Raw genomic sequence first — 226,679 nt, 5'->3', positions numbered from 1 at the left:
GACGAAAACCCGCCACACCGGCTCCGCAGGCCTCACCCCGCACGGCTCCCCTCGTCACTCCCCGCGCGCCGTGACGCGGACGATCGCCCTGTCGCCGGGCGCCGAGGTCGACGCTCACTGGCACGACGAGCACCAGATCGTCTACGCCGGGCGCGGAGTCGTCTCCGTCACCACCCAGGCGGGGAGCTGGGTCGCACCCGCCACGCGTGCCCTGTGGATCCCGGCCGGTACGCCGCACCAGCACCGTGCCTACGGCACGACCGATCTCCACTTGGTGGGGCTGCCGGTCCAGGACAACCCGCTCCGGCTCGACCGTCCGGCCGTACTCGACGTCAGCCCGCTGCTGCGGGAACTCCTCCTCGCCTACACGGGGAACTCTCCCGACGCGGGGAGTTCCACCGACCGGCGGAACTCCCGGGGCACCGCCGCGGAGCGCCGACGGCTGCGCGCCGTACTGCTCGACCAGCTACGGCGCTGCGCGGGCCAGCAGCCCGTCCACGTGCCGACCGCCACGGACCCACGACTGGCCGCGGTCTGCGGACTGCTGCACGAGGATCCCGCCGACCCCCGCACCCTGGCCGAACTCGGTGCCGCCGTCGGTGCCGCCGAGCGCACCCTGAGCAGGCTCTGCCGCGCCGAGTTCGGTATGAGCTTCCCGCAATGGCGCACCCAGCTCCGTCTCCACCATGCCCTGCGGCTCCTCGCCGAGGGCAACTCGGTGACCACCGTGGCCCACCGCTGCGGATGGGCATCGAGCAGCGCCTTCATCGACGTCTTCCGCCGCGCGTTCGGCCATACGCCGGGGCGGCAACCCATGGACCGCACCTCCGCTTGACGGCCAACTCCCCACACACACCACACTGATGGGCCAGTCTTGCTCTTGTTTCCCAGCGCCCAGCTGGAGAAGGGACGGCAGGCATGGGTGAGAGTGCCCTGCTCGTGATGGACGTCCAGCGGGACATCGTGGACATCGCCGACGTCGGCCCCGGGTACCTGCCGCGGCTGCGCAGGGCCGTCGACGGCGCCCGCGCGGCGGGGATCCCCGTGATCTACGTGGTCATCGCTTTGCGGCCGGGCCGGCCGGAGGTGAGCCCGCGCAACAAGGTGCTCACCAACGCCGTACAGGCCGGCCTCTTCAGCGAGGACGAGCCGGGCACCGGAATCCACGACGGCATCGCGCCCCAGCAGGGCGAGCCCGTGGTCACCAAGAGGCGGGCCAGCGCCTTCTCGGGCAGCGACCTGGACTTGGTGCTCAGGACTCGCGGTATCAACAGCCTCGTTCTCACGGGAATCGCCACCAGCGGCGTAGTGCTCTCCACCCTGTGCCAGGCCAACGACCTGGACTTCGGTCTCACCGTCCTGTCGGACGCCTGCCTCGACACCGACCCCGAGGTGCACCAGGTGCTCATCGACAAGCTGTTCCCGCGGTGGGCCGAGGTCGTCACCGTCGAGGACTGGCTCGAAGACATCACACCGCGATAGGGGGTGTTCGCCACCACTGCCGACCGACCCAGCACCAGCTCCACCAGCGTCAGCACAGCGGCCAACCGCTGCGAACGCAGCTTGGCCGTGCCCCGACCCGACCCGGACTCGATTGCTCACTGCCTCGAGTCGAGCAGCGCGGTACCGAGCGGGGTCGGGCTGTGGAGTGCCGTGTTGCGGTGCCGGGAGGTCCGGATGAGTCCGGCCGCACGCAGCACGCTTGCATGTTCGCTGGCGCTGGGAGGCGCGATCCCGCTGAGGGCGGCCAGTTCCTTGGTCGAGCAACCCGGGTGCTCGGCGATGGTGAGCAGAACAGCGGCCCGGGTCCGGCCGAGGAGCGAGGCCAGTGGTGAGCGGCATCCGGAGCGGGCGTGCTGTGCCGGTGGGACGAACAGCGGGGCGGAGTCGGAAGTCCGGGTGTGGCTGACGGGATACCTCATCACGGGCTGCGGCTCGGCATCGATGTCCACAGCGGGCCCGTCCGCGCCGAAGAGCGAGGGAACGAAGAGCATTCCACGGCCCCCGAGATGCAGGTCGCCGTCGAAGCCGGAGAGCATCGCGAACTCCAGGACGGGCGGATTCCAGCGGACACGCTGGGGGTGCACCGAGGCGAGGAGCGCTTCCACCCCTCCATCGAGGACCTGCCGCATCCGCACGTCCCGGTCGGCTGCCGCCTCCCTCGCGAGCTGCTGCCAATGCGGGGACAGCAGCACGGCACAGACGTGGTCCAAGCTGTCGTAGAGCTGCCGCTGCAGTTCCGGGTCGTCGGCCAGGTGGTGCGCCCAGGACGGGAGCGGCTGCCACTCCGCGACATGGGCGAGATCCTTGCGAATCAGGGAGCGAGGGGTGGAGCGCGCCCGCTCCAGCAGCTCCTGCGGGCTGCCCTGCCCTGCAGAGGTCAGGAACGTAGGAGCCCAGCCGCCGGGCGGGATCAGGTCGAGGACCATACGCGCCTTGGGTTTGAGACCGGCGAAGACGCTGCGCCGCCACGCCCCGAACCGTACCGGGTGGCTGCGACCTTGGAGTGTGCGTACGGCGGCACTCAGCTCCATCAGCGGCGGAGGCTGTGCCACACGGGTCCGTGCCAGATCCTCAACCGTGAAATGAATGCGGTAAACCACGCTCGGCCCCCAGCTCGGTACGCCAGTCCGGGCAATCCTCCGGGTTTGCCGTTGTTCGGTCCAGACCGAATCACGTCGTCAGAACCCCTCGGTGGGCGGAGAGTTGACGTCGACCGAGGGGAGGCCCTGGGGGCCGCGGGGCGAAGGTGGAGGCGAGGGGCGGAGGAAGCGGAGGACGATGTACGGCCGAAGCGCCTGCATCCTCGCCCTCGCCTTCCCGACCACGACCTTGACAAGGCCCTGGCTCAGCATCACGTCGACAAAGGAGGGAAACCGTGAGACGTATCCTGCTGGCTCTCATTGCAGCGATAGGCCTCATCATCGCCATACCGAGTTCGGCGAACGCGGCCGACGAGTGGTACACCTCGAGCAACTATCCCAGCGACAAGGGCTACGGGTATGTAGGCTCCTCCAGCAGTACGGTAAGCGGGGTGTACCAGCACCTGACGATGTACCGGGAGAACAACTACGTCGCCCTGTGGGCCAGCGTGGGGGACGAAGCGACTGACGGCTACTGCGCAGGGCAGGAGATCGCCTACCAGGTCTATGTGAATGGGTCCTGGTCGTCGGATTACCACAAACGGATGGTTCCGGTCCATGACTGCTCGACCAATGGCGTGGACAATTTCGGCGGCTATTTCTACAGCAAGTACAAGACGCGCAATGTCCACTCGCGCGCCTGCCACGTCGATTCGAGCGGCCGTAAGATCCACTGCGAGGGCACGTGGCACGGGCCGATCTGACGGTGACTTGTCGCAATACGAAGGCCCCGCTCTCCCGTGAGCGGGGCCTTCGTGCTTGTGGTCGTCATCGGGCCGAATCGGCCCGAGCTGTCGAGCAGGGCCGGGCCGCCGCCGGGTGCTGGGATCTCGCGGTGTCGGCAACGACCTCCGCGAGTCGCGATGAGTTCTGCGGTGTTCAGCGGTCTTACTGTCGGAACCGTCACCGAGGAGGGCTTCTGATGCGCAGCGTGACCTATTCGATGAGCGTCTCACTTGATGGCTATATCGTCGGTCCGGACGGCGATTTCGACTGGTCGGTGCCGGACGACGACGTCTTTCGCTTCTGGATCGACGAGATCCGGGATGTCGACGTCCATCTGCTGGGAAGACGGCTGTACGAGACGATGCTGTACTGGGAGACCGCCGATCAGGATCCGTCGCTCGATGAATCGATGCTCGAATGGGCCGCGCTCTGGAAGCCCCTCCCGAAGGTGGTGTTCTCCACCACCCTGTCGGCGGTGCAGGGCAATGCCCGCCTGGCTTCCGGCGGCCTCGCGGAGGAGATCGAGCGGTTGCGGGCCGAGCCGGGGGAGGGCGACATCGCGATCGGCGGCGCGACTCTCGCCGCCGAGGCGGCCGCGTCGGATCTGATCGACGAGTACCGGGCCATGGTCTACCCGGTGCTGGTCGGCGGTGGCATTCCGTTCTTCCCCCGGCGCGAGCGCCGGGTGGATCTCGAACTGGTCGAGACCCGCACCTTCAGCTCAAGAGTCGTCTACCTCCGCCACCGCGTGGCGCGGCGCTAGCCGGCTCGTCCCCGGAGACCCACAGCGCGGTGCCCTCCGGCACGTGAATCCCACTGTGCTTTCAGGCGCAGCAGTCGCAGCCCGGGCGGCAGTCGCACGAGTCCTCGGCCGCACCGTCCGAGGGCTTCAGCAGTGCGGTGGCGGGAGGGGCGGCGCAGCAGCCGTCGCCCCGCCATGCTTCGCGGCCTTCCTTTACGGCGACGGCGGCGATGAGCAGGGCTGCGATCGGGTCGGCCCAGGACCAGCCGAGGGCGGCGTTGAGGAGCAGACCGACCAGCAGCACGGCCGAAAGGTAGGTGCACAGCAAGGTCTGCTTGGAGTCGGCCACCGCACTGGCGGAGCCGAGTTCGCGCCCGGCCCGGCGCTGGGCGGCCGACAGGAACGGCATCACGGCCAGCGAGAGCGCGGCGATGACGATGCCGGGCAGGGAGGAGTCGGCCTCACCGCTGCCCACAAGTGCGCGGACGGCGTCCGCCGTGACGTAGGCGGCGAGCGCGAAGAAGGAGACGGCGATGATGCGCAGCGTCGTCTTTTCCCGTGCTTCGCGTACCGAGTGCTCGCGGGCGGAGAACTGCCAGGCGACCGCGGCGGCGGAGGAGACCTCGATGAGCGAGTCCAGGCCGAAGCCGATCAAGGCGGTGGAGGAGGCGAGCGTTCCGGCGGTGAGGGCGACGGCCGCCTCGATCGCGTTGTAGGTGATGGTGGCGGCGACCAGCAGCCGTATTCGCCGGGCCAGGACCTCGCGCCGCTGCGGTGAGGGGGCGAGGGAGATGGCCATCAGCAGCATCCCTCGTCGGTGGCGTCGGCGCAGTGCCGGTCGGCGTCGACCGCGACGACGGCTGTCCGCAGGTCGTCCAGCGCGTGGCCGAGTCGTGCGTCGGCCAGCTCGTAGCGCGTGCGGCGGCCGAGGGGCACCGCGACGACCAGGCCGCAGTCCCGCAGGCACGCCAGATGGTTGGACAGCCGGGTACGGGAGATCCCCAGCTGTTCGGCCAGGTCGGACGGGTGCGCCGGAGCCTCGCGCAGCGCGAGCAGCAGTTGGCAGCGGATGGGATCGGCCAGCGCGCGGCCGAACCGCGCCAGTACGTCGATGTCAGCAGCAACAGTCAGCACAGTCGATGACTGTACACGATGTCGTGAATTCACGAGAACGTGGATTGAGCGAAGGAGTGCAGGACTCGTCCGGCGTGAGCTTGTCGGACATCTCCTGAGGAGCGCCGGAACACAGAGTCTCCGCCGCGGGGAGAAAGAGGGAGAGCTGGGTGGAAAGAGACGGCTGGGATGGGACGAGGAAGGGGTCGGCGGCTGTGGATCTCGTGTTGCGCCCGGGTACCGGGGACGATGCCGAGGAGTGCGGCAGGATCTGTTTCGAGGCCTTTGCCGGGATCGCTCACGCGCACGCTTTTCCACCCGACGTACCCAGCCCCGAGGTGGGCACCGAACTGATCCGGGCGGAGCTGGCCCACCCGCAGGTCTACAGCGTCGTCGCCGAACTCGACGGCCGGGTCGTCGGAAGCAACTTTCTCGACGAGCGTTCGTCCGTCGTCGGGGTGGGACCGCTGACCATCGATCCCGCCGTTCAGAACCGAGGTGTGGGCCGTCGGCTGATGCAGGACGTGCTGGAGAGGGCCACCGAGCGCGCCGCGCCGGGCATCCGGCTTATGCAGAGCGGATACCACACCAGGTCGTTCTCGCTGTACGCGAGCATGGGCTTCGAGTTCCGGGAGACGGTCGCGTGCATGCAAGGACCCGCGATGTCACGCGAGGTCCCCGGGTACACCGTCAGGGAGGCCACGGAAGCGGACCTGGGCCGCTGCGACGAACTGTGCCGACAGGTCCACGGCTTCGACCGGGGTGGCGAGGTCGCCGATTCGCTGGGGCAAGGCACGGCCCGTGTCGTCGAGCACCAGGGACGTATCACCGGTTACGCCACGGACCTGGCGTTCTTCGCACACGCGGTGGCCGAGACGAACCCGAGCCTGCAAGCACTGATCGCCTCGGCGCCGAGCTTCGGCGGCCCCGGCATTCTCGTTCCCGCGAGCAACAGCGCGCTGCTGCAATGGGGACTCGCGAACGGCCTGAAGGTGGTGCAGTTGCTGAGCCTGATGACCACCGGCCTCTACAACGAGCCCGCCGGGGCGTACCTGCCCTCGATCCTCTTCTGAACGGGCTCGCCGCCGGACCCGGCTCCGACCCGGCGCGCGACTTCGACGGCGGACTCCGCGACTTCGACTGCGGTCTCCGCGACGGCGACGACCCCTCTTCAGGGGCGAGCGGGGGTCGTCCCGTCGTGGCGCTCGCGGGATCGCTCGAGGAACTCGGCGATGTGGCGGGCCAGCTCCGGGCCGGCGTCCTCTTGCAGGAAGTGCCCGGCGTCGCGGATGACCGGGTGGTCGTGCCCCTGCGCGCCGCGCATCTCGTTCCGGAAAAGCGGCGCCATGCCCGCGGTGACGGGGTCGCTGTCACTGAACGCCACCAGCATCGGCGTCGGGCTGTCGCACAACGTGGCCCAGGCGGACCGGTTGGCCGCGGTCTCGGGATCGTCGGGCGAGGTGGGTACCAGTCCGGGCATCGCCCGGGGGCCGGCGCAGTAGGAATCGTCGGGGAACGGCGCGTCGTAGCAGGCGCGTTCCGCGTCGCTCAGAGGACGCCGACACCCGGACTGGACAAACCGGCCGACGTCGATGGTGGGCTGTCTCTGGATGGCTCGGCGGAACTTCCACCACACGTCGGGCATCGGGACGTCACCGCTGGGCAGGCCGGTGTTGGCCACCACCAGTCCCGCGAAGCGCTCCGGGTGCTCGGCGGCCAGACGAAGCCCGATCAGGCCACCCCAGTCCTGGCCGACCAGTGTCACACCGGTGAGACCGAGCTGGTCGAACACCAGGGCGCGTACCCACTCGATGTGGCGGGCATAGGTGTGGTCGTCCACACTGGCGGGCTTGTCGGAGCGGCCGAACCCCACCAGGTCGGGGCAGATGACGCGGTGGTCGGCCGCGGCCAGTACCGGGATCATCCGCCGGTACAGAAACGACCAGGACGGCTCGCCGTGCAGCATCAGTATGGGAGCCGCGTCAGCCGGGCCCTCTTCCACCCATGCCATCCGCAGCGTGCCGCCCTCGTCGTCGGACATCTCGGCGTACCGGGGTTCGTACGAGAAATCGGGGAGATCGGCGAATCGGTCATCGGGGGTGCGGAGAATCTGCATGGACGTCGACTGTAGTGATCGCGCAACCGCGTGGCTGCCCCGCGAGTCGAATCCGGGACCGGCTGCAGGGAGCGCCCGTGAGGGCGTCGACCGAAGCCGGCGCCCTCTCCTCCCATATGGCAGTTGGTCAGCGGTGCGAGTTGGCCAGCAGGCCGGTGGCGACGTTCACGCGGTTCCACGCGTTCACCGACGCGATGGCCATCACCAGTGCGGCGAGTTCCTCCTTGGCGAAGTGGCGGGCGGCTCTGTCCCAGGTCTCGTCGGACACTGCTTCGGGGGTGTCCGCTGTCCGCGTCATCGATTCGGCGAGTGCCAGCGCGGCACGTTCCCGGTCGGTGAAGAACGGAGTGTCCCGCCACGCGGCGACCGCCCACAGCCGTTCGTTGGTCTCGCCTGCGGCGTTGGCCCGGTGCGAGTGCAGGTCGACGCAGAGGGAGCAACCGTTGATCTGGCTGACCCGCAGTCGGACGAGTTCCAGTACGTCGTCAGGCGCGGGACTGTTGTGCAGGAACTCCTCCATCGCGGACAGGGCCTGATAGCCACCTCGAGCGATCTTGTACACATCGGCCATACGCGGCTGCTGCATGCTTGATTCTTCCTTTCCTGTATATTGAATGTTCAGGTTCGGGCCCAGCTGAAGCCGCCGCCCAGGTGGGCGGCGGCTTCAGCGGCCGGATTGCGTCAGGCGGTTCCGTGCGACCCGCGGTGCGTCGGGATGTTTGCTCTCGACCGCGTTTTTGATGTCGGCGAGCGTCTGCCCGGCGAGCTCACGCCGCCACGCCAGTTCTGCCCGGCTCATCGCCTGGGAGACCAGGCAGCGGCTGCGGTAGTCGACGTCCGACCGCCCACCGGGTCCGTCGCGCATGATCTGCTGGCAGCGGAACGCGGGCTGCTCACCCTCGATCGCGACCACCACATCGAGGAGAGTGACCTTGGCCGGGTCGCGCGCGAGCCGGAATCCGCCGCGTGGCCCGGAGGTCGAAGCGACGATGCCCGCGCGGGCCAACGCCTGGAGCTGCCGGTTCAGATATGCCGGTGGCAGATCGTAGAACGCCGCCAGCTTCCCCGCCGGCACGGCTCGGCCCTCCGCCCAGGCGAGGTTGAGGCAGCTGTGCAGGACCCACTCCACACCCTCGCTCATCTGCATTCCTGGATATTAAACATTCAGGATCAGTTCCTTCAACCCCTGCCCGCTCGGCCGTCCGCCTTCAGGTCGTGGCCGCGTGGGCGAGACGGGCGAGTGCGGCCTTGAGCCGGTCGGTGGACAGCCCCTGGCCGCGCTGGTGGAGGAAGACTTCGGGTGCGAGCGGTGCCAGCAGTGCGTCCGCGAGCGCCTCGGGGTCGGGGGTGTTCGCCTCCCGCAGGAGTGCCAGGACGTGGGCGCGCCAGAAGCCGTAGGCGCCGACGGCGAAGCGCTTCGCCCCCGGTTCGGCGCCCAGGGCGAGATGACTGTGCTGTTCCAGCAGGTCGATCATGGCTCCCAGGAACGCCGTCAGCCGGTCAGCCGGTGGCGCGCCCGGGCCGAGCGGTGGGTCGCCGTGCAGCAACTCGCCTTGCAGGAGCCGCTCGTGCTCGTCGAGGAGGGCCGCCGCTACGGAGGCGACGTCCGGGTAGCGCCGGTAGAGCGTGCCCCGGCCGACTCCGGCGGCACGGGCGATGTCCTCCATCGTGACCGTGCGGGGGTCATCGTCGGAGAACAGCCGTGCCGCCGCCGAGAGCACCTTGGCCCGGTTCCGCGCCGCATCGGCCCGTTCCCTTGTCGCTTCCGCCGCGTTCGTCTCCCTCGTCGCCACGTCGGTCAGCCTACGCCAGTCCGAGAAATAACCGGACACCGTGTCCAGTTGGTAGTAAGGTCGCCGCATCGCAACCGGACATGCCGTCCGGTTCGCCGTCCGGTGAACCATCCCTGAGACAGGAGTCGCCCCCATGCCGAACACCGCCGTCCCTACGCTGCTGCACCTCGACGCCAGCGCTCGCCGCCGCTCGTTCAGCCGGGAGGCCGGTGACGCCGTCGCCGACGGCTGGCGGGCGTCGCACCCGGAAGGGACGTACGTCCACCGCGACCTGGCGCTCACTCCGGTTCCTCAGATCGACGAGGCGTGGACCGAACTGTGCGACTACGTACTGGAGCACCAAATAACCGACATCGCGCGGTACCGGGAAGCAGTGCGTACCCCGGCCCAGGCCGCCGCCTGGGCGGTCATCGAGCCACTGCTCGAGGAACTCGTCGCCGCCGACGTGGTGTTGATCGCCTCCCCGATGTACAACTTCTCCATCCCCGCTTCGCTCAAAGCGTGGATCGACCAGGTGACCTTTCCGAGGATGTCCCTGGCCGGACGGCGATTCGTCGTGGCCTACGCCCGAGGCGGCGCCTACGGGCCCGGCACCCCTCGCCACCCGTACGACCACCAGGAGCGCTACCTGCGTGACTTCTTCGCCGGTCACTTCGCAGTCCCGGACGAGGACATGACCTTCCTGGGCACCGAGCTGGTCAACTCCCGTACCGACCCCGCGCTGGCGGCTCACCGCGAGGCACACGACGCCTCCCGGGCGGCCGCGCTGGCGGCCGCCCGGAAGATCGGAGCCTCGCTGTGAGCTGGCTGCTTCTCATCGCCGCGGGCCTGGTCGAGGTCGCCTGGTCGCAGAGCATCAAACCCACGGCCGGCTTCACCCGTCCCCTGCCCACGGTCCTGTGCTTCGCCCTCGCCGCGGTCGCTGTCTATCTGCTGTCCCTGGCGATGAAGGAGCTGCCGGTCGGCACCGCCTATGCGACGTTCACCGGAATCGGCGCGATCGGCGCCATCGCCCTGGGCGCCGTCGTCCACAAGGACCCCGTGACCGTCGGCCGTATCGTCGCCCTCGGCCTGATCGTCGCAGGCGTGGCTCTGGCCCGCGTGACCACGTCCGAAAGCTGAGCGCAACGGGGCCCTCCCGCCGTGCCCGTCCGTGGACGGAGCGGTGCCCCCCATCGCGGCCATGTCGGCGTCCATGCCGACGCTCCGCTGCGACGACGAGGCCGCCCGGAGCCCCTTGAAGCTCCTCCAGGCTGCCCCGGTGGACCGGCTCCAGCGACTGATCACCGAGTAGTGCGCCGACCGACGGCCGACTGCCGGTCAGCACCGCCGCCCGACGAGCCGCGGGTTACCGCACTCGCAGTACCTCCGCGCCGCCTGCGCCGTCCGCGGTAGCCGGATACGCGGCGGCGGCAGCGCGAAGTGTCCGCGTCCGGCGGACGACCGGGACCGGGCCCGGCGGAGATGCTCAGGCGAAACCCAGCCGCAGGGACAGGAAAAAGGGAGTGCCTCATGTCTGTTCGTCGCTTGCTCGCCGTCGTTGCGACCGCCTTTTCCGTGTGCCTTGGGCTCGCCGCACCGGCGGCCGCCCACGCCTCGGTCCAGCCGGTCGCCGCGAGCGTCTACTCCATCAGCCTCGGACGACTCGTAGCCGCCACGGGAGCGGGGCTGGGGCTGGCCGGCGTGGTCATCGCCTGGCGGGCGCTGGCCCGGCCCGCCGGTCGTCTCGGGGCTTCCAACGGGCCGTTCGGGGCAGCGGCGGCTGTTGTGGCGGGGGTCGTCGGCATGACCTTCGGCGGGCTGGTCGCGGCCACCGCCGACGGTGGGCTCGGCACCGGCAACGGGCTGGGCGGTGCCTACGTGGCCCTGCTGGTGGGACTGCTCGGCACCGCACTCGGCGGGGTGGCCCTGATCCGCTCCCGCCGCACGGCCTGACCGCGGCGGCCCGCCGACTCGGCTGCGTGCGGAGACCGACGCTCGCTTCCTGAACCGGCCGTCAGGAGCACGGCAACGCCTTGCGGCAGGTCCCTCGGGGCGAGAGGCCTGCCGCAAGAACACCGCTCGGATCAGTGCGGATGAGCTCACCGAACCTGTCCGGGGCTTCTACCAGCTGGAGCCGCAGTCCCGCATCTGAGACGACCCCTTGTAGAGGCAGACCATCACCGACGGATGCTTGGCGTTGTACACCGAAGCGGTCGTCAGCGCGGTGCTCTTTCCCTCCCCTGCCACACTTCCCAGCTTGAAGTACCTTCGCTCGCCGGTGGCGCAGTCGGTGTAGGCGAGCCAAGCGATGGCCCCGCTGCCGTCAGCGTCCTCGTCCCAGAGCTTTCCGCTGGAGACCCAGAGCCTGGAGCACTTCGAGAAGTCGTCGGAACTCGTGTTGAGGGTTCCCTGACCCCACGCTCCGTAGTACCAGCCGCCATCCGTCGAGTTCAGCGCGAAATCACGGGAGTAGGCCTGCGCACTCGTGGCCGTGAGCACCAGCGTGGCGACAACGACCCCGAGTGTCGCCATCACCCGGGCAATGCGCTTCATCATCGTCGGTCCCCCCTCACGTCTCACAGCCGATCCACTTGCCGCCGTCCTGGGAAGATCTGCACAGCATGAACCGGGGGAGCTTGGCGTTGTAGACGGGGCTGGTGCTGAGCCCCACCGTGCCGCCGTAGTGGGCCTCACCGATGATCTTGTGCTTGATCTTTCCGGTCGCGCAGTCGGTGTACATGAGGTACCCGACGACCCCGTGCCCGTCGCCCGCGTCGTTGTCATGCAGCCTTGAGGCGTACGTGCTGTTCACCTTCGCGTACGAACAGCCCGTGTTGGAGGACGAGCCGTGCGAGATGTAACCCTCCATCTGCCCCCAGCCGGCATTGATCTTGTTGCTCCATGTACCGGCACTCGCCGAAGACGCCTGCATCACCACTGCCGTCACAGCGACCGCACACGGCAGGAGCGTTCTCCTCAGCCAGACTGACCGTGCCATTCGCAACACCCCCTTGCTTTCTGTCGGCGGCGTCCTGAGGAGGAGGCCGCGCTGCGGAGTTGGCGGTCCGAGCCTCCTGGCGGACGCCGCACCTCACAATGGGGAACCGCTGTCCCGGACACCTCCCGTGGTGTCCACGCTGGTCACAGCCTTGCCTGCGAGGCTGTCCCGGACGGCGTCCGTGTCGCCGGACCGGAGCAGATACTCGATATCCGCCGAGCCCCGACCTCGGGTACACGGTGAGCGCCGAGCTCGAAACCGCGCTCGGCATCGCGGCGATCCTCGAAGAAATACGACCGCTTCACCGGCCGCCATACGGTCACCAACGTGTGCGGCAGCAACGTCGACGTATGATCACCACGTCGGCCGGCGCGGCGGTGTCCGAGAGGTCGGCGGTGCCGGGTCAGGCGAGGGACCCGCAGGTACTACGGCGGGGGGGGAGTGCACGAGCTGAAATCCGCGGTTGTGGTGATCACGGGCGTCATGGCGTCCGGCAAGTCCACCGTCGCCCAGCTGTTGGCCGAACGCCTCGACCGCTCTGTGCACCTGCGCGGGGACAGCTTCCGGCGGATGATCGTGTGCGGTCGCGAGGAAATCACGCCCGAGCCGACCGAAGAAGCGACGGCGCAGCTACGGCTGCGCTACCAGGCCTCCGCCGCGGTGGCGGACGTGTACGCGCGGGCGGGATGGACCGTGGTCGTCCAGGACGTCATCCTGGGTGACCATCTGAACGCCTACCTTGGGTCCGTCACGGCCAGACCGTTGTACTTGGTGGTCCTCGCCCCTGCCCCGGCCGCGGTGGCCCGGCGCGAGGCGGGCCGGGGCAAGAGCGGTTACGGCGCTCCCTGGACGGTCGACAGCCTCGACGCGGTCCTGCGTGACGAGACGCCGCGCCGCGGGCTGTGGCTGGACACCTCGCAGCACACCCCCGACCAGACCGTGGACCAGATCCTCACCGGCCTCCCAGCCGCCTTGATCCACGGCTAGGAGCATGTTTCATCACCCCCGCCTTCGGAGGGGGCACGCCGACTCCTGCCCGGCGCCGCGCACGGACAACCGACGGCGCTGAACCGGTGGCGCTGGACCGGCGGCGCTCTGATCAGCGACACGCGTCCGGTCCAGACCTATTGACGAAAGGTCTGGACCGCAGAACCCTCTCAGCGACCCCACACACAGGCGGAGGGAACACGGCATGCACGGAACGCCCGCTCGAAGACGACGCTCGTGGTATCTGCTCGGCATCGGCGTGGTACTGGCCTGCGTCGTCCAGCTCCTCACCGCAGCGGCCCCCCGCGCCGCGGAACTCCGGCACCCCGCGGCCCCGCCGTCCCGGGCCACCGAGTCCTGCCCGGTGAAGGGCAAGCCGTCCGGCAAGGTGCTCCAGGGCTACTGGGAGAACTGGGACGGCGCCGCCAACGGCGTCCACCCGCCCTTCGGCTGGACCCCCATCACCGACTCCCGCATCCGCGCGCACGGTTACAACGTCCTCAACGCCGCCTTCCCCGTGATCCGTTCGGACGGCACGGTGCTGTGGGAGGACGGTATGGACTCCACCGTCAAGGTCGCGACACCGGCCGAGATGTGCGAGGCCAAGGCCCAGGGCCAGACCCTGCTGATGTCCATCGGCGGTGCGACGGCCGGCATCGACCTCAGCTCGCGCGCCGTCGCCGACCGGTTCATCGAGACCATCGTGCCGATCCTGAAGAAGTACAACTTCGACGGTATCGACATCGACATCGAGACCGGCCTCGTCGGCAGCGGCAACATCAACCAGCTCTCGACCTCGCAGGCCAACCTCGTCCACATCATCGACGGCGTCCTCGCCCAGATGCCGTCAGGGTTCGGCCTGACGATGGCACCCGAGACGGCCTATGTGACGGGCGGCAGCGTCGTCTACGGCTCGATCTGGGGCGCGTACCTCCCCATCATCAAGAAGTACGCCGACAACGGCCGCCTGTGGTGGCTGAACATGCAGTACTACAACGGCAGCATGTACGGCTGCAGCGGCGACTCCTACTCCGCGGGCACCGTCCAGGGCTTCACCGCCCAGACCGACTGCCTCGACAAGGGCCTGGTCGTCCAGGGCACCACGATCCGCGTGCCGTACGACAAGCAGGTTCCCGGCCTCCCGGCCCAGCCCGGCGCGGGCGGCGGCTACCTGGCACCGTCGCAGGTCGCCCAGGCGTGGAACCACTACGGCGGCCGGCTCAAGGGCCTGATGACCTGGTCCCTCAACTGGGACGGCTCGAAGAACTGGACGTTCGGCGACAACGTCAAGGCGCTGCAGGGCCGCTAGAGAGCCCCTGGCTGCTCGGCCGCCGTGGCGAGCATGCGCAGGGACCGTGCCGAGGGCGACCCGGGGTCGGCCGTGATCAGGACGACTTCCTGGTCGTCCTCGGGCACGAGAAGGACATCGCAGTTGAGCCGCAGGCTGCCTGCCGTCGGGTGGTCGAGGGTCTTGGTGCGATGGCCCGGGGCGTGGACCGGCCGAGTCTCCCAGAGCTGACGGAACTCCTCGCTGCCGGCGTGCAGTTCGGCCAGCAGCGCTGCGAGCTGCCGATCGTGCGGGTAGCGGTCGGCGGCCCGCCGCAGCCGTGCCACCACGATGTGCCCGAACTCCTCGGTGTCCGAGCTCTCGGACCACCGCCCCTCGCCCAGGAACCGGCGGCGGGCCGGGTTCGCCGCCCTCCGCTCGAGGTCACCGCCCAGCAGGGCCCGGGCCAGCGGGTTCCAGGCGACGACTCCGTAGGCCGCGTCGGTGACGATCGCGCCGGTCTCCGGCAGGCGCCGCAGCATCTGGGCCACGTGCGGGCGCACGCGCCGTACGGCACCCCCGGCGGGCGGGGGAGCGCTCGTTCCGGCCAGACGGAACAGATGGCTGCGCTCGGCCGCGGTCAGCCGCAGGGCTCCGGCCAGCGCGTCGAGGATGCGGGGCGAAGGGCGAGGTCCGCGGGCCTGTTCGAGCCGCACGTAGTAGTCGACGGACATATGGGCCAGCTCCGCCACCTCCTCACGGCGCAGGCCCGACGTCCGGCGCGGGGCGCCGGTGGGAAGGCCGAGCTCGCGCGGACGAAGAGCCGCGCGGCGCTCCCGCAGGAAACGGGCGAGCTCCTGCCGCGCCATGATCCTCCTCCCGGTGCCTGGTACAGGTTGTCCCTGGCAGGGCGGGCACCGCCAGGGGACGGTGGCTGCCATGAACGATCGCACAGCACTGGTCACAGGTGCCAACAAGGGCATCGGAAAGCAGATCGCCCGCCTGCTCGCGGCCGAGGGCTTCGGCGTGTACGTGGGCTCCCGGGATGCCGAGCGGGGGCGGCGGGCCGTCCAAGAGATCGGCGGCGCCGCGCGTGCACTTGTCCTCGATGTGACGGACCAGGACAGCATCGCCGCAGCCGCGCAACACCTCGAACACCTGGACGTACTGATCAACAATGCGGGTGTCTTGCCCTCGCTCGCCCCGCCGACCGAATCCACCACGGACGACTTCCGCCGCACCTATGAGACCAACGTGTTCGGGGTCGCCGCGGTCACCAACGCCTTCCTGCCGGCCCTGTGCCGCTCCCCGCACCCCCGGATCGTCAATGTGTCCAGCGGGACCGGATCACTGACCTGGAGCACGAATCCGAACCCCCAGTTCACCCCCGGCAGCGGCGGTGCGGCCGTGTACCGGTCGTCGAAGGCCGCTCTCAACGCCCTCACCGTCCTGTACGCCCAAACGCTGGCCGAGGACGGTTTCAAGGTCAACGCGCTCGCCCCCGGCCTGCGGGCCACTGCCCTCAACCCCCGGTCGGCCGCAGCGGGCGGAGACCCGGCGGAGGCCGCCCAGGGCGCTGTACGCCTGGCGCTGCTCCCGGACGACGGGCCGACCGGCGGGTTCTTCTCCTGGGACGGAACGCCGGTGCCGTGGTGACGAACGGGCGGCGGGGTGGCGGGGTGGCGGATCCGCGGGACCTGGCATGATCGAGGGATGCCAGAAACCATGGTTGCGGCCTGCGACGGAGCCGCCAAGTCGAACCCGGGACCGGCGGGCTGGGCCTGGGTGCTCGCCGACTCGGCGGGCACCCCGCAGCGCTGGGAGTCGGGCCCGCTCGGCCGTACGACGAACAACGTGGCCGAGCTGACCGCGCTCGCCGAGCTGCTGGAGGCCACCGACCCGGCCGTGCCGCTGGAGATCCGGATGGACTCGCAGTACGCGATGAACGCGGTCACCAAGTGGATCGCGGGCTGGAAGCGCAACGGCTGGCAGACGGCGTCCAAGAAGCCGGTGGCCAACAAGGACCTCGTGGTCCGTATCGACACCCTGCTCGAAGGCCGCGAGGTGGTCTTCCGGCACGTCCTGGCCCACCAGGTGGACGGTGACCCGCTCAACGCCATCGCCGACGCGGCCGCCAGCACGGCAGCCACCGAGCAGGCTCCCGCCGGCACCGCTCACGGCGCCACCGACATTCCGCGTCCGAGCCCCGCGACCGAGGACAAGCCGCACCCGGCCCGCTCCCGCAAGGCCCGCACGAGCCGCCCGTCGAAGGGAGGAGGGGGCCCGGTGATCAAGGCGAAGTTTCCCGGGCGCTGCGGCCACTGCGACTCCCGCTACGAGACGGGCACCGAGATCACAAAGATCGCCTCGGGTTGGGGCCACCGAGCCTGCCGCGAGAACGCCACTTCCTCGTAGCGCGGTGAGGGGTGCTAGCTTCCTCCCCGTGGTGGCGTACCAGGAGGAGACCAGGGCGGCCTACGACGGGATCGTCGAGCTGTACGCGTCGATGTTCGCCGACCGGCTGGAGACGCAGCCGTTCTCGCGGAACATGATCGGCACCTTCGCCGAGCTGGTGCGCGGGACGGGCAACCCGCGCGCAGCCGACGTCGGCTGCGGGCCCGGACATCTGACCGCCATGCTCCACGACCTGGGGCTGGACGCCTTCGGACTCGACCTCTCCCCAGCCATGGTCGCCCACGCACGGCGGGCCCATCCGTCGCTGCGGTTCAGCGAGGCGCGGATGGAGGCCCTGCCGGTCGAGGACCGTACGCTCGGCGGCCTGCTGGCCCACTACTCGATGATCCATACCCCGCCTGAGGAGTTGCCCGCGCTGCTCACCGAACAGGCGCGTGTTCTGGCGCCCGGGGGCCTGCTCCTGGTCTCGTTCTTCGCGACCGAAGGACCTGAGCCCGTCCGCTTCGACCACAAGGTGACACCCGCGTACAGCTGGCCCGTGGACCGGTTCGCCGAGCTGCTGGCCGCAGCCGGGCTCGTCCCGTTCGCCCGACTGCTCCACGATCCGGCCTCCGAACGGGGCTTCCTGGACGCGCACTTGCTGGCGCGCCGCGACCGGCAGTGACCGCGCCGATTGCGGCACCGCCTCGGTAGGGGACACGGACGGCTCTCCGCCACGCCGCGCTCCGCGACGGTACGGCTGGTCGAGCGGTTGGGCGGTTGGGCGGTTGAGCAGACATTCGTCGTTGGGGCCGTCGTCATCCGGCCTGCCCGTGGTTGGTGAAGAAGTCGACGAGGCTGTGCGGGGCGTTGTCGTCGAGGCACAGCTTGTGTGCGCGGGAAGCCTGGTCGGCAGCGGCGGCACTGCGCGGGAAGAGGGCCTCCTCGTACGCGGCGAGTGCTGCCTCGGTGTCGTCCGGGTGCGCGGCGAGGGCGTTGCCGAGTTCGGCGCCGTCGTACATGGCGAGATTGGCCCCCTCGCCGGAGGGGCACATCAGGTGCGCGGCGTCGCCGAGCAGCGTCACCCCTGGCACGCGGTCCCAGCGGTGTCCGATCGGCAGGGCGTTGACGGCGCGCGGGACGGGGGCGGTCTCGCCGTCCGTGAGCAGGGCGGTGAGTTCCGGGGCCCAGTCGTGGAACTCCGCGGCGACACGGGCCGTCGCCGCGTCGGCGTCGGTGAAGTCGATGGCGTCCAACCACTCCTGTGGTTTGCTGAGTGTCGCGTAGGTGTGCAGGACGCCGTCCGGCTCGCGGTGGGCGCAGATCCCCTTTCCGGGAGCGAGCGCGAAGAGCGAGCCGTCGCCGACGGCCCGGGCGCCGGCCGGGTGGCGGGTGTCGGCGTCGAACAGGTAGGTCTCGATCAAGGCCGTGCCGACGTACTCGGGTTCGGCGTCGGACAGCAGCGGACGGATCCGCGACCATGCCCCGTCCGCGCCGACCAGCAGGCTGGTCATCGTGGTCGTCCCGTCAGCGAACGTCACCTCGTGCCGGCCGCCGCCAAGGGTCCGGGCCGCGGTGACCTTGCGCCCCCACTGGACCGTGTCGGCGGGCAGTGAGTCGAGCAGAATCCGCCGGAGGGCGCCGCGGGGCACCTCGGGCCGCCCGCCGGTACCGTCGTCGGGCTCGTCCAGCAGGACCTTTCCGTTCTTGTCCAGCACCCGCGACGCCTCGGCGCCCTTGTGGATGATGCCGAGGAACTCCTCGAACAGCCCGGCTGCCTTGAGCGCGAGCTGCCCGTTGTACTCGTGGATGTCGAGCAAGCCGCCCTGGGTACGAGCCGCCGGTGACGTCTCCGCTTCGTGGACCGTCGCCGGGATGCCGTGTACGTGGAGGACGCGGGCGAGCGTCAGTCCTCCCAGTCCGGCGCCGATGATCGTGACCGGTGGGGTCATGGTGCTTCCTTCCTGATCGCGGACCGCTGGGCGGACACCCGGCAGGTCATTCCTGGAACACCGTTCCAGGGCTCTCAGGGTGGAACGGTGTTCCAGTGCTTGTCAAGCTGGAACGGTGTTCCAAGGCGGCTAGGATGAGGGCATGGCAAGCAGGGCGCATCGTCCGGAACGACGGCAGGAACCGCTCTCCCGGGAGCGCATCGTCAGTGCCGCCGTGGAACTGCTCGACACGGTGGGCGAGGGCGGCCTCACCTTCCGCGCACTGGCCGAGCGCCTCGCGACCGGCCCCGGGGCGATCTACTGGCACCTCTCGGGCAAGGCCGAACTCCTCGGCGCCGCCACCGACGCTGTCGTCACCACCACCCTCACCGACGACGACACCGACGCGACGCCGCAGGAAGCAATCCGCGCACTCGCGCTGGGCGTGTTCGACGCGCTCGACGCCCATCCATGGATCGGCGCGTACCTGGCCCGCTCGCCCGGGCGGTCGACGATGCTGCGGGTCTTCGAACGCATCGGACGCCAGGTCCAGGCGCTCGATGTTCCCGCAGCCGCCCAGTTCACCGCGGCGTCCGCGCTGCTGAACTACATCCTCGGAGTGGCCGGTCAGAACGCCGCCAACGCCGTCAACGCCCGGACAGTGCAGCCGAACACGGACCGGACCGAGTTCCTCGACGCCGTGGCGACCGCATGGGCAGAGCTCGACCCCGACGAGTACGCGTTCACCCGCAGCGTCACCGACCAACTGCGCGAACATGATGACCGCGCGGAGTTCCTCGCCGGGATCGACCTCATCCTCGCCGGTCTCACCGCTCGTCGGTAGTCGTTCCCGACGGGAGCACGGCACCCGCTTGGCGCGGACGCTCCCTCGAAATGGGCAAGGCGGCGGAGCCTGCCGAATGGACAAGGCGGCGGAGCTCCTACCGGCGTCGGCATGCGCGGGCGAGCAAAGCCGCATGGGCAGCGCGAGCACACCGTCCTCGTCGGCAGCGGCGGTCGGCCCGGCCGTTGTCGTCCGCATCCGAGGACTCGGAGGCTGAGGATCGACGGACCGGTGGCGTCACGGTCTGGAGTCAAGCTCGGCCAGGTGGTGCAGCGAGTTGGTGAGATGCTCGGGGCCGAACGGCGGGAACTGGATGTACTCCCGGATGAACTGCGGCACCGCCGACCAGTCGTAGGTGAGCGTCACCTCGGTCTCGGACGGAGCGAGCGACGCGAGGTCGTAACGCCACGTCCAGCCGCCGAACTCCAGGTGACCGTCCTCCTTCTCCTGCCCAGGCAGCCAGCCGATGGCGTACGGCGGGTCGAGCACCTGGACCTTGTTGGCCACCTGGTAGGCACCGTCCGGATGGTTGGCGTGGTACATGCCGACCCGGAAGACCTGCCCCACCTCGGTCAGCGGTGCACGGTCGACAGCTTCCTGGACCCAGCCGGTGCCATCGATCGCGGCATGGGTCGTCGGGTCCGCCAGCACCGCGAACAGCCTCGCGGCGGGCGCAGCTGCGGTCAGGGTGACGGTCACTTTCTCCTGGTCCACTGCGTGCACGCTCCTTGTCATCTCCTCTTAGTCTTCCGTCCCCTCCCGCGCGGGCGCGAAAGAGGGGGCGTTCTCAAGGTGTAGACGGCGCGGCGCGGCAGAACTCATCGGTCGTTGCAGAGGGCCGGGGGACGGGCTGCTGCTCCTGCCGGGTGAATCGATTTCAAGCCCGCTGAAGATATGAAGTGCACGGTCACTCTCGCTCTCGGCCGCGCGGGCTCCTCCGGAAACGCGGCCCGGCCCGGGAGCGAGGCCAAGGACGTCACGCCTCTCACTCAACGCAGTTCCGGACCACTCGGGGCCCCTCTGGCTCCCATGGCTCCATCGTCCGCCGAGGATGGAGCCATGGGAGCCATGGAGCCTGCAACCGGTGCAACGGAGCCGTCAGGCAAGCGCCGCTTGGCCCGTCTGGAGCTTCCAGAGGTTGGCGTAGGTACCGCCGCGTGCCACGAGCTCCCGATGCGCGCCTTGTTCGATCACCCGGCCGCCCGAGCCCATGACGTAGATCCGGTCGGCGCTTTGGACGGTGGACAGCCGGTGGGCGATGACGACCATCGTACGGCCCGTCCCGAACACATGCAGTGCCTGCTGAATGACGGCCTCGGTCTCGTTGTCGACCGCGGACGTCGCCTCGTCGAGGATGACGACCGGTGGATCGCGCAGGATGGTGCGGGCCAGCGCGATGCGCTGCTTCTGGCCGCCCGACAGCGCGGCACCCCGTTCCCCGATCATGGTGCCGTAGCCGTCCGGCAGGGACTGGATGAATGCGTCGGCTCCGGCGGTGCGCGCGGCGCTGAGGAGCTGGTCGTCAGTGGTGTGGAAGGCGCCGTAGCGGATGTTGTCCGCGACCGATGCGTCGAACAGGAACGGCTCCTGAGCGACGTATCCGATGGCGCGGCGCAGGTCGGGCAGGGCGAGGGTGCGCACATCGGCGCCGTCGAGCAGCACCTGCCCCCGGTCGGGGTGGCGGAAGCGCAGCAGCAGCTTGGCGACGGTGGTCTTGCCCGCGCCGGTGGTGCCCACGATGGCGGTGGTCCGACCGGGGGAAATGAGCAGTGACGTGTCGTGGAGGGCCGGGGCCCGTCCGGGGTAGGAGAAGGTCACCTTCCGCAATTCGACTTCTCCCTTCACCTGCTGGAGGGGGAGGTCGCGCCCTTCGGAGACGGGCTCGACAGGGAGGCCGTGCAGATGCTCCACCCGGTCCAGTGCGGTGAGAGTGCGCTGGTACTGGTCGGAGGCACTGCCCATCCTGGAGATCCGCGACAGGGCGATACCCGGCATCTCGACCATCGGGCCGAACGCCGCGAGCGACAGCTTGCCCCGCAGTACGGCCCTGCCGCCCAGCAACACCGTGCCGACCAGGGCCGAGCCACCGACCAGACGCAGGAGGTTGCGCAGCAGTGCGGCGCTGCGTGCCGTGGCGCGGTCAGCCACGCTGCACTCCTGGTTCAGCTCGCCGATGCGGGACAGCTCGTGCTTCTCGGTGACCGCGGACTTGATGGTCGTATGGGCGTGCAGGTTCTCGGTCATCCGGCTGCTCAACTGCGCACGCTGAGCCTCGGAGTGGGCGTGACTGGTGACCGCGCGCTCGTGAAGGCGGAAAGTCAGCCAGGCGATGAACGGCACAGGCAGGAAGGCGAACCAGGCGAGCTGTGGCGCGACGAACACGAACATGGGGACGAGCAGTCCCAGGCTTGCCACCATCTGGACGACGTCGTGCATATGCGAGCCGATGAAGACGCCGAACTGGCTGATGTCCTCCGACAGGACAGTGTTGACCCGGCTGACGCGCTCGCTCTCCAGGTCGGCCGGCGCAGCCTGCTGGACGTGCGCGTAGGCGCGGGTTCGCCAGTCGGCTTCGACGTCATGTCCCAGTCGGCGCCAGGCGACGCCGGCACCGTAGCCCGCGGCCGACATGGCAAGGCAGGCCAGCCCGGCGGCTCCCGCGAGCATCGACAACTGACCGGCGAGGCTGGGCACGCCCAGTCCGGCCAGGGTGGCACTGCCGCCCTTGGCGAGCACCAGCACGGCGGACGGGGTCAGCGCGAACAACGCCATCTCCGCCAGCTGTGAGAGCCCCGACAGCAGTGCTGCCACGCCGAACTGGCGCTTGTGCGGGCCCATGAGGCGCCACAGGGCATGACGACGCGGAACGGCTCCGTCCGACTGCTGCGGAGCGGCACCGTCCGACTGCCGCTGTATCAGCGCTGCGGATCTGCGGCTCGTCCGCCGGACGACGACTGTCGTGGCCGCGGCCGCTACTCCGAGAGCGACGAGGGGGCTGCTGAAGATCCCGAGAAGGAATGAACCTCCGCCGACGGCCGCCGCAGTCGCACCACCGAGTCCGAGGACCACCGGAAGCCAACTCCTGGTGGTCGCGCCCTCCTTCTGGCTGTGAAGCCCCGCTGCGCGACCGCCATGGAGACCGCTGTGAAAACCGGTGTCCTGTGGTGGTTCCGCCCGTTCGCGACCACTCCCGGCGGGCTGCGCGGTCGAGTCGCGGCCGCGCGCAGTCGGCACGGACTTGAGCAAGGCGGTCCGTGCCCGGTCGACTGCCCTGCCCAGCAACCGGGCGGCCTCCCGCGGGCTGAGCGTACGGTCGTGCCGCAGGAGCACCCGCCCGGTGACCGGACTGGCGCGTACCTCCTCGATGCCGGGGGCCTGGATGAGCGACGCCTCGATCAGCCGCGCAAGGTTGGGCCGGCCGCGGACAGGATCCACTTCCCAGCGTTGGCGGCCCGGGACGACCGAGCGGGGCCGCAGCAGAGTTCTCGAGCGAGCGCTGTGCGACATCGGGGCATGGACGGGTGGGCTCACGGTCAAGGCCATCGCAACAATCGCTGGGTTCCGGACACGGGATGCCACGGTGACGCGCCGGCACAAGCCACAGCACCACCGACAGCAATTGCTTCAACGAACCCGTCTGGCGCGTGTCACGGCACGGAAAGGCCTGCCTCCGGAACTGCCCCGGAGAAGTCCCTGAGTGTTGGTCCGAACGGGTGAACAGCCGACCCGTCGACCAGAGGTACGCAACGCGGCGGCCCGGGTCGGCAGCCGACGCGGTGCCGGGGCACGACCCCGCGCCCACGGGGGGTGCGCCCGGCCTGAGGCGAAGACCCGTTCGTGCTGCGAGTCGAAGCCCCGGCTTGAGCAGGTCGATCCGCTGCAGCGCTGTCAAGGGGATGCCGTCAGCCGCAGTTGCTCTTGGTCTGGTGGCTCGCCAGTGGACAGCGCTCCCGCTGGCCCCACTTCTCTCAGCCGCCCTGCCACAGTGACCAGGCAGCTCCTCGGCGATGCCCTGGTAGGAAGCAACTGTCTTGCTATGTGGGCACTGCCCTACTTGCACGGCCAGGTAGCTGACCGAAAGTGGTGCACTCGCCCACAAGGTCCATGGCTCGCCGCAGACCGCACCGAGCATCGTCTACTGACCGCAACGGCTCCAGAGGAGCTGAGCATGACAGATGGCGCTGCCCCCCTCTCCCCTGAGGGGGCGTCTTCTCTGGGCCGTCACTCCTCGAAGGGGGCGGCGAGCAGCAGGTCTTCCACGGTGGGCACCGAGAAGTCGGGGATGTGACGGCGGCCGACCTCGGCGAAGGGGTGCATCTGCACCGAGATGGGCTTGTCGCGGCACAGCGACAGCATCTTGGCGAGCGCGTCTTGCTTGAACCCTTCCCGGGGGAAGGCGGTGAGTATTTCCCCGAGAGTGTCGGAGAGGATCCTCCGCAACTCGTTCCCCGTGAAGTCGAGTCCGGAGCCGACGGAGACCATGGCGACCTCCGGCCTCTTCCGGTTGGCGATCCCGGCATTGGTGTGCAGGGCGATCGCGTCCCAGACGACCGCCACCCGGTCATCCGACATTCGCTGCTTCCGCAGGAAGCGCTGGGCGGCGTCGGCGCCGTCCACTTCGAAGCGCTCAATCGGACTCCGATACGCCTCGACCAACCCGAGGTCGTGCAAGGCTGCCGCGACGAATACCAACTCGCGGTCATAGCGAACGTCCCGCTGGTCGAACAGCACACAGCCGAAGAGATATGTCCGCATCACATGGGGTGTTCGCTGATGCTGGGAGCCTATGGACGGCCCTGTGGCGCCAACACCTGCGAAAGTGCCGAGGAACCCCTGAGTCTCGCCAGCGCGGTTGCACATGCGCTCGACAAGCGTGCTTAGAGTCTTCCCATGACCGATACGACAACCTTTGACGAGACCCCCGCGGCCAGGGCCGCCCGCTTCCGTACTGAGGCCGCCGCGCGGGGGATTCCGGCGGCCGAGGTGGAGGCGTATATCCGCATCGCCCGCCCGGCGGTCTACCTTGCCGAGGACGGCCCCGGCCCGGTAGCGGCAGTGACCGGTGGGAACCCGCCCCTGCCGGAGGGCGCCCCCACGCCGACAACCGCCTTCGTCGCGGCCGTCGACTGTGCGTCCCTTCCCCCTGGGGCGACGGACCTGCCGCTGCCGGCCGAGGGCCGGCTGCTGTTCTTCGCCGACCCCGATCCGGGCAGCGGGCATGTGACCGCCGACGCGGTGCGGTACATACCGGCCGGGACACCGTCGTCCGAGCGGCCGGTCGATCCGGACACGGGCCCGGTGACGTACCACCGGGCGCGGCTGGACCTCTGCTTCCACCAGTGGTCATGGCCCACCCCGGAGGAGGACGACGACGAGGAGTCGCAGCGGGAGGCCGAGCTGGAGTCCGCCTGGTCGCACGTGGTCGGCTGGCGCCCGCACTGGCGCTTTCAGCTCGGCGGACACCCGAATGCCTTCAACTGGGACCCGGTCGAGGTGGCCCGGGAAGAGGAGCCGCTGTCCGTCGCGGAAGGAGCGGATGGAGAGGAAGGAGACGACTGGACACTGCTGGCCACCTGGCGCGGCGGGGACGACTGCGAGGAACTGGAGTCGGCCCTCTTCCACTGGGTGATACCCCGGGCCGACCTTGCCGCCCTCCGTTTCGACCGGGTGTACGTATACGTCGACGCGTTCTGATCACCCCTCCCGCCTGGGCGCCGTAGTCGCGGTCGCCTACGGGGGAGCGGGTTGGACGAGCGCGCATGGCTGTGAGCTTCTGAGCGATGGCCGAGGTCAGGCAGGCGCGGCTGTACTGGTGGTCACACACCAGCCGACCCCAATCCCCTGCACAGTCCGCTCCCACAACCGACCACAGGGACATGCCATGAACGGTGACCTCCGCGGCCTCGTACTGCTCGCGACCACGCTCACGACCGGCCTGATGGCGGGTCTCTACTTCGCCTTCTCGGTCGCCGTGATGCCCGGTCTCGGCCGCTCGGACAACCGCACCTTCGTGGAGGCGATGCAGCGCATCAACGTAGCGATCCTGAATGGCTGGTTCGGGCTCGCGTTCGGCGGAGCTCTGGTTCTCGGCGGGATCGCGGCGGCCCTGCACTGGCGTGGTGAGGGCCGGCCGGCGCTGCCGTGGATCATCGCGGGCGTGGTGCTCTACGCGGTCTCGCTGGCCATCACCATGGGCCTCAACGTGCCGCTCAACGACAAGTTGGCCGCCGCGGGGAAGCCCGGCGCGATCCGTGACCTCGCCGCTGTCCGCGACGATTTCGAGGCGGCCTGGGTCCGGTGGAACGTGATACGTACGCTGGTCACTACGGCCGCGCTGGGCTGCCTCGCCTGGGCCATGCGCGTCGGCCACGCAACAGGCCGGGCCTGAGCTGTCTGTCCTTCGAGGTCCGGCCGGCCTAGGATGCCGGCCGGGCTGACGAAAACATCGAAGAGCTGTGGGCGTGGCCGATGAGTTCTCGGCGTCGGACCGGTCTGCACGATTATGACGGTTATGGCTACGCAAACGCTCAAGACCCCCGCTGCCGACCTCGTCCATGACGTCCGCGGCCCGCTGCCGACCACCGACGGACGCCCGCCACTGCTCATGATCGGCCAGCCCATGGACGCCAGCGGCTTCAGAGCGCTGGCGACGCACTTCACCGACCGCACCGTGGTCACCTACGACCCGCGCGGCCTGGGCCGCAGCACCCGCAAGGACGGCCGGACCGACCACGACCCCGAGGTGCAGGCTGCCGACGTGCACGCCGTCATCGAGGCGCTCGGCACCGGCCCTGTCGAGTTGTTCGCCAGCAGCGGCGGTGCGGTGACCGCGCTCGCCCTCGTGGCGGCGTACCCCGATGACGTGACCACCCTGGTGGCGCACGAGCCGCCGCTCTTCTCGGTGCTCCCCGACGCCCAGGCCGCGGAGCGCGCCCGTGCCGACATCCGCGACGCGTACGAGGCGAAGGGCTTCGGCGCCGGAATGGCAGCTTTCCTCGCGATGACGTCGTGGCAGGGCGAGTTCACCGCCGACTACTTCGACCAGCCCGCACCGGATCCCGCCGCGTTCGGGATGCCGACCGAGGACGACGGCTCCCGTGACGATCCGCTGCTCTCCGAGCGGTCCTGGGCGGTCAGCAGCTACCGGCCCGAGGTGGACGCGCTGGCCGCAGCGCCGACGCGGATCGTGATCGCGGTGGGCGAGGAATCGATGAAGACGGTGACCGGACGCACCGCGACGGCCACCGCCGAACTGCTCGGTCAGCCACCGACGGTGTTCCCCAGCCACCATGGCGGCTTCCTCGACGGCGAGTTCGGCTATCCCGGACAGCCGGAAGCCTTCGCGCGCAAGCTGCGCGAGGTTCTCGACGCAGCCGGCTGACGGCCGTTCTTCCGCGGGCCCCCGGCTCGGACACATGGCGAGGCGACGGTCACCCCCGCGTGCCGCGCCTCCCGCTTGTCAGGGCCGGAGGGCCGACGTCTCACCCACGGCGGCGAGCAGTTGGAAGGGCCATTCCGGGTCGGCCTGCCCGATCGTCAAGGCGAGCCAACGACCGGAGTCGGGCAACCGCCACAGGTGCATGTCGCCTGCGACGCCGGACAGGAAGAGGAACGGCTCGGGGGCCACGGAGCCGGGGCCGGGGTCGTCGGTGTCGTAGGTGTCGTCGGTGTCGAACCCGAGATACGGCCACAGAGCGACCGTCTGGGGGCTGCCCCAGCGGTCGGTCAATGTGGCGGCCAGTACGGCGAGATCCGCTTCCAGCTCACGTTCGGCTGCCTCGACGACCTCTTCGCTGCGGTCATCCCAGAAGTCCTGGCTCTCCCGGAGTACGACCAGGTGGTATCCGGGCCCGCTCCACCTGCCGTCCCTTCCAGGCTTTCCCTCCTGCTCGGGGAACGGCAGGGCGCACAGGCTGTCGATGACCGACAACTGGTCATCGGTGGGACGCGCCGACCCGTGCTGGCTGAGCATGTCCGAAGCCTAGCCTTCGGACCCTTGGCCTGGGCTGGACGTACGGTTACGGGGTGCGGAAGCCGCGGAACGTCACGCGCTTGCGGGTCACGAAGCCGAGCCGTTCGTAGAGCGCGATGGCGGCGCTGTTCGTCTCGGCCACGTGCATGAAGGGGCGTTCGTTCCGCGCCAGTATGCGTGTGACGAAGGCGCCGACCAGGCGGGCGGCGTGGCCCTGCCCGCGTGCCTGGGGAGCTGTGCAGACGGCGCTGATCTCGGTCCATCCCGGGGGCCGTAGCCGCTCGCCCGCCATGGCCACCAGCCTGCCGCCGACGCGGATACCGAGGTAGGTGCCGAGTTCATGGGTGCGCGCCCAGAAGGGCCCCGGTCGGGTCTCCGCGACCAGGTCGAGCATCTGCCGCACATCGTCGGCCCCCAGCTCGACCACGTCGGCACCGGTCCCGGCTCGGGCCTGGTCGGGGCGGCTGCCGCCCGACCAGATCAGCTGTCGGCCGTCGAGGACGAAAACCGGCTCCCAGTTGGGAGGGGGTGGCGCCGGGCAGCTGAACATGTCGGCGAACGCGTCGCGGCCGAGGAGCCGCGCGAGGTCGGCCCAGTCCGCGGCTTCCGCGTCGGCGGGTACCGACGAGAAGGTCGCGACTTCCGACAGATAGGTGGCGGCTCGGCCGAGTCGGCGCCCGAGGCCGGCGTGGTGGCCGCGCAGCGACTCGCTCACCGGATCGTCGAGAGCCGCAGTGTGCCCGCTCGTCATCGTGTTGTGCCTCCGCCTGTACGCCGTCGTTCGAGCGCATTCTCCACCCCCGGCTGCGGAGCCCCGACTCCGGCCGACCCGGAAGATCCGTCGCGGCACGGCGGGTCCCCAGGAACCTCAAGGTCGGGTCCGCGTACGGGAGGGTGCGCCTGGACCTGTCCTGGGCGATCATCGAGCATCAAGTTGTCGACATCGGGCTGGGGATGGGAACCGGGGGGCCAGAATCACGGTGCCTCGGGACGCGGTCGTCCACGTCGGGGGTCTGCGCACCGGGTGGAGGGACCTGCGCTACGAGGCCCGGCGGCCATCCCGGTCCGGCGGGCCGAGGTCCGGATCTCCGGGACCATGGCATTCGGACGTCTGAAGACCGTCCACGCCCGCCGCTGAGGCTGCGCCCGGCACCGGCCACCGCCCGGACCGGGGCCCGGGCGGTGGCCCGGGCCCGCTGGGCTCGTCTACTGCCCTGCTGTGGGGAGGGCGGCGACACCGTCGATCTCGACGCGCACGCCTTCCCGTACGAGTTGTGTGATGACCGTTGTCCGGGCCGGCAGCAGCGGACAGTCGGCGAAGAAGTCGCGGTAGACCTCGTTGAAGGTTGTGAAGTTCTGCCTGTCGTCGAGGTAACAGGTGCACTTGACGACCAGGTCTTTCCGACTGCCCGCGGCGGTGAAGACGGCGACGAGGTTGTGCAGTACCTGCCGCACCTGGGCGGCGAAGTCGTCCGGTATCGCGTGCGTGGCGGGGTCGAGGGGCCCCTGGCCGGAGGTGAAGACCAGGTCGCCGACTCTGATGGCCTGGGACAGCGGTGGCTCGGTGCCGTCGGGGAAGCGCACGAACGGGGCGTTCTCCGTGTGGATGCCTTCGATCATGCAGGGCATTGTGCTGCATCATCCCCCGATGACCGCACCGGGACCGGGCACGGGTCTTGAGGCTTTGTCCTGGTCGGGTCGGACTCAGTCGGGTTTGCGGGCCAGGGCACCGTACATGGCGATGTCCTCGTCCCGTACCGGCTCGTCGTCCGGGTCGGGGCGCCACTTGTGGACCTGCACCACGCCTGGGTCCACCAGCTCCAGGCCGGTGAAGAACGCGGACGCCTCCTGGTGGGTCCGCAGCACCATCGGCATCCCTTCCGCCGCGTACTGCTCGGCGACGCGGCCCACCTCCTGCGGCGCGAAGTCCGCGGTGCCGATGGTCGCGGCAAGGTAGCTGCCGGCCGGCAGCGGATCCAGCAGCCTGCGCAGCAGCCCGTGGTCGTCGTCGGCAGGGTGGATGAAGTGCAGCATCCCGATGACCAGGAGTGCGATCGGCTCGTCCAGCTCCAAGGTGGCGCGGAACTCGGGAGAGCCGAGGATCGCGTCCGGGTCCCGCATGTCCGCGTGGACATAGGTGGTACGGCCCTGCGGGCTGCTGGTGAGCAGCGCCTGCGCGTAGTTCAGCACGATCGGGTCGTTGTCGACGTAGACGACGCGGGCGGTCGGCTCGGCCTCCTGGACCACCTCGTGCAGATTGGGGGAGGTGGGCAGGCCGGTGCCGATGTCGAGGAACTGCCGGATGCCGCAGTCGCGCGCGAGGTGGCGGCTCGCTCGCAGCATGAACGCCCGGTTGGCTCTCATGTGCACGGGCAGGGCCGGCCAGACCTCGACCATCGCTTCACCGGCCGCGACATCGGCCTCGTAGTGGTTCTTGCCGCCCAGGATGTAGTCGTAGACGCGCGCCGAGTGCGCCGTACCCGTGCTGAGTGGCCGCTGCCCGTCCCCGATTTCCGCCATCAGTGCCCCACACAATCCGCCCCGGTGGTCCGCCGGGGCCAACGATCTCGTTGATCGACACCCTACGGCGGTGCCTCGGCGCGCACGGCGGCGAGGTCGGCGCCTCTGTCCCCTGCCCCACTCCCAACACTGCTGCGTCGCAAATGCGTTGGGGAGCCGGAGGCCCGGGGAGAGAGCGGCGCGCATTGCATCGAACGGCGGAGCCTGGACGACGTTCCGTCACTCGGGGGAAGGAGGGCAGCCACCGCCGCCGCCCGCTCCCACATGGCGACCGACCTCGCCCGGCTCGGCGAGCGCCTACTGGTCACCCGTTGCGGGGTTTGCTGAACTCCTCGATCAGCACGGGGTACTGCTCACCACCATGTCCGGCGGCGATGGAGCGGTCAGCCATCGCCTTGAGCAGTCTCGGCAGTTCGGCGTTGACGCCCACCGCTTCGCTCTCCTCGATCAAGTGCGCCATGGCGCGTGCGTCGGTCTCCAGGGCCGACACCTCGGCAGGGAAGGAGCCGCTGTCGATCTGCTCGGCGTACCCAGGCAGCCATGTGGCCACGTCGGCAGCGATCTGCTGGGCGAACGGCGCCTATGTCACCGAGACGGCGCTCTTCCGCTGGGGAGTCAGCTTTCGCTGGCTAGGGAGTCATCACAATCCTGCCGAAGACCTCGCCCGCGTCCATCTTCCGGTGGGCCGGCACCGCCTGGTCCAGCGGCAGCACCTCGTGCACTACTGTGCGCAGCTTCCCCCGCGCGGCATCGCTGAACTGGGACGACCGGACGGCCTGCCTGTCGGGACCGGGCACGGCGTCGGAGCTGAAAGTGGCCAACGACAGGGAGCGGCGGAAGTTCTCCATCAGCCGCATACCGAAGTCCGCTGGTGGCTGCCCGCCGACGATGCCGACGGCCACATACCGTCCGTTGGGGTTCAACCTGTCCAGGAAAAGGGGGAGCTGGGGACCTCCCACGATATCGATCACTGCGTCGAAGCCCGACGGTGCGTCGGGGCCGCCGCCCTGGCCGGAGCGGTCGAGGACGTGGGTCGCGCCCAGGTCCCTCAGCCGGGCGCCGCGCTCGGCCGAGGAGGTGGTGACCGCCACCGCGTCAGCGCCGCTTCTGGCTGCCAGTTGGACCGCCGTGATTCCGATGCTGCCCGCCGCTCCGCGTACCAGCAGCGTTGTACCAGGTGTGAGACCGGCGCGGTCCAGGGCGAAGTGGGCGGCTACGCCGGAGCCGCCGAGAGTCACGGCGTCGGCGCAGGTCAGGTCGTCGGGCAGCGGAAGGATGTCCTCGACAGCGGCGACAGCCTGCTCGGCATACCCACCTGAGAGGCCGGTGAACGCCCACACCCGCCGTCCCGTCCACGAGGCATCCACGCCCTCTCCCACCGCGGTGACGCTTCCGGCGACCTCGCTGCCGAGGAGATGGCCCTCCTGGAAGCCGTGGGCGAGCGTTCGCCGGCGGATCACGGCGTCCACGCCGCCTACGCCAATGGCCTCCGTTGCGATCAGGACCTGTCCCGGGGCGGGTACGGGCGCGGGCAAGTCGATCACCTCCAGTCCTTCGGGGCTTCCGAACTTCCTGATCACGACGGCTTTCATCTCGGCTCCTCGGGTTCGGTCGGCGGGTGGACGGGGCACTGCCGCAACGGCCGTGTGCGGCGCAGCGGCACTGGGCGAGCCGGGCTCAGACGGCTGTGACCTCACCAGCTGTGGGGTGGGCCATGGCGGCGGCTCCGTCATCGGACCGTAGCGGACGCCCCCGTCCGGTTGGCTAAAGTGAGAGGTGATGACCGGCCGTTTGCCTCACCTCGTGCGCTCCGACGCCCGCGACAACCGGGCCCGCATCCTCGACGCGGCCCGTGCGGTGTTCGCCGAGGAGGGACTGGTTGCGCCCATGCGAGAGGTCGCCCGGCACGCCGGGGTCGGCCCCGCCACGCTCTACCGGCACTTCCCGACCAAGCGGGCCCTCATCACGGAGACCTTCGCCGAGCAGCGGCGGACCTGCCACACCATCGTCCGCGACGCCCTCGCGGACTCCGACCCGTGGAGGGGATTCCGCCACCTGGTCGAGCAGATCTGCGAACTCCACGCGCACAGCCGGGGGTTCGCCGACGCCTTCATGACGGCCTTTCCCGAGGCCATGGACTTCTACGCCGACCGGGAGCGGGCTGTGCGCGCGGTCGCCGAGCTGGCCCACCGCGCCCAGAAGGCCGGCCGGTTGCGCCCTGGCTTCGTCGTGGACGACCTGCTCCTGATGCTCATGGCCCATCGGGGCGTCCAGGACGTGCCGCGTGCTGCCCGGCTCGCGGCCTCCCGCCGCTTCGCCGCCTACCTGATCGAGGCGTTCCGCGCCGTCCCGGAGAACGCCGTTCCGGAGAGCGCCGTTCCGGGGGACGCCGCACGGGAGGGCGCCGCGCCGGAGACCGGAGCGTCCCCGCCGCTGCCGCCGGCTCCCCGCCTGCGGTTCGCGTACCCCCGGAGCACAGCGGACTCCCTTCCCGGTGAGCCCAACCGGGGGCCTTCTGGGGAGACGTGTCCGTGAGTCGAGTCGCCGTTCCTAGCTCGGGCCGATCGCGGTCTCGATGTGAGCGAGGTGGGCGGCGAGGAGTTCTTCGAAGGCGGCGCGGCGGTCCGCGCCGAGGGGGCGGACGTCACGGGCGAAGTGGGCCAGGGCCGGGAAGCGTTCGGGGTCCGCGCCCAGTACCGCGACGCGGAACAGCTCCATGCCCTGTTCGTGTTCCTCGGGGGTGAGGGTGCTGACCCCCGCTTCGGAGGCGATCAATGCGGCGAGGAGCACCGCGAGCCGGTGGTAGCGCACCGGGATCTCCTCGTCGGGCAGTCCTGAGGCTCGAAGGGCCTGCAGCACCTCCTCCATGACCAGCCGGGAACCGGTGCCGCTCGACACGTAGCGCCCCCAGACCGCCGCGAGTTGGGGCTGCTGCCCGAACGCCTCTCTCACGCGCAGCGCCAGGGCGGTGATGCGCTGCTTCCAGTCGCCCTCGGGGCTGTAGCCGTCCATGGCGGACACGAGGATCCGGTCGGCGACGGCCCGGAGAAGCTCTGTCTTGCTGCGGAAGTGCCGGTAGAGGCTCGAGGAGTCGGTCCCGAGGGTCGCGGCGAGCTTGCGCACGCTGAACGACTCGGCGTCGCTCGAGCGCAGCAGCTGTGCCGCCGCGTCCAGGATCTCGTCGGTCGACCATCGCCTTCGGCCTGCCGTCTCGCCTGCCATTCCGCTCCTCTCGACTGCTCTCAGCCTAGCCCATGCACTCGGCTGAGCACTTGGTGTTGCACGCACCGCGTGCATAATGAGGACATGAGCGCGCCCAGAGCCGGGACCAGGCGGTCGGCGTGTCGTTCGTGCCCTGCACCCGGGCCGGGCGACACGCCCCCGCACCCGGCCGGGCGTCCCACGCGGGGCTCACTCCCGGGAAGACGAAAGGACGCATGCTGTGACCAACCCACTGGACTGCGCCGAGTTGAACGCCGCTCTTGAGAACGTCCACCGGGCCGGAGTGCCGGGCGTGTTCGCCGAGGTGCGCGACGGCGACCAGGTCTGGCGCGGCGCGGCCGGGGTCGCCGACGTCGACACCGGTCGCCCCGTCACCGCCGATATGCGGCACCGCGTCGGCAGCATCACCAAGACCTTCACAGCCGCCGCGGTTCTGCAGCAGGTCGACAGCGGCCAGATCGGCCTCGACACACCGATCAGCCGGTATCTTCCCGGACTGGTCCCCGGTGAACGCGGCGACGCGATCACCGTCCGCATGCTGATCAACCACACCAGCGGCCTCGCCGAGTACCTCCCCTTCGCCTACCACTCGCTCAAGGCGTTTCCCGACCTCGCGGAAACCGGGCCCCAGAGCCTGGACGACCACCGGTTCACGCGGTTCCACCCCACCGAACTGATCGAGATGGGCGTCACCGCACCTCCCGTCGGCGCCCCGGGCGGCACTCCGGGCGTCTACTCCAACACCAACTACCTGCTCCTCGGTGAACTCCTGGCACAGGTGACCGGAACCACCGCCGAGGACTGCATCACCCGGAACGTCATCGAGCGTGCCGGGCTTCAGGACACCGAACTCCCCACCGGACCACACATCCACGGGCCGCACTCGCGGCTCTACGAGGCATGGTTCGGCATGATCGACCCGCCGCGCGACTACAGCGTCTACGACATGTCATGGGTGGGACCGGCCGCCGCGCTGATATCGACCGTCGCGGACCTCAACCGCTTCTTCGGCCTGCTGCTGGCCGGCGAGATCGTCAGCTCCTCCTCGCTGGCGCAGATGCAGCGCACCGTGCCGGTCGTCTCCCAGGAAGGGAAGACGATCGACTACGGGCTCGGGCTGCACCCGACGGAGGCTCCCGGCCAGCGGACCTTCTGGGGGCACGGCGGCACGGTCTGGGGCGGTGGAGCGCTGGCCATTACCCGCGACGACGGCAAGCGGCGGATGGCCGTCGCGGTGAACACGCAGAGGTGGAACAGGCTCGACCCCTCCGGCAGGCCGCAGCCGCATCCCATCGACGAGGCGCTCGCGGCCCTCCACCGAGTGGCCATGTACGGCTGATCCGGACCCGGACGACCACAAGACGGCGGACCCGCGCTGTGGGCACGACCGACGCGATGGCCGGTTCCGTCCCGGTAGTCCGTGGCTACCGGACGAGGTGCTGATCGAGAGCGGCCAGGATGTCGTTGACGGGGCCGAAGGTGAGTATGCCTGTCGTGCCGCCCGCGATCTCGCCGCGCAGCGGGGAGAGGGCGTCGCGCGCTCGTGCGGCGAGTGAGGCGTCCTCCAGCAGGTTCGCCGTATGCGCGTTGACGGCCCAGAGCGCGTCGTACAGATGGTCGGCGGGGGGTTCGGGCAGGCCGGCTGCGGACTCGCGGGCCGCTTCGGGGTTGCCGCGGGCGAGGTGGAGCAGGGGCCGGACCCAGGGGCGGTTGGGTCCCCAGTCGAGGGCGGGGTCCGTGGGCGCGGCGCGGCCGTGGCGCATCCGGAGGGAGAGGAGCGCGAGCGGGAAGATACCGGCCTCCACCCCGGGCATGCCCGCGCCTGCGAGGTCGCCGGCCACGGAGCGGTAGGCATGGGCGACCTCGGCCGGATCGCTCGACCGTTGTGCCAGCCGCATCGCACGGAAAGCGGCCGTGAGGACGTGAACGAGCGGGGACTCGTGGACGGTGGCGAGCCGCTCGGCCGCCACGGCGTGGCATTCCGCGGTCCCGGTGTCGCCGCGGGCAGCACAGACCTGGATCTTGATCAGCCGGCCGAGGATCTCGAACATCGGGAGATCGTGGCGCGCGGAGAGCTCGATGACCTCACCGGCGATCAGGTCCCGCTCGCCGGTGCGCCCCGGGTGCTGGAAGGACTGGACGAATCGGGCGTTGAGCGCGAGCACCAGCGCATTGGGGTCGTGCAGGTCCCGGGCCAGTTGCTCGGCTTCGTCCGCCGCCTCGGCGGCCCAGCGGTCCCGGGTTCCGCGGTGTTCCAGCGCGATGGTCGCGAGGAGACGTGCCCGAAGCGCGGGGGGAGCCCCGGGCCCCAGCCGGTTCAGGGTGCGCCGAGCAGACGCGACCAGGGCCTCGGACCGCTCGGGGTCGTCGGCGCGCGTCCAGATGGTGGGGACGTCGTACGCCGTGATCACACGGGCGGTGAGAGCGGCGTCCTCGGTCCTTTCCGCCTCCGCGACTGCCGCGGCGCGTTGCTCCTGGGCGAGAACCAGGTTGGTGCCGCCGGTGACCGCTGCGGCCCCGGCGACGGTGCTCATCGAGCGCAGCCGGGTGTATGTGCCCGTCGCTTCCGTACGCGTGAGCAGGCGCTGCCGGTCCTCGTCCCGGGGTGCGGGCGTGAGGTGCGGAGCGTGCCGGAGGATGTCACGTTCCAGGTGGTCGAGGCTGTCCGCCGATTCCAGTCCGAACCGGTCCAGCAGGCAGGCCCGCGCGTTGCGCAGCGAGGCCAGCGCGTCGACCTGGCGGCCGGATTGGTAGAGCGCATGGGCGAGCAGCACCCAGGCGCGCTCCCGCCACGGGTGCGCGGTGGCGAACGCTTCCAGCTCCGGAACGAGCGGCGCGCCACGCCCGAGGTCGAGCATCGCCCGGGCGCGCAGCTCGACGGCCTGACGGTGGAGCTCGGTCAGCCGGGCGCGCTCCGGCGTCAGCCAGGGCGAGGCGTCGAGGTCCGCGTACGGCTCGCCCCGCCACCACGACAGCGCCTCGCTCAGCGCACCGGCAGCCTGGCCGCTGGGCGCCTCGCGCACCGTCCGAAGGGTGTCCTCGAACCGGTGCACGTCGACGTTCGCGCGCGGAATCCGCAAGGCGTACCCCGTTCCGACCGTCTCGATGGTGAGCGACGGGGCCCGCGGCGGGCGATCGGGTTCGAGGGCGCGGCGCAGCTCGCCGACGAAGGTACGCACCGTCCCTGCCGCTGCCTGCGGGGGATCCTCCCAGAGATCACCGACGAGCACCGGAAGCGGGACGGCCCGGCCGTCGGCCGAGACCAGCCGTCCCAGCAGCTCGCGGCGGCGTCTGCTGCCCACCGGTACAGGGCGGCCCTCGGCGTCCGTGACCTCGATCGGCCCGAGCACCTTGACGAGGATCTCCATGTCCTCATTCTCCTCGGTCCCGGGCCACCGCTGATCCACTGCTGATCCGCCTCCCGGATGATCCCTGTCGTTCACGCATCCGGGTGTGAGCGGCAGCGACCCACGAGCGTGGGAGAGGGAGACGGCAACGATGAGCACCAGCATTCCGGGGTTCGAGACCAGGTCGATCGAGGTGGCGGACGGCGTGGAGCTGCACGCGGCGGTCGGGGGAGAAGGACCGGCCGTCGTGCTGCTCCACGGATTTCCCCAGACCCACCTGATGTGGCGGCACGTCGCTCCCCTCCTGGCAAGGCACCACACCGTGGTCTGCCCCGACCTCCGCGGCTACGGCGCCAGCAGCAAGCCGGAGGCGGTCACCGAGGACACCTACTCGAAGCGGACGATGGCCGAGGACATCGTCCGCCTGGCCGACGCGCTCGGATTCGACCGGTTCGCGCTGGTCGGGCACGACCGGGGGGCGCACGTCGCCTTCCGTGCCGGGCTCGACCACCCGGACCGGATCAGCCGGCTGGGCATCCTGGACATCGTTCCCACCCTGGACACCTGGAACGTCCTGCACGGAGTCAGCGCCGCTGTGGCCTTCCACCTGTACCTGATGGCCCAGCCGCCCGGGCTGCCCGAGCAGATGATCGCGGGCAGTGCCGACGCGTTCTTCGGCCACTTCCTCGACGCCTGGTCCACGGGCTCCGACGCGATCCCGGCAGACGTACGCGCCGAGTACCTTCGCGCCTCCCGTAACGCCGTTCCGTCGATCACCGCCGACTACCGTGCCACCGCGACCGTCGACATCGAACACGACCAGGCCGACCTCGACGCCGGCAACCGGCTCTCCATGCCGGTGACGGTCGTCCAGCAGGACTGGGGCCGGCAGCTGGGGTTCGACGCCGAGGCGATCTGGCGGCCGTGGATCACCGACCTTCAGCACTTCACCACCCGGGCGGGCCACTTCATGGCCGAGGAGGCCCCGGAGGACATCGCCACGCTGATCCTGGACCTGATGAAGCGGTGACCGCCCGGATGATCCCGTAGCGGCCACACTCACCGGGGGCTTTTTGGGGGACGGCTCATATGGGGCCGTTGGGCTCTCCCCCCGTGGGAGAGCCCACTTTGCCGGTGTGCGGCCGACCCTGGCCGTCTCACCGGCCGGTCACTTCACAGAGCCGGCCATCACCCCCTGCACGAAGTGCCGCTGGAAGGCGAAGAAGACCGTGACCGGCACGATCAGGGACAAGAACGCGCCGGGAGCCAGTACCCCGATGTTGCTGCCGAACTGCCGCATCTCCGACTGCAAGGCCACCGTCAGCGGCTGCGACTGGCTGTCGGCGAAGATCAGGGCCACCAGCATGTCGTTCCACACCCACAGGAACTGGAAGATCGCCAGGGAGGCGATCGCCGGCCGGCCCAGGGGCAGTACCAGCGAAGTGAAGATGCGCAACTCGCTGCAGCCCTCGGTCCGGGCGGCCTCCAGCATCTCCTTGGGGATCTCCGCGAAGTAGTTCCGCAGCAGGAAGACGGCGAACGGCAATCCGTACGCGACGTGGAAGAGGATCACTCCGGGAATCGTGCCGAAGAGACCGACCGCGCCGAACATCTTGGCCACCGGCAGCAGCCCCACCTGGATCGGCACCACGAGCATGCCCACCACGGCCAGGAAGATCCAGTCGCGGCCCGGGAACTCCAGCCAGGCGAAGGCGTATCCCGCCAGGGACGCCACCACGACGACGGTCACGGTCGCGGGGACCGAGATCAGCACCGTGTTCCAGAAGGAGTCGATGATGCCGGAGTTGTCCAGCAGCGCCGAGTAGTTGTCGAAGGTGAGGTCGCCGGGGTGGGTGAGCGCGGTCCACCAGCCGGAGGAGGCGTTTTCCTGGTCCGGCCGCAGCGAGGAGACGAACAGTCCGAACGCCGGGGCCAGCCACAGGAGTCCGACGACCGCGAGGATCAACTGCACCACGCCGCGGCTGAGCTGCCGCATCAGCCAGGCGACGGGTCCCGGTCGCCCGGCCCGGGAAGGGGCCTTGGACGAAGCCTTCGAGGAAGGCTCGCCAGATGGCTTGGAGGGAGCCGTTGGGGAAAGCGCGGTCATGACTGGCTCCTGCGGAAGCGTCGGATGTTGAAGATCATGGCCGGCACCACCAGGAGCAGCAGCAGGACACCCAGCGCGCTGCCCAGGCCCTGGTTGTTGCCGCCGCCGAAGGACACCAGCCACATCTGCAGCGCCAGGACATTGGCGTCCTCCTGCACCGGCCCCGGCGCGATGACGTAGACGAGGTCGAAGACCTTCATCACATTGATCACCATGGTCACGAAGACCACGCCGAGCACGGGGGCCAGCAGTGGCGCGGTGATCTTGCGGAAGATCTGCCACTCACTCGCCCCGTCGATCCGCGCCGCCTCCAGCACGTCCCGTGGCATGGCCGCGAGCCCGGCGGCGATCAGGACCATCGCGAACCCGGTCCAGATCCACATGTACGCGCCGATGATCGCCGGGGTGATGAGTGTGGGGCCGAGCCACTCCACGCCCGTGTACGGCTCGGCGAAGGTCCGGGCGGGCAGGCGTATGGAGTAGTCGCCGGGTGACAGCTTGCTGAAGTGGTACGAGCCGTCGGCCGCGGTGGTCGTCTTGGCCACGGCCTTGCCCTTGGCGTCGACCGCCTCGATGGCGACCTGTGGCAGACCCTTCTCCTTCGGGTCCACCTGCCCCGGCTTTCCGCCGCCGCCCAGGGTGAAGTCCACCCAGACGACGCCGCGCAGCTCGTCACCGTGTGCGGTGGCGTTCGCCGCCTTGCGCGCGGGTCCCGCGTCCTTCGGCAGGTCCTTGGGCGGGACGCCGACCAGGCCGAGATTGACCGTGTTGCCGGGTGACGCCTTCTCCTTCGTCGTGTACGAACCGTCCTTGCCCTTGGCCAGCACGGTGCTGTCCTTGGGGCGCGCTGTCGGATAGTGGGCGCCTTCGTCGAAGGCGTCGTGTACACCGACGGCGACCGCGTTGAGCACACCGCGGTCGGGGTCCTGCTCGTAGACGACGCGGAAGATGATGCCCGTGGCGAGGAAGGAGATCGCCATCGGCACGAACAGCACCAGCTTGAAAGCGGTGGCCCAGCGGATCTTCTCGGTCAGCACGGCCAGGACCAGCCCGAGGCCGGTCAGCAGCGCCGGCGCGACCAGGACCCAGATGGCGGTGTTGCGGATCGCCTTCAGCGTCGCCGGGTCGTCGAACATCTCCGTGTAGTTCTCGGCGCCGACGAAGCGCGTGCCCGAGGCGTCGAAGAGACTGCGCCCGACCGTGAAGAGGATCGGGTACGCGACGAGCGCGCCGAGCAGCAGCAGCGCGGGCAGCAGGAAGAGCAGAGCGACCAGGCGCCGTCGGCGGTCGGCCCGGCGGCGTGGACTGTCCTTGGGCTCAGTGGTGCCCGGCCCCGCCCGGCCCGGCAGCGGTGCCGGGCCGGCGGGAGCCTTCACAGGGGTGGCTGGCATCCGTACGTTCCTCAGCCCTTGTACGCCTTGGCCGCGGCGGCCTCGAGCTTGCGGGCCGTGGCCTTGGGGTCGGACGGGTCGCGCAGGAAGTCCTGCAGCAGCTTCCACTCACCCGTGCCCTTGGTGCCGCCGAAGGCGGCCGGGGCCTGGTCGGACATGTCGAACCGGACCGTGTTCCCGGCCTCGACCAGCGACTTGGCGGTCTGCCGGGTGACGTCGTCCGGGTAGGCCGAGAGCTTCACGTTCTTGTTGGGGGAGAGGAAGCCTCCCGTCCCGGCCCAGACCTCGGCCGCCTCGGGCGTCGCCAGGAACTCGAGCAGCTTCATCCCGGCCTTGCGGTGCTTTCCTGCCTTGATGACCGCGGCCGCGTCACCGCCGCCGACCACCGGCGGCTTGCCGCCCTTGACCGCGGGGAACGGGAAGAACTTGGCGTCCGTGCCGACCTTCTTCTTCAGGTCGCCGGAGATGCTGGCGCCCACGAAGTCGCCCTCGTAGACCATTCCGGCCTTGGGGTTGTCGCCGAAGACCTGCTCGACGGACTCCGGGAAGGTGGTGCGCAGCGCGCCCTTGCTGCCGCCGGCGACCAGGTTCTTGTCCTTGAACAGCTCGGCGAGCGTGGTCAGGGCCTTCACGACGGTCGGGTCGGTCCAGGAGATCTTGTGCTCGGCGAGCTGCTTGTACTTCTCGGGGCCGGCCTGGGAGAGGTAGACGTTCTCGAACCAGTCGGTGAGGGTCCAGCCGTCCTCACCCGCGACCGAGAAGGCGGGCAGCCCGGACTCGGATATCGTCTTGCCGGCCTTCAGCATCTCCTTCCAGCTCTTGGGGGGCTGCACCCCGGCCTGGGAGAGAGCGTCCGGGCTGTACCAGACGGTCGACTTGTTGGACGCCTTGAAGTAGAGGCCGTAGTACTTGCCGTCCACGGTGCCGTAGTCCCGCCACACCGGGGCGAGGTTGCTCTTGGTCTCGTCGCGGACCTTGGTGGACAGCGGCTGCAGCCAGCCCTTGTTCGCGAACTGCTTGAGCACCCCGGGCTGCGGCACCATGACGACGTCGGGCGCGTTGCCGCCCTCGATCTTGCTGCCGACGACGGTGGAGACGTTGTCGCCGGTGGAGATGAACTTGGTCTTGGCGCCGGTCTTCTCGGAGAAGGCGTCCAGCACCTTCTGGAAGTTCTTCTGCTCGGTGCCGGTCCACACTCCGGCGACCGTGACCGTCTGGCCCTTGAGCTCCTGCGAGCCGGACCCGGCGTCGTCGTCGCCCGAGCCGCAGGCGGTGGCGGTCAGGGCGAGGCCGAGCGTGAGCGCCGTGGCCGTCGCTACCCGTCGTCTGGTGCTGGTGTTGGTCATGGTGTGTTCCCCTCCTGGGAGTTGGAGTCGGTGGAGCGGGTGGACAGGTCGCTGATCCACCAGGCGGCGGTGGACCCGGGAAGGACGCCCGGCGGGCAGTCCCGGCTGGCGAGCAGCGGAGTGCCGGCGACGGGCGCCGGTACGGGATCGAGGCCGAAGTTGACGGCGCAGACCAGGCTTTCGCCGCGTACGAAGGCCAGGACCTCAGGCTCGGTCTCCAGCCAGCGCAGGCTGCCCTCGCCCAGCTGTGGCAGGCTGCGGCGCAGCTGGAGCCCGTCGCGGTAGAGGTGCCAGAAGGAGCGGGTGTCGGCCAGCGCCCGCTCGGTGGCGTGCTCGGCGAACCACTCGGGCTGCGGCAGCCACGGCTGGGCCGTGCTGTCGGCGGCGGTGAAGCCGAACGGGGAGGCGTGGCCGGACCACGGCAGTGGCACCCGGCAGCCGTCACGGACGCGCCGGCGCGAGCCGGTCCTGCGGAAGATGGGGTCGGTGAGCACCTCGTCGGGCAGGTCGACCACCTCGGGCAGACCCAGCTCCTCGCCCTGGTAGATGTAGGCGGCACCGGGCAGTGCGAGCATCAGCAGGGCCGCGGCCCGGGCGCGGGCGGGGCCGACTGTGGTGCTCTCCCCGGCGTACCGGGTGACGGTCCTGACCTGGTCGTGGTTGTTGAGCACCCAGGTGACGGTGGAGCCGGTGCCCGCGATGTCGGTGAGCGCCTCGGAGATGGCCTTCCGGAAGGCATCCACGTCCCATTCGGCACTCAACAGGTCGAAGAAGAACGCCTGGTGCAGCTCGTCGGGGCGTACGTACATGGCGTGCTCGCGGGCGGTCGGCACGGACACCTCGCCGACCAGCAGCCGGTCGAGGCCGTCGCGGGCGGTGTACTCGTCGCACACCGCGCGCCAGTCACGCCACACCTGGTGCACCTCGGGCTGGTTCCAGGCCAGCGGGTTGACCGAGTCGCGGGCGCGCTCGTCGGCCTCCGGGTCGGGGGAGTCGGGGAGTTCGGGGTGCTTGAACAGGCCCGCGGCGACATCGATGCGGAAGCCGTCGACGCCGCGGTCGAGCCAGAAGCGCAGCACGTCGCCGAACTCGCGGCCGACCGCCGGGTCACGCCAGTTGAGGTCGGGCTGGTCCGGGGTGAACAGGTGGAGGTACCACTGGCCCGGCTCGCCGTCCGGCTCGGTGATCCGGGACCAGGCGGGGCCGCCGAACATGGCCCGCCAGTTGTTGGGCGGCAGTTCGCCGTCCGCTCCGCGTCCGTCGGCGAAGTGGAAGCGGGAGCGAGCGGGGCCGCCGGGACGGTCCGCCAGTGCGGCGCGGAACCACGGGTGCTCGCTGGAGCAGTGGTTCGGAACGATGTCGATGACGACCTTCACGCCGAGCCGGTGGGCGTCCGTGACCAGACGGTCGAACTCGTCCAGGTCCCCGAAGAGCGGGTCGACGCCCCGGTAGTCGGCGACGTCGTAGCCATGGTCGTGGTGCGGCGAGGGGTAGAAGGGGCTGAGCCAGATCCCGTCGACGCCCAGCTTCTTGAGGTACGGGAGTCCGGCGCGGACTCCGGCCAGGTCGCCGACGCCGTCCCCGGTGCTGTCGAGGAAGCTGCGGACGTAGACCTGGTAGATCACCGCATCCCGCCACCAGTGCTGGGTGGTGACGGCCATGGCTGTGTGCATGCGTGGTGCCTGTCTCATCGAGTGTTCCGACGTTGTGCATGCTTGTTATGTAGGAATTTCACGCAGGTGTCAATGAGTTTGCTCGTAACCACCCGGAAACCTGTGCGACTTGCCCGTATTTGCACCGGATTTTCGAGGCAGGAGAACGCGACGGCTCTACTTAACAAGTAAGTACGCGATTCGGAGTGGGACCGGATCCGGCGGGAGAGCCGGCAGGGATCCGTTCAGCCGCGGCGGACGATCTCCTGGAGCTCCCGTTCGAGCCGCGCCACCGCCTGCCCGGGCGTCACCCGCTGCGCCATCGCGTCGTACACGACCGCCTGCACGGCCAGGCTCACCTGCTCGTACCTGCGGCTCTTGGGCCTCGGCTTGGCCGCGAGTACGCTCTTGCGCAGCGTCGGCAGATACGGATACCGGCGCACCAGCGCGGGATCCTTGTAAACGCCGGCCCATACCGGCGGCAGGGCGCCCTCGGTGAGGACGCGCCGCTGGATGTGCTCACTCGTCAGGTAGTCGAGCAGATCGGCGGCCGACTCCTTGTGCTCGGACCGTGCGTTGACGGCGAGATTCGAGCCGCCCAGCACCCCGGCCGCCGCCCCGTGGGAGCCGGGCAGCGGCACGACCCCGAACTTCCCCGCGACCTTCGAGTCGCTCGCGGCCGCTGTCCCCTGGACGTACGGCCAGTTGCGCAGGAAGAGCAGTTTCCCGTCCTCGAAGGCCTGCCGGGACTCCTCCTCCTTGTAGGTGAGGGCCTCCTTCGGGATCCAGCCCTCCCGTACGCCCCGGGCCAGAAAGCCGATGCCCTTCCGCGCTGCCGGGGAGTCGACGGTGACCCGCTTCCCCTCGTCCGCGAGGAGGGTGCCGCCCGCCGACCTCATGACCTCCGACGCGTTGACCGTGAGCCCTTCGTACGGCAGGAACTGCCCCGCGTAACCCTCCAGGCCGTACTTCGGCGCCACCGTCTTCGCGAGCCGCTCCAGCTCGGCCCAGGTGCGCGGCGGGGCCTTGCCCTCCTTGTCCAGGATGTCCTTGCGGTAATAGAGCAGGCCCGCGTTCGTGACGTACGGCAGCGCGTACAGTCGGCCGCGGAAGGTGGCGGTGTCCACCACGGGAGGCAGGAAGTGCTCGAGGGGGAAGCGGTCGGCGTTCAGCGGAGCGATCCAGCCGGCGGCGGCGAACTCGGAGGTCCAGGCCACGTCGATGTTGAGCACGTCGTAGCGGTCGCTGCCCGACCGGAGGCTCGAAGCCAGCTGCGCGCGGACCTCGTCCGCGGCGTCCGGCAGCTCGACCAGGGTGACCTTCTCGGCCGGCCGCTGACGGTTCCAGTCGTCCAGGACTCCGCGCAGATAGCCGGTCAGGTCTCCGCCCGTGACCACCGTCAGCGGTCCGCGCCCCGTACCGGAGCCGCCGACCGTCGCGTCGCGGGCTCCGGCGCCGGTCCCCGTGTAGCCAACCAGGATCAGCACGGCAGCCAGGAGTCCCCTACCCGCGGCCCGTTTCCACCGCATAGGTTCCTCCTTCGCACACCGGCGTCGACCCGCCCGCGTCGGCGTCCGCGCCCCCTGCATAGCTGTTAGGTATGCGGGATACTAAACATCCTGGACAATACAGGGGCGATCCGGCTCACAGGCAGGGGCTGGGCAGCTAACGAGAAGGTAACGGTGGCCGGAGAGGAGGGCGAGCATGCGGCTGTCCCTCCTGGCGCTGCTCGCCAGAGGCCCGGCCCACGGATACGAACTCAAGCAGGCCCTTGAGAAGCTCCTGGGCGCCGCGTACCCTCAGCCCAACATCGGGCAGGTCTACGTCACCCTCGGCAGGCTCGAGAAGGCCGGACTCATCGAAGGCGAGGACATCGCACAGTCGAGCCGGCCGAACAAGCGCACTTACCAGCTCACGGACGCGGGACGGGAAGCGGTGGCCGCGTGGTTCGACGAGCCGACCGAGGAGCCGCGGGTGCGGGACGAGTTCTTCATGAAGCTCGCCGTCGCCCCCGGCACCGGGATGGCCGACCAGGTCGACCTCATCAACAAGCAGCGTCGTCACTACCTCAACGCCATGCGTGATCTCTCCAAGCTCTCCGCGGCCGAGGACCGGGACAACCGGGTCGCGCAGCTGCTCGTCGAGGGGGCGATGCTGCACCTCCAGGCGGACCTCGACTGGCTCGAGCGCTGCCAGGAGGAGCTGGAACAGCTGGAGGAGCTGGAATGAGCCGCGAGGCCCGTGAGGCCCCTGCCGCCGACGACGCGGGGGGCATATCGGCCGCCGCCGACCTCGTCGTCTCGGCCGAGGGGCTGGTCAAGACCCACCGCACCGAGTCCGGCACCCCCGTCAAGGCCGTACAAGGTGTGGATCTGCAGATCGAGCGCGGCGAATTCGTCGCCATCACCGGCCCGTCCGGGGCCGGCAAGTCCACCCTGCTCCACCTGCTGGGCGGACTGCACAAACCGGACAGCGGGCGCATCTGGCTGGAGGGTGAGCGGGTCGACACCTACAGCGAGGCACGCTGGGCCGTGCTGCGCCGCCGCCACGTCGGTATCGTCTTCCAGTTCTTCAACCTCATCTCCCACCTGACGGTGGCCGACAACGTCGAGCTGCCCGCGCTGCTGGCCGGAAGCAGCCCGCGCCAGGCCCGCGCCAGACGCGCCGAGCTGCTCGCCGACCTCGGTCTGGAGGGCAAGGAGAACAGCACCCCCGGCGAGCTGTCCGGGGGCGAGCAGCAGCGTGTCGCGCTCGCTCGCGCGCTGGTCAACCACTCCAGCCTGCTGCTGGCCGACGAGCCCGCCGGCAGCCTCGACAGCAAGGGCACCCGCGAGGTGCTGAGGCTGCTGTCCCGCTACCACCAGCGCGGCCAGACCATCGTGCTTGTCACCCACGACGCCCGGGTGGCCAGCGCCGCCGACCGGGTGATCAGCCTCTTCGACGGCCGCATAGTCGACGACGCGGCGCTCGGCGGCGGAGCCCGGCCGGGCCGAGCCAAGGGCGGCGTGTCCGGCACGCTCGAACTGAAGGGCTGAGGCGGTGCGGGCCACGGCGCGCTGGGTCCGCGCCGATCTGCGGGCGCACCGGGGCGAGGCGCTGTTCCTGGTCCTCGCCACGGCCGGGGTCATCGTCTCGCTGCTGCTGTCGGGCGCCTTCCTCGCCTACGGGGCGAGTCCCTGGCAGCGGGTGTTCACCGAGTCCACCGGCGCCCATGTGTGGATCCAGACCACGGCGGGGGCCGACGCCAAGGCGCTGGCCGGGCTGGACGGGGTCGAGTCCGCCTCCGGACCGTTCCGCACCGCCGTCACCACCGTGGAACTCGACGGCGCCAAGGCGAGGGTCCAGCTCCGCGCGGCGGGAGCCGAACCCCCGAAGGTGGCCCGTCCCCTGATGACCGAGGGCCGCTGGCCCGAGCAGAAAGCACCGGCCGCCGCCGGGGCTGCGTCCGCGCACGCCCGTGCCGGGGCTGCGGCCGCGCACGCTCCTGCTGAGGCTGCGTCCGCACGCGCCCCCGCCGAGGGGCCGGCCGGTGCCGACTCCGCAGACCGCGACGCGGCGGGAGCTGTCGACGGCATCGTGCTGGAGAGCTCGCTCGCCCGCGCCCTGTGGGCCGAACCCGGCGACGTGCTGCACGTTCGAGGCTCCGACGGCGCCGCCCACGCCCTGCGCGTGTCCGGCGTCGCGGAGACCGCCGAGGACCGGTACAGCCCGGGCCGCACCCCCGGCATCGGCTGGGTGCTGCCGGGCGCCATGCACCGCCTCGGGACGGAGGCCGACCAGCGCGGGCAGACGATCGGGCTGCGGCTGGACGACCCCGAGGACACCGACTTCGCGATCCAGCGGGCAGTCACCGAACTGGGCGACAACCAGATCGTCTCCGTCTCCACCTGGCAGCAGGCGCGGGACGACGCCGAGGGCGGCGGTCGGCTCCTCGGGCTGCTCCTCGGACTGTTCGGCCTCAGCGCGCTGCTCGCCGCCGCGCTCGCCGTGGCCGGAGCCATCAGCACCCGCATCCGGGGCCACCTGCGGGACATCGCGATCCTCAAGGCGATCGGCTTCACGCCCGGCCAGCTCATCCGCACCTTCCTCGTCGAGCACGCGGCGCTCGCCCTGCTCGGCGTGGCCTGCGGTGCCGTGCTCACCGAGGTCCTCGGCCCACGGATGCCGGGACGGCTCGGCGAGGCGATGCGGCTGTGGCAGGCGCTTCCGGCCCACACCTGGGTACCGCTCGCGATCCCGCTCGGCGCGCTGCTCCTCATCGTCGGTACGACCGCGCTGGCCGCCTGGCGGGCCGGCCGCGTATCGCCCGTACCGGTCGCCCGCGCTGCGATGCCCGCCGTCCGGCGGATGCCCGGCACGGTACGGCGCGCCCTCGGGCTCCGGCTGCCGCCTGCCCTCGTCCTCGGCTGGCGAGGTGCCTTCCATTCCCGGGCCCGGTCCTGCGCCGCTGTCGGGCGGCTGGCCGTGCCCCTGCTGCTGATCACGATCGTCCTCGGGGCATGGACCACCCTCGACCGTCTGGAGCACCATCCGGAGAGGGCGGGCATCCCCGCCGCGCTCACCGTGCGCGGCGACGGGCTCGACGCCGCCGCCGTACGGGGGATGCTCGCCGACCAGCCGAAGGTGACCGCGGCCTACCCGGGGGACGAGGTCAAGGCGCTGGTGCCCGGCCAGACCGGCACGATCACGCTCCGCGGCCTCGGCACGGACCGTGACCCCTACCCCTTCACCATCGCCGAGGGGCGCGCCGCGGACAGATCCCACGAGGCGGTCGCCGGGCAAGGGCTGTTGGACCTGCTGGACGTGCGGGTCGGGGACTGGGTGCGGGTGACGGTCGGCGGCGACCCGCAGGTGCTGCACATCGTCGGGCGCAGCATCGAGCCGGAGGAGGACGGCCGGGTGCTCTCGACCCCGCTCGACACGCTGCGCGAGGGCGACAGCACGCTGAGCCCCGGCTTCTACAACCTCGTCCTGGACGAGGACGCCGATCCCGCTGCCGTGGCCGCCGAACTGTCGTCGGGGGCGGACGGCCGGCTGGACGTGCGCGAGATCCCCAATCCGGTGCAGGAACTCCATTCCGTACGCGGGGTGCTGGGCGGTCTTGTCACGGTGCTGGCGCTGATCGGTCTGGCCGAGCTGTCGACGACGATCGCCGCGGGCGTACGGGAACGCCGCCGGGATCTGCTCGCCCTCAAGGCCATCGGGCTGACGCCGCGGCAGATCATCGCGGTGATCGTGGCCGGGACCGGCTTCACCGCCCTAGCCGCCGCCCTGGTCGGAACGGCGGCCGGGGTCATCGCGTCGGGATGGCTGATCGACCTGCAGGGCCGCTCCAGCGGTATCGGCGCCGGGATCGCCCAACAGCCCCCGCTCGCTGCCCTGTTGCTGCTGGTGGCCGCAGCGGTGGCGGGCGCCGTCGCCGTTTCCCTGCTCCCGGCGTCACGCGCCGTACGGCAGCGACTGGCCGACACCCTCGGCGACTCCCTCTGAGCGGCTCCGCGCCCCGAGCGGCCACTGGCGTGGGTGGCCGTGGCCCTCATTCAGGGCGGCCGAACCGGTATGCCGCCCAGCAGAGTGCGCCGGTGCCCAGTGCTGCCAGGAGGCCCCATTCCAGCGGTACGGGGAGCTGCCGGCCCGCCCAGGCCGGGCCCTTGGGGGCGGTGAGCCCCGGGACCTGTCCGGCGATGCAGCGCCGCATCGCGTCGACGGCGTAGGACAGCGGATTCAGTGCGGCGGGCACGGCCAGCCACCGCGGAAGCGCCGTGAGCGGGAAGAAGACGCCGGAGAGGAAGAGCAGGGGCATGGTCACCAGCCCCAGCAGAGTGTTGAACGTCTCGACGCGGCGGATGTGCACCGCCAGAGCCAGGGTGAACGTGGTGTAGGCGAATGCGGTCACCACCATGCCCAGCATCAACAGGAGGAACAGCACGGGCCGGTAGGGGATCCCGACGGCACCGGAGACCAGCAGCAGCATGGCCCCCTGGGCTGTGGCCATCAGGGTGCCGCCCAGGCAGTGTCCGCACAGCAGTGTCGAGCGGCGCACCGGAGCCATCAGCGTCTCGCGCAGGTAGCCGTTCTCCCTGTCCATGATGAGGCGGATGCCGACGGACATGGCGGGAGCCTGCACAGCGATGGCGAGGATGCCCGGGAACAGGAACGTCTTGTAGTCGCCGCCCACGGTCTCGGACGGGATCAGACCGGACAGCCCGCCCCCGAGCGCCACCAGATAGACAGCGGGCTCCAGCACAATGATCACCGTGTGCAGGCGCAGGGACAGCAGCCGCAGGCACTCCCGGTACACCAGGGCGTGTGCCGCACGCAGTTCGCGGCGCAGCGCTGAACCGGGAACAGGGTCCGGGCCGGTGAGCGCGTCGGCCGGTTCGAACCCCCCGCCGGTCGGGCCTCCGGCTCCCTTGGCGGCTGTCGCGGTGGGTGCGGGGGTGGGTGGAGTGCGGGACGCCGGCTCGGCGCTCATGAGGGCTGCTCCCGTCCGCCAGGGGGCGGCGCTTCGACCGGTCCGCCAAGGGCAGGCGCTGCCGTCGGGTCCACGCTGATGTTTCGGCCGGTGTGGTGGAAGAACACATCGTCCAGCGTCGGCGGCGTCGCCGTTGCCGCGTACACGGTGACGCCCCGCTGAGCGAGGGCAGCGCACAGCCGGGGGAGCCAGGCACTCGCTTCACGGACGCGCAGGGCGACCCCCTCGCCGCCGGGCGGGGCCACCGACTTGGCCGGATCGGACGGACCGGGAGGCCCCTGAGACGCGAGTGCCTCGCGCAGCTCCGGGATGTTCCGCGCCACCTCACACACCGCGGCGTTGTCGTCGGTCCGCAGGTGCAGCTGGTCCCGCCCGATGGCGGCTTTCAGACGCTCCGGAGTGCCGGAGACGACGATGCGGCCCTGGTCGATGATGGCGATGCGGTCGCAGTTCTCGGCCTCATCGAGGTAGTGCGTGGTGACGAACAGCGTGGTGCGCCGACCGCCCGGGGGCGTGCGTCCGGGCAGCGAGTTGAGGTGCTCCCAGATCTGGGCTCTGGCGTGCGGGTCGAGCCCCACGGTGGGCTCGTCCAGGAACAGCACCCTGGGCTGGTGCAGCAGCCCTCTCGCGATCTCGAGCCTGCGCCGCATGCCCCCGGAGTACGTGCGCACCGGCTGCCGGGCCCGCTCCGCCACTCCGGCAAGCTCCAGGAGCCGGGCGACGCGCCGGCGTGCGTACCGCCGGGAGAGCCCGTACAGACGCGCGTGCACATACAGGTTCTGCCGCGCCGTCATACCGTCGTCCAGCGAGCTGGTCTGGAACAGATAGCCCACGCGCTGCCGTACGAGCCCGGCCTCGGCCGCCACATCTGCGCCGTGCACCCACGCGCGTCCGGCCGTGGGGACGGCGAGCGCGCACAGCATGGCGATGGTGGTCGTCTTTCCCGCACCGTTCGGCCCCAGGAACCCGAAGGTCTCGCCGTCGGCCACCTCCAGGTCCACTCCGCGCACCGCCTCGACCGGTGTGCCGCCGCTGCCTCCGTGCGGGTACGTCTTGACCAGCCCGCGTGCCTGAACGGCGTACGTGCTGTCGGCCACCGGCTCCCGCCCTCCTCTTGCCGGGGGATGCAGTCCTCAGGAGGGCTTCCCAGCGCGGCCGGCGGCATCCCTGCCGCGGCGCAGATGCACTCGTGGCGGTCATACGCAATTGGTGCGTCGATGCATACGGCGCTCTTGTGACGGTCCTACTTCGCATCCGGCCCACCCCGTACGCCCGTGTCGCGCAGTCTCGTCCCCGGCGCACCAGGGCAGGCCTCCTGATACGGCACTGCCGACGGTTCCGCCGAATCCGAGCCGCTGCGGCAGCGGCGCGACCGCACCCACTGAACGAGAGAGGAGGTGAGCGAGATGCGCCGCGCGTACGAGCGCCCGACTCTGATGCTCGTCGGTTCCTTCCGCCGGGTCACCGGCGTCAAGGGCCACGCGTCGCCCGACTTCCTCGGTCAGCACAGCATTCTTCGCTGACCAGGGCCGGCACGGCCGGGAAGCACCGGGAGTTTCACGGAAACCGGACGAGCAAGGGGTGGTGGGCGGCGCGAACCGCCCGCCACCGCCGAGCACGGGCCGGGTGGGCGGAAGTTGACGAAGGCGGAAGTGGACCAGCGGAAGTGGGAAGAGGGGGCTGGGGCGCACATGCTTCGAGAGCCGGCCGCATTCGCCGCGGCCCCTGTGTGGTTCGCCGTGTTCCCCGACTGTCCGTCCGCCGCGACGGCTGCCGCGCGGCTGCGCCCCCTCGCCGACCGCTGCCTGCCGCATCCTTCGGGGCGCCCCCTGCTGCTGGGCCGCTGGCCGGGTGCACAAGAAGCCGCTGAGACCGTCTGCACGGCGGGCGCAGGCGGGACGGTGCTCGCGCTGATCGGGCAACAAGGCGCCGGGACCGCCGCGTTGGAGCGGGCCGCCGCCCGCGTCCGCACCACCGAGGCGGCAGCGGAGTCCGCTTCCGGCGTCCCGGGCAGCTTCCACCTGGTGGCCTCGGTGGACGGGCGGGTGCGGGTACAGGGCACACTGAGCGGGCTGCGCCGGGTGTACGCGACCGAGGTCGCGGGAGCCACCGTCGCCGCCGACCGGGCCGACATCCTGGCGTACCTCACCGGCTCCGGTTTCGACGACCGTCGCCTCGCCCTGCGCCTGCTCTCCCCGACGCTGCTGCACCCCCTGACCGACGAGCCGGTGTGGCGCGGGGTGCGGTGTGTCCCGCCCGGCCATTTCCTGCTGTACGAGCAACAGGGCCGCGCCCGGGAAGTGCGCCACTGGTCGCCTCCCGACCCCCGCGTCCCGCTCGCCGAGGGCGCCCCGGCACTGCACGCCGCACTGCGCGACGCGATCGCGGCCCGGACCACGGGACGGGCCGTGATCAGCTCTGACCTCAGCGGCCTCGACTCGACGTCCCTGTGCTGTCTGGCAGCCCGGGAGGAGAAGACGCGTGTGGTCGCTTTCACCGCCGCGTCCCCCGACCCGCTCGACGACGACGTGATGTGGGCGCTCCGCACCGCGAAAGCCGTGCCTGGCATCGAGCATCACCTCGTGCCGTACGAGGAGATGCCGACCATCTACGAGGGACTGCCGCAGCTGCGGGAGCCGTTCGACGAGCCGTGTGCCGTCATCGCGGACCACGCCCGCTGGCTGGCGCTCACCCACCGTGCGGCAGCAGCCGGTTCGGCTGTGCACCTGGCCGGCTTCGGAGGGGACGAACTGCTGATCGCCAGCGCGGCTCATCTGCGCACCCTGCTGCGCCGCAGCCCCCTGGCCGCGACGCGGACGCTGCGCGCCTACGCGGCCGCCAACCGGTGGAGGCCGGGGCACGTACTGCGGCAGCTGCGTACCCGGGAGTCCTACCGCGATTGGTTGGAGTCGGTGGCCGGATCGCTCACCGATCCGCCGCCTCCACCGGACCGCCCCGCGCTCAGCTGGGGCGAGCCACCACGTCTGGCCCCCTGGGCGACGGCGGACGCGGCCGACGCGGTACGCGAACTGATCCGCGAAGCCGCACCCGACGCCGAACCGGTCTCGGCCTCGCCCGGAGGCCACGACGATCTGACCGGGCTGCGCTACGCGGCAGGCCCGCTCCGCCAGATCGGCCAACTGGCCCTGCGCGGCGGTACGGCACTGGCAGCGCCCTACTGCGACGACGCCGTGCTCGACGCCGCACTGGCGGTACGTCCGGACCACAGGCGGGCCCCTGGGAGCTACAAGCCGCTCCTGGTGGAGGCCGTACGCGGCACGGTCCCCGAGGAGATTCTCACCGGGCGCACCAAATCGATCACCAACAGCAACCCCGACGCGGCTCTTCGAGCGCACCGCGCCCAACTGGCCACCCTGTGGGAGGACTCCCGGCTGGCCGACAGCGGACTGATCGACACGGCCGCCCTGCGCGACCTGTGCGCAGGCCCCCTCCAGCACCACCCGCACGACCTGCACAGCGGGCTCTACCAGACGCTGGCCTGCGAACTGTGGCTGCGCTCCCTGGAACAGCGGCCCGCAGCCCTCGACCAGCCGGCCGGCACGCCCATCACCGACGAGGAAACGAGGCCCTGATGCTCACCCTGCGCTCGGGCGTGTCCTGCGCCGACACCGAGGAGGGCATCGCCCTCCTCGACGAGGAGAACGGGCAGTACTGGAGCCTCAACCCCACAGCGGCGCTTGTCCTGCGCACCCTGCTCGACGGCGGCAGCCCGCACCTCGCGGCACAGCGGCTGAGCGAGACGTACGAAGTGGACGACGACAGCGCCCGACAGGACGTGCAGGAGCTGATCCACGCCCTCACCACCACCGGACTGGTGGAGCGGTGACACGGCGCCCCGCGCAGCCCACAAGCACCGACCCGCTCCCCGTTCCCTTTCGCCGCCGCCTTCTAGCCCGGCCCGCGGTCCGCTGCTCTCTGCTGCTGGCGCGCCTGCCCCCGCGCCGCATCCGCACCCTCCTGACCCACGTACGGCGCGGCGCCCGGCCCGCCCAGTACGCCGAGACCCTCGCCGCGCGGAACGCGGTGACCGCCGTCAGTCCCGTCTGCGCCGGCCCGGAAGGCTGTCTGCCCCGCTCGTTGGCCACCGCACTGCTGTGCCGCCTCCACGGCTGCTGGCCGGTCTGGTGCGTGGGAGCCCGCCGGCTGCCGCCCTTCGCCGCGCACGCCTGGGTGGAGGCCGACCACACCCCGGTCGGCGAGGACCACCCACCCGACTACTTCCGCACCTTCTTCACCGTCGGACTGGACGGATCGGATACGGCCTGAGCGCGGTCACCAGGCGTGCCCGGCTGGGCGGGGATGCGGCGTACGCACTCGATGAGGTAGTCACCGGTGTCCGGGTCGAGGGTGACACCGTGGGTCTCGCTGTGGAAGCCGGGAAACCGCCGATCGAAGCTCTCCAGTGCCCTCAGATAGCGCAGCAGCGGACCGTCGGGTGCACCGGTGTTCTCACCCGGCATCAGGACCGGGATACCGGGCGGTGTGACGGTGACCATGGCGGCTGCGGTCCGGTCGGCCGCGTCGGCGAGCCGCACCCGTTCGGTGCCGCTGCGGATGAGGCGCTCGTAGCAGTGCTGAGGTGGTGCGACGGGCTCGGGCAGCTCCTGGAAGGCGGTGTCGAGCAGCTCGACCAGCCGGGCTTCCCGGAGGTGGTCGTGCATCTCCTGGCACAGCGCGCGCAAGGTCTGCCCGGCGTAGCGTCGGGGGTGCGCGTCGACCAGTTCGGGCAGCAGGCGCTCCAACGGCGCGTCCTCGTCGTAGAGCGCCTTGAAGTCCATCAGAGCGTCCATGAGCGTCCCCCACTTGCCCTTGGTGATCCCCATGGAGAACAGGACGAGAGTGGTGTACGTGTCGGTCTTCTCCACCACGATGTTGCGCGTGGCCAGGTAGGCCGTCAGGACGCGCGCCGGGACGCCCCAGTCGGCCATGCGCCCCCCGCCGTCGATGCCGGGGCAGGTGAGGGTGACCTTGACGGGGTCGAGCAGGCAGTAGCCGTCGGACAGCCCGGCGAAACCGTGCCAGTCGGCGCCCGGCTCCAGCTGCCAGCAGGACGGTTCGCTGCTCAGCAGCTCCACCGGAGCGTCGGCGAAGGGCAGCCGCTCGCCGGAGGCGGGATCGACCACGGTATCGGGCTGCCAGACGCCGAAGAACCAGCCGGGCCGGTCACCGGCGGCCGCGACGCGCCGGCCGAGGCGTACGACTGTCTGGCGGAAGCGGATGGCCTCGGTCACCGACTCGTCCACCAGCCAGCGGCCCTGCGGCCCGTCCATCATCGCGGCGGCCACGTCCAGCGAGGCGATCATCGGGTACAGCGGCGAGGTGGTGCCGTGCATCATGAACGCTTCGTTGAAACGGTCGTGCTCAACCGGTGCGCGGGGCGCGGGCTTGACGTGCACCATCGCGCTCTGCGACATGGCCGCCAGCAGTTTGTGCGTCGACTGGGTGGAGAAGACGGTCGGGCGTTCGGGGCCGGGGAAGGTGTCGGGGCCCACCGACATGCCGAAGCGGCCGGCGTAGAGGGGATGGAAGCGGGCGTAGGCGAACCAGGCCTCGTCGAAGTGCAGCCGCGGAGTGCTGGGCGCGAGGGCTCTGGCGACCTGGAGCGCGTCATAGCACAGCCCGTCATAGGTGGAGTTGGTCAGCACCGCGTACTGGACCTGGGAGGTGACCGCGTTCTGGGCGAGTGGATTGCGGGCGATCCTGGCTGCGATCGCCTCCGCCCGGATCTCCGTGGGCGGCAGGGGACCCGCCAAGCCGTAGCCGTTGCGGGTGGGGACCAGATAGACCGGCCGGGCGCCGGACAGGACCAGACCGTGCAGCACCGACTTGTGGCAGTTGCGGTCCACCAGCGCGATCTCGTCGCGGGTGACGCTGAAGTGGCCGACCATGCGGTTGCACGTCGAGTCGCCGTGCAGGACGAAGTAGGTGCGGTCGGCACCGAAGATCCGGGCCGCATTGCGCTCCGCCGCACCGACCGGCCCGGTGTGCTCGAACAGCGAGCCGAGCTCCTCGACCGAGATGGACAGGTCGCTGCGCAGCAGCCGTTCCCCGAAGTAGTCGTGGAATGTCCGGCCGACCGGTGACTTGAGGAAGGCGACACCGCCGGAGTGTGCAGGGGTGTGCCAGGAGTACTCGTGCGCGTCGTCGAAGCGGCGCAGCGCGTGGAAGAACGGCGGCAGGAGCTCTTCCTGATAGCCGCCGGCCGCGCGGGCGACCCGCCCCGCGATGAAGCGCGCGGTGTCCTCCAGCGGCCAGATGTAGCCGACCACGGTCTCCGCCACCCACAGCGGCAGGTGTTCCAGGTCCTCACCGGTCATGACCAGGAAGACCGGCAGGTTCTGGAAGCGACGCCCGACCTGGCGCAGCACCTCGGCACCCCCCGGCCCGCCGGAGACCGTGCCCTTGTCCGGGAGCCCCCAGTCCACCACGGCGGCGGCCAGCCCCGCCTCGGTACGCAACACCGCCTGCGCGTCCCCGCTCGTCGACGCCCAGCGCACCTCGAAGCCGTGCGCCACCAACTCCTCGCCGACCCTGTGCAGCTGTTCGGCACCCGTGCCCTCGCCCTCGGGCGATCCGGGTACCGCGAACAGAACTGTCCCCTCCGCCATGCCACCCCTCCGCGGTCGCTGGAGACCCGGACATACAGGTCTGGAGAGAGTGAACGGGGCCCTCACTTGAATAAGCGCCCGGCCTGTGCTGAAACCACCCGGATGTGGGAATCGCCGGCCGATGGGGAGAGGCTCACGGTGCTCCGGTGAACATCTGACGGCCGAGCGCTGGTTGTGTCAGTGGCAGCCTTCGACGGACCCGGTGCCGCGGGACTCCTCCCCGACCGCCGACAGTCGGCAGAAGCACGAGGCGTGGATCGGGACGTCAGCCCTCGCCCGGGCGAGGCGCAGCTGCTGCTCGACGATGGCGGCCTCTCCCTTGTGGCCCTGCCGGACCAGACACTCGTGGAAGCCGTGCAGGCTCCAGACGTTGCCCGGGTGCTGTTGCGACCGCGGGATGGTGCCGTCCAGGCCCAGGTCGGCCCGGTACACCGCTGCGGCCTCCGCCACATGGCCCTGCTCCAACAGCAGCGCCCCGAAGGCGTGCCGGGTCGGCTGCATCCACCCCCAGGGTTCGTCGTAGGGGAGGTCGTCATCCAGGTCGATCGACCGCCGCAGCGCCGCGTAGGCGGCGTCGACGTTCCCCTTGCGGTACTCCACCTCGCCCTCCAGCATCGCGGCCGCCACCGCGAGGATGTCCTGACAGGTGTTGTTGAACAGCATGCGCGACTCCGGGACCCTCTCCGCCGCCTCCTCGAACAGCGCCCGTTGCGCCTGGGCCGTCTCCACCCGGCCGGAGGAGGCGTGGGCGATCGCCTTCGCGTAGTGCATCAGCGCCGTCGTCACGCAGTAGAGTTCGGGGTCCGTGGGCAGTGGTGCGTCAATGATCTCCTGCCACATGCCGAAGCGGATCAGCACGTGCATCCGCATGGGGAGAAGCCCCTCGAGCCAGTCCGCCATCGGTGGCTCTTGCACGCGGAGGAGCTCTTCGGGAACCGCCGCCTCGAGTTCGTCGCAGGTGCGCAGCGCGGCGGCGCGCTGCCCGAGGAACATCGAGCCGTAGATCTTGAAGTGATAGTTGTGGCAGCGGTAGAGCGTGTAGAAGTTCATCGGGCCGGAACGTCTCACGAATTTCTCGTCCGCCTCGATCGCACGAGTGTTGGAGGACACCACGCGGGAGTAGTCGCCGCACAGGACATCCAGGTGTGTGGGCATGTGCTGCAGGTGACCGGCATCGGGAACGAGGTCGCGCAGCCGGTCGGCCATCGGCAGGGCCTGCTCCGGCGTGGACGACATCTCCATCAGATGGATGTACATGTGCAGCACACCCGGGTGGTCCGGCCCGCCCGGCAGTGCCAGTGCGTGATCGAGTGCGGCGCGCGCCTCGACAGCGAACGATCCCGGGGCCGGCTCACCGGTCCTCTGGTCCCACAGCTGCCACGGGGTGAGGTTCATCAGCGCGTCGGCGAACAGCGTGATCACGTCGAGATCATCGGGGTGCTCCACGTACACCAGGCGCATCGCCTCGGCATAGCGGTGATTCCACGCCGAGAGGTCCGGCACCGCGGCCGCCTCCGGCTGGGGGTAACGGTGCCGGAGCGCGCCGATGAGCGCCCGCTCGGCGGGCGTGGCCTTGTGCGCGAGACGTTCGGCCTGCGCGGACGCCTCGAACGCGCGGGAGACGCTCGTCTCGAGCTCGGCCGGGTCGAAGCGGTCCCAGGGCTTGTTGTAGTTGGGGCCCAGGGCGTAGGCGATACCCCAGGAAGCCATGGCACATTCCGGGTCGAGCTCGCGGGTCCGCTCGAAGCAGTCGATGGCTTCCTCGTGGTTGAAGGCATAGCTCCACACCAGGCCGCGGTCGAACCAGGTCTGTGCCTCCCCCGCCCCGGTCGACACCGGTCGGGTGTGGCGGCCGAGATCGTAGTAGTCACTCATCGAGCCTCCAGCGCCGCCTCGGCGTTCTTCTCCCTGGCCGCCCATATCCTCGCAGCAGATGACGAGCTCCTCGTCGCAATACACGCGCTGGGTGTGGGCATGCCCCCGCCCCCGCCTCCCGGTGCTCGGCAAGCGTGCGGATGTTCATATGGAATGACGGCACTCTCGGCCGGCCGCCGCCCGGCACGGCACGTGGCTGACGGTCGGCGCTGCACCGGCTGTCGCCTCTGGCGGGGAGAGGCTGTCCGGCCACCCCCGGCCCCGGCGGAGCGGGCCCGGACCACCGGCGTGGTCCGGGCCCTGAATGCGGTGGCCGGTCAGCTGCCGATCCTCCGTCTCATGGGCTGGTTGCTGCGCCGCCGTACCAGCCAGGTGCCGGTGGCTGCCGCCGCGATGACCGCCGCGCTCGCGCCGACGGGAACCAGCGCGTCGGCCGGCGAGTGTGCCCCGGCCGACGTGTGTGTCGCCGTGGCCGCTGCCTTCCGAGCCTTCTCCTCCTGTTGGCCGAAGCCTCCGGCCAGGCCCTTCTTGTCGTAGCCGGAGCCGGGGAGTTTGTCGCCGTACGCGTCGTGCACCCGCGCGTGGTACGCGCGCAAGGTCATGCCCTTGGAACCGACCGCCTTCCGCGCGTCGGGGTCGAGGGGCAGGACGCGCTTGCCGTCCTGGACGTACCAGGCGTCGATCTGCGGCTCTTCGAAGACAGTGCCGTCGGGCGCCTTGGCGGCGCCCTTCGCGGCGTAGCGCGTCTCATCGTCACCGGTGGCGATGTTGACGACCTGCCAGCCTTTCGTGGTCCGCGCCGCCATGACGGAGGCCCGCTGCCCGTCGGACGAGACGGCCCTGGTGGCGAACAGCTTCAGCTCGGCCACCGGCAGTGTGGTCGCCCGCGCGGCGGAGGGCGCGGCCACGAACTCCCGCGAGAGCGTGTAGACGGGCACGGACCTGCCCTCGATACGCGGGTCCGCCTTCGCGGCGGTGACAGCTTTGTCGTGGGCGAAGAAGCGGGAGAGGGCGTGCAGCGTCGTGCTCCGGGACGCCGCCTTGTGGGCCGCGCTTGCCGCGCCCTGGGGCGGCGCCGGGGGTTGGGCTGCGGTGCCGTCGGCGTGTGCGTACGGGGCGGCTCCCAGAAGCGCGACGGCCAGGACTCCGGCGGTCGCGGCGGAGCGCAGGGAAGCGTGCCTCAGGGGGTGGTTGGCCATGACCTCACGCTCCGATCCGGTAGAGCGAGTGGGTCCAGGAGAACTCGTAGTTGTCGACGTACCAGCCGTGCGAGGCCCAGTTGTAGCGGGTGTTGGACGGCCAGGGGTCGCCCCAGTACACCCAGCTGCGACTGGTGTCGTAGCCGTACAGGACGTGCATATGGCCGCCGCCCGAGCTCCACTGGATGCGGGTCTCGACGGGACGGTTCGCGTTGATCTCGTTCTGCACAGTGCTGTAGCGCAGCCAGCCCGAGACGTAGGAACCGGGGTTGATACCCATCCAGCCGAGGGCGTCCTGCACATGGCCCAGTGTGGCCTGGCTGTTGGGGCAGGAGCTGCCCTGGCTGCGGCCGAATGCGGCGTTGCAGAAGGTGTTCTGGCTGTAGTTCTCGCCCATGTAGGTGCTGATGGTGTTGCCGGCCGCCGCCCAGCACCAGTTGCTCATCTGCTGGGCCTGCATGGAGATGTCGAGCCGCTTGGCAGCGAGCAGGTGTGTGCTGTCGGGCGTCGGCGCCGAGCTGCCGGGCGCCGCAGTGGCGACCGCGACGGGCAAGGAGAGCAGGGCCGCCGCTGCTGCGGCGACCAGCGCGGAACGTCTGCTCCGCGTACGGCGGCGACGGGCGTGACCGTGACCGCCGCCGTCGCGGCGCGGCCCGCTGCCGTCCGCCTGACGACGGAGAGCCAGTGGGGACATGGCGATCCTCCCAGGGATGAGGGGGGTGGAGGAGCGCATCCGGATGCTGCTGCCGTTGAGCATCGTGAGTTGTCGGTGGCTGGTCAACACGCTTGAATACAAGTCAGGAACGAGGTGTGAACAGCGGGGGCGCCCATGTGAACGGGCCAGGCTCACGGGCTGGCCGGGGAGAGAAGGACGGTGCGTCGGCTGTGAACGTTCACGCCACGGACTCGGGAACATCCGGCGACCTCGAACGCGTGCTGCGCACCGGCCCCTTCCATCTCGCGCTGCGTACCGCGATCGAGGCACGCGGCCTCGCGCTGCACAGGGTGCGGCACCGGCTGGCGCTGCGCGGCATCAACGTCGGCGTCTCCAGCCTCAGTTACTGGCAACAGGGCGCACGCCGTCCGAGCCGTCCCGAGTCGCTCAGTGCCGTACGAGCGCTGGAGGACGTACTCGGGCTGCCCGCCGAGTCGCTGCTGCGGCTGCTCGCGCTGTCCTGCGACGGGGACCGGAACCGGCCCGCCTCGCGGTCGTACCAGGCGCTGTTCGAGCGGTCCGATGTGCTGCGCATGCTGTTCGCGCAGCTGGACTCGCCGCTCGACGGGGGGCTGCACACTCTGGACCAGTGGGAGCGGGTGCGGATCGGGGCGCGCCGGGAACTGCTCTCCCGCTCCTCCCAGCAGGCCGTCCGCGCCCACCGCGACGGCATCGACCGCTACCTCGCCATCCACCACGGCGATCCGGGCTGCACACCGGAGCGGGTACGGGTGCGGGCGGGCGAGAACTGCCGCGTGGGCCGGGTCCGCTGGTGCGCGAGTGCCCGGGTCCTGGTGACGGAGCTGCTGTTCGACACCAGGCTGAGGTCGGGGGAGACCTACGTCTTCGGCTACGCCTTCGAGGACGGCACGGGTGGCGTCAGCCATGAGTACGTACGGGGTTTCAGCTTCGGCGGCGGCCAGTACGTGCTGCAGGTCGGCTTCGACGCCTCGGAACTGCCCGTCAGGTGCTACAGCTTCACGCGTGCGTCGGCCGCGGCGCGGCCGAGCGGTGCGCAGGAGCTGACCCTGAGCGGTGGAAACCGCTCGGTCCATCTCATCCGGCACGCAGCGGAGCCGGGCATCGTCGGTATGGCCTGGGAGTGGGCCTGACGTCGCTGCTCGGCCGGTTCCCGGTGCCCTCGCATGAGAGGGGTACGGCGACCGGCACCAGGGCATGCACTCTCTGGAATTGTAGGGTTGCACTAAGTGTTCACTGGAGAGTGCATGGCACCCGGGACCCCTCCCAGGCACATCGCCTGCATCATGGACGGCAACGGCCGCTGGGCCCAGCAGCGTGGACTGGAGCGTACCCACGGCCATATGGCCGCCCTTGCCGCCCTCAACGCGGTCGTGAGCGGGGCTCTGAGAGAGGGCGTGGAGTGGCTGACGCTCTTCGCGTTCTCCACGGAGAACTGGTCACGCCCGGAGGGTGAGGTGAGCTTCCTGGTGGACTCCTTCCCCGGTCACGTCTTGGAGCGGGAGGCACGACGCCTGCAGGAGCGCGGGGTACGGCTGCGCCTGCTGGGCTGGGACGATCCCCGCATCCCGGCAGACGTGACGGACATGCTGCACGGCCTCGAGGAACTCACCCGTGGCAACACCAAGCTCCAGGTGAGCCTGGCGTTCAACTACGGGGGCCGCCAGGACGTGTGCGAGACCGTGCGCTGTCTGGCCGCCCAGCGCTTTCCGCACGAGGAGATCACCGAGGAGACCTTCGCGCGGCACATGAAGCTCCCCGAACTGCCCGACGTCGACCTGCTCCTGCGTACCGGGGGAGAGCACCGGCTGTCGAACTTCCTGCTGTGGCACTGTGCCTACGCCGAACTCGTCTTCCTCGACGTACTGTGGCCCGACTTCCGTGCCCCGCACTTTCAGCACGCTCTGGAGCTGTACCGGCAGCGTCGGCGCCGCTTCGGCGCCCTGGGCCCGGCAGCCGGGACGGACTCGCCCGGCCCTGCCGACGCGGATCCCGCCCAACCGCCCGTCACCGGCCACCCTGTTGAGCCCGGCCCGGTCTCGCCGCTCAAGCTGCCCGCGGCGATCGCCTCGCATCTGGGCTCCAGTCTGCTGAACGGGGTGAAGGAGACCGCCCGTTTCGCCATGCTGCAGCTCGGGGCGGCGTCGGTGCAGGCCCGCCGCCCGGATCAGCGGTGATGACGGTGCCTGGCCTGACACTGGAGCAGTTCACGTTCTGGCAGCGCACGCTGCGCCGGGCCGGGGTGCCCGAGGGCGCGCTGCGCAGTGACTACACCGCGGCACTCCGCCTGACGACCGGGAGATACCCCGCGATGTATCCTCTGGCTCGCTCAGGGTGCCCCTCCGCCTTGCAGCCCCACGTGGTCGCGGTGGCGGCGTTCGGCATCCATGCCGACTGTCTGGTGGATGTGCCGGTGAACGAGTGCGACCCGGGTCCCTTTCACGCCTGGGCGGAGCAAGTTCGGCAGGGGCTGCTCACCGGCCGGTCCGAGCAGCCGTTCTTACGCGCCTTCCTGCACACCGTGTCCGCGTGTTCCGTCAGTCACGCCGATGTGCACGCCTATCTGGCCGGCCAGGCCGGTCGGCTGGGGCTGAGCGGATACGCCACCGATCAGGACCATTACGACAACATCGACCACTCCAACATGCCCTTCGCCCGCGTGCTTGCCACCTCGTGCGGTATCCCGACCCATCCTCGCAACGAGTCAGTGGTGCGCCTGGCTGTCGACGCCATTCAGCGATGGGACGATCTCGCCGACCTGGCCGACGACCTGCGCCGCGGGCTGCTCACCATCCCCGAGACCGAGCTGCTGCGGTTCCACGCCACCCGGGACGACCTGGAATCCGGCCGGGACACCCCCGCCGTCCGAGCACTGCTCACCCACACCTGCGGCAAGGCCCGCGCCGTCCTCCACGCCGCCTACAACGCCCTCGACGACGCTGATCCGCTGCTCCAACTGAGCCTCCGCCCCTCCCTGATGATCTGCTTCCAGGCCATGGGCGGTCTCGAGCGCGCAGGCGCCGCCCTGCTGCGCCCCAGCCCGCTGTGGCACTTCCGGCCCACTGCCACCCACCTGCTCGACGGCACCCTGCGCACCCTCCACCACCGCCTCAGCCTCGCGGGCCCCACGACAGCGCTCTGACCCGGGTCCCAGCCGAAGCACATCCGGCTCAACGTGTCTGCACTCCCATGGAGGTGGCTGCCCTCAGGCGTCCGTGCAGGACGCGTAGTGCTCCGCCGACGAGGTGGCCGGGGGAGAGGTGGAGAGGGAGCGAGACCGGGTGACGGGTGAGGGAGGCGCCGCGGCGTTCGACGGTGTTCATCACCTGGTGCTGGAAGAGCAGCCCTGGCCGGTACAGCAGTTCGCACTCGGGCCCCAGTGGGGAGAGTGCCTGCTCCGCTGCTGCCTGGGCCGAGCGGGCCTTGTGGCAGGCGTGGGCGAGCAGCGCTCGTACCGCGCGGGTGTCGCGTGCGGACTCCAGGTCCGAGCGGGTGACGCCGAAGCGGGCCAGGTCCGTCAGAGGCAGGGTGAGTTTGCCGCTGTGCCGCAGGTCCTTGGCGAGGTCGGCGAGGTCGTCCGTGCGCTGGATGGCTTCGGCGTGCGCCCGCGCCGCCGGGGTGGGCGGTTGGGGGGTTCCGGGCAGGACGACCTGGTGGATGAGGCGGGTGAGCGGCATGTTGATGCGTTCGATGTGCTCGTCGTAGTCCTCCTCGGTCGGGTACTCGGTGTAGGCCGACTGCTGGGCCTGGCCCGCCAGGATGGTGTGCACGTCCGAGTGGGGCAGCTCGCGCGTGGCCACGGTGTGCAGGAAGGCGCGCAGGAACGGCTGCTCGGCCTGGCCGGTGCGCAGCCCCTTCCGGACCTGTTCGTTCCAGGTGTACAGCGGCTCGGGGTCGTGCTCGTGGGCCGGTACGTCGGCCAGGTTGTCGCCGTGGAGCCCGAAGGCGATGACGGTGAGCAGGTACGGCTGCGACGCGGCGGGCATGAAGAGCCGAGTGGGCACGTACCACAGCGGATACCGGCGGAAGGCCATGCCGGCCGCCGCGGTGTAGTCGGCCCGGAGCCGGTCGCCACGCAGACCGGCGGCGTTCAGTGCGTGGCCCCAGGGGGTGAGTTCTTGGGGTGCTGTGCTCCAGGACAGCGGTTTCCAGGACAGCGGGTTCCAGGGCGGTGTCATGACAGGGCTCCCTCCCGGCGCCGCGCGTCCCGCACGCGGGTGCCTGTTCGGAACGGGTGGAGCAGGCACCACCCGGGTAGATCACTTGCCGAATTCACTTGATTACTGCACGTGACTTGGAGGGTGGATGCCCACAACGGCCCCTAAGCATGTGGCCTGCATCATGGACGGCAACGGCCGCTGGGCCCGGCAGCGCGGTCTGGAGCGCTCGCACGGTGAACTGGCCTCCGAGAACGCCTTCAGGACGGTGGTGCGAACCGCCGGAGAGGAAGACGTCGAGTGGCTGACGCTCCTGGCCGGCGCCGGAAACCGGGCACACTCGGGCGAGGGCGGTTCCCCGGGGCACTTCGTCGCACAGCACGTCCTCGGTCACAACCTTGAGCGCCTGCACGACGAGGGTGTACGGATCCGGGTCCTGGGGCCCACCGGCCCTGCCCTCGCCGACGCGACTTCGCACCGCCTGCGCGAGGCGGAGGAGCTCACCCGTGGCAACACCCGGCGAAACCTCACCATCGCCTTCGAGCCCGGTGGCCGACAGGACATCCTGGACGCGACACGCGCGCTGGTCACCCGCCAGGTCCCGGCCTACAGAGTGACGGAGGCGACCTTCCCCAAGTACATGCGGTGCCCCGAGCTGCCCGACGTCGACCTGCTCATCCGCACCGGCGGTCAGCACAGGATCTCGAACGCCCTGCTGTGGCACTGCGCCCACGCCGAACTCGTGTTCCTCGAAATCCTCTGGCCCGACTTCCGCGCCGAACACCTGCGGTACGCGCTGGACGTCTACCGGCGAAGCCCGCGCCGCTCCGGTCAGGCCCCGGCAGACCCCGCTCCCCACCAGGCCCCCGCCGTCCCCGCGGGCGAGGGTCTGCTGTCCAAGCTGCTGCATCTGCCCAGCACGCTCACCACCCACCTGGGTCTCGTCCTCATGGACGGACTCCGGGAAGCCGCGGACTACGCAAACTCCCAGCGGACACAGATGCGGACGCGGACGCAAACGGGACTTGGCGACGGCGACCGGTGGAGCCGGTGAAGTTCAGCTACCGCCGCCCTTCCCACTCGGCCCGAGTGAGTCCGTATTCGACCTCTCCGTGCTCGGAGCCGGGGATCGCCTCCGGCCAGTCTCCGGTGAAGTTCCGGAGGAAGGCGAGTCCGGACTTCTCCATCACACGCCTCGACGCCCGGTTGACCGCCATGGTGTTCGCAGTCACCCGCTCCACCGCTAGCTCTGTGAAGCCCTTGTCGATGAGCGCCCGCGCTCCTTCGGTGGCACAGCCGCGACCCCAGGCTGCCTTGTTGAGCCGGTAGCCGAGTTCGACCACCGCGGGGCTGTCGTCATACAGCGGCCGAAACTCGAACCAGCCGACGAACACCCCGCTTTCCCTCTCTTCCGCGGCCCAGTATCCGCGGGTGCCGAAGCACGGATGGTCGTGCATCAGCCGCGGCAGGGTCCGCTCCACGATCGCCTCGCGGGTCGTGGGGCGGCCGCCGTTGATGAAGCGCATGACCTCGGGGTCGTTGTCGAGCGCGAGAAGACGGTCGGCGTCGTCGGGGGTGAACGGCCGCAGCACCAGCCGGTCGGTCTCCAGGAAGGCACACATGCCGCGATGCTGACCGGCGCGGACTGCGAGGCGCTACCGGTATCCCGTCAGCCGTCGCGTCCGGTGCCGGTAGCCCGGGAGGTCTCCCGCCCAGGTCAGACGGCATGCCCTCGTCCTCGAGGCGCCCGTGGGCGATCACCGATCGGTGGCTCAGGTTTCAAAAAGTAGGCACAAATTCCACACACCCCTCTCCAGACGGGCGCCGATGGTCTACATTGACCGTGCTTCACATGTTTGGACACGAGGCGACAAATAGTGATCTATGGGTCCGGAGTCCTGGGCTGCCTGCAGCCATGGCCGGACAGGACCTGTGAATCCGTTGCCGCCTGGTGGGGTGTTCAAGTACCGCTGCACAGCTGAGAAGTCATTTGTGGGGGTGGAGGCGGGGGCCTCCTGGGGGGAACAGCGCGGCGCGGGGGGCGAAGGTCCTCCGTAGAAACAGTGTTGGGCGAACACGTCGAACCACTGGCGGCCTGGGGGGCTTTGTGCGGCAGGGGGAATTAGTCGACCCTTTTTCGTCGGCGCGCGGACGTCTGGCGAACGGGGAAATCAATCGGTCTGCGAGCGACTGGGAACAGCGGTACCGCCGTACCGTCATAACCAGCGATACCGTGGCCACCGCCATTGTGGTGGGGGCGATCGGCATTCTCTTCGGAGCCAGGGACGCGGCCAACTGGCACGAGAAATGGGGAATTCTCGCATTCGGTACCGAGCTGTTGGTGCTGGGAGCGCTTGCGGTGAGCCGGGCGTGGGCTCCGGCCGTGCTCGGCCAGGGAGCCGAGGAATTCCGCCGGCTCGGACGCTCACTGTTCACGGCGGTGGTCGTACTGGCGCTCAGCGGAATCGCCCTCACTTCGCGCAATATCAAGCTCTGGATTTTCGTCGCGATTCCCGCGATCGCGCTCGTCACCATGACCGGTCGGTATCTGCTGCGCCTCTCGCTGTACAGACAGCGGACGGAAGGACGATGCCTGCGACCGGTGCTCGCCGCCGGGAGCCCGGCCACCGTGGGCGACCTGATCGCCCGGGTCCGTAAGTTCCCGCACCTCGGCTGGCGCGTCGAGGCGGTGTGCACGCCGGACGGCCTGGGGCCCGACGGTGACCACCTGGACGGGGTGCCGGTCGTCGGCCGGCTGGCCGACCTCGCAGGCCACGTCCGCCGCGACGGCTACCGCGTCGTCGCGGTCACACCTGACCCGCACTGGTCCCCGGACCAACTCCAGCGGCTGGCCTGGAACCTGGAAGGCAGCGACGCGGAGATGGTCGTGGCCCCCGTACTGATGGAGGTGGCCGGCCCCCGGCTGCACGTCGACGCGGTGCTCGGCATTCCGCTGCTGCGGGTCAGCATGCCGGCCTTCACCGGGGCCCGGCGGGCGGTCAAAGAGGTCGTCGACCGGATGGGCGCGGCGCTCCTGCTGATGCTGTTCGCGCCGCTGATGGTGCTCGTCGGGCTCCTCGTGCTGGCCGACAGCCGGGGTGGGGCCTTCTACCGCCAGCGCAGAGTCGGCAAGGACGGCCGCGAGTTCACCATCCTCAAGTTCCGCACCATGGTCGCCGGTGCCGACAGGGCGCGTGCCGCACTGGCCGATCGCAACGAGGGCGCCGGGCTGCTGTTCAAGCTCCGCCGGGATCCGCGGGTGACCCGGGTGGGAGCGGTGCTGCGCCGCTACTCGATCGACGAACTCCCGCAGCTTTTCAACGTACTCACCGGCTCGATGTCGCTCGTCGGTCCGCGGCCTCCACTTCCGGAGGAGTCCGCTGCCTACGGCCCGGACATCCGGCGGCGGCTGCTGGTCAAACCCGGGCTCACCGGCCTGTGGCAGATCAGCGGACGCAGTGATCTGCCGTGGGAGGAGGCCGTCCGGCTGGACCTGCGGTACGTGGAGGACTGGTCGCTCGCCCTGGACGCGGTGATCTTGTGGAAGACCCTGCGGGCGGTGCTCCAGGGGCAGGGAGCCTACTGATGCGCGCGCGACCGTCGTCCGGCGGCGCGCGGACCGCAGGCCTCAGGGGCCTGCGTGGGGGGAGGAACGGGCTATGAGGATCAGTGTCCTGGGTCTGGGCTACGTGGGATGTGTGTCGGCCGCGTGCCTGGCCAGTCTGGGTCATGAGGTCATCGGGGTGGACGTGAACCAGGCGAAGGTCGACCTGGTCAACGACGGCAAGGCTCCAGTGGTCGAGGAGCGGATCGGCGAGCTCATCGCCGAGGTCGTGCGGAGCGGAGCGCTGCGCGCCACGGCTGACGTGCGCGAGGCGGTCACGGCCGGCGAGGTGTCGCTGGTCTGCGTGGGCACACCGTCCGAGCCCAACGGCAGCCTGTGTACGACGTATCTGGAGCGGGTCACCGAGCAGATCGGTGCCGCGCTGGCGGACCGGGGCGGGAGCAGCGGGCGGCACACCGTCGTCTTCCGCAGCACCATGCTCCCGGGCACCTGCCTGAATCTGCTGGTGCCGATCCTGGAGAAGTACGTCGGCGGCACGGCCGGGGTGGACTTCGGGGTCGCGGTCAACCCGGAGTTCCTGCGCGAGGGCACCAGCGTGCGGGACTTCTTCGACCCGCCCAAGACCGTCATCGGCGAGTTCGACCCGGCGAGCGGCGACATGGTGGCGGCGCTGTACGACGGCCTGCCCGGCGAGATCTTCCGGGTGCCGGTCCCGACAGCCGAGGCGATCAAGTACGCGGACAACGCGTTCCACGGCCTCAAGATCGGCTTCGCGAACGAGCTGGGTGCGGTGTGCCAGGCCCTCGGGGTGGACTCGCACCAGGTGATGGATGTCTTCCTGGCCGACCGCAAGCTGAACATCAGCCCGGCCTATCTGCGACCCGGCTTCGCCTTCGGCGGCTCCTGCCTGCCCAAGGACCTGCGCAGCCTGGTCCACGCGGCGCAGCGGGCCGATGTCTCGGTGCCCATCCTCGCCCACGTACTGCCCTCCAACTCCGACCATCTGCAGCGGGCGGTCGAGCTGGTCGAGCGCACCGGCAAGCGCCGCGCCGGTCTGTTCGGACTGTCCTTCAAACCCGGCACCGACGACCTCCGCGAGAGCCCACTCGTCGAACTGGCGGAGCGGCTCTTCGGCAAGGGGTACGACCTGCGGATCTACGACGCCAACGTGAGCCTCTCGCGGCTGCTCGGCGCGAACCGCGAGTACATCGAGACCCGGCTGCCGCACCTGGCGCAGCTGCTCGCGGACTCCGTCGGCGAGGTGCTCGAGCACGCCGAGGTATGCCTCGTCGGGACCAGGGATCCGGCCGTGCTGGCCGCGCTGCCCCACGGCGAAGGGCCGATGATCGTCGACCTCGTCCGCCTCCCCGACGCCGAGGCGCGCCGGGCCGAGAAGGGGTACATGGGCCTTGCTTGGTGACACGTCTCTCGGTGAAGCGGCCGGCGGCGGCGAGCCGGGCCGGCGCGCGCTGATCCTGGTGGAGAACCTGTCGGTGCCGTTCGACCGGCGGGTGTGGCAGGAGTGCACGACGCTGCGCGACGCGGGCTGGAAGGTGCACGTCATCTGCCCTCGCGGGGAGAAGCGGGACACGGAGCCCGAGGCGGAGATCGACGGGGTCCGGATCCACCGCTACCCGTTGCGCGCGGCCACCGGAGGACCGGCCGGCTATCTGCGGGAGTACGGATCGGCGCTATGGCACACTGCCCGGCTGGCCCGCAAGGTCGGCCCGGTGGATGTGGTCCACGCCTGCAACCCGCCCGACCTGCTGTTCCTTCCGGCACTGTGGCTCAAGCGGCGCGGCGCGCGGTTCGTCTTCGACCAGCACGACCTGGTGCCCGAGCTGTACCTCTCCCGGTTCGGCCGCGGCCAGGATCTGCTCTACCGCGGGGTTTGCGCGCTGGAACGGCTGACCTACCGGGCCGCGGACGTCGTGCTCGCCACGAACGAGAGCTACCGGGATGTCGCGCTGCGCCGCGGCGGCCGGCGGCTGTCGGACGTCTTCGTGGTGCGCAGCGCGCCCGACATCGAGCGGTTCCACTCCGTACCGCCGGAGCCGGAGCTCAAGCGCGGCAAGCGTCATCTGCTGTGCTACCTCGGAGTCATGGGCCCGCAGGACGGCGTCGACTACGCCTTGCGGGCCCTCGCGAAGCTGCGCGACGAGTACGGGCGCACCGATTGGCACGCGGTGTTCGTCGGCGCGGGCGACACCTTCGAGGCGATGGCGGAGCTGTCCCGGCGACTCGGCCTCACGGAGCGGGTGGAGTTCACCGGGCGCGTTCCGGACGCCGACCTGGTGCGCTACCTGTCCACGGCGGACGTGTGCCTCTCACCCGACCCGCGCAATCCGCTCAACGACGTGTCGACCATGAACAAGGTCCTGGAGTACATGGTGATGGGCCGGCCGATCGTCTCGTTCGACTTGAAGGAGGCGCGCGTCTCCGCCGGGGACGCCGCCGTCTACGCGCCCGCCAACGACGAGGCCGAATTCGCCGGGCTCATCGCGCGGCTGCTGGACGACCCTGAGAAGAGGGCCCGGATGGGCAGGATCGGCCAGGAGCGGATCAGCGGGCAGCTCTCCTGGCGCAACTCACAAGCGTCGCTGCTCGCCGCCTACGCCGCCGCCTGCCGTGACCGTACTCCGGTGGCGGCGGGCGACCCGGTCGGGAAGAGGCGGCGCCGTTGAGCGATGACACGATACGCCTGGCCACGGTCGGGCGGATTCTCCGTCGGCGCGGGCGGTTCCTCGCCATCCTCGCCGTGGTGGGTGCGCTCGTCGGCTACGGCGCCTCGCTGCTGATCCCGCCGCGCTACACGGCGACGGCTTCGGTACTGCTGCCCGGACAGTGGGAAGAGCGCGAGCTGGTGACCCAGGCGGAGATCGCGACCAGTTCGGCCGTGGTCGACCGCGCGGCCGCCACGCTCCGCTGGAGGGACGTCAGCGGCGGCGAGCTGCGGGACCGAGTGAGCGCCAAGACCGCCGAGGGCAACATCATCGAGGTCTCGGGTACGGCCCGCACCCCGGAGCGCGCGCAGCAGCTCTCCGACCGGGTGGCCCAGAAGTTCGTCACCTTCACCACGCGGATCGCAGGTGACAGCACCGACACCGAGGCGACAGCGGGGGTCGAGGAACTGCGGCAGAAGGTGGTGCAGACCAACCGCCGCATCACCGACCTGGCCGATGCGGCCGATCCGGGGCGGACCGTGGAGGGCGTGCAGGCCCGCACCGAGCTCGAAAAGCTGCGCACCGCGCTGCGGGAGGCCATGAAGAAGCTGGACGAGGCCTCCCCGGCGTCCAACGAGGCGGGCATGGTGGTCATGGACACTGCGGCCCGGCCCACCGGCGAGGCACCGCCGACGCGGGTGCAACTCATCGCCGGTGGGGCGCTGCTGTCCTTCCTGCTCGCGATCGTCGGCCATCTCGCCGCAGCACGGGTGAGCCGTCGGCTGCGCGCCGGTCCTGAGATCGCCGCGGCGCTGGGCTCGACACTGCTGGGTAACGTCGACGTGCCTGGCGAACGGCCCGCACACCGCCCCGGAGACCGTGGCCGCGTGGCTCGAATCCGTCGGCTGCTGGGCATCGACACCCCGTGGGACATACCGCCCCCGCGGATGTCCGGCGACGAGGACGGCAGGCGGATCCGCTACCGGAGGGTGTGCGCCCGCCTCCGGGAGGAACTGCCGGCTCCCCGGCGGCTGCTGGTTGTCGTGCCGGCCGGCGACGAGATCGCCGGCCGGGCAGCGGAGCGGCTCGTCGCCGAGGCCGAGAGCGATCCGGTGCTGTTCGCGGTGGAGGTTCCGGTGTCCCGGCCGCTGGTGCCGGACCGCGATACCGAGTGCGGTGCCCTGGTCGTGCTCAGCGCGGGCAGCTGGACCGCGGGGGAGCTCGCCTGCGTCGCCGAGGCGTGCACGGACGCGGGGCACGAGGTCGTCGGCGTCGTCGTCGCCGGTCCGGTCCGTGACCGTCCGACGCGCACCTCCGGCAGGGCTCCGCAGCACGACACACCGGCGATCGCGGTCGGTGACGCCGCGAGGGGAGGTCCAGCATGACGACGACCCAGAAGTCGGAGCCGTCGGCCTCCGCCCCACTGCTGGACCTGCATGCGCTGGTGGTGGCCGTGCGCAGGCGCCGCCGCCTGTGGTCCTCCATGGCGCTGCTGGGGCTGCTGGTCGGCGCTGCGGTGGCGGTCCTGCTGCCGCCGCCACCGACCGCGGTGACCAAGGTGCTGGTCACACACCAGGAGGACCAGCCGAACGACACCGGAACGCTCATCCGTACCGACGTCGAACTGCTGGGGACCACACGGATCGCCGGAAAGGCCCTCCGGGCCCTCAAGTCACCAAAGAACCCGGAGGACTTCATCCAGGACTACCGGGGCACCGGCGTGACCAACAACCTGCTGCGCATCGACGTGACAGGTGACAGCGACGCGCAAGCGGTGGCCCGGGCCAAGGCGCTGGCCGAAGCGTTCGTCGCCGACCATGTGCGGCGGATGCGGGAGTCCGCGAAAGCCGAGGCCAAGGCCCTGCTCGAGCAGCGTGACCGCATGCGGGACGAACTCGCCGAGGTCAACAAGGCGATCGGAGGCCGCTCGCCCGAGCGCGACCCGAAATCCTCGGCGAGCCTCGAGTCGCTCTTCTCCCGCCGGGCCGAGCTCAATTCGCGCATCGCCGATTTCGACGAGCGTGCCGCCGAGGCACGCACCGGCACGCCCCGGATCACCGCGGGCACGCAGATCGTGGACGCCCCCCGCGCGGTGCGGCACTCGCTGCCCAGGGCCGCTGCCACGAACGCCGCGATCGGACTCGTCCTCGGACTCGTCATCGGGCTCGCGGTGGCAGCTGTCGGCGCTGTGGTGGCGGACCGGCCCGTACTGCGCCGGGAGATCGCGGCCAACCTGGGCGCCTCGGTCATCGCGGAGCTGCCCCGCCGGTCGGGCAGATCGTGGCAGCCGCGACGGACCCGGGCGGCACACGAACGGCTCACCGCGACGCTGGCCCGCACCGTGCGCGGCTCGGCGGAACCGCTGTCGCTGCTGGAGCTGGGCTGTGCGCGCAGCACGAGCGTGCTCGCCCTTCAGCTCGCCGGGACACTGGCGGATGACGGGCCAGTGGAGATCGTCGACGGTCTGCCGGGCCCGCAGCTCGCGAACCACCGTCAGAAGTCGGGCGGTCCGGCCGTGGTGAGCGGCGAGCAGGCCGCGGCCGTGCCGCGTCACCACCGCCGGCTCGGCGTCGGCTCGGTCGCGCCCGGCACGGCGTGGACCGATCTGACCCACCTCGGCACCCGGACCGTGCTCGTCGTGCGGGCCGGGCACGGAAGCGCCGCGTGGCTGCACACCGTGGCGCGGCAGCTCGCGGAGCAGCGCATCCAGGTGATCGGTGTGGTGCTGATCGACCCCGATCCGGGCGACCGGACCGACGGCACGCTGTGGGACGGGCCGCACACCGCGCCCCTCGGCCGTGACGAGCGGCAGGCCAGGCGGAACGGGACGGTCCTGACGCACACGGAGCGGCACTCGGTGCGGGCCGCACGGGTTCCGGACGACGACCAGGAGGCGCGGTAGGACATGTGTGGCATAGCAGGCGCTTACCGATGGCCGGACGGAAAGCTCGTGACCGAGCGGCTCACCGAGACCCTCGCCCATCGCGGTCCGGACGGGGCGGGCCGCTACAGCCACTCCGTCGGTGACGGCGAAGTGCACCTCGGGCACCGACGGCTGGCCATCATCGACCTGTCCCAGGCCGGTGCCCAGCCGATGGTCTCGGGCGGCCTCGCGCTCACGTACAACGGTGAGTTGTACAACGCACCCGAGCTGCGTGCCGAACTGGCAGCCGCCGGGGTGCGCTTCCGCGGTACCTCCGACACCGAGGTGGTGCTGGAGGCCTGGCGGCGCTGGGGGAGGGACTGCCTGCCCCGGCTGCGCGGCATGTTCGCCTTCGGGATCTTCGACGAGCGAACCGGTGAACTGGTGCTCGCCCGCGACCAGCTCGGCATCAAGCCGCTGTTCCTGATCCGGCGCGGCGAGGGCCTGGTGTTCGCCTCCGAGCTCAAGGCGCTCGCCGCCGCCACCGGCGGGTCGCTCCAGGTGGACCCCGCGGCGCTGGTGGCCTCGCTGCTGTACTACTGGGTGCCCGACTCGCGGTGCGCGTTCCGCGAGGCGGAGAAGCTGCCGCCGGGGAGCTGGCTGAGGTGCAGCGCCGACGGCCGGGTGGAGCGCGGCCGGTTCTGGCACCTCAAGGATGTCGCCGCCGAGGGGCGGGAGCGCGCCCGCAGCGGCGAGCGGCCCGACCTGGCAGCCCTCGTCGAGGAGTCGACCCGGCGCCATCTGCTCTCCGACGTCCCGGTGGCGACGTTCCTCTCCGGCGGGCTGGACTCCAGCTACCTGACCGCGCTTGCGGCCCGCCACCAGCCCGGGATCTCCGCGTACACGATCGGGTTCCGCGCCGAGGACGCCAAGTTCGAGGCGATGCCCGACGATCTGCGCCATGCCCGGCGAGTGGCCGAGCGGTTCGGCGTCGACCTGCACGAGATCGAGATCGCGCCGAACGTGCTCGACCTGCTGCCGCGGATGACGTACCACCTGGACGAGCCGATCGGCGACCCCGCCGCGATCAACACCTTTCTGATCTGCTCCGCCGCCCGGGAGGCCGGGGTCAAGGTGATGCTCTCGGGGATGGGCGCCGACGAGCTGTTCGCCGGGTACCGCAAGCACCTGGCCAACCTGCTCGCGCTGCGCTACCAGCGCGTCCCGCGGCCGCTGCGCCGCGGCCTGTCCCGGGCCGTGGACCGGCTGCCGGTCGCCACGGCCCGCCGGGGGTACCGGTCGGTGCGCTTCGCGAAGCGGTTCCTCTCCTTCGCCGAACTGCCCGAGGAGACCGCGTTCCGGCGCAGCTACACCATGTACGACCGGGACGAGCTGCTCGCCCTGGTCGACCCGGACCTGGCCCCGGCGGTCGAGGAGGTGCTGACCGAACACGCGGACATCTATCGGGACAACGACCTCGACGACTTCGTCAACCGCATGTGTCTGGGCGACGCCCGGATGTTCCTGCCGGGCCTCAACCTCGCGTATACGGACCGGTCGAGCATGGCCGCGTCGACCGAGGTACGCGTGCCGTACGTGGACGTCGAGGTGGTCAAGGCGGCGTTCACCGTGCCCGGTGACCGCAAGATCGTCGGACGGCAGGGCAAGGCCGTCCTCAAGGAGGCGGCCGCCTCGATCCTGCCCCGGGAGGTCGTCTACCGGCCCAAGGGCCTGTTCAGCGCCCCGCTGCGGGCCTGGATGAGCCGGGATCTGGCACCGCTGATGCGCGAGGTGGTGCACGACGGCGTGCTCGTCCGTTCCGGGTTGCTGCGCCGCGACGCGCTTCAGCGGCTGGTCGCCGAGGACGCCGCCGGACAGCGGGACCACTCCAAGCATCTGTGGCATGTACTGACCCTCGAGTACTGGTATCGCGGCGCGACTTCTGGGGAGTTCGGGTGAAACAGGTAGTGCAGAACTACAAGAGCGGTGAACTGGCGCTGCTCGACGTGCCGGTGCCGGGATGCAAGCCGGGTGGTGTGCTGGTCCGCAGCGCCTACTCGCTGATCTCCACCGGGACCGAGCTGATGAAGGTGTCCGAGGCCGGTATGTCGATGGTGGGCAAGGCCCGCTCCCGCCCTGACCAGGTGGCCAAGGTGATGCAGAGCGTGGCCACCAACGGAGTGCCCGCCACCTACCGCAAGGTGATGGGCAAGCTCGACTCCTACACGCCCCTGGGCTACTCGCTGTGCGGGGTGGTCGAGCAGGTGGGCAGCGGGATCGACGAGGTGAAGGTCGGCGACTTCGTGGCCTGCGCCGGCAATGAGCACGCGCTGCACGCCGAGCTGAACTGGGTGCCGAAGAACCTCTACGCGCGGGTGCCGGACGGTCTCGCGCCGCGCCACGCGGCCTTCGGCACCGTGGGGTCGATCGCGATGCAGGGCGTGCGCCGAGGCGAGCCGCAGCTCGGCGACGTGGCGCTGGTCATCGGCCTCGGGCTGATCGGGCAGCTGGTGGTGCAGCTGCTGGCCGCCTCGTCGGTCCGCGTCGTCGGGGTCGACACCGACCCGGCGCGCTGCGAGCTCGCCGAGCGGCTGGGCGCCGTGGCCTGCGGCGATCCCGCGTCCGCTGCCGTCGAAGCCGCCGTCGCCGAACTCACCGGCGGCCTGGGCGTCGACCAGGTGTTCCTGGCCGCCGGCGGCGACAGCAACCAGCCCGTCGAGCTGGCCGCCAAGTTGAGCCGGGACCGCGGCCGGGTCGTCGACATCGGCAAGTGCCGCCTTGATCTGCCGTGGAACGCGTACTACGAGAAGGAGCTCGACGTCCGGTTCTCCCGCTCCTACGGGCCCGGTCGCTACGACCCGGAGTACGAGCTGGAGGGCCGGGACTACCCGATCGGCTACGTGCGCTGGACCGAGCGCCGCAACCTGGCGTGCTTCCTCGACCTCGTCGCCCGGGGCAGCGTCGACGTGGAGCCGCTGATATCCCGCATCGCCGACTTCGACGACGCCGTCGAGACGTACCGGAGCCTGAAGGACGGCGACCTGAAGGCCGTGGCCGTGCTGTTCAGGTACCCGGAACAAGCGGCGGAAGCGGCACCGGCAGCCCCGGCGGTGTCCGTGCCCGCGGTGGACGTGAAACGGAGTCCGTCCCGGGCCACCAGGACGCCGGTGCGCCTCGCGTTCGTCGGCGCGGGGAACTACGCGACGTCGATGCTGCTGCCGCACCTGGCACAGCGGGACGGCGTCGAACTGTCGACCGTCGTCACCACGACGGCGCTGTCCGCGGCCAACGCGCGGCGCAAGTTCGGCTTCCACGAGGCGACCACCGATCTCGACGCCGTCCTGGGCGACAAGTCCATCGACGCGGTGTTCGTGGTCACCCGTCACAGCTCGCACGCCCAACTGACCCGCAAGGCGCTGCTGTCCGGCAAGGCCGTGTTCGTCGAGAAGCCACTGGCCCTCACCGAGGACGAACTGGCCGACGTGCTCGCGGCGGTGGAGGAGTCCGGCAACGACCGGTTGCAGGTGGGCTTCAACCGCCGGTTCGCGCCGCTGCTGCGGGAGGCCAAGCAGCGGTTCGGCGCCCGGACCGGCCCGGCGAGCCTGCGCTATCTGGTCAACGCGGGCCGGCTCGACCACGGGAGCTGGTACCTCCAACAGGGCTCCGAGGGCTCGCGGTTCGTGGGCGAAGGCGGGCACTTCATCGACACGGCGAGCTGGCTGCTCGACGCCGACCCGGTGTCCGTGTGCGCGACCGCCACGTCCGGCAACGAGGACCTCCAGATCGTGCTGCGCTATCCGGACGGGTCCACCGCCACCATCAGCTACGTCACCTCCGGCCCGTCCGGCTTCCCGAAGGAGACGCTGGACCTGATCGCGGACGGGCGTGCGCTGCGGCTCGACGACTTCGTCCGTGCCTCGGTCTACGGCCGAAAGCGGTGGGTCAGTTCGCGGCTGCCCAAGGCCCGGGACAAGGGGCAGAACGCCGAACTGGCCGCGTTCGTCAAGGCGGTGCGGACCGGCGGGCCGATGCCGGTGCCGCTGCGGTCGCTGGTCGCCACCACGGCGGCCACGCTCGCCGTGCAGACCGGCCTGGCGGGCGGCGCGCCGGTGACACTGGCGGAGGCGCGATGACCATGAGCGCGGGCTGGTATCTGCGGCGGCTGTCCCGGATGGGACCGCAGGAGGTCGCGGGCCGGGTGGGCGACTCGGTGCGCAGGCGGCGGTGGCGGTCGGCGCTGCCCGCCTGCCCGAGCGTGACCGGAGCCCGGTTCACCGCGGTCCTGCCCGCCGGGACGATCGCCGCCATACCCTCCGACGCCGCGAAGCGCCTGATCGCCGAGGCCGACCGGCTGATGGACGGGCACGTCGAGTACTTCGGGGTGGTCCGCGACGACCTGGCCGACCCGGACTGGTCGTACGACCCCAGGACCGGGCGCCGGGCTCCGGCGGGCTACGCCTTCGACGTGCCGTACCGCAGCGAGGACGCGGTCGGGGACATCAAGCAGATCTGGGAGCCGTCCCGGCATCAGTACCTCACCCAGCTCGCCGCCGTCTACGCGATCACCGGGAACGAGCGGTACGCCGAGCGCGTGGCCGCGCATCTGCGGTCGTGGTGGGCGGCCAACCCGCCGCTGCGCGGCGTCCACTGGATCAGCGGCATCGAGCTGGGCATCCGGCTGCTGTCCTGGGTGTGGATCCGCCGGCTGCTCGACGGCTGGCCGGGCGCTGCCGCTCTGTTCGAGGACAACCCAGTGGCAGTGGAGCAGATCTGGCACCACCAGCGCTGGCTGGCCGCCTTCCCCAGCCGGGGCTCTTCGGCGAACAACCACGTCATCGCCGAGACCGCCGGGCAGTTCGCCGCATCCTGCGCGTTCGGCTGGTTCCCGTCCTCGGCGCGCTGGCGGGCCGACGCGCTGCGGTCGCTCGACCGGCAGCTGCGCGCCAACACCTTCCTCTCCGGCCTCAACCGCGAGCTGGCCACCGAGTACCACGGACTGGTGCTGGAGCTCGGCCTGGCCGCCGTGGCCGAGGCGGATGCCGCGCGCGTACCGGTGCCCGTGACGGTCCGGCTGGTGCTGCTGCGGATGACCGACGCGCTCGCGGCTGTCGTGGACAACCGGCTGCGGCCGCCGCGCCAGGGCGACGCGGACGACGGGCACGGTCTGGTCCTGGACGGCGCCGGCACCGACCGCTGGGCCTCCCTGCTGGCCACCGGGGACGCCGTCTTCGGCCGGCTCGCCTGGTGGCCCGAGGTGACCGGCACCGATGTGCGCACCCCGGTGCTGGCCGCGCTCATCCGGCCGTACGCGGAGAAGCGAACCGCACCAGCCGTCTCCCGCCCGGCAAGAAGACCGGCCCACTTCGCCGACGCGGGGCTCACCATCCTGCGCGGACCGGGAGAGATCTGGTGCCGCTGCGACGGCGGCCCGCACGGGTTCCTGGCCATAGCCGCGCATGCCCACGCGGACGCGCTGTCGGTGGAGGTACGGCACGACGGGGTCGATGTGCTCGCCGACCCTGGGACGTACTGCTACCACGGGCAGCCCGAGTGGCGGCAGTACTTCCGCTCGACCCTCGGCCACAACACCCTGCAGCTGGACGACGGCGACCAGTCCGTCTCCGGCGGCCCGTTCCTGTGGACCCGGCATGCCAGGAGCCGTGTCCTGGCCGTGGACACCTCCGATCCGAGTGTGGCCCGCTGGTGTGCCGAGCACGATGGTTACCAGCCCTCCGTGCACCGCCGCCGGGTGGAGCTGACCGCCGCGAGCCAGGAGCTGCGCGTGGTCGACGAGGTCCGCGGCCCGTACAGCCCGCGCAGGGCCGTGCGGCTGGCGTTCCACCTCGGCCCGGCGATCACCGCGGACCTGGTGGGGAACCGTGCGGAGCTCAGCTGGACCCGGGACGGCGAGGAGCGCTCAGCGGTGCTCGACCTGCCGGCTCAGCTGTCCTGGCGGGCGCATCGCGGCGAGACCGGCCCTTCCCCAAGCTCTTCGAGCAGGGGACACCCCGTGCTGGGCTGGTACTCAGCCGGCTTCGGCCGCAAGGAGCCGGCCACAACGCTGGTCGGCACCGGCTTCGCCGACGGCGGTGCGCTGTCGGGGGAGTTCGTCACCGTACTCGGATTCCGCGGCTAGGGAGGACGGGTGGGGACCAAGTGGCGGAAGAGGGCGTTACCGGTCGCGGTGCCGGTGCTGGCCCTGCTGGCTGCGACCGGCTGTGTGAGCACGCCGGGCGCCCCGGCGGAGCCGACCGACGCGCCCTCCCCGTCCGTGGCCAAATCCGTGGCCCGGGTGTGCGCCAAGCCTGCCGACGGGCCGTCGAGGGCACCGGCGGGCGCGGTCCCGGTCGACCCCGCGGTGGTCGGTGACCTGGCGGCGAAGACCCGGCGCAGCCCCGCGAACACCACCTTCTGGCTGCGACCGGGCAAGCACAGGCTCGAACCGGAACGGCACGCCCAGGTCGTCCCCAAGAAGGGGAACAGGTACCTCGGCGCGCCAGGCGCGGTACTCGACGGCCGGAAGACCAACCAGTACGCGTTCGGCGGCAGCGCCCGCGACGTCACCATTCGCCACCTGACCGTGCAGGGTTTCGTCGCGCCGCACGACGAGGGCGTGGTCAACCACGACTCGGCCGACGGATGGGTGATCGAGCACGCCAAGATCCAGTACAACTCGGGCGCCGGACTGATGGCCGGCGCCCGCCAGCGGGTCCGCGCCAGCTGTCTGCGCGGCAACGGGCAGTACGGCATGAACGCGTACCAGGCCTCCGGCCGGATCAGCGACCTGGTCGTCGAGGGCAACGAGATCGTGGCCAACAACAAGGACGACTGGGAACGGCGGCGGCCGGGCTGCGGCTGCACCGGAGGCGTCAAGTTCTGGTCCGTCGACGGCGCCGACGTAAGCGGCAACTGGGTGCACGACAACCGCGGCGCCGGGCTGTGGGCGGACACCAACAACAACGACTTCCGCATCGAGGACAACGTGCTCGAGGCCAACGACGGTGCCGCGCTGATCTACGAGACCAGCTACAACGCGGTCATCCGGAAGAACACCATCAGGCGGAACAACTGGGTCGAGGGCCGCAAGTACGCCGACCGCGACGACAGCTTCCCGTTCGCGACCGTCTACCTGTCCGAGGCCGGCGGTGAACCACGGATCGAAGCCCGTACGGACAAGATCGAGATCTACCGGAACGTGCTGGAGAACAACTGGAACGGGATCACCCTGTGGGAGAACGCCGACCGGTTCTGCAACAGCCCGGCCAACACCTCCTCCGGCGCCTGCACACTGCTGGTGAAGGACACCGACCGCTGCACGCGGCCGGCGATCGCCGCAGCACCGCTCTACACCGACTGCCGGTGGAAGACCCAGCGGGTCGACATCCACGACAACCGCTTCGTGCTGGACACCTCCGTCGTCGGATGCACGGTCAAGTGCGACCGCATGGCGCTGCTGGCCAACTACGGCACCTACCCGGACTGGTCGCCGTACCAGGGCGAACGGGTGGCGGAGGCGATCACCCGCAAGCAGCACAACCGCTGGCACGACAACGTCTACCTCGGACCGTGGAATTTCGTCGCCCACGACCCGAGCCGGGTGCTCGACCCCGGCCAGTGGCAGAGCACGCCGTACAAGCAGGACGCGGGCAGCACCTTCCGGCCGCAGGACGGTGGTTGAGATGGGCGGGGACACACCGAAGACCGTCGGGATCGTCTGGGGCTTGCTGGTCCTCAACACGCTCGGCTCAGCCGGGGCGAAGACCATCGTCCCGCTGCCCCGCTCCCTCATCCAGTTGGTCACCATGGGCGCGCTGGTCGCCGCGTTCGCGCTGGCGCTCGCGCTCAATCGCCGGCTGCGCATCCGGGCCAGCGCCTTCCTGCTCCTGCTCACCCTGCTGCTGGTGCCGAGCGTGATCTCCAGCGCGTATCTGGAGTCCGGGTTCGGCGCGCTGTTCCGCTGCGCCCGGCTGGCCCTCTTCATCGGCACACTGTGGCTGCTCAGCCGCTGGTGGGACGGCAGCACCACGTTCGTCAGACACCACATCCGGATGTACTTCGCGGTGCTCGGGTCGGTGGCCGCCGGTGCGGTCGTCTCACCGGGCGCGGCCATGCCCGAGCTCTACGGCGGGCGGCTGGTCGGCGCGCTGTGGCCGCTCACCCCGCCGCAGATCGGACAGTACGCCGCGGTGATCATCGGGCTCACCGCGCTGCTCGTACTGGGCCGCCGGACCGACAGGGCAGGCGCGGCGGTGATCATCGTGCCCTCACTCGTCCTGCTCGCGTTGACCCACACCCGGACGGCCACACTCGGACTGCTCATCGGGCTGGCGCTGGCGATCGGCTCCCTCTTGATGACCAGCACCGCGGCGCGCCGCTTCTTCGGCTGGACCGTGCTGTGCGCCGCGGTGGCCGCGGTGGGGTTCGGCCCCGCGCTGCGGTCCTGGTTCCTGCGCGGACAGAGCCAGGAGAACTTCACCAGCCTCACCGGCCGGGCCAAGGTCTGGGACGCCCTGCTCGCAGCGCCCCGGACCACCGTGGAGAAGCTGTTCGGAGTGGGTCTGGGCGACAAGTCGTTCGACGGGCTGCCGATCGACAACAGCTGGCTGGCCGTCTACCACGAGCAGGGCCTGACCGGCGTCACCCTCGTGGCGGCGCTCGTCATCGTGCTGGGCGGCGTCGCGCTGCTGCGGCCACCGTCGCTGTCGAGGGCCTGCGCGATCTTCCTGATCAGCTACTGCGCGATCGCCTCGTACACCGAGGCCGGGCTGGGTGACGCCTCACCGTATCTGCTGCACCTGGCCGTCGCCGCCTCGCTGCTGGCGGCACCCGCCACGGCCCCGCACCTCCCGGCGCCGCACGAAATCCCTCGACGACATGTCCCGCGATGGGCACAGGACCGGGAGGCGACGTGAGCATGCATGTCCTCGTGGTGCACAACCGCTACGCCTCGGCGCAGCCGAGCGGCGAGAACAAGGTCGTCGACCAGGAGGTGGGGCTGCTGCGCGCGGCCGGCCACCGGGTCGAGGTGTTCGAACGGCGCAGCGACGACATCGCAGCGCGGTCCCTGCTGGGCAAGGCGGCGGTGCCGCTGCTGGTGCCGTGGAACCCGGCGGTCCGCACCGAGCTCGCCGCCCGGCTGCGCACCTCACGCCCCGACGTGGTGCACGTCCACAACGTCTTCCCGCTCCTGTCACCCGCGGTGCTGGCCGCCTGCGCCGACGCCGGCGTGCCCGCCGTCGCCACGCTGCACAACTACACCCAGATCTGCCCACCCGGCACCCTGCAGCGGGACGGCCGCCCGTGCACCGACTGCGTCGGCTCGGCACCACTGCCCGCCGTCCGGCACGGCTGCTACCGGAACTCCCGTCTCGCGACGGTGCCGCTCGCGGTCAGCCTGTCGGTCAACCGGCGGCGGTGGTGGTCAGGGGTGGAGCGGTTCTTGTGCATCTCCGCGGCGCAGCGCGACGTCCTGGTGCGGTCCGGCATGCCACCCGAGCGGCTGGCGGTCAAGCACAACTTCGTGCCCGACCCGGGCGACTGCCGAGCGGGCGACGGCGAGCACCTGCTCTATCTCGGCCGGCTCGCGGAGGCCAAGGGCGTGCGGCTGCTCATGGCCGCGTGGGACCGGATCGCCGCCGAAGGCGGTGTCGGCGTACCGCTCGTGATCGCCGGCGCGGGCCCACTGGAGCAGGAGGTGACGGCCTGGGCGGCGGGCCGGGACGACGTGCGGTACGCCGGACTGTACGACCCGGCGGAGTGCCGGCAGGCCATCGCGCGGTCGGTCGCCGTTGTGGCGCCCTCGACGTGGCTGGAGGCGTTCGGCCTGGTCGTCGTGGAGGCCATGGCGGCCGGGGTCCCGGCGGTCGCCGCCGGTCACGGCGCCTTCACCGAACTCGTCGAGGACGGACTGACCGGGCTGCTCCACCGGCCGGGCGAGCCCGCCTCGCTCGCGGCGTGCCTGCGCCGTGTCACGGCCGAGCCGGCCCGCAACCGGGAGATGGGCCAGGCGGCCCGGCGCCGCTACGAGCAGGGCTTCAGCCCTGCCGTCGGCCTCGAGCGCCTGGTGGAGGAGTACCGCACCGCGATCGCGGATCGGACTGAACCAATGGGGGGAAGTAGATGACACGATGCCGACTCTGCGGCTCGGAAGCGATGGCGAGCGTCGTCGACCTCGGGGCGACGCCACCATGTGAGAGCTTTCTCGCCGCGGACCAACTGGACGAGCCGGAACCGGCGTACCCGCTGCACCTGCGTGTCTGCACCGACTGCTGGCTGGCGCAGATCCCGCCGCTGATCACGCCGGAGGAGACGTTCAAGGAGTACGCGTACTTCTCCTCGTACTCCACCTCCTGGGTGGAGCACGCGCGCACGTTCGTCGCCGACGCCGTACAACGGCTGGGTCTCGACTCCGGGGACAAGGACGCCTTCGTGGTCGAGGTCGCCAGCAATGACGGGTATCTGCTGAGGCACGTGGGGGACCGGGGGATTCGCTGCCTGGGCATCGAGCCGTCGGAGAACGTCGGCGCCGCGGCGCGGGACGCGGGGGTGCCTACGCTCACGCAGTTCCTGGACCCCGCCACCGGCTCGCAGGTCCGCGCCGAGCACGGTCCGGCGGATCTGGTCGTGGCCAACAACGTGTACGCGCACATCCCCGACGTGGTCGGGTTCACCCGGGGACTGCGCGCCCTGGTCGCCGACGACGGCTGGGTCTCCATCGAGGTGCAGCACCTGCTGACGCTGATCGAGGAGAACCAGTACGACACGATCTACCACGAGCACTTCCAGTACTACACGGTCGCCTCCGCGAGCCGCGCGCTGGCCGGCGGCGGACTCGCGCTCGTGGACGTCGAACTGCTGCCCACGCACGGCGGCTCCCTCCGGCTGTGGGCCCGGCCGACCGAGGCGGCGGGAGAGCCGACCAATGGGGTCTCCCCTGCTCTGGGGGCACCTCCCGGCCGAAGGCTGGGGGAGGAGCCGAGAGCTTGGGGAAGGGTGGCCGACGTGCTGGCCCGGGAGAAGGCGGCAGGGCTGCAGGAGCTGTCCGGGTACACCGAGTTCTCCGCGCGGGTGGCCAAGGTGCGCCGGGACCTCCTCAAGTTCCTCATCGAGGCGGCCGAGCGCGGCGAGACAGTCGTCGGCTACGGCGCCCCGGGCAAGGGCAACACCCTGCTCAACCACTGCGGCATCCGGCCCGACCTGCTCCCGTACACGGTCGACCGCAACCCCTACAAGCACGGCAGGTTCACCCCGGGCACCCGCATCCCGATCCTGCCGCCCGAGCAGTTGGCCGCCGACAGACCCGACTACATCCTCGTCCTCCCGTGGAACCTGCGGGCAGAGCTGGTCGAGCAGCTGTCGTTCGTGGGCGACTGGGGCGGTCGGCTGGTCTTTCCCATTCCGGAACTGAGCATCGTCGAGGTCAAGCCATGAAGGTCGTACTGTTCTGCGGCGGTTATGGGCTGCGGATGCGCAGCGGAGCCTCCGACGACATCCCCAAGCCGATGGCGATGGTCGGCCCGCGGCCGCTGATCTGGCACGTCATGCGCTACTACGCGCACTTCGGGCACACGGAGTTCATCCTGTGCCTCGGATACGGAGCCCACCACATCAAGAACTTCTTCCTCAACTACGAGGAGACGACGTCCAACGACTTCGTGCTGCGAGCCGGACGGACCGAGCTGCTGTCCACCGACATCTCGGACTGGACGATCACGTTCGCGCAGACCGGCATCGAGTCACCGATCGGGGAGCGGCTGCGCCGGGTGCGGCACCACCTGGACGGCGACGAGATGTTCCTCGCCAACTACGCCGACGTACTCACCGACGCCCCGCTGCCGGAGATGATCGAGCGGTTCGCCCGGCGCGACGCGGGCGCGTCGATGATGGTGGTGCCGCCGCAGTCCTCGTTCCACTGCGTGGAGCTGGGCGAGGACGGGCTGGTGGGGGGCATCACCGCGGTGAGTGAACTGCCGCTGTGGGAGAACGGCGGCTACTTCGTACTCCGCCAGGAGGTCTTCGACCACATACCGGAGAACGGGGACCTGGTCGCCGACGGATGCGCCCAACTGGCCAAGCGCGGCCGGCTGGTGGCGCACCAGCACCGCGGCTTCTGGAAACCGACCGACACCGTGAAGGAGCGGGCCGCGCTCGACGCCGCCTACGCCCGGGGCGACCGCCCGTGGGCCGTATGGGAACAGGACGACGTGGGGGTGAGCGCGTGATCCGCCTCGGAGCCGGGCCCCTGGACCGGATCGTCGCGGTGGGCGCGCACTGCGACGACATCGCCATCGGCGCCGGCGGCACGCTGCTGACGCTGTGCCATGCGCGACCGGGCATCCGCGTCGACGCGCTGGTGCTCTCCGGCGGCGGCAGCGAGCGGGAGCAGGAGGAGCAGGCCGCACTGGCTGCCTTCTGCCCGGGCGCCGACCTGCGGCTTACCGTCCACAAGCTGCCGGACGGCCAACTGCCCGCCCACTGGGAGGAGGCCAAGGCAGCGGTCGAGGAACTGCGCGCACGGACCGAGCCTGATTTCGTGCTGGCGCCGCGCACCGAGGACGCGCACCAGGACCACCGCGCCCTGGCGAAGCTGATGCCCACCGCCTTCCGCGACCACCTCGTGCTCGGCTACGAGATCGTCAAATGGGACGGCGATCTCGGCCGTCCAACGGCGTACCAGCCGCTGTCGCCTCAGCTCGCCGAAGAGAAGGTGCGGCTGCTGCAGGAGCACTACCCCTCGCAGCGGCACCGGCCCTGGTACGACCGCGAGGCCTTCCTCGGCCTCGCGCGCATCCGCGGCATCGAATGCCACGAGCGCTACGCCGAGGCGTTCGCCGTCACCAAACTCACTCTCAACCTGGGGGAATGAACCTTGCGCGTGCTGCTCACCGGACACCAGGGCTACCTGGGCACCGTGATGGCCCCGGTCCTCACGGCTGCCGGACACGAGGTCGTCGGGCTCGACTCCGGCCTGTTCGCCGAATGCGTCCTGGGCCATTCGCCCGCCGACCCGCAGGGCCACCGGGTGGACCTGCGCGACGTCACGGCCGACCATGTGGCCGGGGTCGACGCCGTGATCCACCTGGCCGCGCTCTCCAACGACCCGCTGGGATCGCTGGCTCCTGAGCTCACCTACGACATCAACCACCACGCGTCCGTACGCCTTGCCCGGCTTGCCCGCGAGGCCGGAGTACGGCGCTTCCTCTACGCCTCGACCTGCTCGGTCTACGGCGCCGCGGGAGGTGACGACCTGGTGGGCGAGGACGCCCCGCTGCGCCCGGTGACGCCGTACGCGGAGTCCAAGGTGCGGGTGGAGGACGACCTGCACGCGCTCGCCGACGGCGACTTCAGCCCGGTGTTCATGCGCAACGCCACCGCCTTCGGCTACTCGCCCCGGCTGCGCGCCGACATCGTGCTGAACAACCTGGTGGGCCACGCGCTGCTGTCCGGCGAGGTCCTGGTGCTCTCCGACGGCACGCCCTGGCGTCCTCTGGTGCACGCGGCCGACATCGCGCGGGCCTTCGCGGCAGCGCTGACAGCGCCGCGGGAAGCGGTGCACGCCCGCGCCTTCAACATCGGCAGCGAGGTCAACAACGTCACGGTCGCCGAGATAGCCGAGCAGGTCGCCGAGGCGGTGTCCGGCGCGAAGGTGGTGATCACCGGCGAGACCGGTGCCGATCCGCGCTCGTACCGGGTGGACTTCTCCCGGTTCCGCACCGCGATACCCGGCTTCGACTGCGAGTGGACGGTGAAACGGGGGGCGCTCGAACTGGCCGACGCCTACCGCGAGTTCGGACTCACCCGCGACGACTTCGAGAAACGCTTCACCCGCCTCGCCGTGCTGCGCGCGGCGTCCGAGGCCGGTGCCGTGGACGACACCCTGCGGTGGCGCCGGTGACCGCGCCCGGCGACCGGCCGGTGGCCACGCCCGGCGAAGAGATGTACGCGCTGGTGGAGCGGATGTACCCGCTCTGCCGGAGCATCACGGGGGACGGGGTGCGCGCCACCCTGAAGATCGTCGGCGAGTACCTCCCGCTGCAGGTGCACGAGGTGCCGACCGGAACGCAGGTGCTCGACTGGACGGTGCCGCAGGAGTGGAACATCCGCGACGCCTACATCGCCGACCCCGCGGGCAACCGGGTCGTCGACTTCGCCGCGTCCAGTCTGCACGTGCTGGGCTACAGCGTGCCGGTGTCGGCGACCATGCCGCTGGCCGAGCTCCGCTCGCACCTGCACACCCTGCCGGACCACCCGTCCTGGGTGCCGTACCGCACCAGCTACTACAAGCCGGACTGGGGGTTCTGCCTGGCGCAGGAGACCCTGGACACGCTGCCGGACGGCGAGTACGAGGTGCGCATCGACTCCACGCTCGCCGACGGTCACCTCACCTACGCCGAGCACCTCGTCCCCGGGCAGGTCGCCGACGAGGTGCTCGTCTCCTGCCACGTCTGCCACCCGTCGCTGGCCAACGACAACCTGGCCGGTATCGCGGTGGCGACCTTCCTGGCCCGGGCGCTGGCGGAGCGGACGCCGTACTACACCTACCGGTTCCTGTTCGCGCCCGGCACCATCGGCGCGATCACCTGGCTGGCCCGCAACGGGGAGCGGGTGGACCGCGTCAAGCACGGGCTCGTGCTGGCCTGCGCCGGGGACCGGGGATCGCTCACGTACAAGCGGAGCAGGCGCGGCGACGCGGAGATCGACCGCGTGCTGCCACACGTGCTGGCCGCTTCCGAACGCCCGCACCACGTCGCGGAGTTCACTCCGTACGGCTACGACGAGCGGCAGTTCTGCTCGCCCGGCTTCGACCTCGGCGTGGGCTCGCTCACCCGCACCCCGTACGCGGGCTATCCCGAATACCACACCTCGGCGGACAACCTGGACTTCGTCTCCCCGGAGGCGATGGCGGACACGCTCGCCGTGTGCCGCGAGGCGTTCGCCGTCCTCGACCGCAACCGGCGGTACCTCAACCTCAGCCCCTACGGCGAGCCGCAGCTGGGCCGACGTGGACTGTACGACGCGCTCGGCGGCCGCAGCGACGCGAAACAGGCCCAGATGGCCATGCTCTGGGTGCTCAGCCTCTCCGACGGCGAGCACAGTGTGCTGGACATCGCCGAGCGGTCCGGACTGCCGTTCGACACCGTCGCCGAAGCGGCCGGAGCCCTGCACGGCGCCGGGCTGATCAAGGCCTGACGCCGATGACCACCGAGGAGGAGAATCCGCGGACAGCGGCGGTGCCACCGACCGGATCGGCCCGGCGGGCCGTCGTCGGCCGGCTCTCCTGGGGACTGGCCGACCAGGCGGCCTCCAGCATGACCAACTTCGCGGTGGGCATCTACGTGGCCCGCTCGCTCGGGGTGACCGCGTTCGGCGTGTTCGGCCTCGCGTGGGTGACGTACGGGGTGGTGCTCAACGTCTCCCGTGGCCTTGCCACCGATCCGCTGGTGGTGCGCTTCAGCGGCGTTTCGGACACGTCCTGGCGCGGCGCTGTGGCCCGGTCGACGGGGACCTCACTCGGCGTGGGTGGCGTCATCGGCGCGGCGTCCGTGGCGGTCGGGCTCGGTCTCGGCGGTCGCGTGGGGCCCGCGTTCGCCGCTCTCGGCGTCATGCTGCCGGGGCTTCTGTTGCAGGACGCCTGGCGGTTCTCGTTCTTCGCCGCCGGCACCGGGCGGAAGGCGTTCGTCAACGACGTCGTGTGGGGCGCCGCGCTCGTCCCCGCCATGATCGTGGCGGCTCGCGTGGGCACCGTGGCCGCTTTCGTGCTCGCCTGGGGCGCGTCCGCCACGGTGGCGGCGGGATACGGCTACGTCCAGTCCGCTATCTTGCCCCGGCTGACCGAGGCGCGCGGTTGGCTCCGCGAGCAGCGTGATCTCGGCTACCGGTACCTGGTCGAGAACGTCAGCCTCAGCGGCGCCAGCCAGCTGCGCGCCTACGGGCTCGGCGCGATCGTCGGGGTCGGCGCGGTGGGTGCGGTCCGGGGCGCCGAGCTCCTGCTCGGCCCGTTCCTCGCCGTGCTGATGGGGCTGTCGCTGGTCACCGTCCCGGAGGCGGCACGGGTGCTGCGGCGGGCCCCGCACCGCCTCGGCACGTTCTGCCTCCTGCTGGGAGGCGGGCAGGCAGCCGCCGCACTGCTCTGGGGCGGGGCGCTGCTGCTGATGCCGGACCGGCTCGGCGAGCTGGTGCTCGGCGGCGTCTGGCACTCCGCCGCGCAGCTCATCGTGCCGATCACCCTCGGCGTCGCGGGCGCGGGACTCGGCACCGGCGCTGCGGCCGGGCTGCGCGCACTCGGCGCGGCCCGGCGCAGCCTGCGCTGCCAGCTGTTCGCCTCCACCTGCTACGTCGGCGCCGGGCTCGGCGGAGCGGCCCTCGCCGGCACGGTCGGCTCGGCCTGGGGCGTCTCCGCCGCGACCGTCTGCGGCTCGGCCGTGTGGTGGCTGCACCTGCGGTACGCGCTGCGCGAGCACCACCACGACCCCATACGCGAAGTGAGGACGCCATGACCGCCCTTCCCCGGCTGAGCATCGGCCTGCCCGTGTACAACGGCGAGGAGTACCTTCCCGAGGCGCTCGAAGCACTGCTCGGCCAGACCTACGAGGACTTCGAACTCGTCATCTCCGACAACGCCTCCACCGACGGGACCCAGGACATCTGCCGGAAGTACGCCGCGCGGGACTCACGCGTCCGCTACCTCCGGCTGCCCCGGAACATCGGCGCCGCGCCGAACCACAACCACGTGTTCACCGAGTGCCGCGGCGAGCTGTTCAAGTGGGCCTCGCACGACGACCTGTACGCCCGGGACCTGCTGCGGCGCTGCGTCGAGGCACTGGACGAGCGGCCGGACGTGATCCTCGCGCACACCGGCCAGGCGGTCGTCGACGGCGGCGGCCAGGTGAAGGTCCCGTACGAGTACACGCTGGCCACCGACTCGCCGTACGCGCCCGAGCGTTTCCGCAGCATGCTGTTCGAGCCCGGTGGCGACGACTTCTACGGGGTGATGCGGGCCGACGTGCTGCGCCGGGTCAAGCCGCACGACAGCTACCACCACGCGGACCGCACGTTCGTCGCCGAGATCGCCCTGCACGGGCCCTTCCACCAGGTGCCGGAGCTGCTGTACTTCCGCCGCGACCACCCCACCCGCGCCGAGCGCGCGAACCCTTCCAAGCGTTCCCGGTGCGTCAACCTGGACCCGCGCCGCGCGGGCCCGCTGCACCCGACGCCCCGGCTGCTCGCCGAGTACGTCTGGGGTTTCGTCTCGGCGATTCGGCGGGCGCCGTTGTCCTCGGCCGAACGGCGCGCGTGCTACGGCCACTTGGCCGCGTGGATGACCAGCCGGGCCCGGCCGGGCGCCGGGGAGCGGGTCGAGGACCGCGCCCCGGTCGACCCGGCCCGGCTCACCGTCTCCGTCGACGCCCTCGTCGCCGGGCGTGAGGGGCGTGCGGGGAGGCAGGTGTGACCGCTGCCCGCGTCGGGGTGTTCGGCCTGCTCGGCTCCGGCAACCTCGGCAACGACGGATCGCTCGAAGCCGTACTCGGATATCTTCGCGCCGAGCACCCGGAGGCGGTCGTGGACGCGCTGTGCGGCGGGCCGGAGACCGTCACGGCCCGGTACGGAACACCCGCGACGCGGCTGCACTGGTACCGAGGGGAGTACCGGACAGCGTCCCGTGCGGGCGCGATCGCGGCCAAGGGACTGGGGAAGTTCGTGGACGTCTTCCGTACCGCCGCCTGGGTGCGTCGGCACGACGTGGTGATCGTGCCCGGTATGGGCGTCCTGGAGGCCACGCTGCCGCTGCGGCCGTGGGGCTTCCCGTACTCGCTGTTCCTGCTGTGCGCATCGGGCCGGTTGTTCGGCACCCGGGTCGCGCTGGTCGGTGTCGGTGCCGCCCCGATCGGTCAGCGGCCGACCCGGGCGCTGGTGCGCTGGTCGGCACGGCTGGCCGCGTACCGGTCGTACCGGGACGCGCTGTCCCGCGACGCCATGCGGGACATGGGCGTGGACACCGGGCGCGACGAGGTCTATCCGGACCTGGCGTTCGCCCTTCCGACGCCGCGGTCGATCGTCTTCTCGGAACAGGCAGAGCCGACGGAGCACTCGGGCCCGCGGGGCCCGGTCTGCGTCGGCGTCATGGCCTTCCACGGCGGCAACGACGACCGCGCCCGGGCCGAGGTGATCCACCGGCGCTACCTCGACGGGACGACCCGTTTCGTCCGCTCCCTGGTCGAGGACGGCAGGACGGTCCGGCTGCTCATCGGCGACGACGTCGACCGGCCGGTGGTCGCCGCGATCCTCGACGCGGTGGACTCGCCGCTGGTCACCGCCGCCGAGGCGGCCTCGCTGGCCGACCTGATGAAGGAGACGGCGGCTGCCGAGTCCGTGGTGGCGACCCGGTACCACAATCTCGTCTGCGCGCTGAAGGCCGGCACGCCCACGCTCGCTCTCAGCTATGCGGCGAAGAGCGACGCGCTCATGGACCGGATGGGGCTGGGCGCGTACTGCCACCCGGCCCGCGAGGTCGACGCCGGCCGGCTGCTGGAGCAGTTCCGGGCGCTGGAGCGGCGCTCCGCGCAGCTGCGGCGGACCCTCGCCGAGCGGAACCTTGTCGCCACCCGGCAACTCCAGGTGCAGTTCCGCGAGTTGACCGCGGCCCTGTTCCCGACGACCGGCCACGGTCGAGCCCACACCCACGCCCACGCCCGCCCCCGGCAGGAGACTCCATGAAAGCGACCGAGGTCCCGGAGATCGCCGGTGCTTACCTGTTCGAGCCGACCCCGCACGCCGACGAACGCGGGTTCTTCTGCCGCACCTTCGACGCCGATGTGATCCGTTCGGTGGGCCTCGCACCGGACGCCTTCGTCCAGGACAGCCTCTCCCGCTCGGTGCGGGGCGTGCTGCGCGGCCTGCATCTTCGCTCCGGCGCGGGCGAGGCCAAACTGGTGCGGTGCTCGTACGGGAGGATCTTCGACGTCGTCGTGGACCTGCGGCCGGAGTCGCCGACGTACCTGGGCCGGGCCTTCTTCGAGCTGTCCGGCGAGACGCAGCTGACCGTGTACGTCCCGGCGGGGTGTGCGCACGGCTTCCAGGCACTGACCGAAACCGCTGACATCTCCTACCGGATCGACCGCCCGCACGATCCCTCCGAGGACGTCACGATCGCCTTCGACGACCCGGAGCTCGCCATTCCCTGGCCGCTTCCTGCCCCATCGATGTCCCAGCGGGACCGGGAGGCGCCGAGCCTCGCCGAGGTACTGAAGCAGAAGGAGAGGTGAGGTCGGCGTGGCCACCGAAGGTACCGAAGACCCCCTGAAAGCCGGAGAGTTCCTCCTGCCCCGGTCGCGGGCGGCGAACGAGCGGCTGCACGCCGTGATCCCCGGGGGCGCGCACACCTACGCCAAGGGCGACGACCAGTACCCCGAGAACCTCGCCCCCGTCATCAGCCACGGCCGCGGCGCCCATGTGTGGGACGTCGACGGCAACCGCTACATCGAGTTCGGCTCCGGCCTCCGGTCGGTCAGCCTCGGCCACGCCCACCCGCGTGTGACCGAGGCGGTGCGGCGCGAACTCGACCGTGGCAGCAACTTCGTCCGGCCGTCCATCGTGGAGGCCGAGGCCGCGGAACGCTTCCTGGCCACGGTGCCGACCGCCGAGATGGTGAAGTTCGCGAAGAACGGTTCCGACGCCACCACCGCCGCTGTGCGCCTCGCCCGGGCCGTCACCGGGCGCCCGCGGGTGGCCGTCTGCGCCGACCATCCGTTCTTCTCCGTCGACGACTGGTTCATCGGCACCACGCCGATGTCCGCCGGCATCCCGGCCGCGACCACCGAGCTGACCATGGCGTTCCCGTACGGGGACCTGGCCGCCACCGAGGAACTGCTCACCCGGTACGAGGGCGAGATCGCCTGCCTGATCCTCGAACCCGCCGGCCACACCGAGCCTTCCCCGAGCTCCCAACCCGGTCCGAGCAGGGGAGACCCCACTCCGGGCTACCTCGCCGGGCTGCGCGAGCTGGCCGACCGGCACGGCTGCGTACTCGTCTTCGACGAGATGATCACCGGCTTCCGCTGGTCCGAGGCGGGCGCCCAGGGACTGTACGGCGTCGTTCCCGACCTCTCCACGTTCGGCAAGGCGCTGGGCAACGGGTTCGCCGTCTCCGCGCTGGCCGGACGCCGCGAGCTGATGGAGCGGGGCGGGCTGCGCCACTCCGGCGAGCGGGTGTTCCTGCTGTCCACCACGCACGGCGCGGAAACGCACTCCCTGGCAGCAGCGATGGCCGTGCAGACCACCTACGTCGAGGAAGGCGTCACCGCGCGGCTGCACGCCCTCGGCGAGCGGCTGGCCGCCGGTGTCCGTGCCGCCGCGGCGGGTATGGGCGTCGGCGACCACATCGTCGTACGCGGCCGGGCCAGCAACCTGGTCTTCGCCACCCTCGACGCGAACGGGCAGCCGTCGCAGCAGTACCGCACCCTGTTCCTGCGCCGACTCCTCGCGGGCGGGGTGCTGGCACCCTCGTTCGTGGTGAGCAGCGCGCTCAGCGAGGCCGATGTCGACCACACCGTCGAGGTGGTGTCCCAGGCGTGTGCGGTGTACCGGAAGGCACTGGACGCCGCCGACCCCACCCCCTGGCTGGGCGGGCGGCCGGTGAAGCCCGTGTTCCGCCGCCTGGCGTAGACGTGATGTGACATGACGTGATGTCAGCGGTGCTTTCGCGGGTCGGCGTCGGCCACCCGGTCGACCAGCCATGCGGTGGCCGGTACCACTGCCAGCGCGGTGCACCAGCCGCCGAGGACGTCGGTCGGGTAGTGCGCGCCCAGCGCGACCTGCGCCCAGCCCATGGCGGCTCCGGCGACCAGCGCGGCAGCGAGCACGAGTGACGTGCCGGCCGCCCTGCCGAGACCGAGCCGGCCGGCCGCGAGCAGCGCCACCACGAGGGCGAGCGCGGTGAGGAAGGCGGTGTGCCCGCTCGGATAGGACAGGTTGTCGTCGCCGTGGATGGTGCGGCCCACCAGGTGCTTGAGCAGCGTCGCCGTCCCCACGGTCGCACCGGTGCCGACAACGGCGAGCACCGCGGCGCGAGGGCACCGAAGCAGCAGGCAGCCCGCCACGGTGACCACGATCAGCGTCGCCGCTCCCACGGGCTCCCCCAGGAAGTCCGTGGCCGTAGCGGCGTACCGCCACGGCTGCCCCGCACCGTCCACCGCAGCCCAGATCCGCGCGTCCACCACGCCCGGCTCGCCGTCACCGGCGTACAGGACCCCGAGCACGGCAACCACCAGCGCGGCGAGGACGGCAACCAGGCCGAGCCAGGGGCGCAGCGACGCGGACAGCACCGTGGGGGCAGCCCGGCCGGTCACACGCCCACCACGGACTGGACGGGCCGGACTTCCACGCTTGCTCCGGCCAGGCGATCCAACGCGAGCCCCCCGTCGTGTCCGAACCGTCATCCGGCACAGCCCCGAACGCGTCGGCCTGGCCGACGCACTGGCACCCTAACCAACAATCACTCCGGGCGTAGCCGTCTCCCCGCCCCACGCCCACTCCGTGCGGCGGGCGTACCGAAGCATGGCCCCACGTAGCCTCTTGCCCATGCCAGCCTCCCGCCTGCATCGCGTCGCCGTCCTTGTCCTGGAGGGTGCGAAGCCGCTCGATGTCGGCATTCCCGCACAGGTGTTCACGACCCGGGCGAGCATGCCGTACGAGGTACGGGTGTGCGGTGCCGAACCCGGCCTGGTGACCGGAGGTGACGGCCTGTCGTACTCCGTCGCCCACGGCCTGGACGCGCTCGCGTGGGCCGACATCGTCTTCGTCCCCGGCTACCGGCACCCGGATCGCGAGGACCCGCCACCGGCCGTCGTCGACGCGCTGATCGCCGCCCACACGCGGGGCGCGCGGCTCGCCGCCATCTCCACGGGCGCCTTCGCGCTCGCCGCCACGGGCCTGCTCGACGGCAGGCGCGCCACCACGCACTGGCACTACACGCGGGCACTCATGGCCAGGTATCCGCACATCCAGGTCGACGAGAACGTGCTGTTCGTCGACGAGGGCAGCGTGCTCACCTCGGCCGGCGCCGCCTCCGGCATCGACCTGTGCCTGCACATCCTGCGCGGCGACCTGGGCGTGGCGGCCTCCAACCACGCGGCCCGCCGCCTGGTCGCGGCGCCCTACCGCAGCGGCGGCCAAGCCCAGTACGTGCCGCGCAGCGTCCCCGAGCCGCTCGGCGAGCGCTTCGGCACCACCCGGGAGTGGGCACTGCACCGGCTCGGCGAGCCCCTCACCCTCGACATACTGGCGCGGCAGGCGGGGGTCTCGCCCCGCACGTTCTCCCGGCGCTTCGTCGAGGAGACCGGTTACACGCCGATGCAGTGGGTGATGCGCGCCCGCGTCGACCTGGCCCGTGAACTTCTGGAGCGCTCCGAGCGCAGCGTCGAACAGATCGCCGCCGACGTCGGGCTCGGCACCGGCGCGAACCTGCGCCTGCACTTCCAGCGCATCCTGGGCACCACCCCGATCGAGTACCGGCGCACCTTCACCCGTGGTGCGTAGCCGCGGCTGTTCGCAGTTTTCGCAGTATTCGCGGTGTTCGCAGTGGCATGGCGAGATCCTTTTGAACCATGGCGATCCCGCCACTGTCCGCGGCGCGGCCGACGCGCGAGCCTGGTGGCGAAAGGGAAGGGAGACCACTCATGACCCGCGTCGCCATCAACGGATTCGGCCGCATCGGACGCAATGCGCTGCGCGCGCTGCTGGAGCGCGACAGCTCCCTGGAGATCGTGGCCGTCAACGACCTCACCGAGCCCGCCACGCTCGCTCGGCTGCTCGCCTACGACAGCACCGCGGGCCGCCTCGGGCGGCCGGTGACCGTCGACGGGGACACCCTCGTCGTCGACGGCCGTCGCATCAAGGTACTGGCCGAGCGCGAACCGGCGCAGCTGCCCTGGGCCGAACTCGGCGTCGACATCGTCCTGGAGGCCACCGGCCGCTTCACCTCGGCCAAGGCCGCCGGTGCCCACCTCGACGCGGGCGCGCGCAAGGTGCTCGTCAGCGCTCCTTCGGACGGTGCCGACGTCACCGTCGCGTTCGGGGTCAACACCGACACCTACGACCCCGACCTGCACACCATCGTCTCCAACGCCTCCTGCACCACCAACGCGCTCGCCCCGCTGGCCAAAGTGCTCGACGAACTCGCCGGTATCGAGCACGGGTTCATGACGACGGTGCACGCCTATACGCAGGAGCAGAACCTGCAGGACGGTCCGCACCGCGATCCCCGCCGCGCCCGTGCGGCCGGTGTCAACATCGTGCCGACCACGACGGGCGCCGCGAAGGCGATCGGCCTGGTGCTGCCGAACCTCGACGGCAAGCTGTCGGGCGACTCGATCCGTGTGCCGGTGCCGGTGGGCTCGATCGTCGAGCTCAACACGACCGTCGCCCGCGACGTGACGCGCGACGACGTGCTGGCGGCCTACCGCACGGCGGCCGAGGGCCCGCTCGCCGGCATCCTCGAATACTCCGAGGACCCCCTCGTGTCGTCCGACATCACGGGCAACCCCGCCTCTTCGATCTTCGACTCGGCCCTCACCCGCGTCGACGGCCGCCACGTGAAGGTGGTCGCCTGGTACGACAACGAGTGGGGCTTCTCGAACCGCGTGATCGACACGCTGGAGTTCCTCGCCGCCGCTCTGGTCCCGGTCAGCGCGAGGTGAGGCGCTCCGGGTCGGGCAGACGCGTGGCGGTGGCCGGCTCGTAGACGGCGGCGAGCGCGGTGAACAGCAGCGCCACGCCGAGGGAACCCGGGTCGGGGACGCCTACGGCGCGCTCGCCCACGTAGCTGGCGCGGCCGCGCCGGGGAGTGAGCGAGGCGGTGCTCAGGGCGCCTTCGACGGCGGCCTCGGCTGCGACGGTGAAGGGGCTGTCGGCGCCGTCGCGTGCGGCAGTGGTCAACGCGTCGGCGGCGGGAGCGAGTGCGTCCACGAGGGTGCAGTCGCCGACCTCGGCGCCGCCGACCCGGTGGATGGCGGCCAGGCCGGACTTCGCCGCGTCGGCGACGGACAGGGCGTCAGGCGCCTGGCCGTCGGACCAGGGGACGGTGGCCATCTCCTGGAAGAGGAGGCCGAAGAGCGGACCGCTGGTGCCGCCGACGTCATTGAGGAAGGCCTCGGCCAGGGCGGTCACGCCGTCGGTTCCCGACTCGTTCCGCTGGACCGCCCGGCGTACGCCGCCGGCCAGGTTGTCCCCGAAGTCGCCGTCGCCGACGAGCTGGTCGAGCGCTGTGAGGTTGTCATGAGCCTGGGAGACGATCGCCGAATAGCGGTCGAGTACGCCTCGGCTGGTCGGAGCCTCGCGCACGCCCACGTGTGTGGCGGCCGGTTCGGCGACGACACTCGCCGCGGTGTCCGGGGCCAGGGTGCGGGCAGGAAGGGTGAGCGGCGTGCCGGTGGGAGCCGTCCACAAGTCGGCCCATTCCGGCTTCATACGGGTGAGGGTGAGGGAGAAGCCGGCCATGTCCAGGGCGGCGGTGAACGTGCCGGGCACGACGGCCAGGGGCTGGATGCCGCGCGCAGTCAGCAGGTCGTGCAGGATCGAGCCGATGGCGTGCAGTTCCAGGCTGGTCGTGGCACCCAGGCCGTTGACGACGGCCAGGACCTTTTCCTCCCCTGCGGGCAGGGCCTGGAGCAGATCGTCGGTCATCTGGGCCACGAGTTCTTCGACGGGACGGTGGTCGATGGTGCGCGTACCGCGCTCGCCGTGGATGCCGACACCGTAGTCGAGCGTGCCGGGGCTCAGGTCGAAGGCAGGCGCCGCGGTCGAGGGTGAGGTCTGGGCCCGGGCCGCGACGGCGAGGCTGCGGGAGCTTGCGACGACGTCCGCGCCCAGAACGGCGAGTTCCTCCAGTTTGGCGCCCTGGTCGGCGAAGGCTCCGAGCAGCTTCTCCAGGACGACGGTTGCGGCGGTGCCCCGGCGGCCGGTCGCGGTGTCGGCCTTGTCGGTGGCCAGATCGTCGTCGACCAGAACCGTCGCCACGGGAATGCCGTCGTGGCGCAGGCGTTCCGCCGCGATCTGAAAGTTGATCACGTCCCCGGTGTAGTTCTTGATGATGAGCAGCACTCCGTTGCTCTTCGCGGCGGCCGCGCCGGCCTCGTAGATCTGCCGGTTGTGCGGGGAGGCGAAGATCTCGCCGGGGCAGACCGCGTCGAGACCGCCGGGGCCGAGAAGGCCGGTGTGCAGCGGTTCGTGGCCGGAGCCGCCCCCCGAGACCAGCGCGACCGTGCGGTCCGGGTTGCTGGTGCGGGCCCGCAGGTACAGGGGACTGGTGTTCACTTCGAGCAGGCCGGGGTTGGCCAGGGCGAGGCCGCGTGCGGCGCTGAGAACCGTGTCGGTCTGCGGGAGGAAGTACGTCATGGGGAAAGGCTCCGTCGGAAACGAGAGTGGATGGATCGGCGACCCTCAGGTGATGGGGTGGAGAGGTCGGATCAAGGGGCTGGCTGCGCTGCTCACCGGGGGCCGCTTGACGCCTCGCGGGGAGACGCCTCGCGGGGAGACGCCCTGTGCGGGTGAGGCGGTCGGCTACGCATCGGCCGCCGTATCGGCGAGCGCACGGAAGATCAGGGCCGTCGAGGTCGCGCCCGGGTCCTGGTGGCCCACGCTGCGCGCTCCCAGATAGGAGGCGCGGCCCTTGCGTGCCTGCAGGGGAGTGGTGGCGCGCATGCCTTCCTCGGCGGCGTCGGCGGCAGCCGCTGCCGCTGCGGCGAAGCCCGTTCCCTGCCGGGCCTGCTCCTCGAAGGCGGCGACGGCGGGCGCGAACGCGTCGATCATCGTCTTGTCGCCGGGAGCGGCTGTTCCCAGCTTCTGGATGCTCTCCAGACCTGCGGCCAGTGCCCGGGCGAACGCGAGCGGGTCGGCTGCCGGAGTGTCCAGGGCCTTGCCCAGCGCGCGGAACGCGCCCCCGTACAGCGGCCCCGAGGCACCCCCGATGGTGGAGATGAGGGTGGCGCCGGTCTTGCTGAGGACGGCTCCGACCGTGTCCGGGCCGAGGTCGGAGACGGCAGCGGCAGCGGCGGTGAATCCTCGGTCCAGGTTCGTCCCGTGGTCGGCGTCACCGATCGCCGAGTCGAGCTGGGTGAGGTGATCCTTGTGCCGGCCCACGGCGACGGTGATGGCCTGCACCCACGCACGGGCGAGGTCGATGTCCATGGGGTCTCCGTTCGATGATCGGTGCGTACGGGGTCGGTGGGTGGAAGGCCGAGCGGGGCGCGGTCGGCACGGCCACCTCAGCCGGGCCGAGCCTGTGCTGCACAGCCCTGCCCCACAGGGACAGCATGTCGGTCTCCCCGCTGCACACCGTGGTGGAGACACCCGTCGTGTCCGGGCGGGTCACGGAGTCGCTCACCCGTCTGCGGGCAGTGGGCGCGTTGTTCGCCGCGCGTACATCTGCCACCGGACGCTTCACCTCCTCCGCGGGAAACGGGCTGGGAACGGGAGGGGAGCCGCCGGGTCCTTCTGTGCGGGCGGAACCTCGCGGCCCTGTGGGAACCGGACGACCTGCCCTCCCCGGCGACTGTTCATCATTGATGAATGTTGTTCCGGAAGTTAAGCACGCGTTTCCCGCCTGTCAAGAGGCTCGGAACTGCCTAGGCGCTCGGGGTGTAGCGGACCCGGCGCGGGGCTCCCAGGTCGCGAGAGAGATTGCGGGCGGTCTCCCGTACCGCCACGGCGAGTTCCTGGCGTACCGACTCGCCCAGCATGCGCTCCACGGGACCGACGATGCCGATGGCGCCCGTCACCTCGCCGGAGCGGTCGAAGACAGGCGAGGCGATGCCCGCCTCCCCGATGGCCGACTCCTGGTCCTCGATCGCGTAACCGGCCTTGAGAACGTCCTCCAGGTGGCCCGCCAGCGTCTTCCGGTCGGTCATGCTGGCGCCGGTGAGCACGGCCGGCTCCCCGGCGAGCAGGCGCTCCCGTACGTCCGCGCACGAGGAGGCCGCGATGGCCTTGCCCAGGGCGCATGTGTTCCACGGGATGCTCGCGCCCACCTCGAGGATCTGCACCGCGCCCTCGGGGCGGAACGCATGGTGGACGACCAGGACGTGGTCGCCCGTGAGGACTCCCACCCACACGGCTTCCCCGGTCCGGTTGGCCAGAGCGTCCGCCCAGGTCAACGAGCGTGTGCGCAGCTCATGCGTATCCAGATAGGCGTTGCCCAGCTGCACGAGGTTCGGCCCCAGCTGGTACTTCGAACTGTCCCGGTCCTGTCCGACCAGGCCCTCGATCTCCAGGGTGCGCAGCAGCGCGTGCACGGTGGGCTTGGCCACGCCCAGCCGCTCGGCCAGCTCGGTCACGCCCAGCCGAGGACCGCCCGAGGCGAGCTCCCGCAAGATCTGCACTGCTCGATGCACGGACTGGACCATGGAGATCTCCGATTCAGTATTGCCGAACAATGTTCCGGGATTTAATGTGACCGTTCATGAGCGCAACCGTCGGCATCGTACTCGTGTCCCACAGCGCCGAGCTTGCTTCAGGCCTGCGCCTGCTGGTGGAGCAGATCGGCTCCGACACCGTGCCCGTCGTCACCGCGGCCGGGACCGATGACGGCAGGCTCGGCACCAGCTACGACCTGGTGCGCAAGGCGCTCCAGGACGCCGACCGGGGCGCCGGGGTCCTGATCCTTCCCGACCTCGGCAGTTCCGTTCTGACCACCCGTACCGTCCTGGACGACCACCCACGCGCCGATGCCGTCATCGCCGACGCGCCCTTCGTCGAGGGGGCCGTCGCCGCAGTGGTCGCCGCCGCATCCGGCGCCGACCTGCGAGCCGTCGCCAAATCAGCAGAAGAGGCCCGCCATGTCCGCAAGCAATGACACCACCGGCTACGAATCCGGCGAGACCACCGGCCACGAAGCAGCCGTGGTGCTCCCCGCCAACCTCCACGCCCGTCCCGCGGGCCTGCTCGCCCGCGCGGCAGGCGAGTTCTCCAGCACCATCGAGCTGGAGCACAACGGCAAGACGGTCAACCCCGCCGGCGTTCTCGGCGTTATGGCCCTGGGAGCCACGGCCGGCAGCACGGTGACCGTACGAGCTACAGGTCCCGACGCCCAGGAAGCGGTCGCCGCACTGATCGACATCCTGGCCAACGCCGAGTAGCCCGCACCGTGATGAGGCCCTCGGTCCGGAAGTGCTGTCCGTCATCGTCCCGGCGACGGTCGGCGAACGTCAGGAGCGGCCTGCCGAGGTGGATGGCGCGTGATCGGCCGCCGACTGTCCGGCGAGGATCACGTCCGCGATCCGTTCGAGCCGTTCCTGCTGGGAGCGCAGCCCAGGGCGCCGAGGCGGGCGACGATGTGCCGGGCACCGGCGGCGACGTACTGTCCAGGGCCCGGCCCGCAAGCATCCGTTCACGCGAGACTCTGCGGCTCACGAAGAGTCTGATACGCCCCCGCCGCGGTGAATGCGGTGATGATCGGCGCGATGAGCGAGGCGAAGCGGCGAATACCCTGCCCAACCGCGGTTTCGCGGTCCCGTCCTTCTCCGACCGCCGCTGGCAGGGGATCGCGAAAGCCCGCCGGACCGTCGAACCGGTCGTCCTGCGCATGTCCATCGAGCACGGCGACGTCGATTGGGCGGCCCGCGTGCGGGCCGCCCACCATCGCCTGGTGCGCACTCCGGCGTATGTGCCGGAGGAGGGCGAGCACTACACCGGTCCCTGGGCTGAGGCTCACCGGGTCTTCCACCGCACGCTGCTGGATGCGTGCGGCAATCGCGCGCTGCTGGAGACCTTCGACCGGTTGTGGACCGCGAGTGAGCTGGCCCGCCGTTGGTCGGCGCACCGCGACCCCGACCGGGACGGCGCCGAGGAACACCGCAGGCTGGAGGAGGCGGCGCCGGCCCGTGACGCCGACACCGCGGCAGCGGTCCTGGTCCAGCACCTCACCCTGACGGTGGCTGCTCTGACCGACGCTTCAGGCCAGGCTTCACAATGACCTGAGTCGGAGATTCGTCGTTGGTCGGAGTCGTTGGTCGGGTGTGAGTCGTCCAGGTGCGAAGATTCCGTGCGAATCGTAAGGCGAGCCCGCTAACGGGACCGCAGCGTCGACGGGGTGACATTCTTGAGGAACGGCACGGGTGTTGCCGCGGTGGCCACCGCGAATACGGCGAAGGCCAGTCGCATGCCGCCCAGTTCGGCCAGTAGGCCCACCAGGGCTGCACCCAGTGGCATGGCGCCGAAGCTGAAGAGCCGGGCCGCCGCGCTGTAGCGGCCGAGCATCTGGTCGGGGACCATGCGCTGGGTGAGGGTGCGGGTGTTCACCGTCCAGAGTGTGCCGCCCATGCCGCCGAGGAAAGCGCCGGCGGTCACGGCCCAGATGTTGGTGGTCAGGGCGGGCAGCGCCACCATCGCGGTGGTGCCGATCAGGTCGGCGAGCATCGCCCGGTGAGCGCCCAGCAGCCGGTTCACCCACGTGACGGCTGCCGCGCCGGCCAGCCCGCCGATTCCCAGGGCACTGAGCACGATGCCGTAGTGCTGCGGCTCCAGGTCCATGGCCTGCTTGGCGTACAGCGGTATGAGAGCCAGCCAGGCGCCCCAGACGGCGGCGAGTACGGCGACCACCAGCGACAACGTGCGCAGCACCGGGTCGTGCCACAGGAAGCGCAGCCCTTCGGCGATCCGGGCGTTGACGGAGACGGGAGCCGCGCCCGGGGCGGGCCTGCCGGGACGGAAGCGGCCCGACAGCCAGAGCAGCGAGAGCGCGGCGACCGCATAGGAGGCGCCGGTCAGCCCCAGCGCGAGGCCCGTCCCGGTGGCCAGCAGCAGCCCGCCGACGAAAGGCCCGGCGAACTCCTGTCCTACGGTCTCGGCTCCCGCCATCCAGGTGTTGGCGCGCTCCCGCCCCGCCGCGGGCACCGCGGCCGGGACCAGGGCGGAGGCCGAGGTCGAGGCCAGCACGTCCGCGACACCGAGGAGCGCACCGGCGGTGAGGAGCCGGCCGAGCGTGAGGCCGTCCGCCAGGTGGGAGGCGGCGAGCCAGCCCATCGCGGCCAGCCGCATCGCGTTCGCGCACCACAGCAGCCGCCGCCGGTCGAAGCGGTCGACGAGCACGCCGATGTGCAGGGCGGTCAGCAGCCAGGGCACGGTGAGGGTCAGCGAGACGACGGTGACCTGGGCGGGAGAGCCGGTGAGCCGGGTGGCGAGGAGCGGCAGGGCCATCTTCGTCACACCGTCGGCGAGGTTGGTGGCAGCGGTGAAGCCGACCAGAACAGCAGTGTTGCGGCGGCCAGGGGCCGGCGGGGCGCTCTTGTGCGGCGTAGTGCCGCGTCTGCTGCCGGTTTCCGTCCGCTCAGGCACCGCTGTGGCCATGGCCCTCTCCCCCAACCGTCCCACCGAATAACCGCCTAAGGCGTTAGACGGTGAGGCTACTTTGGCACAAGCTCCGGCCACCCGGCAACCGGTGAAACGGTTAGCCGGTAAGATGGCGGAATCCTGGAGGAGGTGACCCGCCATGCTGGAGCCGCCGGCCCCGGCCGTCCTGGTGGAGGCATTCGCCAACACGGTCGATGTGGAAGAGGGAAGCGACGAGATCGCCACCCCGTCCGGTCTGGCCGACTGGCTGCGAGGCCGCGGCCTGCTGGACGCGCCTGGTGCGATCCCCGCCCAGGTCCACGAGAGCTACCTGGCCCTTCGCGCGGGAATCCGCGAGGAACTGGGTGCCCACGTCGGCGACACCCCCGATCCGCAAATGCTCGCCGCCGCCGACCGCGTGCTGGCCGAGCACCCTGTACTGGTCACCGCTCGCGGCTCTCTGACGCCCGCGACGGGGCTGCCCGCCGAGCGCGGCCCGCTGGCGACGCTGGCGATCGCGTGGAGTGAGCTGGTCACCACCGGGCAGGCCGCCCGCCTCAAGCGCTGCGCGGAACACACCTGCGGCTGGGTGTTCTGGGACGTGTCGAAGAACCGCAGCCGCCGCTGGTGCTCGATGAAGGTGTGCGGGAACCGCAACAAGTCCCGCTCCTACGCCTCCCGGCGGCGACAGGCGGCCTAGGGTCTGCTGTGCAAGTGGAGCATCGGTGTGGAGTCGGCGGCAGCTGATCGACGGCATACGGTGGCGGACGCGGACCGGCGCCCCGTGACGGACGTCCCCCTACGGTAAGGGCCGTGGGGCCGGGTCCGCGATCTGTTCCGGACCGGGCCGGGTGCACGAGCTGTTCCGGCGGCGGGCCGGGCCGGCCCGTGCTTGCTCTGCCGCCCGGGAGCCCCCGGGTTCCCAGGGGCTCTTGCTCGACGCGAACCGCCTGACCCGCTCACAGCGGGACGCTGTCCTGGCACTGATCCGGCTCTCCTCGGTTCTGGACCCAACATTTCCCCGAGGATCTTCCGACCGGGCCGAAAAGCACGGACGCGGCGCGAAGTTGCCTCGCGCAGCACACACCCGCCTCCGATCCCGCGGGCATTCAGCACCGAAGTCATCGGTGTTCCCCTCGACGGTCCAGGTGAGCCCCGCCCTGCCCGTTCGGGTCCCGTGCTGCTTGAACACGCGGCCCCGGTCCGGACCAGCTCAACGATCCCTTCATCCCGGAAAGCTGAACGACCAATGTCAACGCTGCCCCAAGTGACAACTGGACCTGAACGTCTCATGTTGGAGCACATGCTCGACCGCAACCGGCAAGCGCTCATCGACACCGCGCGAGGACTGTCCGAAGCCGAGGCACGGCGACGCCTGGTCACCGTCCGAGCGGAGCCTCAACGGCTGGCCAGGGTGCGGGCGAGGAGGGGGAGCAGGTGGTCCCAGTGGAGCCGCAGTGCGGCGGGATTGAAAGCGTCGGTGTCGGACATGGTGAAGCCGTGGACGGTGTCGGGGTAGATCTCAGAGGTGTAGTCGACACCCGCGGCGTCCAGGACCTGGTTGAGTTCGCTGAGGCCCTCGGGCGTCAGGTCGGATTCGGCGTGCCCGAAGTGGACCTGGGCGGTGAGGCGGCGCAGGCAGTCGGGCCCGGCGGCGCCCACGGGAGCGTGGAACCCGGCGACGGCGGCCACTTGGCCGGGGTGGGCCGCGGCGGTGCGCACCGCCAGGAGGCCGCCTATGCAGTAGCCGGTCACCGCGACGGGTCCGGTGCCGGCCTCGGGCCGGCCGGCGAGGAATCCGAGGAAAGCGTCGGCGTCGCGCAGGGTCCGTTCAACGGTATGTGCCTCGATGAGGGGCATCAGCCGACCCATGACCGCGGTCCGGGCCTCTTCTCCGATGTACTCGGGAAGTTCGACCACAGGTGCCGGGCCGTGCCGGTAGAAGAAGTTGGGGACGAGCACGTAGTACCCGTGGCCGGCCAGTTCGCGAGCCATCTCCCGCAGCACGGGCCGGATGCCGAAGCCGTCGGCATACATCAGCACCGCTGGGTGCCGCTCGCCGTCGTCGGGGAAGGCGGCGAAGGCATCGGCCTGGCCGTCCGCGGTGGGAATCTGCAGCATATGGGTGGGCATGAACTCTCCTGTCGTGGTTGATGTGTCCTGCGATCAACACGACGGAGGCGGAGCCCGCGCAGCAGCGCAAGGTCCGCGATCGAACGACGGGCCCCCACTGGCCCGTACCGGGCTCAGAAGAGCACCGGGTGGTCACCGATCCGTGTGTGGCGCGAAGCCGTCCCGGTAGTCACCCCCGTAACCTAGTCCACCGAACGAAGCCGACGCCAGCCGCAGCATGCGGTGCGGCGTACGCCGCTGAGGACGAGCGAGCAGCCTCCCCGAGCCCTGGGGAGCCGGGGCGGTCACAGCGGCTGCGGTCTGTCTGTGCGGTGCGAAGGGGGAGCGGCTCACGTCCGGGAGGCTCTGCCGCACCCCTGACCCTCGGCTCCTCGCATCCGCTCGTCGATCGGCTGGCTCCGGTCGTACGGATCGATCACCGGGCCGTCCCCGTTGCCGGCCGTCTGCTCGTGACCGAACTTCGGGTTGAGGTAGCCGTTGAAGATGTCGCACCCGCCGTTGGTGGTGTCCAGCTTGTACGACACGACGGAGAAGGTGCCCGCTTCGGTCTTCACTTTGGCGGGATCGTCCCAGCTCATCACCAGTTCCCGCCGCACGATCGTCCGCGCGACCGCGCTGCTTCCTTCTTCAGCCGCGACGACCGGGTACACGTACGTGACGTCCGCGGTGACCTCGAGTGCGCCGCGCTCGCCGGTCTCGTAGGTCACCCTGCCCCGTGTCTTCACCACGTCCCCGGCTGGCTTCACCTTCGCCGGGTCGAAGCGGCTGAACAGCAAGAGCGGGTTGTTCTTCCGGCTCGGGTTGCGGAATGCCGTCTTCAACAGCTGCTGTACATCCTGCTGGCGGGGATTGATCAGCGCGATTGCCTTGTCCGGGTGTTTTCCGCGCAGCACACCGGCGTCCAGGCTGGATGCGGACAAGAAGTCACGGGTGCGGTCCAGCGCTTGGTCGACCTGCGCTTTGTCCATCCACCCGGTTGCCCGCGCCTTGGGGAAGCGGATGCCGGCCAAACCGTCCTCCCACCTCTGCGCCGGCGATCCCTTGAACGGCTCCTCCAATGTGGGCTGCTCTGCGACGGTCGTGCTCGGTGCGGTGCCGACTCCCTGACGTTCGGAGTGCGTGTCGTCGGCACCAGGGAACCACCCGACCACCCCGGCCGGGTTCAGCGCCACTGCCCCGAGCCCGAGCGCGGCCAACAGCGCCGCCGCGTACCAGAGCTTTCTTCCACGGCGGCCGCTCCGCCGCTGCCTGTCCCGTGGTCCGCCGCCCAGTTCGTACGTTCGCCAGCCCGTCGGGCGGTCAGGCCCTTCGCGCAGCCTCCTGGCCACCATCCTCGCCCGTGCCGATGGCTCCTTGGGCGCACTCTTCCCCCCGGAGGCGGCCTCCTGAAGGAACCGCTCCCATTCCTCGTCCGGTATGGAGGTCCCGTCCTGTTCCCCGCCTCTGCCCACGCTGATCGTCCCGCCCTCTCGCCGCCTCAGTCGCCACCTGTCGGGTGTTCGTGCAGATGATCGTATATCCGCCGATCCGGCCGGAGGTTCGATCGGGGTGCTTGGACCTCAGCTCGATGTCATGGGGATCGCGGGTAGCGTCCGGCGGTCCACCTGTCAGTCGTGGTCCAGGCCGGACAGAGCCTTGGCGATCATGCGGGTGGCGAAGTCGCGGTCGTCGGTGAGCCGGTTGATGTGCTCCGCGAGAAGAAAGGCCGTGGCTTCCAGGGGGTTCATCTCCTCCTTGGTCCAGTCTCCGAACTGCTTGCGCCACAGGCTGGGGCTCAGCCCGGTGCCCGACGCGACGAGCAGCCCCGCCATGGTGGGGATGGCCTCGGGGCGGACACTCTTGGGCATCCTGCGCATCGTGGCCACGAGACTGGGCACCACGTACTCGATGACGTCCTTGTCGTGGTCCTCGTAGGCCAACCGCAGCCAGTTCATGAACATGTAGATGAGCGTGCACGTGCCGTCCAGCACGTCATCGACTCCTCTGGGGCCCACGGACGCGGTGAACTGGCGGTTCAGTTTCCGCTGTTCAGGGCCGACCTCGGTCCTGCCGTCGTAGACAGCTTTGAGCTGAGAATCGATGATCATGAGCGCCGCGCTCACATCTCCGGCGGGAGCGTGCTGGGGGTCGCAGGGCGATGACACCGATTTCCTCCTCATGTGACTGCGCCAGGCAGCGCGCATGCCCGTACGGTAGAGCGCCGATCAGGCGAGGGTCCGGCGATTCCCGATGGGGAGGAAAGTCCGGCGGTATCGGCTCACGATTTGGCAGCACAGGTACAACTAGGTGCTGCAATTGATCCGTAATGCGTCTGTTTCTGCTCGCGTATGCGTTGAGTTGCCTTGTGAGGGACCGTTCGCAGTGGCGGCGTGCGAAGGACTGCTCAGTACAGCGGGAAGGCCCAGCCCCCGGGGTACCAGGGTTCGCGTTCGCCGCGGAAAGCCGCCGAGGCGAGAAAGAGCGCACCGGGCCGCAGTTCCTCGACGAGGCCGGCGGCGGCGAGGGCGGTCAGCGTGGTGCCGCCGAGGAAGGCTGCGCCGAGTTCCGCCGCAGTCAGCCGTATGTCGGCTGGAGCGCTCGTGCGCTCGCAGAGGACGCTTCCCGCTTCTGCCTGTAGCCGGTGGCGTCCGCTGTTCCACGGGCAGAAGTCGTCCCGTACGTCGAGTACGACGTCCAGCGGAATGCTGTAACCCCGGCTGGCCAAGGCCCTGTCCACGTCGGCCAGTCGTAGCCACAGGCGGTCCACGGGCCTGGCCTGAACCGCTCGCGGATCGACCAGCAGATGCGGCAAAGGCTCGTCCACGGCACCCTCGTAGTCGATCCAGGTCACCAGGTCGATCCCGGCGAGGAAGCGCCACAGCACCGCATACGCCTGGCGCGAGTACGTCGCCAGCTCCACCACCTCCACCACCCCGGCCTTGCCGCCCAGCCCGTCCGGCGCGGAGTTGTGCCGATAGAGGGCGTAGCCGGTGGCACGCCCGTCGTGCTCTTGGTGCACAGCGCACCGGAGCGAGGTCGCGCTGCCGCGCCGGTGTGGATAGTCGGCGAGGCGCACCGTCCAGTGGGCCGTCTGCCGATCGGGCCAGCCGACCGTGGCAGTGCGGACCTGGTCGTACATCTCCGCAAGGAGGGGACGGGCCTCGACGGGGTGCCGCAACCGGACCGTCCCGTCGCCGAAGTCGGTGTCCGCGCGGAACCGCATGGCACGCCGGTCGCAGCGCATCCGGTTGCCGACCGTCGCGGGGCCGTAGCCGTACCGTCCGTAGATGCCGGCCTCGGAGGGGCGGAGAGCGGCGACCGGCTCGAGCTGCTGCTCGTACAGGCTGCTCAGCTGGGCCCGCATCATCGACGTGAGGATGCCGCGGCGGCGATGCGTCGGGGCAACCCCGACAGACGCTATCCCTGCCACGGGCAGGACGCCCCCGGGTACGGTCAGTATCCGGCCGTAGATGGAGGCTCCGGCGACCGGCTCTCCCTCGTCGAAGACGGCCAGAGTGCGGTCAAGGTCCGTCGCAGCGCGCTGATCGGCGAGTTCCTCCTCCGAACGGTCCGTGCCGTAGGTGTCGGCGATCATGCGTGCCCAGGGGGCGAACTCCTGCTCGGAAACACGGCGAAGCTGGAACTGAGAACCGGTCATCGGTCATATGTACAGCACGCTGCCCTGAGCTGGCGCCTGACCTCATCCGAACGGTCGGTTCAGCCTGATTTCCCGCCCTCTTGACCCGTTCTGCGGCCCCCTCGGCCTCCATCCGCAGCCAGTGATGACATAGCCAGGCTGGACCTTGATTTGCGGCACCTGTGCCTGGGCTGCTGGAGAGAGACGATCGCTACTTTTCAGCGAGGTATCCCCAGCTCACCTGCGCGTAGTCCGGCCTGAAATCGGGACTCGGCCTCGAGCCCGACCATCAGGTCGGCCACGCGCCGCCGGTAGGTGCGGAGCGAGATGCCCAGTCGTTTGGCCGCCGATGCGTCGGTGAGTCCGGATGCGAGTGCTTGGAAGATCATGCGTCCGTCGGCGTCGAGGTCCGGGACGTTGCTGTGCAGGTAGGTGTTGAGATCGGCGGCGGTGTCCCAGATCGCCTGGAAGAGAGAGTGGACACCGTCGACCAGGGCCTGTGACGTCGTGACGGTGTATTCGCGGCCGGTCGGGGTGTGCCGGCCGGCGAGGATCATCACGCGCCGGTCGATGAGAATGGTCTCGTGCGGCATCGGCGAGCTGCTGATCCGAACGGCAGCGCCCTTGCTCCGCACCTTCTGCAGGTGCGCGCGGGCCTCTTCATCGGCGAGGGCGACCGGGCTGAGCAGCTTGCGGGAGACGAAGCCCGAGGAGTCCGCGACGCGCATCCGGTTGCGGATCGCTGCCCTGGCCTGCGGTTGTGACCAGGTCCTGAGATCCCGGGCACCGCACAGAAACTCGTTCTGCGCAGACTCGAAGAGGTGTCCGGCGCGTGTGATCAGCTCTGCGTCCCCTCGGACGGAGAACACCTGTTCTTTCCGCATCCGTCCAGTCTGGCAGCAAGCTGCCACGTGTTCGCGGGGCGTGGTCAGGGGCGGACAGCATAAGCCTCATGACGATCAAGACTTTCTCCCTTGGCGGGGATCTGACCATCAATCGCCTCGGCTTCGGCGCGATGCGCCTGGCGATGGGGACCTTCGACGGCCCGGTGCGAGCGCCGGAGACCGGCATCAAGGTGCTCCGGCGAGCCGTGGAGCTGGGTGTGAACCATATCGATACAGCCGGTTTCTACGGCCGTGGGCCAGTGCGGGCCAATGAGCTGATCCGTAGGGCATTGACGCCGTACCGGGACGACCTGGTGATCGCGACGAAGGTCGGTCCGCTGCGTGGTCCGAAGGGTCTGCCGAGTGAACAAGCGACGCCGGAGGAGTTGCGTGGCCTGGTGGAAGCGGATCTGCGCTCTCTGGGGCTGGACCGGCTCGACCTGGTCTATCTGCGGGTCGGCGGGATGGGCGGACCGGGTGGGGAGTCGATCGCCGAACGGTTCACGGTGCTCGCCGAGCTCCGCGCTCAGGGGCTGATCCGGCATCTGGGCGTCAGCAACATCGACGCCGCCCAGTTCGCCGAGGCGAGGGCGATCGCACCCGTCGCGGCGGTGCAGAACCGGCACACCGGTGACATGCGGCTGCTGGCGGCATGTCAGGAAGCGGGTATCGCCTACGTGCCGTACTTCCCGCTCGGCGGCGGTGGCGAGCCGCTCAACGCCGATCGACTCGGCAAGGTCGCAGCACACCTCGGCGCGACCACCGCACAGGCCGCGATCGCCTCGCTGCTGGCGATGTCGCCGTCGGTGCTGGCGATTCCGGGCACCGGATCACTCGCTCACCTGGAGGAAAATCTCGCCGCCGCCGATCTCAGCCTCACCGAGCAGGACTTGGCCTACCTCCGGCGCTGACGGGCGTTTCCGAAGGCGGCCACCTGGGCCCGTACCCCGCAGCTGGTACTCGGCATGGACGCAGATCCTTTCTTCGCTGGGGAGGACACTGCGTTGTCGTCCCGGGATACTGGTCGCCATGGTTGAGGTCGAGGTCGTCGTCGCCCATCACGAGCGCGCGACGCTGCGGGTCGGTGACGTGTTTCTGAAGGTTGACGCTGATCAGAAGCGCACCGATGCCGAGGTCGAGGCGATGGCCATGGCACCGGTCCCGACCCCGAAGGTGCTGTGGCGCAAGCCTCCCGTGCTCGCGATCGCCGCGGTTCCGGGGGCCGCGCTCGGCCGCCTCGGCGAGCCGTCGACCGCGTCGTCGGCGGCGTGGTCCGCGGCGGGTGCCGCCGTCCGGAAGCTGCACGACGGTCCGTTGCCGTCCCGAACCGGCCGAGCCGGCCGGGGGGTCGAGGAGTTGGCAGCGGAGCTCGACGGCGAGTGCGAGCGGCTGGTGGCGAACGGTGTCCTGCCCGCCGACCTGGTCACCCGCAACCGCCAGGTCGCCGAGGCCGCGCTCCGGTCGTGGACTCCGGTGTTCACCCACGGCGACCTGCAGGTCGACCACGTGTTCGTCGACGGCGACGAGATCACGGGCGTCATCGACTGGTCCGAGGCGGGCCACGGTGATGCCCTGTACGACCTCGCCACCTTGACGCTCGGACACGAGGAGCACCTCGGCGACGTCCTCGCCGGCTACGGCACCGACGTCGACCTCGACGTGATCCGCGCGTGGGGCTCGCTGCGAAGCCTGCTGGGGGTCCGCTGGCTGATCGAGCACGGCTTCGACCCGTCCGCGCCGGGCTGTGAGGTCGACGTGCTGAGGTCCCGGATGTGACGTGCTGGGATCCCGGATGCGAGGAGCGCGCCGCGGATGTCGTTGCGGACTCCCAGCTGATGCGCAGGCGGCGGAACCAGCGCAGCAGGGCGAGCGCTCCTTCCACGACCCAGGGGTACACGCCCGGACCAGAGCCGTGCCCAGGGCGGCACACCTTGCCCAGCGGGCAGTGCCTCGTGAGAGGCTGGCAAGATGTTGGGCGGGCCGTCCGAGAACCCGGAGCTCTGGGCGTTCCTGGAATCGCTGCGCTGCGGCGAGCTCCTCTCCGGCACCGTCACGGCGCTCGAACGGTTCGGTGTCTTCGTGGCGTTGGACGACGGGCCCGAGCACCCGGTCTTCCCCGGCGTCGGCTTCATCACGGTCCCCGAGCTGTGCTGGCGGCGTATCGAAGCAGCCTCCGACGTCGTGCACGTGGGGCAGCGCGTCTCGTGCGAGTTTCTCCAGTTCGACACGTGGAACCTGGAGGCCAGGCTCTCGTTGCGCGCAACGCGACCGGACCCTTTCCAGGTATTCGCCGACGGCCTAGGACTTGTCCGGCCGATCATGTGACTGCTTCGCAGCCATGTCGTTGATGTGGGCATGGGGCGGGGTGATCTGACGGATGCCGAGTGGGAACGGCTGCGGCCCTTCCTGCCGGTCAGCAACAGGCGTTGTGGCAGGTGGCGGGATCACCGGCAGGTGATCGACGGGATCCTGCACCGGGTGCGGACCGGCGTGCAATGGCGTGACCTGCCCGAACGGTTCGGTCCATGGAAGACGATCTATGAACGCCACCGGCTGTGGTCGGCCGACGGAACATGGGAACGACTGCTCCAGCAGGTCCAGGCCGAGGCCGACGCGGCTGGAGAGATCGACTGGGACATCTCGGTGGACTCCACCATCGTGCGGGCGCATCAGCACGCCGCCGGCGCCCCCACCGAACCACCGCCGGCTTTTGCCTCAAAGGGGGACGCAGCGGCAGAACACCAGGGCGAAACGCCGTGGCAGAGCCTCGTCGCCCGCCTGGTGGAGGTGGTGCGGGAGGTGAGGGCCTGGGCCGCTCGCGGGGCGGGTTCACCACCAAACTCCATCTGAGCGCGGACGGCCGCTGCCGTCCTTTGTCCCTGATCGTCACACCGGGACAGCGGGCGGACTGCACGCAGTTCAAGCCCGTGCTGGAGAGGATTCGCGTCCCGCGGATCGGCTCGGGCAGACCACGCAAGAAGCCTGACAGCCTCGCGGCGGACAAGGCTTACAGCAACGGCCCCTGCCGCGACTACCTGTGGTGTCGGGGCATCCGGCACACGATCCCGGAGAAGACCGACAGCCAGGCCGCCCGCCTGCGCAAAGGGGCGCACGGCGGACGGCCACCTGGTTTCGACGAAGAGCGGTACAAGAAACGCAACACCGTCGAACGGGCGATCAACCGGCTCAAGCACGCCAGAGCAGTGGCCACCCGCTATGACAAGCGCGGCTACGTCTTCCTCGGTACCGCAACTGCCGCAGCCCTCCTCATCTGGCTCCGTACATGATCGACCGGACAAGTCCTAGTGGTGGGGCAGAAGCTGCTCGGGCAGGTCACCAAGCTCGTCCCCATCGGCGTTTTCGTCGAGGTCGCTGACGGAATCGAGGGACTGGTCCCCTTGCGGGAGCTCGCCCCTCGGCGTGGAGAGCCGTCGGACATCGTCCATGTCGGCGACGCGGTAACTGTCGTTGTCACCGAGGTGAGCCGAGAGAGACGCAGGCTGGCTCTCTCCCTGCGACAGGGTTTCTCCTGATGGTCCGCGCCTGCTCGGCACCGGGGAACGGTTCACTCGACCCCGTTGATCAGCCCTCCGCGTCGGCCGGGTGGCCGACCCCGAGCAGCGCCAGCGGCTGCCGGCCAGCCGGCACGACTGCGGGGGAGAGCCCGAGGAGCCGGTCGTCGTCGAACCCGGCGACGAGCACCGCACCCAGTCCGGCTTCGGCGGCCTGGAGGTAGACGTTCTGGCTGGCGTGCCCGGCCTCCAGCCATACGTACCTCCTTCCACGGCGGCTGTGCGGCGGCTGATCGGCGAAATGTCGTGTGGCAGCGTCCATGTCACCGCTCAGCAGGAGCAATGCCGCCGCATGCCGCAACCAGCAGTGATCGGCGAGGGTGGTGCCTGCGACCCGGTCGCGGTGATCACCGCGGGCGGCCGGGATGAGCGCATGCCGTTCGGCGTCGTACTGGTAGGCCCCGGCGGCCAGACCGTCCACGTTGCCCGAAATCACTGTGAGCGTCAGGGGGTACAGCGCGTGCGCCGAAGGACATGAGCGGTGCTCACCGGTTGTGCGCCCCTGCGCCGCCCACACCACACGGGTGATCTGGTCGATGCTCATGGGCCGGGGGCCGAAGCTGCGCGTGCTGCGTCGCCGTACCAGCAACGACCCCAGGCTCTCAGCCGGAGCCGCAGGTCGAACAGGCGCCAGAGGCACTTCCCGCTGTGTCATGAGGCCAGACAAGCACACAAGCATACCGGGGAGCTGTACCATCCGATGGATTCGGCTCGGACCCAGCCGCTTCACCGATGAGCGGCCAGCACTGCCGCGAGGCCCTCTTGCAGATCCTTGACGAAATACTCGGGAACCTCCAGCGACGGGAAGTGTCCCCCGGTTTCAGGCGTCCTCCACCGGACGATCTGGCGGAACCGCTCCTGCGCCCAGACGCGCGGGCACTTCTCGATGTCGCGGGGATACACACTGAGGGCTGACGGGGCGTCGACCCGCAGTTCGGCGTCGAGCGAGTTGTGGCTTTCGTAGTAGATGCGGGCCGCCGATGCGCCGGTCCGCGTCAGCCAATACAGGGTGACGTCGTCAAGAATGCGGTCTCTGGAGATCGTCTCGAACGGACTGTCCTCGGTATCTGTCCACTCGGCGAACTTGTCGAGGATCCAGGCGAGAAGCCCGACTGGTGAGTCGACGAGCGAGTAGCCGATGGTCTGCGGTCGGGTCGCCTGCTGCTTCGCGTATGCGGCGTGGTTGCGCCAGAAATCTCGGGTTTCCTCGGCCCATTTGCGCTCGGCAGCCGTCAGCCCGTCCGTGGTCAAGCCGGGCGGTGCCTGCGCGGTCGTGGTGTGGATACCGAGAACATGCGACGGGAACCTGCCGCCGAGGACCGTGGTGATCACACCTCCCCAGTCGCCGCCGTGGGCTACGAACTTGCTGTAGCCGAGCCTTCCCATCAGTTCCACCCATGCGGCCGCGATCTTTTCGATTCCCCACCCGGTGGTGGCCGGCTTGTCGCTGTAGCCGAAGCCCGGCAGCGACGGGACCACGACGTGGAACGCCGGCGCGTCCGCATCGTTCGGATCTGCCAGCTCATCGACCACATGGATGAACTCGGCAATGCTGCCTGGCCAGCCGTGCGTCAGGATCAGGGGAGTGGCGTCTGCACGCGCTGACCGGCGGTGCAGGAAGTGGATTCCCAGACCATCAATGGTCGTGCGGAACTGGCTGATCCGGTTGAGGCGTGCTTCGAACGACCGCCAGTCGTACTCGGTGCGCCAGTAGTTGACGACATCGGCCAGGTCCGCTAGAGGAACGCCCTGTTCCCATCGGCCAGGGCCGGGCGCGGTGCGATGAACCGTCTCGGCCTCCGGCAGCCGCGCCGCGGCCAGTCGAGCGCGCAGATCGAGGAGGTCAGCGTCCGTTGCGTGGGCTTCAAAGGCTTGCACGTCGTTGGGCATGGGACCTCCTGGTCGTCGTGGAACCGGTGTGAGCCTGTCGGTGAACCGGCTTGGACCTAGGCGCGAACCGGCTAAGACGGTTCTAGCACCTCTCGATGGCGGCGGGCAACCCGCTAAGGTGGTTCCATGCATGCTCGGTTCCCTGACTTCCGCCTCGGCAAGGTGCTGGCGACCAGCTTCACGGCGACTCTGACGGAGCGTTGCGGCGACGCCGTGGAACGCATCCCCACGCCGCAGCGACTCGTCGACTGGCTGGGAGTGAACGGCCTCGCGGTGGAGTCCTGCACCACCGTCCAGCTCGAACTCGCCAGGGAACTGCGGGAATCGATTCACGCCGCTTTGACGGCGGCCGCGATCCAGGACTCTCTCCCGGCGTCTGCTGTCCACGTCATCAATGACTGCAGTCTTCAGGGGCGGGCTGCGGCGGTCCTGACGCCCGAGAACACTCGGGAATGGCGACTTGACCCGGATTCCCGCGTAGAAGATGCTCTGAGTGTTGTCGCCGCCGACGCGATCAGCATCCTCGCAGGCGAGCGAGACGGAAAATTGGCCCTGTGCGCATCGCCGACCTGCCGGGCCGCCTTCTTCGACGCGAGCCAAAGCCGTACCCGCAAATGGTGTGACATGAACACATGTGGGAATCGTGAGAAGAAGGCACGCTTCAATGCCAACAAGCGCAAGAGTCCAGGAACGGCAAAGTAGTCGCTGGTAGGTCCCGAAGTGTACCGGCGACACGATCGCCGCCGGTGAGCGGCTCTTTCGTCATCAGGCGGCCGAATTCGATGCTGATGCCGGTGATGAACAAGATTTCATGGGGGAGGGGACCTGCTGCGGTGAAGCGGCGGGAGGACGTTCCGCGCCGCACGCGCGCCTAGCGTTTGTCGACGGCGAGCTCGCCGTTCAGGATCACCACACTGAGGTCGCGAAGATTTCCGATGTCCGCAGTGGGATCAGCGTTCAGTACGAGCAGGTCGGCGCGCCTGCCGGGGGCCACCGTGCCGAGGTCGGGGCGGACACACTGCCGCGCCGCGACGCTGGTGCCCGCGGCCAGCACCTCGGTGGGCGTCATCCCGGCCGCCACCATGAGTTCCGCCTCTTCCAGAGTGTTGGCTCCGAACAGGCCCCGGCCGCTGAAGGTGTCGCTGCCCAGCGCGATGTGCACGCCGGCCTCGGCGACCTTTTTGAGATTCCCACGGGCGTCCGGGTGGGCGTCGTCGATCCAGAGTGTGGGCGTGTACGTGGTGCCGTTTTCGAGCATCAGGTCGATGAGTGAGTGGTCGGTGAGGGGCTCGACGGTCACGCCGTGCTCCAGGCCGTCCGCCCCGGCCTCGATCGCCTCGCGTGCCGCGGCTTGCTGGGTGGTGTGAACGGTAACCCGAAGGCCCCGCTCGTGCCCGGTCTCGATACCGGCCCGAAGGAGATCGAGGGGCAGCCGTTCCAATTCCACACCATCCGGAAAGGCAGGGTTCTGCCAGAGGTACTTCGGCCCGCCAGAGTGTGCGCACGCGCCTTCCGACAGGAGTTTGATCGCGTCCACCTTGCGGTCGGCGAGGTGGTGCACCAGGTCACGGATCTGCTGCACACTGTCGACCTCCCCCGTGAAGCGCTCGCGCGCCCAGGGGTTGCCGCTGAAGACAGTGGCGGCGGGGTGCCCGTCGCGTCCGGTGATACCGCAACCGGTCGCCAACAGCCGCGGGCCCGGCAGTATGCCGGCGGTGATTTCGGCCCGCGTGTGCAGGATTCCGTCCGTTGGATCGCCCACCGACTTGATGGTGGTGATCCCGTGGTCGAGGAACTGCCCGAGCTTTCCGGGAAGCTCGTTCTTCTCGAAGGCCCGCATCGCATCAGGGTCGGAGACCGCGCGTACGTCGTAGAAGTGGATATGAGTGTCGATCAGGCCCGGCATCACCCATCCTTCGGCCGCATCCACCTCCTGTCTGCCTCTGAGCGGCTCGGCCGAGACGGAAGCGATCTCTCCACCGTTTATGGCGATGTCGTACAGACCGGCGAGGGCTTGGTGGCCGTCGAATACATGTGCGCGTCTGATCACGCGATCGTAGGGCGCAGGGCCGCGAGCATCGGTGCTCGCGGTTGCTTCGGATTCCTGGGTCACCGCTCTCACTCCTGGTGCGTTCCGTGCATTAACTGCAACTAGAGTAGTTACAGTTTGCTCATGCGTCATGACGCAGGACGCGCATGCGTCACCGTCTGATCAGTGGCCCCTGGGTTCGCCGTTCTCGGAGGCCAGGATCTGCTGCAGCAGGCCGGCGATCGTCGTCCTGCCGAGCTGTTCCTCCAGGGCTCGTTCCGCGCCGCGGAACTCGACGTCGAGCAGGGCGCCGATGTTGCGCCCGACCTCGCATGCCCCGCTGGGCGGATGGGTGTGCCGCGAGAAGACCTGCCCCTCCTCGACGGCGGCGTACGCGTCGTAGAGCGTGATGTCCCGCGGGGCCCGCGCGAGGGACCAGCCACCGCCCCGACCCTCGGTGGCCCACACCAGGTGAGCGTCCCGCAAACGGCCGAGGACGCGCCGCACGAGGACTGGATTGCTTTGAAGACTGTCCGCGATCTCCGCGGACGTCAACGAGCCCTCACGCCGGTGCGCCAGCATCGCAAGCGCGTGAATCGCAACCGCGCTCCTACTGCTGAGCCCCGCCATCTCCCGCTCCCGCCGTCGCCACCGAATTAACTGGAACCAAGCTAGTTGCAGTTAGTTCGATGGTCAACCGAGCTGTCCTGAGACTTCGGTTCGCGCGGCTCAGGCGCGGGTGACGGCGGCTCGGAACATGGAGAGCGGTCTCCCGGGGGGTTACCGGGCGCGCCGGACGCGGGCCTCGTCCCAGACCGGCTCCGAAGCCTCCCGTACGGCACCGTCCGCGCCGAAGACGAGGAACCGGTCGAAGCTGCGCGCGAACCAGCGGTCGTGTGTGACCGCCAGCACCGTCCCCTCGTACGCCTCCAGCCCTTCCTGGAGGGCCTCCGCGGATTCCAGGTCCAGGTTGTCCGTCGGCTCGTCCAGCAGTAGCGCCGTCGCCCCCGCCAGCTCCAGCAGCAGGATCTGGAAGCGTGCCTGCTGGCCGCCCGACAGCCGGCCGAAGACCGTCTCGGCCTGCCGCGTCAGCTCGTACCGCCGCAGCGCCGACATGGCCGCGCCCCGGTCCCGTGCATGCTCCTTCCACAGGATGTCCAGCAGCGTGCGCCCCTCCAGCTCGGGATGGGCATGGGTCTGCGCGAAGTGGCCGGGCACCACCCGCGCGCCCAGTTTCCAGCCGCCCGTGTGCGGTACGTCGTCCCCGGCCAGCAGCCGCAGGAAGTGCGACTTCCCGGAGCCGTTCGAGCCGAGGACCGCCACCCGCTCGCCGTAGAAGACCTCCAGGCTGAACGGCTTCATCAGCCCCGTCAGCTCGAGTTCTTCGCAGGTCACGGCCCGTACGCCGGTGCGGCCGCCGCGCAGTCGCATCCGGATGTCCTGCTCGCGCGGCGGCTCCAGCGGCGGACCAGCCTCCTCGAACTTCTGCAGCCGGGTGCGGGCCGCCTGGAGCCGGGAGGCCATGTCGGAGTTGAAGGCGGCCTTCTGCTTGTACATGGCCACCAGCCGCTTCAGCTTGGCGTGCTCCTCGTCCCAGCGCCGGCGCAGCTCCTCGAAGCGCGCGAACCGTTCCCTGCGTGCCTCGTGGTACGTCGCGAAACCACCGCCGTGCACCCACACATCGCTCCCGGCGGCACCCGGCTCCACGCTGACGATCTTCTCGGCGGAGTGGGCCAGCAGCTCACGGTCGTGCGAGATGAACAGCACCGTCTTGGGCGTCTCGCGCAGCCGCTCCTCCAGCCAGCGCTTGCCGGGGACGTCCAGGAAGTTGTCCGGCTCGTCCAGCAGCAGCACCTCGTCCCCGCCGCGCAGCAGCGCCTCCAGCACAAGCCGCTTCTGCTCCCCGCCGGAGAGCGTCCGCACTTGCCGCCACTGCGCCTTCTCGTACGGGGTGCCGAGCGCGGCGACAGTGCACATGTCCCACAGAGTCTCCGCCTCGTACCCGCGCACCTCGGCCCAGTCGGCGAGCGCCTGCGCGTACTGGAGCTGGGCTGCCTCGTCGTCCCGCTCCATCACCGCCAGCTCCGCCTCGTCCACGGCACGCGCGGCAGTGCGGATCTCCTTGCGGGACACCGACACCAGCAGGTCCCGCACCGTACGCTCGTCCCGCACCGAACCCACGAACTGCGGCATCACCCCGAGGCCGCCGCTGACCGTCACCGTCCCCGCGTCCGGCTTCAGTTCGCCCGCGATCAGCCGCAGCAGCGTCGTCTTTCCGGCGCCGTTCGCTCCCACGAGCGCGACCGAGGAGCCCTCCCCGACCCGCAGCGAGACATCGTCCAGCAGGGCCCTGCCGTCGGGCAGAAAGAACTCCAGATGCGCGGCCTCGACGTGTCCCATGCGGGGGATTCTCGGCCCCCTCGCCCTCCCAGGCCAAGCGAATATCCAACCCAGCGCCGCTGCGGAGGCGGAGGCGGACGGGCAGAAGCCGGCCGGCGAGGGCCGAAGCCGACCGAGCTGCCAACGTTCCACTGGCTGAGCACCGGATCAGCTGCTGTTCCCCGGTCAGGAGTAGCACTCGTGGGTGGCCTTGAGGGTTACCTCGTACTTTCCGCTGCCCTTCGCTTCGTGGCCGTCGGGTGTGTACTGGACCACCATGACGTTGAAGCTCCGCTCGTCCCTGAGGTCGGGACCCCAGGGGCCAAGAAAATTCTGCCCGATGAAGTCGTCGTGCCACCATTCCGTAAGAAGGCTGACAATGGCCAGGATGATGCCGCCGATACCCTTGGCCATATCACCCTTCTTGGACGGGTCCTTGACTCCCTTGATCAGCTTCTCGCTGATGTCCCGGGCCTTCTCTCCGATCTTCTTCACCAATGCGCTCTTTCCGTGATCCTCCTCCCACCCTTGGATGGAGATCCACACGTTGGTGATGGGAGCTTCGTCCACCTCATCGTCGTGCATCCAAGCCACAACGGGCTGGTTGTAGTCCTTGGTGACGCCCTTCTTGAAACCTTCGACGGTTTTGGTGGTCCGGTCGAAGGTGTAGTCGGGATCGCCGTCCGTGACCTGGAGGGTGAAATAGACCTCGTCCGTGCCCGGCTCGCCCCAGGTGTGTTCATGGCACTTCGCCCGCACGACGTGCACTGTCGCGCACATCGGGTCCCGCGTGGCGTCGGCAGCACCAGCCAGATCCCGGGCTGCCCGGCCTTGCCCGCGACCGGCCGCTGGGATGGGACGGGGCGGAACGATCCGACTCCACCCGAAACGCTGCACCACCTCTCCGGAGGGCATGTCCTGCGGGCTCATGCCCGGCTCATGGAATGCCACGTTGGGCATCTGGCTGATGACCGGCCAGTAGTCGGCCACTTCCTGGGAGACCTGTGCGTAGGTGCACGCATCCTCGGGCGTCAACTCGGCGATCCGGTCAGGGAACAGAGCCGCGCGGCCTTCCGCGCCCAGTTCTGTGTATGCCACCCCGTACCTGAACAGATCGTTTCGGGTTGGAGCGGCCAGGCGGGCGAGGTCGAGCAGGTCACTTTCCAGATCGGTGAGGGGCTTTCCGGCTTCGGCCTTTCGGCAGGCGTTGAGCATGATCGGCGTCAGGTGGTTGATTTCTCGGTTGGCGGCCAGCCTCTCGGGCAGCAAATGGTGTTTGCGTGCGGCCCGCTGTTCAGCCGTTTCGTTCTCCTGCGGTAGCAGGGCGGAGGCGGCCCGGGGAGCGCTCGCGGCTTCTGCCGCCATGGTCAGAGTGCGGTGGAGAGATGAGGCGGTGGTTGTCATGTTGACGCTCCGTTCGAAGGGATTTTCCCAGGGAATCGCTGTCCCCGGCTCGGCCGTGACGCACGGCTCACTCCCCTCCCTTGCCCGCTCCCTCTGTTCACTTCTTGCCACTGTCGAGTGGGTTCCACGGCGCATCGACGTGCCCGGAAGTTGGGCGACGCGCTCCGCTGACACCGTTGTGCGCCCGCACGCTTTGGCAGGAAAAAGGCATCCTGAGGGGAGGCCACAGTGACCACTGCCGTACCGGGAGCAGAAGCCGAGGGGCGCTTGCGGTCCGCCCGGGAACGAGGCCGTTGCCCAGGGTTCGGACTGGGCCTCCCGGGGGGCCGACATTGCGACGAGAGCCCGTGTCTCGGGCGGGCTCGGACGGGTGAACGGCCCGGCCCCGCCGCTGGACCGTAGGCGACGGGGCGCCCACGGCGGTGGAGCATCCGCCACCGTGGGAAGCCGCCGCGCCGGGGTCAGCCCGCCGTGTCCAGCACCCGCCGGGCCTCCGCGACCACAGCAGGGTCGGTGATGAAGTGGGTGTCCTGCTCGGCCGAGGCCCCGGAGGCGCCGAGCGGCACCCAGCTGCCGCCGCGCCGGGGGGCGGCCCGGGTCTTGGCGGAGAGATGGACGGCGGTAGCGCCCGCGGCGACCAGTTGCGGGATGGCGGAAGGGCGCACTCCGCCGCCGGCCATCATCTCCACGCCGGGAGCGGCGGCGGACATCGCGGCGAGCTGGTCCGTGCCTTCGGCCGCCGTGGCGGCGCCGCCGGAGGTGAGGACGCGGGTGAGGCCGAGGCCGGGGAGGAGCGCGGCCGCTGCGACCGGGTCGGCGGCTTGGTCGACGGCGCGGTGCAGGGTGACCTCCACCGGCCGGCCCGCGGCGTGAGCGGCCTCGGTGAGCGCGGCGACCGCGCGGACGTCCAGGCCGCCGTCGGCGGTGAGCGCGCCGATCACCACTCCGGCAGCGCCGGAGGTGACGGCGGACCGCACCTCGGCGGCCATCAGCGCGACCTCCTCGGCGTCGTACACGAAGTCGCCCGGCCGGCACCTGACGAGCACCTGCACCGGCGGCCCGGCCTCGACGGCGGCCTCGATCAGCGCTGCGGACGGGGTGAGGCCGCCCAACTCGAGGCCGGTGCACAACTCGACCCGGTCGGCGCCGTGTTCGCGGGCGGTGCGGGCGCCGGCCGGCGAGGTGACGGCGATCTCCAGGGCGGGGCGGGCGCTCACTCGTCGTCCCCGGTCAGCGGCTGGTCGGAGGCCGGGATGAGGCGGGCCGTCAGGTCGGGGTCGGCCATGCCGCGGTCGAAGGGGAACATCGGGCGGCGGATGCGGCGGTGGCCCAGGCGCACCAGGTCCTGGTCGACGCCGCCGGGGGTGAGCGCCATCTTCCAGCCGACCGCCATCCCGGCGAGTTCGGGCTCCAGGTAGCCGATCTTCACGATCACGATGTCGGCGCGGCGTGGATCGAGGCCGAGGCCGGTGAAGTCGTCCTCGTGGTGGTAGGGCTTGCGCAGCCGGGTGAGGATCGCGTGGACGCTGCCGACCCGGATGACGACCTCGGTCCGGGCGTCGCGGTCGCCGTGCCGGACCGCGTGCACCACACCGGTGAGGGTGACCGGTCCGGCGTGGCGGTCGTCGACCTCGGCTCCGGCGGTGACGGTGACGGTCGCGCCGACGCCCGCCGCGACGGCGGTCTCGACAGCCTCCGGCCCCGGCACGGAGGCGTAGATCACCGTCGGGCCGTCGTCCTTCTGGAACTCCGGGCGCTCCAGCAGCCTGGTCAGGCCCCAGGTGACGTCGCCGGCGCCGCCGGCGGTCGGGTTGTCACCGGTGTCGCTGACGAAGTAGGGGCGCTGGTCGGAGGCGAGAGCCTCGTCCAGGATGCCGTCGAAGGTGCCGGTGGGCGCGACGAAGTCGAAGTCGTGGCGCGCTTCCCAGAATCCGCGGGCGAGCCGTTCGGCGCCGGCCGTGACGGCGGCCTCGTCCTGGCCGGTGACGACGACGGCGGCACGGTTGCGCGGCTCGTCGGCCCAGGCGTAACCGACCCAGATCGCGGCGTCGACGACGCCCTCGGCGGCCTCGACCTCGTCGACGGCGGCGTACACGCTCCTGGCGGGTTCGACGCGCGTCGAGGTCTGCTCGCCCGCCAGCAGCACCGGCACCGGCACCCACGCCTTGACCGGGCGGGGCGCGCCGGAGGCCAGCAGGTCCACCAGGTTGCGGACGGCCCGCTCCTTGGTCTCCATGTGGTCCTCGTGGGGCGCCATCCGGTAGCAGGTGATCAGGTTGCTGCGGTGGGCGAGTTCCCGGGAGACGTTGCCGTGCAGGTCCATGGAGGTGGAGACGATCACGTCGGGGCCGACCGTGGCGCGGATACGTTCCAGCAGCACCGCTTCCGCGTCGTCGACGCCCTCGACGGTCATGGCGCCGTGGATGTCGTACCAGAGGCCGTCCAACTCGGGCAGGGCGGCGAGCCGGTCGATCAGCTCACCGGTCAGCTCCTCCCAGGCGGCGGCCGTGACGGTCCCGCCCGGCAGCGACTTGCCGACGAGGGCGCCGTGCCACTCGGCGGCCTCGCGCAGCTCCCGGCCCGGCGCGAGGAAGGGGTAGCGCCCGAGGACCTCGTCCCCGCGCGACGGGTGGAAGGCGGGGGCCTGGGTGCGGGCGGGGGAGAAGGTGGAGGACTCGATGCCGAGGCCGGCTATCGCGATCACCGGCCGGTCGACCGGCGTGCGGGGCTGTGACATGGCTGTTCTCCTACGGGGTGCGGGGGCCGGGCGCGGCGGGGGCAGGGGCGGGGAGACGGTCGGACGCCAGGTCGGTGCGGCCGACCTCGCGCAGCGCGTCGGCGAGGGCGCGTTGCAACGCGAACTGCCCGGCGCCCACCAGTCCCGCGTCGGCGCTGAGGCTGACGCGCTCGATGGTGAGGTGTTCGGTGACCAGCGGATGGCAGCTCTCGTAGAGCTGGCTGCGCACGGCGGCGACGAACGGCTCCAGGGTGGAGAGGATTCCGCCGAGGTAGACGGCGTTGGGGTTGAAGAAGTTGACGTTGGTGGCGAGCACCTGGCCGAGGTAGTCGCCGGCTTTGCGGACGGCGCGGGTGGCCTCCGGGTCGCCGTGGGTGGCGAGCCGGACCACGTCCTCCAGGCGGTCGACCCGGGCGCCGCGTTCCCGCAGGATGCGGACGAGAGCGGCGCCGGAGGCCACGGTCTCGAGGCAGCCGGTGTTGCCGCAGGAGCAGGGGGTGTCGGCCCCGCCGACGACGCGGATGTGGGTGATCTCGCCGGCGGCTCCGGTGGCGCCCCTGAAGAGGTGGCCGTCCACGATGACTCCGGCACCGATCGCGGAGCCGATCTTCACCATGATCGACTGCCGGTGTTCCGCGGGCCGTACGGTGTGCTCGCCGACCGCCATGCAGTTGGCGTCGTTGTCGGCGGCGGCCGGGACGCCGAAGCGCTCCTGGAGCCAGGCGGTGATCGGGAAGCGGTTCCAGCCGGGCATCCGGGACGGCATGACGACCGAACCCGACGCGACGTCGACCGGGCCGGGAAGCGAGAGCCCGACGCCGCGCAGCCGCCCTGGGCCGTGCTCTTCGGCCAGCGCCTGCAGTGTCTCGGCGAGCCTCGGCAGCGCCGCCTCGGGGCCGTCGGCGATGGCGAACGGGACCGTCGAGACGCTGGTGAGGCCGCCGCCGGGCAGCACCACGCCGACGCGGGCGTGTCGGCCACCGAGGTCGGCGGCGACGGCGAACCCGTCGGCACCGCCGAGCCGCAGCACCTTGCGGGGCCGCCCACCGGTGGACGCCTGGGTGCCCTCCTCCGCGATGAGCCCGCGCTCCACGAGCTGGCTCACGGCGAGGGAGACGGTGGAGGCGGCGGCGCCGAGCAGCCCGGCGAGTTCGGCACGCGAGGATGCCTGCCCCGACGCCACGAGCTCCAGGATCCGCGGGGCGAGGGCCGAGGCACCCTTCGCCGTCCGCCGGCCCCTCGTATTTATTTCATTCATGGACGAAGTAACTTCCGCGATGAGTGGGTGTGACGGAACAGTACGCCCGGCTGGCGCGTCGGGGAACGCTTCCAGGTGATCTTTTCGGTGGGATGAAACCGCCTAATACCCCACAAATACCAGCATCGAGGTGGGGACGTGAGGCGGGCGGTACTTTTTCCAGAACCGCAGATACTTACTTGTTACGCAACTTTGTTTGTAAGTGCGGTGAGTCCGGCGTTAGCTGTCGTGAACACAGCGCCGGTCCGACGGCGCCAGCCCCGTCCACCGGGATCTCCCTACGGGGCCTACCTCCCAAGGAGAGCCATGTCCCCTGCTCACACGGCCGCCGGCCGCCGCTGGGCCCTCGTCGCGGGCGCCGTCATCACCACCGGGACGCTGCTGGCCGGCTGCTCCGGCGGCGCGTCATCGTCCGGCTCCGGCGGGTCCGACACGATCAACTACGCGCTCCCGGCCAACTTCACGCCGAACTGGATACTCCCCATCGGCACCGCCGCGCATCTGAACACCAACAACTCCTCCATATCCCAGTCCCTGTGGGAGCCGCTGATCGCCTACGACGGCTCCGCCGGCAAGGTCGGCTGGAACAAGGACAACTCGCTCGCCACCGCAGCGGACTTCGCCGACGACAGCAAGAGCGTCACCATCACCCTCGGCGACCGGCACTGGAGCGACGGCAAGCCGGTCACCTCCCGCGACGTGGAGTTCTGGTTCAACCTCGTCAAGACGAACAAGTCGGACTGGGCCAGCTACAGCCCCGGCAAGGCGCCGGACAACTGGACCTCCTTCAAGGCCGTCGACGACACCCACTTCACGATCAACTTCGACCGGGCCTACAACCAGCAGTGGATGCTCGCCAACGAGCTGAGCATGATCCGCCCGATGCCGCAGCACGCCTGGGACAAGACCAGCGACTCCGGCTCCGTCTCCGACCTGGACCGCACCCCCGCCGGGGCGAAGAAGGTCTGGAAGTACCTCAACGGCGCCGCCAAGAAGATCTCCCGCTACGCCACCGACCCGCTGTGGAAGACGGTCAGCGGCCCCTACACCCTCAAGTCGTTCTCCACGGCCGGCAAGGTGCAGCTCACCGCCAACGCCAAGTACGACGGCGGCGGCAAGGCCCACATCAAGAACGTCAACCTGCTGCCGTTCACCACCGCCGACGCCGAGAAGAACGCGCTGCGCGCCGGCACGGTCGACTACGGCTACATCAACGCCACCGACCTGAGCCAGAAGTCGTCGTTCGAGGCCAAGGGCTACAAGGTCGATCCGTGGCAGGGCTGGGCCATCACCTACATGCCCTACAACTTCAACAACCCCAAGATGGGCCCGGTCTTCAAACAGCTCTACGCCCGCCAGGCCATCCAGATGTCGGTGGACCAGAAGACGCTGTCCAAGGTCGTCTTCAACGGCACCGCGGTGCCCACCTACGGCCCCATCCCGCAGGGCCAGAAGTCTTCCTTCGTCTCCCGCGAGCAGCAGGACAACCCCTACCCGTTCTCGACTGCCAAGGCCCGGAAGCTGCTGACTGACCACGGCTGGACCGAGAAGGGCGGCACCATGGTGTGCACCAGCCCCGGCAGCGGCGAAGGCCACTGCGGCAAGGGCGTCGACAAGGGCACCAAGTTCTCCATGCAGGTGCTCTCGCAGTCCGGCTCGACCGTGACCGACAACATGATGAGCGCTCTGCAGTCGTCGTTCGCCAAGACCGGCATCGACTTCCACATCAAGACCGCGCCGGTCAACTCCGTCCTGTCGCAGTCCGGCCAGTGCAAGGCCGGCGAGTCGAGCTGCAAGTGGCAGCTGTCGTTCTTCGGCACCGCCGGCAGCTGGTACTTCCCCGCCTACCCCAGCGGTGACTCGCTCTTCGCCACCGGCGGCGGCTCCAACTTCGGCAGCTACTCCGACCCCGCCGTGGACAAGCTGATCGCCCAGACCACCACCTCCTCCTCCGACGAGGCCATGCGCAAGTACAGCGCGGCGCTCGCGGAGAAGCTCCCCGTGGTGTGGCTGCCGGAGCCCGACTACCAGGTCTCCGTGGTCAAGAAGGGGCTCGGCGGCTTCGCGCAGGACTCGCTCGCCAACTTCCACCCCGCCATGTGGAAGTGGACCAAGTAGACCGTCCCCGCGAGAGCGAGCACACCGACAGCGACCGGAACCCACATGAGCACTCCCACATATCTGATCAGGCGGGCCCTGCAGGCCGTCGCGGTCATCCTGATCGTGACAATCGTGGTCTTCACCCTGCTGCACGCACTGCCCGGGGGCCCCGCCCGCGGAATCCTCGGCCCGCAGGCCACCGCGCAGCAGATCGCGGCCTTCGACCACGAGCAGGGCCTCGACAAACCCCTCCCCGTGCAATACCTCTACTACCTGGGGCAGCTGGCACACGGCGACCTCGGCACCTCGTACACCCTCAACGAGCCGGTGTCGCAGCTGATCACCGAGCGCCTGCCGAAGACCCTGCTGCTGACCGTCCTGTCGGCGATCGTCGGCCTGCTGCTCGCCGTGCCGCTGGGCATGTGGCAGGCCGTGCGGCGCAACAAGCCGGTCGACTACGTCATCACCACGCTGAGCTTCATCGCCTACTCCACGCCCGTGTACTTCCTCGGGCTGATCCTGGTGCTGGTCTTCAGCCAGGCGCTGCCGTGGTTCCCCTCCCAGGCCCCGCAGGGGCACACGCTGGGGCAGGTGCTCTCCGACCCGCAGGGGCTGGTGCTGCCGATCGCCGCGGGCGCCGCCTCGATGGTCGCGGTGTTCAGCCGCTACATGCGGGCCGCGACCCTGGAGAACCTCTCCGAGGACTACGTCAGGACGGCGCGGGCCGGCGGCTCCCGGTCCCGCGCCATCCTGTGGCGGCACGTGTTCCGCAACTCGCTGACCCCGGTGGTCGCCATGCTCGGCTACTACGTGCCGGTGCTGTTCGGCGGCGCCCTCGTCGTCGAACAGCTCTTCAACTACCCGGGCATGGGCCTGCTCTTCTGGACCGCCGCGCAGTCCTCCGACTACCCGGTGCTGCTCGGCTGCGTGCTGATCATCTCGGTCGCCACGGTGACCGGCACGCTGATCGCCGACATCGTCCAGCGGATCATCGACCCCCGAGTGAAGGCAGGCCGGTCATGAGCACTGTCATACCGCCGGGCCGGGCCCCTGGCACGGCCACCCCGGCGAAGTCCGCCGCAGCGTCGGGCACCCGGCTCGCCGTCCGCCGGTTCCTGCGCAACCGGCTCGCGGTCGTCGGCCTCGGCGTCGTGGTCTTCTTCGTCCTGTTCTGCTTCGCGGGCCCGCTGGTGTACTCCACCGACCAGACCCACACCCTGCTCCACCAGGTCAACCTGGCCCCCAGCGGCGCACACTGGCTGGGCACCGACGCCGTCGGCCACGACGAACTCGGCCGGCTGATGTACGGCGGCAAGGTGTCACTGATCGTCGGCCTCGCCGCCGGTGTCCTGGCCACGGTCATCGGCACCCTGTGGGGCGCCGCCGCCGGCTACGCGGGCGGCTGGATCGACGCGGTCATGATGCGGGTCGTGGACGCCGGTATCGCCATCCCCGCGCTCTTCATCCTGCTGGTGGTCTCCGCCATCACCACGCCGGACCTGGGCGGCCTCGTCCTCATCCTCGGCTTCGTCTCCTGGCTGGTGCCCTCGCGGCTGGTCCGCGCCGAGACGCTGACCCTGAAGAACCGCGACTACATCCTGACGCTGCGCGCCATCGGCGGCACCCACGCCAGGGCCATCACCCGGCACATCCTGCCGAACTCGGTCTCCACCATCGTCGTCGCGGCCACCTTCCAGATCGCCGACGCCATCCTGCTGGTCGCCTACGTCTCTTACCTGGGCCTGGGCGTCCAGCCGCCGGCCACCGACTGGGGCGGCATGCTGTCGGTCGGCCTCACCGCCGCCTACTCCGGCTACTGGTGGCTCATCCTGCCGCCCGGCCTCGCCATCATCCTGGTGGTGTGGGCGTTCAACGCGATCGGGGACGGGCTCCGCGACGCATTCGACGTGAGGGGACGCGGATGACCGCCGACCACAGCCCCGCCGCACCTGCGGCCGGCCCCATCCTCCGACTCGACGACCTCGGCGTCGTCTTCACCACCCAGTCCGGCGAGGTGCCCGCCGTGAGCGGCGTGTCCCTCTGCGTCGACCCCGGCGAGACGCTCGCGCTCGTGGGTGAGTCCGGCTCCGGCAAGTCAACCGTCGCGCTCGCCGCGATGGGCCTGCTCGCCGGCAACGCCCGCGCCACCGGTAGCGCCACCGTCGCCGGCACCGAGGTCGTCGGCGCGGGCGAGGCCGCACTGGCGGGCCTGCGCGGCCGTACCGTATCGATGGTCTTCCAGGAGCCGGCCACAGCGCTGGACCCGCTGACCCGCGTCGGGAAGCAGATCGCCGAAGTCATCCGCAACCACCGCGAGATCTCCGCCAAGGACGCGGCCGCCCAGGCCGTGGAACTCCTGCGCCGGGTCGGCATCCCCGAGCCGGAGAAGCGGTCGTCCGCCTACCCCTTCCAGCTCTCCGGCGGGCAGCGCCAGCGGGTCGTCATCGCCATGGCCATCGCCAACGAGCCCGCGCTGCTGATCGCCGACGAGCCCACCACCGCGCTGGACGTCACCGTCCAGGCCGAGATCCTCGACCTGCTGCGCCGCCTCGCCGCCGAGACCGGTACCGGCGTACTGCTGGTCACCCACAACATGGGCGTCGTCGCGGACTTCGCCGACCGGGTCGCCGTGATGTACCAAGGCGAAATCGTGGAGACCGGCCCCGTCGAGGACGTACTGCTGCGCCCCTCCCACGAGTACACCCGGCGGCTGCTGGCCGCGGTGCCGCGCCTCTCGGTCGCTGGTGAGGACGTACCGGAGGCGTCACGGGCCGCCGCACCCCCCGCTCCAGTCCCAGCCTCAGCCCTCGCCACCGCCGAGCCGGTCGTCGAACTCGACGACGTCTCCGTCGTCTTCGGGCGCGGCAGGAGCGCCGTACGCGCCCTGGACGGTGTCTCCCTCACCGTGCGCCACGGCGAAACCCTCGGCCTGGTCGGCGAGTCCGGCTCCGGCAAGTCGACCGCCTCCCGGGTCGCGCTCGGCCTGATCAGGCCGAGCCGGGGTACCGTCTCACTCTTCGGTGCCGACCTGGCCCGCACCCGGTCCAGGGCCCGCCGTGCGCTGCGGTCCGGCATCGGCGTGGTGCTGCAGGACCCGGTGGCGTCGCTGGACGCCAGGATGACGGTCGGCGAGTGCGTCGCCGAACCCCTCAGGGTGCACCGCCGCGCGCTCTCCGCCCGGGAGCGCCAGGAGCGGGTCGCCGCCGTCCTGGACCGGGTCAGGCTGCCGCGCGACGTGGCTCGAAGAGCGCCCCGGGAGCTGTCCGGCGGGCAGCGCCAGCGGGTCAGCCTCGCCCGCGCCCTGGTGCTGGAGCCCCGACTCCTCGTCGCCGACGAACCCACCAGCGCACTCGATGTCAGCGTGCAGGAAGCCGTCCTCGAAGTGATCTCCGAGCTCCAGGCCGAGCTGGGCTTCGCCTGCCTCTTCGTCTCCCACGACCTCGCGGTCGTCCAGCACTTCGCGCAGCGCGTCGTGGTGATGCGGGCCGGGCGCGTCGAGGAGCAGGGTGACACCGGCACGACGCTGTTGCGGCCGGAGACCGACTACACGCGCAGACTGCTGGCCGCCGTGCCGGTGCCGGACCCGGTGGTACAGCGCAGTCGCAGAGCCGAACGCCTGACCGCCCTGGCCGCGGGCCGGACGGAGGCGACGGCTTGACGTCCCACGACCGCACCCTCTTCGCCGGGGTCGATATCGGCGGCACCACCACGCAAGTGGTGCTCTGCGACGAGGACCTGACCGTCCTGGACCGGGCCGGTACGGCTACCCCGGCGGCCGACGGCGGCCGCGCCATGGTCGACAAGGCGCTCGGCGCCCTGGCCCCGCTGCTGGAGCGCACCCCCGGACAGCTCGCCGGTGTCGGCGCCGGCGCGGCCGGCGTCGTCGACGCCGAGGCCGGCCGCATCCTGGTGGCCAGCGACTCCTTCACCGGCTGGGCGGGCTTCGCGGTCGCCGACGCCGTCCAAGAGGCACTCGGCGTCCCGGCCTACCTGGACAACGACGTCAACGCGTTCCTGTACGGGGAGGTGTACGGCGGCGCCGTGCGCGGCGAGCCCGATGTCCTCGGCATCACCCTGGGCACCGGTGTCGGCGGGGCGCTGTGGACCGGCGGCGCGCTGTTCGCCGGGCCGCACGGCGCGGCGGGGGAGATCGGGCACATCCCCGGATTCGGCGACCTGCCCTGCACCTGCGGCGGCCGGGGCCACCTGGAGACACTCGCCTCCGGGCGTTCGCTGTGCGCCCGGTACGCCGAACGCACCGGCCGCAGGCTGACGGCACGCGAGATCGCCGAGGCAGCGGGGCACGGGGACGGCGAAGCGCTCGCGGTGTACCGGGCCGCCGCGTACGGCATCGCCCGGGCCATCGTGATGACGGCGGGCGTCGTCGATGTCACCACAGTGGTGATCGGCGGCGGCGTCACCGGCTCCTGGCCGCTGCTGGAGCCACTGGTACGGGAGGCGCTCGCCGCCGAGCCGCCGGTCAGCGGCCACCCGGTCCGGGTCGTACGGGCCGCGCTGGGTGCCGACGCGATCCCGGTGGGCGCGGCGGCCAGGGCCCGCCGCGAACTGACCGCGGGCGCCCTGGTCTGATACCCGGGACGGTGAAGGCAGCCTCTGGCGCGTGTAGAGAGTGAGGGAGGGGCGAACACCCCTCCCTCACTCACACGTGAGGCGAACCGTCTCGGTCCTCGCAGGCCGTGTGTGTGGTGCTGCAGGGGGCCTTGCCTCAGCGCTTGACGCTCCACTGGAGCGTGCCGTTCAGAAGCTTGCGCAGCCGGGGGTCGCGGACCGCGTCGGTCGGATTCGTGACGCGTACGGTCACGGTGTGCGCGCGGCCGTCGTCCGGGACGCCGAGGGTGCCGGGGGTGACGGAACGTTCGCCACGGACCTTGCGGGCTTCACTGCCGTCGACCAGCCAGCGCACCCGCGCCTTGGCGGATGCCTCGATGCGTATGCGCTCCGCGCCGCGCAGCTTTCGGTCGGTGGGGGTGGTGCTGGAGACGGCCGGTGCGTGCTTGTGGAAGCCCGCGATCATGGCCTCGCGCCCGGGGAGGTTGAACTCCCGGCCCAGCGTGCGCATGATCGAGTTCTCCGTGGGCCGGTTGACGCCGAGGGCACAGCAGCCGCCACCCTCGTACGTGCCGACGGTGCCGCCGTCCGGTGAGGTCCGGCCGAGCCAGCGGTGCCACTTGGTCTGTCGCGCGGCCATCTCCTCGGCGCTGAGCGTGGAGAGGTTGGGCTCGCCCGGCTCGGGGCCGGTGTGTTCGTTCTCGCTGTACCAGTACTCGTCAGCCAGCTTGCCGAACGAGTGGCCCGACTCGTGCACCACGAGCTGCACGGCATCGGCGTTGTCGGACGAGGCGGTGGCGATACCGTCGTATCCGGATGGCGAGGAGATGTCGTTGTAGCCGGCGCCGCCGTATTTGGTGGAGTTGCTCAGGACGATGACGAGGTCGGGGTCGGCGGCCTTGCTCGCGTACGCCTCGACCTTGTTCTCGTCGACGCACAGCAGCCGTTCCATGCCGTCGCAGAAGAAGTACGAACCCAGGGCGGTGTCCTTGCGGACATCGCTGGTCGGGTCGCCGGAGACGCCGGAGTCCTTCGAGTGCGCGTCGACGGCCCAGACGTTGAAGAGGTCCTTGTACTGGGCGTACGGCTCGATCTTGGTGACCTGTGCCCAGTTGCGGCGCACGTCGGCGTGGAAGTCGTTCTGCTGGTCGGCGGTGTAACCGTCGCCGATGAAGACGACGTCGACCTTGGCGTTGCTCGGTCCGGCTTTCTTGATCGGTACGACGTCGCCGTCGTCCTTGATCTTGCTGTGCTGCTTTGTGGTGAGTGGAGCAGAGGTGGGGATGCGGGTGTGGCGGGGGTGGCTGCCGGGGCCGTTGAAGTATTCGACTTCAACGTGGTCGCTGGACGGGGAGCCGGTGCGGTCCTTGTCGGCTCGAGCTGCTGAGGTGCTGTCGCTCCAGCTCTGGCTCGCTGCTACCGGTGCTGTGGCGGCCAGCGCGGCCGCGACGGCGATGGCGGCGGCCACGGTCAGCCGTGTGCGGGATCTGCGCGGTGCGTGTCCAGGCATAGGGGCCTCCGTGAGCTGCGCGGACCTGTCAGCGGCCCGCACATTAACTGGGGGGTTAAGTGCGCTTAACGCAGCGATTAACGTAGGCGTGGCCGAAGTCCGGGGCAACGGTCCGGCATAAGGTGGCTGTGCGTATGGCGAGTTCGCGCCACCCGCCCCCGCGTCCTTCGCTGCGGTCTTCAAGGCACACGGACGTTCGAAGGACAGGGGCATTCGACGGACGTGGACGGTTGGTGACTCAAGTGCCGGGGGAACCGCGGGAGGTAGAGGTGGCCGGGAACCGAACCGCCGACGTGCGGCCTGACGAGCCCACCGCCATCGGACAACGGGTGCTGCGCCTGCGGACCGAGCGTGGTCTCACCCAACGGCAGTTGGCCGAGCCCGCGTACACGCCCGCCTACATCTCCACACTGGAATCGGGCAAGGTGCGCCCCTCGGAGGCGGCCCTGCGGCATATGGCGGAACGGCTCGGCACCACTCCCGAGGAACTCGCCACTGGCCGCCCGGCGCACCTCGCCGCCGATCTCCGACTGCGGCTGACCGATGCGCGGCACGCCCTCGCCACCGGGGCCCCCGAGGACGCGGCCACGCTCTTTCGAGCCGTGCGGACCGAGGCCGTCGAACACAGGCTTCCCGCCGAGGAGGCGAGCGCTCTCCTCGGCCTGGGCGACTGCCTGCTCGAATCAGGCGACCTCGCCGAGGCGCGCGAGTGCTTCGCCGCCGCCGAGCGGTTGCTGACCGACGAGCCGTTGACCCGCCGGGTCCCCGCCGTGCGCGGACGTGCCGCCGCCCACCGACTCAGCGGGGAACTCCGCTACGCCTGCTACCTGTTGGAGACCACCCTCGACGAGCTCAACGCTTCCGGTCTGCACGACCCCGACTCGCTGCTGCTCCTCTACACGGCGTCCATCGCGCCCTACCTGGACATGGGCGCACGGACGCGGGCCGGGCGCGCCGCCGAGCTGGCGCTCGCGCTCGCACCGCGGGTGGACGACCCGGCTCTGCTCGCCGGAATGCACCGCGGCGTGGCCCGCACGTTCATCGCCCAGGGCCGCATCGCCGAGGCCGACTCCTCACTCGCCAAGGCCCAAGAGCTCTACCAGCAACTGCACATCCGCACCGACCTCGCACACTGCCACTGGATGCGCGGCTATGTGCACGCCCAGCACGGCGACCTGGAACGAGCCGAGAGCGAACTGTGCACCGCCCGCGCCATGCTCGACTCGAAGCGGGCCGCGCTCTTCACGGAACAGGTCGAGGTCGAACTGGCGGACGTGCTGCGCCGCCGCGGCAAGGTTCGGGAGGCGGAGGAACTGCTACGGCCGCTGCTCACCGCGGGAGAGCAGGAGACCGGGACCCTGCGCCCCGGCCGCGGTGCGGTGCACGCGGGTGCCGCACACCGGCTGCTCGGTCTCATCGAAGAGCAGCGCGGCGACGACCCGGCCGCCGAGGAGCACTACCGCGCGGCCCTCCCGCTGCTCGAACACGCGGATGCCGCCGGTGACGTCGCCGATCTGTGCCGGCTCCTCGGCGATCTGCTCCGCCGCACCGGACGCGTGGATGAGGCTCTGGACATCTATCGCACCGGCCTCGGCCATCGGGCCACGCCCGGCACGACAACACTGGGACCCGCACCGGCCGGCCCGCCGATGTGAGCACCGAGGGGTGAGGGCCCCGGGGAAGCCTCTTCTGGCCCGGCGAACGACCCCGAGATCGTGGCCAGACAGGCCTGGGGGCGTGCGGGCGGGATCAACGGGCTTGCGGCCCGGCAGAGTCGGAATCTTGTGGCTGCCGGCGGGCGGCCTGCTCCTGGAGAGCGGTGACCTGGCTGCGCAGCTCCTCCACCTGCCGTTGCAGTGCCTGGATTGCGACGAGGGCGATCCCGTTGGCGTCGGTGCAGCAGATGGTGCGGTCGTCCTCACCGACTTCGAAGGCGGCCCACCAGTCCTGCGCCATGGGACCGATGTGCCGCACGTGCGGCGGATCCCAGTGGTAGCGCCAGGTGCTGAGGGGCAGCCGCACCACCTGCCCCAGCACATGGTGGCCGTTGACCGGTGCGCCCGCACGGACCATCTCGCCGGTGGCTCCGGACGCCGGCCCGGCGGGGGACGCCCCCTCTCGGCGGGTTTCCCTGATCGCCGACGGGGTGCGCACCCTGGCCAGCACGCTGCGCAGGAACCAGCCCTTCACCGGTCCCAGACCACGGGGGTGACGGCGGTCTTCCACGCCCGGTCGGAGGCCCGGCGGGGTGCTGGCGCGCCCGACCTAGAGCCGGCCGACTGTCCGGAACCGCCGGCCGCGTCGAGGTTGGTGTCCGTCGGGTCGCGCCGGGGCGGCCCCGTGGGCGGCAGCACGAAGTCGTGGGAGCAGTTGAGCGAGGAGTCGTTGCCGAAATGCAGGATCGGCCGGTCGCAGCCGGGCTGCGGGTGGTTGTCCTTCGGGCCGAGGCAGTACTCCGGCCACAGCACAGGAACCAGTGAGTAGCCGCCGCCCAGGTGGTCGTCGACGGAGGTCCACACGATCCGCAGGATGTAGCTCGCCGGATCCTCGACGCAGCAGGACAACTCGAACTCGTGGCACTGCGCGGAGGACGCCTGCCTGACCGCCGAGTACGATCGGCCCGTAAAAGCTGCGACAACCAGCAGGCGAGCCAGTAGCGTGGCCTGACCGACATCAGCATCACCGATGCCGGAAGCCCCCGCCGGATACGCCGCACTCCAAGCCCGCGAAGCTCCGCTGCGGCCTGTTCCTGGACACACAGAACGCTGGTTGAGGAACCGTCATGCATTGTGGAATGACTGTCGGAGTACACGGAATCCTCGCCCCGAACCCCTGGCTCGAAGGCAGTGGCCGGCACGATTTCCGCGAGAGCGTGCTGGACCTCGCACTGATACGAGCGGAAGCCTACGGTTGGCACGCCCCTTACGGCTGGAGGACCCCGACCGGGAAGAAGCTCTTCCACGTTCCGGACCGCTGGCTCGACTGCGACAAGGGCGGCGACTGGGCCGGCGGCACGCAGATCCGCGAACTCGCCTGGATGCAGGCCGACATTCCCGAGGACGCCCGCCATCCGCGCCTGCCCGTCCTCCCGCTCACACGCATGCTCATCGACGCACTCCACCGGGTGGGGTCCCTGACTTTCACTGCCCTGCAGGCATACCTGCCCCTGCAGAGCGCAGCAGGAGATGCGTCGGGCGACCTGGACGATATGAGGGACTGGTTCGCACTGGCCGCACCGACAGCCGCCGTGGACGTTCATGTGACGGTTGCCGCAGCTCCCTCCGTTGTCTGGGACTCTCCTGAGGAGAGTGCCCGCGTGCGGCACGCCGTCCAGGAGCGTCTCGGTACGGCGGCCGAGGTGGGAGCCCCCTCGCAGGGGGACACATCCCGCTTTGCCGGTCGGGCGAAGACCCGATCACCGCTGGAAGGAGCGCGAACGGTGGTGCACTTCCTCTGCCGCACACGGGAGTGGACACCGGACGCCGCAGTCTGGCTGGTCGAGGTCACAGGAGACGCTTTGCGGTCGACGGGACACACGACGCCGGTCGTGGTGACCGCGTCCTCACTCCATGGCCTGGACGACTTCCACGCTCCATGACCTGGGCCGCGAGATCTCGTTCACCGGCCCCGGGACGGTCCGATGCGGCGACCGTGGGCAAGCACGCACCGTCGCATCGGACCGGTGGGGGGAGTACGGACGTCAGGCTGTGTGCAGGGTCAGACCGTAGCGATTGAGGATTTCGTTGATGGGCTGGTACCAGGTCTCGCCCCCGCTCGTACAGTTGCCCCAGCCGCCGGAGGTGACGCCCTGCGCCTGGTCGCCGCTGATGAACGAGCCGCCGGAGTCGCCGCCTTCGGCGCATACACTCGTCTTGGTCATCTGATGGACGGCGCCCTGGCTGTAGTTGACGGTCTCGTTCTTGGCGAGCACGGTGCCGCAGTGCCAGTGGGTGGTAGAGCCCGAGCGGCAGATGGAGGCGCCGACCGGGGCCTCGGCCGAGCCGCGGACGAGTTGGTCCGAGACCGTGCCCCAGCCCAGCACGACCGGGACGGTCCACCAGCCGTTGCCGACGTTGACCCACGCGTAGTCGTTGCCCGGGAACGAGGAGCCCTGGAAGTTCCCGATGTGCGTGCGGTCCCAGCCGCTGACCGACTGGCCGGCGCCGCCGCAGTGGCCGGCCGTGACGAAACCGCCGTGTACCGAGAAGCCGATGGAGCAGCGGACGTTGCCGGTGTAGTACGGGTCGCCACCGACCGTGCCGGCTGCCAGTGTCGCAGGGGTGTGGTCCGTCGTCCGCACCGCCAGCGGGCCTGCCTTGCGTGCCTGTGCGAGGAACTTCTTGACATCGTTGTCGTGTTGCAGATCGGTGCGGACCTCGACGACGACCCGGTTGGTCTTCCAGTCGGCACGCCAACTCGTCACGCCGGTGGGTGCGTCGAGTCGATCGATGCGCTTCTTGACGGCGTCGAGCTGTGCCGCACTGCGGTCGACCAGTTCAACGGTCGCGCCGGTTGCCCGTACGGCCGCGGCCTTCTTCCGGTCGGCCACCGCGACGGTCAGCTGTCGGCTCTTCGGGGTGAACCAGGAGCCCGCGTAGGCGGCGCCGGCCGCTCGTCGGGCCTTCTTCTCGATGGCGGTCGCACGCTTCTCCGCGGCCAGCCGGGATTCGGCCTGCTGCTCGGTGAGGCCGAAGTCCCGCTGCATGGCGGCGAGTGCGCCGTCGGACGCGGGGGCCTTCTCGGCGGCCTTCGGTTGCGCACCTGCTGCCGTGGACGGGAGCAGGCCGGCTGTCACGAGGGCGCCGCTGAGCAGCAGCGCGGACAGAAGGGCACGGGGCGTTCTGGTGCGTCTCATGGATCGGCCTTTCGTTGTTCCAGTGGTGTGGGGGTGGAACAGCAAAGCCGGGGAGCACTCCCTGGACATGCCGCTGCGCACATTAACGGCGGATCATTGGCAGGTCCATACCAATCGACCGACCGGGAGAAGTGCGCTGTCGCGGTCGATGCACGATGTGCGGAGGCGAGCCAAGGTGAGCCGGCTACGAGTCCGCGACAGGCCTGGGCGACCTCGTCGTCAAGAGGGACGGGCGCTCTTCCGCGCACCTGCCGGGAACGTCCCCTCCGTCCCGCTGGAACGCGAGCCGGTCCGACCCGCGACGAGCTGCCGGCCCTCGGGCACAACGCGGGCTGGGCCAACACGCTCGTCGCCGTACGCGGGGAAGGTGACGGTGACGGCCAGACCGCCCTCGGGCCCGGGCAGGGTCGACAGCTCGGCGCCGTGTGCCTGCGCGACGGCGGCCACGATGGACAGACCCAGGCCGTGCCCCTCCCCGGCACCGCGCGGCGCGAGCCGCTGGAAGGGCTGATGGAGCGCGGGGATGCGGCTGCGCGGTATCGGCTCTCCGCTGTTGGCGACGTGCAGCCAGGGGCGGCCGCCGCTGGTTCCGGTCGCGACGTGGATCCAGCCGTCGCCGGGGGTGTAGCGCCGCGCGTTGTCCACCAGGTTGACCGCCAGCCGCTCCACCAGCGCCGCGTCGCCGTGCACCGTTGCCGGTCGGGTGGCGACGGTCATGCGCGGGTCCTCCCGCTCGCGCACGACCGCCGCCACCACGGCCGCCAACCCGGTCGGGCCGCAGCGCGCGGGATCGACACCGCGTTCGCTGCTCGCCAGCGTCAGCAGCGCATCGATCAGCCGCTCCTGACTCTCCCCGGCCCGCACCACCCGCTCACACACTTGGCGCAGCGTCGCCACATCGGCGTCCCGATCGGCGAGGGCGACCTCGACCGTGGCGCGCTGAAGGGTCAGCGGGGTGCGCAACTCGTGCGAGGCGTTGGCCACGAAGCGGCGCTGCGCCGCGAAGGCCCCGTCCAGCCGGGACAGCAGCCCGTCGAAGGTGTCGCCGAGCTCTTTCAGCTCGTCGGCGGGGCCCGTCACGGCGAGCCGCTCGTGCAGATTGAGCTCGGAGATCCGGCGGGCCCGGTCCGCCATCACCCGCACCGGGCGCAGTACCCGTCCGGCCATCACCCAGCCCAGCGCCACCGACACTCCTGTCATCCCGGCGAGCGCGACACCGGACTCGGTGAGCAGGACGCGCAGTTGGGCCGAGCGGCGCTCGCTGACGATGTCCTCGATCCGCCCGCGCAACTGGTCACTCCCGCTGCCCGGCCCCCCGGTCCGCCAGGCAGTGACCCGGGTGTTCTTGTTCGCCGGGCTCTGGGCCACCAGCAGATAGGTGCCGGCGAGCAGCGCGGCGCCGGAGACCAGGAAGAGCGCGCCGTACATCAGCGTCAGTCGCAGCCGCGCCGACCAGCGGATACCCCGGCGCTGCCGCACGGGCTCAGATGCGGTAGCCGGCATGCGGCACCGTCTCGATCAGCGGCGGGTCGCCCAGCTTGCGGCGGAGTCGGCTGACGGTGACCTTCACCGTGTTGGTGAACGGGTCGGCCGACCGGTCCCAGGCGCGCTCCAGCAGCTCTTCGGCGGAGACGACCGCACCGCGCGCGGCCAGCAGCAGTTCGAGGACGGCCAGTTCCTTGGGCGACAGATCCAGCCTCCGTCCGCCTCTGCGGGCCAGCCGCTCGGCCGGGGCGAGGGTGAGGTCGCCGTGGATCAGGACCGGCGGCACCGCCGGCTGGGCGCGGCGGGCCAACGCGCGGATACGGGCAATGAGTTCGGCGAACGCGAACGGCTTGGCGAGATAGTCGTCGGCGCCCAGGTCCAGGCCCTCGACCCGGTCCTCCAGAGTGGAGGCGGCGGTCAGCATCAGCAGCCTGGCGCGGCAGCCGTCGCGGCTCAGCGCCCGGCACACCTCGTCGCCGTGCAGCCGGGGCAGGTCGCGGTCGAGCACGATGACGTCGTAGTTGTGGACCGTGGCCTGCTCCATGGCTTCCTCCCCGTCGAAGGCGAGGTCGACGGCCATGCCGTCCCGGCGCAGCCCGGTGGCCACGGTCAGCGCCAACTCCCGGTGGTCTTCCACGATCAGCACCCGCATGGCGCAAGGATGGGGGAGAGGGCATAACAGCGGCGTAACAGCCACCGTTCCCGCGGTGTAACCGTCCGCCGCGTACAACTCACCGCATGTTCATCACTCGGAAGCGATGCATGGCACGGACCCTCCCCGCGGCGGCGGTGCTGCTGACCGGCGCACTGCTCACCGGCTGCGGTGGCGACTCCTCCGACGGCGGGGGCGAGCGGGACTCGGCGCGGGAGGCCCCGGGCGACGACGGCGCGCGGGGCGATGCCGGTAAGCAGTTCGACAAGGCTCTGGAGTACGCGCAGTGCATGCGCGACAACGGCGTCGAGGACTTTCCCGATCCCAAGCAGGAGGGCGGTGGAATCCGCATCGGCGGCCCGGGTATCGACCGCGGTTCCGCCGCCTTCGAGAAGGCGGAAGAGGCGTGCCGCGACAAGGCGCCGCAGATGGGCGGCGGCGGAGGCAAGCCGCTGGACTCCAAGAAGGTCGCGGCCTGGGCCACCTGTATGCGCGAGAACGGGCTCGACGACTTCCCCGATCCCGCGGTCAACGGCAGCGTCATGCAGATCGATCTGTCGGGCACCGGCATCAAGCCCACGGACAAGGCGTTCCAGGACGCCCAGAAGGCGTGCCGCGACAAGTACCCCGGTGGCGGTATCCAGATGAAGGGCGGCGCGCGGTGACCGACCAGCACCAGGGCCCGCCCGACCGGCAGCCGACGCCGGCGCCCGCCGGCCCCGCGGCCCCGGCCGGCCGGTCGGCGTACGAGGCGCCCGGCGAAGCGGCGCACTCGGCAACCGGGGAAAGGGCCGGCGAAGGAGCCGGGGAAAGGGCCGAAGAGAGGGACGAAAGAGCCGACGCGAGGGCGGAGGCAAAGGCCGACGCGTACGCCGACGGAAACGCCGAAGGCGCGGGTGGCAGCGAAGCGGACGGTGCTGTCGGCCTGGCCGGCCGTGGTCGCCGCACGTTGCGCACCTCGCTGCTCGTACTCGCCGCAGCGACCGCGGTGGGCGCCGCCTCGGTGGCCGCGACCGGTGCGTTCGGAGGGCAGGCGAAGAGCGCGGGAACGCCCCGCGCCGCCGGACCGCAGAAGACGGTACCGGTGGAGCGCACCACCCTCACCCGTACGGAGACGGTGGACGGGACGCTCGGTTTCGGTACCCCCACAACCGTCCAGCAGGCGGCCACCGGCAACCAGGGCAACGACGGAGGTGCCGGCGGCGGTGGCGCCAGCGGCGGAGGCTCGGCGCAGCAGTCGGGCGGGAACACGGGGAGCTCGGCCAACGGAAGTCAGGAGGCGGGGATCGTCACCTGGCTCCCCGAGGAGGGCGCCACCCTCTCCCGCGGCGACACCGTCTACAGCGTGGACGAACACAAAGTGCCGCTGCTGTACGGCTCCAAGCCCTTCTACCGCACGCTGCGCACGGGTGCGAAGGGGGACGACGTGGAGACGCTGGAGAAGAACCTCGCCGAGCTCGGCTACAGCGGATTCACCACCGACGAGGAGTTCACCAGCGGTACGGCGCAGGCCGTCCGCGACTGGCAGGACGACATGAACCGCGAGGCGACCGGTGAGGTGGCTCCTGGCGACGCCGTGGTGGCCTCCGGGGAGCGCCGGGTCGCCGAACAGCGGACCTCACCGGGGGCACTGGCCGGCGGCGAGGCGCTGACCTGGACGGGTACCGACCGGATCGTGGAGGTCGAACTGGAGGCGGGCCTGGAGAGCCTGGTGAACAAGGGCACCAAGGCGACGATCGGGCTGCCGGACGGCGGCACGGCGCAGGCCGAGGTGACCGGCATCGGCACCCCCTCCAGCGCTCAGAAGACCTCCGGAAGCGGTCAGAGCTCCGAGGACAGCGGGGGCGGAGGCGCCGACGAGGCGACGCTGCCCGTCGAGCTGAAAGTCGCCTCGCAGCAGAAGCTGGGCCGCTATCAGGCGGCCTCGGTTGACGTGATCTTGAAGGCGCGGACCCGCAAGGACGTGCTCGCGGTGCCGGTCAGCGCGCTGCTCGCCGAGCCCGGTGGCGGCTACGCCGTCGAGACCAGGGGCGCGGACGGGCGGTCGCGGCGCCTCCCGGTGCGGCTGGGCATGTTCGCCGACGGCAAGGTGGAGGTGTCCGGGAAGGGCATCGAGGAAGGGCTCGACGTGGGGGTGCCCCGATGACGCCGGCCCGCACGCTCACGGCACCGCCGACCAGTGCCGTGCCCCCGCTTCCGTCGGCTTCCCGCACGCTGGTCGAGCTGGTCGGCGTCCAGCAGCGGTACGGCGACGTGGTGGCGCTCGGCGGGGCCGACCTGTCCGTGGCCCGGGGCGAACTCCTCGCCATCGTCGGCCCGTCGGGCTCGGGCAAGTCGACGCTGCTCAACGTCATGGGCACCCTCAGCCGCCCCTCCCGGGGCACGGTGCGCATCGACGGGCACGACGTGGCGGCGCTGTCCGACCGCGAGCTGTCCGCGCTGCGCGCCCGGACCATCGGCTTCGTCTTTCAGCAGTTCCACCTCTCCCCGGGGGTGCCCGCCCTGGACAGCGTCGCCGACGGGTTGCTCTACAGCGGTACCCCGCGCGGGCAGCGGCGACGCGCCGCCGAGGCGGCGCTGCGCGAGGTGGGGCTGGGGCACCGGCTGCTCCACCGGCCGCACGAGCTCTCCGGCGGGGAGAAGCAGCGGGTGGCGATCGCCCGCGCCGTGCTGGGCAACCCGCCGCTGCTGCTGGCGGACGAGCCGACAGGGGCGCTGGATTCGCGTGCGGGCACGGCCGTTCTGGAGCTGCTGCACGAGTTGCACCGGGCGGGTACGACAGTGGTCGTCATCACCCACGACCGGGACATCGCCGCTTCGCTGCCGCGTGAGGTGCGGCTGCGCGACGGCTGGATCGAGCACGATTCGGCCGCCGGGGCGGGGGCCGCCCGATGAAGGACGGTTCGAGCGGTGGCGCGCCGCGTGCCGCGCGGATGGGCCTCGCCGATGTGCTGCGGGTGGGCGGCGCGGGGCTGCGTTCGCGGCCGATGCGGGTGTTCCTCTCGGCGCTGGGCATCGCCATCGGCATCGCCGCCATGGTGGGCGTGGTGGGGATCTCCACCTCCAGCAGGGAGGACCTGGACCGCAAGCTGGACGCGCTGGGCACCAACCTGCTCACCGTCACTCCGGGTCAGTCCTTCTCCGGGGAGGAGGCCAGGCTGCCCAAGAGCGCGGTGGAGATGATCGGCCGTATGCCGCGGGTGGAATCGGTCTCCGCGGTGGGCAAGACGAACGCCAAGGTCTTCCGCACCGACCGGATGCCCGAGGAGGAGACCGGCGGCATCTCCGTCGCGGCGGCACGCACCGACCTGCCCAGGACGGTGGGTGCCGAGCTGGCGGTGGGCCGCTGGCTGAACGCGGCCAACGCGCGCTACCCGGCCGTGGTGCTGGGTCCCAAGGCGGCCGACCACCTCGGCATCAACACCGCGGGTCCGGACACCCGGGTGTGGCTGGGCGAGCGGTGGTTCACCGTCGTGGGCATCCTGGCACCCAACGAACTGGCCCCCGACCTGGACGCCACCGCGCTGGTGGGCTGGCAGGCGGCGACCCGGTACCTGGGCTTCGACGGCTACCCGACGACCGTGCACACCCGGGCGGAGGAGTCGTCGGTCGGCGCGGTGCAGCAACTGCTGGGTGCGACGGCCAATCCGGAGAGCCCCAACGAGGTGACGGTCTCCCGGCCCTCGGACGCGCTGGCCGCCAAGGAGGCGTCCGACGACACGCTCAGCGGACTGCTGCTGGGACTGGGCGCGGTGGCGCTGCTGGTCGGTGGGGTCGGTGTCGCCAACACCATGGTGATCTCGGTACTGGAACGGCGCTCCGAGATCGGGCTGCGGCGGGCGCTGGGGGCCACCCGGGGTCAGATCCGGAGCCAGTTCCTGTGCGAGTCCCAGCTGCTGTCCGCGCTCGGCGGGGCCGGTGGGGTGCTGCTGGGGATCTGTGTCACCACCGGGTACGCGGCCTATCAGGGCTGGCCGTCCGTGGTGCCGGTCTGGGCGATGGCGGGCGGTGTCGGGGCCACGCTGGTCATCGGTGGCCTGGCGGGGTTCTATCCCGCCGTGCGGGCCGCACGGCTGCCTCCGACCGAGGCGCTGGCCGCCTCCTGATCCGCTGCCGGCAACTGCGCGGGGGTGCGGTGCCGACACCTCGGGCGGGTCGCTGACGCATCGGTCAGTGACCCGTCTGAGGTGAGGAGCCGCGCCCCCGGACCGACGGGCGGCACAGGATGGCTCTCCCGTAGAACCGGCTGCCCCAGGTTGCTCGCGTGCCACTCCTATCGCTCAAGTACCCACGCACACTACTGTGTTGATCCGTTGCCTGCTGCCTGGCTCGGGGAGGCTGGGAGACAGTGATCGTGCTCGGGTACAACGGTTTCACCAGGGGTGCGGAGCTTTTCGGGCGCCTGTACGGATCCACCGGTGTCGGGCGGAACCTCCTTGTGGGGCACGATGCCGCAGCGGCTGTGGTGATCGACGGTGAACTCGTCGCGGCTGTCGAGGAGGAGCGGCTCAGCCGGGTGAAGAAGACCTCGGACTTCCCGGCGCAGGCGATCGAGTGGTGCCTGGAGGCCGCCGGTGTCACTTTCGACCAAGTGGATGTCGTCGCCTTCCCCTGGCGCTTCTCTCCGGCTGTGGCCGAGGAGATGATCGCGGAGATATCCGGCGCCGACATGCCGGTCACCGCGAAGTTCGACGCCCTGCGCCGCGCGGGCGAGGCCTACACCGGCATGTTCAGCCGCGAAGCCGTCCACGGCGACTTCGTCGAGCGCACCGGCCATCGGCTGGATCCCAACAAGCTGGCGCTGGTGCCGCATCATCTGGCCCATCTCATGTGCGGCGCGTATCTGGCGGGCAGAACAGACGCCGCTTTCGTGGTGAGCGACGGCCGCGCCGAAACCCTGTCCTCCGTGATGGGTGAGCTGCGCGGCGGCGTCGTCCGTCTCTTCGACGAGTGCACTGTTCCCCTGTCCAGCTCGCTGGGCGTGGCCTACGGGCGGATCACCCGCTACCTGGGATTCGTGCCCAACAACGACGAGTACAAGGTGATGGGGCTCGCCGCGTACGGCCCGCCGCCGCAGCACAACCCGCTCCTCGAGCGCGTGGTGCGGCTGCACGAGAACGGTTCGTACACCATCTCCATCCCCCAGGACGTCCCGGCCTACTTCGCGCTCTTCGACAGCCTCTTCGGCGGCGACAGCGAGAAGCGCGAGGAGTTCGGCTTCCGGGTCGAGGTCGCCGGAATGGCACAGCACATGGTCGAGGCCGTCACCGCCCACCAGCTGCGGACCCTGACCGCTGCCTCCGGCCTGGACAACCTGCTCTTCGAGGGCGGGCTGGCGCTCAACTGCGTAGCCAACACGAAGATGTTGGAGAGGTCGTCGTTCACCGGCATGGACGTCAGCTTCGGAGCCAGCGATCCCGGCGTCGCCATCGGTGCGGCCGTGTACACCGCCGGCTTGCGAAACCGGCCCGCTGACGCCGCCACCACGCCCTACCTCGGGCCCTCATACAGCGAGAACCAGGTGCTGGACGCCCTGGGGGAACACGAGGACCGCGTCGAGTGGCAGCAGGAGGCCGACGCCACCGCGCTCGCCCACCGCACGGCCGAACTGCTGGCCGACCGCAACGTCGTGGGCTGGTTCCAGGGCCGCGCCGAGTTCGGACCGCGTGCCCTGGGCAACCGCAGCATCCTCGCCAACCCGGCCTTCCCCGACATCAAGGACATCATCAATCTGCGGGTGAAACACCGGGAGCCCTTCCGCCCGTTCGCTCCCGTCGTCCTGGAATCCGAGGCGCCACGTGTGTTCGAGATGGGCAAGAAGACCGCGTCGCCCTACATGACGTTCGTCTTCCCCGTGCGGGAGGAGTACCGGGAGCGCATCCCCGGCGCCTGCCACGTGGACGGCACGGCGCGGATCCAGACCGTCGAGGAGCGGCAGAACCCCGCGCTCGCGGAGCTGCTGCGCGTCTTCTCGGCGCGAACCGACGTGCCGTGTCTGCTCAACACGTCCTTCAACGTGGCCGGCGAGCCCATCGTCTGCTCACCCCGGGACGCGCTGGAGTGCTTCCTCGCCACAGAGATCGACTATCTGGTCCTCGACCGCTTCGTGGTCACCAAGAAGGGTGCCCTGCCGTAACAGCGCGCGCCGGCCGATGGCGCCGTCGACAGCTCGTCCTGCCGGCACGATACGGCCTCCCACCGGCGCCGTCCGAGTGGCTGGGCCGGGCGGGTGAAGAGGCTGCTGCACACAGGCGGTCGGCACCGGGTGCGGCCGGTACCGGGGGAACGTTGACACCCGGACCCCCACCACAGGCGTGCGACGACTCTCCCAGGGGCGTACGGCCGCCAGAAGCCCGAGGGAAGGACCGCCGTTGCCGAGCAGGGATCAGCTGCTGCCCATGGTCCGGGACGGCTGTTCGTACGAGGAGATCGGGCACCGTTTCGGCATTCCCGCCGGGCAGGCATACATGATCGTCACCGGGCTGCCCGCGGACGGGAGTGACGTTCTGGAAGCCGAAGCGCTCGCCGCTCGTGAGGGCCTGCTGACCAGCAGCAGCCAGCACCTCGTCAACCCACCGGCCGAGGTGCCCTCCCGCGATGCGGAAACCCTGCGGTGGCTGCGCCGCCGGGCGGCTGAGGACGCACCGATGCGTCAGGCCGCGGCCCGGCGCACCGTACAACAGCCGCCCCAGCCCGACCCGGGCGACGGGACGGGCGACGGGACGGACGACGTGCTCTCGGCGCTGACCCGGCAGCACGACCGGATCCGGATGCTCCAGGAGCAGCTGGAGACGCTTCCCTCAGCGCAGTCGGGCGGCACGGCGGACGAGCGCAGGCAGCGGGTCGCTGTCGTGGCCGAAGTTCGCGAGCGGTTTGCGCGCCACAAGGAGGCCGTGGAGAGGTGTCTGTGGCCTGTGGTGGCCCGCGCGCTGACCGACGGCGAGCAGCTGGCGGAACAGGGCCGGGGGCAGGAACTGCGCACCAAGGCCGTCCTCGACTCGCTACAGGGACTGGCGGGCGACGACGAACGGTTCGACGATCTCGTGCGGCAGCTCGGGCCGGCACTGCGGAGACACATGGCGTTCGAGGAGACGGTCTTCCTCCGCCTCGAACAGGCGGTGCCCGCGGCGGAACGCGAGGAGCTCGGGCGGCGCATCCCACGCGACCGATCAGATGACGGAGTCTCTCCTGGCCACCAGGAGGGCGCGCCCCGGGAGTGAATGCCCGCACCGGCGGGCGCACGACGGCGAAGGACGTGGCGAGATGCGCAATCCTCTTCGGCACTGGCCCCTGTTGCGCCAGATCCGCGAATCGGACCCGTTCGGCAGGGGCGCGGCGGCCAAGTCGCACACCTCGGCGGAGCTGGAACCACGGACCGCGACCGCGGACAAGGTGGTCAAGTCCATCTGCCCGTACTGCGGTGTGGGCTGCGCGCAGAACATCTACGTCAAGGACGAGCGAATCGTCCATATCGAGGGCGATCCGGACTCACCGGTCAGCCGTGGCCGGCTGTGCCCCAAGGGTGCCGCGACCCTGGAACTGACGACCGGCCCGGCACGGCGCCACCAGGTTCTCTACCGCCGCCCCTACGGCACCGACTGGGAGCGGCTGCCACTCGAACGAGCGCTCGGCATGGTGGCGGACCGGGTAGTCGAGACCAGGCGGCGGACATGGGAGTGGGAGCGCGACGGGCGGCGCGTACGGCGCACTCTGGGCATCGCCAGCCTCGGCGGAGCGACGCTGGACAACGAGGAGAACTACCTGATCAAGAAGCTGTTCACCTCGCTGGGCATCGTCCAGATCGAGAACCAGGCCCGGCTGTGCCACAGCTCCACGGTCGCCGGTCTGGGCACCTCCTTCGGACGGGGCGGCGCCACCACCTGTATGCAGGACCTCCAGCACTCGGACTGCATCGTGATCGAAGGGTCCAGCTTCGCTGAGGCCCACCCGGTCGGGTTCCAGTGGGTGATGGAGGCCAAGGCGCGCGGCGCCACCGTCATCCACGTCGACCCGCGCTTCACCCGGACCAGCGCGCTGGCCGACATCCACGTGCCGCTGCGGGCGGGCAGCGACATCGCTTTCCTGGGCGGGCTCATCCGTTACGTCCTGGAGAACGACAAATGGTTCCGCGACTACGTCCTGAACTACACCAACGCCTCCACCGTCGTTTCCGGGGACTTCCAGGACACCGAAGACCTGGGCGGCCTCTTCTCCGGGCTGATCGAGGGACGCGCGGCCTATGAGAACGAGAACTGGCAGTACGAGGGCGCTGTGGTGCAGGCCGCGGCCGGGAAGCGGGACGCGCAGTACGAGGAGCGGCTGAAGGCCGTCAAGAGCGCGGGGCACACCGAGTCGCACGGTTCGGGCGGCGCCGGTATGCGCGGCAGTCCCGAACGGGACCCGACGCTGAGCCACCCGCGCTGCGTGCTCAATCTTCTGCGGCAGCACTACGCGCGCTACACGCCCGAGATGGTGCAAGAGGTCTGCGGGATCCCCACCGATCTGTTCGAGCGGGTGTGCGAGACCATCACCGGCTGCTCGGGGCCCGACCGCACCACGGCCTTCGCCTACGCGGTGGGCTGGACACAGCACACCGTCGGCTCGCAGTTCATCCGCGCCGCCTCGGTCCTCCAACTGCTGCTGGGCAATATCGGCAGGCCGGGCGGCGGCATCCAGGCACTGCGCGGTCACGCCAGTATCCAGGGCTCGACGGACACGGCGACGCTGTTCAACCTGCTTCCCGGCTATCTGCCGATGCCGCACGCCCATGAGAACCAGACGCTGGAGGACTATGTGCTCGGCGAGGAGCCCGACAAGGGCTACTGGGCCGATATGCGCTCCTACATCGTCAGCTTCCTCAAGGCCTGGTTCGGTGCGGCGGCACATCAGGGCAACGACTTCTGCTTCGACCACCTGCCCCGTCTGACGGGCAGCCACAGCACCTACGAGACGGTCAAGGCCCAGCTCGACGGCGTCTGCAAGGGCTACTTCCTCATGGGCGAGAACCCTGCCGTCGGCTCGGCCAACGCCAAGATGCAGCGGCTGGCCATGGCCGAACTCGACTGGCTGGTCGTGCGGGACTTCTCGCTGATCGAGTCGGCCACCTGGTGGCGGGACGGCCCCGAGATCGACACGGGCGAGCTGCGCACGGAGGAGATCGGCACGGAGGTGTTCTTCTTCCCCGCCGCCTCGCACACGGAGAAGAACGGCGCCTTCACCAACACCAACCGGATGCTGCAATGGCACTTCGCGGCCAAGGAACCGGACGGCGAGGCCCGTAGCGAGCTGTGGTTCATGTATCACCTCGGCCGTCTGATCAGGGAGAGGCTGGCCGGCTCCAGCGACCCGATGGACCGGCCGGTGCTCGATCTGACCTGGGACTACCCCACCGAGGGCGCGCTGGCCGAGCCGAAGGCCGAGGCGGTGCTCGCCGAGATGAACGGCTTCGACGCCGAGGGACGGCCGCTGGCGCACTACGAGCAGCTCAACGACGACGGCAGCACCGCGTGCGGCTGCTGGATCTACTGCGGCTCCTTCGCGGACGGCGTCAACCAGACGGCGCGGCGCCTGCCCGCCAAGGACCAGAACTGGCTCGGCCCGCAGTGGGCATGGGCCTGGCCCGCCAACCGGCGCGTGCTCTACAACCGGGCCTCAGCGGACCCGGACGGCAAGCCGTGGAGCCCGGGCAAGGCGCTGGTGTGGTGGGACGAGGACGAGGCGCGGTGGACCGGGCACGACATCGCGGACTTCAAGGCCTCCAAGAGCCCGCACTACCGGCCGCCCGAGGGGGCGACCGGCGCGGGAGCGCTCTCGGGTATCGACCCGTTCATCATGCAGGCCGACGGGAAGGGCTGGCTGTACGTTCCCGCCGGTCTGGTCGACGGGCCGATGCCCGCGCACTACGAGCCGCAGGAGTCGCCTCTCGCCAACCCGCTCTACGACCAGCAGCGCAACCCCGTGCGGGAGGTCTTCCCCAACGAACACAACCGCTACCACCCCAGCGGTGACGAGCCCGGCTCCGAGGTCTTCCCGTATGTGGTGACCACCTACCGGCTCACCGAGCACTTCACCGCAGGTGGCATGTCCCGCTGGTCGTCGTACCTCTCGGAGCTCCAGCCGGAGATGTTCTGCGAGGTCTCGCCCGAGCTGGCCGCGGAGCGCGGTCTCGAGCACGGCGGCTGGGCGACGCTGGTCACCGCGCGCAACGCCATCGAGGCACGGGTGATGGTGACCTCCCGTATCGCGCCGCTGACCGCGGGCGGCCGGCGTATCCACCAGATCGGGCTGCCGTTCCACTGGGGCACCAACGGCTACACCCGGGGAGACTCGGCTAACGAACTCACCTCCATCGCGCTGGACCCGAACATCCACATCCAGGAGGTCAAGGCGCTGACCGCCGACATCCGGCCCGGACGGCGGCCCAGCGGTCCGGCCCGCGCCGAGTTGGTGCGCAGCTACCGCGAACGCGCTGGAATCACCGCGGAAACAGGCACAGAGGTGACTTCGTGAACGAGCCAACAGCGCACGGCTGCCGCTGCGGCGGAACGGCGAACGGCGGCGGGGCGGCCCCGGACGGTGGGAGGACGACGATGAAAGGCGGGGCGCCTGGCGGCTGCTGCGGCCCGGCCGACGGCAGCACCGGCGCCGGGGGCACAGCGTGCTCAGGCGCTGTCGACGTCACTGTGCGCAGCCGCGCGGACGGCGGTTTCGGCAACGGGCAGGACGCCGCTGCCGGGAGCGGCTACCAGCACGCGCCGCCGCGGCTCGGCTTCTTCACCGACACCTCGGTGTGCATCGGCTGCAAGGCATGCGAAGTTGCCTGCAAGGAGTGGAACGCCATCCCCGAGGACGGGCTGACCTTCGCCGGGATGTCCTACGACAACACCGTCGGCCTGGGCGCCGACAGTTGGCGGCACGTGGCCTTCATCGAACAGGACAAGCCGCTCGCCGGCCAGATCACCGGCGGCCGGCAGGACGGCGAAGCTGAGGGGCTGCGCTGGCTGATGGCCTCGGACGTGTGCAAGCACTGCACGGAGGCAGCCTGCCTGGACGTGTGCCCGACCGGTTCCCTCTTCCGTACCGAGTTCGGCACCGTCGTCGTCCAGGAGGACATCTGCAACGGCTGTGGCTACTGTGTGCCCGCCTGCCCGTACGGGGTCATCGACCAGCGGCCCGGGGACGGCCGGATGTGGAAGTGCACCCTGTGCTACGACCGGCTCGGAGCGGGTCAGGAACCGGCGTGCGCCAAGGCGTGCCCCACCGACTCCATTCAGTTCGGGCCGCTCGACGAACTGCGCGAGCGGGCGGCGCTGCGGCTGGACCAGATGCACGCCGAGGGCATCTCCGAGGCCCGGCTGTACGGACACGAGCCCACCGACGGCGTGGGCGGCGACGGGGCCTTCTTCCTGCTGCTGGACGAACCCGAGGTCTACGGGCTGCCGCCCGACCCCGTCGTCACCACCCGCGACCTGCCGCGGATGTGGAAGCTCGTGGGCGCCGCGGCGGCCTGCCTTGCGGCATCGGTCGCAGCGGCGTTCGCGGCCCAGACGCAGGGGACGAACCGGTGAACGAGCCGACGGGCGGACCGATGAACAACGAACCGGCGAGCGGACCGGGAAACACGGCACCGATCACCCAGGAGGGGCTGCGCGGCGGACGCCCCGGCAGCAAGGCGACCACGGGGGCCCACGTACCGCCGGGCGGCGGCGGGCCACGCCGCAAGGGGCGCAGTGGCCGGGCCGAGCCCCGGTTCCGCTCCTACTACGACCTGCCGGTCCTCAACAAGCCCGTATGGGAAGCCCCCGACATCCCGGGCTATCTCTTCCTGGGCGGCCTCGCCGGTGCCGGAGCCGTCATCGCCGCGGGGGCACAGCTGACAGGCCGGCCGGAGCTGAGCCGCGCCGCCAAGGTGACGGCGGCTTCGGCGGGGCAGCTCTCGATCGTGGCCCTCATCCACGATCTCGGGCGCCCGGCCCGCTTCTTGAACATGCTCCGCGTCTTCAAGGTCACCTCGCCGATGAGCGTCGGCTCCTGGCTGCTGGCGGGCTTCGTACCCGCCGCGAGTGTGGCGGCAGGCACCGAGGCGACCGGCAGGTTCCGCCCCCTGGGGGCCGTGGCCACGGCCGGGGCGGCGCTGCTCGGCCCGCCGGTGGCCTGCTACACCGCCGCCCTCATCTCGGACACGGCCGTCCCCGCCTGGCACGACGGGCACCGGCTGATGCCTTTCGTGTTCGCGGGCAGTTCGCTGTCCGCGGCGGCCGGGGCCGGACTGCTCGCCGCGCCTGTCGAGGAGACCGCTGCGCTGCTTCCCCTCGCGGTCGGCGGGGGCCTGGGAGAGGTGGCGCTGTCGGAGGTGATGAGACGCCGAATGGGAGTGGTCAACGAGGCCTATGAAACCCGCCCGGCCAAGACGTACCTGCGCGCGGCCAAGGCCCTGACCATCGGCGGCGCCGCCCTGGCCGCGACCTGCCGCCGCAGCCGCACCCGGGCCGCCCTGGCGGGTGCCGCCCTGCTCACCGGGTCGGCCCTCACCCGCTTCGGGATCTTCTACGCGGGCCTGGCGTCCGCTGAGGACCCGAAGTACACGGTCGTGCCGCAGCGCGAGCGGCTCGACGGCCACAGCGGAAGCAGTACGGCCCCGGGTGGAGAGCCCGACCGCGGGCTTCCGTGACAGGCTTCAGTCCTCACCCCAAGCAGTTACCACGAAGGTCACCTTCCCCGCATCCGGCGAGATGTCCCGGACTCGCAGCAACTCGACAGCTTCGTCCTCGTCGTAGGGGTGGGTCAGGCAGAACTGCCGCCCCGCCTTGAGGTCGGAGAGCGGAATGCCGGCGTGGATCTCGGGCACTTCTTGGCTCTTGACGAGGGCGTTGCAGCTGCGTCCGTCCTGCTTCCCGGAGACCTGGTATGCCGCATTGACGCTGTCGTGCGGATCGAGAAAGCGCAGCTTCGCCTGATCGCTCTTTCCCCCGCACGGATCAACCGACAGGTCCGGGTTGGTGTATCTCAGTTGGAACCCGCCTTCCACCAGCTTCGGAGAGGTCCCGTCGAGAGACGCGTAGACGGTGCCGCAGTCACCGTCGTCCGACTTTCCGCCCATCGTGAGCGAGGCATCTTTGTACCGCACGGGCTCTGTCGCGCTCGGCGAGCTGGAGGGTGAGCTCGTACTCGTCCTGGAAGGCGGCGGCGCGGGCTCGGGCCTGTCGTTCTCGCTCGAGCAGGCAGCAGTGGTGAGGGTCGTGGTCAGGAGCCCTGCCATGATCCAGGTGGTCGTTCGCATGGCCCCGAGAGTCCCACCCGGCTCGGACTGCAACAAGCGCAATGAGTGCCAACTTTCCCTGGCTGCTGTGCTTTTGGGGCCACGGCCCCGCCCGAACGTCGGGCTCGCGAAGGCCGCCGCTCGCGCCGGGCGCAGCGGGAAGCCATCGGGTCACCCACTGCTGCTCACCCGTACGGAGTACCGGCAGAGGCCGGCGCGTCCACACAACCGACCGGCGGAGCGACGTGCCCCGCTCCCCGGCCCCGGCCTCAGCCCCAGCCCCAGAAGCGGGGCTCTCCTCAGACGCGCGCGCCTCCACCCGCGCGGCGACACCGGGGCCCTGCCGCAGCGGGGGTCTCCGGGTGCCGTTGAGCACCGCTCCGCGCATTCTGGCCACAGGACGTCGTTCTGCCGCCTCTGCTCGCGGCCCGGTCGGTGCACCGGGACACGAGACCGCCCTGCGGAGGTACATGACCGGCGCGCGGCGCCGAACACAGCATCGGACACGCCGAGCCAGGGAGACGGACGTGCGGGCAACTCTTCCACTGGGACGGATCGCCGGGGTGCGGGTCGGCGTGCACTGGAGCGTTCTGCTCGTTTTCGCCCTCGTCGCATGGATTCTGGCCAGGAGCCGTTTCCCGCAGGTCGATCCCGGTCGCGCCGAGGCACTGTACTGGGGGATCGCGCTGGCCACCGCCGTACTGTTCTTCAGCTCGCTCCTCGCCCATGAACTGGCGCACGCGATCGTTGCCCGGCGCAACGATGTGCCGGTGGAGGACATCACGTTGTGGCTGCTGGGCGGATTGGCACGACTCAAGTCCGAAGCGTCGCAGCCCGGAGCGGAACTGCGGATCGCGGGCGTCGGCCCCCTGGTCAGTCTCCTGCTGGGAGTGGGCTTCGGGCTCTGCTCCTGGCTCATCCACCTCCTGGGTGCTACCCGGCTCGTGGTGGAGGCGGTGGCGTGGCTGGCGGTCATCAACGTCCTGCTTGCCCTCTTCAACGCCATTCCCGCCGCGCCGCTGGATGGTGGCCGTCTGCTGCGGGCTGTGCTGTGGTGGCGTACGGGGGACCGGCTGCGGGCGGCGATCGGGGCCACCCTGGCCGGACGTGCGTTCGGCTGGCTGCTCATCGTCGGAGGGCTTCTGCTCTTCCTGGCGACCAGGGTCTTCGACGGGCTCTGGCTGGCGCTGATCGGCTGGTTCCTGCTCTCTGCCGCGACCGCGGAAGGCCGGCAGGCGCAGCTGCGCAGCACTCTGGCCGGAGTTCCCGTACGAAGGGCCATGACGGAGCAGCCCGTCACGGTCCCCGCCGAGCTGACCGTCTCGCGGTTCCTCGCGGACGCCAGGTACCGCTACCGGCACTCGGCCTTCCCCGTGGTGGACCAGACGGGCGAGGGGGCCGGTCTGATGACCCTGGAGCGTGCTCAGCGCGTCCGAACGGAGCAGCGGGAAACGACCGAGGTCGGGGAGGTGATGCTGCCGTTGGCAGAGGCCGTCACCGTGGCCCCGGACGACTTGCTCCCGGACCTGCTGCCCCGCATGGAGTCCGGCGCGGAGCACCGGGCCATCGTGCTGGACGGCGGCCGAGTCGTCGGCATCGTCGCGCCCAGCGACATCGCCCGGACGCTGAACTGGCTGATGCCCCCACAGCCGCGCTGGGGGAGCAGGTGACGGGCCGGACGTCTGGCGGGCCCTGGAAAACCGATGACCCTGTGGCCCGGTCTCACGCCAGAATCAGAACGATGAAGAGCGCGCACATCAGAATGTTCACCAGCCAACTGTGCGTGTTCGCCCAGTCGCGGACCTTCGGCATCACCACCGCCGCCCGATGACCCGCGCCCAAGCGGATCAGGAGGGGCAGCGCCGCGATCAGGAGAGTCGCGCCGATGAACGGCAATGCGTCCACGAACGACTTTCCCGCCTGTTCGAGATGTACCCCGACTGTGAGCATCACCATGATGTCCGAAGGCATGAGCAGCACGACCAGGATGCCGACCCGGAAAGCCTGCCCAGGGTCTGCTTCCAGCAGAGTGCGCAACCATTTCGGAGGCTGCACTGTTTCGCGTTTCCGCCAATTCCTCAGCGCCGCGAGAACCAGCAGCAGAACCAAGGCGTACTCGATGGCCTGGCCGACCGAGCCCTTGTCCTTCGAACTGCCCAGGCTGACCGCGTCACCCAGGAGCGAGGCGATTCCCAGCGAGGCGGCCACACCCGCGAGAGCCGCCACGGCCACCCCGCTCAGGAACCCGAGAGACACACGCACCGCCTGCGGTGCGGTGACGAGGATGATCGCCGACATGATCTGCGGCCCGGCCATCATGGTGATCGCCAGGGGAAGGATCTTCAGACCGTCCATGATGAACCACCCGGGACCAGGCCGCTGCGTGAGCGTTCGGGCGAAGCGGTCCCCGATTGAACGCGCGGTGCGGTGCGGTCGCTGATCGATAGGAGGGGCAGATGACCCCAGTCCACCCCCTCCCATCTCCCGGCGCCCCCGAGCGCAGACCGATCGGGTGACGGGGCCCAGCACGGCTACTCCAGCGGTTCGGGCCCGCGCCCGCGTCAGCGGCCTCGCTCCCGGGTGCCGGTGTCCGGAAAACCGCCGGTCAGCGATGGGGGACGACGGCGACGGGACAGGCCGCCTGATGCAGCGCCGTGTGGCTGACCCGGCCCAGCTGCAAGCCGAACTGGCCCTCCCGCCGAGTGGCGCCGACGACCAGCAGATCCGCCTCGGACGACGGCCCGAGGAGAACCCGGTGGGCCGGCCCTTCCAAGGATGCCCGTCGCACAGGCACCGCCGGGTGCTCAGCCGTCGTCGCCTCCAGCACCTCCTCCAGGACTGCGACCGCCTGATCCCCGTACGTTCTTGCGCCGGAGTCCAGTGCGCCCAGCGAGTCCGTGGGATGCTGAGGACTGCGCCAGGCCCGCACGGCCACCAGTTCGCACCCGCGGGCTTCGGCCTCACGCAAGGCGAAGCGCACGGCAGTGGCGGCCTCGTCCGCCTCTCCCACACCGACGACGACCCTGTGGCCCATGCCCCGGATGTTGGACTGCTCACCGCGTGTGACGACGACCGGGCAGTGGGCGCGCCCCGCGACCGCCAGGCTCACCGAGCCCAGCAAGCGCTCTTTGACTCTTCCGCGTCCTGAGGAGCCGCACACGACCGCGGAGGCCTCCCGCGATTCCTCGACCAGCGCGGTGGCCGCCTCGTCCGCCACGGGCACCGCACTGACCTGCAAGTCCGCGGAGAGTTGCTGGGCGCGCTGCTTCGAGGAGGCGATGATGTGCTGGGCTGCGACCTCCTCAGCCGGTCGTTCGGTGGTGAACGAAGGCAGTGTGCCCTCGTAGCGCTCCCACCGCGACGCGTAGATGATGCGCAGAGGCAGCCGGCGCCGTGTCGCCTCTTCCACCGCCCAGTCCAGGGCAGTCAGGCTGCCGTCCGATCCGTCGACACCCACCACCAGCGGACCCTTCATGTCCCTCACTCTCCTCACCGGATGCCGGACGGACACCGGCTCGCCGTCGTCCCCTCATCCACCATCCCCCGCCGTCTGCGTCTCGGCATGTCAAAGGCCGGAGGCTCCGCGCTCTCCGACAGATCCGCGAGGACGGTCCGGCCGGTGCCTTCATCGGATACCTGCCTGCCCGCCAAAGGAAGGCAGCCGCTCCGCACGCCCCTTCGAGCCCTAACGGCCACCCCCAGGCCGTACGGAGCCGGGAGCCGTTTTCTGTTATGACGGCCCCCGGCCCGAAGTCTCCTCTTGTGTCGGACAGAGAATGTCGTGACTCGGAAGGGAAGTGGACGGGCGTGGCAGCGACAGGGGAAGCCGACCGTGCGGTGGTCGAGGCGGCACAGCGCGGTGTGCTGTGGGCACAGGATGAGCTGGTCAGCTCTCATCTGCCCCTGGTGTACAACATCGTCGGCCGGGCGCTGAACGGGCACACCGACGTCGATGACGTCGTACAGGAAACGATGCTCCGTGCGCTGCGCGGTCTCGGCTCGCTGAAGGACCCGCTCGGCTTCCGGTCCTGGCTGGTGGCCATCACGATGAACCAGGTCCGCACCTACTGGTCCAAGCAGCAATCCGCACCGGCCGATCTCGGTCTGCACGATGCCCACGAGGTGGTCGACCCCGGCGCGGACTTCGTCGATCTGACGATCGTCCGTCTCGGACTGGAAGGCCAGCGGCGGGAGGTGGCACAGGCCACCCGCTGGCTCGACACCGACGACCGTGCGCTCCTGTCGCTGTGGTGGCTGGAGGCCGCGGGCGAGCTGAGCCGGGCGGAGGTGGCCGCCGCTCTGGAGCTGTCGCCGCAGCACACGGGGGTGCGTGTGCAGCGGATGAAGGCGCAGCTGGAGACCGCACGCCTGGTGGTGCGTGCGCTGTCCGCCATGCCGCCGTGTGCCCGCCTCGACCAGCTGACGGACAACTGGGACGGGCGCCCCTCTGCGCTGTGGCGCAAGCGCATCGCGCGCCACGTCCGTGAGTGTGGCGCGTGCTCGGGATACCAGGTCGGGCTGGTACCCGCTGAAGGGCTGCTGGTGGGCCTGGGCCTGGTGCCTGTGGCTGCGGCGCTGACCGGCGCCGGGATTGTGGCCGCCCTCCACGGCACTGCGGATCCCGTCGCGTTCTCGGCGTTCAGCGCCTCCGGCGACACGGTCATGCTCTCCGAGAACGGCGCCGGCTCGGCCGCACAGCGGGCGGTGGCCGACACCGGTTCGCGCGGTCGGCGCCGCCGCCGCGAACGTGAACGTATACGCAGGCGACGGCGGACCACCGGGCTGGCCGCCGCGATCGCCACGCTGCTCGCGAGCGGAACCATCGGGGTCATGAACGGGCTGACGCCGGACGAGGACGGGCACCGGGACACGACGCGGTCCGCGGCCGACCCCGAGCCCGCGACATCCCCTTCCCCTTCGGCCTCGACCGCGCCGTCACCGGAGAAGTCCCACTCACCCCGGCCGCGTGAGACGCACAAGAAGCCGAAGCCCAAGCCGACACCGTCGAAGACGACGAAGGCTCCATCCCGTCCCGAGCGGACGCCCACGCCGACCGTCGAACGGGCCGATACGCCCGCCGCGCAGGTCCTGGCGATTACCAACACGGAGCGGGCCAAGGCGGGGTGCCGCCCGTTGAAGGCCGACGACCGCCTCACCCGCGCCGCGCAACTGCACAGTGAGGACATGTCGGCGAACAACTACTTCGACCACACGAGCCAGGACGGCCGCACCTTCAGCGACCGGGCCAAGGCCCAGGGATACCGGACGCCCGGGGCCGAGAACATCGCCAAGGGGCAGGCATCACCCGAGGATGTGATGGCAGCGTGGATGAAATCAGAAGGCCACCGTGCGAACATACTCAACTGCGACTTGACCACCATGGGCCTCGGACTGGCCGAGGGCGATCGGACCTGGACCCAGCTGTTCGGCTTCTGAGGTCGCGAGGGGGCGGGTGGGGAGTGCGTTCTGCTCGCTTGTCCCGCCTCGATCGCAGAGGGGACCGCTGAGGCGGGCCCGCTGACGCGCGGCCGCTGAACGCCGCACGGCCGGGACGGGGGGCCGGCTTCTCCGCTGTAAGGCGGCGCTTACTGTCGACCGGCACCGGCACCGGCCTCCGCCCCTGGACCGGGGCGCGCGGAGCGGCCATCACCGGAGCCGTAGCGTTCGGCACGCAGCCGCTTGCGGTGGCGGCTGCGGCGGACGGCGGTGACGAGGACGATGACGGCGCAGATGATGACCCCGAGCACGGGGAGAGCGATGGCCAACATCAGCCAGCCCGCAAGCCCGACAAGCCCGTCGGGCTCGCCGAAGGCGTAGCGGGAGAGTGCTTGGGACGAGCAGGTGACCGAGTAGTCGCCTGCTCGCGGCACATCGATGGTGTAGAGCGCCGTCCAGCTCTCGTCACGGGTGAGGAACACATCGAGCCCCGGATCGGTGAGGCCCGGGGAGCCCGGACCGGTGATGTCGCACTCCGGGCCAGGTGACCGGCCCGGGTACTTGACCCAGATCGTCTTCTCTCTCTCCGGCTCGAGCCGCAGGGTGACGGTGTCGCCATTGGCGAACTGGTTGTGGGTGTCCACCGCATCGAGCGCGTCGTTGAACCGGTACACACCAAGGGCGCCGCCCAGGGTGATCAGTACGACGGCGATCGCTGCCGCCGTCACATACCAGTGACGGCCGGGCCGCAGTTCGTTTGCCGGTATCCGCGGTGGTGGGAAGGGGCGCATCGGCAAATCCTAGACCGCCCCCGCTGCCCGGCCGGCACGGCCGCTGGACCGCGCGCAGCCCTTCTCGGCGGTGCCGATCCGGCTGGGCAGCCATCTCGGCCTCCCGCCGGCACGGGCGGGCCGGATCGGCACCGCCGTCCACGCCTCACCAATATGGGCCGGGCTTGCGCCAACCATTGACACCCCTGACCGGCGACATTAGTTTCCCTCCCATTCATCGAACATATGACCCGCTCATCGGGTCGGCATGGGGGTGGAAATGAGTGAGGAGCACCATCAGTCGGGATCCGCTGATCTGGGTCGCCGACCGGGGACGCTCGAGCGCGGACTCGCGATCCTGGAACTCCTGAGCACCGAGCGTTCGCTGAGCGCGGCGCAGGTCGCGGAGCGGCTGGATCTCTCCCGCAGCGCCACGTACCGGATCCTCGGAACGCTGCGGCAGCGCGGCTACGTGGACTGGGACGGCAACGCGGACGACATCGTGCTCGGACAGCGCACCGTCACCCTCGGTATGGCCGCACTGAGCGGCTTCGACCCGTTCCTGGCGGCGCAGGCACACCTGCGGGACCTGTCACGGGAGTTGTCCGAGGCCGCGCTCATGGCCGTACGGGACGGCGACCAGATGGTGTACATCGCGCACGAGGACGTCACCGACCACTCCATCGCGGTCCGCAGACTGCTGGGAGTGCGCCGTGACCTCCACAGCACTTCGCTGGGCAAGGCGTATCTGGCCGCTCTGCCGCTCGACGAGGCCGACGCTCTGGTCGACCGGATTCCCCTGCCCGCCTACACCCCGACCACGCTCACCGACCCGGGTCGGCTGCGCGCGGAGCTGGACGAGACCCGCGCCCGGGGGTTCTCGATCGACGACAGCGAGAACGAGCCCGACGTGCTGTGCTTCGGGGCGCCGATCCGTGACGAGCGCGGGTGGCCACTGTGTGCGATCAGCGTTGCCGGTCCGCGGGAGCGGATGCTCGGCAAGCAGGACATGGCAGCTCAGCGCGTTGCTGAGGTGGCGCTGGCGATATCCCGCCGTCTGGGCTTCGTGGGACAAGCCAACGCCGTTAGTTTCGGAGGTAGTTCCTGACATGAGATCTCCACGCGTATCGCTCACGGTCGCCGCGGCAGCGATCGTCCTCCTCGCCTCCTGTGCGCCCGGCAGCAGTTCGGACGGCAGCAAGACCAAGCAGGCCGACGACAAGAAGCTGACGTACCTCTACTTCACCGATGGCCCGGACGAGCAGGCGACCCGCGACCTGATCGACGAGTTCGAGAAGAAGACCGGCGCCAAGGTCAATCTGCAGATCGTCCCCTTCGACAACCTCGAACAGCGGCTGCAGGCACGGCTGTCGGGGAACAACGCGCCGGACGTGGCCCGGTTGACCGACATCACCCCCTTCCGCGCCGACCTGCTCGACCTGAACAAGTTCCAGAAGAACGCCTTGAGCGGGAAGTTCCTCAAAGGCGCCGATGCCTACGTCACGGGAAAGGGCGGCGAACTGCTCGCCGTGCCCAGCGACCTCACCATGAACGGCCCGCTGATCAACGTGGACCAGTTCAAGAAGGCCGGCGTGCCCCTCCCGGATCCGAAGCAACCCTGGACCTGGGACGAGATGGTCAAGGCCGCCAAGAAGGTCCAGGCCGCGAACAAGACCCAGAACGCCATCGCCATGGACGTCTCCGGGCACCGCTTCTCGACCATGCTCAGCCAGTACGGCACCGACTTCTTCGACAAGACGGGCAAGAAGCCGGCCATGGACACGGCGAAGGCGACAGCCGCGGTGAAGCGTTTCGCTGAACTCAACGCCTCCGGGACGATGCCCAAGGACCTGTGGCTGCAGGCCGGCACGAAGTACAAGGCCGCCAACGAAATCTTCCTCGCCAAGCAGACCCCGGTGTACCTCAGCGGCAACTGGCAGGTCAGCGCATTCGCCAAGGACGCCAAGTTCAGCTGGGCCGCCGCGCCGAACCCCTGCCAGAAGACGTGCGGCGGTTTCCCGGGCGGCAAGTTCATGGCCTCGTTCAAGCAGAGCAAGCACCAGAAGCTGGCCGCGGAGTTCATCGCCTTCATGAATTCCAAGAAGTCGCAGGAGAAGCTGGCCAAGGAGGCGAACTTCCTGCCCACTCGCAAGGATCTGATCTCCTCCGGAGTGACGTATCCGGTGCGCGACGCCGACATGCAGACCTTCCTCGACGACGTGAAGCGCACCCCGCAGGCGGCCTACGCCAGCGCCTACAGCCCGGCCTTCGGTGCCACCGCCGACGCGTCCGTCAAGGAACTGGCCAAGGTGCTCGCCGGCGACAGCTCACCCAAGGAGGCGGTCGAGTCGATCCGGGCGGCAGCACAAAAGGCGCTCAAGGACGCCCAGTGACCGCGATGGCCCGTATGGCGCCCCGGCGTGCGGCCGGTCCCACCGTGCCGCAGCCGGGCCACCGCAAGCCCGTCAACCGCCGCAGGTCCGTCAAGCCGTGGAACCAGCGGGTGGCGCCCTATCTGTTCGTCCTCCCCAACATGCTGATCTTCGGTCTGTTCGTCATCTATCCGGCGATCAACAACTTCAACATCAGCATGTACGACAGCGGCAACGGACGGGACTTCACCTACGTCGGCGGCGGCAATTACCAGGGGATGCTCAGCGAGGCCGAGTTCTGGAGCGCCGCCCGGCACACCGTGATCTTCGCCGTGTTCTTCGTGACGCTCACCACCGTCGTGTCGATCGGACTCGCCCTGCTGCTCAACCAGAAGATCAAGGGCCGGGCCTTCTTCCGCACCGTGTTCTTCCTCCCGGTCGTGATCTCGCCGGTCGTGGTGGGGCTGATCTGGGGGTGGATCTTCGAGCGGAAGAACGGCCTGCTCAACTCGCTGCTCGGCGCCGCCGGTCTGGGGGAGCCCGGCTGGCTCGTGAACAGCACCCTGGCCATGGCTGTGGTGATCTTCGTCGGCCTCTGGCTGCACGTCGGCTTCTACGTCCTCATCGTCCTGGCCGGCCTGCAGGGCATCGACTCCACCTACTACGAGGCCGCCCGGATGGACGGCGCCTCGGGCTGGCAGCAGTTGCGGCTCATCACGCTGCCGCTGCTGCGGCCGACCACGATGGTCGTGGTCATTCTCAGCCTCATCAACGGGTTCCAGGCGTTCGACTACATCTGGACGCTCACCGGCGGCGGCCCGGTCGGCGGGACCACGCTCATGGTCCAGTACATCTACGAGCACGCCTTCCAGTCCCCCGTCCAGTACGGCAGCGCGGCGGCAGCGGCCGTGGTCCTCTTCTGCGCGGTGTTCGCGCTGACGGTGCTCAACTACCTCTACAACCAGCGGAAGGAGTCAGCATGAGCCTGACGGCCCTCCGCGGCTCCCGTGACACCCCTGACACCCGCGGCGCTCGTGGCACCCGTGGCACCCGGCGGTGGACTTCGATCGGCGACCGTCCCACGCCGACGGCGGGGCGCGTCCTGACCTACGCCGTGCTGATCGGCCTGTCCATCGTGGTTCTGGCGCCCGTCGTCTGGGCGGTGCTGTCCTCCTTCAAATCGCAGAGCGAGCTCGCACAGGTGCCCCCGTCGCCGCTGCCGTCCTCGCTCCGCACCGAGAACTACACCGGGGCGCTGAGCTCCTTCGACTTCGCGCTCTACCTCAAGAACAGCGTCATCGTGACCGTGGGGGCGACGCTGCTCACCGTCGTCATCAACACGATGTGCGCCTACGGCCTGGCCAAGTACAACTTCCGCGGCCGGAACCTGCTGTTCCTGATCGTCCTCGGCACGATCATGATCCCGCTTCAGCTGATCTTCATTCCGGTGTACCAGATGGCCGCGCAGCTGGGGCTGGTGAACTCGCTGTGGGGGCTGATCATCCCGCCCGCCGCCACCCCGACCGGGGTGTTCCTGCTGCGCCAGTACATGCTCACCATCCCCGACGAACTCATCGCCGCGGCCCGGATCGACGGCGCCGGAGAGTTCCGCATCTTCACCAAGATCGTGGTGCCGCTGAGCGGCGCGGCCATCGCCGTCGTGACGATCTTCTCGGTGATGTGGCGCTGGAACGACTTCCTCTGGCCGCTGATCATCAGCCAGGACCAGTCGAAGTACACGCTGCCCGTCGCCCTGGCCCAGTTCAACAGCCAGCTCGTCGCACCGTTCAACTACATCCTGGCCATGTCCGTGGTCAGCATGCTCCCCGTCGTGATCATCTTCCTGGTGCTGCAGCGCCACATCGTCCGCGGCATCGCCAGCACCGGCCTGAAGTAGCCCGTCGCCCAGTACGGCATCGAAGCAGCCCGTAACCAGCACAGCAGCGCAGCCCAACAAGGAGTCCACGCATGCAGGAAGGCAACGAGACCGGTGACGCCGGTATCCGGCATCCGGCGGACGCCGGGCGCACAGTGCACGCGCTCGACGCGCGCGGCACCGTGCGGGACTGGCTGATCAGCCCCGCATGGGGGACACCGGCTGACGATCTGGACAAGTACCTCGCCACCGACGGTGACCCCTGGGGAGAGCGGGGCCGGTGGCGGCTGACCAACGGACCGGACGTCACGCCCCTGAAGGAGGAGCTCCACCGGCACCGCCCGTTGCGGAGGGACCCCGTCACCACCCCGCCCCTGGAGGGCGGCCCGGTCCGCTGCACGGGTCCGGACGGCACCGAGCACACCGGGACCTGGCGGCGTGTCCACACACCGGCCGACGGCCTGGTCGACTGGAGCGAGTTCTGCTTCACCCCGGAGTACCGTACGGCGCTCGCAGCCTGTGTCCTGGAGGTCGACCAGGCCGAGTGGCGAACGCTGCGCCTGGCCGCCACCGGGCCCGTGCTGCTGTTCGTGAACGGTGAGCTGGTCGGCGAGTCCGGCACGGTCACCTACATGGAACCCGCCGAGCAGGCCGTACGGGTCTGGCTGCCCTCCGGAACCTCCACGGTGGTCGTCGCCACGTGGCAGGTCGCCTTCCGGGAGTGCCGCCATGTGGTGCGGCTGCGCGTCGACGGCCTGCCGGTCCGGGTCGTGGTGCCGAGCGAGGGCGCCTGCGAGCACACCTCAGCTGTGGCCGAGCGCATCCTGGACGCCGTGGGCGTTCCGCGGTGGGGAACGCCGAGCGGCGAGGTGGCGATCACCGGCCCGGAGGGGGCGGCACTGCGGGTGGACGGGGTGGGGCGTACCCGTCGGATCCGGCTGACCAGCGGGCGCGCGACCGTACGGCTCGACGACGGCGAGCACGACGAGGGCCACGACAGCGGTCGTGACGACGACCACGGCACCGGCAGCGCCTCCATGCTCTCCACTGGAACGACCGTGCTGCGGATCGCGTTGGACGACGACCGCTCCCCGGTGTACCGGGAGTTCCCCGTCGCCGTACTGCCGCGCAGCTACCGAGCGGCCCCCGAAGGCCCCCTCGCCGAGCGGCGTGCGGAGTTCCTGCGGCATGCCGCGCGTGCGGACGGAACGGCAGGCGAACTCGCCCGCGCGCTCGCAGATCCGGCGTACCAGGTGACCGCCTCCGGCCTGTCCAGGGCCCTGTGGATGATCGACAACCGTGCGGACTGCGCCGACTTCGAAGCCGTAGGCCTGCTCCACCTCTGGCACCGGATACCGCCCGACCGCTGGGAGGCCGGCCTGCGCGCACGCGTGCGTGACGCGATTCTGGGATTCAAGTTCTGGATCGACCAGCCCGGCCTCGACGCCATGTGCTACTTCACCGAGAACCACCAGCTCGTCTGGCACACGGCCGAACTGCTGTGGGGTTCGGCGCTGGCAGGGGACACCTTCGCCAACACGGGTTGGACCGGCGCGCGGCACGCCGCCCACGCCCGGAGCATGGCGGTCGCCTGGATGCGCCGCAAACTCGCGGGCGGCTTCAGCGAGTTCGACTCCAACGCGTACCTCGCCATCGACCTGCTCGCGCTGGTGACCCTGGTCGAATACGCCGAGGACGAGGGGGTCGTCCAGCTCGCCGCCGGGGTCGCCGACCGGGTGCTGTTCAGCCTGGCGGCCAACTCCTGGCGCGGCATCCACGGCTGCGCCCACGGCCGCTCTTACGTGTCCACCCTGCGCTCCTCCCGACTGGAGGAGACAGCGCCGATCATGTGGGTGTGCTTCGGCACAGGGGCACTGAACGAGGCCGTGCTGCCGGCTGCCGCGGTCGCCACCGCGGTCCGCTACCGGATGCCCGACGCCATCCGGCACACCGCACACCACCTGCCGGAACGCTGGTGGGGGCGGCAGAGCTACCGGGGCGATTACCGGCCCAGCCACGACCTCCTCGCGCGCCCGTACGCCTCCGACCTCACCGTCTACAAGACTCCCGACGCGATGCTCTCCTGCGTAGGCGACTACCGCCCTGGGCTGCCCGGACTCCAGGAGCACATCTGGGGTGCCACGCTGGGCCCCGAGACACAGGTCTACGTCACCCACGCACCCAACGCCTCCACATCCCCCTCGGCACGCCCCAACGCCTGGGCCGGCAACCGCCTCCTCCCCAGAGCCCGCCAGCACGAGGGGACGGTCCTGGCGCTGTACCGGATCCCCGGTGACGACGCGATGGGCTACACGCACGCGTGGTTCCCGGTCGCCGAGTTCGACGAGTGGCTGCAGTACGACGTATGGACGGTGGGACGCAAGGGGGACGGCTATGTGGCCCTCGCGACCGAGGACGGCGCGCTGCTGACTGACGCGGGACCCGAAGCGCGGCAGGAGCTGCGTCCGCGCGGCCCCGGCACCGCGTGGGTGTGCACTGTCGGGCGGCGCGCCCTCCACGGGGAACTCGGCGACTTCGCCCGCACACTCGGCACCCCCCGGTTCGGACCCGACCGGGTCGGATTCCGCACCCCCGAGGGCACCGAGCTGGCTCTCAGCTGGGACGGGCCGTTCACCGTGGACGGACGCCCCGCCGATCTCACCGAGGACGGCACCGTCGCCCCCGTCCCGCAGCTCGACAACCCCTGCGCACGCCTGGAGTTCACAGACGCGACGCTGACCATCGCTCCGCCGGCACCGGCGGGCGCGGCACCACACGTCATCGACCTCCGGTGGGGCCGCAAGGTGACCGGGACGGAGGACGCATGACACCAGCGACCGCCGCGCGCGGCCTCGACACCAGCCAGGCGGCACTGGCCGAAGCGCCACTGCCGCCCGCCGCCCCCGAGGACCTGCGGCCTGCCCTGCTCGCCTCCACCGCCGCACGTATCGCCGACCGGGCCGAGACGATGGGCCTCACCCAGTGGTTCTGGGGCGAGGGCGTCGTGCTCCAGGGAATGCTGCGCCTGGCCGAAGCCACTGGAACGCCCGCCCGCCCCTTCGTCGCCGCGTTCGTCGACCGGCACCTGCGCGAAGGCATCGAACTCGACCACATCAACCACCTCGCACCCGGCGCCGCCTGCGCCGACCTGTACGGGATGACCCAGCAGCAGCACTACGCCGACGGCTGCCGCCGGCTGCTGCACTGGCTGCGGCACGCCCCAGAGGTCACCCGGGCGCCGGGCGGTGCACTGGAGCACTGGCCCGGCGGGGTCTGGGCGGACACGGTGTACATGGCGGGCACGTTCCTCATCCACTGCGGCCTGCACACCGATCGGCCCGAACTCGTCACCGAGGCCGGCGAACAGATCCTCGCGCACGCCGGGGTGCTGCAGCACCCCGGCACCGGCCTCTACGCACACGGCTCCCACGAGGGCCGCACCATCTGGTGCTTCTGGGGCCGGGCGAACGCCTGGAGCGCACTCGCGGCCGTGGAATACCTCGAAGCGGCGCCCCGCGCCGGTACCGATCCGGAGATAACCGACCGGGTCCGCGCCCTGCTGCGCCGTCAACTCCTCGCGCTCGCCGACCACCAGCCCGCGCACGGCGTGTGGGACGTACTGGTCGACGGGCAGCCGGAGAACCGCGGCATCCTCGAGACCTCCGGCACGGCAGGTATCGCGGCCGCGATGTTCCGCGCCGCGGCACTCGGCATCGAACCGGAGCGCCTGCGCGCAGCGGCCTGGCGCGCGCTCGCCGGTCTGCACCCGTACGTGGCCGAGGACGGCACGCTCACCCGCACGAGCGCGGGCACGGTCCTCCAACTCGTCCCCTTCGGCTACTCCGTGATCCGCAACGACATCATCCAGCCCTGGGGCCAGGGCCTCGCCCTGCACGCGTACGCCGCCGCGCACACCGACCGGGCGCGGCACCGTCCCTGACGACACAACGGAGGTCATCCATGGAGGTCAGGCACACCACGGGCCCTGATCAGGTCCCAGGTATGGACACGGAGGAGCTGCGCTCGCGCTTCCTCGTCCAGGACCTGTTCGGCACCGACGAGGTCCGCACGGTCTACAGCCACGAGGACCGGATGGTCATCGGCGGCGTCCGGCCGTCCGGCGCGACGGTGCCGCTGCTCACTGCGGATCCGCTGCGCGCCGACCACTTCCTCGCTCGCCGGGAACTCGGCGTCGTCAACGTGGGCAGCGGCCCCGGCACCGTCACGGCCGACGGCACGGAACACCAACTGGGCACCAAGGAGGTGCTCTACGTCGGCCGGGGCACGCGCGAGGTCGCCTTCACCGGTGACGGCTCCGCGGCCTTCTACGTGGTGTCCACCCCCGCGCACGCCACCCACCCCACCCGCAAGGGCGGCCTGCAGGACGCGACCCCTGTGCACCTCGGCGAACAGCGCACGTCCAACGAGCGCACCATCTACAAGTTCATCCACGCCGACGGCATCCAGAGCTGCCAGCTCGTCCTCGGGATCACCGAACTGGGCGAGGGAAGCATGTGGAACACGATGCCTGCCCACACACACGACCGGCGCACCGAGATGTATCTGTATTTCGGCCTGGATCCCGACCAGCGCGTCGTCCACCTCATGGGCCGCCCGGACCAGACCCGCAATCTGATCGTCGCCGGTGAACAGGCCGTGATCTCGCCTTCCTGGTCCGTCCACTGCGGGTTCGGCACCGGCTCCTACGCCTTCGTGTGGGCCATGGGCGGCGAGAACACCGACTACACCGACGTCGAGCCGTTTCCGATCACGGAGCTGCGATGACCACCCTGCCCAGCCCTCTGCCCGACCCCCTGCCCAGCCCCCTGTTCGACCTGCGCGGCCGTACAGCGCTGGTAACCGGTTCCCGCACCGGTATCGGCCGGGCGATCGCGGTCGGCCTGGCCCAGGCCGGGGCCGACCTGGTCCTCCATGGCCACCACGACGACCTGGACGATACGGCGCGACAGGTCGAGGCTGCCGGCCGGAGCGCCCGACGGTGGATCCGCGATCTGTCCTCCACCGAGCACCTCGCCGAGGAGGCCGGCGAGGTGCTGGACGAGACACCGGTGGACATCCTCGTCAACAACGCGGGCATCATCCGCCGGTCCCCGGCCACCGAGATGGCGGACGAGGACTGGACCGCCGTGCTGACCACCAACCTCGACGCGGTGTTCACCCTCGCCCGGGCCGCGGGCGCGCGGATGCTGGCCCGCGGATCCGGAAAGATCATCAACATCGCATCGCTGCTGTCCTTCCAGGGAGGCATCAACGTCGCCGGATACACGGCGAGCAAGCATGCCGTAACGGGTCTGACCCGCGCCCTGGCCAACGAATGGGCCGGCAGAGGCGTCCAGGTCAACGCCATCGCCCCCGGCTACATCGCCACCAGCAACACCCGGGCCCTGCGCTCCGACCCGGTGCGCGAACCGGAGATCAGATCCCGCATCCCCGCGGGCCGCTGGGGCACCGCCGAGGACCTGGTCGGGGCCGCGGTGTTCCTGGCCGCCCCGGCCTCGGACTACGTCTGCGGGCACGTCCTCACCGTCGACGGCGGGTGGCTTGCCCGCTGAGCTCCGCGGAGAGCTCTCCGTGTCACTGGCCGTCTCGGTGGTCCTGTTGTGAACCCGGCCATGGGCGCGGGACTGTGCGTGCCGAACAGGCCGACCGGTGGGGGAGGCGGCTGCACCGAGGAGAACTGGCCGCCTCCCAGCAGCGCTGAAGTGACTCCTGGCGCGGCTCGTCCGTGGCGTTGAGCGTTGGTGACCACGGCGGGGGAGAGCACGCCGAACGCGGTGACGGCCAGGAGCAGGCACACAGCCACGTGACGGGCCCGGCCTGGGCATGGATGGAGATCCCGGCGATGTGAGTGCGCAACGGGGTCGCTAGCGGGGTGCCGCGAGTACGTCCCGGAGTACGCTCGCGAGCGTGACGCGGGCCAGCTCCTGTCTCAGGTTCTCCTCGATGCCCTCGTAGATGCTCTGCATCGCCGGTTGGATGCCGTAACCCACCACGCATCCCTGGTCCGGGGTGGTGCGGTGCATCGCGAACAGCGGGCCGGGTTCCACTGCCTCGTACACGTCGAGCAGAGTCATCGAGTCCAACTCGCGTGCCAGCGACCAGCCCGCGCCCACGCCCCGCCGGGACTTCACGAGCCCGGCCCTGCGCAGGTCGCCGAGCAGGCGCCTGATCACCACGGGGTTGGTGTTCGCGCTGGTCGCGATCTGCTCGGAGGTGGCGACCTCATGGCCCTGGCGCTGGTAGAGGCCGATCCAGGCCAGTGCGTGCGCGGCAAGGGTCAACCTGCTGTTGGCACTCATGGCCCCTCCTTTCGGCCGCAACACTCCATGTTACGACAGGCTCAGTCGTAACAACGAAGGTTGCAACTGCCTGTCGTAACAATTAACGTTGCGACTTCCGAGAAGGGCCAATCAATGAGTCGATGAGGTGAGAAGAATGAGCAAGCCACTCACGGGCAAGGTCGCCTTGGTCACCGGGGGATCGCGCGGACTGGGAGCCGCGACCGTACGACTGCTGGCCGAACAGGGAGCCGACGTCGCCTTCACCTACGTCAGCTCCGAGGAGCGCGCGCAGACTGTCGTCGACGAGGCGCGCGACAAGGGAGCGAAGGCCGTCGCCTTCAAGTCCGACCAGGCGGACATGAGCCGGGCGCCGGCGCTGATCGACGATGTGGTCACGCACTTCGGAGGCCTGGACATCCTCGTCAACAACGCGGCGATCTCGGTGGAGCAGGGCCGCACGGTGGACGACCCGGACGCCGACACCGCCGCACTGGACCGGATGCACGCCACCAACTACCTCGGTGTGATCGCCGTCATCCGGGCCGCCTCCCGAGTGCTGCGCGCGGGCGGCCGCATCATCACGGTGAGTTCCGGACTTGGTTCCCGGGTCGGCGTCCCCGGCCTTGCCGACTACTCGGCGACCAAGTCAGGGATCGAGAGGTACACCATGGGGGTCGCACGGGACCTCGGACCGCGGGACATCACGGCCAACGTCGTGGAGGCCGGACTGATGGAAGGCGGCATGGACGGGCCGGGCCCCGAGACCCTCGAGGCCCTGGTCAGCTCGCTGTCCCTGCAACGCGTGGGTCGACCCGAAGAAGTCGCCGCAGCGATAGCCTTCCTCGCGAGCCCCGCCGCGTCATACGTCACGGGCGCGGTGCTGGACGCCCACGGCGGCTACAACGCCTGAATCGGAACCCGTGCCACGCGCCCCGAAGGACATCGCGCCCTCGGGGCGCCCACCGCCGACTCCCTCCGGTGAAAGGACGCGGGCGCCGACACTGGTCCGTCGCCGGTCGACCGGCCGAGAAGACAGGCGGCAAGCCCAGGCCGTGGCCGAGCAGACCATGGTGCTCGGGCATCCTGGCCTGCCCAGGCACGGGTCGACGCCCGGTGCCGTGCCCGGCTTGTTCGTACTGGCAGGCCAAGTGGCCCTCCCGGGGCGGCCTGATGGCCCCTGGCCCCCGGGCCGAGCGAAGCCGAGGCTGGGGCAAGAGACGGCCACTGGCCGGCAGCGTTCCGGGACAGGAGTGGGAAATGAGTGACCCAGTGATCGTCGGGGTGGACGGTTCCGCCTCCAGCCTTGAGGCGGTCGACGTCGCGGCCCGCGAGGCGTACCTGCGCGGGGTGCCTCTGCGGATCGTGCACGCCTTCGGCCACGCGCCCGGGCACCTGCCAGGCGACGCACCTGCGTGGAGCCCGGCCGACCACGGCCTGGAGCCGATGGTGCACGGGGTGGTGGCACGCGCCGAGGAGCGGGCGCACGCGGCAGCGCCGGACATCGAGATCACCCGTTCGGTGGTGGCCGGTGAGGCGCTGGAGGTGCTGGAGATCGAGTCGCGGTCGGCGGCGCTGGCGGTGGTCGGCAGCCGGGGCCTGTCCGGCTTCGCCGGCCTGCTACTGGGATCGACAGCGGTGCACCTGGCCGCACACGGCCGCTGCCCGCTCATGGTCGTGCGGGGCCGTCCTGATCCGACCGGTCCGGTCGTGGTGGCCGTGGACGGCTCGAAGGCCGGGCAGGCGGCGGTGCAGTTCGCGTTCGCCGAGGCCGCGCTGCGCAAGGCACCCCTGGTGGCGCTGCACGTGTGGAACACCTGGAGCGAACGCGCCTACGAAGGTCCCGGCGACCCCCTGACCGCTGTAGTGGCCGATGCCGACGATCTCCGCGAGGCCGAGCAGCGCCTGCTGGACGAGACCGTGGCCTGCCTGCAGGAAGACTTCCCCCAGCTTGCGGTGGAGCGACGCCTGGTGCGCTCCCGGATCCGTCCCGCCCTCATCGACGCGAGCCGCTCGGCGCAGCTGGTAGTGACCGGCGCGAGGGGGCGCGGTGGCTTCACCGGGCTGCTGCTCGGCTCGGTCAGCCAGGCTCTGCTCCACCACGCCCACTGCGCCGTCACCGTCGTCCGCGGCGAGGAGTGACCATGTCTCCGCAGCCCTCCACCAGTGCGATCCCGGAGGCGTGACCCGGACGGAAGCGGTGACGGAGTCAACCGGCCCTGCCGCCGCGTAGGGAGGCCCTGCGGCTGCGAGCGGCTCCGGCCCCCCAAGGCTCTGCAATGGGTGTCAGACGCTGGTGTACCGGGCGGCGTACTCCTCGCTGGGCGGGATGATGGTGATGACGTCAATCAGCACACCGTCCGGGGCGGCGATGATGAAGTGGCGTTGGCCGAACTCTTCCGTGCGCAGTGGCAGTACTTCGGGCAGGCCCGCCTCGACCACGAGCCGCTGGTGCTCTGAGTCGACGTCGTCCACCTCGAAGTTCAGCAGCAAGCCCCCCTGGAGAGCGGCCCGGTGCCCTTGGGGGACGGTCGGGTGGGCGTGGTCGAGGAGGGCCAGCTCGTACTCCGGGGCGTCAGGGCGGCGCAGACTGACGTACCAATCCGCCTCGAAGGTGACTTCGAACCTGAAGTGGCGGGTGTAGAAGTCGCGGGAGGCCGCCACGTCCCGGCTGGCGAGCACCGGGTAGAAGCCGCCGAGCTTGATCCTGGGCGTGGTCGTGAGTTCGTTCGTCATGGCAGAAGTCCTCCGGCTTCATTTCGCATACCCGCGGTATGTGAATCGGAACGTTAACATACCCTCAGTACGCGAAAGGGGAAGGGCGGTGGGCTCGATGGTGGTCAGCCGAGCGGAGCAGCGGGCGGCAACGCGGCAAGCGCTGCTCGCCGAAGGGCGGCGGCGGTTCGCCGCCGACGGGTACCACCACGTGGTGCTGGCGGAGGTGGCGCGGGCCGCCGGCGTCACCAAGGGAGCCGCCTATCACCACTTCGACAGCAAGGCCGGGCTCTTCCGGGCCGTCGTCTGCGAGGTGCAGCAGGAACTGGGCGAGCGGGTCGCGACCGAAGCCGAACGGCACGAGGACCTCTGGGAGCAACTCCGGGCCGGCTGCCGGGCCTTCCTGGCCGCGGGAACCGACCCGGCGGTCCGACAGATTCTCCTGGTCGACGCGCCGACCGTGTTGGGCTGGGACGAGTGGCGCGCCATGGACGAGGAGTCCTCCGCCCGGCATCTCGCGGACGCCCTGACGGCGCTGGCCGAAGCGGGGATCATCGCCGATCAACCGGTGGAGCCACTGGCCCGGTTGCTCTCGGGGGCGATGAACGAGGCCGCGCTCTGGATCGCGCGGGGCGGGGACCCGCGGGCCGGGGAGCAGGCGCTCGACCGGCTCCTGGTGGGGCTGCGCACCTGACCCGGACCGGTGCCGCATCCATTCCCCGTACCGGTCGGCCGCTGAGGCACGGCTTGTTCACCTGCCCGGCACGCACGGCCGCCGGAGACCTCGCCGCTCGAGGGGACCGGCGGCTCCCAGCGGTCCGTGTGTGAGGACCTGCTTCCCGTGCCGGGGTCTGGCCGGTCTGGTGACATCGGGGTGTGAATGGGATCGCCGCAGGAGTGACCGATGCGGTGAACACGTCGGTGAGCAGGTGGCGGATCTCTGGGACAGTCGGGGACGATCGGGTCGCTACTGCGGTCGGGGGAGACGCGAGTTTTCGAACAGGGCCAGACCGCGGACTACGCGCCGCTGCGCACCACGACTCCTGGGGAAGGCGCCTCGCACGGCGTGCTCTACCGCGTCGTCGTCCACGCGGAGCCGGGCTGGACGACCTCCCGGGCGAGCTGCAGGAGCTGGTGACCGGGTGTGTGGCCAAGCTGCGTCGCTTGCCGCAGCGCCCACCATGACGGCCCGGCCGGGTGGGCCCGCAGAACCCTACGCCGCCGCCTGGCCGCCGGCGTAGGCGACGGCGTAGGCGACGGCCAGGAACAGCGCCGAGGTAGAAGGGAGATGTTTCAGATTGGTGGAGACCTACAGCGAGAGGGTCTCACCCGGGCCGATGGGGATTCCGAGGAGTACCCAGGCCACGAAGAGGAGCATCCAGCCGACGTAGAAGGCAACGGTGAAGGGCAGAACGAGAGCGAAGAGGGTTCCCAGGCCCGCCCGTTTGTCGTACTGCTGGATGAAGCCGAGCATGATGGCGACGTAGGGGCTGAGCGGGACGAGGCAGTTCGTCGAGGAGTCGGCGATTCGGTAGGCGAGCTGCGTGTATGCGGGGTTGACCTCCTGGAGCATGAACATCGGCACGAAGATCGGCGCTTCGATGGCCCAGAGCCCTGAACCGCTGGCGATGAGCAGGCTCAATACCAGTGTGATCAGGCTGAGGCCGATGAGTCCGGCCAGGCCCGAGATGTCCAGGCTTTCCATCAGTTCCGCGCCGTTGACGGCGACCCACAGGCCGAGTCTGCTCCAGTCGAAGTAGGCGATGGCCTGTGCGGCCGCGAAGATCAGTACGAGGAAGCCGCCCAGGTTCTTCGCTGCTTCCGCCATGTATGTGGGCACGTCGCCGCTGCTGCGCAGCGCGTTCACGGTGATGCCGTAGGCCACCGCGCCCACGACGAACAGCAGAAAGAGCAGCGGGACGATGCCGTGCAGCAGTGGCGACTCCACCAGAGCGCCGCCCTTGCCGCGCAGTGGCGAGTTCGGCAGTGCTACCACCGCGGTGACCACGGCCACGTACCCGAGGGTCGCCAGTAGGGCATTGCGCAGGCCGCGGCGCTGCTCGGGTGTCAACTGCGACTGCTCCAGCGCGTTCGAGTCGTCGTCGCCCTGGTAGGCGCCGAGGCGGGGTTCCACGATCTTCTCGGTGACGAGCACCCCGATGAGGGTGAGGGTCACCACCGAGGCGACCATGAAGTACCAGTTGGCGACCGGCGAGACCGCCGTTCCCGAGTCCACGATGCCCGCGGCCTCCGTGGAGATCCCGGACAGGAGCACGTCGGTGCCGGCGATGAAGAAGTTGGCCGAGAACCCGGCCCCCGCGGCTGTGAAGCCTGCGGCGAGTCCGGCGAGCGGGTGCCGGCCCACCGCGCGGAACACGAGCGCGGCCAGGGGAGGGATGATGATGAACGCGGCGTCCGAGGCCAGGTTCCCACAGATGCCGGTGAGGAAGACGGCGGCGGTGACCAGGCGCGGTGGAGCCGCCAGGATCACGCGCTTTACCGCCGATTCGATCAGTCCCACCTGTTGGGCCAGCCCGATGCCCAGCATCATGACCACCACGAGTCCCAGGGGCGGGAACTCGACGAAGTTGTCCAGTGCGGACGTCAGCATGTACACGAGACCGTCGCCGGAGAGCAGGCTGCGGACGGGCTCCGTCTTACCGCTCTCCGGGTCCTCGACGGTGACACCGAAAAGGTTGGTGACGCCGGAGACAGCGATGATCAGTAGGGCGAGGTAGACGAACAAGATGAACGGATGGGGGAGCTTGTTGCCGACCCGCTCGATGCCACCGAGCAAGTTGCCGGAGACACCGCTGAAGCGATTTCTCAGTCTGAGCGGCACGGGGGAACCTTCACTTTCGGATGCGCGATCGCTCGCGGGCTTCCGGAGGGCACACCGGATCCGCTGAGCGGGGCGAGTTCGGGGAGAGTTCGGGAGAGGGGGGAGCGGACGCCGCGCCGTCAGGTTCTGCGCGGGGGACAGGCGCCGTCGAGGTCCGTACCGTCAAGGGCCGGTGGGTGTGGTCGTTTGACCCGGGTGTGGGGTGTGACCTCGGTCCAATGGACCGTCCGCGGGTGTGTGGTGCCGGGCCCTCTCAGAGCAGTCCGGCATCGCGTACGGTGATCGTGAGAGCCTTGGTGTCTGCGCAGGCGCCGCGGCGGTGCCGGATGGCTGCCTGGGCGAGGGCGTCGGTGAGGGCATCGGCGAGGATGCTGTCCCGCGCACAGGTTTCGCTGGGGCGGCTGTAGACGAATGTGTGCACGCCGCGGGTACCGTCGGGGGCGATCGTCGGGATGTGCACCTCCCACCTGAGCATGGTTTCCACCTCCGTGTGCGATCCGTAGGACCGACGACGGTCCGGTTCTGGGGGAGCGGATCGGCTGTTTGTGTTCAGTGTGGGATCACACGTATGCAGTCCGCTGAATTGGGCATTTTGCGTCACTCTCTGATGACTTCTGCAGGATGCGTTCAGTAATCCGCTTGTGTGGGCGCGGGGGAGCCGGGCCGGCGACCGACGGTCAGCTTCTGTGAGGTGTTGTCGCAGCTCTCCGGCCGGCGGATCTCCGCCCGGGCCAGGGCTTCAGGCTGGAGAATCCGGTCCAGTTCTGCTGAGCTGAGCAGAGCGCGTTCCACGACGATATCGGGGATGGAGCGCCCTGCGGCGAGAGCCTCTTGCGCGACCGCGGTCGCCTGCTCGTATCCGATGTGCCTCGTGAGTGCGGTGACGATGCCGATCGTGTTGCGTACTGTGCTTCGCAGGTGGTCGCGGTTGGCGGTGATGCCAACGACGCAGCGGTCTGCGAGGGCCAGGCACCCGGCGCCGAGCTGGGTGAGGCTCTGGAACATGCTGTGAGCGATGACCGGCTCGAAGGCGTTCAGCTGAAGCTGCCCGGCCTCTGCGGCGAGGGTGACGGTGACGTCGTTGCCGATGACGTTGAAGGCGATCTGGTTGACCACCTCGGGGATCACCGGATTGACCTTGCCCGGCATGATGCTGGAGCCGGCCTGCACAGCGGGAATGTTGATCTCACCGAGACCCGCTCGCGGTCCGGACGACAGTAGGCGCAGGTCGTTGCAGATCTTGGAGAGTTTGACAGCGATGCGCTTGAGGACGCCGGAGAGTTGGACGAACGCGCCCACGTCCTGGGTGGCCTCCACCAGGTCGGGGGCGGTGCGCAGCGGCAGCCCTGTGATGTCGCCGAGATGCCGACAGGCCAGTGTGGCGTAGCGCGGAGCGGCGTTGAGGGCGGTACCGACGGCGGTGCCGCCGAGGTTGATCTCGCATATCAGCTCGCATGCCTCGGCCAGCCGTAGCTCGTCCTCTCTGAGCGTGACCGCATAGGCCCCGAATTCCTGACCGAGTGTCATCGGTACGGCGTCCTGCAGTTGTGTGCGGCCGGTCTTGACCACATCGGCGAATTCCTCGCCTTTGCTCTCGAAGGCCGACCGCAGGGTCGCCATGGCCTCCAGCAGCCGGTTCGCTGCCCAGTGCAGGGCCACTTTGACGGCCGTGGGGTAGGCATCGTTGGTGCTCTGCCCCGCGTTGACATCGTCCAGCGGATGCAGATGGGCGTGGTCGCCGCGCAGGTGGCCCAGGTACTCAAGGGCGCGGTTGGCGATGACCTCGTTGGCGTTCATGTTGGTGGACGTGCCTGCGCCGCCCTGGATGACGTCCACGAGGAACTGGTCGTGCAGCCTCCCGGCGCGGATCTCCTCACAGGCCGCGATGATCGCTGCGGCCTTGCGGGCGTCGAGGATGCCGAGGTCGCGGTTGGCCATGGCGGCGGCTTGTTTGACAGCGGCCAGGGCATTGATCAGGTCGGGGTGGGACGAGATGGCGGTACCAGTGATCGGGAAGTTCTGCACGGCCCTGAGTGTGTGGATGCCGTAGTAAGCGGCGCAGGGCACGGCGTGGTCTCCGAGGAGATCGTGTTCGGTGCGGAAAGGGTCGTCCGCCATGGGCGTGTCTCCTGACGTCGGGCGGGAGGTGGGCAAGGGCCGGCAGCCAGCAGCGGCGGTGCGGTCGCGCGGGACGAGGGCACTTCGTCCTGCGAGCAGGGAAGGTGACGCGAGCGGGGGACCTGCTCCAGCGCTTCGGTGTGCCTCTGGGGCCTGGTGAGGGTGACGAGGCCCCAGCCAGGAGCAGGGCGGTGGTATGCCCGGTGAAGCGGTCCCGGCCTTCGTGACTCGTGAGCCAGGCCAGAAGCAGGGCACACTGCCGCCGTACAGGGCGACGGCGTACGACGGCACGTCGGTGCCCGCTCCAGCCCCGCTCGGCCAGGCACCCCAGCACGGGGTGGCCACCAGCCTGCTGTCCTTTCGTGCCGCTCTGTTTCGAACGGGCTCTCACCGGACCACACAGCCGGGCAGACCCCGAGCGCGGTGACGAGGAGTGCACACGCGCTCAGCCGGTTGTGCCGGTGGGGCCGGCGGCGAGGCGGCGCACGGCGAGTTCCGCGTAGAGGGCGGAACCGTCCGGCAGGACGGTCTCGTCGAAGACCACGTGTGGTGAGTGGTTGTACGGGACCTTGTCGAGGTCGGCTTCCGGCGGGCAAGCTCCGAGAATGGCCAAGGTCCCTGGTACCTGCTCGAGGACGCGGGAGAAGTCCTCCGCGCCGGTGAGGGGGTGGGCCAGCGCCTGGAACCGGTGCTCGCCGAATACCTCACGCACGGTTGAGGCGACGAAGCCGACCTCACGTTGGTCATTGACGGTCACCGGATAGCGACTCGCGAATTGCACCTCGGCATGGAGTCCGTGAGCCGAGGCGATCGACCGGACCAGAGCGACCGCGGCCTCACCGATCCGGTCCTGTGCCGCTGCGGAGAAAGTCCGCACTGTGGCTTCGAACCGGACACTCTCTGGGATGACGTTGCGGCGGGTACCCGCGTGGAATGACCCGACAGTGAGCACCACGGGGTCGAACGGGTCGGTGGTACGGGTGACCATCGTCTGCAGGGCGGTCACGATCTCACACGCCGCTGGAAGGGGGTCCTTGGCCTGATGCGGGGCCGAGCCATGGCCGCCGACACCGTGGACGGCGACGTTCAGGTCGTTGGTCGCTGCCATGGTCGGACCGCTGCGAGCGGTGAACAGACCGCCGGGGAACCCGGTGGTGAACACATGCAGCGCATAGGCGGCGACCGGTCGTCGGCCAGCAGCTTCCAGGACCCCCTCGTTGATCATCACGCCGGCGCCGTCGCATCCTTCCTCGCCCGGCTGGAACATGAACACCACGTCTCCAGCCAGGTCTTCTCGGCGGGCCGCCAGCAGGTGTGCGGCGCCCACCAGCATCGCGGTGTGCAGATCGTGCCCACATGCGTGCATGACGCCTTCCACCTTCGAGGCGAATTCCAGCCCCGTTTCCTCGGCCACGGGCAGCGCGTCCATGTCGGCCCGCAGCAACACCACCGGGCCCGGCCGACCACCCCGCAACACCGCGATCACCGAAGACAGCCCGGTGCCGGTGGAGATCTCCAGCGGCAGGCCGTCCAGCGCGGCCAGCACCTTCTCCTGCGTCCGCGGAAGAAGCAGTCCGACCTCGGGCTCGCTGTGCAGGCTGCGACGCAACCGGACCAGCTCATCACTCAAATACTTCGCGTCTGTATAGATGGTCATCTCAACGAATGCACCTCCTACGCTGGGAAAAGGCCTTGGCCAGCGACCACTCAAGGGTGGACGCGTGAGCGGAAGCGATGCTGAAATAGAAGAAAAGAGCCAGGCGGTGACGCCGTATGCAGGATTCGTTCAACCTGACTGAAACTGACATCTCGCTGATCAACGTGCTGCAGGTCGCGCCCCGGGCAACCTGGCTCGAAGTCGGCAGGGTGCTGGACATCAACCCGGTCACGGCGGCCAGGCGCTGGCAGCGGCTCTCGGAGGACGGCCTGGCCTGGGTGACCGCCTACCCGAAGCTGTCAGTGTGGGCAGAGGGCAACTGTCTGGCCTTCATCGAGGTGGACTGCGAACCGAGCACCCGCCACCGAGCGGTCGAAGCCCTCATGCACGTGCCCCAGGTCGCCTCCATTTCACAAGTCGGCAGCGGACGCGACCTGTTTCTCATCGCCTTGTTCCCGGATCTGCAATCACTGTCGAGATTCATGCTCGACTACGTCAGCCAGCTCACCGGAGTACGTGGAACGCGCACCCACACCGCGACCCGCTTCTACAGCGAAGCCAGCCGTTGGCGACTCCACGCCCTCACCTCCGCCCAGCAGACCCATCTGGCCCGACATGCCCCCTCAACCGTCGTCGACGCAGGGCCACTGCCGGATTCCTGTCACGACCTCGTGCTGCGACTCGGGGCCGATGGCCGACGGACTGCGGCCGAGCTGGCGAAGCTCACATCAATGAGCGTTTCGACCGCCCGGAGGCGTTTGGAGCGCCTCATCCGGGGCGGGCTGGTGACCTGCCGCTGTGAGGTGGCCGAGGTCATCAGCGGCTGGCCTGTCATCGCCCACTTCTGGGCGCGTATCCCGCCGCAGGACTTGGAGACCACCGCCAGGGCCCTGGTAACCCTCCCGGAGATCCGCATGTGTGCGGCGATGACCGGAACGGACAATCTCATTTTCATCGTCTGGCTCCACTCCCTGGGAGACAGCCAGCGGCTCGAGGAGAGTCTCGCCAAACGCTTCCCCACTCTCGAGCTGACCGAGCGCGCGGTGGTTCTGCGCATGACCAAACGCATGGGGTGGCTCCTCGACGACCTCGGCCGTGCCACCAGCGTCGTCCCGATCGACCCGTGGGCCGGTATGCCGCAAGACCTGCTGGCATGACCGCAGAGCGGCGCCGCCCCTCTCTGGGCGCACTCGCGCGGCGCCGGCCTGCCGCCCTTCCTACGCCCCAGTGCAAACCGGCCCAGGGCCCCTCGAACCAGATCTCGCCCCTTTTTCGGGCACGAGGGTGGCGGCGGTGCGCAGCATGGGCACGGCCTGCTCGCTGATCAGCCCCCCCTTGACCGGTGCGCGGCCCCCCGTTCGGCCCGCACTGGGTGCCCCTCGGTGTCGAGCTGAGAGACGAACGGTCGCGGACGGCACGGTGAAGGGCTGGCACCGGTCGGTGTCAGCCCCCTCACTACTGGGCCGGGTCAGTGCGCCGGCCGCCGCGGTGGCGGAATCTTCGGCAACAGTTCCCACAGCGGCCAGGAACCCGCTGCCCACCGGGCGAGCATGTGGCGGTCGACCAAGTGCATCTGCTGGTCGCCGGCGAAGGGGACCGCGTCCCGGGTGAAGCGTCCGTTGGTGAGCATCACCACCACGTCCGCCTTGTGCACCGGCCGTGCCGTCCCGTTGAGCCGCTGCAGGTCCGGGGTGCCGATGGCCGCGCCGGCCAGACCGTCACGGCGGTGCTTGCACTGGATCACCCACCGCCGCCCCGCAGGGTCCGTTGCGATGACATCCGCGCCCTTGTCTCCCCGGCCCCCGGTGCGTAGCGCGTCCCGGCAGCCGTCCCGGAGGAGCAAGTCGCGGACCGCGTGCTCGAACTCCGCGTGGCCCAGCATGTCCAGCCGCCCCACCTGGAAGCGCAGTCCCTGAGCCCGTGCCGCCTCCCATCGCCGCCGCTGCACCTGCTGCTGCCACCACACCGCCCCGGTACCACCGGCCAGTACCCCTGCCAGGACCAGCACCCACCAGTGAACGAGGAGCCACTGCACCAGCGCGACGACCAGGCTCACGCCGACCACGACGACCACCCCGACTGTCAGCAGCTTCTCCTCCTCCTTGCTGCCCCGCCTGCGCCGACGACGGACCGGAGCCCTCCGGGCCGTGGCCTTCCGCGCTGAGCCCTTCCGGTTCGGTCGCCGCCCGCTCACCTGCCGCTCCCGGGCTGTGGCGGCTCTCCGGTGGGGAACGTGATCCGGAGTATCGGCGTCTCCACCCCACGGGGAGCCGCAGGAGCCGCTCCCACCACCGGCCCGCCCAGGACCGGGGCTGCCCTGGTGTGCGCTCGTACCGGAGCCCCTTCCCTGCGCGTGTACGCACGGACGTCAACCACATGCCCTCCCAGGTGAGTTCAGCGTCCCCGCCCACTCACCAGTGCAGCACGACCCACTGACAGCCCGTATCGGAGCGATCATGGGAAGTGATCAGATGGGGAGGCTCAGAGCGCAACAGGGTTCACTCCGTTCCGGCCCCTGAGTGCCTGCGGAGCACCTGCGATCAGGCGGACGCCGGGCAGGAGCGGGGCTCCCGATGAGTTCCTGGTACGCAGGCGGTCGGTAGGGAGAAGCATGAAGCCGAGACCGAGCAGCCTGGCAATGCGCTCGGCCCGTCCATTCCGTCACAGCAGGAGGACCCGATCGTGTCCCGTTCCGTGCTCTACATGTCCATGTCGCTCGACGGCTTCATCGCCGGTCCCGATGACGGCCCCGGGAACGGCCTCGGCACCGGTGGCGAGCAGCTGCACGCGTGGCTGTTCGACGGCGACCACGAGGCCCGCGGCGGAGTCGCCCTACCGGCCATCCGGACCGACGCGGCCAGCCTTACGGTGGTCAACGAGATGCTGGCCACCGGCGCCGTGCTGACGGGCCGGCGCACCTTCGACGCGGCCGGCGGCTGGGGCGGCGACCACCACGACGGCGTCCACATCGAGGTGTTCACCCGCTCCGAGGCTGGTGACGAAGCCGTCCAGGGCCCCAATGTCCGCTACGCCACCGACGGCATCGAGGCAGCCATGGCGCGGGCCAAGGAGGCCGCCGGGGAGCGCAACGTACTGGTCCACGGGGCGACGACGGCACAGTTGGCGCTGCAGGCCGGGGTGCTGGACGAGCTCGAGATCCATCAGGTCCCCGTACTGCTCGGTGCCGGCCGGTCGCTGTTCGGTGCGCTGGGCACGCCCCACCAGCTCAACCTCGTACGCGTCATCGACGCTCCAGGGGTCACGCATCTGCGCTACCGCGTGGTCGGCTGAGCACCTGGGCGCCGCCGTCGCCGACCCGGCGGGGAAGACCCCAGCAGCCCACGCCGGACTACGAGGCCGACACGCTCGAGTACGCGAAACCGACGTGCTGGGCCGCTACACCTTCCGCCCCGCCGGCCCGGCTCGTCGACTGTTCCCCGGAGGGCTGACGAATCAAGCGGGACAGGAGCTGCTGGGAAGTACCAGGGCCGAGTGCGTGTGGAGCGTGATGCGCACCGGTGTGAAGGTGGTGGTGTCCAACGGCGCCTCCCCGTTGCCGGGATTGCGGGCGTAGCGCGGATGGGCGCCTCCGCTGATCTGCCAGCGTATGCGGTGGCCGACCTGGAAGCGGTGGGCGGTGGAGCTCATCGGCACGGTGACCTGTGAGGGCGCCTGTTCGGCCGTCCGGAGTCGGACGAATCCGTCGCAGATGTTGACGGAGCGGCCCTGTGGGTCCACGTCGCACAGGCGGGTGAAGACATCGGCGTGCCCGGTTTCCGTGGAGGCGCTCAGCCGTGCGGAGACGGGGCCCAGGATGTCCACGGGCTCGGTCAGCGGTGGACCGGTGAATGTCAGGACGTCGTTCCGGGTCTCCAGAGTGGCGTTGTTCCGGGGACCGGCGGTGCGGGAGAGCAGTGGGCCGCCCAGGGAGGGGGTGGGGTCGGCCGGGTCGTAGCGGAACGTCGCCACGGGTGCGGATTCCGCGGGGGCCTGCTGGGTGAGATGCCCGCCGGGGATGGGGTACCACGACGTGGCAGCCGTGGCCGGCGGCCAGTCGTCGAGGTCCCGCCAAGTGTCTTCGCCGCCGATGTGCACACGCACGGCGGTGGGACGCAGGCCGGAGGGATCGGCGTACAGATGGGCGCGCAGCCACGCGAGGCTCTCGGCGAACACCTTGGGCCACCCTTGTTGCAGGGCCGACGTGTGGGTCCAGGGACCGACGAGCAGGGCGGTCTCACATCCGGCCTGGCGCAGCCGGTCGTACTGCTCGAAGGTCTGGTCGGCCAGTGCGTCGTGCCATCCGGTGATCAGAGCCGTGGGAACGCGAAGCCGCTCCGCCGGCGCGGCCAGCGACGCGCCGCGCCAGTAGGCGTCCTTGGCGTCCGAATGTGTCATCACGTCGTCCAGCCAAGGCAGCTCGCTCCCCAGCGCTGACTTGTACGCCCCACGCAGGGGCTGCGCGGTGCTGATGTCGCGCATGCGGCGCTGCAGGCGCAGCGTCGCCTTGAGGAAGGGTGCCAAGCCCTGGTGCTGGTAGTTCATGCCCACACCCACGGCGAGGGCGTTCTCCAGGCGCAGCGCACTGTCTGCGTGGAACAGGGCGTAGGGATCGTGCAGTCCTACTTGCACCACCATTGCCTTCAGTTCTGGTGGTGGGTCCGAAGCGAGGGCCCATTGCACGTATCCCAGGTAACTGGGGCCGACGGTCCCCAGTGTTCCGTTGAACCAGGGTCGCTCGCGCAGCCAGGCCACCGTGGCCTGGCCGTCGGCGGCCTCGTTGCGCCACAGATCGAACTCGCCCCCCGAACCTCCGGTTCCGCGGCAGCTCTGCAGGACCACGTGGAAGCCCTGTTCGGCGAAGAGCAGGCCGTACTGGGGCGACCACGGCAGGCCCCGGCCATAAGGAGAGCGGACCAGGAGGGTGGGGAAGTCGCCGTGGGCACGCGGAAAGTAGTGGTCGGTGAGCAACGGGCTGCCGTCGGCGGCCGGCACCACCACTCCCGGCTCCCACCCGACCTCGTGCCGTTTCGCCGGCAGACCTCGCCAGGTCGCCCTCATCATCCGTGAGGAAAGCGGAGGCTTTCCGGCGGGTGGTACCCAGGCAGGCCTGGCTCCGGCGTCGGGCGTGCGTGATGGCATGGTTCTCTCCTTTATTCTCGTACGTCGTACGAGAATAAAGGATGCTTGGATGACCTTGGTGCAAGAACCGTCTCAACAATCAGGGGAAGGAGTGCGAGGCCGTGTCCGGTGACGGAAAGTCCGGTGCCGACAGCGTCGATCCCGAACGACTCTGGCTGCGTCCCACCGAGCCGCGCAGGGGTCGCAGGCCGTCCTTCAGCCGGGAGGCGATCACCGCGGCAGCCGTCACTCTGGCCGACGCGGAAGGACTCGACGCGGTCACCATGCGGCGGGTGGCCGCCGAGGTCGGAGCGGGCGTCATGTCGCTCTACAGCTACGCCCCTGACAAGGAGACGCTGCTGGAACTGATGGTCGACCACGTCAGCGGCGAACTCACGGTCACGGACCCACCCACCGGCGACTGGCGTGCCGATCTGAAGGCCGTGGCCCGCCTGCAGCGGGCCAACATGCTGCGCCACCCTTGGCTGCCCGTCGCCTTGTCCACCCGTCGTGCTCCGGGCCCCAACACGCTGGCCTTTCTGGAACACGTGCTCGCCGTCCTGCGGCCCACCGGGCTGGACGGTGCGGCGAAGCTGGAGGTCTTCGCCCAGCTCACCGCGTTCGTGGCCGGGCACGTCGCTCATGAGATCGCGCAGGCCGCGGTCTCGCGATCACCGGACCGGGCCGCAGCCGAGGGCCGCTATCTCGCCGCTGTCGCCGCCGACGGCCGCCACCCGGAACTCGCCGAAGCCCTTTCCGCCCCCGGGCGCCCCCTCACTCCCGACGCCACCTTCACCCGATTCCTCAACCGCCTGATCGACGGCCTCGATACTGACTGATGCCCACAGCTGCGCCTGCCGCCGCACGGGCGGGGACACGGAGACCACAAGTTTGTCCACTTGCCAGAATCCGGAACGCGGAATAGCGGTACGCCCGCGCGCACTTGCACCAAGACGTATTTCTTAGGAGGACTGCTTGATGACCAACCGACCCTTGACGCTCATGGCAGTGCACGCCCACCCCGACGACGAGGCCACCGGAACTGGAGGCGTCCTCGCGCGGTACGCGGCGGAGGGCATCCGCACGGTTCTTGTGACGTGTACGGATGGCGGTTGCGGTGACGGACCGGGGGGTGTCAAGCCGGGCGATCCCGGGCACGACCCCGCGGCTGTCGCCCTGATGCGCCGTCAAGAACTTGAGGCGAGCTGTGAAGCCTTGAAGATCAGTGATCTGGAGATGCTGGACTACGCCGACTCCGGAATGATGGGCTGGCCGAGCAACGACGCCCCCGGATCCTTCTGGCAGACGCCCGTTGAGGAAGGCGCCGCCCGGCTCGCGGAACTCATGCGGCACTACCGACCCGATGTGGTCGTCACCTACGACGAGAACGGCTTCTACGGCCACCCCGACCACATCCAGGCGCACCGCATCACGATGGCGGCGCTGGAGATGACCGCGCTGACACCGAAGGTGTACTGGACGACGATGCCCCGCTCGGGGATGCAGCGGTTCGGCGAGATCATGCGCGAGTTCGGTGAGGACATGCCGGAGCCGGATCCTGCCGAGACCGCCGCGATGGCTGAGATCGGCCTCCCTGACGACGAGATCACCACGTGGGTGGACACCACCGCATTCAGCGGTCAGAAGTTCGATGCGCTGGCCGCGCACGCCAGTCAGGGCGAGAACATTTTCTTCCTCAAGATGGGCAAGGAGCGGTTCGGTGAGCTGATGGGCATGGAGACGTTCGTACGTGTCAAGGACGCCACGGGCGCAGCCGTACCCGAGAACGATCTCTTCGCCGGGCTGCGCTGATCGGCCCGTCCGGCCGGGGCCTGCCGTCCGGCCGGGTCCTGGGAGAGCTCCTCAGCTGAACCGCGCCATCAGGCGCGTCACATCGCCGGAGGGTGCTCCGCAAGCCCGGGGCCGGTCGCCGAGGCGGTGACGGCATGCCGGTAGCTTCTGCTGCGGCACGCCCCCGTTGGGCACGACCTTGGAGCGCTCGATGTTGATACACCGGCCCGGACAGCCGCAGGACCTGCCTGACCCGGAAGAGATGTGGGCGCGCTGGGCCTTCGCGGCGGTGCTGTGCGCGACCAGCGAGCGGGAGGGACAGCGGTCCGGCCTGTCGGGGTGGTGGCTGGACGCTGCCCGTGGCGGACTGCGCATGGACGATCGCGGCTGCACATGGTGGGCGCTTTGGAGGTGGGGCGAGGGGCGCTTCCTGCTGTGCGGCTGGGACGAGTCGGGTGAGCTCATCGGGTTCGAGCCACCCGTCGACATGTTCGCCGGTGCGCCGCAGTGGCTGTCGCCGTCGAGGCTGGAGGAGCTTGTCGATCCGTTCCAGTTCGGCTGCGTCTACTGGTACGAGCACGGGCGCTGGAGTCGCGCCCCGTACCCGGACGAGCTGTGGGACGACGGCCTCGACATCGGCCTCAACAGCGCTCTGGACCTGGAGGCCGCGGCGGACCTGCGGCGGATCGACGTGGCGCGGCTGAAAGCGGACATCGAGGAGTTGAACCGCGCCGCGACGCACTTCCGGGTGACGGAGCGGCAGTTGTGCGCGTTCGCTGACCGGGCTGTGGCCTCGGGGGCTTCGTCACTGGACGTTCCCGCCATGCTCCGGGCACTGGACGCCTCCGGCCTCGGAAAAGGAGCCGAGACCGAGACGGGGTGATGGCTCCCCGAGCGCGCCACCCGCACACGGACCTGATGGCTTCGTGAGCAGCGAGCACCCAACGTCGCTCTCCGCCGGCGAGTTGAGGTCGAAGGCATCAACAACTGCCGTGTCGCGTCGGCTACCCCTGAGAGCCCGCCGGGAAGCGGACGAAGCCGGCGATGCGGGGCGAGAACGTGGGCGGGCACTGCTCTCCCAGAGCTGAGCGCAGGCTCGCAGCCACGTCATCGTCCGGTTCGCCGAACACCTCGAAGTGCTGCACCCGGCAGTGCTCCATCACTTCCTGGATATACGGGTCGGCCAGCTTCCAGTGCAGGCGCACCGCGTCGGAGTCCCGGTAGAGCTGGAAGCTGTGCGCGAGCATCCGCTCTTCGTCCACGAAGGTCTCGACCATCATCTGCGGCCCGTGCTGCCGTGCGAAATCCACCGCTCGGACGATGGCGTCGCGGAAGCTCTCCAGGTGGCCGTCGGTGATGCGCATGGTGTTGCGGAAGAGGAGGAGCGCGTCGTCGTATGCGGTCATGACGCCACTCTGAAACTTGAACCGCACTGCAAGTCAAGTCTTGGCGGTCAGGGGTCTGCCGGCTGTCGCCGACCGGTTCGTGTCGGCACCGCCGCCAGTGCTCACCCCAGTGTCGCGGAGTTGGCGATGCTCTGGACGAACCACCGCTGGAAGGAGGCGGACTGCCGGCACTCGTACGCCACGCGCTCAGCAGCCCACCGGCGCCGTCATCTTTCCCTTGCGCATCTCTTGACGCACCAGCCCCGCCCGCATCGCGCTTCTGGTTCGCGCTCATGGGTGTGCTGGTCTTCGCGGTCACCCTGGACTGGCTGCCGACCTCTGGAACGGTCGGCTCGGCGGCCTGGTAAAAGGGTAAGACCGCATCTTGATTGGCGAACTGGGACATGTGCGTTGGCCCTACGGGGCTTGGTCGGGTGCCGTGATCCCGAGGTCGACGCGCATCACGTGGCGCATTCTCCACAGGGGATCCCACAGCTTGCCGAAGCTCTCCCACGCGGTCTCCAAGCTCTCACCCTGCCGGGCGATGCCTCCGTCGAGTCGCATCAACAGGCCGTACAGTTCCCCGAGGTGGCGGTTCGCCGTGCTGGCTGTTGCCGCCACGGCGTCGGGCAGCACCATCTGGGCCTCAGCGTGACGCAACCGGTGGTCGCGGCGTGCCCTGTCCAGCTCTGAGCGCAGCTCCTCTCTCACTTCGCCCTCCTCCAGTGCGTGGAGGACCTTCGCCATCACGTTCGCCAAGTCGCGAGTACCCGCGCTGAGAGTGGCGTAGCACGTGCGCCGCGCCTCGAACTGAGCCTGACGCGTGGCGTACTCGCGTTCATCCTTCTGGAGGCGTCTCGTGTGCTCCAGCTCGCAGGCCCTGGCACGGTCGGCACCTCGCTGCGTGATCACGGCGGCCGCGAGCGTACCGCCGACGCCCAGCACCGCGATCACGATCTGGCTGATTGCGCTGTCCAAGCTGCCCCCCGGCTCCGATCGGCTCGCCGGGACTGTACCCGCTGCCGCACGTCTCCTCAGCGGACGGAACGCCAGTAGCAGACGGGGGCGCCGGCAAGGCCGACAAAGGCAGGGAAGTGTTTGTCCCTGCGCTCGTGACGGCGGTGCAGACGGCGGCAGCCGCCCGGCCGCGACAGGGTGCGCTCGATCACCCAACGTGCCGCCCCAGGCTGTTGGAGGCTCAACGCCACGGCGGGCGACGCGTGGCACGATCTGCCTGCGCCGCAGCCAGTTACGCAGGTAGTCGAAGCCGTAGCTCTTGTCCGCGTGGAGCTCGTCCGGGCGGCGGCGCGGCGGGTCGCGGCGCGAGCGGGTGGGAGGAATACAGCGCACCAGCGGGATGAGCGCCTGACTGTCGTGCACATCTGCGGCAGAGATTCCCACCGAGATCGGTAGGCCGTTACGGTCACGGACGACGCGCCACCGACGCCACGTCGCTCACCAGCAGCGGCGTCACCGTCCAGGGCCACCTCGCCAATCCCTGCGCCCCTGGGTCCTACGAGCAAACCCCTGAGTATGGGGGCTGTTGACCGTCGCGGGCACGCTGTCCTTCAAGGGGTGATCGTGCCGTCTCCGTGTTTCTCACCGTCGAGGTGAAACGCAATGGGGTACTGCCGGGCTTCGGAGGGGCGGTGTCTTCTCTGCCCGGTCGTAAACCTTGGACCTGTGGGGGCCGGGCGCACACGCAATCACGCACCCGGCTCTTCGTCGGGGGCGTAGGTCCGCTCTGGCGTGCGCCGCTCGATGCGCAGCAGGAGACTGACGACGCCACAGCCGAGTCCTCCGGCCAGGAGGAGACCGGCGTAGCCGAGCTGGCGGATGTGTCGGGTGTTGCACTCGACGGTGTGGAGGTAGGGATCTTTGGGAGCGATGGTCGGCCCGCAGGACTCCTGTGTCCTCCCCTCCTTGAGCGGAACACACAGCATGAGGACCACTGTGACCACAGCAGCGAGGGCCAGTGTGGCCAGGAAGCTGGACCAGGACTTCACCTGGTCCGGGGCCTCCCACGCTTCCGCCTCACCCAGTGCCTCTTTGCCACTCTCGGCCTCTTCGGCCCCCCCAGCCCCCTTCATCTTCCTTGCCTTTTGGAGACTACGTCGAGCAACACCAAGCCCGGCACCCCGCCCCGTCGTCCCCTTCCTACGGAGTGCAGCCCTCCCGGGGCCGGGCGCCCGGTCCCCCGCGGGTTCGTAGACACCTGCGGGCACGGCTGGCCGAAAGCAGCTGCACAACAAGAGGCCGCGTGGCGTCCGTGCTGCTGCGATCCAACCCTCGTTCTCCCACTGCGTGTTGACGTACCGACCGGGCAACAAGACAGACCTGCAGTCGGTTGCTCGAAGAGAAGAGGGTGGAGCGGGCTCATGCGGACCCTCAGTCTCGCGCAGCAGTCTCTGCCCCGCTCACGCGAACCTCTCCCCGTGCGACCCCCCTTCGAGGTTCTGATGAGGACCCCTACGCCCTTCCCTCCCGTGCACTGCCGCACGAAGCGACGACTGCCGCTGAGGTAGCGCGGGTACAAGGGCGCCGCATCTCCGCCGTACGGACTTCACCCGTGACGGCCACCGAGGACCAGCAGACGGTGGTGAAAACGTTCTGCGGCGTGCCGGAGCCTGCGCGGCGCAGGGTGCCCGGACCCCGTGACGTGCTCGTGCCCCTGCGCCGGCGGTGGTTGTGGAAGCCGGTGCAGAACGGGGGTGAGCACGACCGGATCGTTGCATCGCGCGCGGGGCTGCCGGGCATCTCCCCAGGCGTTCCCGGCGGCCCAAGTGGCTGTGGCGCGCCCATGGTGTGAGCGCGGTGTGCGGGACACGTGACCCATCCGAAACCGCAGGTGAGGCGTGTTAATCTCCCCGGCGGCATGCTGGGCAACGCACCTTCCGAGCAGCGCTGTTGGGAGGGAGCGGGGGAGATGGGAAACGGAGGAAGAGGGCGTTGTCGGGTGGTTACGAGATCAAGTCCAAGTCGGGCATGACCGGCAAGGCCGGTGAACTCGACCGGTCGGGCGACGACACGGGCAAGGTGCGCAAGGCGGTCGACCCGGCGATGTGCTACGTGCCGGACGCGCTGGGCGGCAACGAGGCCGCGGCGGCGTTCAACGCGTACGCCACCGCCTGGGAGTCCGAGGCCGGACTGCTGGAGCGCGCGCTGCACGAACTGGCGGGCAAGGTGGACGGGGCCAAGGGCGCGTACGCCGGTACCGATCACCTCGTCGCAACCAGCGTCCACGGCACGCACGTGGGTGTGGGTGACGGGACCACCGCGATGCCGGCCCGGGCCGGGAACGACGCGATGACGACGATGCCGACTCCCGCCGGCGACAGCATCGTCTCCACCCCGTCCGTCCACGCCGACCGCCCGTCGGCCCTGTCCGAGTACTGAGGGCCCGACCGGTGACGATATCTCTGTGGGCCGACGCCACCCCGGCCGAATGCCGCAGGCAGCTGGCCGACCTGAGCGAGCACATATCCACGGCGGGCAGCAAGAACGACTTGCTGGAGCACATCGACAGTGCGCTGTCCGTCCCCGCCCCGCCGGGCGACAGCCTGACACTGGAATCGTTGAGCAAGACCTACCGCGACCAGGCCGAGAAGGTCGACGACGTGTACAAGCGGGTCCACAGGGTGGCCCGTAAGGGCTTGCCGGAGGTGTGGGTGGGTGACACGAGTGTCCTCGCCTCCAACGTGGTGAGCGCAGCGGGACGGTCGGCGACGCAGATGGCGGAGGCCTTCCGGGGCGGCGCGAAGGCGTTGCTCAAGCTGGCCGACGCGCTCGGGGACGCGCAGCGGAAGGACCACCAGGGGCGCGCGGGACTGCGGCAGGCCAAGAGGCAGCTCGGCGGCAGGGACGGCTGGTTCGACGACCTGCACGAGGACGACGACGAGGAGCGGGCCCGTAAAGAAGCCCGCGGCATCGCCTCGGCCGGAGTCTCGATGATGCACCGGGCCGCCACGGTCACCGAGGAAGCGGTCCGCGCCGCGGTCCGGGACCTGAACAAGTGGGCGTCCGAGGCCCGCGCCGAGAAGCTGGACACCGATGACCTGTCCGCGGTCGACAAGCTGGTGCTGGCCGACACCAGCACCGGGGGCGGTGCCGCGGAACTGAACGAGATTCTCAGCGCCGACGACCTGGAGCGTGCCGGCCGCCGTATGGAGAGGCTGAACGCCGCCGACGAGGCGGCCATGGAGCGCATGTTGGCGCAGTCGTACAGTCCGCAGGAGCGGGCCTACCTGATGAAGGCCCTGGCCGCCGGTCACGGCGTCGATGACATCGAGCAGTTCGGGAGCAAGATCCACGGCAGGAGCGAGGAGTGGCTGCGCCGGCACCTTACGCCGGTGGTCACCGCCCCCGACAGCATGGACGACGAGGGCCAAGCCGCCGACGGCTCCAACAACAACAAGGACCAGGTCAGCTTCGGCACTCAGTTGTGGATACAGGGCGGTGACGGCTCGGAGGGCACATGCGTGGCCTCCTCCACGGTCACCGCCCGCGCCATGGTTGATCCCGTCTACGCTCTCGGCCTGACCGGAGGCCCCAGCGGCCAGGAGGACGACCCCGACGCCTTCCGGCAGCGGCTCGTGGACGAGCAGCACCGGCTGCACGAAGCAGGCGACGGCGGCGACAACTGGGGCGGCATGGGCCTCGAGGGGCAGGAGCGCATCGCCGACTCCACCATCGGCGGCGCCACCGGCGACGACTACGAGCGCCGCGACCTGGGCAGTGCCGACGACCGCAGGGCGGTCCTCACCACGGTGGAGAAGTCGGTCGCAGAGGGGAAGCCGGTTCCGTTCGATGTCAAGGGCGAGGATGGTGCCCACGCGATGGTGATCATCGGGCAGGAGGGCGGAATGCTGCAGGTCTACAACCCCTGGGGCACGACCACCTGGGTCAGTGAGAACGACTTCATCAACGGCCATATGGGCAAGGCCGCAAGCAAAGGGCTCAATGATGCGTACAGTGTCTACCTTCCGGACTAGTCCGGTCGATGCGGATGCGGATGCGGATGCGGATGCGGATGCGGATGCGGATGCGGATGCGGATGCGGCTGCGGCTGCGGGTGCTCGTGCCGGGACCGGTGGGGGTGCGGGCGTCATCGTCGCCGTAGCCGTTGCCCTCACGCTCGTCGCCGGCTGCGGGTCGGGCGCCGACGAGCCGACCCGTCACCCCACAGGGGACACCAGCATCACCGCCGAGGTCGGGGAGCGCTTCACGCTCACCGTCAACGAGAACGCCTCCACCCGGGAGCACTGGTTCCTGGCCGACCCCAAGCCCGACAGCGCGGTGATCCGCAGCCGTGGGCGGCACATCGAGTCGGACTCCGGCGATGAGCCGGTTCCCGGTTCCAGCAGCGACCTCGCCTTCACCTTCGAGGCCACTGGTAAGGGCCGCACCCGCATCGTGCTGACGCACTGCGTGGCCACCACCACGTGCCCCCCTGACGGCCGCACCCAGGGCCCGACGGCACAGCCCTTGCCCGCACCCGAGCGCGTCACCTACACCGTCACCGTCAGCTGACTTCGGCGGACTCGACAGTGGACGAGACAGCAGAGGCCGATGATGAACCCGACCCCGCACCCCCCAGCCCGAACCGACGACGAACTGGCCCGGCTCGATATCTCCCTCCTGCTGCGCTACGGCCTCACCACCATCGCTCCCGGTCCGCGGCGCACGGCCCTCTTCGGTGACAGCGCCGCGGGTGCCGCGGTGATCCTCGACCGCCTCGGCACCCATCCGCGTTCGGTGGCCTTCCTCGCCGACACCGTCCGCGCCTGTGGCCTGGCCCGCGCCGCCGAGCTACCCGAGCCCCTTCCTCACCCCCACGCCGCGGGCGCCGTACGCGACTGGCTGCGCGCCGGGGCCGACCTCGCGGGCGGCGTCGACGTCGACGACCTCGCCGCACGCTGGCTGCACGCCGTCGCCACCGTCATCGAGGTCCGCCGGGTGACGCGAGCCCGCGGCTGACCTGCAAGAGGCTGGATGACGGTTGCGACCCACGAGAGCGCTCCCTGTCTCGAGGCCGGGCGTCCTGGGGCCGGCTCGCGTTGAGGCGGTCCCCGGCCACCGTGGGCGGCAGGGGACCACGCACCTGTGGCAGTGGGCGTAGGTGACGCGGCTGTGCACCCCCAGGACACCCCCGTCCCGTCCCCGGCGTGGTGCGCCGCAGCATGCACTCCTCATCGCCGCAGCGGTGTTCGAGAACACGCAGGTGGCTGATGAGCCGCCTGGCCGCGCCGTATGAGCTAGCCAGTGCAGAACGGCCGGGCGGTTGCATAAGTCGCTGTGAGCCGCACTGGGCGTACACCGGCCTGGCGTGAACCGCAGGACTCCGTCCGACTCGCCCACCCAGCGGGTGCTGAGCTGCCGGTGTGGGGACAGGAAACTTGGATCGGGTCCGGGTTATACAGGGATGGTGGTGCGTCCAGGAGAACGAGATTGGGCTGAGAGCCGGCCGTGGCAGCCACGCTGTGTGCTGCTGGCGCTTCCGCTCGGGCTGATCGCCGTCGTCACAGTGGTGGACATCCTGGCGCCGCCCCACGTCCACCTCGGCCCCTTGCTGGTCGCGGCGCCGGCGGTCACCGCCGCCATCGGCGGGCCTCGGCTCGTGGCGCTGGTCGGAGCGGTCGCCACAGCGGCGCAGCTCGCGATCGGAGTGACTCGGCGCGGATGGCTGACCGTCAACCATCAGATGCAGATTCTCGCGCTGGTCGTTGTCACGGCGGTCATCGCGGTGTTCGTCACCTTGCGTGAGCGGCAGCAGCGGGAGATGACCCAGGTACGTTCGGTCTCCGAGGCCGTCCAGCGCGTACTGCTTCGCCCGCTGCCCCCAAGTTTGGGGCCGCTGCGAGTTGCTTCGGCCTACCTGGCAGCCGAGGCGGAGGCACAGGTCGGCGGTGACCTGTTCGCTGCCGCACGTACTGGTGGACAAACCCGGGTGATCATCGGGGATGTGCGGGGGAAGGGGCTCAGCTCGGTCAGTGATGCGGCCCTGCTGCTGGGAGCCTTCCGGGAAGCGGCACACCAGCACGCCGATCTGTCTCCGCTCACCCGGTACCTGGAGCGGAGCGTCAGTCGGGACCTGGTCGAACTCGCCGAGGCCGACCGGACCAGCGAGGAAGACTTCATCACCGCCGCTGTCGTCGAGATCCCCGACGACCGGGCCGTGGTCCGGCTGGTCAACTGCGGTCACCCACCGCCGCTGCTGGTGCGCGGCCGAAGCGTTACGCCGCTCCATACCGACCAGCCGGCGACCCCGCTCGGACTGGGCGAGCTCGCCGCCTCGGACTACCGGACCGACACCTTTCCCCTCGGGGACAACGACCTGCTTCTGCTGTATACGGACGGTGTCATCGAGGCGCGGGACGCAGCGGGGGACTTCTACCCGCTGGCCGAGCGGCTTACCGCATGGGCAGGGGACGACGCCGAGACACTGGTGCGGCGGCTGAAGCACGACCTGCTCGCCTACAGCGGCGGCAGCCTGGGCGACGACGCCGCCATCGTCGCCCTCCAGCGCACACCCCGACAACATCGGGCTCCCGCAACATGACAACACAATCCAAGCGGCCATTCGGCTCTCAACATTCAGCTGATCTGCGATGGTCGCCGGGGTGCGCGGTCATGCTGGTCGGTGCGACGCTGACGGGCCAGATGACGGTCCGCCCTCTGCTGGACGATCGTCTGGCCCGCTCCTCCTGAGCCGCATGCCGTCCACGAGCTAACGAGCCACGTCGGAGCTGAATGGCGAAGCCAGGCATACGGAAACACTTGAGCGGACAGTCAACAGAAGGAAGAAGGGGCCGTCCTGCTTGTGCGTAGTCGGCTGACACGGCGTTCTCTGGGGCAGGGGAGGAGAGGAGGCCCACTTACCGCGCTCGAACTATGACTCGAATGTGGTAGTCGTGAGGGCGACCAGAACCCGGACCCTTGGGTGCGGGCCCGGACGCCGGGCGGGCAGGCGTTCGATGTCGTGGCGGTCCGCGCTCATGCCCGTACCCGAGACGGTCGCTGGCGGCACGAACGCCACGCCATCCTCACGGCGCGCCCCGGCCCGGACGGGTACGCCAGTCCAGAGGGTGTGCCTGTGGCTTTCAGCGTCGTCGCGGAGCACATCGTTCCGATCCCTGGCGACTCCTACGACCATGTACCGACCGACGGTGCGGTGTCCGGACAGTAGTAGTCGGCCATCCGGCCCCCCGGTGGACACGGTGGCACCCCGTGGTGGCAGCTCCACCACCGTGCCTGCTGGCAGGCCCGCGGTGGCTGGCGCCGTCGCCTGGTCACCACAGCGGAAGCCCGTCAGCTCCTGGCCACTGAGTGCCTTCCCTTTCGGTGCAGGCTGCCGCTGTACTGGTCGGGCCTTCAGCTCCTGGCGCTGGCGACGCCCAGGCCGTCCATGTAGTCGCGGACTCGCGTGATCAGTCCGTTGTGGACGTGGAGTATCAGCAGGCCGGGGACGGTGAACGTGGTGGCCTTGGCCGGCAGCGTTCCCACCACGACATGCTCGGCGACGATTACTTCGGGATCGGCGGTCTCGTAGGCCGCGACCTTCCTGACCTCCTCCACCTGGACGGGGCTGGCACCCCAGGCCTCCCTGTAGCCGGCGCGCACGGCCTCACGACCCTCGAAGCTCGGGGGGAAGCCGGGTGAGGCGAACGGGAACTCGTGCACCGCGTCGATGGAGTAGAGATCGGCGAGATCGTCCGGGGACTTGTCGAGTATGGCTTGGTAGTAGCAGGTCAGCACCTCGTGAGGGGTGCGAACAGCAGGTGTATCCAGAGAGGGCACGGGGGCTGTTCCATTCGCTCAACGCTTGTTGACCCACACACCGTAGGGTCGGTGGGAAGTTCGGTCAACGGCTGTAGAGTGAAACAGTGTCCACTTCTCGCCAGTCCCGCGCCGACCGACGCCGAGCGACCGAGGTGCGCATCCTCGACAGCGCCCGGGAGTTGTTCGCCGAGAAGGGATTCGAGCGCACCACCATTCGCGCAGTGGCGGCCGCGGCGAGTGTCGATCCGGCTCTGGTCATGCAGTACTTCGGCTCGAAGCGGGAGCTGTTCGGCCAAGCCGCGCAGGCGTTGCCCGCCCCGCTGACGGCCACTGAGACCGACGAACTCGTCGATCAGTTGCTGGCCTCGCTCGGCCTCAAGCTCGGCAGTCTTCCCGAGGGCACGCTGGCGATGATGCGGTCGATGCTCACCGACCAGACGGCAGCCGATCACGTGCGTGCCGCTCTCGTTCGGCAGATCGACAGCATCGGTGCCGCCCTGCCCGCTGCCGAGGATTCCGAACTGCGCGCTGCGCTGGTTGTCACCGCGTTGCTGGGCGTGACCATCGGCCACCAACTCCTCGGCCTGGCCGCGCTTCGCGAGGCCCCTGCGGATCACATCGCCGCGCTGCTCCGCCCGGCCATCAATGCCCTGGCCGGACCGCCGGGGTGAACGCAACGCCCCTGTTGCTCGAAATGTGAGCAGGCTGAACTCAGGCTCAGCAGCGGTAGTGGACGTGAACCGGGCTCCACCGTGTTTCCGCGTCGGCTTCTGTCGGCGTACCAGGGCCTGTTGCGAAAGTGCTGGTCATGGCCGATCGGCAGGGGCCATGGCGACGGCCAGTCCCTCCTTCTCGGATCGGCAGGCCCGAAACGCCTTTTCCGCTCGACTCAGGTGTCGAGGAGTTCCGGGACGAAGATGTCCTCGCACGTCAGCTCTCGCTTCGACAGCCCCTGCTCGTGGTGGTAACGCAAGAAGGTGTCGATCGCCTTGCGGTTCGCGGCGACGCCGTAGGGCCACCAGTCGTCGCCGAGCAGCCGACGGTTCTCCTCGAACAGCGAGCTGAACCACGGAGTGATGACGCTCATGTGCTGCTTCTTGGCGTCGTCACGGTACTTGCGCTCGGCGAGCACCTTGGCTTGCGTGAAGGCGTCGTACACGGCCCGTGCGAGGCCCGGCCGATGTGCCAGTTCGCTGCGGATCGCGATGATGTGCATAGGAGGGAAGATCCCGGTGCGGCGGTAGTAGTCGCGCTCCACGGCCTCGTAGTCGGGGAACAGACGGGCGACCTTCGGGGAGCCGTCCAGCGCCGCCTGCGGTACGTCGACGGAGATCAGTGCGTCGATCTCGCCGGATTCGAGCATGACTCCCAGGGGCTGGCCTTCCTCCGCGTGGCGAACCTCGACGCCGTCCGGGACGGGCTGTGGGACCCAGTCGAAGGCGGGGATGGGGTGGTTGGTGCCGCCGATGATCCAGCGGCACTGGTCGGGGGTCACGCCGTACTCGTCGGCCAGGATGCCCTTCGACCAGATCCCGGCGTCGTGGCCATAGAGAGCGAACTCGCCGACGGTCCTGCCGACCAGGTCCTGCGGCTGCACGATCCCGCCGGCGGTGTTCACGAAGATCGCCGAGTGGCGGAAGTTGCGGTTCGGCAGGATCGGCAGCGCCAGGAACGGCGGGTCGTCGCGGTCGAAGGTGCGCAGGAAGTAGGTGAGACCGAACTCGGCGAGGTCGTAGTGTCCTTCGACCGCGCGGCGGAAGATGTCCGACACGAGCGGTGCCGTCTCGAACGTCGCGTCCACTCCGTTGACCATGACCCGGCCGTCGAACAGTGCCTCGGTGTGCTCGTAGGCGTAGACGCCGATGCTCAGCTCGGTGCTCATCAGTGGATCTCCTCTCCGGGGTCCGCGGAGTGGGCCGCTTCCGTAAATGATCGTTCACTTTTAAGGTGTCCCCAGAACAGTGGAGCTGTCAAGATGAATGTTCATTCACGATCAAGGAGGCGACCGTGCCGCGCATTACAGCCGAGCGCCGCGAGGCGAAGCGTGCGGAGATCGTCGCTGCGGCCCGTCGTTGCTTCGCCCGTGACGGGTTCCACCAGACCTCCATGCCGGACATCGCCGCGGAGGCAGCCGTCTCGGCGGGCGCGCCTTACCGCTACTTCACCAGCAAGGAGGAGATCATCCTCGCTATCGCGGGCGACGCGTTCCGGCTGATCTTCGAACCGGTTGAGCGGCTGGCCGAGAGCGCGGACGCCCCGTCCGTCGCGGAACTGGTGGCCGCCGCGCTCGACACGATCGGCCGCGAGACGGTGCAGGACTCGGCGGGGCACGAGGTCGCAGTGGAGGAACTGCTGCGCTGCGTCGTGCAGACGTGGGCGGAGGTGCTGCGCAACGACGAGGTTCGCGGCCCAGCCGCGGAGGGTTTCGAAAAAGTCCGCGCCGCTGTCGCCGACGCGCTGCGCCGCGGCCGGGCTGCGGGCACGGTGCCCACAGCCCTGGACCCGGACCGCGCAGCCCGCGTGGTGATGGGGCTGCTGCACGGATTCCTGCTCCAGCGCGTGGCCTTCGGTCTCGCGGGCACGGCCGACTTCGCAGACGACCTGCACGCCGGGCTGATCTTGTGATGACCTATGACTGCACCAAGGCGGCGCGACACCGACATGACGGCGGACGGACACTGACACATTGATCCCCGCGCCGCGCGTGTAGCGGTGGTTCACTGCGAAGTACAGGAGTGCTGGTCATAGCCACTCGTTGAGGGCTGCGACCAGCGCGGCCGCGTAGTAGCGGACGGCGAGTTCGTCGTACCGTGTGGCGACCGCGCGGTGGCGCTTGAGCCTTGTGATCCCGCACTCCACCGCGTGCTGCTCCTTGTCATCGTCATTGTCGAACTTCGGCCGGCGCCCGCGTCGGGAGCCGAGCTTCTGGCAGTTGGCGGATCTGATCAGCCTTCTCCGGGGTGGTGCACTGCACGCCGCGTCGGCGCAGATAGGGGCGGTCCGCCCGGGACCCGTGGGTCCGGTCGGCGCGGACCTTGACCGGTCGGGTGCGCGGTCGGCCCGGTTTGGTCCGCGGCACGCGGATGCCGTCCAGAACCGGCTGGAACTGGGGGCTGTCGTGCCGCTGGCCGACAGTGACGAGCAGGAACAGGGGCTTCTGTCCCTGCTCGACCGCCGCGTGGAGGCCCATGGCGGCTGAGAAGCCGCTGCCTGCGGGGGCGAGACAGCCGGCGCCTGCACCGCCGAGGATGCGCATGCACGGTGGGCAAGACGGGAGGGGGTGGACTGGTTGGCCGGGTGGTAGCTGCGGGTGCGCAGCAGGAGGCGGTGTGCTGCAGGTCGGCTGAGGCCCGTACCCGCCTCCAGCGCGGGGCCGTCGCACCGTTCATGGCCCTCAGCGGGCTTCCATGTCAGCGCCGGATTCGCGGACGCCCGCTCTCCAGCGCTTCGCGGGCCGCCTCCATGAACGCGTATCGCGATTCGCGTTTGATGCCTACCCATTCACCCGCGTGCGCCTCCGAGTTGCGCAGACGCGTGTGCAGTGCCTTGGTGTAATCGTGAGCGGCTTGGGCTGTCGCGTGCGGGCATGCCAGCTCTACGCTCTTCTTCGCCAGCCACAGGTCGTGCAGCTTCTCATCGGCCGGGTCGTCGGGCGTCGGCAGTCCGAGGTCTCGGCGATCCAGCACCAGCTCGACCCGCTGTGCGGCCGCCAGAAAGCCCGAGATGGCCTCCTTTCGCTCGATGCGCTCCGCGTCCGCGCGTTGCTGCCGATCGCGTCGCGTCTCGACGCGCGTTACCAGGTACTGGCCTATAAGGGTCCCCGCCGTTCCCAACAGGACGCCGATCAGGGCGAGGACCGTTCCTCCAGCTGTTCCATTCACGGCACAGCATTATCGATCTTCACGTACGGCGGCGCGGCGGTTTCGGCGGCCCACAAGGACACCGATCCGCGCCCCCAGCATGACGAGCCCGGCAACGCAGGCCCCGATGAGCCACATCATCGGTCCGGCCGTCATCTGTACCTCGAGTCGGGCAGCCACCCGGTCCTCCGGATCCTTGTAGACGGTCAGCCGGTCGCCGATCCGGGTGCCCTTGTCGCACCCCGTACCGGCGACGTCCGCCCGGGTTCCGTCCGGCAGGCGGACCCGGCAGACCCGGGTGGTGGTGCCACTCGGCTGCGATACCGAGTTGCGGAGCTGTGACACCACGGCCCTCACCCGCTCCTTGCGCCGGTCGAGGACGGCATCGTCGTGGAACGCGAGAGGCAGCACCATCAGGACGTTCAACACCCCGACCGCGACCCAGTAGGGCCAGGGGAGACCCATGAGCCCCACCGCAATCATGCTGACGAGGCCCGCCATGAAGATCGCCACGCCCAGGACGGCAGGACCTTCCGGGCCGGACGAGTGGTTCGTCGTCAACGCGCTGGAACCGAGCCACAGTGCGGCCACCGCCAGGCCGCCGGCCGCTCCCAGAAGCCCCCAACGCGCCGTCCCCCGGCTCAGCGTGAGCCGAGACGGTCGCTTCGCTCCCACGGATCTCCCCTCTCATGCCTCCGCGCGCCCGGCCGCACGGGACTTCAGCGGCCGAGCCGAGTAGCGGAAACCTACCTGGCGGATTTGGGGAGAGGTCCCGGTCGAGGGGGCAACGTATGGCAAACGGCGCTCACTTGCCCGTACTCGCCGAGTGATCTCGCTGGAGGCGTGCCTGCACGCCGGCGAGTTCCCGTCGATTTGTCGGCCGCCGTTCATCCTCGGCTGTGACATCAGTGGCGTCGTCGAGGAGTCGCCGGAGACGTGGCGGTTTCGGCCCGGCGACGACTGGTTCGGGGTGCAGCTGTTCCCGCGGCCAGCGTACGCGTACGCGTACGCGAACGCCGAGCTGGTGGCAGCTCACCGCTGCACCTGGTACGCAAGTCGGCCGCGCTCGCCCACGTTGAAGCCTTTGCACTCCCGATCGTCGGGCTGACGGCGTGGCAGGGTGCGTCGGCCTCGCCGACGTCAGCGAGCGTGATCGCATCCTGGTCCATGGCGGTGGCGGCGGGATCGGCCACGTTGCGATCCGGATCGCGCCGGTGTGCGGTCTGCCGGTTCGGGGGTCTGCAACGACGCCCGTCCGCAGGCTGTACGGGCGGGCTTTGGCCTTCGTCTGGCTCAAGTCTGCCGGGGGACGTCGGTCTGCTCACGCAGGATGTCGCTGTGGCCGGCGTGGCGGGCGAATTCGTGGATCATGAGCAGGTAGATCCATCGCAGGCTGACGGTGCCGAAGCCAGGGCGGTGTCGGGTGGCGTCGAGGTCGATGTCCGCGGCGATCGCTCGCGCGCGGTTGCTGGCGCGCTCGAATTCGGCGATGACGTCGGCGACTGTTTCGTTGTCACTGACGACGAAACTGGCTTCGCCAGCCATGGCGCCGTCACATTCGGCTTCCGGCAAACCTCCCAGGATGTGCTGGAACCACATCCTTTCTGCGAACGCGGCGTGCTTGACCAGCCCGATCGACGTCGTCATGGACGGGACGAGACGGTGGCGGGCCTCTGTTTCAGACAGGCCGTGCACTGTGTCGATCAGCTCGCCTCGGACGTGGTCGAGCATGTATTCGAGCATCTGGCGCTCGGGGCCGCCGGTGATACGAGTTGGGTTTTTCATGACTCGTCTGAGTCCTTTCGGTGGGGAGTATGGGGACTATTGGGCACTCACCGTTCCGGTGGAGTGGACTCCCGGTGTGCCCGGTCGAACGTCCGCATCGAGGTGATGTTGCACGGCTTCGGTGTATCGGGGGATACCGCCGGATCCAGCGAGCCGACCAGGAGGCGGCGAAGATTTCGCTCGCTTGCGGGAAATTGGGGCCGGTCGATTGGTTCGGAGTCGCACACGAATCGGATGCTGCCCGGGGTCCCTGGCCGAGGGAGGCGTGGTCGAGGACAAGACGCATCTGCGCCACCGAGACGACGAGACCGGCACTGCCTCGAACTATTGCGTCGGGGTGCCGCAGAAGTCCCGCTGAACTCAACTCTACTACCGCCGCGCGCGAGGACGCGTCCGTTCCGGTAGCCGTCAGCCTTTGTCGGTCAGATCGTGGCTGTCACCAGCAGGCCGGTGGCGGTGCGTGGCCCCGTCGTGAGGAACATCGGAACGAAAACCGGCGCTAAGCCTCCGTCGCCCCTGATGGGCGGCTGACGGAGCGTTGGCCGGCGGACCGGTCTGCAGTCGTCCCACGGATAACACCCCAATATCAGCGGTAACTTGATCCGCCACCTGCGGTGACGTTCTCCGGGCTGTACGCGAAGTGAGCTTTTGATTTTCGGTAGAGGGGAAGCGGCGCCCACCGTCGTACAGTTGCCGGCCGGGGAGGCGCTGACCGTACGTGCGGTGGCGGACGTGTCAGCCCCCGCGACGCATGCCCGGACACCGGGCCGGCCAGGCTGTCGTACGGGCAGGCCCCCGCCCTGCTCGACGAGCACACCGTCCTGCGCGGGCTGGGTACGGGCTGGGACTGCGCCAGTACCGCCATTCCGCTCTGGCCCGTCTCGGCGAGCAGGGTGCCTCGCTGTTGATGCTGATGGCGAAGTCCCGGGCGCGAGAAGCCGGAGAACGTCCGCCGCTACTTAAAGCCCTTCCCGGAGGCGATCCCCGAGCTGACCAGCCTGCTCGCCCCCGGCGCGCCCGCCGTTGACCGCTGGCGCCGGGCAGGGCCGCCCGGCGCGGGCGGGGGCGTTCAGCGAGGAATCACCCAGCCCGGTGCCCAGGTCCCGGCGGCGTCTTGGCCGGCCGTCGTGGCGGCGAGGTGGGTGCGGAGGGTGGCCAGCGCCGGGTGGGGGTTGTCTCGGTGCCAGAGGAGCGAGTGCGGGTAGACGGGTGTCGGGTCGGTCACCGGGATGCGGCGCAGGCCGTGGTCGGTGGGCCAGATGAGGCGGGTGTGTTCGCCCATGAAGGTGGCCAGGGCCGGGGTGTCGGCGATGGTGTCGAGGAGTGCGTCGGAGCCGAAGTTGGGGCCGGTCACTTCGATGGTGAGGCCGAATTCGGCGACGAGGCCGTCGTAGTAGGCGCCCCACTCGGTACCGGGGGCGATGCCGGGCATCCAGATCCGGTGCCGGTGAGCTGGGCGACGGTCACCGACCGGGCGCCTGCCAGTGCATGGGCGGGGCCGGTGAGGAGTTGGAGCGGCTCGTCGAGCACCCGGACGGACGCGATGTCCTCGGGAAGGGGCCGGCCGGGCGCGGCGACGGCGCGGAAGGACGCGTCGATCTCCCCGGAGCGAATGGCGGTGACGGCCGTCTCGATGTCGAACAGCATCATCACGTCGAGGTCGACCTCGGGGTGTGCGCGATGGAAGCCGCGTATCAGGCTCGACTGCGCGCTGCGCGAGGTGAGCACGTCGACGCGCAGCGGACGGCGGCCCGGGCGCACGGACTCACCCGCGCGCTCGGCGACGCGCAGCAGCTCGCGTGCGTGGGGCAGGAACGCCTGCCCGTCGATGGTGAGCTCGGCGCCGCGGGGGGCACGGGTGAACAGCCGCACACCGAGGTCGTGCTCCAGTGTGGCGATGCGTTTGGAGACGGCCTGCTGGGTGATCGACAGGTCGGTGGCGGCTTTCTGGAACTGGCCCGCTTCCGCGACGGCGACGAAGGTACGTACTGCTTCGAGATCCACGCCGACTCACCTTAGGGAACAACTGGTGGTTGTGGATTACTGGCAGGTCAGTTGTTTGACCTGCTGTTGCCCTGCCCGCTTATCTCTCATCGGTCAACGTCAGTTTGTTCGGGTGAGCCATCAAGAGGAGTGCGCTGAGCATGGTGGGCAGGAGACGGCTGGGTCGGCAGTTCGGCTGGCTGTGGGCGTCATATGCGGTGAGCGCGTATGGGTCCGGTCTGGGGTTCGGGGCGTTGCCGCTGATTGCTGTGCTGGTGCTGCATGCCGGTCCCGCTGAGGTGTCCGCGCTGTCCGCGGTGGGGCCTGCGGTGGGTGCGCTGATCGCGGTGCCGCTCGCGCCGTGGGTGGAATTCCGGCCCAAGCGCCCGGTCATGATCACGATGGACTTGGCCCGGTTTGCGGCCATGGCGACGATCCCGGTCGCCTACGCCTTCGGGTGGCTCAGTTTTGTCCAACTGCTTGGGGTCTCGGCCGTGGCCGCCGCAGCCAAGATCGCCTTCAACGCGGCCAGCGGCGCCTATCTCAAGGCCCTCGTCCGACCGGATGACCTGCTCGTCGCCAACGCGCGGTTCGAGTCCACGAACTGGAGCTCTATCGCGGTGGGGCCGCCGCTGGGCGGGGCGGCCATCGGTCTGTTCGGGCCGGTCACGACGGTGGTGGCCGACGCGCTCAGCTACCTGCTCTCCGCGTTGGGTATCACCGCGATCCGCGGCCAGGAAGAAGCACCGCGAGCGACCGACAAGAGCGCGGTCCGGGCGGGGGCGCTGCTCGACGGCTGGCGACACATCATGGGCCACCCCGGTCTGCGGCCGCTCTTCCTCAACCAAATGCTCGTCGCCGGTCTGATCATGGCCACCGAGCCGCTGCTGGCTGTGCTCCTGCTTCGCCAACTCGGGTTCCCGCCCTGGCAGTACGCCCTCGCCTTCGCCGTCCCCTGCCTCGGCGGACTCATCGGCTCGCGGCTGGCCCGCCGTGTGGTAGCCCGCTTCGGCCGGCACTGGGTCTTCCAGACCGTCGGCACACTGCGCGTCATATGGCTGATCGGCCTGGCCTTTGTCCGTCCCGGCGTCGTCGGCCTCGTCACCGTGATGGCCGTCGAGCTGGCGATCATCATCAACATGAGCCTGTACAGCCCGGTGCTCGCCACCTACCGGCTCGAACACACCCCCAAGCATCTCCTCGCCCGCACCCTGTCGGCCTGGTCGATCGGCCAGCAGGCGTCCATCGCCGTCCTCATCGCACTCGCCGGGCTGCTCGCCGACGTCACCAGCCCCCGAACCGCTCTCACGGTCGCAGGACTGCTCATCCTGAGCACACCGCTCCTGCTTCCCCGACAGGACCAGACGTCGCAGCACGAGCCGGAGCTGTCCCGCAGCCACTCATGAGGCACCACAACTTGCCACCCACAGGCCGCAACCTGTTTCGCCGGTGCGTGTCCGCGTCGGCAGGCACCACTTAGCAAGGAGAACACTCGCGTGAGCACTGCCCCCGCGCTTGACCCCACCCACACCGCTCTTCTCGTCATGGACTACCAGCCCGCGATACTGGCCTTTGTACCCGAAGGCGAGGAGCGAAACGCCCTGCTCGGTCGTGTAGAAGGGGCCATCGACGACGTTCGCGCGAACGGCGGCACCATCGCCTACGTACGCGTCGGCTTCACCGATACCGACTGGGACGCGATCCCGGCCTCCAACAAGTCCTTCGCCCCATGGCCCAACCCCGCGTCCTGCACCACGAGGACGCTGCCACTGCCATCCACGAGCGCCTGGCTCCCCAGGACGGCGACATCGTCGTGCGCAAGATCCGCTACGGCGGCATGTCTACCACCGACCTGGACCAGCAGCTACGCGAGCGCGGCATCACCACACTGGTCGTCTCCGGCGTCAGCACCAGCGGCGCCGTCCTGTCCACCGTCATCGACGCGGCCGACCGCGACTACCAGCTCTACGTCTTGTCCGACAGCGTGGCCGACCCGGACACCGAAGTCCACAACGTCCTGTTCCACCATGTCTTTCCCTCGCGGGCCCACATCATCGACACCTGCGAGCTGCGCGCCCTGCTCCGGGCTGACTGACTCGAACCAGGAGCTGATCCCACCCACGGCCGCCCTACCCACCAGGTGTTGGCGGCCGTTCACACCCCCAGTGCCGACCCAACCGCAGCCGGGAATTTCATAGCCGTCGCGACCTCGGGTCGCGTTACGGCTCCCGGCCCACTACGAGCCGGTGACCTACGCAAACGTCACCGCCGGGATAGCCCCCGGCGGTGGATGCCACCTGGGCTCCGCTTCTCGTCCGGGACCTTCTGTCGGCGTGCGCCCGAACGTGCACCGGCCGGTACGCACCAAAGCGCTCAGTGCTGAGCTGATGCCCGACTGCGGGGCTTGTCGGCCAGGGTGGGTGCGTCGTCCAGCGGTGTCTCCTCCGCCCACGAGGGGCGGGGAGCGGGGCGCCCTCCTCCACTGCCCCGGCTTGGTGAGTTCGCTTCCTGTTGCCGGCGTTCCCCACGGGAAGCAGTCATGAGGAGTTGAGTAGATCAGTGCCTTCGCGCGTGTCGTGGCACTAGACGTGAGCGAGGGCGCTCGGCGTTCGGCAACCGACGATCGCCGGAGCCTCGTGGACGAGAGTGTCGTCGGTGAGGGCTTCGACCATGAACAGCGCGAAGTCGATGCGGCGGGTGAGGTTGCTGGCCAGAACCGGGTCGCCCACATGCCGGCTCCACACGGGCAGGCCCTGGCTCTCCCCCTCCTCCAGGGAGCTGCCGCGCACCACGGTCCACCGGGTGTTGCTGGCGAAGATCCGTCGGCAGGCCTCGACCTGGTCGTCGATCTCCACGGCGCGGACGAGCTTGCCCAGCACGGCGGCGATCCGGACGCCCAGGGTGAACAGCCGTGAGTATGTGTCCTTGCCGTCGCGCGTGATGTGCCAGCCACAGGAGAACACGAGCCGCGCACCCGGCTGCGCGTGATCCAGCACTGCCTGCGCCGTCCCGGACGAGTACTGCCGCACACCCCAGGGCACCAGCACCGTCAGCACTCCGTCGCACCCGGCGACCGCCTCGCGGATCACCTCCGGGTCGTTCGTAGGACCGGGAATGACCGTCATCCGCCCCTCGAACTCGGCCAGTTTCGGCACACTGCGCTCCCGGCAGACGCCGACCACCTCGTATCCGCGCTCCAGCGCGTGCCGGACCATGTACTGCCCGAGCTTCCCCGATGCTCCGACGATGCAGATCTTCTTCATTCGTTCCGCGCCCATGGCACAGTCCTTTCGTCGACACGCCTACCTTATGTTGTAAGGTAAAGTAGCCTTATGGCGTAAGGTGGTCAATGAAGGAGAGATGGATGTCCAAGAAGGGCGAGGGCCGGCGCGTCCCGCTCAGTCGTGAGCGGGTCATTCGTACGGCCGTGGCGGTGGCCGACCGGAAGGGCTCGGCCGCGCTCACCATGCGGGCCGTCGCGGAACCGCTGGGTGTCGAGGCGATGTCCCTCTACCACCATGTCAAGGGCCGGGAGGACATCCTCGACGGCATGGTGGACGAGGTGTTCGCCGAGATCGACCTGCCGCCGCGCGACACGGACTGGAAAAGCGCCATGCTCCACCGCGCACGCTCCGCCCGAGCCGTTCTGAAACGACACCCGTGGGCGATCGGCCTGATGGACTCCCGCTCCCGGCCCGGCCCGGCGACCCTGCGCCACCACGATGCCGTCATCGGCGCGCTGCGCGCCGGAGGATTCTCCGTCCCCATGACGGCCCACGCCGTCTCACTGATCGACAGCTACCTGTACGGCTTCGTGCTCCAGGAGCTCAGTCTGCCGTTCAAGGGCGAGGCGGAGCTGGACGAGGTGGCGGGCGCCATCGTGAGCGAGATGCCCGCCGAGACCTACCCCCACCTCGCCGAACTGGCCACCGAGCACGTCCTCAAGCCCGGTTACGACTACGCCGACGAGTTCACCTACGGGCTCACCCTCATCCTGGATGCCCTTGATCCAGATCATTAGTTCGTCGCCCCGGATTCGTGCCAGGACGAGCGGTCAGGCGGGACCGCCCTCAGCCAGCGAACGGTCCACGCCTCCGCCGCGCCCGCGATCCCACGCCGTATCCGGCAACTCACCACGAGCAACCACAAGATCAGACGCGGCCCAGTGCCTGTTTCGAAAATGGATCGTCTGTCAGACCCGCCTGACAGGCTCCGGGCATGGAGATGACAGTACAGCTGACGATCGACTGCTCCGATCCGCAGAAAATGGTGGCGTTCTGGGCCCGGGCCCTCGGCTATGTGCCCGAGCCGGCGCCGGACGGGCACACCACATGGCGCGCCTACTGGGAGGCGATGGGGGTGCCCGCGGAAGAGCTGCCGGCCGGTGCCGGCGACATTCCGGAGTCGATCGTCGATCCGGCGGGTCGCGGGCCGCGCGTGTGGTTCCAGCAGGTTCCGGAGCCGAAGACCGCCAAGAACCGGTGGCACTTCGACCTGAAGGTCGGTGGTGGCCGTGACGTCCCGCTGGACGTCCGCGTGCGGCGGGTCAGTGCCGCTGTGGACCAGTTGGTCGAAGCCGGTGCCACCGTGCTGAGGATCAAGGACGAGCCGGAGATGGGGTTCTACGCCGCAGCCATGCAGGATCCCGAGGGCAACGAGTTCGACGTCGTCTGAGGGCCGTTGCGACGGTGCTGGTCTCAGCCACTCGTTCACGGCTGTGACCAGCACAGCCGCTTCGTAGCGGACGGCGAGCTTGTCGTAGGTGTGGCGACAGCACGGTTTCTCCTGGGGCGGTTGATGCCGCATTCGACCGCGTGGCGTTCGCGGTAGCCGGTCGGGTCGAAGCGCGACGGTCGGCCGCCGCGGGAGCCGGGCTTCTGGCGGTTGCGGGCCTGGTCGGCATGAAGGCCGTCGTCCAGTTGCTAAGGGATCGGCCGGCGGGCTACGCGTGGCTGAGGATCTCCATCAGGGCCGCGCACTCCGCGAGGACCTGGATGGTGAGCGCCGCCGTCGCACCCGTGCGACGGGCGCGGCCAGGGCGAGGAGGCCGGCGACGGCGCCGAGACCGAGGCCCCAGGCGAACAGCCAAGCGGGCAGTCCCGGCGCACTGAACCGGGTACTCAACCGTGAGCGTGCACAGTACTCAGACTGTGCCGCCTTGGATGCCGTGGGCGTGGCTGCGAGCGCTTTCCGTACCGGGCGGCAAGCAGAGCGGCCGTCCTCCCGGGGCGGCTCCGCGTACGTCCACGGCAAGCTCATCGAGGGCAAGCCCGCCCTCCGGTCGACGACCGCCCAAGCTCGCCGACTGCCGACTCGGCCCTCGCTCCGGAGAGCCGGGCCGGGCTGTGAGGCCGGGTGATTGTCAGTGGCCTCTCCTACCGTTCAGGCAGTGGGACCTGCCGGACAGGCCGCAGGTCCGTCCTGGGGAGGGGTCTGCCATGTCTGCCGCGTCCACCGTGTCGACGACGTATCTGGAGCTGTCGCAGGAAGGCGGTGGCGCGCACAAGTTCTACGAAGTGACCGTCGACGGCCAAGCAGTGACCGTGCGGTACGGGCGGATAGGCGCCGCCGGGCAGACCCAGACGACGACGTTCCCCACGGCGGCCAAAGCACGCACGGCAGCCGCGAAGAAGGTCGGGGAGAAGGTCCGAAAGGGGTACGCCCCCGCCGTTGCCGGGCAGCGTGCCCCGCGTCCGGTGACCCGACGCCAGGTGTCCTCGGCTCCGTCCACCGCGCGTGCCGCGGCACCCGTGCTGTGGCGGTTCGCCACCGGCTCCTCGGCGTTCGGTATCCATGTCGACGACGAGCACTGCTGGATCGGCAACCAGGCAGGCGACGTCTACACCCTGGACCACGACGGTGCCGTCCTGGCCCGCTTCGGCCTGCCGGACGGCGTCAAGTGCCTGGTGGCCGACGACTTCTGGGTCTACGCCGGCTGCGACGACGGCAGCGTCTACGACCTGTCCTCGAAGCTGCCGTTCGCGGCCTACGACATCGCGGCTGACGTCGACATCTTCTGGCTGGACATCCACGAGGGCATTCTGAATGTCTCGGACCGCGACGGCCGGCTCACTGTCATCGACCACGAGGACGAACACCAGTGGGCCCGCCGCAGCCGGGGCGAGCATGCCTGGATGGTCCGTGCCGACGACCGCGCCGTCTACCACGGCCACCACCGTGGCGTAACCGCCTACGCTCCCGACGGCGGCGGCGAGTTGTGGCACACATCCACTCGAGGCGGCGTCCTGTTCGGCTGGCAGGAGGACGACGCCGTGTACGCCGGCACCAGCCATCGCGTGGTCCAGCGACTGACGAAGACCACAGGCGAGATCGAGGCCACCTACGCCTGCGACGGCACTGTTTATTCCTGTGCCACCTCGCCCGGCGGGGAGTACGTCTTCGCCGGAGACGCGGCCTCTTCCGTCTACTGCTTCGACCGGGACGGCAACCGCCTGTGGAAGCTCGGCACAGGCAGCGGCTCAGCGCTGTCGATGCAATACCGCGACCAGCGGCTCTATCTGGTGACCACAGATGGCCAACTGGTGTGCATCGACGCGGGGGAGAGGGCCATCACCGCGGCACAGCAGGGGACGGTGCCGGTGGCCCGCGACGTCAAGCTTGCCGCGGCGATGCCCACCTACACACCAGCCACGGCCCCGGCCGCCGTCTCCACCCTCGACCACGCCCCCGCGGGCACCATCGTTCTCGAATGCGTCCAAGAGGACGGCCGCCTGCGTGTACACGCCGTCTCCGAGGGCTATGACGCCTCCTGGAACGTCCAGTTCCCCCGCGCGATACGGCAGCCGGGCGCACGCTACGCGGTCGACGCGCTCCACCCGGCAGCCGGCGGCTTCTACCGCGTCCGCGGCACCATCCGACGGCTGCTGTGACCGCACGCTCCCTGACCGTATGGAATTGCCGCTTCGGTGCTGGAGGCGGGGCCGGAGAGGCGAGTGGGTGCGAGCGTCCGGCGTACGGTCAGGCAGAGGTGGGAGCAGAACCGGTGCGAGCGCGCTTGTAGCGCGCGGGCGTGGTGCCCACGTGCCGGGTGAAGTGTCGGTTCAGGTGGGCCTGGTCGTGGAATCCCACGGTTGTGGCGACTTCGGCGGGCCGGTGGCCGTCGAGGAGAAGCCGGCGTGCCTGATCGATGCGCTTGCCGGTGAGATAGGTGTGTGGCGGCAGACCGTATGTCTGTTTGAAGCAGCGGATCAGGTGGGTGGGGTGGGCGTGCAGGATGGCGGCCGCCTCGTGCAGGGATATCCCGACGCATGTCCGCGAGTCCAGCAGTTCTCGCAGCTCGGCGGCGAGCCTGTTCGCCTCGCGTCCCGGTGCGCGGGGCTGGAGCGCGTCCAGGTGGAAGTGGAGTCGTTCACGGATGACCGAGAGGAGGGACTCGGCTTCGAACTCGTCTCCGGGATGGGTAAGAGCGGCATGCAACAGGTCGATCCGGTCGCGTAGCGGCCCGTCGTTGAAGACCGGGGTGTCTGCCGCACGGCCGATCAGGTGCTGCGGGAGTACGGAGCCGTCGAGGTAGAGGTTGCGTTTGCGGAAGCCCGACGCCGTGACGGTTCGGCCGTCGTGGGGCACGCCGGGAGGCAGCAGGAGAACGCTGGCGGCACCAGTCGCCCCGTGGCGGTGGCGGTCGAGTGCGAAGTCGACCGAGCCGTCGTCGAGGATCATCAGGTCCCACGTGTCGTGGGTGTGGGCCGGGTACGCGTGGTCGGTGAAGTGTGCGTGGAAGACCTCGGCGATCCCTGTCAGCGGCGGCCTCCAGGCGCTGATGGACGTCCCGGGTCGGTCTGAGGCCATGCCAGAAACGTACAAGACCGGTGCAGTCCGTGCGCGGCAGGCTCGTGCCATCCGGTCGGCGGACTTGAGAGGCCGCTCTCGCTCCTCCGGCCCCCTCGAGGAAGGATGCGTATGTCCGAGTCTGTTGTTCCTGTCAACCTCGCCGACAAGCTGTCGCAGTTCAGCGAGCTGTGGTCGCAGAAGAAAGTGGCTGTGCTGAACGACTACGAGGTCAAGCTGGCCAAGCTGAAGGGGGAGTTCGTCTGGCACTCCCATGAGGACACCGATGAACTGTTCCTGGTCATCAGCGGGCGGCTCACCATCCAGCTCAGGGATGGCGACGTGGTGCTGGAACCCGGCGAGTTGTTCGTGGTCCCGCGTGGGGTCGAACACTGCCCCGTGGCAGACGAGGAGACCGCCATCATGTTGTTCGAACCGGCGGGGACGCTCAACACCGGTGACGCGGGGGGACCGATGACCAGGCCGCCCGAGACCATCAGCTGACCCGCAGGCCCGACGCTGCGCAGGACTTCGCCGCCCTCTCCGGCCGAAGAGCGCCGCTGCTGCCACCGGAGCAGTTGCCCGCGCCGGCCTTGCCTCGCACTCGGTGACCTCGTGCGAAGCGACACCACCTACATGTGCCGTCGAAAAAGCGGCCGTGGCTCCGTCCTGGGTGTAGACCGTAGGCCGAACGGGCCGCACGTCGAAGAAAGAGGACCGGCATGACTCTTCAGCGGATGGACAACGTCGCCATTGTCGTCGAGGATCTGGAGGCCGCCATCGCCTTCTTCACCGAGCTCGGCATGGAACTGGACGGCAGGGCCCAGATCGAGGGGCTTTTCGCGGACCACAGCGTCGGACTCGACGGCGTACGCAGCGACATCGCGATGATGCGGGCTCCGGACGGCTCCGGCAAGCTGGAGCTGACGAAGTACCACAACCCTGCGGCGATCAGCGTCGAACCGTCCAGCCTGCCGCCCAACACGTTGGGTCTGCACCGTGTCATGTTCGCCGTCGACGACATCGACGACACCGTCGCCCGCCTGCGTACTCACGGCGCCGAACTCCTCGGCGAGGTGGCGCAGTACAAGGACATCTACCGGCTCTGCTACCTCCGCGGCCCCGCGGGCATCATCCTTGCCCTGGCCGAACAGATCGGCTGACCCCCCGCCGCCGACTGGTGAACGGCTACGACCCGAGCGAGTGGGCGAGGTGGGTTCACGGCGCGGTCTGGCGGTGCTCGCACATGAGGCGGTGCCGGCCTCGGTTTCATCCGGTTCCGGTATCGGTTTCATCCGGTTCCGGGACCGGGTGGGGGAGCGCACGGCCGGAAGGGGGAACCGCGTCGGCTTCGTGTATCTGTGCTTCCAGGCCGGCGCCTTCGACGCGGTGTGCCGGCGCATGGTGTTTGGAGGTCATCCGGTCTCAGGGCAGATCCGCCCGCTGATGCCCTCAGGGGCAGCCGCCCGCTGATGCGCGGGGGCCGGTTCAGGTCGGCTGGATGGCGCCTGGCAGTTCTTCGACGGCCGTGACGAGGGGAGCGAGTGCGGGGTCCTCGGCCGCCTCGTCCAGGGCCTCACGCAGGGCGGTGTTGTGGGTGGGACGGGCTTCGTCCAGCACGCGCATGCCGTCCTCGGTCACATCCGTGTAGATGCCGCGACGGTCGGTGGGGCACAGGTAGCGCGAAAGCAGCCCGCGCTGTTCCAGGCGGGTGACCAGCCGTGTGGTGGCGCTCTGGCTGAGCACGACGGCGTCGGCGACCTGCCGCATCTGCAGATGGCCGCCCTCGCCGTCGTGCTGCCTGCTGAGCACATCCAGTAGCGCGTACTCCCGCGCACTGAGCTTGTGCCCGGCCTGGAGCGCGCGTTCGACGCAGTTCTCGATGCGGCCGTGCAGCAACGAGAGAGCCGACCAACGGTGCGCCAGTGCGGTCATCGCCGGGTCGGTGGCAGTCATGAAGCTCCCTCGGTCGGGTCGTTCCAGCGGGGGCGCCGTGGCAGGGGCTGCCGGGCGTCTCACTGGGTCCAGTATACCCGCGCTTGCAGATATCCCGCGTCTGCAATTATTGTGGACGCTCGTAAAGAGCGGACGCGCTTTACGCTCTGGGGTCACCATCCCCGTCTTCTCCCCCTTGCACCGTCTAAGGACCTCGTCATGCCGCTCGCACTGCTGGCCCTGGCCATAGGCGCCTTCGGAATCGGCACCACGGAATTCGTGATCATGGGGCTGCTGCCCCAGGTCGGCGCGGATCTCGGGGTATCGGTTCCGACGGCCGGCCTCCTGGTCACCGGTTACGCCCTCGGTGTCATGATCGGCGCGCCGATCATGACCGTCCTGGGCACCAAGATCTCCCGGAAGAACATGCTCCTGCTGCTCATGGGCCTGTTCATCCTCGGCAACCTCATCTCTGCCGCCGCACCGGTCTTCGCCGTCATGCTGATCGGCCGGGTGGTGGCCTCGCTGGCTCACGGCGCCTTCTTCGGTATCGGCTCCGTCGTTGCCGCCGAGCTGGTGGCGCCCCAGAAGAAGGCCGGCGCCATCTCCCTGATGTTCACCGGCCTGACCGTGGCCAACGTGGTCGGCGTGCCCCTGGGTACATTCGTGGGCCAGAGCGCCGGCTGGCGGGTGACCTTCGTCCTCGTCGCCGCGCTCGGCGTGCTCGGCCTGGCAGGCGTCGCCAAGCTCGTCCCCGACATGCCCAAGCCGGAGGGCGTGCGGCTGCGGCACGAGGTAGCCGCCTTCAAGAGCGTCCAGGTCGTGCTGGCCATGGCCATGACGGTCCTCGGCTTCGGCGGCGTGTTCGCCGCGATCACCTACATCGCGCCGATGATGACCGAGGTCGGCGGGTTCGCCGAGTCCTCCGTCACCTGGCTGATGGTGGTCTTCGGGACCGGCATGGTGGCGGGCAATCTCATCGGCGGCCGGTTCGCCGACCGCAAGCTGATGCCGATGCTCTACACCGCGTTGGGCGGCCTGGCGCTCGTCCTGCTGGCTTTCACCTTCCTGGCCTCCGTGAAGGTGGCGGCCATCGCGGCCGTATTCCTCATCGGCGCGCTGGGCTTCGCCACCGTCCCGCCGCTGCAGAAACGGGTCCTGGACCACGCACACGGCGCACCCACGCTGGCCTCGGCGGCCAACATCGGCGCCTTCAACCTGGGCAACGCGCTGTCCGCCTGGCTCGGTGGCATGGTGATCTCCGCAGGGTTCGGTTACACCGCACCCAACGCCGTCGGCGCCGCTCTGGCCGCCGCAGCGCTGGTGCTGGCCGTCGTTTCGCGACTGCTGGAACTGCACCCGGGCCGCGGAGCGACAACACCCACCGCCCAAGATCTCCTCGATGCCGCGGACCTCGTCCGCGCCCCCACCGCCCGCCCGGCCGCCGACCCCGGCGCCGTTGCGGACGCGGCGAGCGTCGTCCGCTCCTGACCGCCGCGACTACACCCCTTGCGCGACTACACCCCTTGGAAGATCGCCTGCCCGGTGATCACCGGCAGCAACCTCCGTGCGCATAACGCCTAGTCCCTGCCGACCGGTACATAAGAACACCGACAGCACCACCGAAAGGTCCCCCATGACTGCCATCCCCAGCGTGACCCTCAACAATGGCGTCGTCATGCCGCAGCTCGGCTTCGGCGTCTTCCAGATCCCCGACGAGGAGACCACCGCTGCCGTCGCCGGCGCCCTCGAGGCCGGTTACCGCAGCATCGACACCGCAGCGGTCTACGGCAACGAGCGTGGCGTCGGCAAGGCCCTCAACTCCTCCGGCATCCCCCGCGAGGACCTCTTCATCACGACCAAGCTGTGGAACGACGATCAAGGCAGGGACAGGGCCCTGGCCGCGTTCGACTCCTCCCTGGAGAAGCTGGGCCTCGACTACGTCGACCTCTACCTGATCCACTGGCCAACCCCGGCCCGTGATCTGTACGTGGAGACCTACACGGTGCTGGAGGAGATCCTGGCGAGCGGGCGCACCCGGGCCATCGGTGTCTCGAACTTCCGAGTCGCCGACCTGCAGCGGCTGCAGGAGAACACGGGCGTCACCCCGGCCGTCAACCAGATCGAGCTGCACCCCGCGTTCCAGCAGAGCGAGCTGCGCGCCTTCCACGCCGAGCACGGCGTCGCCACCGAGGCGTGGAGCCCGCTGGCCCAGGGCGCGGTCCTCGAGGACGAGCCGATCGTGAAGATCGCTGGAACGCACGGCGTGTCCCCGGCTCAGGTTGTGCTGCGCTGGCACCTGCAGAGCGGCAACATCGTGATCCCCAAGTCCGTCACCCCTGAACGCATCCGGCAGAACCTCGACCTCTTCGGCTTCGAACTGAGCGACGCCGATATGTCCGCCATCGCGGGAGTGGACCGCGAGCTGCGCACCGGCCCGAATCCCGACACCCTCAACTGGCCCCGCCCCTGACCCCGACACCCTCAACCGGCCCCGAGCGCCCGAGCGCCCGCCTCGTCCCCCGTGTCACGGGGGCGGGCGCTCCGTGCGCCGGCCGGCCACCGGCATGGACGGACGTACCACGGCATCGAGCTGCATCGGCTCGGTCCACAGCCGCACACCTTCGACGAGGAGGCACCATCGTGCAGATCGACCTTTCCGGCCGCACCGCCCTGGTCACCGGCTCCACCCAGGGCATCGGATACGCCATCGCCGTCGGCCTCGCTCGCGCCGGAGCCCGGGTCGCCGTCAACGGCCGGGGCGCCGAGCGCGTCATGGCCGCGGTGGACCGGGTGCGTGCCGACTCCGGCAGCGACGACGTCATCGCCGCCGTGGGCGACCTGGCGACCGAGGAGGGCGCTGCGGCGGTACTGCAGGCCGTCCCCACGGTCGACATTCTCGTCAACAACCTCGGCATCTTCGGCTCCGCCGCCCCGCTGGAGATCGACGACGCCGAGTGGCGCCACTACTTCGAGGTGAACGTCCTGTCCGCTGTCCGGCTCATCCGCGCCTGTCTGCCCGGCATGACGGAACGGGGTTGGGGCCGTGTCCTCAACCTCGCCAGCGACTCGGCCGTGGCCGTTCCCGCCGAGATGATCCATTACGGAATGACCAAGACCTCACTGCTCGCCGTCAGCCGAGGCTTCGCCAAGGAGGCGGCCGGCACGGGAGTGACCGTCAACTCCGTCATCGCCGGCCCGACGCACACCGGCGGCGTCGAGGACTTCGTACGTGAGCTGGTCGGCGATGAGTCGCCCTGGGACGAGGCCCAGCGCGAGTTCATGATCAAGCATCGCCCGCAGTCCCTGATCCAGCGCCTCATCGAGCCCGAGGAGATCGCCCACATGGTTGTCTATCTCGCCTCGCCCTATGCGTCTGCGACCACCGGCGGTGCCCTGCGGGTCGACGGCGGCTACGTCGACTCGATCCTGCCCTGAGCAACCCGGCACCACCACTGGCTCCCGGCTCCCCGGGGCTCGCAGCATCGGATCGATGTACCACGCTCGACAGCTGAACCGGACTGCCTCGACCTCTGTCCGGAAGCACCGGCTTGCTCCGGGGCACCCGTCGCAACGGGCCGGCCTGCGGCACGCCGCCTCTTCGCGCACGTCAGGCCTTCGCCGGTTCCGCCTCGGGCTCCGGGGTCCGGCGGCGGATGCCGAAGTCGTGAGTGAGGGGCGAGAGATAGGCCAGCAGTGCGGAGAAGACGATGCCGCTCCAGCAGAAGACGGCCCACGGCAGGAAGCCGAAGTTCGCCACGCCCAGCGTCGATGCGAAGAAGGCGCCGGAGACGGTCCAGGGCACCAGCACCTCGGTGATGGTGACCGAATCCTCCATGCTCCGCGAAAGGTTGGTCGGGTGCAGGTTCCGCTTCTTGAAGGCCTCGCCGTAGAGGTCGTTGATGAGGAAGTAGGTGACGAGGGCGTTCGACGTGCCGTTGATGACCGTGAAGCCGGAGAGCAGTGTGGCCGTCACAAGGCTGCCGGTGGAGCGCAGCTTGTCGATCAGCTTGCTGAGCAGGAGGCGGAGTACGCCGGAGTTCTCCAGTGCCGCGGCGAAGAAGAACGCGCAGAAGACGAAGAACGCCGAGTTGTACATCGAGGTCAGGCCGCCTCGGTTGAGCAGCTCGGTGACCGGGGCCGAGACATCGCCGGGCAGCATGTCGGTGGTGAAGCCGGAGACGGCGGCATTGAACGTGTCGGCGATGCTGAAGCCCTGGACAAGTACGGCGAGTACGAGAGCGGTCATGGAGGACACGAAGAGCACGATCAGCGGGGGTTTGCGCATGATCGAGCCGATGAGGACCACTGCGGGCGGCAGGAGCAGCACAGGGTTGAGGACGAAAAGTCTCTGCACCTCGGTGGTGGTGCGGTTGATGACGTCGAGGTCGACCGACCCGGCGTCGATCGACAGTCCGGCAAGCAGGAAGACCACGATCGCGACGACCGATGACGGCACCGCCGTGTAGAGCATGTGGCGGATGTGCTCGTAGATGTTGGCGCCGGCCGCCAGGGAGCTCATGTTCGTGGTGTCGGAGAGCGGTGAGAGCTTGTCGCCGAAGTACGCACCCGAGACCACGGCCCCGGCGGTGATCGCCAGCGAGATGTCCATCGTGGCGGCGACGCTGATCAGGGCGACGCCGATCGTGCCGGCTGAGCCCCAGGACGTCCCGGTGAACGTGGCGACAATGGCTGTGACGACGAAGGACAGGACGTAGAGGTACGACGGGTTGATGAGTTCGAGGCCGTAGTTGACCATGAGCGGGACGGTGCCGGCGATCATCCAGGTACCGATCAGCATCCCAATGCTCAGCAGGATGAGGATGCCCGGCAGGGCTCGCTTGATCTTCTCGCCCATGTCCGTGAGGACCTGGTCCAGACTGACGCCGTGGAGGGCGGCGAAGACCGTGAAGACGATGGCCGCGAATATGAGCATCAGCTCCGCGGGGAATTCCAGAATGCCGATACCGCCGACGAAGATCGCCAGGGTGATGACCACCGGAATGAGCGCCACGGTGAGCCGCGGTCGGGGGCGCGCACGCTTCTCAGCTTGCTCGGACGACGCTGTGTCCTGCTGAAACTCCATAGTTTCCTCTCAGGCAAGAGTAGTGACGGCCGCGGAAGCCGTCAGCGGGCGAGTGACGCGAAAGCCCGGTCGAGGTCCTCGATCTGGCTCTGCGCGCCCTCAAGTCCCACGGAGAGCCGGATCAGGCCGCCGAGCCCTGGGGCCGGGGCGTCGGTGGCGCGCATCGGTGACGTCACGAGACTCTCGTAGCCGCCCCAGCTCGGGCCGATCCGAAAGAGGCTCAGGGCGTCGATGAACCGGGCTACCCGAGTGAAGGTGCCCTCCCGCAGCTCGAAGCTGAGGAGTCCGGAGAAGCCGCTGAACTGGGAGGTGATCACAGCCTCGTCCGGGTCGTGGTCGACGTGCGGGTGGTGGACAGCGGTGACCTCGGGGTGCGCGCGCAGATGGTCGATGACGCTGAGCGCGTTGCGCTGGTGCTGCTCCATCCGCACCGGGAGGGTCCGCAGTCCGCGCAGCACGAGGGACGCCTCCATGGCGGACATGACGGCGCCGAACAGTTGGTGGCCCTGGTAGAAGAGCTCCCGGATGGTGTCCTGGGAGCCGATCACCGCGCCGCCGATGACATCGCTGTGCCCGCCGATGTACTTGGTCAGGGAGTGGACGACGAGGTCCACGCCTGCCGCGAGCGGCTTCTGGAAGAGCGGTGTGGACCAGGTGTTGTCCATCACCGTGCGCACACCGTGGCGCCGTGCGACCGTCGTCAGCGCCGGTACGTCCACGACCTTCATCAGCATGGTGCCCGGGCTCTCGACATAGATGAGTGCCGTGTTCTCCCGGATGTGGTCCTCGACGTCGGCGGCGGTCGGGTCGGCGAGGGCCGTGTGCTCGACCCCGAAGCGCTCGAGGTGCTGCGCGAGTTCGATCGTCGGGCCGTAGACGGTGTTGACGAAGAGCACGTGATCGCCGCCGCGCAGCAGACCGGCGAAGACCGCACCGATCGCACCCATGCCGGAGGCGAAGCACTTCGCGGCCTCGCCGCCCTCGAGCAGCGCGAGACGCTCCTCGAGGAAGGCGACCGTCGGGTTGGTGCCCCGGCTGTAGACGAAGTTCTCGTGTTCGGCGGCCTGCTGCCGTACGAACTCCTCGAAGGACGGCTTGGTGAAGAGGCTCGTCTGATAGATGGGCGGCGCCACGGCACCGGGTCCGACGCCCGGGCCGTCCCAGGCGCCCATACATATCTGCTGGTCGGTGCTGTTCACCTGCGCCCCTCGTCGCGGACTTGCGTGCGGACATCGGCGGGTCCTCGAGCGGGCCGCCGAACGGACGTAGCTTGTAATATAAGCTGCTACGTGGTCAACACTTTCGAACGAACGTGTACGACCGGACGCATACGATCGGCACCGGTCCGCACCGCACGGGGGCGGCACCGGGCCGGCACCGGGCCGCGCAAGCCGCTCAGCAGGCTGCCGCTCAGCAAACTGCTGCTCAGTAAGCTCAGGTGCGAAGGCCGATTTCGACTAAGGGGCGAACGCATTGAGAGACACGGCGGAGGGGGAGTCCGCGCAGCAGCCGGCAGGACGCAGTGCGATGCGCGCCCAGCCACGGTCGCTGACCACGCAGGTCGTGGAGTTCATCGAGGAACTGTGCGTCGGCCCGGATGTCGAGCCAGGGAGTCAACTCCCTCCGGAGGGCGAGCTCGCCGCACGGTTCGGGGTGAGCCGGGTGGTTCTCAGGGAGGCGATGAAGACTCTTGAGGCACGGGGTCTGGTGCAGCGGCGCCAGGGCAAGCCGGCCGTCGTCGCCTCACCGAACGCTTTGCCGGTGGAGAAGTTCGTCGCGTTCGCGGTCCTGCGCGACAAGCGCGCACTCATGGAGTTCACCGAGGTCCGCAAGGCGCTCGAGGTGCACGCCGCTCGACTTGCCGCGCAGCGCATCGCGGGCCCGGAGGAGCCGCAGACCCGGCCGCACATCGCCCGAGCCCGCGAGGCGATCGCCCAGCAGCGCGCCAACCCGCTCGACATGCCCACCCGAATACGCACGGACGTCGCCTTCCATCAGGCGCTGGTGGCAGCTGCGGGCAACACCAGCCTGACGCAGATCCTGGACGCTCTGGAACGCTCACTCGCCGAAAGCCGGGAGGAGAGCCACCGGCGCTACCTCGCAACCGGGGCCGATCCCGCCCGCTCCGCCACCGAACACGAGGAACTGCTCGACGCCGTGCTGACCGGAGATCCGGCGCAAGCGGTCGCGGCGATGGAATACCACCTGCAGATCACGATGCAGGAGATCGAAAGCCGCCCCGAGGCGGACGGGGCCGAGTAGGGATGGTGCACTCCAAGGCCGCCCCACCCAACGCCAAGCTGCAGGCCCCACTCAGAACGCGTCGTCGGGCAGCCACTGGAGAGCGAACCACAGCTCCATGCGGGTGTCCGGGTCCCGGAGATCGACATCGAGGAGTTCGGCGACCCGTGCCAGCCGGTGGCGCACGGTGTTGCGATGGATGTCCAAGGCGGCAGCTGTGCGGTCCCAGGTGCCGTGGAACGCCAGCCAGGTGCGCAAGGTCACCAGGAGTGCACCGGCACCGGGTGTTGACGTCTGGGAGAGCGGGGCGAACCTGGCACGGGCGAGTTCCCGCGCCTCGACGGGGGCGACCAGGGCGTGCAGAGTGTGCGCATCGGTTTGGTGGACGACTGCTGGCGCCTCACGGGCGAGGGCCCGCTCCAGTGCGCGCTCGGCCTGAGTATCGGCGCCGGCCAGTTCGGTCACGGGTACGGCTGCGCTGAAGCCGAGGGTCCACCCCAGGGCGGCGGCCTGCGGGGGAGCGGTCGGGCGGGTGCCGGGTACGGCGGGGATCAGCGCTCGCAGGCTGCTGCCGTCGATGTGCAGATAGGGCGTGCCGAGCGCGGTGGCCAGCGCGGCCAGTCGGGCCGCGACTTCGCCGGAGGGGGGCGTGGTGGTGGACTGCGGTGGGACGTGGCGGCCGTGGACGACGATCCAGTGGTCGCCTGCGGGGTCTACGGCAGCCACGAGCGCGGGCGCCACCTCGGCAGGGGTGGCCCCGAGCATCAGCTGTACCAGCGCGCCGACGCTGCGGGTGTCGGTGCCGAGGGCGTGGCTGGGGCTCGTGAGCAGGGACAGCAGGACGGTCGCCATGCTGGTCACCTGGCGGTCGGCCAGAGTCGGGGCGGTGTCGGCGATCTGGCCGAGGGCGAGTGGAGCTGTCGCGCCGTCCATGCCGGGCAGGGTGTGCACGGTCAGATGGAGGCCTTCGTGGTGGTGAGCCGCTGCCGTCGGGGGCGGTGGCCTGTCCTTCGGATGGCTCCGCGTGGCGCGGGCCACGGTGCGCACGGCGAGGTCGCGGGCGAGCTGGGGGCCGGGGGCCACAGGGCGGCGGCCCGCGCTGAGGAGTTCGTTGCCCTGGCCGTCGAAGAGCACCGACCATGCCTCGACATGGGCGCTGAGCTGCTGCAGTACGGCTTGAAGCGCGTCAGCGCGTGCGGCGGCGGAAGCGAGAGCCGACTGTGCTTTGGAGATCCTTCGAAGTTCTCTGTTGCGGACCTCGGCTATGGCCGCGTACGTGGCCTGCCCGACGGCCACGAATGGGGTGTGGGGTGGCAGGCGCAGCAGCGGCAGCCCGTAGCGGTCGCAGGCGGTGACGAGCTCAGCGGGAATCTCCAGGTGCACGGGGGCCACCCCGAAACCGAGGGCGGCCACCCCGGCGGCGACGACGCGGCTCACGTAGGTGTCGATGCCGTGGGCCTCGCGCGGGAGCCGCACTCCGGCGGTGAGGAGGAGTTCGCCTCCGACGACGTAGGGCGCGGGGTCCTCGACCTCGGTGGTGCCGACCGTGCTGATGAGGCGGTCCTCGTCCGGCCCGGCGACCTGGCTCAGGCCCAGTGAGGGGTTGGCGAGCAGCGTACTGAGGGGGACGGACGGCTGGTCGGTCTCGCTCATGTGGAGTGATCCTCCCACCCCGGCAGGTCGAACAGAACTGCGGGATTCGTACAACGGGGCACTTCATCTTGGATGAATCCCGCACTTCTGTGCCAGTGCGGACCGTGAGTAGGTTCTCCGACCAACAGGGCACCACCCCCGACCCTGGCACCCCTCTTCGTCAGCACTGCCGCATCCGCACCGCCGCCGGCGGCATGGCGCGCAGCCCGCTGGCCCCCTTCACAGCAGCCACTCGGCGTCGGCTCAGGTGTGGGCCGACGCGAATCGGAGGACCTGATGGCCGTCGACCACCTCGTCATGATCGGATATTTGCTGGGCCTCGTCGGCGCCGGCTGGTGGGGCAAGAAGCGCGCCGCCTCCAAGAGTGAGTTCCTGGTCGCCGGGCGGCGGCTGGGACCGCTCATGTACACCGGCACGATGGCCGCCATCGTGCTCGGCGGGGCCTCCACGGTCGGCGGTGTGGGGCTGGGCTACAGCTACGGGATCTCCGGCGCCGCCATGGTCTTCGCCATCGGGTTGGGGCTGCTGGCACTGAGTATCTTCTTCTCCGCCCGGATCGCCCGGCTGCGCGTATACACCGTCGCCGAGATGCTGTCCCTGCGCTATGGCGATGCCGCGAGCGTCATCTCCGGCGTTGTGATGTGGATGTACACGCTCATGCTCGTCGTGACCTCGACGATCGCCTACGCCAGCGTCTTCGACGTGCTGTTCGACGTACCGCGCTGGGCCGCGGTCGTCATCGGCGGCACGATCGTCGTCGGCTACTCGGTGCTCGGCGGCATGTGGTCCATCACTCTCACAGACATGGTGCAGTTCGTGGTCCAGAGCGTGGGGGTGCTCCTCCTGCTGCTGCCCATCGCGGTGGTCAAGGCCGGAGGCTTCTCCGCAATGGCCGATCAACTGCCGCACGGCTATTTCTCCCCGACCTCCATAGGCGGGCAGACGATCTTCACCTACGTGCTGATCTACACCTTCGGCATGCTCATCGGGCAGGACATCTGGCAGCGGGTCTTCACCGCCCGCAGTGACAAGGTCGCCGCCTGGGGCGGTACTGCCGCAGGCGCCTACTGCCTCGTCTACGCTTTGGCCGGCGCTGTCGTCGGCATGGCCGCCAGGACGCTCTACCCGAAGCTGGCCGACGCCGACCAGGCGTTCGCCGCCATCGTCAAGGACGCCCTGCCCGCCGGAGTCAAGGGACTGGTCCTGGCCGCTGCGCTCTCCGCGATGATGTCAACCGCCAGTGGCGCCCTGATCGCCTCCGCCACCGTGGCCAACAACGACATCTGGGCCCGGCTGCGCCGCCTCGGCCGCCGCGGGGCCGGGACACCCGGGGCAGCCGGTGACAGGGACGAACGCGACGAGGTCAGGTCCAACCGGCTCGCCATCGCGGTTCTCGGGCTGGTGTCCATGGCCATCGCCGCCGTACTCGGTGATGTCGTCGCAGCCCTCACCGTGGCGTACGACCTGCTCGTGGGCGGTCTGCTGATCCCCATCCTCGGCGGCCTCGTCTGGCGGCGCGGAAACCTCCAGGGCGCTCTGGCCTCGATGGTCGTGGGCGGCGGCACAGTGATCGTCTTGATGGTGGTCAACGGGCTCCTCGCCGACGAGCCGATCTACTACGGTCTGCTCGCCGGGCTCGTGGCCTACGTGGGCGTCAGCCTCGTCACCAAGCCGACGGAGGAAGTGGTCGCCGAGGCATGGCGCAGCCGACTGACAGGCGAGGCAGTGGGCACCGAAGCAGCCCCCACCGCCGTACCGGCGACCACCGCGATCTGACGCCGATCAGCCGGCTTCCGCGGCTGTTCATCCTCCACTCTCCGAAGGAGCCTGTATGACCGGCCCGCTGGCCGTCTTCACCGACCTCGACGACTTGGACCCCGGCCCCGGGGTGACCAAGCTGACCCGCGCGGGATTCGAGGTGCGGATCGCCGACAGCCCGAGCCCTGACGCCATTGTCGAAGCAGCCTCGCACGCGGTGGCCCTCCTCGTCGGCTACGCCCGTGTCGACGCCGACCTGATGGACCGGCTTCCGAAGCTGCGGATACTGGCCACGTGCTCGGCCGGATACGACATGGTCGATGTCGAGGCGGCACGCGCCCGCGGCCTGTGGGTGTGCAACCTGCCCGGCGCGGCCACCGAGGAAGTCGCCGTCCACGCGCTGGCATCAGCCCTGTCGCTGGTGCGCCAACTCCACCAAGGCGACGCCGTGGTGCGCCGCGGTGGCTGGACCACCGACCTGCCCCTGCTGCCCCGCCGGACCGGCGAACTGACGCTCGGCCTGGTGGGCATGGGCCGCATCGCCACCCGCCTCGCCGAACTGGCCGCTCCGGTCTTCGGCCGCGTAGCCGCCTACGACCCGGTGTGCCGCCCTGCCCAGGTGCCGGCCACGGTGCACCGCACCGATCTGGACACCTTGTTGGCCGGCAGCGATGTGCTCTCCCTGCACGCCCCGCTCGACGACAGCACCCGGAACCTCATCGGCCGCGCGGAGCTCGAACGTATGCCGGCCGGAAGCTTCCTGGTCAACGTCGCACGCGGTGGCCTGATCGACCACACCGCGCTGCTGGCCTCCCTCGACGCCGGACACCTGGCCGGGGCAGCGCTGGACGTCCTGCCCACCGAACCCCCGGCCCCGGACGACCCCCTGCGCACCCACCCGCGCCTGCTGCTCTCGCCGCACAGCGCTTTCCTGTCCGATGCCTCGCGGCGCACCTACGTCGAGCGTCCGGCCGAGAACGTCATCGCCTGGTACCGCACCGGCAGGCCCCTCACCCCCGTCGTCACCCCAGCCGCCGAAGGAGGCACCCTGTGACCGAGCAGACGTTCGGCCCCGACCGGGCCGCCAAGGCCGTCTCCGACGAGGAATCGCGGCTGCGCCGTGAACTCGCCGCGGTCTACCGCCTGGTGGCGCACTTCAGGATGACCGATCTGATCTTCACGCATATCTCCGCCCGGGTTCCCGGGCCGGAGCAGCACTTTTTGATCAACCCCTACGGGCTGCTCTTCGAGGAGATCACCGCATCGAACCTCGTCAAGATCAACCTGGCCGGCCACCCCGTCGAGGAAACCCCTCATCCGGTCAACCCCGCCGGTTTCGTCATCCACAGCGCCGTCCATGCTGCCCGGCCCGACGCTCACTGCGTCCTGCACACCCACACCAAGGCCGGATGCGCTGTCGCAGCCCAAGGGCACGGCTTGCTCCCGCTGAACCAGATCTCCATGGAGTTCTACGGCAGGCTCGGATACCACGACTACGAGGGCGTCGCCCTCAACCTCGCCGAACAGCAGCGCCTGGTCGCCGACCTCGCCGACCACCCGGCCATGATCCTG

205 protein-coding genes and 7 pseudogenes (2 of these 212 cut by a window edge) are annotated in these 226,679 nt (G+C 70.0%); 123 read left to right on the top strand and 89 right to left on the bottom strand.

Annotated elements, in window-relative coordinates; translation table 11 throughout:
- On the top strand, positions 1 to 835 hold the 3' portion of the coding sequence (locus HC362_RS01605; protein WP_243081967.1) for a helix-turn-helix transcriptional regulator. 2 nt of this gene lie to the left of the window's left edge; 835 of the gene's 837 nt are visible here — the last part of the coding sequence; only part of the start codon is in view: it crosses the left edge, with 1 base visible at position 1; the stop codon is at positions 833 to 835.
- Between the two features lie 83 nt (positions 836 to 918).
- Positions 919 to 1,482 carry a cysteine hydrolase gene (locus tag HC362_RS01600; RefSeq protein WP_243081966.1) on the top strand — a complete coding sequence of 188 codons (564 nt, stop codon included), beginning with the start codon at positions 919 to 921 and terminating at the stop codon, positions 1,480 to 1,482.
- 116 nt (positions 1,483 to 1,598) lie between these two features.
- On the opposite strand, the gene HC362_RS01595 is transcribed toward HC362_RS01600, so the two are convergent.
- The gene (locus HC362_RS01595) at positions 1,599 to 2,555 is read right to left on the bottom strand and encodes a winged helix-turn-helix domain-containing protein (protein ID WP_243081965.1); all 957 of its coding nucleotides are present in this window, start codon (positions 2,553 to 2,555) and stop codon (positions 1,599 to 1,601) included.
- Between the two features lie 323 nt (positions 2,556 to 2,878).
- Between HC362_RS01595 and HC362_RS01590 the strand changes: the two genes are divergently transcribed.
- Both HC362_RS01590 and HC362_RS01585 read left to right on the top strand, forming a co-directional pair.
- A complete protein-coding gene (locus tag HC362_RS01590; RefSeq protein ID WP_243081964.1) occupies positions 2,879 to 3,346 on the top strand; it encodes a hypothetical protein in 468 nt (155 codons plus the stop codon).
- Between the two features lie 218 nt (positions 3,347 to 3,564).
- Positions 3,565 to 4,131, top strand: a complete 567-nt coding sequence (locus HC362_RS01585) for a dihydrofolate reductase family protein (RefSeq protein WP_243081963.1) — start codon at positions 3,565 to 3,567, stop codon at positions 4,129 to 4,131.
- A 61-nt stretch (positions 4,132 to 4,192) separates the two neighbouring features.
- Here HC362_RS01585 and HC362_RS01580 read toward each other — a convergent pair whose 3' ends face one another.
- Complete coding sequence (locus HC362_RS01580; protein WP_243081962.1) at positions 4,193 to 4,918, bottom strand: cation transporter; 726 nt, start codon at positions 4,916 to 4,918, stop codon at positions 4,193 to 4,195.
- Positions 4,909 to 5,244, bottom strand: coding sequence for a metalloregulator ArsR/SmtB family transcription factor (locus tag HC362_RS01575; protein ID WP_243081961.1), 336 nt, complete (start codon positions 5,242 to 5,244; stop codon positions 4,909 to 4,911). Before HC362_RS01575 ends, HC362_RS01580 begins: the two co-directional genes overlap by 10 nt.
- 317 nt (positions 5,245 to 5,561) lie before the next feature.
- On the opposite strand from HC362_RS01575, the gene HC362_RS01570 reads away from it, so the two are divergent.
- Complete coding sequence (locus tag HC362_RS01570) at positions 5,562 to 6,296, top strand: GNAT family N-acetyltransferase (protein ID WP_243081960.1); 735 nt, start codon at positions 5,562 to 5,564, stop codon at positions 6,294 to 6,296.
- Positions 6,297 to 6,394: 98 nt separating this feature from the next.
- Here the strand turns inward: HC362_RS01570 and HC362_RS01565 are convergent, their stop codons facing one another.
- The 4 genes from HC362_RS01565 to HC362_RS01550 form a co-directional block, all read right to left on the bottom strand.
- Entirely contained in the window at positions 6,395 to 7,339 is a 945-nt protein-coding gene (locus HC362_RS01565) for a haloalkane dehalogenase (protein ID WP_243081959.1), read from the bottom strand.
- Between the two features lie 127 nt (positions 7,340 to 7,466).
- Positions 7,467 to 7,925 (bottom strand): carboxymuconolactone decarboxylase family protein, encoded by a 459-nt coding sequence (locus HC362_RS01560; RefSeq protein WP_279240058.1) that lies wholly within the window; start codon positions 7,923 to 7,925, stop codon positions 7,467 to 7,469.
- A gap of 78 nt (positions 7,926 to 8,003) precedes the next feature.
- On the bottom strand, positions 8,004 to 8,480 hold the full coding sequence (locus HC362_RS01555) for an Rrf2 family transcriptional regulator (RefSeq protein ID WP_243081958.1): 477 nt from the start codon (positions 8,478 to 8,480) through the stop codon (positions 8,004 to 8,006).
- Positions 8,481 to 8,547: 67 nt separating this feature from the next.
- A complete protein-coding gene (locus HC362_RS01550) occupies positions 8,548 to 9,132 on the bottom strand; it encodes a TetR/AcrR family transcriptional regulator (protein WP_243081957.1) in 585 nt (194 codons plus the stop codon).
- A 133-nt stretch (positions 9,133 to 9,265) separates the two neighbouring features.
- On the opposite strand from HC362_RS01550, the gene HC362_RS01545 reads away from it, so the two are divergent.
- The 4 genes from HC362_RS01545 to HC362_RS01535 all read left to right on the top strand — a co-directional run bounded on the left by HC362_RS01545 (position 9,266) and on the right by HC362_RS01535 (position 11,067).
- Positions 9,266 to 9,934 (top strand): NAD(P)H-dependent oxidoreductase, encoded by a 669-nt coding sequence (locus tag HC362_RS01545; protein WP_243081956.1) that lies wholly within the window; start codon positions 9,266 to 9,268, stop codon positions 9,932 to 9,934.
- Complete coding sequence (locus HC362_RS01540) at positions 9,931 to 10,254, top strand: multidrug efflux SMR transporter (protein WP_243081955.1); 324 nt, start codon at positions 9,931 to 9,933, stop codon at positions 10,252 to 10,254. Before HC362_RS01545 ends, HC362_RS01540 begins: the two co-directional genes overlap by 4 nt.
- Before the next feature lie 43 nt (positions 10,255 to 10,297).
- A complete protein-coding gene (locus tag HC362_RS34855) occupies positions 10,298 to 10,426 on the top strand; it encodes a hypothetical protein (RefSeq protein WP_279240057.1) in 129 nt (42 codons plus the stop codon).
- A 218-nt stretch (positions 10,427 to 10,644) separates the two neighbouring features.
- Positions 10,645 to 11,067 (top strand): DUF6223 family protein, encoded by a 423-nt coding sequence (locus HC362_RS01535; protein ID WP_243081954.1) that lies wholly within the window; start codon positions 10,645 to 10,647, stop codon positions 11,065 to 11,067.
- A 168-nt stretch (positions 11,068 to 11,235) separates the two neighbouring features.
- On the opposite strand, the gene HC362_RS01530 is transcribed toward HC362_RS01535, so the two are convergent.
- A complete protein-coding gene (locus HC362_RS01530) occupies positions 11,236 to 11,670 on the bottom strand; it encodes a hypothetical protein (RefSeq protein WP_243081953.1) in 435 nt (144 codons plus the stop codon).
- 13 nt (positions 11,671 to 11,683) lie between these two features.
- A complete protein-coding gene (locus HC362_RS01525; protein ID WP_243081952.1) occupies positions 11,684 to 12,112 on the bottom strand; it encodes a hypothetical protein in 429 nt (142 codons plus the stop codon).
- A gap of 441 nt (positions 12,113 to 12,553) precedes the next feature.
- Here HC362_RS01525 and HC362_RS01520 point away from each other — a divergent pair, with 441 nt between their 5' ends.
- Both HC362_RS01520 and HC362_RS01515 read left to right on the top strand, forming a co-directional pair.
- Positions 12,554 to 13,099: an AAA family ATPase gene (locus tag HC362_RS01520; RefSeq protein WP_279240056.1), complete on the top strand. Its 546-nt coding sequence runs from the start codon at positions 12,554 to 12,556 to the stop codon at positions 13,097 to 13,099.
- A 205-nt stretch (positions 13,100 to 13,304) separates the two neighbouring features.
- Positions 13,305 to 14,408: a chitinase gene (locus tag HC362_RS01515; protein WP_243081951.1), complete on the top strand. Its 1,104-nt coding sequence runs from the start codon at positions 13,305 to 13,307 to the stop codon at positions 14,406 to 14,408.
- Here HC362_RS01515 and HC362_RS01510 read toward each other — a convergent pair.
- On the bottom strand, positions 14,405 to 15,235 hold the full coding sequence (locus HC362_RS01510) for a helix-turn-helix transcriptional regulator (RefSeq protein ID WP_243081950.1): 831 nt from the start codon (positions 15,233 to 15,235) through the stop codon (positions 14,405 to 14,407). The two genes, HC362_RS01515 and HC362_RS01510, sit on opposite strands and share 4 nt — an antisense overlap.
- Before the next feature lie 70 nt (positions 15,236 to 15,305).
- On the opposite strand from HC362_RS01510, the gene HC362_RS01505 reads away from it, so the two are divergent.
- The 3 genes from HC362_RS01505 to HC362_RS01495 all read left to right on the top strand — a co-directional run bounded on the left by HC362_RS01505 (position 15,306) and on the right by HC362_RS01495 (position 17,445).
- Positions 15,306 to 16,022 (top strand): SDR family oxidoreductase, encoded by a 717-nt coding sequence (locus HC362_RS01505; RefSeq protein ID WP_243081949.1) that lies wholly within the window; start codon positions 15,306 to 15,308, stop codon positions 16,020 to 16,022.
- 69 nt (positions 16,023 to 16,091) lie between these two features.
- Entirely contained in the window at positions 16,092 to 16,781 is a 690-nt protein-coding gene (locus tag HC362_RS01500) for a ribonuclease H (protein WP_243088308.1), read from the top strand.
- A gap of 28 nt (positions 16,782 to 16,809) precedes the next feature.
- Positions 16,810 to 17,445 (top strand): class I SAM-dependent methyltransferase, encoded by a 636-nt coding sequence (locus tag HC362_RS01495; RefSeq protein WP_243081948.1) that lies wholly within the window; start codon positions 16,810 to 16,812, stop codon positions 17,443 to 17,445.
- A gap of 133 nt (positions 17,446 to 17,578) precedes the next feature.
- Here the strand turns inward: HC362_RS01495 and HC362_RS01490 are convergent, their stop codons facing one another.
- Positions 17,579 to 18,712, bottom strand: a complete 1,134-nt coding sequence (locus HC362_RS01490; RefSeq protein ID WP_243081947.1) for an NAD(P)/FAD-dependent oxidoreductase — start codon at positions 18,710 to 18,712, stop codon at positions 17,579 to 17,581.
- A gap of 142 nt (positions 18,713 to 18,854) precedes the next feature.
- Between HC362_RS01490 and HC362_RS01485 the strand changes: the two genes are divergently transcribed.
- Complete coding sequence (locus HC362_RS01485; RefSeq protein WP_243081945.1) at positions 18,855 to 19,535, top strand: TetR/AcrR family transcriptional regulator; 681 nt, start codon at positions 18,855 to 18,857, stop codon at positions 19,533 to 19,535.
- 237 nt (positions 19,536 to 19,772) lie between these two features.
- Here the strand turns inward: HC362_RS01485 and HC362_RS01480 are convergent, their stop codons facing one another.
- The 3 genes from HC362_RS01480 to HC362_RS01470 all read right to left on the bottom strand — a co-directional run bounded on the left by HC362_RS01480 (position 19,773) and on the right by HC362_RS01470 (position 24,290).
- The gene (locus tag HC362_RS01480) at positions 19,773 to 20,249 is read right to left on the bottom strand and encodes a polyketide cyclase (protein ID WP_243081944.1); all 477 of its coding nucleotides are present in this window, start codon (positions 20,247 to 20,249) and stop codon (positions 19,773 to 19,775) included.
- A 384-nt stretch (positions 20,250 to 20,633) separates the two neighbouring features.
- Positions 20,634 to 22,970 (bottom strand): ABC transporter ATP-binding protein, encoded by a 2,337-nt coding sequence (locus HC362_RS01475; protein WP_347568406.1) that lies wholly within the window; start codon positions 22,968 to 22,970, stop codon positions 20,634 to 20,636.
- Between the two features lie 786 nt (positions 22,971 to 23,756).
- Entirely contained in the window at positions 23,757 to 24,290 is a 534-nt protein-coding gene (locus HC362_RS01470) for an HD domain-containing protein (protein WP_279240055.1), read from the bottom strand.
- A 135-nt stretch (positions 24,291 to 24,425) separates the two neighbouring features.
- Here HC362_RS01470 and HC362_RS01465 point away from each other — a divergent pair, with 135 nt between their 5' ends.
- From HC362_RS01465 to HC362_RS01455, 3 genes are all read left to right on the top strand, one after another.
- Entirely contained in the window at positions 24,426 to 25,229 is an 804-nt protein-coding gene (locus HC362_RS01465; protein WP_243081938.1) for a DUF1963 domain-containing protein, read from the top strand.
- Between the two features lie 187 nt (positions 25,230 to 25,416).
- Positions 25,417 to 25,923, top strand: coding sequence for an anthrone oxygenase family protein (locus HC362_RS01460; RefSeq protein ID WP_243081936.1), 507 nt, complete (start codon positions 25,417 to 25,419; stop codon positions 25,921 to 25,923).
- 123 nt (positions 25,924 to 26,046) lie between these two features.
- Entirely contained in the window at positions 26,047 to 26,916 is an 870-nt protein-coding gene (locus tag HC362_RS01455; RefSeq protein ID WP_243081935.1) for an alpha/beta hydrolase, read from the top strand.
- Between the two features lie 78 nt (positions 26,917 to 26,994).
- Here the strand turns inward: HC362_RS01455 and HC362_RS01450 are convergent, their stop codons facing one another.
- Both HC362_RS01450 and HC362_RS01445 read right to left on the bottom strand, forming a co-directional pair.
- Entirely contained in the window at positions 26,995 to 27,507 is a 513-nt protein-coding gene (locus tag HC362_RS01450) for a hypothetical protein (RefSeq protein ID WP_243081934.1), read from the bottom strand.
- Positions 27,508 to 27,553: 46 nt separating this feature from the next.
- Positions 27,554 to 28,258, bottom strand: a complete 705-nt coding sequence (locus HC362_RS01445; protein ID WP_243081932.1) for a GNAT family N-acetyltransferase — start codon at positions 28,256 to 28,258, stop codon at positions 27,554 to 27,556.
- Between the two features lie 95 nt (positions 28,259 to 28,353).
- Between HC362_RS01445 and HC362_RS01440 the strand changes: the two are divergent.
- Positions 28,354 to 28,645: pseudogene (locus HC362_RS01440) on the top strand (hypothetical protein); the annotation flags it as partial.
- A 68-nt stretch (positions 28,646 to 28,713) separates the two neighbouring features.
- Here HC362_RS01440 and HC362_RS01435 read toward each other — a convergent pair.
- From HC362_RS01435 to HC362_RS01420, 4 genes and pseudogenes are all read right to left on the bottom strand, one after another.
- Complete coding sequence (locus tag HC362_RS01435; RefSeq protein WP_243081931.1) at positions 28,714 to 29,127, bottom strand: RidA family protein; 414 nt, start codon at positions 29,125 to 29,127, stop codon at positions 28,714 to 28,716.
- Positions 29,128 to 29,211: 84 nt separating this feature from the next.
- Positions 29,212 to 30,027, bottom strand: a complete 816-nt coding sequence (locus tag HC362_RS01430) for an SAM-dependent methyltransferase (RefSeq protein WP_243081928.1) — start codon at positions 30,025 to 30,027, stop codon at positions 29,212 to 29,214.
- A 304-nt stretch (positions 30,028 to 30,331) separates the two neighbouring features.
- Positions 30,332 to 30,595: pseudogene (locus HC362_RS01425) on the bottom strand (NAD(P)-dependent oxidoreductase); the annotation flags it as partial.
- Positions 30,596 to 30,656: 61 nt separating this feature from the next.
- Positions 30,657 to 31,619: a zinc-dependent alcohol dehydrogenase family protein gene (locus HC362_RS01420; RefSeq protein WP_243081925.1), complete on the bottom strand. Its 963-nt coding sequence runs from the start codon at positions 31,617 to 31,619 to the stop codon at positions 30,657 to 30,659.
- A 187-nt stretch (positions 31,620 to 31,806) separates the two neighbouring features.
- Between HC362_RS01420 and HC362_RS01415 the strand changes: the two genes are divergently transcribed.
- Positions 31,807 to 32,562 (top strand): TetR/AcrR family transcriptional regulator, encoded by a 756-nt coding sequence (locus HC362_RS01415; protein ID WP_243081924.1) that lies wholly within the window; start codon positions 31,807 to 31,809, stop codon positions 32,560 to 32,562.
- Positions 32,563 to 32,577: 15 nt separating this feature from the next.
- On the opposite strand, the gene HC362_RS01410 is transcribed toward HC362_RS01415, so the two are convergent.
- On the bottom strand, positions 32,578 to 33,249 hold the full coding sequence (locus tag HC362_RS01410; RefSeq protein ID WP_243081921.1) for a helix-turn-helix domain-containing protein: 672 nt from the start codon (positions 33,247 to 33,249) through the stop codon (positions 32,578 to 32,580).
- A gap of 220 nt (positions 33,250 to 33,469) precedes the next feature.
- On the opposite strand from HC362_RS01410, the gene HC362_RS01405 reads away from it, so the two are divergent.
- Positions 33,470 to 34,588 carry a serine hydrolase domain-containing protein gene (locus tag HC362_RS01405; protein WP_243081920.1) on the top strand — a complete coding sequence of 373 codons (1,119 nt, stop codon included), beginning with the start codon at positions 33,470 to 33,472 and terminating at the stop codon, positions 34,586 to 34,588.
- 85 nt (positions 34,589 to 34,673) lie between these two features.
- On the opposite strand, the gene HC362_RS01400 is transcribed toward HC362_RS01405, so the two are convergent.
- Positions 34,674 to 36,617, bottom strand: coding sequence for an AfsR/SARP family transcriptional regulator (locus HC362_RS01400; RefSeq protein WP_243081919.1), 1,944 nt, complete (start codon positions 36,615 to 36,617; stop codon positions 34,674 to 34,676).
- Positions 36,618 to 36,747: 130 nt separating this feature from the next.
- Between HC362_RS01400 and HC362_RS01395 the strand changes: the two genes are divergently transcribed.
- Positions 36,748 to 37,626, top strand: coding sequence for an alpha/beta hydrolase (locus tag HC362_RS01395; RefSeq protein ID WP_243081918.1), 879 nt, complete (start codon positions 36,748 to 36,750; stop codon positions 37,624 to 37,626).
- 138 nt (positions 37,627 to 37,764) lie between these two features.
- Here the strand turns inward: HC362_RS01395 and HC362_RS01390 are convergent, their stop codons facing one another.
- The 5 genes from HC362_RS01390 to HC362_RS01370 form a co-directional block, all read right to left on the bottom strand.
- Positions 37,765 to 38,592: a carbohydrate ABC transporter permease gene (locus tag HC362_RS01390; RefSeq protein WP_243088307.1), complete on the bottom strand. Its 828-nt coding sequence runs from the start codon at positions 38,590 to 38,592 to the stop codon at positions 37,765 to 37,767.
- Between the two features lie 107 nt (positions 38,593 to 38,699).
- Positions 38,700 to 40,094, bottom strand: a complete 1,395-nt coding sequence (locus HC362_RS01385) for an ABC transporter permease subunit (protein WP_243081916.1) — start codon at positions 40,092 to 40,094, stop codon at positions 38,700 to 38,702.
- 11 nt (positions 40,095 to 40,105) lie between these two features.
- Positions 40,106 to 41,440, bottom strand: coding sequence for an ABC transporter substrate-binding protein (locus tag HC362_RS01380; protein WP_243081915.1), 1,335 nt, complete (start codon positions 41,438 to 41,440; stop codon positions 40,106 to 40,108).
- Positions 41,437 to 43,113, bottom strand: coding sequence for a glycoside hydrolase family 13 protein (locus HC362_RS01375; protein ID WP_243081914.1), 1,677 nt, complete (start codon positions 43,111 to 43,113; stop codon positions 41,437 to 41,439). Before HC362_RS01375 ends, HC362_RS01380 begins: the two co-directional genes overlap by 4 nt.
- Positions 43,114 to 43,337: 224 nt before the next feature.
- Positions 43,338 to 44,621 carry an ABC transporter substrate-binding protein gene (locus tag HC362_RS01370; RefSeq protein WP_243081912.1) on the bottom strand — a complete coding sequence of 428 codons (1,284 nt, stop codon included), beginning with the start codon at positions 44,619 to 44,621 and terminating at the stop codon, positions 43,338 to 43,340.
- A 175-nt stretch (positions 44,622 to 44,796) separates the two neighbouring features.
- Here HC362_RS01370 and HC362_RS01365 point away from each other — a divergent pair, with 175 nt between their 5' ends.
- From HC362_RS01365 to HC362_RS01355, 3 genes are read left to right on the top strand one after another with little or no spacing between them, the layout of a single operon-like run.
- Complete coding sequence (locus HC362_RS01365) at positions 44,797 to 45,321, top strand: PadR family transcriptional regulator (RefSeq protein WP_209263949.1); 525 nt, start codon at positions 44,797 to 44,799, stop codon at positions 45,319 to 45,321.
- Positions 45,318 to 46,127: an ABC transporter ATP-binding protein gene (locus HC362_RS01360; RefSeq protein ID WP_243081911.1), complete on the top strand. Its 810-nt coding sequence runs from the start codon at positions 45,318 to 45,320 to the stop codon at positions 46,125 to 46,127. The genes HC362_RS01365 and HC362_RS01360 overlap by 4 nt, the downstream gene beginning before the upstream one ends.
- A gap of 4 nt (positions 46,128 to 46,131) precedes the next feature.
- Entirely contained in the window at positions 46,132 to 48,582 is a 2,451-nt protein-coding gene (locus HC362_RS01355; RefSeq protein ID WP_243081909.1) for an FtsX-like permease family protein, read from the top strand.
- Between the two features lie 46 nt (positions 48,583 to 48,628).
- Here the strand turns inward: HC362_RS01355 and HC362_RS01350 are convergent, their stop codons facing one another.
- Both HC362_RS01350 and HC362_RS01345 read right to left on the bottom strand, forming a co-directional pair.
- Positions 48,629 to 49,567 carry an ABC transporter permease gene (locus HC362_RS01350; protein WP_243081907.1) on the bottom strand — a complete coding sequence of 313 codons (939 nt, stop codon included), beginning with the start codon at positions 49,565 to 49,567 and terminating at the stop codon, positions 48,629 to 48,631.
- Positions 49,564 to 50,664, bottom strand: coding sequence for an ATP-binding cassette domain-containing protein (locus HC362_RS01345; RefSeq protein WP_347568405.1), 1,101 nt, complete (start codon positions 50,662 to 50,664; stop codon positions 49,564 to 49,566). Before HC362_RS01345 ends, HC362_RS01350 begins: the two co-directional genes overlap by 4 nt.
- Positions 50,665 to 50,973: 309 nt before the next feature.
- Between HC362_RS01345 and HC362_RS01340 the strand changes: the two genes are divergently transcribed.
- From HC362_RS01340 to HC362_RS01325, 4 genes are all read left to right on the top strand, one after another.
- A complete protein-coding gene (locus tag HC362_RS01340; protein WP_243088305.1) occupies positions 50,974 to 51,090 on the top strand; it encodes a keywimysin-related RiPP in 117 nt (38 codons plus the stop codon).
- A gap of 168 nt (positions 51,091 to 51,258) precedes the next feature.
- Positions 51,259 to 53,160, top strand: a complete 1,902-nt coding sequence (locus HC362_RS01335) for an asparagine synthase-related protein (protein WP_243081906.1) — start codon at positions 51,259 to 51,261, stop codon at positions 53,158 to 53,160.
- Entirely contained in the window at positions 53,160 to 53,414 is a 255-nt protein-coding gene (locus tag HC362_RS01330) for a lasso peptide biosynthesis PqqD family chaperone (protein WP_243081904.1), read from the top strand. The genes HC362_RS01335 and HC362_RS01330 overlap by 1 nt, the downstream gene beginning before the upstream one ends.
- Positions 53,411 to 53,854 (top strand): lasso peptide biosynthesis B2 protein, encoded by a 444-nt coding sequence (locus HC362_RS01325; RefSeq protein ID WP_243081903.1) that lies wholly within the window; start codon positions 53,411 to 53,413, stop codon positions 53,852 to 53,854. Before HC362_RS01330 ends, HC362_RS01325 begins: the two co-directional genes overlap by 4 nt.
- Here HC362_RS01325 and HC362_RS01320 read toward each other — a convergent pair.
- The 4 genes from HC362_RS01320 to HC362_RS01305 all read right to left on the bottom strand — a co-directional run bounded on the left by HC362_RS01320 (position 53,803) and on the right by HC362_RS01305 (position 59,856).
- A complete protein-coding gene (locus HC362_RS01320; protein WP_243081902.1) occupies positions 53,803 to 56,196 on the bottom strand; it encodes an Orn/Lys/Arg decarboxylase N-terminal domain-containing protein in 2,394 nt (797 codons plus the stop codon). The genes HC362_RS01325 and HC362_RS01320 overlap by 52 nt on opposite strands.
- Before the next feature lie 177 nt (positions 56,197 to 56,373).
- A complete protein-coding gene (locus tag HC362_RS01315; RefSeq protein ID WP_243081900.1) occupies positions 56,374 to 58,071 on the bottom strand; it encodes a tetratricopeptide repeat protein in 1,698 nt (565 codons plus the stop codon).
- A 317-nt stretch (positions 58,072 to 58,388) separates the two neighbouring features.
- Positions 58,389 to 59,270, bottom strand: coding sequence for a hypothetical protein (locus HC362_RS01310; RefSeq protein ID WP_243081898.1), 882 nt, complete (start codon positions 59,268 to 59,270; stop codon positions 58,389 to 58,391).
- Between the two features lie 4 nt (positions 59,271 to 59,274).
- Positions 59,275 to 59,856 carry a papain-like cysteine protease family protein gene (locus tag HC362_RS01305; RefSeq protein WP_243088304.1) on the bottom strand — a complete coding sequence of 194 codons (582 nt, stop codon included), beginning with the start codon at positions 59,854 to 59,856 and terminating at the stop codon, positions 59,275 to 59,277.
- A gap of 299 nt (positions 59,857 to 60,155) precedes the next feature.
- Here HC362_RS01305 and HC362_RS01300 point away from each other — a divergent pair, with 299 nt between their 5' ends.
- The 3 genes from HC362_RS01300 to HC362_RS01290 all read left to right on the top strand — a co-directional run bounded on the left by HC362_RS01300 (position 60,156) and on the right by HC362_RS01290 (position 63,106).
- Entirely contained in the window at positions 60,156 to 61,097 is a 942-nt protein-coding gene (locus HC362_RS01300; protein WP_243081897.1) for a hypothetical protein, read from the top strand.
- Between the two features lie 114 nt (positions 61,098 to 61,211).
- On the top strand, positions 61,212 to 62,141 hold the full coding sequence (gene uppS, locus HC362_RS01295; protein WP_243081896.1) for a polyprenyl diphosphate synthase: 930 nt from the start codon (positions 61,212 to 61,214) through the stop codon (positions 62,139 to 62,141).
- A 5-nt stretch (positions 62,142 to 62,146) separates the two neighbouring features.
- Positions 62,147 to 63,106, top strand: a complete 960-nt coding sequence (locus HC362_RS01290; RefSeq protein ID WP_243081894.1) for a squalene/phytoene synthase family protein — start codon at positions 62,147 to 62,149, stop codon at positions 63,104 to 63,106.
- Between the two features lie 28 nt (positions 63,107 to 63,134).
- On the opposite strand, the gene HC362_RS01285 is transcribed toward HC362_RS01290, so the two are convergent.
- Positions 63,135 to 64,142 carry a squalene/phytoene synthase family protein gene (locus tag HC362_RS01285; protein WP_243081893.1) on the bottom strand — a complete coding sequence of 336 codons (1,008 nt, stop codon included), beginning with the start codon at positions 64,140 to 64,142 and terminating at the stop codon, positions 63,135 to 63,137.
- A gap of 127 nt (positions 64,143 to 64,269) precedes the next feature.
- Between HC362_RS01285 and uppS (HC362_RS01280) the strand changes: the two genes are divergently transcribed.
- Positions 64,270 to 65,175, top strand: a complete 906-nt coding sequence (uppS, locus tag HC362_RS01280) for a polyprenyl diphosphate synthase (RefSeq protein ID WP_243081891.1) — start codon at positions 64,270 to 64,272, stop codon at positions 65,173 to 65,175.
- A 7-nt stretch (positions 65,176 to 65,182) separates the two neighbouring features.
- Here the strand turns inward: uppS (HC362_RS01280) and HC362_RS01275 are convergent, their stop codons facing one another.
- Positions 65,183 to 65,743 carry a GNAT family N-acetyltransferase gene (locus tag HC362_RS01275; RefSeq protein ID WP_243081890.1) on the bottom strand — a complete coding sequence of 187 codons (561 nt, stop codon included), beginning with the start codon at positions 65,741 to 65,743 and terminating at the stop codon, positions 65,183 to 65,185.
- A 485-nt stretch (positions 65,744 to 66,228) separates the two neighbouring features.
- Between HC362_RS01275 and HC362_RS01270 the strand changes: the two genes are divergently transcribed.
- The 21 genes from HC362_RS01270 (at position 66,229) to HC362_RS01170 (ending at position 93,873) form a co-directional block, all read left to right on the top strand.
- Complete coding sequence (locus HC362_RS01270) at positions 66,229 to 67,707, top strand: sugar transferase (RefSeq protein ID WP_243081889.1); 1,479 nt, start codon at positions 66,229 to 66,231, stop codon at positions 67,705 to 67,707.
- A gap of 73 nt (positions 67,708 to 67,780) precedes the next feature.
- Entirely contained in the window at positions 67,781 to 69,106 is a 1,326-nt protein-coding gene (locus tag HC362_RS01265) for a nucleotide sugar dehydrogenase (RefSeq protein WP_243081887.1), read from the top strand.
- Positions 69,096 to 70,370: a glycosyltransferase family 4 protein gene (locus HC362_RS01260; protein ID WP_243081885.1), complete on the top strand. Its 1,275-nt coding sequence runs from the start codon at positions 69,096 to 69,098 to the stop codon at positions 70,368 to 70,370. The genes HC362_RS01265 and HC362_RS01260 overlap by 11 nt, the downstream gene beginning before the upstream one ends.
- Positions 70,367 to 71,734, top strand: a complete 1,368-nt coding sequence (locus HC362_RS01255) for a Wzz/FepE/Etk N-terminal domain-containing protein (RefSeq protein WP_243081884.1) — start codon at positions 70,367 to 70,369, stop codon at positions 71,732 to 71,734. The genes HC362_RS01260 and HC362_RS01255 overlap by 4 nt, the downstream gene beginning before the upstream one ends.
- Positions 71,731 to 73,251 (top strand): Wzz/FepE/Etk N-terminal domain-containing protein, encoded by a 1,521-nt coding sequence (locus HC362_RS01250; protein ID WP_243081882.1) that lies wholly within the window; start codon positions 71,731 to 71,733, stop codon positions 73,249 to 73,251. The genes HC362_RS01255 and HC362_RS01250 overlap by 4 nt, the downstream gene beginning before the upstream one ends.
- A 3-nt stretch (positions 73,252 to 73,254) precedes the next feature.
- Positions 73,255 to 75,171, top strand: a complete 1,917-nt coding sequence (gene asnB, locus HC362_RS01245) for an asparagine synthase (glutamine-hydrolyzing) (protein ID WP_243081881.1) — start codon at positions 73,255 to 73,257, stop codon at positions 75,169 to 75,171.
- Positions 75,168 to 77,345 (top strand): bi-domain-containing oxidoreductase, encoded by a 2,178-nt coding sequence (locus tag HC362_RS01240; protein WP_243081880.1) that lies wholly within the window; start codon positions 75,168 to 75,170, stop codon positions 77,343 to 77,345. Before asnB ends, HC362_RS01240 begins: the two co-directional genes overlap by 4 nt.
- Positions 77,342 to 79,348, top strand: coding sequence for an alginate lyase family protein (locus HC362_RS01235; RefSeq protein ID WP_243081878.1), 2,007 nt, complete (start codon positions 77,342 to 77,344; stop codon positions 79,346 to 79,348). Before HC362_RS01240 ends, HC362_RS01235 begins: the two co-directional genes overlap by 4 nt.
- A 9-nt stretch (positions 79,349 to 79,357) precedes the next feature.
- The gene (locus HC362_RS01230; RefSeq protein WP_243081876.1) at positions 79,358 to 80,890 is read left to right on the top strand and encodes a right-handed parallel beta-helix repeat-containing protein; all 1,533 of its coding nucleotides are present in this window, start codon (positions 79,358 to 79,360) and stop codon (positions 80,888 to 80,890) included.
- Position 80,891: 1 nt separating this feature from the next.
- Positions 80,892 to 82,124 carry an O-antigen ligase domain-containing protein gene (locus tag HC362_RS01225; RefSeq protein ID WP_243081874.1) on the top strand — a complete coding sequence of 411 codons (1,233 nt, stop codon included), beginning with the start codon at positions 80,892 to 80,894 and terminating at the stop codon, positions 82,122 to 82,124.
- A 2-nt stretch (positions 82,125 to 82,126) separates the two neighbouring features.
- Complete coding sequence (locus tag HC362_RS01220; RefSeq protein WP_243088303.1) at positions 82,127 to 83,335, top strand: glycosyltransferase; 1,209 nt, start codon at positions 82,127 to 82,129, stop codon at positions 83,333 to 83,335.
- Positions 83,332 to 84,642 carry a class I SAM-dependent methyltransferase gene (locus HC362_RS01215; protein ID WP_243081873.1) on the top strand — a complete coding sequence of 437 codons (1,311 nt, stop codon included), beginning with the start codon at positions 83,332 to 83,334 and terminating at the stop codon, positions 84,640 to 84,642. The genes HC362_RS01220 and HC362_RS01215 overlap by 4 nt, the downstream gene beginning before the upstream one ends.
- Entirely contained in the window at positions 84,639 to 85,433 is a 795-nt protein-coding gene (locus HC362_RS01210; protein WP_243081871.1) for a glucose-1-phosphate cytidylyltransferase, read from the top strand. Before HC362_RS01215 ends, HC362_RS01210 begins: the two co-directional genes overlap by 4 nt.
- Entirely contained in the window at positions 85,430 to 86,077 is a 648-nt protein-coding gene (locus HC362_RS01205; protein WP_243081870.1) for a PIG-L deacetylase family protein, read from the top strand. Before HC362_RS01210 ends, HC362_RS01205 begins: the two co-directional genes overlap by 4 nt.
- A gap of 3 nt (positions 86,078 to 86,080) precedes the next feature.
- On the top strand, positions 86,081 to 87,106 hold the full coding sequence (locus HC362_RS01200; RefSeq protein ID WP_243081869.1) for an SDR family oxidoreductase: 1,026 nt from the start codon (positions 86,081 to 86,083) through the stop codon (positions 87,104 to 87,106).
- A 41-nt stretch (positions 87,107 to 87,147) separates the two neighbouring features.
- Positions 87,148 to 88,401 carry a DUF4910 domain-containing protein gene (locus HC362_RS01195; protein ID WP_243088302.1) on the top strand — a complete coding sequence of 418 codons (1,254 nt, stop codon included), beginning with the start codon at positions 87,148 to 87,150 and terminating at the stop codon, positions 88,399 to 88,401.
- A gap of 5 nt (positions 88,402 to 88,406) precedes the next feature.
- Positions 88,407 to 89,708: a hypothetical protein gene (locus tag HC362_RS01190; protein ID WP_243081868.1), complete on the top strand. Its 1,302-nt coding sequence runs from the start codon at positions 88,407 to 88,409 to the stop codon at positions 89,706 to 89,708.
- Entirely contained in the window at positions 89,705 to 90,661 is a 957-nt protein-coding gene (locus HC362_RS01185) for a glycosyltransferase family 2 protein (protein WP_243081866.1), read from the top strand. The genes HC362_RS01190 and HC362_RS01185 overlap by 4 nt, the downstream gene beginning before the upstream one ends.
- Positions 90,658 to 91,926, top strand: coding sequence for a polysaccharide pyruvyl transferase family protein (locus HC362_RS01180; RefSeq protein WP_243081865.1), 1,269 nt, complete (start codon positions 90,658 to 90,660; stop codon positions 91,924 to 91,926). Before HC362_RS01185 ends, HC362_RS01180 begins: the two co-directional genes overlap by 4 nt.
- Complete coding sequence (locus tag HC362_RS01175; protein ID WP_243081863.1) at positions 91,923 to 92,474, top strand: dTDP-4-dehydrorhamnose 3,5-epimerase family protein; 552 nt, start codon at positions 91,923 to 91,925, stop codon at positions 92,472 to 92,474. Before HC362_RS01180 ends, HC362_RS01175 begins: the two co-directional genes overlap by 4 nt.
- A 34-nt stretch (positions 92,475 to 92,508) precedes the next feature.
- Positions 92,509 to 93,873, top strand: a complete 1,365-nt coding sequence (locus tag HC362_RS01170) for a glutamate-1-semialdehyde 2,1-aminomutase (RefSeq protein ID WP_243088301.1) — start codon at positions 92,509 to 92,511, stop codon at positions 93,871 to 93,873.
- Positions 93,874 to 93,896: 23 nt separating this feature from the next.
- Here HC362_RS01170 and HC362_RS01165 read toward each other — a convergent pair whose 3' ends face one another.
- Positions 93,897 to 94,556: a phosphatase PAP2 family protein gene (locus HC362_RS01165; protein ID WP_243081862.1), complete on the bottom strand. Its 660-nt coding sequence runs from the start codon at positions 94,554 to 94,556 to the stop codon at positions 93,897 to 93,899.
- A gap of 232 nt (positions 94,557 to 94,788) precedes the next feature.
- Here HC362_RS01165 and HC362_RS01160 point away from each other — a divergent pair, with 232 nt between their 5' ends.
- Together HC362_RS01160 and gap are read left to right on the top strand one after the other, a co-directional pair.
- Positions 94,789 to 95,745 (top strand): helix-turn-helix domain-containing protein, encoded by a 957-nt coding sequence (locus HC362_RS01160; protein WP_243081860.1) that lies wholly within the window; start codon positions 94,789 to 94,791, stop codon positions 95,743 to 95,745.
- A gap of 140 nt (positions 95,746 to 95,885) precedes the next feature.
- Positions 95,886 to 96,905, top strand: a complete 1,020-nt coding sequence (gene gap / locus HC362_RS01155; protein WP_243081859.1) for a type I glyceraldehyde-3-phosphate dehydrogenase — start codon at positions 95,886 to 95,888, stop codon at positions 96,903 to 96,905.
- Here the strand turns inward: gap and HC362_RS01150 are convergent.
- The 3 genes from HC362_RS01150 to HC362_RS01140 all read right to left on the bottom strand — a co-directional run bounded on the left by HC362_RS01150 (position 96,892) and on the right by HC362_RS01140 (position 100,595).
- Entirely contained in the window at positions 96,892 to 98,601 is a 1,710-nt protein-coding gene (locus tag HC362_RS01150; RefSeq protein WP_243081858.1) for a dihydroxyacetone kinase family protein, read from the bottom strand. The two genes, gap and HC362_RS01150, sit on opposite strands and share 14 nt — an antisense overlap.
- 165 nt (positions 98,602 to 98,766) lie before the next feature.
- The gene (gene dhaL, locus HC362_RS01145; protein WP_243081856.1) at positions 98,767 to 99,393 is read right to left on the bottom strand and encodes a dihydroxyacetone kinase subunit DhaL; all 627 of its coding nucleotides are present in this window, start codon (positions 99,391 to 99,393) and stop codon (positions 98,767 to 98,769) included.
- A gap of 437 nt (positions 99,394 to 99,830) precedes the next feature.
- Positions 99,831 to 100,595, bottom strand: a complete 765-nt coding sequence (locus HC362_RS01140) for an IclR family transcriptional regulator (RefSeq protein WP_243081854.1) — start codon at positions 100,593 to 100,595, stop codon at positions 99,831 to 99,833.
- Between the two features lie 68 nt (positions 100,596 to 100,663).
- Here HC362_RS01140 and dhaM point away from each other — a divergent pair, with 68 nt between their 5' ends.
- From dhaM to HC362_RS01125, 3 genes and pseudogenes are all read left to right on the top strand, one after another.
- Entirely contained in the window at positions 100,664 to 101,056 is a 393-nt protein-coding gene (gene dhaM / locus HC362_RS01135) for a dihydroxyacetone kinase phosphoryl donor subunit DhaM (RefSeq protein ID WP_243081852.1), read from the top strand.
- A complete protein-coding gene (locus tag HC362_RS01130) occupies positions 101,040 to 101,339 on the top strand; it encodes an HPr family phosphocarrier protein (RefSeq protein WP_243081851.1) in 300 nt (99 codons plus the stop codon). The genes dhaM and HC362_RS01130 overlap by 17 nt, the downstream gene beginning before the upstream one ends.
- A 350-nt stretch (positions 101,340 to 101,689) precedes the next feature.
- A pseudogene (locus tag HC362_RS01125) lies at positions 101,690 to 102,175 on the top strand (GntR family transcriptional regulator); the annotation flags it as partial.
- A 92-nt stretch (positions 102,176 to 102,267) separates the two neighbouring features.
- On the opposite strand, the gene HC362_RS01120 reads toward HC362_RS01125, so the two are convergent.
- Positions 102,268 to 103,548, bottom strand: a complete 1,281-nt coding sequence (locus tag HC362_RS01120; protein ID WP_243081849.1) for an MFS transporter — start codon at positions 103,546 to 103,548, stop codon at positions 102,268 to 102,270.
- 142 nt (positions 103,549 to 103,690) lie between these two features.
- Between HC362_RS01120 and HC362_RS01115 the strand changes: the two genes are divergently transcribed.
- Positions 103,691 to 104,230 carry a CGNR zinc finger domain-containing protein gene (locus HC362_RS01115; protein WP_243081848.1) on the top strand — a complete coding sequence of 180 codons (540 nt, stop codon included), beginning with the start codon at positions 103,691 to 103,693 and terminating at the stop codon, positions 104,228 to 104,230.
- Positions 104,231 to 104,928: 698 nt separating this feature from the next.
- On the opposite strand, the gene HC362_RS01110 is transcribed toward HC362_RS01115, so the two are convergent.
- The 5 genes from HC362_RS01110 to HC362_RS01090 all read right to left on the bottom strand — a co-directional run bounded on the left by HC362_RS01110 (position 104,929) and on the right by HC362_RS01090 (position 110,163).
- The gene (locus HC362_RS01110; RefSeq protein ID WP_243081847.1) at positions 104,929 to 105,663 is read right to left on the bottom strand and encodes a dienelactone hydrolase family protein; all 735 of its coding nucleotides are present in this window, start codon (positions 105,661 to 105,663) and stop codon (positions 104,929 to 104,931) included.
- Positions 105,664 to 105,992: 329 nt separating this feature from the next.
- Positions 105,993 to 107,114, bottom strand: a complete 1,122-nt coding sequence (locus HC362_RS01105; protein WP_243081846.1) for a hypothetical protein — start codon at positions 107,112 to 107,114, stop codon at positions 105,993 to 105,995.
- A gap of 156 nt (positions 107,115 to 107,270) precedes the next feature.
- Entirely contained in the window at positions 107,271 to 107,807 is a 537-nt protein-coding gene (locus HC362_RS01100; protein ID WP_243081844.1) for a hypothetical protein, read from the bottom strand.
- 239 nt (positions 107,808 to 108,046) lie between these two features.
- On the bottom strand, positions 108,047 to 109,300 hold the full coding sequence (locus tag HC362_RS01095; RefSeq protein ID WP_243081842.1) for a GNAT family N-acetyltransferase: 1,254 nt from the start codon (positions 109,298 to 109,300) through the stop codon (positions 108,047 to 108,049).
- A 197-nt stretch (positions 109,301 to 109,497) separates the two neighbouring features.
- A complete protein-coding gene (locus HC362_RS01090; RefSeq protein ID WP_243081841.1) occupies positions 109,498 to 110,163 on the bottom strand; it encodes a DNA-binding response regulator in 666 nt (221 codons plus the stop codon).
- 68 nt (positions 110,164 to 110,231) lie between these two features.
- Here HC362_RS01090 and HC362_RS01085 point away from each other — a divergent pair, with 68 nt between their 5' ends.
- Entirely contained in the window at positions 110,232 to 111,074 is an 843-nt protein-coding gene (locus HC362_RS01085) for an oxidoreductase (RefSeq protein WP_243081839.1), read from the top strand.
- A gap of 118 nt (positions 111,075 to 111,192) precedes the next feature.
- On the top strand, positions 111,193 to 111,939 hold the full coding sequence (locus HC362_RS01080) for an aminoglycoside phosphotransferase family protein (RefSeq protein ID WP_243081837.1): 747 nt from the start codon (positions 111,193 to 111,195) through the stop codon (positions 111,937 to 111,939).
- Positions 111,940 to 111,959: 20 nt separating this feature from the next.
- Here the strand turns inward: HC362_RS01080 and HC362_RS01075 are convergent.
- A pseudogene (locus HC362_RS01075) lies at positions 111,960 to 112,078 on the bottom strand (IS5/IS1182 family transposase); the annotation flags it as partial.
- A 53-nt stretch (positions 112,079 to 112,131) separates the two neighbouring features.
- Between HC362_RS01075 and HC362_RS01070 the strand changes: the two are divergent.
- The 3 genes from HC362_RS01070 (at position 112,132) to HC362_RS01060 (ending at position 113,696) form a co-directional block, all read left to right on the top strand.
- Positions 112,132 to 112,488 (top strand): S1 RNA-binding domain-containing protein, encoded by a 357-nt coding sequence (locus HC362_RS01070; protein WP_243081835.1) that lies wholly within the window; start codon positions 112,132 to 112,134, stop codon positions 112,486 to 112,488.
- A 30-nt stretch (positions 112,489 to 112,518) separates the two neighbouring features.
- Positions 112,519 to 113,450 (top strand): IS5 family transposase gene (locus HC362_RS01065; RefSeq protein WP_243081833.1). Its coding sequence is split into 2 segments (ribosomal slippage): positions 112,519 to 112,851 and positions 112,854 to 113,450, totalling 930 coding nucleotides; the frame shifts between segments, so codons are not numbered across the junction.
- A gap of 18 nt (positions 113,451 to 113,468) precedes the next feature.
- Positions 113,469 to 113,696: a S1 RNA-binding domain-containing protein gene (locus tag HC362_RS01060; protein WP_347568404.1), complete on the top strand. Its 228-nt coding sequence runs from the start codon at positions 113,469 to 113,471 to the stop codon at positions 113,694 to 113,696.
- 49 nt (positions 113,697 to 113,745) lie between these two features.
- On the opposite strand, the gene HC362_RS01055 is transcribed toward HC362_RS01060, so the two are convergent.
- Positions 113,746 to 114,390 carry a SagB/ThcOx family dehydrogenase gene (locus HC362_RS01055; protein ID WP_279240054.1) on the bottom strand — a complete coding sequence of 215 codons (645 nt, stop codon included), beginning with the start codon at positions 114,388 to 114,390 and terminating at the stop codon, positions 113,746 to 113,748.
- A gap of 71 nt (positions 114,391 to 114,461) precedes the next feature.
- Entirely contained in the window at positions 114,462 to 115,625 is a 1,164-nt protein-coding gene (locus HC362_RS01050) for an epoxide hydrolase family protein (RefSeq protein WP_243081828.1), read from the bottom strand.
- A gap of 126 nt (positions 115,626 to 115,751) precedes the next feature.
- Between HC362_RS01050 and HC362_RS01045 the strand changes: the two genes are divergently transcribed.
- A complete protein-coding gene (locus tag HC362_RS01045) occupies positions 115,752 to 116,327 on the top strand; it encodes a CGNR zinc finger domain-containing protein (RefSeq protein ID WP_243081826.1) in 576 nt (191 codons plus the stop codon).
- Between the two features lie 169 nt (positions 116,328 to 116,496).
- On the opposite strand, the gene HC362_RS01040 is transcribed toward HC362_RS01045, so the two are convergent.
- The 7 genes from HC362_RS01040 to HC362_RS01010 all read right to left on the bottom strand — a co-directional run bounded on the left by HC362_RS01040 (position 116,497) and on the right by HC362_RS01010 (position 125,432).
- On the bottom strand, positions 116,497 to 117,738 hold the full coding sequence (locus tag HC362_RS01040) for an amidohydrolase family protein (protein WP_243081824.1): 1,242 nt from the start codon (positions 117,736 to 117,738) through the stop codon (positions 116,497 to 116,499).
- A gap of 99 nt (positions 117,739 to 117,837) precedes the next feature.
- Positions 117,838 to 118,284, bottom strand: coding sequence for an Rrf2 family transcriptional regulator (locus HC362_RS01035; RefSeq protein WP_279240053.1), 447 nt, complete (start codon positions 118,282 to 118,284; stop codon positions 117,838 to 117,840).
- Positions 118,285 to 118,434: 150 nt separating this feature from the next.
- On the bottom strand, positions 118,435 to 120,054 hold the full coding sequence (locus HC362_RS01030; protein WP_243081823.1) for an ATP-binding cassette domain-containing protein: 1,620 nt from the start codon (positions 120,052 to 120,054) through the stop codon (positions 118,435 to 118,437).
- Positions 120,055 to 120,219: 165 nt separating this feature from the next.
- Entirely contained in the window at positions 120,220 to 121,437 is a 1,218-nt protein-coding gene (locus HC362_RS01025) for a hypothetical protein (RefSeq protein ID WP_243081821.1), read from the bottom strand.
- A gap of 461 nt (positions 121,438 to 121,898) precedes the next feature.
- Complete coding sequence (locus HC362_RS01020; RefSeq protein WP_243081819.1) at positions 121,899 to 122,654, bottom strand: copper homeostasis protein CutC; 756 nt, start codon at positions 122,652 to 122,654, stop codon at positions 121,899 to 121,901.
- Complete coding sequence (locus HC362_RS01015; RefSeq protein ID WP_243081818.1) at positions 122,651 to 124,174, bottom strand: M81 family metallopeptidase; 1,524 nt, start codon at positions 124,172 to 124,174, stop codon at positions 122,651 to 122,653. The genes HC362_RS01020 and HC362_RS01015 overlap by 4 nt, the downstream gene beginning before the upstream one ends.
- A gap of 10 nt (positions 124,175 to 124,184) precedes the next feature.
- Positions 124,185 to 125,432 carry an ROK family protein gene (locus tag HC362_RS01010; protein WP_243081816.1) on the bottom strand — a complete coding sequence of 416 codons (1,248 nt, stop codon included), beginning with the start codon at positions 125,430 to 125,432 and terminating at the stop codon, positions 124,185 to 124,187.
- 306 nt (positions 125,433 to 125,738) lie between these two features.
- Here HC362_RS01010 and HC362_RS01005 point away from each other — a divergent pair, with 306 nt between their 5' ends.
- From HC362_RS01005 to HC362_RS00985, 5 genes are read left to right on the top strand one after another with little or no spacing between them, the layout of a single operon-like run.
- Positions 125,739 to 127,550, top strand: a complete 1,812-nt coding sequence (locus tag HC362_RS01005) for a peptide ABC transporter substrate-binding protein (RefSeq protein ID WP_243081814.1) — start codon at positions 125,739 to 125,741, stop codon at positions 127,548 to 127,550.
- A gap of 45 nt (positions 127,551 to 127,595) precedes the next feature.
- The gene (locus tag HC362_RS01000) at positions 127,596 to 128,555 is read left to right on the top strand and encodes an ABC transporter permease (protein ID WP_243081813.1); all 960 of its coding nucleotides are present in this window, start codon (positions 127,596 to 127,598) and stop codon (positions 128,553 to 128,555) included.
- Positions 128,552 to 129,457 (top strand): ABC transporter permease, encoded by a 906-nt coding sequence (locus HC362_RS00995; protein ID WP_243081811.1) that lies wholly within the window; start codon positions 128,552 to 128,554, stop codon positions 129,455 to 129,457. Before HC362_RS01000 ends, HC362_RS00995 begins: the two co-directional genes overlap by 4 nt.
- Positions 129,454 to 131,190, top strand: a complete 1,737-nt coding sequence (locus tag HC362_RS00990) for a dipeptide ABC transporter ATP-binding protein (RefSeq protein WP_243081810.1) — start codon at positions 129,454 to 129,456, stop codon at positions 131,188 to 131,190. Before HC362_RS00995 ends, HC362_RS00990 begins: the two co-directional genes overlap by 4 nt.
- A complete protein-coding gene (locus HC362_RS00985; RefSeq protein ID WP_243081809.1) occupies positions 131,187 to 132,122 on the top strand; it encodes an ROK family protein in 936 nt (311 codons plus the stop codon). The genes HC362_RS00990 and HC362_RS00985 overlap by 4 nt, the downstream gene beginning before the upstream one ends.
- A 136-nt stretch (positions 132,123 to 132,258) precedes the next feature.
- Here the strand turns inward: HC362_RS00985 and HC362_RS00980 are convergent, their stop codons facing one another.
- Positions 132,259 to 133,611 carry a M64 family metallopeptidase gene (locus HC362_RS00980; RefSeq protein WP_243081808.1) on the bottom strand — a complete coding sequence of 451 codons (1,353 nt, stop codon included), beginning with the start codon at positions 133,609 to 133,611 and terminating at the stop codon, positions 132,259 to 132,261.
- Positions 133,612 to 133,880: 269 nt separating this feature from the next.
- On the opposite strand from HC362_RS00980, the gene HC362_RS00975 reads away from it, so the two are divergent.
- The gene (locus tag HC362_RS00975; RefSeq protein ID WP_243081806.1) at positions 133,881 to 135,266 is read left to right on the top strand and encodes a tetratricopeptide repeat protein; all 1,386 of its coding nucleotides are present in this window, start codon (positions 133,881 to 133,883) and stop codon (positions 135,264 to 135,266) included.
- 94 nt (positions 135,267 to 135,360) lie between these two features.
- On the opposite strand, the gene HC362_RS00970 is transcribed toward HC362_RS00975, so the two are convergent.
- Both HC362_RS00970 and HC362_RS00965 read right to left on the bottom strand, forming a co-directional pair.
- Positions 135,361 to 135,801: a tail fiber domain-containing protein gene (locus tag HC362_RS00970; RefSeq protein WP_243081805.1), complete on the bottom strand. Its 441-nt coding sequence runs from the start codon at positions 135,799 to 135,801 to the stop codon at positions 135,361 to 135,363.
- The gene (locus tag HC362_RS00965) at positions 135,798 to 136,130 is read right to left on the bottom strand and encodes a hypothetical protein (protein WP_243081803.1); all 333 of its coding nucleotides are present in this window, start codon (positions 136,128 to 136,130) and stop codon (positions 135,798 to 135,800) included. Before HC362_RS00965 ends, HC362_RS00970 begins: the two co-directional genes overlap by 4 nt.
- A gap of 275 nt (positions 136,131 to 136,405) precedes the next feature.
- Here HC362_RS00965 and HC362_RS00960 point away from each other — a divergent pair, with 275 nt between their 5' ends.
- Positions 136,406 to 137,209, top strand: a complete 804-nt coding sequence (locus tag HC362_RS00960; RefSeq protein WP_243081801.1) for a hypothetical protein — start codon at positions 136,406 to 136,408, stop codon at positions 137,207 to 137,209.
- A 102-nt stretch (positions 137,210 to 137,311) separates the two neighbouring features.
- Here HC362_RS00960 and HC362_RS00955 read toward each other — a convergent pair whose 3' ends face one another.
- From HC362_RS00955 to HC362_RS00945, 3 genes are all read right to left on the bottom strand, one after another.
- The gene (locus tag HC362_RS00955; RefSeq protein WP_243081799.1) at positions 137,312 to 138,466 is read right to left on the bottom strand and encodes a S1 family peptidase; all 1,155 of its coding nucleotides are present in this window, start codon (positions 138,464 to 138,466) and stop codon (positions 137,312 to 137,314) included.
- 219 nt (positions 138,467 to 138,685) lie between these two features.
- Positions 138,686 to 139,969, bottom strand: a complete 1,284-nt coding sequence (locus HC362_RS00950) for an ATP-binding protein (protein WP_243081798.1) — start codon at positions 139,967 to 139,969, stop codon at positions 138,686 to 138,688.
- A complete protein-coding gene (locus HC362_RS00945) occupies positions 139,950 to 140,603 on the bottom strand; it encodes a response regulator transcription factor (protein WP_243081796.1) in 654 nt (217 codons plus the stop codon). The genes HC362_RS00950 and HC362_RS00945 overlap by 20 nt, the downstream gene beginning before the upstream one ends.
- 110 nt (positions 140,604 to 140,713) lie before the next feature.
- Here HC362_RS00945 and HC362_RS00940 point away from each other — a divergent pair, with 110 nt between their 5' ends.
- The 9 genes from HC362_RS00940 (at position 140,714) to nrfD (ending at position 153,273) form a co-directional block, all read left to right on the top strand.
- Positions 140,714 to 141,268, top strand: coding sequence for a hypothetical protein (locus tag HC362_RS00940; RefSeq protein ID WP_243081795.1), 555 nt, complete (start codon positions 140,714 to 140,716; stop codon positions 141,266 to 141,268).
- Positions 141,265 to 142,749 carry a peptidoglycan-binding protein gene (locus HC362_RS00935; RefSeq protein ID WP_243081793.1) on the top strand — a complete coding sequence of 495 codons (1,485 nt, stop codon included), beginning with the start codon at positions 141,265 to 141,267 and terminating at the stop codon, positions 142,747 to 142,749. The genes HC362_RS00940 and HC362_RS00935 overlap by 4 nt, the downstream gene beginning before the upstream one ends.
- Before the next feature lie 68 nt (positions 142,750 to 142,817).
- Positions 142,818 to 143,498 (top strand): ABC transporter ATP-binding protein, encoded by a 681-nt coding sequence (locus HC362_RS00930; RefSeq protein ID WP_347568528.1) that lies wholly within the window; start codon positions 142,818 to 142,820, stop codon positions 143,496 to 143,498.
- Positions 143,495 to 144,709, top strand: a complete 1,215-nt coding sequence (locus HC362_RS00925; protein ID WP_243081791.1) for an ABC transporter permease — start codon at positions 143,495 to 143,497, stop codon at positions 144,707 to 144,709. The genes HC362_RS00930 and HC362_RS00925 overlap by 4 nt, the downstream gene beginning before the upstream one ends.
- A 242-nt stretch (positions 144,710 to 144,951) precedes the next feature.
- The gene (locus HC362_RS00920) at positions 144,952 to 146,739 is read left to right on the top strand and encodes a carbamoyltransferase C-terminal domain-containing protein (RefSeq protein WP_243081790.1); all 1,788 of its coding nucleotides are present in this window, start codon (positions 144,952 to 144,954) and stop codon (positions 146,737 to 146,739) included.
- A 235-nt stretch (positions 146,740 to 146,974) separates the two neighbouring features.
- A complete protein-coding gene (locus HC362_RS00915; protein ID WP_243081789.1) occupies positions 146,975 to 147,823 on the top strand; it encodes a hemerythrin domain-containing protein in 849 nt (282 codons plus the stop codon).
- A gap of 43 nt (positions 147,824 to 147,866) precedes the next feature.
- Complete coding sequence (gene fdh / locus HC362_RS00910) at positions 147,867 to 151,112, top strand: formate dehydrogenase (protein WP_243081787.1); 3,246 nt, start codon at positions 147,867 to 147,869, stop codon at positions 151,110 to 151,112.
- Positions 151,109 to 152,170, top strand: a complete 1,062-nt coding sequence (locus tag HC362_RS00905) for a 4Fe-4S dicluster domain-containing protein (protein ID WP_243081786.1) — start codon at positions 151,109 to 151,111, stop codon at positions 152,168 to 152,170. Before fdh ends, HC362_RS00905 begins: the two co-directional genes overlap by 4 nt.
- Positions 152,167 to 153,273 (top strand): NrfD/PsrC family molybdoenzyme membrane anchor subunit, encoded by a 1,107-nt coding sequence (gene nrfD / locus HC362_RS00900; RefSeq protein ID WP_243081784.1) that lies wholly within the window; start codon positions 152,167 to 152,169, stop codon positions 153,271 to 153,273. Before HC362_RS00905 ends, nrfD begins: the two co-directional genes overlap by 4 nt.
- A 6-nt stretch (positions 153,274 to 153,279) precedes the next feature.
- Here the strand turns inward: nrfD and HC362_RS00895 are convergent, their stop codons facing one another.
- Positions 153,280 to 153,882 carry a hypothetical protein gene (locus tag HC362_RS00895; RefSeq protein ID WP_243081782.1) on the bottom strand — a complete coding sequence of 201 codons (603 nt, stop codon included), beginning with the start codon at positions 153,880 to 153,882 and terminating at the stop codon, positions 153,280 to 153,282.
- A 506-nt stretch (positions 153,883 to 154,388) separates the two neighbouring features.
- Between HC362_RS00895 and HC362_RS00890 the strand changes: the two genes are divergently transcribed.
- Positions 154,389 to 155,531, top strand: a complete 1,143-nt coding sequence (locus HC362_RS00890; RefSeq protein ID WP_243081780.1) for a site-2 protease family protein — start codon at positions 154,389 to 154,391, stop codon at positions 155,529 to 155,531.
- A 52-nt stretch (positions 155,532 to 155,583) separates the two neighbouring features.
- Here HC362_RS00890 and HC362_RS00885 read toward each other — a convergent pair whose 3' ends face one another.
- Together HC362_RS00885 and HC362_RS00880 are read right to left on the bottom strand one after the other, a co-directional pair.
- Complete coding sequence (locus HC362_RS00885; RefSeq protein ID WP_243081779.1) at positions 155,584 to 156,216, bottom strand: GAP family protein; 633 nt, start codon at positions 156,214 to 156,216, stop codon at positions 155,584 to 155,586.
- Positions 156,217 to 156,466: 250 nt separating this feature from the next.
- Positions 156,467 to 157,336, bottom strand: a complete 870-nt coding sequence (locus tag HC362_RS00880; protein WP_243081777.1) for a universal stress protein — start codon at positions 157,334 to 157,336, stop codon at positions 156,467 to 156,469.
- 332 nt (positions 157,337 to 157,668) lie between these two features.
- Between HC362_RS00880 and HC362_RS00875 the strand changes: the two genes are divergently transcribed.
- A complete protein-coding gene (locus HC362_RS00875) occupies positions 157,669 to 159,297 on the top strand; it encodes a sigma-70 family RNA polymerase sigma factor (RefSeq protein ID WP_243081775.1) in 1,629 nt (542 codons plus the stop codon).
- A 149-nt stretch (positions 159,298 to 159,446) separates the two neighbouring features.
- Here the strand turns inward: HC362_RS00875 and HC362_RS00870 are convergent, their stop codons facing one another.
- Positions 159,447 to 160,088, bottom strand: a complete 642-nt coding sequence (locus HC362_RS00870) for a hypothetical protein (protein ID WP_243081772.1) — start codon at positions 160,086 to 160,088, stop codon at positions 159,447 to 159,449.
- A gap of 259 nt (positions 160,089 to 160,347) precedes the next feature.
- Between HC362_RS00870 and HC362_RS00865 the strand changes: the two genes are divergently transcribed.
- The 8 genes from HC362_RS00865 to HC362_RS00830 all read left to right on the top strand — a co-directional run bounded on the left by HC362_RS00865 (position 160,348) and on the right by HC362_RS00830 (position 169,888).
- Complete coding sequence (locus HC362_RS00865; RefSeq protein WP_243081770.1) at positions 160,348 to 161,175, top strand: IclR family transcriptional regulator; 828 nt, start codon at positions 160,348 to 160,350, stop codon at positions 161,173 to 161,175.
- 1 nt (position 161,176) lies between these two features.
- Positions 161,177 to 162,460 carry a sugar ABC transporter substrate-binding protein gene (locus tag HC362_RS00860; RefSeq protein ID WP_243081769.1) on the top strand — a complete coding sequence of 428 codons (1,284 nt, stop codon included), beginning with the start codon at positions 161,177 to 161,179 and terminating at the stop codon, positions 162,458 to 162,460.
- Between the two features lie 5 nt (positions 162,461 to 162,465).
- Positions 162,466 to 163,422 carry a sugar ABC transporter permease gene (locus tag HC362_RS00855; protein WP_243088299.1) on the top strand — a complete coding sequence of 319 codons (957 nt, stop codon included), beginning with the start codon at positions 162,466 to 162,468 and terminating at the stop codon, positions 163,420 to 163,422.
- The gene (locus HC362_RS00850; protein WP_243081767.1) at positions 163,419 to 164,336 is read left to right on the top strand and encodes a carbohydrate ABC transporter permease; all 918 of its coding nucleotides are present in this window, start codon (positions 163,419 to 163,421) and stop codon (positions 164,334 to 164,336) included. Before HC362_RS00855 ends, HC362_RS00850 begins: the two co-directional genes overlap by 4 nt.
- Before the next feature lie 71 nt (positions 164,337 to 164,407).
- Entirely contained in the window at positions 164,408 to 167,143 is a 2,736-nt protein-coding gene (locus HC362_RS00845) for a hypothetical protein (protein WP_243081765.1), read from the top strand.
- Positions 167,140 to 168,255, top strand: coding sequence for a glycoside hydrolase family 88 protein (locus HC362_RS00840; protein WP_243081763.1), 1,116 nt, complete (start codon positions 167,140 to 167,142; stop codon positions 168,253 to 168,255). The genes HC362_RS00845 and HC362_RS00840 overlap by 4 nt, the downstream gene beginning before the upstream one ends.
- A gap of 20 nt (positions 168,256 to 168,275) precedes the next feature.
- On the top strand, positions 168,276 to 169,100 hold the full coding sequence (gene kduI / locus HC362_RS00835) for a 5-dehydro-4-deoxy-D-glucuronate isomerase (protein WP_243081762.1): 825 nt from the start codon (positions 168,276 to 168,278) through the stop codon (positions 169,098 to 169,100).
- On the top strand, positions 169,097 to 169,888 hold the full coding sequence (locus HC362_RS00830) for an SDR family oxidoreductase (protein WP_243081761.1): 792 nt from the start codon (positions 169,097 to 169,099) through the stop codon (positions 169,886 to 169,888). Before kduI ends, HC362_RS00830 begins: the two co-directional genes overlap by 4 nt.
- A gap of 312 nt (positions 169,889 to 170,200) precedes the next feature.
- On the opposite strand, the gene HC362_RS00825 is transcribed toward HC362_RS00830, so the two are convergent.
- The gene (locus HC362_RS00825) at positions 170,201 to 170,635 is read right to left on the bottom strand and encodes an Rrf2 family transcriptional regulator (RefSeq protein ID WP_243081760.1); all 435 of its coding nucleotides are present in this window, start codon (positions 170,633 to 170,635) and stop codon (positions 170,201 to 170,203) included.
- 136 nt (positions 170,636 to 170,771) lie between these two features.
- Between HC362_RS00825 and HC362_RS00820 the strand changes: the two genes are divergently transcribed.
- Complete coding sequence (locus HC362_RS00820; RefSeq protein ID WP_243081759.1) at positions 170,772 to 171,527, top strand: SDR family oxidoreductase; 756 nt, start codon at positions 170,772 to 170,774, stop codon at positions 171,525 to 171,527.
- A gap of 347 nt (positions 171,528 to 171,874) precedes the next feature.
- Entirely contained in the window at positions 171,875 to 172,756 is an 882-nt protein-coding gene (locus tag HC362_RS00815; RefSeq protein WP_243081757.1) for a universal stress protein, read from the top strand.
- Between the two features lie 144 nt (positions 172,757 to 172,900).
- Here HC362_RS00815 and HC362_RS00810 read toward each other — a convergent pair whose 3' ends face one another.
- A complete protein-coding gene (locus HC362_RS00810; protein ID WP_243081755.1) occupies positions 172,901 to 173,350 on the bottom strand; it encodes a VOC family protein in 450 nt (149 codons plus the stop codon).
- A gap of 97 nt (positions 173,351 to 173,447) precedes the next feature.
- On the opposite strand from HC362_RS00810, the gene HC362_RS00805 reads away from it, so the two are divergent.
- Complete coding sequence (locus HC362_RS00805) at positions 173,448 to 174,023, top strand: TetR family transcriptional regulator (protein ID WP_243081753.1); 576 nt, start codon at positions 173,448 to 173,450, stop codon at positions 174,021 to 174,023.
- A gap of 615 nt (positions 174,024 to 174,638) precedes the next feature.
- Here the strand turns inward: HC362_RS00805 and HC362_RS00800 are convergent.
- From HC362_RS00800 to HC362_RS00785, 4 genes are all read right to left on the bottom strand, one after another.
- Positions 174,639 to 176,171, bottom strand: a complete 1,533-nt coding sequence (locus HC362_RS00800) for an AbgT family transporter (protein WP_243081751.1) — start codon at positions 176,169 to 176,171, stop codon at positions 174,639 to 174,641.
- Positions 176,172 to 176,424: 253 nt separating this feature from the next.
- Positions 176,425 to 176,646 (bottom strand): hypothetical protein, encoded by a 222-nt coding sequence (locus HC362_RS00795; RefSeq protein ID WP_243081749.1) that lies wholly within the window; start codon positions 176,644 to 176,646, stop codon positions 176,425 to 176,427.
- Between the two features lie 152 nt (positions 176,647 to 176,798).
- Positions 176,799 to 178,289 carry an aspartate ammonia-lyase gene (locus HC362_RS00790; RefSeq protein ID WP_243081748.1) on the bottom strand — a complete coding sequence of 497 codons (1,491 nt, stop codon included), beginning with the start codon at positions 178,287 to 178,289 and terminating at the stop codon, positions 176,799 to 176,801.
- A 445-nt stretch (positions 178,290 to 178,734) separates the two neighbouring features.
- On the bottom strand, positions 178,735 to 179,946 hold the full coding sequence (locus tag HC362_RS00785) for a M20 family metallopeptidase (RefSeq protein ID WP_243081746.1): 1,212 nt from the start codon (positions 179,944 to 179,946) through the stop codon (positions 178,735 to 178,737).
- 116 nt (positions 179,947 to 180,062) lie between these two features.
- Between HC362_RS00785 and HC362_RS00780 the strand changes: the two genes are divergently transcribed.
- Positions 180,063 to 181,103, top strand: a complete 1,041-nt coding sequence (locus HC362_RS00780) for an Lrp/AsnC family transcriptional regulator (protein WP_243081744.1) — start codon at positions 180,063 to 180,065, stop codon at positions 181,101 to 181,103.
- A 311-nt stretch (positions 181,104 to 181,414) separates the two neighbouring features.
- On the opposite strand, the gene HC362_RS00775 is transcribed toward HC362_RS00780, so the two are convergent.
- Complete coding sequence (locus HC362_RS00775) at positions 181,415 to 182,140, bottom strand: restriction endonuclease (RefSeq protein ID WP_243081743.1); 726 nt, start codon at positions 182,138 to 182,140, stop codon at positions 181,415 to 181,417.
- A gap of 488 nt (positions 182,141 to 182,628) precedes the next feature.
- Here HC362_RS00775 and HC362_RS00770 point away from each other — a divergent pair, with 488 nt between their 5' ends.
- A complete protein-coding gene (locus HC362_RS00770) occupies positions 182,629 to 183,237 on the top strand; it encodes a dihydrofolate reductase family protein (RefSeq protein WP_243081741.1) in 609 nt (202 codons plus the stop codon).
- A gap of 162 nt (positions 183,238 to 183,399) precedes the next feature.
- Here the strand turns inward: HC362_RS00770 and HC362_RS00765 are convergent, their stop codons facing one another.
- Positions 183,400 to 185,085, bottom strand: a complete 1,686-nt coding sequence (locus HC362_RS00765; RefSeq protein ID WP_243081739.1) for a CocE/NonD family hydrolase — start codon at positions 185,083 to 185,085, stop codon at positions 183,400 to 183,402.
- A gap of 101 nt (positions 185,086 to 185,186) precedes the next feature.
- Here HC362_RS00765 and HC362_RS00760 point away from each other — a divergent pair, with 101 nt between their 5' ends.
- From HC362_RS00760 to HC362_RS00750, 3 genes are all read left to right on the top strand, one after another.
- The gene (locus HC362_RS00760; RefSeq protein ID WP_243081738.1) at positions 185,187 to 185,903 is read left to right on the top strand and encodes a TetR/AcrR family transcriptional regulator; all 717 of its coding nucleotides are present in this window, start codon (positions 185,187 to 185,189) and stop codon (positions 185,901 to 185,903) included.
- A 139-nt stretch (positions 185,904 to 186,042) separates the two neighbouring features.
- Positions 186,043 to 186,876 (top strand): PIG-L family deacetylase, encoded by an 834-nt coding sequence (locus tag HC362_RS00755; RefSeq protein WP_243081736.1) that lies wholly within the window; start codon positions 186,043 to 186,045, stop codon positions 186,874 to 186,876.
- A gap of 190 nt (positions 186,877 to 187,066) precedes the next feature.
- Entirely contained in the window at positions 187,067 to 187,738 is a 672-nt protein-coding gene (locus HC362_RS00750) for a hypothetical protein (RefSeq protein WP_243081734.1), read from the top strand.
- A 121-nt stretch (positions 187,739 to 187,859) separates the two neighbouring features.
- Here HC362_RS00750 and HC362_RS00745 read toward each other — a convergent pair whose 3' ends face one another.
- The 3 genes from HC362_RS00745 to HC362_RS00735 form a co-directional block, all read right to left on the bottom strand.
- Positions 187,860 to 188,261, bottom strand: a complete 402-nt coding sequence (locus HC362_RS00745; RefSeq protein ID WP_243081733.1) for a hypothetical protein — start codon at positions 188,259 to 188,261, stop codon at positions 187,860 to 187,862.
- Between the two features lie 396 nt (positions 188,262 to 188,657).
- Positions 188,658 to 189,218 (bottom strand): hypothetical protein, encoded by a 561-nt coding sequence (locus HC362_RS00740; RefSeq protein WP_243081731.1) that lies wholly within the window; start codon positions 189,216 to 189,218, stop codon positions 188,658 to 188,660.
- Positions 189,219 to 189,946: 728 nt separating this feature from the next.
- Positions 189,947 to 190,330 carry a hypothetical protein gene (locus HC362_RS00735; protein WP_243081730.1) on the bottom strand — a complete coding sequence of 128 codons (384 nt, stop codon included), beginning with the start codon at positions 190,328 to 190,330 and terminating at the stop codon, positions 189,947 to 189,949.
- Between the two features lie 859 nt (positions 190,331 to 191,189).
- Here HC362_RS00735 and HC362_RS00730 point away from each other — a divergent pair.
- From HC362_RS00730 to HC362_RS00710, 5 genes are all read left to right on the top strand, one after another.
- Entirely contained in the window at positions 191,190 to 191,636 is a 447-nt protein-coding gene (locus tag HC362_RS00730; protein WP_243081728.1) for a hypothetical protein, read from the top strand.
- 11 nt (positions 191,637 to 191,647) lie between these two features.
- Entirely contained in the window at positions 191,648 to 193,231 is a 1,584-nt protein-coding gene (locus tag HC362_RS00725) for a peptidoglycan-binding protein (RefSeq protein ID WP_243081726.1), read from the top strand.
- Positions 193,212 to 193,769: a protease inhibitor I42 family protein gene (locus HC362_RS00720; RefSeq protein ID WP_243081725.1), complete on the top strand. Its 558-nt coding sequence runs from the start codon at positions 193,212 to 193,214 to the stop codon at positions 193,767 to 193,769. The genes HC362_RS00725 and HC362_RS00720 overlap by 20 nt, the downstream gene beginning before the upstream one ends.
- A 39-nt stretch (positions 193,770 to 193,808) precedes the next feature.
- On the top strand, positions 193,809 to 194,216 hold the full coding sequence (locus HC362_RS00715; RefSeq protein ID WP_243081724.1) for a hypothetical protein: 408 nt from the start codon (positions 193,809 to 193,811) through the stop codon (positions 194,214 to 194,216).
- 511 nt (positions 194,217 to 194,727) lie between these two features.
- Positions 194,728 to 195,798 (top strand): PP2C family protein-serine/threonine phosphatase, encoded by a 1,071-nt coding sequence (locus HC362_RS00710; RefSeq protein WP_243088298.1) that lies wholly within the window; start codon positions 194,728 to 194,730, stop codon positions 195,796 to 195,798.
- A gap of 812 nt (positions 195,799 to 196,610) precedes the next feature.
- Here HC362_RS00710 and HC362_RS00705 read toward each other — a convergent pair.
- Positions 196,611 to 197,036, bottom strand: a complete 426-nt coding sequence (locus HC362_RS00705) for a nuclear transport factor 2 family protein (protein WP_243081723.1) — start codon at positions 197,034 to 197,036, stop codon at positions 196,611 to 196,613.
- Positions 197,037 to 197,170: 134 nt separating this feature from the next.
- On the opposite strand from HC362_RS00705, the gene HC362_RS00700 reads away from it, so the two are divergent.
- Positions 197,171 to 197,689, top strand: coding sequence for a TetR/AcrR family transcriptional regulator (locus HC362_RS00700; protein ID WP_243081722.1), 519 nt, complete (start codon positions 197,171 to 197,173; stop codon positions 197,687 to 197,689).
- A 218-nt stretch (positions 197,690 to 197,907) separates the two neighbouring features.
- Here the strand turns inward: HC362_RS00700 and HC362_RS00695 are convergent, their stop codons facing one another.
- A complete protein-coding gene (locus HC362_RS00695) occupies positions 197,908 to 198,900 on the bottom strand; it encodes a phosphate/phosphite/phosphonate ABC transporter substrate-binding protein (RefSeq protein ID WP_243081720.1) in 993 nt (330 codons plus the stop codon).
- A 125-nt stretch (positions 198,901 to 199,025) separates the two neighbouring features.
- Between HC362_RS00695 and HC362_RS00690 the strand changes: the two genes are divergently transcribed.
- Positions 199,026 to 199,643 (top strand): TetR/AcrR family transcriptional regulator, encoded by a 618-nt coding sequence (locus HC362_RS00690; RefSeq protein WP_243081719.1) that lies wholly within the window; start codon positions 199,026 to 199,028, stop codon positions 199,641 to 199,643.
- A gap of 256 nt (positions 199,644 to 199,899) precedes the next feature.
- On the opposite strand, the gene HC362_RS00685 is transcribed toward HC362_RS00690, so the two are convergent.
- The 3 genes from HC362_RS00685 to HC362_RS00675 all read right to left on the bottom strand — a co-directional run bounded on the left by HC362_RS00685 (position 199,900) and on the right by HC362_RS00675 (position 201,553).
- A complete protein-coding gene (locus tag HC362_RS00685; protein WP_243081717.1) occupies positions 199,900 to 200,274 on the bottom strand; it encodes a transposase in 375 nt (124 codons plus the stop codon).
- Between the two features lie 154 nt (positions 200,275 to 200,428).
- A complete protein-coding gene (locus HC362_RS00680) occupies positions 200,429 to 200,899 on the bottom strand; it encodes a hypothetical protein (protein ID WP_243081715.1) in 471 nt (156 codons plus the stop codon).
- Between the two features lie 9 nt (positions 200,900 to 200,908).
- Entirely contained in the window at positions 200,909 to 201,553 is a 645-nt protein-coding gene (locus HC362_RS00675) for a DUF3592 domain-containing protein (protein WP_243081714.1), read from the bottom strand.
- Positions 201,554 to 201,713: 160 nt separating this feature from the next.
- On the opposite strand from HC362_RS00675, the pseudogene HC362_RS00670 reads away from it, so the two are divergent.
- Positions 201,714 to 202,089, top strand: a pseudogene (locus tag HC362_RS00670) (NADP-dependent oxidoreductase); the annotation flags it as partial.
- An 82-nt stretch (positions 202,090 to 202,171) separates the two neighbouring features.
- On the opposite strand, the gene HC362_RS00665 reads toward HC362_RS00670, so the two are convergent.
- Positions 202,172 to 202,663, bottom strand: a complete 492-nt coding sequence (locus HC362_RS00665; RefSeq protein ID WP_243081711.1) for a DinB family protein — start codon at positions 202,661 to 202,663, stop codon at positions 202,172 to 202,174.
- Positions 202,664 to 203,397: 734 nt separating this feature from the next.
- Between HC362_RS00665 and HC362_RS00660 the strand changes: the two are divergent.
- Positions 203,398 to 203,676 (top strand): annotated as a pseudogene (locus HC362_RS00660) (site-specific integrase); the annotation flags it as partial.
- A 56-nt stretch (positions 203,677 to 203,732) separates the two neighbouring features.
- On the opposite strand, the pseudogene HC362_RS00655 reads toward HC362_RS00660, so the two are convergent.
- Positions 203,733 to 204,667, bottom strand: a pseudogene (locus tag HC362_RS00655) (LysR family transcriptional regulator).
- Between the two features lie 140 nt (positions 204,668 to 204,807).
- Here HC362_RS00655 and HC362_RS00650 point away from each other — a divergent pair.
- Positions 204,808 to 206,052: an MFS transporter gene (locus HC362_RS00650; RefSeq protein ID WP_243081709.1), complete on the top strand. Its 1,245-nt coding sequence runs from the start codon at positions 204,808 to 204,810 to the stop codon at positions 206,050 to 206,052.
- Positions 206,053 to 206,375: 323 nt separating this feature from the next.
- Entirely contained in the window at positions 206,376 to 206,741 is a 366-nt protein-coding gene (locus tag HC362_RS00645; protein ID WP_243081707.1) for a cysteine hydrolase, read from the top strand.
- A gap of 487 nt (positions 206,742 to 207,228) precedes the next feature.
- Here HC362_RS00645 and HC362_RS00640 read toward each other — a convergent pair whose 3' ends face one another.
- Entirely contained in the window at positions 207,229 to 207,924 is a 696-nt protein-coding gene (locus HC362_RS00640) for an NAD(P)H-binding protein (RefSeq protein WP_243081706.1), read from the bottom strand.
- Positions 207,925 to 207,995: 71 nt separating this feature from the next.
- On the opposite strand from HC362_RS00640, the gene HC362_RS00635 reads away from it, so the two are divergent.
- From HC362_RS00635 to HC362_RS00625, 3 genes are all read left to right on the top strand, one after another.
- The gene (locus HC362_RS00635; RefSeq protein ID WP_243081704.1) at positions 207,996 to 208,667 is read left to right on the top strand and encodes a TetR/AcrR family transcriptional regulator; all 672 of its coding nucleotides are present in this window, start codon (positions 207,996 to 207,998) and stop codon (positions 208,665 to 208,667) included.
- Positions 208,668 to 208,864: 197 nt separating this feature from the next.
- Entirely contained in the window at positions 208,865 to 209,320 is a 456-nt protein-coding gene (locus tag HC362_RS00630) for a VOC family protein (RefSeq protein ID WP_243081703.1), read from the top strand.
- A 764-nt stretch (positions 209,321 to 210,084) separates the two neighbouring features.
- Positions 210,085 to 211,536, top strand: a complete 1,452-nt coding sequence (locus tag HC362_RS00625; RefSeq protein WP_243081702.1) for a WGR domain-containing protein — start codon at positions 210,085 to 210,087, stop codon at positions 211,534 to 211,536.
- Between the two features lie 88 nt (positions 211,537 to 211,624).
- Here the strand turns inward: HC362_RS00625 and HC362_RS00620 are convergent, their stop codons facing one another.
- A complete protein-coding gene (locus HC362_RS00620; protein ID WP_243081701.1) occupies positions 211,625 to 212,455 on the bottom strand; it encodes an AraC family transcriptional regulator in 831 nt (276 codons plus the stop codon).
- A gap of 111 nt (positions 212,456 to 212,566) precedes the next feature.
- On the opposite strand from HC362_RS00620, the gene HC362_RS00615 reads away from it, so the two are divergent.
- Positions 212,567 to 212,938 (top strand): cupin domain-containing protein, encoded by a 372-nt coding sequence (locus HC362_RS00615; RefSeq protein ID WP_243081700.1) that lies wholly within the window; start codon positions 212,567 to 212,569, stop codon positions 212,936 to 212,938.
- A gap of 218 nt (positions 212,939 to 213,156) precedes the next feature.
- Entirely contained in the window at positions 213,157 to 213,597 is a 441-nt protein-coding gene (locus tag HC362_RS00610; RefSeq protein WP_243081699.1) for a VOC family protein, read from the top strand.
- Positions 213,598 to 213,922: 325 nt separating this feature from the next.
- Here the strand turns inward: HC362_RS00610 and HC362_RS00605 are convergent, their stop codons facing one another.
- Entirely contained in the window at positions 213,923 to 214,390 is a 468-nt protein-coding gene (locus HC362_RS00605; protein WP_243081698.1) for a MarR family transcriptional regulator, read from the bottom strand.
- A 198-nt stretch (positions 214,391 to 214,588) separates the two neighbouring features.
- On the opposite strand from HC362_RS00605, the gene HC362_RS00600 reads away from it, so the two are divergent.
- The 3 genes from HC362_RS00600 to HC362_RS00590 all read left to right on the top strand — a co-directional run bounded on the left by HC362_RS00600 (position 214,589) and on the right by HC362_RS00590 (position 217,807).
- A complete protein-coding gene (locus HC362_RS00600) occupies positions 214,589 to 215,860 on the top strand; it encodes an MFS transporter (protein ID WP_243081697.1) in 1,272 nt (423 codons plus the stop codon).
- Positions 215,861 to 216,005: 145 nt separating this feature from the next.
- Entirely contained in the window at positions 216,006 to 216,842 is an 837-nt protein-coding gene (locus HC362_RS00595) for an aldo/keto reductase (protein WP_243081696.1), read from the top strand.
- Positions 216,843 to 217,012: 170 nt separating this feature from the next.
- Positions 217,013 to 217,807, top strand: a complete 795-nt coding sequence (locus HC362_RS00590; RefSeq protein ID WP_243081695.1) for an SDR family oxidoreductase — start codon at positions 217,013 to 217,015, stop codon at positions 217,805 to 217,807.
- Between the two features lie 172 nt (positions 217,808 to 217,979).
- Here HC362_RS00590 and nhaC read toward each other — a convergent pair whose 3' ends face one another.
- Both nhaC and HC362_RS00580 read right to left on the bottom strand, forming a co-directional pair.
- The gene (nhaC, locus tag HC362_RS00585) at positions 217,980 to 219,455 is read right to left on the bottom strand and encodes a Na+/H+ antiporter NhaC (protein WP_243081694.1); all 1,476 of its coding nucleotides are present in this window, start codon (positions 219,453 to 219,455) and stop codon (positions 217,980 to 217,982) included.
- Between the two features lie 41 nt (positions 219,456 to 219,496).
- A complete protein-coding gene (locus HC362_RS00580) occupies positions 219,497 to 220,627 on the bottom strand; it encodes an aminotransferase class I/II-fold pyridoxal phosphate-dependent enzyme (RefSeq protein WP_243081693.1) in 1,131 nt (376 codons plus the stop codon).
- Between the two features lie 355 nt (positions 220,628 to 220,982).
- Here HC362_RS00580 and HC362_RS00575 point away from each other — a divergent pair, with 355 nt between their 5' ends.
- Entirely contained in the window at positions 220,983 to 221,717 is a 735-nt protein-coding gene (locus HC362_RS00575) for a FadR/GntR family transcriptional regulator (protein WP_243081692.1), read from the top strand.
- A gap of 51 nt (positions 221,718 to 221,768) precedes the next feature.
- Here the strand turns inward: HC362_RS00575 and HC362_RS00570 are convergent, their stop codons facing one another.
- On the bottom strand, positions 221,769 to 223,349 hold the full coding sequence (locus HC362_RS00570; protein ID WP_243081691.1) for a PucR family transcriptional regulator: 1,581 nt from the start codon (positions 223,347 to 223,349) through the stop codon (positions 221,769 to 221,771).
- 276 nt (positions 223,350 to 223,625) lie between these two features.
- Here HC362_RS00570 and HC362_RS00565 point away from each other — a divergent pair, with 276 nt between their 5' ends.
- The 3 genes in view from HC362_RS00565 to HC362_RS00555 are tightly spaced (at most 55 nt apart) and all read left to right on the top strand, a layout consistent with a single transcriptional unit that may run on beyond the window.
- The gene (locus HC362_RS00565) at positions 223,626 to 225,125 is read left to right on the top strand and encodes a sodium:solute symporter (protein WP_243081690.1); all 1,500 of its coding nucleotides are present in this window, start codon (positions 223,626 to 223,628) and stop codon (positions 225,123 to 225,125) included.
- Between the two features lie 55 nt (positions 225,126 to 225,180).
- On the top strand, positions 225,181 to 226,161 hold the full coding sequence (locus HC362_RS00560) for a C-terminal binding protein (protein WP_243081689.1): 981 nt from the start codon (positions 225,181 to 225,183) through the stop codon (positions 226,159 to 226,161).
- A protein-coding gene (locus HC362_RS00555) for a class II aldolase/adducin family protein (protein ID WP_243081688.1) crosses the window boundary here: on the top strand, positions 226,158 to 226,679 show its 5' portion. The gene runs 270 nt beyond the window's last position; 522 of the gene's 792 nt are visible here — the first part of the coding sequence; its start codon is at positions 226,158 to 226,160; its stop codon lies beyond the right edge, outside the window. The genes HC362_RS00560 and HC362_RS00555 overlap by 4 nt, the downstream gene beginning before the upstream one ends.

Source organism: Streptomyces sp. 891-h, from assembly GCF_022760275.1.
Taxonomy (GTDB): domain Bacteria; phylum Actinomycetota; class Actinomycetes; order Streptomycetales; family Streptomycetaceae; genus Streptomyces; species Streptomyces spirodelae.
Note: the sequence above shows the minus strand (reverse complement) of the source record. Positions and strands in the feature narration are given on the sequence as shown.

Excerpts from the sequence above, each read along its gene's own strand:
- HC362_RS01600 (WP_243081966.1), top strand. The coding sequence starts at position 919 with ATGGGTGAGAGTGCCCTGCTCGTGATGGACGTCCAGCGGGACATCGTG.
- HC362_RS01585 (WP_243081963.1), top strand. The coding sequence starts at position 3,565 with ATGCGCAGCGTGACCTATTCGATGAGCGTCTCACTTGATGGCTATATC.
- HC362_RS01580 (WP_243081962.1), bottom strand. The coding sequence starts at position 4,918 with ATGCTGCTGATGGCCATCTCCCTCGCCCCCTCACCGCAGCGGCGCGAG.
- HC362_RS01565 (WP_243081959.1), bottom strand. The coding sequence starts at position 7,339 with ATGCAGATTCTCCGCACCCCCGATGACCGATTCGCCGATCTCCCCGAT.
- HC362_RS01560 (WP_279240058.1), bottom strand. The coding sequence starts at position 7,925 with ATGCAGCAGCCGCGTATGGCCGATGTGTACAAGATCGCTCGAGGTGGC.
- HC362_RS01555 (WP_243081958.1), bottom strand. The coding sequence starts at position 8,480 with ATGAGCGAGGGTGTGGAGTGGGTCCTGCACAGCTGCCTCAACCTCGCC.
- HC362_RS01545 (WP_243081956.1), top strand. The coding sequence starts at position 9,266 with ATGCCGAACACCGCCGTCCCTACGCTGCTGCACCTCGACGCCAGCGCT.
- HC362_RS01535 (WP_243081954.1), top strand. The coding sequence starts at position 10,645 with ATGTCTGTTCGTCGCTTGCTCGCCGTCGTTGCGACCGCCTTTTCCGTG.
- HC362_RS01530 (WP_243081953.1), bottom strand. The coding sequence starts at position 11,670 with ATGATGAAGCGCATTGCCCGGGTGATGGCGACACTCGGGGTCGTTGTC.
- HC362_RS01525 (WP_243081952.1), bottom strand. The coding sequence starts at position 12,112 with ATGGCACGGTCAGTCTGGCTGAGGAGAACGCTCCTGCCGTGTGCGGTC.
- HC362_RS01515 (WP_243081951.1), top strand. The coding sequence starts at position 13,305 with ATGCACGGAACGCCCGCTCGAAGACGACGCTCGTGGTATCTGCTCGGC.
- HC362_RS01510 (WP_243081950.1), bottom strand. The coding sequence starts at position 15,235 with ATGGCGCGGCAGGAGCTCGCCCGTTTCCTGCGGGAGCGCCGCGCGGCT.
- HC362_RS01505 (WP_243081949.1), top strand. The coding sequence starts at position 15,306 with ATGAACGATCGCACAGCACTGGTCACAGGTGCCAACAAGGGCATCGGA.
- HC362_RS01500 (WP_243088308.1), top strand. The coding sequence starts at position 16,092 with ATGGTTGCGGCCTGCGACGGAGCCGCCAAGTCGAACCCGGGACCGGCG.
- HC362_RS01490 (WP_243081947.1), bottom strand. The coding sequence starts at position 18,712 with ATGACCCCACCGGTCACGATCATCGGCGCCGGACTGGGAGGACTGACG.
- HC362_RS01485 (WP_243081945.1), top strand. The coding sequence starts at position 18,855 with ATGGCAAGCAGGGCGCATCGTCCGGAACGACGGCAGGAACCGCTCTCC.
- HC362_RS01470 (WP_279240055.1), bottom strand. The coding sequence starts at position 24,290 with ATGCGGACATATCTCTTCGGCTGTGTGCTGTTCGACCAGCGGGACGTT.
- HC362_RS01465 (WP_243081938.1), top strand. The coding sequence starts at position 24,426 with ATGACCGATACGACAACCTTTGACGAGACCCCCGCGGCCAGGGCCGCC.
- HC362_RS01460 (WP_243081936.1), top strand. The coding sequence starts at position 25,417 with ATGAACGGTGACCTCCGCGGCCTCGTACTGCTCGCGACCACGCTCACG.
- HC362_RS01455 (WP_243081935.1), top strand. The coding sequence starts at position 26,047 with ATGGCTACGCAAACGCTCAAGACCCCCGCTGCCGACCTCGTCCATGAC.
- HC362_RS01450 (WP_243081934.1), bottom strand. The coding sequence starts at position 27,507 with ATGCTCAGCCAGCACGGGTCGGCGCGTCCCACCGATGACCAGTTGTCG.
- HC362_RS01445 (WP_243081932.1), bottom strand. The coding sequence starts at position 28,258 with ATGACGAGCGGGCACACTGCGGCTCTCGACGATCCGGTGAGCGAGTCG.
- HC362_RS01435 (WP_243081931.1), bottom strand. The coding sequence starts at position 29,127 with ATGATCGAAGGCATCCACACGGAGAACGCCCCGTTCGTGCGCTTCCCC.
- HC362_RS01430 (WP_243081928.1), bottom strand. The coding sequence starts at position 30,027 with ATGGCGGAAATCGGGGACGGGCAGCGGCCACTCAGCACGGGTACGGCG.
- HC362_RS01420 (WP_243081925.1), bottom strand. The coding sequence starts at position 31,619 with ATGAAAGCCGTCGTGATCAGGAAGTTCGGAAGCCCCGAAGGACTGGAG.
- HC362_RS01415 (WP_243081924.1), top strand. The coding sequence starts at position 31,807 with ATGACCGGCCGTTTGCCTCACCTCGTGCGCTCCGACGCCCGCGACAAC.
- HC362_RS01410 (WP_243081921.1), bottom strand. The coding sequence starts at position 33,249 with ATGGCAGGCGAGACGGCAGGCCGAAGGCGATGGTCGACCGACGAGATC.
- HC362_RS01400 (WP_243081919.1), bottom strand. The coding sequence starts at position 36,617 with ATGGAGATCCTCGTCAAGGTGCTCGGGCCGATCGAGGTCACGGACGCC.
- HC362_RS01395 (WP_243081918.1), top strand. The coding sequence starts at position 36,748 with ATGAGCACCAGCATTCCGGGGTTCGAGACCAGGTCGATCGAGGTGGCG.
- HC362_RS01390 (WP_243088307.1), bottom strand. The coding sequence starts at position 38,592 with ATGCGGCAGCTCAGCCGCGGCGTGGTGCAGTTGATCCTCGCGGTCGTC.
- HC362_RS01385 (WP_243081916.1), bottom strand. The coding sequence starts at position 40,094 with ATGCCAGCCACCCCTGTGAAGGCTCCCGCCGGCCCGGCACCGCTGCCG.
- HC362_RS01380 (WP_243081915.1), bottom strand. The coding sequence starts at position 41,440 with ATGACCAACACCAGCACCAGACGACGGGTAGCGACGGCCACGGCGCTC.
- HC362_RS01375 (WP_243081914.1), bottom strand. The coding sequence starts at position 43,113 with ATGCACACAGCCATGGCCGTCACCACCCAGCACTGGTGGCGGGATGCG.
- HC362_RS01370 (WP_243081912.1), bottom strand. The coding sequence starts at position 44,621 with ATGCGGTGGAAACGGGCCGCGGGTAGGGGACTCCTGGCTGCCGTGCTG.
- HC362_RS01365 (WP_209263949.1), top strand. The coding sequence starts at position 44,797 with ATGCGGCTGTCCCTCCTGGCGCTGCTCGCCAGAGGCCCGGCCCACGGA.
- HC362_RS01360 (WP_243081911.1), top strand. The coding sequence starts at position 45,318 with ATGAGCCGCGAGGCCCGTGAGGCCCCTGCCGCCGACGACGCGGGGGGC.
- HC362_RS01350 (WP_243081907.1), bottom strand. The coding sequence starts at position 49,567 with ATGAGCGCCGAGCCGGCGTCCCGCACTCCACCCACCCCCGCACCCACC.
- HC362_RS01340 (WP_243088305.1), top strand. The coding sequence starts at position 50,974 with ATGCGCCGCGCGTACGAGCGCCCGACTCTGATGCTCGTCGGTTCCTTC.
- HC362_RS01335 (WP_243081906.1), top strand. The coding sequence starts at position 51,259 with ATGCTTCGAGAGCCGGCCGCATTCGCCGCGGCCCCTGTGTGGTTCGCC.
- HC362_RS01330 (WP_243081904.1), top strand. The coding sequence starts at position 53,160 with ATGCTCACCCTGCGCTCGGGCGTGTCCTGCGCCGACACCGAGGAGGGC.
- HC362_RS01320 (WP_243081902.1), bottom strand. The coding sequence starts at position 56,196 with ATGGCGGAGGGGACAGTTCTGTTCGCGGTACCCGGATCGCCCGAGGGC.
- HC362_RS01315 (WP_243081900.1), bottom strand. The coding sequence starts at position 58,071 with ATGAGTGACTACTACGATCTCGGCCGCCACACCCGACCGGTGTCGACC.
- HC362_RS01310 (WP_243081898.1), bottom strand. The coding sequence starts at position 59,270 with ATGGCCAACCACCCCCTGAGGCACGCTTCCCTGCGCTCCGCCGCGACC.
- uppS (WP_243081896.1), top strand. The coding sequence starts at position 61,212 with ATGGCACCCGGGACCCCTCCCAGGCACATCGCCTGCATCATGGACGGC.
- HC362_RS01285 (WP_243081893.1), bottom strand. The coding sequence starts at position 64,142 with ATGACACCGCCCTGGAACCCGCTGTCCTGGAAACCGCTGTCCTGGAGC.
- uppS (WP_243081891.1), top strand. The coding sequence starts at position 64,270 with ATGCCCACAACGGCCCCTAAGCATGTGGCCTGCATCATGGACGGCAAC.
- HC362_RS01275 (WP_243081890.1), bottom strand. The coding sequence starts at position 65,743 with ATGTGTGCCTTCCTGGAGACCGACCGGCTGGTGCTGCGGCCGTTCACC.
- HC362_RS01265 (WP_243081887.1), top strand. The coding sequence starts at position 67,781 with ATGAGGATCAGTGTCCTGGGTCTGGGCTACGTGGGATGTGTGTCGGCC.
- HC362_RS01250 (WP_243081882.1), top strand. The coding sequence starts at position 71,731 with ATGACGACGACCCAGAAGTCGGAGCCGTCGGCCTCCGCCCCACTGCTG.
- asnB (WP_243081881.1), top strand. The coding sequence starts at position 73,255 with ATGTGTGGCATAGCAGGCGCTTACCGATGGCCGGACGGAAAGCTCGTG.
- HC362_RS01235 (WP_243081878.1), top strand. The coding sequence starts at position 77,342 with ATGACCATGAGCGCGGGCTGGTATCTGCGGCGGCTGTCCCGGATGGGA.
- HC362_RS01225 (WP_243081874.1), top strand. The coding sequence starts at position 80,892 with ATGGGCGGGGACACACCGAAGACCGTCGGGATCGTCTGGGGCTTGCTG.
- HC362_RS01220 (WP_243088303.1), top strand. The coding sequence starts at position 82,127 with ATGCATGTCCTCGTGGTGCACAACCGCTACGCCTCGGCGCAGCCGAGC.
- HC362_RS01215 (WP_243081873.1), top strand. The coding sequence starts at position 83,332 with ATGACACGATGCCGACTCTGCGGCTCGGAAGCGATGGCGAGCGTCGTC.
- HC362_RS01210 (WP_243081871.1), top strand. The coding sequence starts at position 84,639 with ATGAAGGTCGTACTGTTCTGCGGCGGTTATGGGCTGCGGATGCGCAGC.
- HC362_RS01195 (WP_243088302.1), top strand. The coding sequence starts at position 87,148 with ATGTACGCGCTGGTGGAGCGGATGTACCCGCTCTGCCGGAGCATCACG.
- HC362_RS01190 (WP_243081868.1), top strand. The coding sequence starts at position 88,407 with ATGACCACCGAGGAGGAGAATCCGCGGACAGCGGCGGTGCCACCGACC.
- HC362_RS01185 (WP_243081866.1), top strand. The coding sequence starts at position 89,705 with ATGACCGCCCTTCCCCGGCTGAGCATCGGCCTGCCCGTGTACAACGGC.
- HC362_RS01175 (WP_243081863.1), top strand. The coding sequence starts at position 91,923 with ATGAAAGCGACCGAGGTCCCGGAGATCGCCGGTGCTTACCTGTTCGAG.
- HC362_RS01160 (WP_243081860.1), top strand. The coding sequence starts at position 94,789 with ATGCCAGCCTCCCGCCTGCATCGCGTCGCCGTCCTTGTCCTGGAGGGT.
- gap (WP_243081859.1), top strand. The coding sequence starts at position 95,886 with ATGACCCGCGTCGCCATCAACGGATTCGGCCGCATCGGACGCAATGCG.
- HC362_RS01150 (WP_243081858.1), bottom strand. The coding sequence starts at position 98,601 with ATGACGTACTTCCTCCCGCAGACCGACACGGTTCTCAGCGCCGCACGC.
- dhaL (WP_243081856.1), bottom strand. The coding sequence starts at position 99,393 with ATGGACATCGACCTCGCCCGTGCGTGGGTGCAGGCCATCACCGTCGCC.
- dhaM (WP_243081852.1), top strand. The coding sequence starts at position 100,664 with ATGAGCGCAACCGTCGGCATCGTACTCGTGTCCCACAGCGCCGAGCTT.
- HC362_RS01130 (WP_243081851.1), top strand. The coding sequence starts at position 101,040 with ATGTCCGCAAGCAATGACACCACCGGCTACGAATCCGGCGAGACCACC.
- HC362_RS01120 (WP_243081849.1), bottom strand. The coding sequence starts at position 103,548 with ATGGCCACAGCGGTGCCTGAGCGGACGGAAACCGGCAGCAGACGCGGC.
- HC362_RS01115 (WP_243081848.1), top strand. The coding sequence starts at position 103,691 with ATGCTGGAGCCGCCGGCCCCGGCCGTCCTGGTGGAGGCATTCGCCAAC.
- HC362_RS01110 (WP_243081847.1), bottom strand. The coding sequence starts at position 105,663 with ATGCCCACCCATATGCTGCAGATTCCCACCGCGGACGGCCAGGCCGAT.
- HC362_RS01095 (WP_243081842.1), bottom strand. The coding sequence starts at position 109,300 with ATGACCGGTTCTCAGTTCCAGCTTCGCCGTGTTTCCGAGCAGGAGTTC.
- HC362_RS01090 (WP_243081841.1), bottom strand. The coding sequence starts at position 110,163 with ATGCGGAAAGAACAGGTGTTCTCCGTCCGAGGGGACGCAGAGCTGATC.
- HC362_RS01085 (WP_243081839.1), top strand. The coding sequence starts at position 110,232 with ATGACGATCAAGACTTTCTCCCTTGGCGGGGATCTGACCATCAATCGC.
- HC362_RS01080 (WP_243081837.1), top strand. The coding sequence starts at position 111,193 with ATGGTTGAGGTCGAGGTCGTCGTCGCCCATCACGAGCGCGCGACGCTG.
- HC362_RS01070 (WP_243081835.1), top strand. The coding sequence starts at position 112,132 with ATGTTGGGCGGGCCGTCCGAGAACCCGGAGCTCTGGGCGTTCCTGGAA.
- HC362_RS01055 (WP_279240054.1), bottom strand. The coding sequence starts at position 114,390 with ATGACACAGCGGGAAGTGCCTCTGGCGCCTGTTCGACCTGCGGCTCCG.
- HC362_RS01050 (WP_243081828.1), bottom strand. The coding sequence starts at position 115,625 with ATGCCCAACGACGTGCAAGCCTTTGAAGCCCACGCAACGGACGCTGAC.
- HC362_RS01045 (WP_243081826.1), top strand. The coding sequence starts at position 115,752 with ATGCATGCTCGGTTCCCTGACTTCCGCCTCGGCAAGGTGCTGGCGACC.
- HC362_RS01035 (WP_279240053.1), bottom strand. The coding sequence starts at position 118,284 with ATGGCGGGGCTCAGCAGTAGGAGCGCGGTTGCGATTCACGCGCTTGCG.
- HC362_RS01030 (WP_243081823.1), bottom strand. The coding sequence starts at position 120,054 with ATGGGACACGTCGAGGCCGCGCATCTGGAGTTCTTTCTGCCCGACGGC.
- HC362_RS01025 (WP_243081821.1), bottom strand. The coding sequence starts at position 121,437 with ATGACAACCACCGCCTCATCTCTCCACCGCACTCTGACCATGGCGGCA.
- HC362_RS01015 (WP_243081818.1), bottom strand. The coding sequence starts at position 124,174 with ATGTCACAGCCCCGCACGCCGGTCGACCGGCCGGTGATCGCGATAGCC.
- HC362_RS01010 (WP_243081816.1), bottom strand. The coding sequence starts at position 125,432 with ATGAATGAAATAAATACGAGGGGCCGGCGGACGGCGAAGGGTGCCTCG.
- HC362_RS01005 (WP_243081814.1), top strand. The coding sequence starts at position 125,739 with ATGTCCCCTGCTCACACGGCCGCCGGCCGCCGCTGGGCCCTCGTCGCG.
- HC362_RS01000 (WP_243081813.1), top strand. The coding sequence starts at position 127,596 with ATGAGCACTCCCACATATCTGATCAGGCGGGCCCTGCAGGCCGTCGCG.
- HC362_RS00995 (WP_243081811.1), top strand. The coding sequence starts at position 128,552 with ATGAGCACTGTCATACCGCCGGGCCGGGCCCCTGGCACGGCCACCCCG.
- HC362_RS00990 (WP_243081810.1), top strand. The coding sequence starts at position 129,454 with ATGACCGCCGACCACAGCCCCGCCGCACCTGCGGCCGGCCCCATCCTC.
- HC362_RS00980 (WP_243081808.1), bottom strand. The coding sequence starts at position 133,611 with ATGCCTGGACACGCACCGCGCAGATCCCGCACACGGCTGACCGTGGCC.
- HC362_RS00960 (WP_243081801.1), top strand. The coding sequence starts at position 136,406 with ATGACTGTCGGAGTACACGGAATCCTCGCCCCGAACCCCTGGCTCGAA.
- HC362_RS00955 (WP_243081799.1), bottom strand. The coding sequence starts at position 138,466 with ATGAGACGCACCAGAACGCCCCGTGCCCTTCTGTCCGCGCTGCTGCTC.
- HC362_RS00950 (WP_243081798.1), bottom strand. The coding sequence starts at position 139,969 with ATGCCGGCTACCGCATCTGAGCCCGTGCGGCAGCGCCGGGGTATCCGC.
- HC362_RS00945 (WP_243081796.1), bottom strand. The coding sequence starts at position 140,603 with ATGCGGGTGCTGATCGTGGAAGACCACCGGGAGTTGGCGCTGACCGTG.
- HC362_RS00940 (WP_243081795.1), top strand. The coding sequence starts at position 140,714 with ATGGCACGGACCCTCCCCGCGGCGGCGGTGCTGCTGACCGGCGCACTG.
- HC362_RS00925 (WP_243081791.1), top strand. The coding sequence starts at position 143,495 with ATGAAGGACGGTTCGAGCGGTGGCGCGCCGCGTGCCGCGCGGATGGGC.
- fdh (WP_243081787.1), top strand. The coding sequence starts at position 147,867 with ATGCGCAATCCTCTTCGGCACTGGCCCCTGTTGCGCCAGATCCGCGAA.
- HC362_RS00895 (WP_243081782.1), bottom strand. The coding sequence starts at position 153,882 with ATGCGAACGACCACCTGGATCATGGCAGGGCTCCTGACCACGACCCTC.
- HC362_RS00885 (WP_243081779.1), bottom strand. The coding sequence starts at position 156,216 with ATGGACGGTCTGAAGATCCTTCCCCTGGCGATCACCATGATGGCCGGG.
- HC362_RS00880 (WP_243081777.1), bottom strand. The coding sequence starts at position 157,336 with ATGAAGGGTCCGCTGGTGGTGGGTGTCGACGGATCGGACGGCAGCCTG.
- HC362_RS00870 (WP_243081772.1), bottom strand. The coding sequence starts at position 160,088 with ATGCGCCCCTTCCCACCACCGCGGATACCGGCAAACGAACTGCGGCCC.
- HC362_RS00865 (WP_243081770.1), top strand. The coding sequence starts at position 160,348 with ATGAGTGAGGAGCACCATCAGTCGGGATCCGCTGATCTGGGTCGCCGA.
- HC362_RS00860 (WP_243081769.1), top strand. The coding sequence starts at position 161,177 with ATGAGATCTCCACGCGTATCGCTCACGGTCGCCGCGGCAGCGATCGTC.
- HC362_RS00855 (WP_243088299.1), top strand. The coding sequence starts at position 162,466 with ATGGCCCGTATGGCGCCCCGGCGTGCGGCCGGTCCCACCGTGCCGCAG.
- HC362_RS00850 (WP_243081767.1), top strand. The coding sequence starts at position 163,419 with ATGAGCCTGACGGCCCTCCGCGGCTCCCGTGACACCCCTGACACCCGC.
- HC362_RS00845 (WP_243081765.1), top strand. The coding sequence starts at position 164,408 with ATGCAGGAAGGCAACGAGACCGGTGACGCCGGTATCCGGCATCCGGCG.
- HC362_RS00840 (WP_243081763.1), top strand. The coding sequence starts at position 167,140 with ATGACACCAGCGACCGCCGCGCGCGGCCTCGACACCAGCCAGGCGGCA.
- kduI (WP_243081762.1), top strand. The coding sequence starts at position 168,276 with ATGGAGGTCAGGCACACCACGGGCCCTGATCAGGTCCCAGGTATGGAC.
- HC362_RS00830 (WP_243081761.1), top strand. The coding sequence starts at position 169,097 with ATGACCACCCTGCCCAGCCCTCTGCCCGACCCCCTGCCCAGCCCCCTG.
- HC362_RS00825 (WP_243081760.1), bottom strand. The coding sequence starts at position 170,635 with ATGAGTGCCAACAGCAGGTTGACCCTTGCCGCGCACGCACTGGCCTGG.
- HC362_RS00820 (WP_243081759.1), top strand. The coding sequence starts at position 170,772 with ATGAGCAAGCCACTCACGGGCAAGGTCGCCTTGGTCACCGGGGGATCG.
- HC362_RS00815 (WP_243081757.1), top strand. The coding sequence starts at position 171,875 with ATGAGTGACCCAGTGATCGTCGGGGTGGACGGTTCCGCCTCCAGCCTT.
- HC362_RS00810 (WP_243081755.1), bottom strand. The coding sequence starts at position 173,350 with ATGACGAACGAACTCACGACCACGCCCAGGATCAAGCTCGGCGGCTTC.
- HC362_RS00805 (WP_243081753.1), top strand. The coding sequence starts at position 173,448 with ATGGTGGTCAGCCGAGCGGAGCAGCGGGCGGCAACGCGGCAAGCGCTG.
- HC362_RS00795 (WP_243081749.1), bottom strand. The coding sequence starts at position 176,646 with ATGCTCAGGTGGGAGGTGCACATCCCGACGATCGCCCCCGACGGTACC.
- HC362_RS00790 (WP_243081748.1), bottom strand. The coding sequence starts at position 178,289 with ATGGCGGACGACCCTTTCCGCACCGAACACGATCTCCTCGGAGACCAC.
- HC362_RS00785 (WP_243081746.1), bottom strand. The coding sequence starts at position 179,946 with ATGACCATCTATACAGACGCGAAGTATTTGAGTGATGAGCTGGTCCGG.
- HC362_RS00780 (WP_243081744.1), top strand. The coding sequence starts at position 180,063 with ATGCAGGATTCGTTCAACCTGACTGAAACTGACATCTCGCTGATCAAC.
- HC362_RS00765 (WP_243081739.1), bottom strand. The coding sequence starts at position 185,085 with ATGCCATCACGCACGCCCGACGCCGGAGCCAGGCCTGCCTGGGTACCA.
- HC362_RS00755 (WP_243081736.1), top strand. The coding sequence starts at position 186,043 with ATGACCAACCGACCCTTGACGCTCATGGCAGTGCACGCCCACCCCGAC.
- HC362_RS00750 (WP_243081734.1), top strand. The coding sequence starts at position 187,067 with ATGTTGATACACCGGCCCGGACAGCCGCAGGACCTGCCTGACCCGGAA.
- HC362_RS00745 (WP_243081733.1), bottom strand. The coding sequence starts at position 188,261 with ATGACCGCATACGACGACGCGCTCCTCCTCTTCCGCAACACCATGCGC.
- HC362_RS00735 (WP_243081730.1), bottom strand. The coding sequence starts at position 190,330 with ATGAAGGGGGCTGGGGGGGCCGAAGAGGCCGAGAGTGGCAAAGAGGCA.
- HC362_RS00715 (WP_243081724.1), top strand. The coding sequence starts at position 193,809 with ATGATGAACCCGACCCCGCACCCCCCAGCCCGAACCGACGACGAACTG.
- HC362_RS00695 (WP_243081720.1), bottom strand. The coding sequence starts at position 198,900 with ATGAGCACCGAGCTGAGCATCGGCGTCTACGCCTACGAGCACACCGAG.
- HC362_RS00685 (WP_243081717.1), bottom strand. The coding sequence starts at position 200,274 with ATGCGCATCCTCGGCGGTGCAGGCGCCGGCTGTCTCGCCCCCGCAGGC.
- HC362_RS00665 (WP_243081711.1), bottom strand. The coding sequence starts at position 202,663 with ATGAAAAACCCAACTCGTATCACCGGCGGCCCCGAGCGCCAGATGCTC.
- HC362_RS00650 (WP_243081709.1), top strand. The coding sequence starts at position 204,808 with ATGGTGGGCAGGAGACGGCTGGGTCGGCAGTTCGGCTGGCTGTGGGCG.
- HC362_RS00645 (WP_243081707.1), top strand. The coding sequence starts at position 206,376 with ATGGCCCAACCCCGCGTCCTGCACCACGAGGACGCTGCCACTGCCATC.
- HC362_RS00640 (WP_243081706.1), bottom strand. The coding sequence starts at position 207,924 with ATGGGCGCGGAACGAATGAAGAAGATCTGCATCGTCGGAGCATCGGGG.
- HC362_RS00635 (WP_243081704.1), top strand. The coding sequence starts at position 207,996 with ATGAAGGAGAGATGGATGTCCAAGAAGGGCGAGGGCCGGCGCGTCCCG.
- HC362_RS00630 (WP_243081703.1), top strand. The coding sequence starts at position 208,865 with ATGGAGATGACAGTACAGCTGACGATCGACTGCTCCGATCCGCAGAAA.
- HC362_RS00625 (WP_243081702.1), top strand. The coding sequence starts at position 210,085 with ATGTCTGCCGCGTCCACCGTGTCGACGACGTATCTGGAGCTGTCGCAG.
- HC362_RS00620 (WP_243081701.1), bottom strand. The coding sequence starts at position 212,455 with ATGGCCTCAGACCGACCCGGGACGTCCATCAGCGCCTGGAGGCCGCCG.
- HC362_RS00615 (WP_243081700.1), top strand. The coding sequence starts at position 212,567 with ATGTCCGAGTCTGTTGTTCCTGTCAACCTCGCCGACAAGCTGTCGCAG.
- HC362_RS00610 (WP_243081699.1), top strand. The coding sequence starts at position 213,157 with ATGACTCTTCAGCGGATGGACAACGTCGCCATTGTCGTCGAGGATCTG.
- HC362_RS00605 (WP_243081698.1), bottom strand. The coding sequence starts at position 214,390 with ATGACTGCCACCGACCCGGCGATGACCGCACTGGCGCACCGTTGGTCG.
- HC362_RS00600 (WP_243081697.1), top strand. The coding sequence starts at position 214,589 with ATGCCGCTCGCACTGCTGGCCCTGGCCATAGGCGCCTTCGGAATCGGC.
- HC362_RS00595 (WP_243081696.1), top strand. The coding sequence starts at position 216,006 with ATGACTGCCATCCCCAGCGTGACCCTCAACAATGGCGTCGTCATGCCG.
- nhaC (WP_243081694.1), bottom strand. The coding sequence starts at position 219,455 with ATGGAGTTTCAGCAGGACACAGCGTCGTCCGAGCAAGCTGAGAAGCGT.
- HC362_RS00580 (WP_243081693.1), bottom strand. The coding sequence starts at position 220,627 with ATGGGCGCCTGGGACGGCCCGGGCGTCGGACCCGGTGCCGTGGCGCCG.
- HC362_RS00575 (WP_243081692.1), top strand. The coding sequence starts at position 220,983 with ATGCGCGCCCAGCCACGGTCGCTGACCACGCAGGTCGTGGAGTTCATC.
- HC362_RS00570 (WP_243081691.1), bottom strand. The coding sequence starts at position 223,349 with ATGAGCGAGACCGACCAGCCGTCCGTCCCCCTCAGTACGCTGCTCGCC.
- HC362_RS00565 (WP_243081690.1), top strand. The coding sequence starts at position 223,626 with ATGGCCGTCGACCACCTCGTCATGATCGGATATTTGCTGGGCCTCGTC.
- HC362_RS00560 (WP_243081689.1), top strand. The coding sequence starts at position 225,181 with ATGACCGGCCCGCTGGCCGTCTTCACCGACCTCGACGACTTGGACCCC.